The organism is Mycobacterium sp. 852014-52450_SCH5900713, assembly GCF_001667075.1.
Taxonomy (GTDB): Bacteria; Actinomycetota; Actinomycetes; order Mycobacteriales; family Mycobacteriaceae; genus Mycobacterium.
Genome location: NZ_LZIL01000066.1, coordinates 1 through 163,978 on the forward strand (window position 1 = coordinate 1; position 163,978 = coordinate 163,978).

A 163,978-nucleotide genomic window follows, 5' to 3' on the forward strand; every position below is an offset into this window, starting at 1 on the left:
CGCTGGGGGCGGGGGGGGCGCCCCAAAAACACCCCCGCCCCCCCCGGCCGTCGCCCGCCCCCCTCCCCCATCTTCCCCCCCCTTTTCTCGGGCCCCCCCCCCCCCCCCCCCCCCCCCCCCGATCCCGTTTTCCCGGCGAAGTGGCTAATACCAGTAGCGCCGGCCGGCGACTGGGCGGCCGATGGAGCCCATAATCCACAGGACGGCGCCGATGACGAGCACGACGACGCCGATTTCCCACAGCAACGGGACGCTGAATACAAACCCGAGAATAAGTAGGACTACGCCTAGGACGATCATGAGGACTCCTTTAGATGAGGGGCACTAGGACAGCAGGCATTGAACTGGGCTGCGGAACATGGCAGTCCTTGACTTTCGGGTTGACGCCCCCGTAATTCAAAGCGCCCGCGATGACGGTCAACGCGATGTTTCCCGCCGTGACACAACTGGTTGAGTCACCTTTGAAGTAATCGCGTTGCCATGCCGCAAACACCCCGATGAGCAGCCATACCAGGGCAATGGTGCCGATGATTCCGCTGCCACGCATGGTGACCTCCAATGTGCTCGAGAAAAATTTCTCGTGGACGATAGTTACCCATTCGACTTGTGTCTAAACATTGGCGACGGGTGAATTCGGCAGTGTGCCAGCGAAGCCCGGGGGACTAAGCGCGGTCGGCGAGCCACGCCGCGGCCCGCCTCTTCGACGCCCGCGAAAGCCATGCGTCCTGGATCAGCTCGGTAAGTTCCGTCCTGCCGATTTCGGGCAGCCGGGCGGCCCGCACAAGCACCGACGGATGTCCGGCAAAGTGGTCGGTGGTGAAGAACGGCGAATCGGGATCCTGGGTGAGCGCCAGCTTGTCGCTCTCCGACTCCACCCAGAACATGATCACGTCGGCATAGCGCTCGCCGGTGTCCGGATCGGTCGCGTCGGGCTGCGGCGTGCGAAAGAACACAAACGACTTACCGCCCACCTGATAGATGGCGTTGCCCTTCGGACCCTCGAGGCGCTGGACGTGCGGCATCGACGCGGCGATCTCGTGTACGTCGCTTAGCCGCGCGGGTCGATCGGCCACACCGCGAGGGTAGCGGCGCTGACGCCCTACCCGCTCCGCCGCGCGGACACGTACAGCGTGGGCGGCATCGTGTGTTCCGCGTCCTGCGCAACGTTGCGACCGTAACGAGCCATCAACTCCGAAAACGTCGCCGTGGCGACGTCCCACCCCCGGTCCCGCAGCCAGCCGTCGACGGGGGTGCGCTCTTCGGGATACCAGAGGTCGTCGTAGTCGGTGATCTCGGAGTCGACCAGCTTGGCGGCCGCGGCCCGCATGCGCTGCATGTCCTCGCGCTGGCGCCGGACGAGCTCCGGATCGGTGAAGCCCGCGCCCGGCACGTTCGAAGCCAGCCAGCTGCCGTCCGCGCTGAACGAATGGATGCGCTCGAACAACAGGTCCTGGGCCTGCGCGGGCAGGTAACGGACCAGACCCTCGGCCGACCAGGCTGCGGGCTTGGTCGCGTCAAATCCAGCCTCCTGCAAGGCTTTCGGCCAATCCTGCCGGAGATCGATCGGCACGTTCACCAGTCGTGCCTTCGGCTGGGCGCCGTGCTCGCGCAGCGTGTTGGATTTGAAGTCCAGCACCTTGGGCTGATCCAGCTCGTAGACGACCGTGCCGTCGGGCCATGGCAGGCGCCAGGTGCGCGCGTCCAACCCGGCGGCCAAAATCACCACTTGCCGGACGCCGGAGTCGGCCGCGTTTAGGAAGAACTCGTCGAAAAACGCTGTCCGCGTGGCCATGAAGTCGATCATCAGCTGGATGCGCGTGCCCACCTCGGGCTCCAGCTCCACCGCCTTGGCCAGGAGTGCGGGGTCGGCGTAGATGCTCCACATGCCTTCGCCGGCCGCGTCGACGAACACGCGCGCAAACGGGTCGCTGATGAGCGGGGCGGGGCTCTCGGTCTCGGCGGCCCGCGCCGCCGCGACACCCAGTGCGGTGGCTCCCACGCTTTGGGTGATGTCCCAGGAATCGTTGTCGGTACGCGGCATCGCCAGTCCCCTTCACGCGCGAGTCAGTTAGTTCCGCACACTATTGTTCCAGCCTCCGCCGCCCGGGGCCGCTTCCCGGCGGTGGCCTACGCTTTTTCCCAGACGGCCCACAGGGTTGCAGAGGAGCGCTGGCATGACGGAAGTGGTTGCCCCGATCGGCAAGGGCCGCACGTGGACGCCGTGAACCTGGACGCCGTCGCGGCGTGGATGTCCGAGCAGGGACTCGGCGAAGGCCCGTTAGAGGACGTCTCCCCCGTCACCGGCGGCACCCAGAACGTCATGCTGCGGTTCAGCCGGGCCGGCCGCCCTTATGTGCTGCGGCGCGGGCCGCGGCACCTGCGCCCGCGCAGCAACAGCGTCATCCTGCGGGAAACGAAAGTCCTTGCCGCCCTGGCCGATTCCGACGTACCTCGCCCGCACCTGATTGCCGTCTGCGAAGACCCCGCCGTCCTGGGTGACGCCGTTTTCTACCTGATGGATCCGATCGACGGGTTCAACGCCGGCGAGGGACTGCCGCCGCTGCATGCGGGCGATGCCGGCGTGCGGCACGGCATGGGCCTCTCGATGGCCGATGCGTTGGCCAAGCTCGGCGCCGTCGACCACGTCGCGGCGGGGCTCGCCGACTTCGGCAAGCCGGAAGGCTTCCTCGAACGCCAGGTGCCGCGCTGGCTCTCGGAGCTGGACTCGTACAGCGCCTACGACGGCTACCCGGGACCGGACATCCCGGGCATCGAGGAAGTGTCGGCCTGGCTGGAGCACCGTCGGCCCGCGACGTGGACGCCCGGCATCATGCACGGCGACTACCACGCCGCCAACGTGATGTTCTCCCGGACCGGGCCGGACGTGGTTGCCATCGTCGACTGGGAGATGTGCACGATCGGCGACCCACTGCTGGACCTGGGCTGGCTGCTGGCCACGTGGCGCCAGGCCGACGGTTCCAGCGTGTTCAGCCACGCCCTGGGCGGTCAGGACGGTCTGGCCGGCACCGACGAACTGTTGAAGCGCTATGCGGCCAACACCACCCGCGACTTGTCGCATATCACCTGGTACACGGTGCTGGCCTGCTTCAAGCTGGGCATCGTAATCGAGGGGACGCTTGCCCGCGCCTGCGCGGGCAAGGCCGAAAAGGAGGTCGGCGACCAGCTGCACGCGGCCACGGTGCAACTGTTCGAGCGCGCGCTTGGCCTCATCAAGAACGCGTCCTGATCCACTAACATCTCCCTTCGTGCCGCCTTACCCCGAGGAACCCGACTACTACTCCGATCCCACCCAGGCCGCAGGGTATGGCGGGTATTACGACGAGCCGGCGCCCCAGCCCGAGCCGCCGACTCCGTGGTACCGCCGCCCGGCGGCGCTGGTCGCGGCCGGCGCGGTAGGGGTGATCGTGCTTGCGCTCGTGGCGTACGCGGTGGTCAAGCTGGCGACCGGCTCCCCCACTCACAGCCCGGCAGCGACGACTACGACCACCGCGCCGACCACAACGGTGACCACCACCACGACCACGGAGGCGCCGCGGCACCACGGTGGGGGCGGCGGTGGCGGCGGCGTCCCGACCGAGACCGTCACCGAGACGGCCCCGCCACCGAGCTCCGACACCCCCACCACAACGGAACCGCCGAGCACCGTTACGGTCTCGCCGAGCACCGACACCAGCACCGTCACGCAAACCGTGACCGTGCCGCCCCGTCGCGGACCGTTCGGGGGCCCGTTCGGCGGACGCTAGCGACCAGGGGCCGTCATAGTTTGGCGCTCAACCCGGCGACCATGTTGATGGTGACCGCCAGGATTACCGCGCCAAAAAGGTACGACAGCAGCGCATGGCGTAAAACGGTTGCGCGCAGCCGCGAGGCGTTGATCTCCGTGTCGGAGACCTGAAAGGTCATACCGACGGTGAACGCCACATAGGCGAAGTCCAGGTAACGCGGCGGATGTGGGTCGTGGAAATCGATGCCTCCGACCTCGTCGGAGTAGTAGAGGCGTGCATAGTGCGCGGTGAAAAGCGTATGCACGGCAAACCAGGACGCCACCACGGCCAGAATGCCGACGCCCGCGGCTGCGACGGCTTCGCCGCCCGAATGTGCGCCCGCTGCTACGACGTATCCCACCCCGCCGAGGCTGCCCACGCTCGCTGAGACGATGACCACGTCGGCGAGCAACCGGGTGGCGTCTTCACGTGTCGCATGCCGGGCGGTGCGTTCTGCATCCATCGGGCCGATGATCAGCCAGCTCCACGCGACATACAGCCCCGCGGCGACAACCCAGCCGAGCAGAGCGAACCTCCAACCGACTGACCCGGCGATGACGACTGCCACCGCCGTTCCGGCCATCAAGGCAACGAAGAGCCGCACCGCGACGGTGTCGCGGAGGAAGCGCATATAGGAGGTCACAGGTCGACTTAAGCAGATGCCCCGAATGCGACCGGTCGGAAGAGGTCCCCAGCTAACACGCTGGGCCACGATTTCAACAGCGCGCCCGAAGGGATTCGAACCCCTAACCTTCTGATCCGTAGTCAGATGCTCTATCCGTTGAGCTACGGGCGCCCGTGTTCAGTTGTCTTGCGTCGTGTTCCTTGAAAAGACCCAGCGGAGGCGAGAGGATTTGAACCTCCGGTCCCCTTTGAGGGGGACAACTCATTAGCAGTGAGCCCCATTCGGCCGCTCTGGCACGCCTCCCTTGGACTGTTTGAGGGTACCCGACCCCTTTCCGGTCTCGCGGAACCGGCCATAGCGTACACATCCGCGACATAAACTGTCGAAGTGACCGCTCGCCTGCGTCCCGAACTGGCCGGATTGCCAGTCTATGTGCCCGGCAAGAACGTGCCGGGCTCGATCAAGCTGGCCAGCAACGAGACCGTGTACGGTCCGCTGCCCAGCGTGCGGGCGGCGATCGAGCGCGCCGTCGCCGTCGTGAACCGCTATCCGGACAACGCCAGCGTGGACCTCAAGGCGGCGTTGGCGATGCACCTTGGCTCCAACGTCGCACCGGAGCACATCGCGGTCGGCAGCGGTTCGGTCACCTTGTGCCAGCAGCTCGTGCAGATCACCGCATCCGCCGGCGACGAGGTGATGATGGGCTGGCGCAGCTTCGAGTGCTACCTGCCCATCGTCCAGGTTTCCGGCGCGACCGCGGTCAAAGTGCCGCTGGCCGACCACACGCACGACCTCGACGCCATGCTCGCCGCGATCACCGACCGCACCCGGCTGATCTTCGTCTGCAACCCGAACAATCCGACGTCCACGGTGGTCGATCCGGACGCCCTGGCCCGATTCATCGAGGCCGTGCCGCCGCACATCCTGATCGCCATCGACGAGGCCTACGTCGAATACATCCGCGATGGCATGCTGCCCAACAGCTTGGAGCTCGCGCTATCCCGCAGCAACGTCGTTGTGCTGCGGACCTTTTCAAAGGCGTACGGCCTGGCGGGCTTGCGCGTCGGTTATGCGATCGGCCACCCCGACCTGATCACCGCGCTGGACAAGGTGGTCATGCCGTTCGCCGTGACGAACGTCGCCCAGGCGGCCGCCATCGCGTCGCTGGAGGCATCCCACGAGCTGGCGGCCCGCACCGATGCTCTGGTGGCCGAGCGCACCCGGGTCAGCGCCGGGTTACGCGACGCCGGGTTCGCCCTGCCCCCCTCGCAGGCCAACTTCGTCTGGCTGCCGCTGGGTGCCCGTACGGCGGACTTCACCGAGCAGGCCGCCGACGCGCGGCTGATCGTGCGACCGTTCGCCGGCGAGGGCGTGCGCATCACCATCGGTGCGGTGGAGGAGAATGACGCTCTGTTGCACTTCGCCCGCGAGTGGATTTCCCGCACCGAAACGTAAGGAGTGGTCCGTTGGACTTGGCGCGCAAACTGTTCACCGAGTTCAAGGAACGCGGCGGCGACATTCCCGACAGCGAACTCGACGACTTCTGGGCCAGCCTCGAACCCGCGACGATCGAGGGGATGCTCGGCGAGTGGAAGGGCGGCGAGTTCCGCACCGGCCACAGGATGAACGGTCAGCTGGAGAAGGCGGGCTGGTTCGGCAAGACCTTCCAGTCCGCCCGCGACGTGCAGCCGCTGGTCTGCCTCGACGCCGACGGCAACAAGTTCTCGAACAAGGAGATGGGCAAGGGCGAGGCCAGCCTCTGGCTCGAAGAGTTCCGCGGGGAGGTCACCGCGACGATGGTCTACGACGGCCAGCCCGTGCACGACCATTTCAAGAAGATCGACGACGACGCCGTGATGGGCATCATGAACGGCAAGGGCGTCCGGGACAACGGCCGGTACTACTACTTCTACCTCGAACGGGTCTAGCGGCTAAGCCTTCGGGTGTGCGGCTGGCCGCACATTCGGCGACCCGTGTGCGGCTGGACGCACACTCGCGACCAGTTTGAACTCACGGCTTTGAGTGTGCGTTCACGCCGGGCGCGGCCGCCCTGGCGTCACACTCAACAAAAGGGCGAGCGTCAGCGGGCCAGGTTGCGGCCGGTGAACGCGACCAATTGCTCGAGCGCTCCGGCGTCCTCGGGCACGTCCACCGGATCGTCAAACCCGGCACCGCCCCGCAGCTCCGGCCTGATGACCTTGCGGGCCAGCCCCAACACATACTCGGACAGCGGTTCGGGCGCGTCGATCTCGTGTCCCACGGCGGCGGCGTAATCCCAAGCGTGGACCAGGAATTCGATCGACAGGACGGCGCACGCACTCTTGGCGGGCATCTCGCCCTTGCCGAACGGCACGGACCCGTCCAGGCCGTGGCGGTGCCAGGCGTCCAGCGCGGGCCGAGCGGCGGCGACCACCTGGCGTTCCACCGAATCGCTTTGGTCGCGCTCCGGGATCTCCGCGCCGACCATGCCGCCCAGAGCCGTGATCGAGTTCATCAGGTGATCGGTCAGCTGCGCGACGTCGAACTCCGCACACGGCGTCTGCTGCGACAGGTCGTCGGCCGCGATGGTGTGCAGCACCCGCTGCAATACCCCGAGCGTGTCCTCGGCGCTGTGCAGTTCGTCGGTGGGCGGTGAATGCGGTCCGGGTCGCAAGTCGGGAGCCATATTCGCCACGCTACGGTCTCGATATGGCGCAAGCATACGAATCGGTCACCGTCGAGACGAAAGACCACGTCGCCCAGGTGACGCTGATCGGGCCGGGCAAGGGCAATGCGATGGGACCGGCCTTCTGGTCGGAGATGCCGGAGCTGTTCGCGGCGCTGGACGCCGACCCCGAGGTGCGCGCGATCGTGCTGACCGGGTCGGGCAAGAACTTCAGCTATGGCCTGGACGTGCCCGCGATGGGCGGTTCGTTCACCCCGCTGCTGTCCGGTGACGCGCTGGCCGGCCCGCGCGCGGTGTTCCACCGCGAGGTCAAACGCATGCAGGGCGCCATCACCGCCGTCGCGGACTGCCGGACCCCGACCATCGCCGCGGTGCACGGCTGGTGCATCGGCGGCGGCGTCGACCTCATCTCCGCGGTCGACATCCGCTACGCCAGCGCCGACGCCAAGTTCTCGGTGCGCGAGGTCAAGCTCGCCATCGTCGCCGACGTCGGCAGCCTGGCCCGCCTGCCGTACATCCTGAACGACGGGCACCTGCGCGAACTCGCGCTGACCGGCAAGGACATCGACGCAGCCCGGGCCGAGAAGATCGGCCTGGTCAACAACGTGTACGACGACGCCGACGCCACGCTGGCCGCCGCACACGCCACCGCGGCCGAGATCGCCGCCAACCCGCCGCTGGCCGTGCACGGCATCAAGGACGTCCTCGACCAGCAGCGCATCGCCGCGGTGTCGGAGAGCCTGCGCTACGTCGCCGCCTGGAACGCCGCCTTCCTGCCCTCCAAGGACCTGACCGAGGGCATCGCGGCGACATTCGAGAAGCGCCCGCCGCGGTTCACCGGGGAGTAATCCGGCGCCACGTACCCTCGCTGAGGTGACACCAGACGGCAGAATCCGCGTCCCGGCCGACCTGGACGCCGTGACGACGATCGGCGACGAAGACCACTCGGAAATCGACAGCGCCGCCGTCGAGCGGATCTGGGGGGCGGCCCGGCACTGGTACCAGGGCGGCTTCCACCCCGCCATCCAGCTGTGCATCCGCCGGCACGGGCGCGTCGTGCTCAACCGCGCGATCGGCCACGGGTGGGGCAACGCGCCGAGCGACCCGCCCGACGCCGAGAAGATCGCCGTCACTCCGGACACGCCGTTCTGCGTCTACTCGGCGGCCAAGGGAATGGCGGCGACCGTGGTGCACATGCTCGTCGAGCGTGGCGTCTTCTCACTCGACGACCGCGTCTGCGACTACATCCCCACCTTCACCAGTCACGGCAAGCATCGGATCACCATCCGGCACGTCATGACCCACAGCGCCGGACTTCCCTTCCCGACCGGACCCAAGCCGGACGTCAAACGCGCGGACGACCACGAGTACGCGCAGCAAAAGCTGGGCGAGCTGCGCCCCCTCTACCGGCCGGGGCTGGTGCACATCTACCACGCGCTGACCTGGGGCCCACTCGTGCGCGAGATCGTTTACGCGGCCACCGGCAAGGAGATTCGCGAGATCCTCGCCACGGAGATCCTCGACCCGCTCGGCTTCCGCTGGACCAACTTCGGTGTCGCCGAGGAGGACCTGCCCTTGGTCGCGCCGAGCCACGCGACCGGCCGCCCGTTGCCGCCGGTCGTCGCGCAGATCTTCCGCAAGGCGATCGGCGGGACCGTGCACGAGATGATCCCGATCACCAACACCCCCATGTTTCTCACGACCATCATCCCGTCGTCCAACACGGTGTCGACCGCACACGAGATGTCGCGGTTCGCCGAAATCTGGCGTCGCGGTGGAAATCTCGACGGCGTGCGGGTGATGAGCCCGGAGACGATGTACGGCGCGATCAAGGAATGCCGGCGATTGCGACCGGATTTCGCGGTAGGGCTGCAACCGGCCCGGTGGGGCACCGGCTTCATTCTCGGAACGAACCGGTGGGGGCCGTTCGGGCTCAACTCGCCGCACGCGTTCGGCAATCTCGGCCTGGTCAACATCGCGATCTGGGCCGACCCGGCGCGCGGCCTGGCGGCCGGCGTAGTCAGCAGCGGCAAGCCCGGGCGCGACCCGGAAGCCAAGCGCTACACCGCCCTGATGGACACGATCACCGCCGAGATCCCCACCGGTTGAGGGCGCCCGCCGGTGGGAACACTGCCGCCATGGCTACCTACCGAGTGCTCAACCCGAAGGGCGACGTCGTCGCGACGAAGGACATCGAAAGCGCCGATAAGGCGCACGCGTGGTTCGCCGATGAGGCGGTCGAAGGCAACGAACTGGGCTGGCGCATGGAAGTCGAAGCCGACGGCGAATGGCGCTTCTTCGACGACAGCGAAGGCGATCGCAGCTACTAGCGTTTGCGGCCCGCCTCGTCGAGCACCCAAAGACATGGACTCTGAACGCTTCCGCAAGCTGCTAGAGCCCCCCGCGCCATTCGCGTCGGTCTACTTCGACTACTCGCACGACACCCACGACGCCGAAGCTCAGCTCGACCTCAAATGGCGGGCGCTGAGGGAAGACCCTGGAACGGCAGGGCGCCTCGGCGGCGGTGGCCGAGGGAATCGGCCGTGCCGTACAGCATTTGCGCCCGCCGATCGGCCGCAGTGGGCGCGGCGTGGTGGCGGGCTGAGACCTGCGGTGGCGGAGGGATTTGAACCCCCGGACGGTGTTAGCCGTCTCTCGCTTTCAAGGCGAGTGCATTAGGCCGCTCTGCCACGCCACCACGAGTAAGGGTAGCGGGGGTCGGTAGCGTGGCCACCATGCGCGCCATCGTCGCCGAATCCCCCGATCAGCTGTCCTGGCAAGACGTCCCGGACGTTTCCGCCGGGCCCGGCGAGGTGCTGATCAAGGTCACCGCGGCCGGCGTGAACCGCGCCGACCTGCTGCAGGCCGCCGGCAAATACCCACCGCCGCCGGGCGCCAGCGACATCATCGGCATGGAGGTGTCGGGCGTCGTCGCCGAAACCGGCGAGGACGTCGCGGATTGGCCGGTGGGACAACAGGTTTGCGCGCTGCTGGCCGGCGGCGGATACGCCGAGTACGTCGCCGTTCCCGCCGGTCAGGTGATGCCGATTCCCGCCCGTGTCGACCTCGTCGACGCGGCCGGGCTGCCGGAAGTCGCCTGCACGGTGTGGTCCAACCTGGTGCTGACCGCCCACCTCGGCACGGGGCAGCTACTGCTGGTGCACGGCGGCGCCAGCGGGATCGGCAGCCACGCGATCCAGGTTGCGCGGGCGCTGGGCGCCCGGGTGGCCGTCACGGCCGGGTCGGCGGAGAAGCTGGAATTCTGCCGCGAGCTGGGCGCCGAGATCACCATCAACTACCGCGACGAGGACTTCGTCGAGCGGCTCCAGCAAAGCGGCGGCGCCGACGTGATCCTGGACATCATGGGCGCCGCCTACCTGGACCGCAATGTCGACGCCCTGGCGACGGACGGGCAGCTGGTCATCATCGGCATGCAGGGCGGCATCAAGGGCGAGCTCAACATCGCCAAGCTGCTCGGCAAGCGCGCGCGGGTCATCGGCACCACGCTGCGCGCCCGACCGGTGACCGGCCCGAACAGCAAGACGGAGATCGTGCAGGCGGTGATCGGCTCCGTGTGGCCGATGATCGCCGAGGGGCGCGTCCGGCCGATCATCGGCGCCCGCATGCCCATCCAGCAGGCCGGGGAGGCACATCAACAGCTGACGGCAAGCAAGGTGACCGGGAAGATCGTGCTGACGATCTAGCGGCGACGAAAAGCCTCAGCCCAGCGACGCCAGCGCGCGGACCAACTGGTCCACCTCGGCCGTCGTCGAATAATGCGCCAACCCGATGGTGACGGCGCCGCCGATGTCGTTGACGCCCAACACGTCGAGCGCGCGGGAGTTCTCACACGTGACGGCCAGGATCCCGTTGTCGGCCAGCCGCTGCACCACCCGCTCGGCGGGCACGCCGTTCAGGGCGAAGCTGACCACGGGGATCCGCACCTCCGGGCGGCCGATCACCATGACCAACGGCAACGACCGCAACGACACCATGAGGTAATCGAAGATCCGGTTCATGTAGAGGCTGGCCGATTGCATCGACACCGACAGGCGTTCGCGGCGGCTGCCGCGTGCGGACTCGTCGAGTGCGGCCAGGTACTCGATGCTGGCGACCACACCGGCGAGCAGACCGAACTGGTGCGCGCCGATTTCCAGGCGCGCCGCGCCGGTCGCCTTGGGGTCCGTCGAGATGGAGCTGAACGAATTGAGCAGCGCCGGATCGCGGAACACCACCGCGCCGATCGGTGGGCCGCCCCACGCCAGGGCGTTCACCGCCACCACGTCGGCGTCGCTCTCCTTCACGTCGAGCAACCGGTACGGCGCCGCCGCGGAATGGTCCACCACGACCAGTCCGCCCACGTCGTGCACCAGCTTGGTCATGGCTCGCAGGTCGGTGACCGTGCCCAGCGTCCCGGACGCGGACGCGACGGCCACCAGCCTGGTCGACTTCCCGATCAGACCCTCCCACTGCCAGGTCGGCAGCTCGCCGGTCTCGATGTCGATCTCGGCCCACTTCACCTTGGCGCCGTAGCGGTGCGCCGCCCGCAGCCAGGGGGCGATGTTGGCCTCGTCGTCGAGGCGGCTGACGACCACCTCGTAGCCCAGCCCGGCGCGCGACGAGGACGCCTCGGCCAGCGCCGACAACAGGATGGCGCGGTCGGCCCCGAGCACCACGCCCGCCGGGTCGACGTTGAACAGGTCGGCCACCGCCGCCCGCGCCGCCTCCAGGATGGCGGCGCTGCGCTGCGCCGACGGGTGAGCGCCCGCCGTCGTGGCGCTAGACCTTCGGAAGGCGGTCGAAACGGTGGTCGCGACGGAATCGGGGATGAGCATCCCGGCCGGCGCGTCGAAGTGCACCCACCCGTCACCCAGCGACGGATGCAGTCCGCGCACCCGGGCGACGTCGTATGCCATGCCAGCCACCTTAGAGCTTGCGCATTTCCGCGAAACTGTGACGTAGCGGGTGCCCGAACGCTCAAGCCGTTCCAGCCGGCCGGTGGCTTCGGAGAGGCGGGACACCCGGCCAGCCATACTAGTCCAGTGGGCCTCTGGTTCGGAACGCTGATCGCATTGTTTTTGCTGATAGCGCCCGGGGCGATCATCGCGCGAATCAGTCAGCTGAGTTGGCCTGTCGCTGTCGCGGTGGGCCCGGCGCTGACCTACGGCGCGATCGCGCTGGCGATCATCCCGTTCGGTGCGGTTGGAATCCCGTGGAACGGCTGGACCGCGCTGGCGACGCTGGTCGCGGTGTGTCTGGTGATGACGGTCCTGCAGCTGCTGGTCGGCCGCTACCGCGACACCGAGGCCGAAGCCCGCGGGATCGGCCGCTGGCCGGCGGTGACGGTGGCGGCCGGGGTGCTGCTCGGGTCGCTGCTGATCATGTGGGCGGCGCACCGCGGTTTGGCCGCCCATTGGCAGACCATCCCCAGCACCTGGGACGCGGTCTGGCACGCCAACGAGGTGCGGTTCATCCTCGACACCGGGCAGGCGTCGTCGACGCACATGGGCGAGTTACGCAACGTCGAAACGCACCAGACGCTGTACTACCCGTCGGTGTTCCACGCGTGGGTGGCGGTGTTCTGCCAACTCACCGGGGCGGCGCCCACCACCGGCTACACGCTGAGCTCGGTGGCGGCGTCGGTGTGGCTGTTCCCGACCAGCGCGGCGATGCTGGCCTGGCGGCTGCTGCGCGGCAGCTGGTGTGAATGGCGCACCGCCGCCGCGGCCGCGACCACCGCCGCGCTGTCGGCGTCGTTCACCGCCCTTCCCTACGTCGAGTTCGGCGTCGCCGCGATGCCCAATCTGGCCGCCTACGGGGTCGTGGTACCGACGTTCGTGCTGATCGCCTCGACGCTGCGGCACCGCGACCGCATCCCGGTGGCGGTGCTGGCCTTCGTGGGGGTGATGTCTGTCCACCTGACCGGCGGATTCATCGTCGTGCTGTTCGTGGTGGCCTGGTGGCTGCTGGACGTGCTGTGGCGTCCGGTGCGCGGCCGGGTCGCCGATGTCGTGACGCTCGCGGGCGTGACGGCGGCCACCGGGCTGATCCTGTTGCCACAGTTCATCAGCGTGCGGCAGCAGGAAGACATCATCGCCGGGCACTCGTTCCTGACCCACCTCAGCAAGAAGCGGGGCCTGTTCGACGCCGTCTTCCAGCACTCGCGTCATCTCAACGACTTCCCGTACCAGTACGGGCTCATGTCGCTGGCGATCCTCGGCGGGATCATCTTCGCTTACAAGAGGATCTGGTGGCCGCTGGCGGTCTGGCTGCTGTTGGTGGTGGTGGACGTCGACGCGGGCACACCGCTGGGCGGCCCGCTCGGCGCGGTAGCCGGCGCGTTCGGAGAGTTCTTCTACAAGGACCCGCGTCGGATCTCGGCGGCCATCACTCTGCTGCTGCAACCGATGGCCGGCGTCGCATTGTTCGTGATCGTCGCGGGAGTGGTCGCCGGGGCCAAGCGAGTCGCCGACCGGTCCAAACCGCTACCCGCGCCGGTCTGGACCGCGGCCACGGCCGTCCTGCTGCTGGCGACGACGGTATTCACCGCCCGCCACTATTTCTATCGACACCTGGTCCTGTTCGGCGACAAGTACGACTCGGTGATGATCGACCAACGCGACCTGATGGCGATGGCCTACCTGTCCACGCTTCCGGGCGCGCACACCACCGTGATCGGCAACGCCAACACCGACGGCACCGCGTGGATGTACGCGGTCGCCGACCTGCACCCGCTGTGGACCCACTACGACTACCCCCAGCAAATGGGCCCCGGACCCAACCGATACATCTTCTGGGCCGGCGCCCGCAAGGGAGAGTCCGATCCGCGGGTGGTCGAGGCGATCAAAGCGCTCAATATCCGGTACATCTACACCAGCACACCGACGGTCCGGGGCTTCGCCGTGCCCGACGGACTAGTCTCACTGGATAAATCGAAGTCGTGGGCGCTGATCTACGACAATGGTGGAGCCCGAATCTACGAATGGCGCGGAAACGGCGCGGCGCCGCACTCTTAGTGCGCAAAAGGATGGTGATGGATTGACTACCCGCAACGACGACGATGGCATCGAGATCATCGGCGGCGGCGACCCGCGGATGACGGCGGTATCGGAGGACGACTCCGACGAGCGCTCCCTGACCGATCTGGTTGAGCAGCCCGCCAAGGTGATGCGCATCGGGACGATGATCAAGCAACTGCTCGAGGAGGTGCGCGCCGCGCCGCTCGACGAGGCCAGCCGCAACCGACTGCGCGAGATCCACGCGACGAGCATCCGCGAACTGGAAGAGGGCCTGGCGCCGGAACTCCGCGAAGAGCTCGACCGCCTCACCCTGCCGTTCAACGAGGACGCGGCGCCCTCCGACGCGGAGTTGCGCATCGCCCAGGCCCAGTTGGTCGGCTGGCTGGAAGGGCTGTTCCACGGCATCCAGACGGCCCTGTTCGCCCAGCAGATGGCGGCCCGCGCCCAGCTGGAGAACATGCGCCAGGGCGCGCTGCCCCCCGGCGTCGGCAAGCCGGGCGCGTCCGGGCACGGTCAGTACCTGTAAGCGAAGCACGTGGCGGGTCCTCACATCGAGACGCACAACGCGTGGGTGGAATTTCCCATTTTCGACGCGAAGTCGCGCTCCCTGAAGAAAGCCTTCCTGGGCAAGGCGGGCGGCACGATCGGCCGCAACAGCTCCAACGTGGTGGTCGTCGAGGCGTTGCGCGACATCACCATGTCGCTTGAGTTGGGCGATCGGGTCGGCCTGGTCGGTCACAACGGGGCCGGGAAATCCACTCTGCTGCGCCTGCTTTCGGGCATCTACGAACCCACCAGGGGCTGGGCGAAGGTCACCGGCCGGGTCGCACCGGTCTTCGATCTGGGCGTCGGCATGGACCCGGAGATCTCCGGTTACGAGAACATCATCATCCGCGGGCTGTTCCTCGGGCAGACCCGCAAGCAGATGCTGGCCAAGGTGGACGAGATCGCCGAGTTCACCGAGCTGGGTGACTACCTGTCGATGCCGCTGCGCACCTACTCCACCGGCATGCGGGTACGGCTCGCGATGGGCGTCGTCACCAGCATCGACCCGGAGATACTGCTGCTCGACGAGGGCATCGGCGCGGTGGACGCCGACTTCCTGAAGAAGGCGCAGTCGCGGCTGCAGGGCTTGGTGGAGCGGTCCGGAATCCTGGTGTTCGCCAGCCATTCCAACGAGTTCCTGGCCCGGTTGTGCAAGACCGCGATGTGGATCGACCACGGAGTCATCCGCCAGGCCGGCGACATCGAAGACGTGGTGCGCGCCTACGAGGGCGAGGACGCGGCCCGCCACGTGCGCGAAGTACTGGAGGAGACCCGGCCGCAGGGCCGTACCGACGAACCGCTGGCGCAGAGCGCATCCGGGGATGAGTGAATCCATCATCGCCGTGGTGGTCACGCACCGGCGCGCCGACGAACTCGCCAAGTCGCTGGACGCGCTCAGCGCGCAGACCCGGCCGCCAGATCAGCTGATCGTCGTCGACAACGACGGTGGCGCGGATGCCCGCATCCGCGAATTGGTTGCCGCCCAACCGATCTCGACGACCTACCTGCCCTCCCGCCGAAATCTCGGCGGTGCGGGTGGTTTCGCGCTCGGCATGCTGCACGCGCTGGCGCAGGGCGCCGACTGGGTATGGCTGGCCGACGACGACGGTCGCCCGCAAGACTCCCGGGTGCTGGCCACGCTCCTGGCCTGCGCCGAGAAGCATGGCCTGGCCGAAGTATCGCCGATGGTGTGCAACTCCGACGACCCGGAACGGCTGGCGTTCCCGTTGCGCCGTGGCCTGGTATGGCGCAGGCGCGCTGACGAATTGCGCACCGAAGCGGGACAAGACCTGTTGCCCGGGATCGCGTCGCTGTTCAACGGCGCGCTGTTCCGGGCGGCCACCCTGGATGCAGTCGGCGTCCCGGACATGCGGCTGTTCATCCGCGGCGACGAGGTGGAGTTGCACCGCAGGCTGGTTCGGTCCGGCCTGCCATTCGGCACCTGCCTGGACGCGATCTACTTGCATCCCTGCGGATCCGACGAGTTCCGCCCGATCCTGGGCGGCCGCATGCACACCCAGTACCCCGACAATCCGACGAAGCGGTTCTACACCTACCGCAACCGCGGCTACCTGCTGTCACAGCCGGGCCTGCGCAAGCTGCTGGTCCAGGAGTGGGTCCGGTTCGGCTGGTACTTCCTGATCACCCGCCGCGACCCCAAGGGGCTGGCCGAGTGGATTCGGTTGCGCCGCTTGGGGCGTCGGGAGCAGTTCGGCAAACCGGGAGGCTCCACTTGACATTCATCGACGCCGCCGCCCAGTCGCGGACCTTCACCCGCGCCCGGGGCGATCTGGTCGCGGGCTTCCGTCGGCACGAGTTGTGGCTGCACCTGGGCTGGCAGGACATCAAGCAGCGCTACCGCCGCTCGGTGCTGGGGCCGTTCTGGATCACCATCGCGACCGGCACCACCGCCGTCGCCATGGGTGGCCTGTACTCCAAGCTGTTTCACCTCGAGCTCTCCGTGCACCTGCCGTACGTCACGCTCGGGCTGATCATCTGGAACCTCATCAACGCGGCCATCCTCGAGGGTGCCGACGTCTTCGTCGCCAACGAGGGACTGATCAAGCAGCTACCGACGCCGCTGTCGGTGCACGTCTATCGGCTGGTGTGGCGGCAGATGATCTTGTTCGCGCACAACATCGTCATCTACGCCGTCATCGCGGTCATCTATCCCAAGGCGTGGTCGTGGGCGGATCTTTCGGTGATCCCGGCGCTGGGTCTGATCGTCCTCAATTGCATTTGGGTGTCACTGTGTTTCGGCATCCTGGCGACCCGCTACCGCGACATCGGCCCGCTGCTGTTCTCCGTCGTGCAGTTGCTGTTCTTCATGACGCCGATCATCTGGAACGACGACACGTTGCGGCAGCAGGGCGCGGGGCACTGGTCGAAGATCGTCGAGCTCAATCCGCTGCTGCACTACCTCGACATCGTTCGCGCGCCGCTGCTGGGCGCCCACCAGGAGCTGCGGCACTGGGCCGTGGTGGGGGTGCTGACGGTCGTCGGCTGGGTGCTGGCGGCGTTCGCGATGCGCCAGTACCGCGCCCGGGTGCCGTACTGGGTTTAGCCCTGCGACGATGCGCCGCGCACGCGGCGTGAGGAGCCGGGCAATCGATGTAGCTCACATCAGCGGGGGCAGCGGATTCAGCCAGTCCAACGAACCGTCGGTCTGCCCCTTGTATTGCGGGCAATAGGCGGACACGGAAGCGCCGACGAAGAACCCGGCTTGTCGCGCCGACAGGTTGGCCTCTTTCATCACCTTCATCGCCAGGACGCTCGATCGTTGGTTCTTGTCGAGTCCGGCGCACACGCTCCGCGCCATCGCGATCGCGGTGCCCGGGTCGTTCAGCACGATCCCGTTATCCGCAAGGGCCGCCAAGAAGGCGTCGTCGGGTGGGTCCGCCGACGCCGGGGCCGCGGAGAACAGCGCGGCAACAAACAGCAGAGCCGCCATCAGTGGCGCCCACTGCCTACGACCGACGCACATAGCTACCACGATAGGCACCGGCCACCATCGGGGACGGCTCCAAGAATTCTTTGAGGATTCCGCAAGGCGTGCCCCGGAGGCTGGGACCCATGCGCAACACCATCTTCGTCGACGGCGACCGCGTGGCCACGATGCACCGCGCCGACGCGCCACTGGGCCGCACGGCCAGGTTCCACCTGCGCAGGTTGTTCGACAACCTGCCCTGCTGCCATCGCTCATGGGCCAATCAAGGCAAACGCTTCTTCCTGCACGGCTACGAGCGGGCCTTCGACATCGAGTTCGCCTGCGCCGAAACCGAACCCGGCACCGACGCGGTGATCGGCGAGGGCACCCTCGACGAGGTCAGGACGGCACTGCGCGACCAGTTCGACCACACCACGCTGATCGCGGTCGACGACCCGCAGCGCGATCTGTTCGAGCTGCTGGCCGACCGCGGCGTCATCGATCTACGGATCATGGACGACACCGGGATGGCGGGCACGGCCGCCTGGACGTTCGAAACGGTCGAAGACATCGTCGGGCTGGCGACCGGCGGCCGGGTCTGGGTGTCCCGGATAAAGGCCCGGGAGAACCGTAACAACGTCGTCACCCTCACGGCGGGCCCCGTTTAGACGAAACACGACGCCCGCATTGCCGATGCGAGAGTATGCGTTCGTGAGCGACGCCGCGGCAATCGGCTGTGTTGGGACGTTGACCGTGGCAACCCGCGGGGACCGTGGCGCCGGCGAGGTGCTGGTCACCGTGCGGGGCGCCAAGGAGGCCTTCCTGGCGTGGTCCGACGACCCCCTGCCCAAGGGCGCCGAGGTGCTGGTGGTCGACGTCAGGGGAGCCCGGACGGTGGTCGTCGAACCCTGGCAGGGCCTCGCCTGATCCGAATTGACCGCGCGGATCGCCCGAGATACAACAGCGAAACCCGAAAAAGGAGACCCCATGCTCGGTTACAAGGTGCCCGCCCCCGACGAGGCGATGCTCGTCTCGGGCGGCCGAAGCAAGAGCAACGCCCCCTTCCGCGTCGTGACCGGCCACGGCGCGTTCATCATGCCGTTCTTCCGCAAGGCCCGCTTCCTCACGCTGGCGATGTGTGAGGCCGAGGTCTCCGAGAAATGCGTGACCCAACAGGGCATCACGCTCAATGTCCGGGCGGTGATCGCCTTCAAGGTCGGCAACGACGCCGAGAGCATCATCAGCGCCGGACAACGCTTCCTGTCCGAACAGGACCAGATGTCCGTGCTGACCGGGCGCATCTTCGCCGGTCACCTGCGCTCGATCATCGGCTCGATGACCGTCGAGCAGATCATCCGGGAACGCCAGAAACTGGCGACCGAGGTCCTCGACGGCTCCAAGGAGGAGATGGCCCGGATCGGGCTCACCGTCGACGCGCTGCAGATCCAGTCCATCGACGACGACGGGCTCGGCTACATCAACGCGATGTCGGCGCCGCACAACGCGGCCATCCAGCAGCAGGCCCAGATCGCACAGGCGCAGGCCAATCAGCTGGCCGCCGAAGCCGAGCAGGAGTCGCAGCGCAAGCAGGCGGAATTCGCCCGCGAGACCGCGATCGTCAAGGCGCAGTACAAGGCCGAGGTCGACAAGGCGCAGGCGGAGGCGGCCCAGGCGGGCCCGTTGGCCGAGGCCGAGGCCCAGCGCGAGGTGCTGCAGATGCGCACCGAGCTGGCCCAGCGCGCCGCCGAGCTGCGCCAGCAGGAGCTGGTCGCCGAGGTGGTCAAGCCCGCCGAGGCCGAGGCCGAACGCGTCCGGATCCTGGCCGTCGCCGACGCGGAGAAGATGAAGATCCAGGCGGAGGCGGCGGCGTCGCACAACCGGGTGGCGCTCGACAAGGCGCTCATCGACCAGCTGCCCGAGATCGTGGAGAAGGCGGCCCGGGGGCTCGCCAACGCCAACGTGACCGTGCTCAACGGCGCCGAAGGGCTGACCGAGGTGGCCAGCGGCCTGGTCGCGCAGGGCAGGGCGATCTTCGACGCCCTGCGCGGCACCGTCGACTACTACGACGACGAGGACGGCGCACCGCCGCTCGCCACTAACTCCGAATCCGGCTCGACCAGCCGCTGAGTGGGACCCGCCGCATACCCGATAATGGTGGCGGCCGCCTCGTCGTGGTGCGACACTGGAACGCCACTTGAGCAACTGGGCGAAAGGTCCACCGACGTGAGCAAAAAGGTCCAATCAGCAGCGGATGCGGCGCGGGCGAACCTGGCCGCCGAGCTGGAGCGGCTACGGCAGCGGCGGGACCGCCTGGAGGTCGAGGTCAGGAACGACCGCGGCATGGTGGGCGATCACGGCGACGCGGCCGAGGCGATTCAGCGCGCCGAGGAGCTGGTTGGGCTCAGCGATCGGATCAACGAGCTGGATCGGCGCATGCGGACCGGGCCGTCGCGGCCCGATGCATCGGAAACGCTGCCGGGGGGCACCGAGGTGACCCTGCGGTTCTCCGACGGTGAAGTGGTCACCATGCACGTGATCTCCATCGTCGAAGAGACGCCGGTCGGCCGGGAAGGTGAAACGTTGACGGCGCGCAGCCCGTTGGCCCAGGCCCTGGCCGGACACAAGGCGGGCGACACGGTGACCTACTCGACCCCGCAGGGCGAGGATCAGGTCGAGCTGATATCGGTCAAGCTGCCCCGTTAGCGCCTCTCCGCCGGGTCCCGGGATGCCGCGGCGTTCCCGTTAAACTCCCCCCAATGGTTGCCCCGCTGCCCGACGCCGCGCCGCCGAGCCCGCAGTTGAGTCTGACGACCCAGATGACGCGGTTCGTCGTCACCGGCGGCCTGGCGGGGATCGTGGACTTCGGCCTGTACCTGGCGCTGTACAAAGCCGTCGGCGTCCAGGTTGACCTGGCCAAGGCCAGCAGCTTCGTCGTCGGCACCATCACCGCCTATCTGATCAACCGCCGGTGGACGTTCCGGGCCGCCCCGAGCACCGCGCGGTTCGTCGCGGTCATGGTTCTGTACGGCATCACCTTCGCCGTGCAGGTCGGGCTCAACCATCTGTGCCTGGCGCTTTTGCACTACCGCGGGTGGGCGATACCCGTCGCGTTCGTGATCGCGCAGGGCACGGCGACGGTGATCAACTTCGTCGTGCAGCGGGCGGTAATCTTCCGCATTCGCTGAGCCGACGTTCGCAAGCGGTACCCTCTGTGACGATGTTGAGCACCGATGTTTTGACCACCGCCACCCGGCTGACCGGCTTTGGCCGCACCGCGCCGTCGGTGGCCGAGGTGCTTTCGACCCGGGACCCCGAGGTGGTCGCCAAGGCCGTCGCCCGGGTGGCCGAATCGGGCGGCCCCAACGGCCGCGGCGTCATCGCGCGCGGGCTGGGCCGGTCCTACGGCGACAACGCCCAAAACGGCGGCGGCCTGGTGATCGACATGACGGGCCTCAACCGGATCCACTCGATCAGCGCCGACACCCGGCTGGTCGACGTCGACGCGGGCGTCAGCCTGGACCAGCTGATGAAGGCGGCGCTCCCGTTCGGGCTGTGGGTTCCGGTGCTGCCGGGCACGCGCCAGGTCACCGTAGGCGGCGCGATCGCCTGCGACATCCACGGCAAGAACCATCACAGCGCGGGCAGCTTCGGCAACCACGTGCGCTCGATGGACCTGCTCATGGCCGACGGCAGCGTCCGCACCCTCACCCCCGACGGTGACGACGCCGAGCTGTTCTGGGTCACCGTGGGTGGCAACGGCCTGACCGGGATCGTCCTGCGCGCGACCATCGAGATGACGCCCACCGAGACGGCCTATTTCGTCGCCGACGGGGTGGCCACCAAGGACCTCGACGAAACGGTCGCCGTGCACCTCGACGGCAGCGAGGCCAACTACACCTACTCCAGTGCCTGGTTCGACCTGATCAGTCCGCCCCCCAAGCTCGGCCGCGCCGCCGTCAGCCGCGGCAGTCTGGCGAAGCTGGACCAACTGCCCAAGAAGCTTGCCAGGAATCCGCTGAAATTCGATGCGCCACAACTGTTGACGGTGCCGAACGTTTTTCCGGTCAGCGCGATGAACAAGCTGTCCTTCATGGCGATCGGCGAGGTGTACTACCGGCTGGGCGGCAACTACACCGGCAAGATCATGAACCTGTCGCAGTTCTACCACATGCTCGACCTGGTCAGTGGTTGGAACAACGCTTACGGCCCAATGGGTTTCGCGCAGCACCAGTTCCTCGTCCCGCCGGACGCGATGGACGAGTTCAAGGCCATCATCCGCTGGATCCAGACCCGCGGCCACTACTCGGCACTGAACGTGTTCAAACTGTTCGGGCCGGGCAACCGCGCACCGCTGAGTTTCCCGATGGCCGGCTGGAACGTCGCGATGGACTTCCCCAACAAGCCGGGAATCAACGAGTTCCTCAACGAACTCGACCGGCGCGTACTGGAATTCGGCGGCCGGGTGTACACGGCCAAGGATTCCCGCGCGAGCGCCGAGACCTTCCACGCCATGTACCCCCGCATCGACGAGTGGATCGCGGTGCGCCGCAAGGTGGATCCCGCCGGGGTGTTCGCCTCGGACATGGCCCGACGTTTGGAGCTGTTGTAAATGGTGCGCCAATGGTTTTAGATGCCGTGGGAAATCCGCAGACCATCCTGCTGCTCGGCGGGACCTCCGAGATCGGGCTGGCAATCTGTAAGCGCTACCTGCAGAACGCGCATGCCCGCATCGTGCTGGCCGCCATGCCCGATGACCCGGGCCGTGATGCCGCCGTCGCCCAGATGAAGGCGGCGGGTGCGCGGTCGGTGGAGCTGATCGACTTCGAAGCCACCGACGCCGACAGTCATCCGAAGACGATCGAGGCGGCCTTCGCCCACGGTGATGTCGACGTGGCGATCGTCGCCTTCGGGATCCTCGGCGACGCCGAGGAGTTGTGGCAGGACCAGCGCAAGGCCGTCTTGGCCGCCGAAATCAATTACACCGCCGCCGTTTCGGTGGGTGTACTGCTCGGCGAGAAGATGCGCGCCCAGGGCTTCGGCCAGATCATCGCGATGAGCTCGGCCGCCGGGGAGCGGGTGCGGCGATCCAACTTCGTCTACGGCTCCACCAAGGCGGGGCTGGACGGCTTCTATCTGGGGCTCGGAGAAGCGTTGCGCGAGTATGGCGTTCGCGTCCTGGTCATCCGCCCGGGTCAGGTTCGTACCCGGATGAGCGCGCACGTCAAGGAAGCGCCGCTGACCGTGGACAAGGAGTACGTCGCCAACCTCGCCGTGACCGCCGCCGCAAAAGGTAAGGAATTGGTTTGGGCGCCAGCAGCATTCCGGTACGTGATGATGGTGTTGCGACACATCCCGCGCAGCGTCTTCCGCAAGCTGCCAATCTGATCATGCGCAACGCGCTGGCCAGTCTCGGCCAGATGGCGGTCGCGGTGGCGGTGGCCGTCGTGGTCGCGGTGGTCTCGCTGGTCGCCATCGCCCGCGTGCAGTGGCCGGCCTTCCCGTCGTCCAACCAGCTGCACGCGCTGACCACCGTGGGGCAGGTCGGCTGCCTGGCCGGTCTGGTCGCCGTGGGCTGGGCATGGGGGCGCTCCGGCCGGTTCCGGTGGCTCGCGCAGCTGGGCGGGCTGGTGTTCGTGTCCGCGTTCACCGTCGTGACGCTGGGCATGCCGCTGGGCGCGACCAAGCTGTACCTGTTCGGCATCTCCGTCGACCAGCAGTTCCGCACCGAGTACCTGACCCGGCTCGCCGACAGCCCCGCCCTGCGCGACATGACCTACATCGGGCTGCCGCCGTTCTACCCACCCGGCTGGTTCTGGATCGGCGGGCGCGCCGCGGCGCTGAGCGGAGCACCGGCCTGGGAGGTCTACAAGCCGTGGGCCGTCACCTCGATCACGATCGCGGTGGCCATCGCCCTGGTGCTGTGGTGGCGGATGGTCCGCTTCGAGTACGCGCTGATCGTCACCACCGCGACGGCGGCCGCGACGCTCGCCTACGGCTCGCCCGAGCCCTACGCGGCCATGATCACAGTGCTGCTGCCGCCGGTGCTGGTGCTGACCTGGTCGGGTCTGCGCGGCGGCGAACGCAACGGCGGGTGGGCCGCCGTGGTTGGTGCGGGCCTATTCCTCGGCTGGACGGCGACCTGGTACTCGCTGCTGCTGGCCTTCAGCGCATTCACGGTGTTGCTCATGGCGCTATTGCTGGCCGGTGCGCGCTGGCGGCGCGGCGGCTTCGGGGCCGCGCTCGACCCGGTGCGCCGGCTGGCCCTCATCGCGGTCATCGCCGCGGCGATCGCGAGCACCACCTGGCTGCCGTTCCTGTTGCGGGCGCTCCGCAGCCCGGTCAGCAACTCCGGCAGCGCCTTTCACTACCTACCGGCCGACGGCGCCGTGCTGACCTTCCCCATGCTGCAGTTCTCTCTGCTGGGCGCGGTCTGCCTGCTGGGCGCCCTGTGGTTGGTGGTGCGGGCGGGTTCCTCCGTGCGGGCGGGGGCCATCGGCATCGGGGTGCTGGCGGTCTACTTGTGGTCGCTGCTTTCGATGCTGACGACGCTGGCGCGCACCACGCTGCTGTCCTTCCGGCTGCAGCCGACGTTGACCGTGTTGTTGGTGGCCGCCGGGGCCTTCGGCTTCGTCGAGGCCGTCGGGGCGCTGTCCGCGCGCGGGCGGGCCGTCCTGCCCGTCGCCGGCGCCGTCGGCCTGGCCGCCGCGATCGCATTCAGCCAGGACATTCCCGACGTGCTGCGCCCGGATCTCACCATCGCCTACACCGACACCGACGGCAACGGCCAGCGCGGTGACCGCCGGCCGCCGAGTTCGGAGAAGTTCTACCCCGACATCGACCACGCCATCACGACCGCGACCGGCAGGCCCCGCGACCAGACCGTTGTGATGACCGCCGACTACAGCTTCCTGTCCTTCTATCCCTACTGGGGATTCCAGGGGTTGACGTCGCACTACGCCAACCCGCTCGCGCAATTCGACCTGCGGGGCGCCCAGATCAACAAGTGGTCCAAGCTCAAGTCGGCCGACGACCTCATCCACGCGCTCGACACCTGTCCATGGCCACCACCCACGGTGTTTCTCATGCGCCGCGGCGCGAACGGCAACTACACGCTGCGGCTCGCTGAGGACGTGTATCCCAACCAGCCCAACGTCCGTCGCTACACCGTCGACCTGCGGGCCGCCCTCTTCGACAGCCCACAGTTCGTCGTGCACAGCGCCGGCCCGTTCGTGGTGGCCATCCGCAAGCCCCCGACAAGCCGCTCATGAGCACCGACACCTCGCCGCCCGGCGTCGAAGAACTAGCATCTACCACCGTGACCGACACGGGAGCGAACCACCGGATCACTCGGTTGGTTGCCACCGTCGCCGGGCTGCTCGGGGCCCTGCTGGCCATCGCCACCCCGCTGCTGCCGGTCAACCAGACCACCGCACAGCTCAACTGGCCCCAGAACGGCAACTTCGAGAGCGTCGACGCGCCGCTGATCGGGTACGTCGCCACCGACCTCAACATCACCGTGCCGTGCCAGGCCGCCGCCGGGCTGGCCGGCCCGGCGAACACGGCGAAGACGGTGCTGTTGTCGACGGTGCCCAAGCAGGCCCCCAAGGCCGTCGATCGCGGGCTGCTCATCCAACGCGCCAACGACTACCTGGTGGTGGTGGTGCGCAACGTCGCGGTGGTGACCGCCCCGCTGAACCAGGTGCTGAGCCCGGCCTGCCAGCGGTTGACCTTCACCGCGCACGCCGATCGCGTCACCGCCGAGTTCGTCGGGCTGACCCAGGGACCCAACGCCGAGCATCCCGGCTCGCCGCTGCGCGGGGAGAAGAGCGGCTATGACTTCCGGCCGCAAATCGTCGGCGTCTTCACCGATCTGGCGGGGCCGGCGCCGCCGGGCCTGAGCTTCTCGGCGACCGTCGACACCCGTTACAGCAGCAGCCCCACCCAACTGAAGATGGCGGCGATGATCCTCGGGGTGGTCCTGACCGCCGCCGCCCTGGTCGCGCTGCACCTGCTCGACACCGCGGACGGCAGCCGGCATCGCCGCTTCCTGCCGTCCCGCTGGTGGTCGATCGGCGGCCTGGACGCGCTGGTGATCGCCGTGCTGGTGTGGTGGCAGTTCGTCGGGGCCAACACGTCCGACGATGGCTACATCCTGACCATGGCCCGGGTTTCCGAGCACGCCGGCTACATGGCCAACTACTACCGCTGGTTCGGCACGCCGGAGGCACCCTTCGGCTGGTACTACGACCTGCTGGCGTTGTGGGCCCACGTCAGCACCGCCAGCATCTGGATGCGGTTGCCCACCCTGGCCATGGCGCTGACGTGCTGGTGGGTGATCAGCCGGGAAGTCATGCCGCGCCTGGGTCACGCCGTGAAGCTGAACCGCGGCGCGGCGTGGACGGCGGCCGGCATGTTCCTGGCCGTGTGGCTGCCGCTCAACAACGGCCTGCGGCCCGAGCCGATCATCGCGTTGGGCATCCTGCTGACCTGGTGCTCGGTGGAACGCGCGGTGGCCACCAGCCGGTTGCTGCCGGTGGCGGTCGCCTGCATCATCGGTGCGCTGACGCTGTTTTCCGGACCGACGGGCATCGCCTCGATCGGTGCGCTGCTCGTCGCGATCGGGCCGCTGCGGACCATCCTGCATCGGCGGTCCAAGCGGTTCGGCGCGCTGCCGCTGGTGGCGCCTCTGTTCGCCGCGGTCACCGTCACCGCCATCCTCATCTTCCGCGACCAGACCCTGGCGGGCGAGGTTCAGGCCAGCATGCTCAAGCGCGCCGTCGGCCCCAGCCTGAGTTGGTTCGACGAACACATCCGCTACGAGCGCTTGTTCATGGCCAGCCCCGACGGGTCGGTCGCCCGCCGCTTCGCCGTGCTGGCGCTGGTCCTGGCGCTCGGGATCACGGTCGCAATGTCGTTGCGCAAGGGCCGGATTCCGGGCACGGCCGCCGGGCCGAGCCGCCGCATCGTCGGGATCACCATCATCTCGTTCATCGCGATGATGTTCACTCCCACCAAGTGGACCCACCACTTCGGGGTGTTCGCCGGGCTGGCCGGGCCGCTGGGCGCGCTGGCCGCGATCGCCGTGACGTCCGTGGCGATGCGATCCCGGCGCAACCGCACCATGTTCGCCGCCGTCGTGCTGTTCCTGGTGGCCTTGTCGTTCGCCAGCGTCAACGGCTGGTGGTATGTGTCTAATTTCGGTGTGCCATGGTCGAATTCGTTCCCGGCGTGGCACTATGCCTTCGCCACCGCGCTGCTCGGGCTGACCGTCGTGGTGTTGCTGCTGGCGGCCTGGTTCCACTTCGTTTCGCTGAACGACGGGCCGCCCAAGACCCGGTACGGGTCACGCGTGGCCGGAATCGTCCAGTCCCCGTTGGCAATTGCGACGTGGCTGCTGGTGGTGTTCGAGGTGGCATCGCTGACCCTGGCGATGACCGACCAGTACCCCGCATGGACGGTGGGTCGCTCCAACCTCGAGGCGCTGACCGGCAAATCGTGCGGGCTGGCCGAGGACGTGCTGGTGGAACAGGACCCCAACGCCGGCACCCTGTCGCCGGTGAGCGCCACCGCGGGTGACGCCCTCGGTGCGGGCCTCTCGGAAGCCTTCACGCCCAACGGAATTCCCGCCGACGTCCGCGCCGACCCCGTGATGGAGCGTCCAGGTGACCGCAGCTTCATCAACGACGACAAGCTGGTCACCGGCGCCGAGGCCGGCACCGAGGGCGGTACCACTCCGGCGCCGGGAATCAACGGTTCGGTTGCCCAGCTGCCCTACAACCTCGATCCGTCGCGCACCCCCGTCCTGGGCAGCTGGCGGCCCGGCATCCAGGTGCCCGCCCACCTGCGATCGGGCTGGTACCGACTGCCCGATCGCGACCAGGCGCGGCCGCTGTTGGTGGTCAGCGCGGCCGGCCGCTTCGACCCCCGCGAGGTCCAGGTCCAGTGGGCCACCGATGACGAAGCGGCGCACGGGCATCCCGGTGGGTCGTTCCAGCTCGCGGATGTGGGGGCCTCACCGGCCTGGCGCAACTTGCGCTTGCCGTTGTCGGCCATCCCCAGCGGCGCCACCCAGATCCGGTTGGTCGCCGACGACGAGGACCTGGCGCCGCAGCACTGGATCGCACTCACACCGCCCCGGATTCCGCAGCTGCGCACGCTGCAGGACGTGGTTGGGTCGCGGGACCCGGTGTTTCTGGACTGGTTGGTCGGGCTGGCGTTTCCCTGCCAGCGGCCGTTCGGCCACCAGAACGGCGTCGACGAGGCGCCGAAATGGCGCATCCTGCCGGACCGTTTCGGCGCCGAGGCCAACTCGCCGGTGATGGACAACAACGGCGGCGGACCGCTGGGCGTCACCGAGCTGCTGGCAAAGGCGACCACCATGGCCACCTATCTGAAGGACGACTGGTCGCGCGACTGGGGCTCGCTGCAACGGCTGACGCCGTATTACCCCGATGCGCAGCCCGCCCGCCTGCAGCTCGGTACGGCAACGCGCAGCGGCCTGTGGAATCCCGCGCCCCTGCGCAAGACTTAGCCGTCACAACCCGGGCAGGCAGTTGATGAACGGGATGCACGGAGGCGAGGGCGGCCGCGGTGGTGGAAAACCTTCGATGATGGTCGAATTGGTCACCGGGCTGTTCTGATCGAAATACCAAGGGTGGCAGACGTTTCTGTCCCAGTTCGGCATGTTCTTGAGCTCTGGTGAGCCCGGGCACCATTGATAGGTGCAGCTGTTGGTGGGGCTCGGCCCGCGGCTTGGGTCCTGGCACACCATCGGGGCGGGCTGCGCATGGCCGGTTCCCACGACCAGGCCCGAACCGACGACGGCGAAGCCGCCCGAAAGCAATGCACCAGCGAGCATCCGCTTGGCGTTGTGACCGATGTTCATGCCGCCAGTGCAGGCGGTCGGGGCCGCTACCGATCCCAAGGTCGCGGCCGATCGCAGGGTTGGCGCCCACCATTGGTAAGTGTAAGCTTACGGTTCGTGGCGGCTTACCAAACCGACGGAGATGTCTGGGACGCCCTGGCGGACCGGACGCGGCGGGCCATCTTGGAGCGGCTTGCGCACGGGCCGGCCGCGGTCGGCGAACTGGCGCGGCATCTGCCCGTCAGCAGACCGGCCGTCTCCCAACACCTCAAGGTGCTCAAATGCGCGGGGCTGGTGCGCGACCGCGCCGCAGGCACCCGGCGCGTATATCAACTCGACCCGACGGGCCTCGAGGCATTGCGCGCCGACCTCGACCGGTTCTGGGCGCAGGCTCTGGCCGGCTACGCCCGAAAGATCGACGAGAGTAAAGGAGAAGACCTGTGACGCAACGGATCCCGAACGTTATGCACCACGTTTTGGTCAACGCCCCGATCGAGCGGGCATTCGCCGTCTTCACCGAGCAGTTCGGTGACTTCAAACCCCGGGAGCACAACCTGCTCTCGGTCCCGATCGCCGAAACGGTCTTCGAGCCCCGGGTGGGCGGGCACATCTACGACCGCGGCGTCGACGGCAGCGTTTGCCGCTGGGCGCGGATCTTGGCCTACGAGCCGCCCCGCCGCCTCGTGTTCACCTGGGATATCGGCCCCACGTGGCAACTGGAACCCGACCAGTCGAAAACCAGTGAAGTCGAGGTGCGCTTCACCGCCGAGTCCGACGACCGCACCCGGGTCGATCTCGAACATCGCCACCTGGACCGCCACGGACCCGGATGGGAATCCGTCGCCGAGGGCGTCGACGGTGACGCGGGCTGGCCGCTGTACCTGGACCGCTATGCGCGCCTGCTCGCCGGGGCCCGGCAATGACGGCCACCCTGATGAGCATGGCCCACGACGAGCGGGCCGACCTGGCGGATTTCCTGGCCACCCTGACGCCGCAGCAGTGGGACGCCCCCAGCCTGTGCTCGAAGTGGACCGTGAAAGAGGTTGTCGCGCATGTGGTCAGCTACGAAGAGCTGGGTCCGCTGGCGCTACTGAAGCGCTTCGCCAAGGGCTGGGTCGTCCGGGCCAACCAGGTGGGTGTCGACGAGTTCGCCGGCCTGAGCGCGCGACAGCTGCTCGACTTTCTGCGTGCTCATCTCCAACCACGCGGGCTGACAGCGGGTTTCGGCGGAATGATCGCGCTCGTCGACGGCACCATCCATCACCAAGACATCCGCCGCGCGCTGGGCCGGCCGCGCAGCGTGCCGGCCGATCGGCTCGAGCGGGTCCTCGGGCTGGTGCCGGGCAACCCCAGGCTCGGTGCCGGCCGCCGGATCAGGGGCCTGCGATTGCGCGCCACCGACGTCGACTGGGAACACGGCCGCGGGCCGGAAGTCACCGGCCCCGGTGAGGCGCTGCTGATGGCGATGTCCGGCCGCCCCGCGGCGCTCGCCGACCTCGCCGGCCCGGGCCTGGACACACTGGCCGCCCGGCTCCCCGGCTGAGGCCGCGCGGCCCCGCGCGGCCCCGCGTCCTCAGCGGACAAAGGAGCTTCGCTTACGATCGAGCCTCGTGCCCCACGACGATGATCAGCGTTCGCAGCGGATCCCTCGCTTGGTGGCAGTCGTCGCGGGCCTCGTGGGTCTGCTGTTGTGCGTTCTGGTTCCGTTGCTCCCGGTGAAACAGACCACCGCGACGGTGCTGTGGCCGCAGGGCACCGCGGACGGGCACGTCACCCAGATCACCGCGCCCCTGGTGTCCGGGGCGCCGCGCGCGCTGGACATCTCCATCCCGTGCGCGGCGATCGCCACCCTGCCCGCCGGCGGCGGCCTGGTGGTCTCCACCCTGCCCGCCGGCGGGATGGACGCCGGCAAGAACGGGCTGTTCGTGCGGGCGGACAAGGACCTGGTGGTCGTGGCCTTCCGCGACACCGTCGCCGCGGCCGCGCCGCGCGGGGCGGTCGCCGGCGGGGCCTGCAGCGTGCTGCACGCCTGGGCCGACGCGGGCGCGGCGGGTGCGGAGTTCGTCGGCATGCCCGGCGCCTCCGGGATACTGCCCTCGGAAAAGAAGCCCGAGGTCGGCGGCATCTTCACGGACCTGAAGGTGCCCGCCCAGCCCGGGCTGTCGGCCCGCGTCGACATCGACACCCGGTTCATCACGGCCCCAACCGCCCTCAAACAGCTCGCCATGGGCGTGGGCGCGCTGGCCGTCCTGACGGCCGTCATCGCGCTGGCCGCGCTCGACCGCCGCAGTCGGGGCGGCGGCACGCTGGTCAATTGGCAGTCCCCGATCGCCTGGCTTTCCCGGTACCGTCCCCGTGCGCGCTGGAATTCGTGGCGGCGCGTCGGCATCGCCACCTGGATCGCCGACGCCGGCGTGATCGCGACGCTGCTGGTCTGGCACGTCATCGGCGCCACCTCGTCCGATGACGGCTACAACCTGACCATCGCCCGGGTCGCCCCGAAGGGCGGCTACATCGCCGACTACTACCGCTACTTCGGCACGACGGACGCACCGTTCGACTGGTACCTGGGGGTGCTGTCCAGGCTGGCGTCGGTGAGCACCGCCGGCGTGTGGATGCGGCTGCCGGCCACGCTGGCCGGCATCGCCTGCTGGCTGGTGATCAGCCACTTGATCCTGCGCAGGCTGGGGCCCGGCAGGGGCGGCCTGGCGGCCAACCGGGTGGCCGTCTTCACCGCGGGCGCGGTGTTCCTGGCCGCCTGGCTGCCGTTCAACAACGGTCTGCGGCCCGAGCCGCTGATCGCGCTCGGGGTGCTGGTCACCTGGATCCTGGTCGAACGCGCGATCGCGCTGCAGCGCCTGGCCCCGGCCGCCGTCGCCATCTTCGTCGCAATGCTCACCGCGACGCTGGCGCCGCAGGGCCTGATCGCCGTCGCGGCGCTGCTGACCGGCTCGCGGGCCGTCGCCCAGACGATCCGGCGGCGCCGGGCGACCGACGGGCTGCTCGCTCCGCTGGCGGTGCTGGGGGCGTCGCTGTCGCTGATCACCGTCGTGGTGTTCCGCAGTCAGACGCTGGCGACCGTCGCCGAGTCGGCGCGGATCAAATACAAGGTCGGGCCGACGATCGCGTGGTACCAGGACTGGCTTCGCTACTACTTCCTGACGGTGGAGTCCAACCCCGACGGGTCGATGGCGAGGCGATTCGCGGTCCTGGTGCTATTGCTGTGCCTGTTCGGGATGCTGGTCATCCTGCTGCGCCGGGGCGGGGTGCCCGGGGTGGCCAGCGGTCCGGCCTGGCGGTTGATCGGCACCACGGCGGTCGGCCTGTTGCTGTTGACGTTCACCCCGACGAAGTGGGCGGTCCAGTTCGGCGCCTTCGCCGGACTGGCCGGGGCGCTGGGCGCGGTCACCGCGTTCGCCTTGGCGCGGATCGGACTGCACAACCGCCGCAACCTGACGCTGTACGTCACGGCCCTGCTGTTCGTGCTGGCGGTCGCGACCTCCGGCGTCAACGGCTGGTTCTACGTGGGCAACTACGGGGTGCCGTGGTACGACATCCAGCCGGTCGTCGCCAGCCACCCCGTGACGTCGATGTTCTTGACGCTGTCCATCCTCACCGGCCTGCTGGCCGCCTGGCAGCACTTCCGCATGGACTACGCCGGGCACACCGAGGTCAAGGACAGCCGGCGCAACCGGGTGCTGGCGTCGACCCCGCTGCTGGTGGTCGCGACCATCATGGTGGTCGGCGAAGTCGCCTCGTTGACCAAGGGCGCGGTGTTCCGCTACCCGCTCTACACCACCGGCAAGGCCAATCTGGCCGCCATCAGTTCGGGGCTGTCGCCCGCCAGCTGCGCGATGGCCGACGACGTGCTGACCGAGCCCGACCCCAACGCCGGCATGCTCGAGCCGGCGCCCGGGCAGACCTTCGGCCCGGACGGCCCGCTCGGCGGCGCCAATCCGGTCGGCTTCAAACCCGATGGCGTCGGCGACGACCTGAGGTCTTATCCGGTGGTCACCAAGCCGGGAGTGGTGAATTCCGACGCGTCACCGAACAAGCCGAACGCCGCGATGAGTGACTCCGCGGGGACCGCCGGCGGGAAAGGCCCCGCCGGTGTCAACGGCTCGCACGCGGCGCTGCCGTTCGGCCTCGACCCGGCCCGCACCCCGGTGATGGGCAGCTACGGCGAGAACTCGCTGGCCGCCACCGCTACCTCGGCCTGGTACCAGCTGCCGCCGCGCACCGGCGACCGTCCGATCGTCGTGGTTTCGGCGTCCGGCGCCATCTGGTCGTACAAGGAGGACGGCACCTTCACCTATGGGCAGTCGCTGAAGTTGCAGTGGGGCGTGGCCCGCCCCGACGGCAGCACCCAGCCGCTCGCGGAGGTGCAGCCGATCGACATCGGGCCCGAGCCGGCGTGGCGCAATCTGCGATTCCCGCTGACCTGGGCGCCGCCCGAGGCGAACGTGGCGCGGATCGTCGCCTACGACCCGAACCTGAGTTCGGACCAGTGGTTCGCGTTCACGCCGCCGCGGGTTCCGGTGCTGCGGACCCTGCAGCAATTGATGGGATCGCAGACGCCGGTGCTGATGGACATCGCGACCGCCGCGAACTTCCCATGCCAGCGGCCGTTCGCCGAACACCTTGGCGTTGCCGAACTTCCGCAGTACCGCATCCTGCCCGACCACAAACAAACGGCGTCGTCGTCGAACGGGTGGCAGTCCGGTGAGGCCGGCGGGCCGTTCCTGTTCCTGCAGACGATGCTGCGCACCTCGACGGTCGCGACGTATCTGCGTGGCGACTGGTATCGGGACTGGGGATCCGTGGAGCAGTACTTCCGGTTGGTGCCGGCTGATCAGGCGCCGGACGCCGTAATCGAACAGGGTGTGATGACAGTGCACGGCTGGAGCCGGCAGGGACCGATTCGGGCGCTCCCATGACCGTCACGACCGTCAAGAACGTGAGGGTGACGCGGTGGGTCGCGACGATCGCCGGGCTGATCGGCTTCATCCTGTCGGTGGCCACCCCGCTGCTGCCCGTCGTGCAGACCACCGCGACGCTGAATTGGCCGCAGAACGGCCAGTTGAACAGCGTTACCGCGCCGCTGATTTCGCTGACCCCCGTCGACGTGCACGTCACCGTGCCGTGCTCGGTGGCGCGCGACCTGCCACCGGAGGGCGGCGTCGTGCTCAGCACCGCGCCCAAGAAGGGCAAGGACGCCGCGCTCAACGCGTTGTTCGTGGTCGTCAACGGCAAGCGCGTGGACGTCACCGACCGCAACGTGGTGATCGCCAGCGCGGCGCGTGACCAGGTGGCATCCCCCCAATGTCAGCGCATCGAGATCACCTCTACGAAGGCGGGCGCCTACGCCACGTTTGTCGGACTGAACGATCCGGCGGGCAGACCGCTCGGCGGCGGTTTCCCCGATCCGAACCTGCGGCCGCAAATCGTGGGGGTGTTCACCGACCTGACCGGCCCCGCCCCGCCGGATTTGCAGCTGTCGGCCACCATCGACACCCGGTTCTCCACCACCCCAACGACTTTGAAACTTGTCGCGATGGTGCTGGCGATCGTGTCCACCATCGTCTCGCTGGTCGCGCTGTGGCGGCTCGACCAGTTGGACGGTCACCGGATGCGCCGGCTGATCCCGGCGAACTGGCGCACGTTCACCCTGGCCGACGTCACCGTGATCTCCGGATTCGTGCTGTGGCACGTGATCGGGGCGAACTCGTCGGACGACGGCTACATCCTGGGCATGGCCCGGGTCGCCGACCGCGCCGGCTACATGTCGAACTACTTCCGTTGGTTCGGTAGCCCCGAGGACCCCTTCGGCTGGTACTACAACCTGCTGGCGCTGATGACCCATGTCAGCGACGCCAGCCTGTGGATGCGGTTGCCGGACTTGATCGCAGGGATCGTGTGCTGGCTGCTGCTCTCGCGCGAGGTGCTGCCCCGGCTGGGGCCCGCGGTCGCCCGCAGCAAGGCGGCGAACTGGGCGGCGGGCATGGTCCTGTTGACCGCCTGGATGCCGTTCGACAACGGCCTGCGGCCCGAACCCATCATCGCCGTCGGATCGCTGATCACCTATGTGCTGATCGAGCGCTCGATGCGCTACAGCCGGCTGACGCCCGCGGCGCTGGCGGTCATCACCGCGGCCTTCACGCTCGGCGTCCAGCCCACCGGACTGATCGCGGTGGCCGCGCTGATCGCGGGTGGCCGTCCGATCCTGCGCATTCTGGTCCGCCGCCATCGCCTGGTCGGCACCTGGCCGCTGGTGGCACCCATGCTGGCCGCCGGAACGGTCATCCTGACCGTGGTGTTCGCCGACCAGACGCTGTCAACGGTGTTGGAAGCCACCAGGATTCGCACCGACATCGGGCCCAGCCAGGCCTGGTACACCGAGAACCTGCGCTACTACTACCTGATTCTGCCCACCGTCGACGGATCGCTTTCGCGCCGCTTCGGCTTCCTGATCACCGCGCTGTGCCTGTTCACGGCCGTGTTCATCATGTTGCGGCGCAAGCGAGTTCCCGGTGTGGCCCGTGGACCGGCGTGGCGACTGATGGGCGTCATCTTCGGCACCATGTTCTTCCTGATGTTCACGCCCACCAAGTGGGTGCACCACTTCGGGCTGTTCGCGGCGGTGGGGGCCGCGATGGCCGCGCTGACGACGGTGCTGGTGTCACATGAGGTGCTGCGCTGGTCGCGCAACCGGATGGCGTTTTTGGCGGCGGTGCTTTTCATCTTGGCGCTGTGCTTCGCCACCACCAACGGCTGGTGGTACGTCTCCAGCTATGGCGTGCCGTTTAACAGCAGCATGCCGAAAATCGGTGGAATCACGATCAGCACAATCTTTTTCGCATTATTCGCGATCGCCGCCCTGTGGGCGATGTACCTGCACTTCGCGTCCAGGAGCCGCGGCGAGGGACGGTTGGCGCGGCTGGTGACGGCGGCGCCCATCCCCGTCGCAGCGGGATTCATGGCGGTGGTGTTCATCGCGTCGATGACGGCCGGCATCGTGCGCCAGTACCCCACCTACTCCAACGCCTGGGACAACCTGCGGGAATTCAGCGGCGGTTGCGGGCTGGCCGACGACGTGCTCGTCGAGCCGGACAGCAACGCCGGCTTCATGGCGGCCCTGCCCGACAATTACGGCCCGCTGGGCCCGCTGGGGGGTGTCAACCCGACCGGGTTCACCCCCAACGGGGTACCGGATCGCACGCTCGCGGAGTCGGTCAAGGAGACGTCGGTGCCGCAGCCCGGAACCGACTACGACTGGGATGCGCCGACCAAGCTGAGCACGCCGGGTGTCAACGGGTCGACGGTGCCGCTGCCGTACGGCCTCAACCCCGATCAGGTGCCGCTGGCGGGCAGCTACACCAGCGGCGCGCAACAACAGAGCAAGCTGACCTCGGCGTGGTACCAACTGCCGAAGGCCGACGCCGGACACCCGTTGGTGGTGGTGACCGCCGCCGGCACGATCGCCGGCAACAGCATCCTGCACCACCACACCAACGGGCAGACCGTGGAATTGGAATTCGGCAAGCCCGGCCCCGGCGGCGCCGTGCTTCCGGCCGGGCGCCTGGTGCCTTATGACCTGTACGGCGAGCAACCCAAGGTATGGCGGAATCTGCGCTTCGCGCGCTCCCAGATGCCGACCGACGCCGTCGCGGTGCGGGTGGTCGCCGAGGACCTGTCCCTCACGCCGGACGACTGGATCGCCCTGACCCCGCCGCGCGTTCCGGAGCTGCGCTCGTTGCAGGAGTACGTCGGCTCGACGCAGCCGGTGCTGATGGACTGGGCGGTCGGACTGGCCTTCCCTTGCCAGCAGCCGATGCTGCACGTCAACGGCGTCACCGAGATCCCCAAGTTCCGGATCACTCCGGACTACAACGCCAAAAAGCAGGACACGGACACCTGGCAGGACGGGGTCAACGGCGGTCTGCTTGGGATCACCGATCTGCTCCTGCGCGCCCATGTGATGTCGACCTACCTGTCCCACGACTGGGGCCGCGACTGGGGATCGCTGCGCAAGTTCGACACCATCGCCGATGCGCAACCCGCGCGGCTCGACCTCGGCACCGCGACCCGCAGCGGGTGGTGGTCCCCCGGGCCGATCCGCATTAAGCCTTAGCTGCTTTATAAATGCATCGCCTTTAATTAGTCAGCCGCCAAATAGCTGCCTAAATTAACGGTCGAGTAATTGTCCGCATTGGGTTTAATTCCGCCGATTTCGGGTTAATACTCAGTCCGCTGTGATCCACTTCACACGGACCCAATAGGTGGCCCCCCATGCACGCGCTGACACGACTCGGAACATGTGCGGCGGTGATCACCGTGGTGATCACCCCGGCGGCGGCGCTCGAAAACACCAAGGCGGCCGCCGAGGGCGGCACCACGGTAGCCCTGGACAACTACTATCGGCGCTGCGATTTCAGCCGCGTCGGCGTAGCCCCCAAAGTGCCCCGGCCCGGGCTGGGCACCGGTTCGGCCCAGATCCATACCTCCGGGTCAAAAGCGGTCGCCGAGGTGCACCTGTACGACGAGCCCGAGCCGGGCACCCACTTCGACGTCGGGCTCATCCAGATGCCGCGGCCGTCGTCGAGTCCCTGCGGGCCGGGTGATCCGGGCACCGCCTTCTCCGGCATGGACATCGACCCGGCGGGCAACGGAACGGCGACCGTCCAAGACACCATTCGGCCCGGCACCACTGGCGTGTGGGTGATTATCGAGCGGTCCAACCCGAACTCGCAGAATCCGGCGGAGTTTTACACGTCCGAGTTCGTGGCACCGGTATAAGCCCCCCTCCCTGCCAGGGAGTGCCATAAGTCCCTATCTCGACGCCGCGGTCAAGTGCTCCGATAAAGGAGATCGCCGAATGACCGGCGCCGCATGAGAGGTACGGCAATGAACGTTCCACAACAGTCGCAGACGACACGCTTCTTCTCCCGCGTGCTCGGTCCCTTCCTCGTGATTGTCGATGTGACGGCGGTGGCGCGCGCGTCCGACATGCAATCGCTGCTGTCGCAGTTCGAGGCGAACTCGATGTGGACCTTCGTCACCGGCGCCTTCATCTTGTTGCTCGGCCTGACCATTGTCGCCGCTCACCAGAACTGGCGCGGCGCCGCGGCGGCCATCGTTTCCCTGCTCGGCTGGCTGATCGTGTTGCGGGGCCTGCTGCTGGTGGCCTTCCCCAAGTTCTTCGCCTCGCTGGCCAACGACATGATCGGCGCGCAAGCCTGGTGGATAGCGGCGTGCGTCGTCTTCGCCGTTGTCGGTGTGTACCTGACCTACGTCGGCTGGGCACCGGCACCGACGCGGCCGACGTCGCAGGGCGCCGCGGCCAGCCCGGATCTGCCGCGAGCCGCGTGAGCGACACCGGGTCTACGCCGAACCGGCCGACGCAGCGCGAAGGTTCGGAGGAACTCACCGGCGACATCGGCACCGCGGTGCCGCCCGAGTTCGACGCGCCGGCAACCGCCGCCGCCGCGGCGCTCGAGGACACACCGACGCTGAGCCCGGGCTCGGCGCTGCTCGTCGTCACGCGCGGGCCCAACGCCGGCGCACGGTTCACCTTGACCCAACCCGTCATGGCGGCGGGCCGGCATCCCGAAAGCGACATCTACCTCGACGACATCACCGTCAGCCGTCGGCACGCCGAAATACGTAGCGAGGGTGGCCAATTCCGCGTCGTCGACGTGGGCAGCATGAACCGCACCTATCTGAACCGGGAGCCCGTCGACTCGGCGGTGCTGGCCAACGGTGATGAAATCCAGATCGGCAGGGTACGTCTGGTTTTCCTCACGGGCGCGTAGCGTCACTCCCATGAGCGACTACGCCGTCGAGGCGGTGGACAGGCTGCCCTTCTCCACGGAGGAGAAATCGCAGCGCTACCAAACCGAAAACTACCGCGGGGCCGTCGGTCTCAACTGGTATCGCACCGATCCCACCCTGCAGTTCACCATGGCGTACTACCTGCAGCCGGATGAACTGGCGGTCCTAGAGCCGCATCTGGTGCGCATGGGCGAGCTGATGGGCGGTCCGGTCGCGCGATGGGCGGAGGAGACCGACCGCAACCCACCCCGGCTGGAGCGTTACGACCGCTGGGGACACGACGTCAGCCAGGTCGTCATGCCGGTCTCCTTCACCCAGTCCAAGCGCGCGGTCCTGGATGCCCAGCAGGCCCTGCGCGACGACGCGCGCGCCGCCAAGGTGAGCTCGGGCCTGGGCCTGTTCGCGTCCAACTATCTGCTCAACCAGGCCGATATCGGGATGGGCTGCGCGCTGGGCACCGGCGGCGGCATGGTCCAGTCGCTGGTGGCCGGGTACGCGCCGGCCGACGTGCGAGAGCACGTGCTGGCCAAGTTCGCCTCGGGCGAGTGGGCGGGCGAGACGGCGCAACTGCTGACCGAACGCACCGGCGGCTCGGACCTGGGTGCGCTCGAGACGACGGCGACCCGCGCTGGGGACGCGTGGATTCTCAACGGCTTCAAGTGGTTTGCGTCCAACTGCGGCGGCGAGGCGTTCGTTGTGATGGCCAAGCCGGAGGGCGCACCCGACTCGTCGCGGGGCATCGCCAACTTCCTGGTGCTGCGCACCCGCCGCGACGGGTCGCGCAACGGGGTGCGGGTGCGCCGTCTCAAGGACAAGCTCGGCACCCGATCGGTGGCCTCCGGCGAGGTGGAATTCGTTGACGCCGAGGCGTTTCTGCTGTCCGAGAAGGCGAGCGGCTCAGCAGGGCAAGCGGGACCGTCGGACGGCAAGGGGCTGGGCCGCATGATGGAGCTGACCAACGCCGCGCGCCTCGGCATCGCCCTGTTCGGGCTCGGCAACGCGCGCCGCGCCCTGGTCGAGTCGCTGTGTTACGCCCGGCGGCGGCAGGCGTTCGGCGGCGCGCTCATCGACAAGCCGCTGATGCGGCGCAAGCTCGCCGAGCTGGTCGTCGACGTCGAAGCCGCGCAGGCGATGGTTTTCGACGGCACCGGTGCCACCAACCATCGCCAGCCCCGCAGCATGCGGCAGCGCATCGCCGTGCCGGTCACCAAGCTCAAGGTCTGCCGGCTCGGGATCACCGCCGCGTCCGATGCGATCGAAATCCACGGCGGCAACGGCTATATCGAGACCTGGCCGGTGGCCCGGCTGCTGCGCGACGCGCAGGTGAACACCATCTGGGAGGGGCCCGACAACATCCTCTGCCTGGATGTGCGGCGCGGCATCGAGCAGACCCGCGCCCATGAGCCGTTGTTGGCGCGGCTGCGTGACGCGGTGTCGGTTTCCGATGACGACGACACCACCAGGCTGGTCGCGGGGCGCATCGAGGACTTGGATGCGGCGATTACGGCATGGTCCAAACTGGACCGCGACGTCGCCGAGGCGCGGCTGTTCCCGCTGGCCCAATTCATGGGTGACGTGTACGCCGCGGCGCTGCTCACCGAGCAGGCCGCCTGGGAGCGTGCCATCCGCGGCGGGGAGCGCAAGGCGCTGGTCGCCCGGCTCTACGCGCAGCGGTATCTCGCCGACCGCGGCGCGCTGCGCGGCATCGACGCCGACTGCGACGAGGCGTTGGAGCGGTTCGACGAACTGATCGACGGCGCGCTGACGGTCGACCCCTGACAGTGATTCGTCGGGCCTCAGTGGGGTATCAGCGGACGCGTCGGCACACCGTGGTAGCGATGCGGGTCGGGTAAGCGCCTGCGGCGCACCATGTGTAGCAGAACCAGAACCGACGCCGCCGCAGCGTAGACGCACCACAGTGATGCGAACCCCCGGGTGTAGAGGACGGCGACCACGATCAGCCCGACCAGGTTGAGCAATCCGAAAGCGACGATCGATCGATAGCCCGACATCACCGCCCCCCCGATGACAGCCACGATGTAGAGCACCGCCCACACAGCGCCGTTCTCGACGCCGGTGTGGTAACTCAACGCATGTGGAAGCCTGCGCACGCTGACCGGATTGGCCAGGACGGCGAAGGCGAGGTACGACGACACGACGACACCGAGCAACACGAACGGCGCCACTCGTAACCGGGCCCCCTTCGGTTCGAGAAGTAGCACCGCCAGCGGAACGTACGTCGGCAACAACGCGAAGGCGATCAGTACATACGCCAGAACCGCCAGATGTGCGACGCCGACGGACCGGTCACCGTCCTTGGCCGCCCATACGACAGCTTCGATGAACTGGTGCAGGGAGAAGATAGTCGGCAGCAGCGCGAACGGCAGCTCCCGCGGGTGTTTCACCTCTCGCAGTGACACCGCGGCCACGGGCAGCAACGCGGTCCCTGCCACCAGGTCAGCCGTCATCGAGAAACACACATTGCCAATGCTGCCATGGGCCTTGCGCGCGCAACTCGTGTGGAACTCAACTCGCGCTCGGTCACTGCCCACACTGCCGCCACGCCACTCGAACGGCTGCCTGCCACCTGGGACATCGCTGAGAGTTTCGCGGGCAGCGCGTGTCCGGGTACGGAGTGGGTAAGACCGGGTGCGGAGACGCAAAACGAGCACCATGTGGTCGCCGATGGCTACCCATCGGCGATCTCAGCGCCACTGCCGAACGGAGATGATCCATCTGTCTGACACCGTCTTGCATGTGCCGACGACCACGCCGGGCGTGGTAGTCGACGAGACCCGAAGGCCCGTTACGCCGACTGCGAGCACGCCTCCGCCGCGCCGGGAAGGTTGAGCAATGTCGCCTGTCACCCAAGGCCCCATGGGGCGTTTGACATCCGAGCTACGCCTGATCAGCCGCAACCCGAGCCACTTCCGAAGTGGCCGGTGGTACCTACTGGCCGATGGCTTGCTGCTGATTGCTCTGGGCACAGCCGGGTTCGTCTCCGCCGGCGTCCATCCCCACGCCCCGCCCGTCGGCGCCCCGCTGCTGGGACTCGCGTTGACACCCTGGCACAGCGCACTACTGTTCGGGTTTGGGGTGTTGGCCGTCTTCGGCGCGGTCCAGCGCCGCGCGGCGGTCGCCGTAACTGCGCTCAGCTCACTGGTTTTCGTGGCTCTGGTGATCATCGGCGCGATCTTCGCGACGCATCACACGCCTGGACCGCTCGGCTTCGAACCGCGCGACATCGTGTTGCACGGCGTGCTGGCGGTGGCGAATTTTGCTGTCCTGTACTGGCTCATCCCCGACGCGCTGGAGGGGCCGGATTGGGTCCCGCGCCGGGGCACTGAGACCGGGCAGCGCACAGAGCCGGCCACGCCGCCGGCGGGTCCGGCCGCCTAGCTGCCCCTTAGACCGGGATCAGCCCGTGCTTACGGGCCGTGCGGAACCACAACTGCTTGTCCCGCAACAGCTTCAACGACTTGCGCAGCAACAACCGGGTCTGGTGCGGGTCGATGACCGCGTCGATGAAGCCGCGTTCGGCGGCGGTCCACGGGATCGCCATGTTGAGGTTGTAGCCCTCGATGAAGTCCTTCTTGATCTGCTGCGCCTCGGGCGTCGTCGGGTCGGGGAACCGCTTCATCAGCAGCTGCGCGGCGCCCTCCGCGCCGATCACCGCGATACGCGCGGTGGGCCAGGCGAAGTTGAAGTCGGAGGTCAGCTGCCGGGATCCCATCACGGCGTAGGCGCCACCGTAGGACTTGCGCACGGTGATCGTCACCTTCGGCACGTCGGCCTCGACCACCGAGTAGAGGAACCGGCCGCCGCGCTTGATGATGCCCCTCTTCTCCTCCTCGGCGCCCGGCAGGAAGCCCGGGGTGTCCACCACGAACACCAGCGGGACGTTGAACGCGTCACAGAACCGGATGAACCGCGCGGCCTTGTCGGAGGCCTCGTTGTCGATCGACCCGGCCAGGTGCATGGGCTGGTTGGCGATGACGCCGACCGGGCGCCCGTCGACGCGGGCGTACCCGGTGATGATGGCCGGCCCGTGCTGCGCGGCGACCTCGAGGAAGTCGCCGTCGTCGAAGATGCGCAGCAGGATTTCGTGCATGTCGTAGGCCGCGTTGTCGGAGTCCGGCACGATCGTGTCGAGCTCCAGGTCGGTCGGCGTGACCTCTGGCTCCAGCCCGGGGTTGACGATCGGCGGATTGTCGAAGCAATTGGACGGCAGGAATGACAGGAAGTCACGCACGTACTGGAACGCTTCGGCCTCGGAATCCACCACCTGGTGGATGTTGCCGTAGCGGGCCTGCGCGTCGGAGCCGCCGAGCTCGTCGAGGGTGACGTCCTCGCCGGTGACCTCCCTGATGACGTCGGGACCGGTGACGAAGAAGTAACCCTGATCGCGCACCGACACGAGCAGATCGTCTTGGATCGGCGAATACACCGCTCCCCCAGCGCATTTGCCGAAGATGAGGGAGATCTGCGGGACCAGACCGGACAGCGCCTCGTGGCGACGGCCCAGCTCGGCGTACCACGCCAGCGAGGTGACCGCGTCCTGAATCCGGGCACCACCCGAGTCCTGGATGCCGATGATCGGGCACCCAACCATCGCGCACCACTCCATCAGCCGCGCGACCTTGCGGCCGAACATCTCGCCGACCGTGCCCTGGAACACCGTCTGGTCGTGGGAGAACACCCCGACCGGCCGGCCGTCGATCATGGCGTGCCCGGTGACGCAGCCGTCACCGTAGAGCGCGTTCGGGTCGTTCGGCGTTTTGGCCAGCGCCCCGACCTCGAGGAAGGTGCCCGGATCGACCAGTGCGTGGATGCGGGCGCGGGCACTGGGAATGCCCTTCTGGTCGCGCTTGGCGACCGCCTTCTCACCTCCCGGCTCCTTGGCCAATTCCAGGCGAACGTGCAGCTCGGCCAGCTTTTCAGCTGTCGTGTGAGCGCGAGAAGGCTCCGCACCGGTCACTACTTGCCCACCTCACTCGTCCGGCGGCGCCCCGCCTCGATGTTGTCCAGCGCCTCGGTCATGTGCGCCCCCACCTTCGCGATGATCGGCTCGTCGATGGCCTGGATGTGTTCCCCACCGATCGGCACGACCTCGAGGTCGGCCACGTACTCACCCCAGCCGCCGTCCGGCTGACGAACCGCATACCGCGGCTCGAACTCGATGACGTCGTCATGGTAGCGATCCGCCATGTAGAGCGTGACGTGACCGTCGTACGGCTCGATCTGGACCGTTTCCAAGGCGCGGTTGTCCAGGTATGACGTGCGCTGGTGCTCGATGATCCCGCCCGGGACCTGCACGCCGCTCTGCTGGACGATCTCCAACACGAACTTGACCTGGCCCTCGTCGTCGAGCTCCTCGAGCTGCTCGTAGGGGATCGCGGGAATCTCCACGTTGAAGGTGCGCTCGGCGAACCTCGCGTACCGGTCCCACCGCTTGCGGGTCTCCTCCCTGGTCTGCGGGATCTCCTCGCCGGCCCGGACCGTGTCGATCATGCCGACGAACGCGACGTTGGCGCCCATCCGCTTGAGCCCGATCGCGCAGGCATAGGCCAGGGCGCCACCCAGTGACCAGCCCACCAGGATGAACGGCTTGTCGCCGTTGATCTCGAGCAGTTTGGGCACGTATTGGGCGGCCCGTTCCTGCACGGTGCCCTCGACACGCTCGAACCCGTACATCGGGGTGTCCGGCGGCAACCGCTTGAGTAGTGGCTCGTAGACCACCGTCGAACCGCCGGCCGGGTGGAAGACGAAAACCGGTATCTGCGAATCGTCTTGCGGCGCCCGGATGGTGCGCACGAATCCGTCGAGCTCGCCGGCCTCGAGGTAGCTGCGCACCTTCTCGGCCAGCGCCTCGATGTTCTCCGACGTCAGCACGTCCTCGACGGTGATCGGGCCCTCGGCCCGCTCGGACAGGCGCTGCGCCATCTTCGCGGCCTGCTCGTCATCCAGCTTGGGCAGCGGGTTGAAGATGCCGCCCGGGGACTTGCCGGTGACGATCGCCCACGTCGCGAACGTGACCCGTTCGGAGGCGTCGCGCGGCGGCACGTCGGAGTTGAGAGCCTTGGTGACCGCCTCCTGGTTGAGCGCTTGTGCTGCGCCCGCGAGATTGGGCTTTGCCTGCCCGGCGCCATTTCCCTTGGGTCCCGACGGGTCCGTGGGCGGCGGGGGGAGGGGCGCGTCGGAGGCCGGCGGCGGCGCCTCTTGCGTCTGCGGCTCGGCCTGCGGATCGGGTGCCGGCGCCGTCACCGTGGCCGGCGTCGCGCCGCTCACCATTTCCGCCTGCATCCGGGCGATCTCTTCGGGTGACTGCGTCTTCTGGTACTCGTGCAGCTGCTCGACCTCGTCGCGGTGCTCCACCGCGTACTTGATCAGCTCCTCGATGTTGTAGAGGTTGGCGTCGCGGACCGCCGTCAATTGGATCGGCGGCAGGTCGAAGTCGTACTCGACGCGGTTCTTGATCCGCACCGCCATCAGCGAGTCCAGGCCGAGCTCGATCAGCGGCACCTCCCACGGCAGGTCCTCTGGTTCATAACCCATGGCCGAGCCGACGATCAGGCCCAGGCGCTCCGCGACGGTCTCGCCCGACTCCGGCGACCATTTGCCCATGCTGGCCGAGAAGTACCGGTTGGTCAGGCTGTCCGTCAGGGTTTCGGCGTCGGCCTCCTCGACGGATGTCTCCGGCGCGGCCGCCGCCCCGTTGGACGGGGCCGAGATCGCCGCTGCGGCACCGACCGCGGCCGGCAGGGCGACGCCGGCTTCCCCGGCCCGGGCCACCAGCGCGTCGTAGACCAGCGTGAAGGACTCGTCGATGCGGGCATGCACCTGCACCGACGCGCCGCCGGGGTGCCGAGTCAGCGTCGTCACCAGGCGGGCGCCCTCGCCGGGAACCGCACGCTGTTCGGCCGCCGCGAGTTGCGCGTCCGGAAGCACTTCGGCCGCAGCGGTTTTCACCAGGGCGGCGAGGTCCGTCGCGCCGCGGGGGTGGAACTCCCAGACGTGGCGGCCGTCGGGCAGCGCGACGTGGTTGCCCGGCATGAGCGCCGAGCTGCCGCCGTGCGCGAAGTGCACGTCCAGCCAGTGCTCCTTGCGCTTGAACCGGGTCGGCGGGATGTTCGCGTAGTCTGCCGGTCCGGCGGCGCGGGTGAACAGCGTCCAGATGTTGAGGTCGTGGCCGTAGACGTAGAGCTGCGCCATGGTCGAGACCATCGACTCGACCTCGTCCTGCTTGCGGGCCAGCGTCGGGATCAGCTGGGCGTCGTGCAGCCCGGCCGCGGCCGTGGTCAGTCCGACCTGCATGAGCGCGACCGGATTGGGCGCGAGCTCCAGGAAGGTTGTGTGCCCGCTGTCGACAGCGTTACGGACACCGTGGGTGAAGTAGACGCTGTGGCGCAGCCCCTTCTTCCAGTAGTCGACGTCGTGGATCGGCTCGCCGCCGGGCTTGATGTAGGTGCCCTCGTGCACGGTCGAGTAAATCCCGACGGTCGGGCTCGTCGGCTTGATGCCTTGCAGCTCCGCGGCGAGCTCCCCGAGCAGCGGGTCCATCTGCTGGGTGTGGCTGGCGCCCTTGGTCTGGAACTTTCGGGCGAACTTGCCCTCGGACTCCGCGCGGGCGATGATCGCGTCCACCTGCTCGGGCGGACCGCCGATGACGGTCTGGGTGGGGGCGGCGTAGACGCACACCTCCAGGTCCGGGAAATCGGAGAACACCGTCTTGATCTCGTCGGCGGAGTACTCCACCAACGCCATCAGCCGGATGTACTCGCCGAACAGCATCGCCTCGCCCTCACCCATCAGGTGCGAGCGGGAGCAGATGGTCCGGGTGGCATCGCGCAGCGACAAACCGCCGGCGAAGTATGCCGACGCCGCCTCACCCAGCGACTGACCGACCACCGCGGCGGGCCTGGCGCCGTGATGTTTGAGCAGCTCGCCCAGCGCGATCTGGATGGCGAAGATGGTGACCTGGGTGGTCTCGATGCCGTAATCCTGCGAGTCGTCGAGGATCAGCTCGAGCACCGAGTAACCCAGCTCGTCCTGGATCAGCGCGTCGACCTTCTCGATCCACTCGGCGAAGACCTCGTTGCGCAGGTACAGGCTCTTGCCCATCTTGCGGTGCTGCGCGCCGAACCCGGCCAGCACCCACACCGGGCCGTTCGTCACCGGCCCGTCGACGCTGAACACGCCCGGCCGCTGCTTGCCCTCGGCCACCGCACGCAGGCCCTTGATGGCCTCCTCGTGGTCGTGCGCCAGCACCACCGCCCGGGACCGGCCGTGGTTGCGCCGCGACAGCGCCCGCCCGATCGATTCCAGCGACGACGCCTGACCCTCCGGGCTTTCCATCCAGTCGGCCAGCTCGGCGGCCGCCGCCTTCTTGCGCGAGGTCAAGAAGGCCGAAACGGCCAGCGGGATCAGGGGTTTGGTCGGCTCCTCCGCCTCCTGCGCGGCGAGCTCCTCCAGCGCGATCTCTTTCAGCCGCAGCGCCTCGTCGGTGACGCCGGGCAGCTCGTAGTCTTCGTCCTCCTCGGCCGTCTCGGCGTCCGGGATGATGTTGCCGAAGTCGTCGAAGCGCAGCGCGTGACTCTCCATGGTGGGCGCATCGGCGGTTTCGGCGGCGGCGTGCGGTTCGGGCTCGGGTTCGGGTTCGCGTTCGATCACGTCGCGCGGCAGCACCTCGCGCACCACCAGGTGCGCGTTGGCACCGCCGAAGCCGAAGCTCGACACCCCGGCCAGCGCGTAGCCGCCGTACCGCGGCCAATCGGTGGGCTGGTCGATCACCTTCAGGCGCATCGCGTCGAAGTCGATGTAGGGGCTGGGCCCGGCGAAGTTGATCGACGGCGGCAGCTTGTCGTGCTGCAGGGCCAGCACCACCTTGGCCATGCTGGCCGCGCCGGCCGCCGACTCCAGGTGACCCACATTGGTTTTCACCGCACCCAGCAGAGCCGGGCGATCGGCCGGACGTCCCCGGCCGACGACGCGACCCAGGGCCTCGGCCTCGATCGGGTCGCCCAGGACGGTCCCGGTGCCGTGCGCCTCGATGTAGTCGACGGTGCGCGGGTCGATGCCGGCGTCCTTGTAGGCCCGACGCAGCACGTCGGCCTGCGCGTCCTGGTTCGGCGCGATCAGGCCGTTGGACCGGCCGTCGTGGTTGACCGCGCTGCCCGCGATCACGGCCAGAATCTGGTCGCCGTCGCGGCGGGCATCGTCGACCCGCTTGAGCACCAGCATCCCGCCACCCTCGGAGCGGGTGTAGCCGTCGGCGTCCGAGGAGAACGACTTGATCCGGCCGTCGGGGGACAAGACTTGGCCGATCTCGTCGAAACCGAGCGTCACCACGGGCGTGATCAGCGCGTTGACGCCACCGGCGACCGCGACGTCGGCCTCGCCGTTGCGCAGGCCCTGCACGGCCTGGTGGATGGCCACCAGCGAGCTCGAGCACGCGGTGTCGACGGCGACCGACGGACCGCGGAAGTCGTAGAAGTAGGAGACCCGGTTGGCGATGATCGACGTCGCGGTGCCGGTGATGGCGTAGGGGTGCGCGACGGTCGGGTCGGACACCGCCAGGAAGCTGTAGTCGTTGTTGGAGACTCCGACGTAAACGCCGACGGACTGTCCGCGCAAGCTCGACGCCGGGATGTGCGCCTGCTCGAGCGCCTCCCAGGTCAGCTCCAGCGCCATCCGCTGCTGCGGGTCGATGTTGTCGGCTTCGGTCTTGGCCACCGCGAAGAACTCGGAGTCGAAACCCTTGATGTCCGTCAGGTAGCCGCCGCGGGTGCGGGCCTTCGCCAGCCGCTCGGCCAGCCGCGGCTCCTCCAGGAACTCTTCCCAGCGCCCCACCGGCAAGTCGGTGATGGCATCGCGGCCCTCCATCAGCGCCCGCCACGTCTCGTCGGGGGTGTTCATGTCGCCGGGCAACCGGGTCGACAAGCCCACGATCGCGATGTCGACACGGTCGGCCGGGCCGTTGCGCGTCCAGTCCGAAACGTCGTCGCCCGAGGTGTCGATCTCGGGCTCGCCCTCGATGATCCGCGTGGCGAGCGACTCGATGGTCGGATGCTGGAACGCCACCGCGACCGACAGCGTGACACCGGTCATGTCCTCGATGTCGGCGGCCATCGCCACGGCGTCGCGCGACGACAGGCCCAGCTCGACCATCGGTACCGACTCGTCGATGTCGTCCGGTGACTTCCCGACGGCCCGGCCCACCCAGTTGCGCAGCCACTCGCGCAACTCGGGGACCGTCATTGTGCGCCGCTTCTCTGCATCGCTTCGTCCCCCGCAAGCGGGAGGTGCCCCCACTGCATCATCGCCGGCGCCCAAGTCGGTCTTCGTGTTGGGCAGATTCTCCTGCTGGTCTTGGGGGTCGTCTAGTTCAGCCATGGTTCCTGGGTTCAGTCGTTAGCGCCGGCGAAGGCGGTCGGGGAACCGACGCCGCTACGCAGGCTGCCGTCGAGGTAGGCGGCGCGGCACGCGCGGCGCCCGATCTTGCCGCTGGAGGTGCGCGGAATCGTTCCGGCCTGCACCAGCAGCAGGTCGCGGACGGTCACCCCGTGACGGACGGCGATGGCCGCCCGGATCTCGTCCGCGATCGGCTGGTAGTCGAGCTTGTGCGTGCCGGGGGCACGCTCGGCCACGATCACCAGCTGCTCGGAGCTGTCATCGCGGTCGTGCTTCAGGCCCGTGTGCGGGTTGTCGAACACCACCTGCGGCAGCTCGTTGGCCGGGACGGAGAACGCGGCCACATATCCGGTGCGCAGGGCCCGGCTGGCTTCCTGCGCCGAGTACTCCAGGTCCTGCGGGTAGTGGTTGCGGCCGTCGATGATGACCAGGTCCTTGATCCGGCCCGCTATGTAGAGGTGTCCGTTGTGGTAGGTGCCGTAGTCGCCGGTGCGAACCCACAGCCCATCGTCCTCGGCTCCCTCGGCGTGCGACTTGCTGATGCGCGACTTGAGGATGTTGCGGAAAGTCTCCTGGGTCTCCGCCTCCCTGCCCCAGTAGCCGAGGCCGAGGTTCTTGCCGTGCAGCCAGATCTCGCCGATCTGGTCGTCCGGCAGCTCGCTGGCCGTATCGGGGTCGACGATGACGGCCCACTCGTCGACACCGATGACGCCCGCCGAGACCTGCGCGACGGCTTTCGGCGCGTCGGGGGCCACCTCGACGAAGCGTTGCTTGTTGAGCTCGTCGCGGTCGACATGGATGACGGTGGGCGCTTCGTCCATCGGCGTGGTGGACACGAACAACGTCGCCTCGGCCAGGCCGTAGGACGGCTTGATCGCCGTCTCCCGCAGGCCGTACGGCGCGAACGCCTCGAAGAACTTGCGCATCGACGCGGGGGACACCGGCTCACTGCCGTTGAGGATCCCCTTGACGTTGCTCAGGTCCAGCGGCGGCTCGCCCTCCTTGGGCACGCCGCGCACCGCGGCGTGCTCGAACGCGAAGTTGGGGGCGACGGTGAACAGTTCGGAGCCCGGCTCGTCGTCGGGCTTGCGCGCCATCTCGCGGATCCAGCGGCCGGGGCGGCGCACGAACGCGGCCGGCGTCATGAAGGTGAAGTTGTGGCCCAGAACCGGGGACAGCAGTGCCGTGATCAGGCCCATGTCGTGGAAGAAAGGCAGCCAGGACAGGCCGCGGTCACCCTCCTTGCCTTCCAGCCCGTTGAGCACCTGCAACACGTTGGTGGGCAGGTTCAGATGGCTGATCATCACGCCGGTCGGGGTCCGGGTGGAACCGGACGTGTACTGCAGGTAGGCGATGGTGTTCTCGTCGGCCTCGGGCTCCACCCAGGTAGAGGCCACCTCGGTGGGCACCGCGTCGACGGCGATCACCCGGGGCCGTTCCTTGGCCGAACGGGCGCGGATGAACTTGCGGACGCCTTCGGCGGCCTCGGTGGTGGTCAGGATGGTCGACGGCGTGCAGTCGTCGAGCACGGCGTGCAGCCGGCCCACGTGGCCCGGCTCGCCCGGGTCGAACAGCGGCACCGCGATCCGGCCGGCGTACAGCGCGCCGAAGAAGGCGATCAGGTAGTCCAGGTTCTGCGGGCACAGGATGGCGATGCGGTCACCGGGCTGGGTGACCTGCTGCAGCCGGGCGCCCACCGCCCTGTTGCGGGCGCTGAAGTCGCGCCAGACGATGTCGCGGTACACCCCGTCGCGCTCGGTGGAATAGTCGATGAAACGGTAGGCCAGCTTGTCGCCACGAACCCTCGCCCACTTCTCAACGTGCTTGACCAGGTTGGTGTTGTCCGGGAACCTGATCTTTCCATTCACGATGAACGGGTTGTGGTAAACCATGCCGCGCTCCTGTCACACCTGTTTTAGGTCGGCGACGCCGACGTTGTTGTCCTCTGGTCGGCCACGCCGACGGTTTCCATCTCTACGCGGGCCAGCCCTCGCGAGGCGCCTCGGGCGCCAGCCTCCTGCTGATCACAGGCCGGCGTCTACCAGGACCGGGTCCGCAACAAAGTCTTATAGCTCTTAAATTCCTCTTAATGTTAAGGGGCTGCCCGCAGCACACCAAATCACAAGGTACCGCTGATCTGCACCCGCAACGGGCTCCTGGCTGCTGTGTCCCGCGGCCGGTCATCCATGTTTGGGGTGCGGCGCATTGTTGATCAGTCCTTGAACCCAATTTAAGGTCCAATCCGTCGCAGCCTGCCCGTCGGCGTTCCAGAACTGCGTCGTCGCGTACAAGGCGTGGATGGGCTGCCCGCCATTCCCCGCCAGGGTGTTGAGCGTGTTGGGCAGGTTGGCCACGCTGAACGCCTCTTGCGGCGCGGCGCAGATGAGGTCGCCAGGCGCGCAGATCTCGTTGGTCTTGTCGTTGAGCGCGCCGAAACCACCGGGCCGGGCTCCGGTCATGGTCAACCCCAGCCCGGACAGCACCGGCACCTCGTGCAGCGTGACCTCGGCGCCCTGCCCCGGCGGATTGGGCCCGATGTCGTTGCCCACCCCGGGCTGACGGCGACCGTCGGCGATCAACGTCACACCGAGCACCAGGTCGTCGTCGACGGGTCCCCGACCGTTGCCGATGTCGCTGGCGATGTCACCGGCGATCACCGCGCCCTGGGAGAAACCCGTCAGCACGTAACTGGTGAGCGGGCACTTGGCGTTCATGTCCGTCATTGCCTGGACCGTCGCGCGGGTGCCCTCGGCGCGGCTTTCGTTGTACGACATCTGCGTGTCACCGCCGAGGGGGTTATGGAACTGCGCGGTGTAGGGGGTGGTGTACTCCTGCACCCGGGACGCGGGGAACTGCTGGCTGACCGCCGTGGTCACCTTGTGCAGCAACGCGTTGGGGAATTGCATCGGGTTGATCGGATCGTCCTGCGGGGCGGACTCCCAGGTGCCGGGGATGTTGACCAGCTGGACGTCGGGGCACGACGCGTCCTGCGAAGCGGGGCGGGGCTTGTGCGGGTGGGTGGTCGTCGACGGCGAAGGCAGGACGCCGGGCGGCACCGCGCTGGGCGGTGACTCGCGGTTGCGCAGCAAGACCACCACGGCCACGATCACCAACAACACCACGACCGCCATCGCACACGCGGCGGCCCAGGCGAGGACTCGGTGGCGCTTACGCCGGGCGTTGGTAGCCATGTTCTCCTGCTAGCAGAGTGGGTGGATCGCGACGCGGTCCTCCCGACCCCTGCCGCACACCACTACACGGTACCGGCTCCCCCGACTGGATCCGCCGGGCAGCGACCCGCAGCGCCCCGCTACCGAATGGCGCCGACGATGTCGCCCGACATGGCCCCCAGTTGCCCCGACCACGAGCCCCAGCCGTTGTCGCCGCCGCCCGGGAAGTCGAAGTGACCGTTGTGCCCGCCGTTGCTGCGGTACTGCTGATAGAACTCCCGCGAGCTGCCCATCGCCGCGCCCGCCTGGCCAATCATGGCGGCGTCGTCGCCGCCCATATTCGTCGGGCTGTAGACCCAGACGCGAGTGTTGTTCTGCGCCAGCAACGACGCGTGCACGTAGGGGTCGTGCCACTTCCACCGACCGAGCTGCGGGGCGCCCCACATCCCGTTGCCGTCCACACCGCCGAATTGTTGCAGGCCGGCCAGGATCGCCCCGTTGTAGTTGGTGCTCGATGGGTACAGGAATCCGGACAGCGAACCGGCGAAGCCGAAGCGGTCGGGGTGGAAGGCGGCCAGCGCCATCGCGCCGTAGCCACCCTGCGAGGCGCCGACGGCGGCGTGGCCACCGGGCGCCAGGCCCTTGTTGGCGGACAGCCAGTTGGGCAGCTCGCTGGACAGGAAGGTGTCCCACTGCTTGCTGCCGTCCTGCTCCCAGTTGGTGTACATGCTCCACGCACCGCCGGCGGGTGCCACCACCGAGATGCCCTTACCGCCCAGCGTGTTCATCGCGTTGCCCGCGGTGACCCAATTGCTGACGTCCGGCGCCGCATTGAAGGCGTCCAGCAGATAGACCGCGTGCGGACCGCCGGCCAGGAAGGCGACCGGGATGTCGCGGCCCATCGCCGCCGACGGCACCATCAGGCTCTCGTAACCGGCCGCCCGAGCCCGGCCGGCGGGCCCGCCCGTCACCGTCACGCCGATCAAGCCGACCGCCAGCGCGGCCACCGAGATCATCCGAAGAAGCGCTGGCATACCCCGCACGACCCTCATGTCCACCCTCCATCGTCTAGTCGCTGTGGAGCACATTAGCCAGCGCCGTAGTTCCCCCGCCCGCGGGGTAGTGAAACAAATCACACACCAAAACAACCAGCGGCGGAAACCCCCAGGGGTTTCCGCCGCCAGTCGCGTCGTTCTTGGACTTAGGTGCCCTGGCCGGTCTGACCGTTCCCGGCAGGAGTCGCGGCCGTGGCCGGACCGGCGCCCGGGGTTGCACCCAGGGTCGCCTGCAGGTCAGGCTTCATCGCCTGCAGCTGCGCGCCCCAGTACGGCCAGTCGTGCGTGCCGTTGGCGTCGAAGTTCCACACCGCGTTGTTGCCGCCGGCGGCCTTGTACGCGTCCTGGAACTTCAGGTTGCTGGTACGCACGAAGCCCTCCAGGAACTTCGCGGGCAGGTTGTCGCCACCGAGGTCGGACGGCTTGCCGTTACCGCAGTACACCCAGATGCGGGTGTTGTTCGCGACCAGCTTGCTGACCTGCAGCGACGGGTCGTTGCGCGCCCACGCCGGGTCGCTCGACGGCCCCCACATGTCGTCCTTCTTGTAGCCACCGGCGTCACCCATGGCGAGGCCGATCAGCGACGGACCCATGCCCTGCGACGGGTCCAGCAGGGCCGACAGCGAGCCGGCGTAAACGAACTGGTTCGGGTGGTATGCGGCGAGGATCAGGGCCGACGAACCGGCCATCGACAGACCCACGGCGGCGTTGTTGGTCGACTTGACCTGCTTTTGCGCCGCGAGGTACGCGGGCAGCTCGCTGGTCAGGAAGGTCTCCCACTTGTAGGTGGTGCAGCCGGCCTTACCGCAGGCGGGCTTGTACCAGTCGGAGTAGAAGCTGGACTGGCCGCCGACCGGCATGACCACGGCGATGCCCGACTGGTTGTACCACTCGAACGCCGGGGTGTTGATGTCCCAGCCGTTGAAGTCATCCTGGGCGCGCATACCGTCGAGCAGGTAGAGCGCGGGCGCGTTGGCCCCACCGCTTTGGAACTGAACCTTGATATCGCGGCCCATCCCTGCGGAAGGAACCTGCAGGTACTCCACCGGCAGACCGGGGCGCGAGAACGCGCCGGCGGTCGCCGAGCCCCCCACGGCGCCAATCAGGCCCGAGAGCAGGGCCGCACCAGCGGCCGCCACCACGAGCCGGCGCGGCATACCTGCCACGGCGCCGCGAAACCTGTCGACAAGCGTCATCCTTGCTTCCTCATCCTTCTCGGCGCGCCCAGCATCCGGACGCGTCCTTGATTTGGGTCGTACTGCATGCGATCAGGCGCAGCAGTGCTCGTGTAGTCAACCACACCTGTAGCCGTCGAGTCGCATCGAGACCGCACCGCAAAGCGTCAGTCGGCGATCGTTACCCGATGTTTTCCAGGCCAAACGCCGGCGCCGTTGGCGGCGTTTTCGCATGTGCTTGGGCACTTGTGCCAGCTGGTGAAGGCCCAAATGTGAAGTTGCTGGCAATCTTTCGCGGGCGTGGATCGTGATCGTTTTGAGATTGGCCGAATTCTTCTGCGCGCGGCTTACTCGCGAGACGGCGGCGGGACCTCTTCGGGCACCGGCAGTCCGCATCTGGCGAGCTCGTAGCGCGGAACGCGGTCGATCCGGTACTTGGTGAATTCATAGGAATGCACCAGGTTGGAGAGGAATCGGTGCGGGGTCATCGGTGCGCGCACCGAACTCAGCACCGCCTTGGTCTCGGGGCATTGCAAGGCGGTTACCGCCTCCGCGACCCATTGCATGTCCAGATAACCCGGGATACCGGGATACACCTTCACCCATGGTCCGTCGGCGATCACCCAATCCGGGAAGAGGTTCTTGTCGTGGCCGATGCGGCCGTGCTTCAACCGTTCCGTGTGTTGCGCAAGCGGATTGGCCAATCCGATCTGGTCGATCACCCTGACGTCCAGCCCGACGTTCATTCCCACCATGCCGAGGTTGGTGAAAAACACTGTGTGCTGCGGCTTTTCGGGGGGCTTGCCGGGGCCAGGCTGCGCCTGCGGCACCAGGTCCCACTGGATGTAATTGCCCGACGGCAGCAGTAACGCGCCGTCGGGGGTGTTCTCGAGGGCCGTCAGGATGGCCGCCATCCGCGGATAACCCAGGTAGTCGGCGGCGGTCAGTGGATGCGCGTGCCCGGTGGCCTGCGCGTAGAAGCGCCGCTCGTCGACGATGCCGGAGTAGGTCACGTGGGTGGCGTCGTCACCCATCCCCGGCGAATTGGCCGCCCACAGTGACCAACCCGCCACACCCAGCCAGAGCGCGCCCGCCGCACCGGCCACCCAATAGCCCGTCTCCCGCGAGTAGTCCTGGCCGTCCGGTATCGCCACCGGGATCACGGCCACCGGGGCCAGCAGGCAGAACAGCGGCGCCAGCAGCACCCGCCCATGCATGAAGTCGCCGCCCTGCCGGATCCAGTAGAGCGCCTGCAGCAGGCCGCTCACCAGAACGAAGGCCACGACGGCCGGGGGGCTTTGGACCGCCCGGGCCAGCCGACCGTAGTCGGGCGAGAGCGCGGGGCGCAGGAACGACGGCCGTCGGCGGGCCGCGAGCAGCAGCACCCCCAGCGGCACGAGGAGCACCACCGGCACCCAGACCACGTAGGGCGCGTCGAAATTCGAGAGGTAGATCATGCCCTGGGACCACTTGTCGCCGGCCGCATCCTTGGCCAGGGCGGTGCCGGGCACCAGCAGGCCGTAGTAGCCCATCCGGAAGATCTCGTAGCCCACCGGCAGCAGGCCACCGGCGACCACGACCAGCACCCGGCGCCGCCAGGTCCGCGCCGCGATCAGCATCATGATCAGCGCCAGCCCGCCCATCAGCGCCAGGTCGGGCCGAACCAAGACGCTGAAACCGGCCACGAACGCCAACACCCCGATGAAGAGCCTGCGATCCGGGCGGTTGCGCACCGGCTGGGCCCAGCAGACCATCATCCACCAGAGCAGACCGAGGTAGGCCAGCGTCAGCCCGCTCTCCAGCCCCGAGGTGGCGAAGTCACGCGCGGGCGGCAGCGCGACATAGACCAACGCCCCGGCGGGCAGAATGACCGCCCTGCGGCCCCGCAGGCTGGGCGCATACAACCGGGCGGCCCCCAGCATCAGCAGCGCCACGCCCAGCACCGAGAGCGTCAGGGCCAGCGCCAGCGCCACGTATTCCATGCGCATCGGCCCGCCCACCCAGCTGCCGACGTACATCAGGTAGGTCCAGGCCGTGGAGGTGTTGGCCTCCACCCGCTCCCCCTGATTGAAGACCGGGCCGTTGCCGGCCAGCAGGTTGCGGACCGTGCGTAGCACGATCAGCCCGTCGTCGGCGATCCAGCGCCGCTGCCAGGCACCCCAGGCGAACAGGACGGCGACCACCACCACGCTGATCCACAGGCTGACCCGGACCATGGCGGTGTAGGGGAATACCGGCCAGCCCAACCGTCTGATGACCGGCCGGCCGCGCATCATGCGCGCCTTGAGGGCCTGCAATTCGGAGCTAGCCGAAGGCAACGGCGGCTCCAACTGTCGCGATCCACGTCACCGCCAGCAGCTGCAGCACCCGGTCCCGCAGCGCGATGTCCTCGGGCTCGCCCGCCAGCCCGCCGTCCACGTCCACCGCGTACCGCAGGATGGCGATGGTGAACGGGACCATGGACACCACGAACCAGCCCGCCGCGCCGTGCTCCCGGTCGAACGCCCACAGCCCGTAGCAGACCACCAGCGCCGTGGCCGACAACGTCCAGACGAACCGCAGATAGGTGCTGGTGTAGTTCTCCAGCGCCTTGCGGATCTTGGCCCCGGTGCGCTCGGCCAGTTGTAGCTCGGCGTACCGCTTGCCGGCCACCATGAACAGCGACCCGAACGCCATCACCAGCAAGAACCACTGGGTCAGACGGATGTCGGTGGCCGCACCCCCGGCGATGGCCCGCAGCAGATAGGCCGACGACACGATGCAGATGTCCATCACCGCTTGATGTTTCAGGCCATAGCAGTAGCCCAGTTGCATTGCGAGGTAGACGGCCAGCACCAGCGCCAGATTGGGTGTGATCCACCAGCCGATAACCAGTGCGGCGATTCCCAGCACCACCGCCAGGGCGTAGGCCAGCCACTCCGGCACGACGCCCGCGGCGATCGGGCGGAACCTCTTGGTGGGGTGCTCGCGGTCGGCCTCGACGTCGCGCGCGTCGTTGATCAGGTAGATCGACGACGCGGCCAGGCAGAACGCCGCGAACGCGCCCAGGGCCGGGTAGGCCTTGTCCAGCACGTCGTGCAAGTGGTAGCGGACCGGACCGCCCAATGCGGCCAGCGGCGCGGCCAGCACCAGGACGTTCTTCACCCACTGGCGCGGGCGAATCGCCTTGACCACCCCGATCACCACGTTGCCCGGGGGCCCGGTCACCACGTCCTCACTCATTCGGCCAGACCTTCCGCGCCCGGCCCTCGAGCCGGACGGTGATTCGGGCGACGATGGCTCCCAGGGCGATGCCGCACGCCACGTCGCTGGGATAGTGCACCCCCAGCAGCATCCGCGACAACGCCATCGGGGGAATCAAGACGGCGGGCAGCGGCAGACCGGTGATCCGGCCCATCAGGATGGCCGCGGCCGTCGTCGAGGTGGCATGCGCTGACGGGAAACTCAGCTGGCTGGGCGTGCCGACGTTCACCACGACGGCCGGATCGTTGGGCCGCTTACGCCGCACCACCCGCTTGACCAACACGGCGGCGGCGTGCGCGGCGAATGCGCCGGCCCCGGCCAGCAGCCACTCCACGCTCCGCTTCGGCATCAGCAGCGCACCCACCGCCGCCATGGCCAGCCAGCCGATGCTGTGCTCGCCGAAATGCGACAGACCGCGCGCGGCCGTCAGCACGCCGGGCCGGTCGGCCAAGGCCGACTGCACAGCCACCAGCGCGGCCACCTCACCCGTAGGGGGTGGCGATTCAGGCATGCTCTCGCTCGGCAGGTAGCAGCGCCGTCTCCCACTTCTGCTTGCTGGACAGCACCGGCAACGCATCCCGGTACGTCTTGCGCATCTCGTCGAACCGGCTCGCCAGCCGGCGCTGCCGCCGCAGCGAGGCGAACAGCAGCTGGAACATCTTGCGGCGGTCGCGCTGCCGGTAGACCACCCCGCACCCGTCGGCGGTCGTCACGGTGACGCCGTCGACGGTGCACAACCGGAACCAGCGCGCGTCCTGGGTGGGCACGTTGAACTCCGGGCGCCGGTGGGCTTCGGGGTCGGCCTTGGTTGCGTTGTGCGCGATGCCGCGGGCCAGCCGATAACCGATCGACAGCGGATTGACCGGCGGCTTCATCGCCCTGGTCTTGTTCGCCGGCGGGGGCAGTTCGCTCGCCGCCGGCAGCACCACCGCGTCGGGGTATTCCTTGCGCAGCCGATGCACCTCGGGCAGAGCGGATTCCAGGATCGAGAAGATGTGCTCGGGCCCGGCCAGGAAGTCGTCGATGGCCCGGTTCTGGATAGCCACCGTCGAATACTCAAGGCAGGCAAGGTGTTTCAGGGTCGCCTTCAGGTGACTGCGAACCAGCCCGGTGACATCGCCGTCCCAGTGCATCGCGGCGACCACCAGCCGGTTGCGCAAATGGAAGTAGGCCTGCCAGTCGATGGCGTCGTCCTTGTCGCTCCAGGCCATGTGCCAGATCGCCGCACCCGGCAGCGTCACCGTCGGATACCCGTGCTCCCCGGCGCGCAGGCCGTATTCGGCGTCGTCCCACTTGATGAACAGCGGCAGCGGCTGGCCCAGCTCCTCGGCGACCTGACGCGGGATCATGCACGTCCACCAGCCGTTGAAGTCGACGTCGATGCGCCGGTGCAGCAGCGCGCTCCGAGCGTTCTTGTCGTTCAACGGGAATTGGGCGAAGTCATGGTCGTACTCCGCGTGCGGTGCGGCGGTCCACATGAAGTTCGACTGGTTGACGACCTCGCCCATGATGTGCAGGTGCGACGGCTCCTGCAGGTTGAGCATCTGGCCGCCGATGAGCATCGGCGTCTTGGCGAAGCGGTGCAACGCGAGCACCCGCAGGATTGTGTCCGGCTCGATGCGGATGTCGTCGTCCATGAACAGAATCTGTTGGCAGTCGGTGTTTTTCAGCGCCTCGTACATCACCCGGCTGTAGCCGCCGGAACCACCGAGATTGGGCTGGTCGTGGATGGACAGCCGGTTGCCCAGGCCGGCGGCGGCGGCCGGGAAGTCCGGGTGATCACGCACCTTGCGCACGCCCTGGTCGGGGACGATCACCGCCCCAATCACCTCGTCCACCAACGGATCCGCGGTCAGGTCGGCCAGCGCGTTGACGCAGTCGGCGGGCCGATTGAACGTGGGGATGCCGACGGCGATGTTGGCCGCGCCCGGGGCGGGCTCGGTCGCATACCAGCCACCGCTCACCAGGTTGACCACGGTGTCGGTGGTGATGTCGAACCAGACCCAGCCGCCGTCCTCGAACGGCCTGAGCGGCACCTCGATCTCGACGATGGCCGGCTGGTCGTCGGTGCCGACGAATTGGCGGCCGTCCACGGAGATCCGCACTCCGGTGGCCTTCGTCCGGTACACGTCGACGCGGCCGGTTCCGGTCAACTCGACCCGCAGCACCACCGAGGTACAGATCGACCAGCGGCGCCAGTAGCTCGCGGGGAACGCATTGAAGTAGGTGGCGAACGACACCTCGGACTCTTTGCCGATCTCCAGCGAAGTGCGGCTGGTCGCGTGCGCGCGCCGCGCATTGGTGGTCGATTCCTCCAGGTACAGCTTGCGCACGTCCAGGGGCTCACCCGGACGCGGCAGGATGATTCTGGAAAGCAGGCTTACAGCAGTCATCAGGCGCCGCTCCTCCCCCTCGCTTCGATCTGCGTCGTCGCCGGCGCGCTTGCCCCCGCGCCTTCTTCCACCAGAGGTGCGCCGTCGCGCAGGTGCGGTGCGACGGTGTTGTCGTACATGTTCAGTGCACTGGCAATCGCCATGTGCATGTCCAGATATTGATAGGTGCCCAACCGGCCACCGAAAAGCACCTTGGCGGAGGCGGTTTCGGCCTTCGCCCGCGCTCGGTACGCGGCCAGCAGGGTGCGGTCGGCCTCGGTGTTGATCGGGTAGTAGGGCTCGTCGTCGTCTTCGGCGAATCGCGAGAACTCCCGCATGATCACCGTCTTGTCGGTGGGGTAGTCGCGCTCGGTGTGAAAGTGCCGGAACTCGTGGATGCGGGTGAACGGCACGTCGGGATCGTTGTAGTTCATCACCGGCGTTCCCTGGAAATCCCCGATCGGCAACACTTCCACCTCGAAGTCCAGTGTGCGCCAACCGAGCCGGCCCTCGGAGTAGTTGAAGTAGCGGTCCAGCGGGCCGGTGTACACGACCGGCGCGTCCGGGCTTTCCGCGCGCAGCTGGTCGCGAACCTCGAACCAGTCGGTGTCCAGCCGCACCTCGATGCGGTCGTCGGCGGCCATGTTCTGCAGCCAGGCCGTGTAGCCGTCGACCGGTAGGCCCTCGTAGGTGTCGCTGAAGTACCGGTTGTCGAAGGTGTAGCGCACCGGCAGCCGGGTGATGTTGGCGGCCGGGAGCTCCTTGGGATCGGTCTGCCACTGCTTGGCCGTGTAGCCCTTGACGAACGCCTCGTACAGCGGCCGGCCGATCAGCGAGATCGCCTTCTCCTCGAGGTTCTGCGCGTCCTCGGTTTTGATCTCGGCGGCCTGCTCGGCGATCAGCCGGCGCGCCTCGTCCGGGGTGAAGTATCTGCCGAAGAACTGCGACACCAGGCCCAGCCCCATCGGGAACTGGTAGGCCTGCCCGTTGTGCATGGCGAACACCCGGTGCCGGTAATCGGTGAAGTCGGTGAACTGCCGGACGTAGTCCCAGACCCTCTTATTAGAGGTGTGGAACAGGTGGGCGCCGTACTTGTGGACCTCGATGCCCGTCTGCGGCTCGGCCTCGGAATAGGCGTTGCCACCGATGTGCGGGCGGCGTTCCACGACGAGCACGCGCTTCCCGAGTTGGGTGGCTGCGCGCTCGGCAATGGTCAGGCCGAAGAATCCAGAGCCGACGACGAGGAGATCGAAACGAGCGGTCATCGGTTGCTTAGGGTATCCGACCGCGTGGGTCTAACCCATCTGGCGAGGCCAGGGAGTCCGCCTTCGGCCGAATGACGGTGCGGGCGGGACGCCTCAGCGGGCCGATCACAACCTGAGTCGCAATTACCTCACGATTCAATATCACCACTCTAGTCACAGCAATCTCACTCGTACCATCGACTCTGTGTGGTTCTCGCCAGCTAGGACGGCGGACCGCACCGAAACAACACAGTTCAGATGAGTTGTCCAGATTGAGGAGACTTCCGTGCCGAACCGACGCCGACGCAAGCTTTCGACAGCCATGAGCGCGGTCGCCGCCCTGGCAGTGGCGAGTCCTTGCGCATACTTCCTTGTCTACGAATCGACGGCCGGCGGCAAGCAGCCCGAGCACCACGACTTCAAGCAGGCTGCCGTAATGACCGACCTGCCCGGCGAGCTGATGGGAGCGCTGTCGCAGGGGCTGTCGCAATTCGGGATCAACCTGCCCCCCGTGCCCGCACTGAACGGGGGCACCGCCGCCAGCACTCCCGGCCTGACCAGTCCCGGCCTGGGCACTCCAGGGCTCGGTACGCCAGGGCTCACCAGTCCGGGCTTGACGAGCCCGGGACTCACCAGTCCAGGCCTGACCAGCCCCGGCTTGACGAGCCCGGGTCTGACGAGTCCAGGCCTGGCGAGCCCAGGTCTGGCGAGCCCAGGCCTGACGCCCACGACGCCGGGACTCACCGCGCCCGGCGCGCTGCCGACCACCCCGGGCGCCGGAGTGGCGACCCCGGGCGCGGGACTCAACCCGGCGCTTTCCAACCCCGGGCTGACCAGCCCGACCGCGGTCACGCCCGGACTGGGCACCCCGACAGCCGCGGGTGAAGTGCCGATCACCGCTCCGGCCAGTTTGGATCCCGGCGCTGACGGCACCTACCCGATCCTCGGCGACCCGTCGTCCTTCGGCAGCGGTTCGCCGCTCGGTGGCGGTGGCACCGGTCTGGGCGGAGGCAGCGGCAGCGGCAGCGGCAGCGGCGGCCTGGTCAACGACGTGATGCAGGCGGCCAACCAGCTGGGCGCCGGCCAGGCCATCGACCTGCTCAAGGGCCTGGTGATGCCGGCGATCACGCAGGGTATGCAGCACGGCGCCGCGGGTGCACTCCCGGGTGCCGCCGGTGCCCTGCCGGGCGCCGCGGGTGCATTGCCGGGTGCCGCCGGTGCCCTGCCGGCCGCCGCGGGCGCTCTGCCGGGTGCCGCAGGCGCTCTGCCGGGTGCCGCGGGGGCCCTGCCGGCCGCCGCGGGCGCTGCCGGTGCGTTGCCGGCGGCGGCGGCTGCCGCGCCGGTCCTGCCACCCGTGTAGACCTCAGGGGAACCCTTCAACCAGACGGCACCGCAGATTCTTCTGCGGTGCCGTCGATTTTCGTGCAGATTCGCGCCGCCCCGGTTCGTGTCATCTCATCATTAACATTAGAAACACAAGTAACATCGCCTGGTGTCTCCTAGTCGCGGGCCGACGACGTTGCTCACCGCCATCGCGGCGACCGTCGTCATCGTGTCCTGGGTGGCGGACACGACGCGCGACCGCCGCACGGCCGGCCCGCCGCCGGCCCACGGCACCCAACTGGCCGAACAACCGCTGGTCGGGCTGGGCGGCGGCGTCACGGTTCGCGAGATCGGGCAGAGCACCCCGTTTTCCCTCGTGGCGCTCACCGGCGACCTGGCCGGCACGTCGACCCGGGTCCGAGCGAAGCGTCTCGACGGTTCGTGGGGGCCCTGGTACCAGACCGAGTACGAAACCGCGGCGCCCGACGGCGCGACGCCGGCCGGGTCCCTCGAGGGACCGCGCGGAACCGACCCGGTGTTCGTCGGCACCACCACCACCGTCCAGATCGCGGTCACCCGTCCCATCGATGCGCCGGTGACCCAACCGCCGCCCGCGCCGCCCAACGAGACCGGCCTCGGCTACAAGCCTGCGTCCCGGGAACAACCGTTCGGGCAGAACATCTCAGCCGTCCTGATCTCACCGCCGCAAGCGCCGTCGGAAACGCAGTGGACGCCACCGTCGGGGGTCTTGATGCCCGGCCAAGCCCCGGCCATCATCAGCCGCGCGCAATGGGGCGCCGACGAGTCGCTGCGTTGCGGTAGTCCGCAGTACGACAACGGGATTCGCGCCGGGGTGGTGCACCACACCGCGGGCAGCAACGACTACTCCCCGCTGGAATCGGCCGGGATCGTCAAGGCCATCTACACCTATCACAGCAAGACCCTGGGCTGGTGCGACATCGCCTACAACGCCCTGGTCGACAAGTACGGCCAGGTGTTCGAGGGCAGCGCCGGGGGGCTCACCAAAGCGGTCGAGGCCTTCCACACCGGCGGCTTCAACCGCAACACCTGGGGTGTGGCGATGATCGGCAACTTCGACGACGTACCGCCGACGCCGATCCAGCTGCGCACCCTGGGCCGGCTGCTGGGCTGGCGGCTGGGCCTGGACGGCGTCGACCCCAAGGGCACCGTGGCGTTGGAGTCGGCGGGTAGCCACTACACCACCTACCCGGCCGGTTCCGTCGCGACGCTGCCCACGATCTTCACCCACCGCGACGTCGGCAACACCGACTGCCCGGGCAACGCCGCCTACGCGCTCATGGACGAAGTACGCGACATCGCTTCGCATTTCAACGATCCGCCGGAGGAATTGATCAAGGCCCTGCAGGGCGGCGCGATTTACGACCACTGGCAGGCGATGGGCGGCATGAACAGCGCGCTGGGAGCGCCGACCTCACCGGAGGACAGCGCGGAGGGTGACGCCCGGTACGTCACATTCGCCAGGGGAGCGATGTACTGGTCGCCCGAAACCGGCGCCCAGCCGATCACCGGCGCGATCTACGACGCCTGGGCCTCGCTGAGCTACGAACGCGGTCCGCTCGGCTTGCCGACGAGCGCCGAAATTCAAGAGCCGCTACGGATTACGCAGAACTTTCAGCACGGAACCCTTAACTACGATCGGCTGACCGGCAACGTCACCGAGGTCGCGGAAGGCATCACCACGCCACTGTCGACGGAGTCCCCGAGCGGTCCGACCGTCGCGCCCGAACACTTCTCGCTGCCGGCGCACCCCTCCGCCACTTAGCCGAAAAGCCCGCTCAGAGCCACCAGCGTTCCAGCACGCGCCCCACCCCGTCGTCATTGTTGCCTGCGGTGACCTCGTCGGCCGCACTCAGCACGTCGGGATGGGCGTTGCCCATCGCCACGCCATGACCGGCCCAGCGCAGCATCGGTAGGTCGTTGGGCATGTCGCCGAACGCCACCACCTCTTCGCTGGCGATCTGCAGGGGCCTGGCGATCTCGTCCACACCGGTGGCCTTGCTGGTGCCCAACGGCACGATTTCCACCAGGCCGTTGTTGGTGGAGTAGGTGATATCGCCCTCGATGCCGACATGCCTGGCCAGTGCGGCGGCCATATCGGCGCTGCGGGCGCCGCTTCGGCGGATGAGCAGCTTGATCGCCGGCGCGCTCAGCAGGTCCTCGATCGACACCTCGGTGTTGTCCGGGTTCAGCCAGGCATGTTCGTAGCCGGGCGAGCTGATGAACTGCGGGGTCGCCGTGTCGTGGGCGCGTTCACCGATTCGCTCGACGGCCAGGCCGGCCCCCGGGATGACGCGCGTCGCGAGCTCCGCCAGTTCGGCCAGCATGTCCACGGGCAGCGTGCGCGCCGACAGCACCCGGTCGGCCGCGGGGTCATAGATGACGGCACCGTTGGCGCACACCGCGATCGGCGCGAAGCCGAGCGCATCCACGACGGGACGTATCCAGCGCGGCGGCCGGCCCGTCGCCACGACGAACGTCGCGCCGGCGGCGGTGGCGGCACGCACGGCGTCGCGGGTGCGCGGAGTGATGGTTTCGTTGTCGTCGAACAGGGTGCCGTCGACGTCACAGGCGATGAGCGCCGGCAAAGTCATCTGACGGTTCCGCGTTCGCGGCTCGCCGGTCTGATCAATGCACTCCGCTCTGCTCCTGCCCCGGACGGGTCACGCCGTCGGTGCCGTATTTCTGCATTCGCGCCTGCAACTCCGACAGGCGGATCGCCCGGGAATCATCCTGGGTGGGCGCGGCGCCGCCGAGCCGCCGAGGCACCCAGAACTCGCCCTCGGGGTGCGGGTACTCCTCCTGCACCCGGTACAACAGCGCGTTCATCGCCTCGCGCAGCGCCGCGTTGAGCTGCTCGGGTGTGCCGTGCGGCGGCAACGGCCGCCCTGCCGCGACGGTGATCGGAACCTTGTTGCGCCACACCTTCTTCGGATGATCCTTGGGCCAGATCCGATGGGCACCCCAGACGATGACCGGAACGATCGGCACCTGGGCGTCCAGCGCCATCCGGGCCGCACCTCTCTTGAATTCCCGAAGCTCGAAACTGCGGCTGATCGTGGCTTCAGGGTGCATCCCGATTAGCTCGCCGTCGCGCAGGCGCCGCGTGGCCAGCTCGAGCGCGTCGTGCCCGTTAGTGCGGTCCACCGGGATCAGCCTGGCGTGGTTGATGACGTAGTTGACCGCCTTCACGTCGGCCATTTCCGCCTTGATCATGAAGTAGGCGCGCCGGCGCCGCTCACGCACGGCAAGCAGCGTCGGCAGCCAGTCCAGGTAGCTGGTGTGGTTCTGCGCCAGCAGTGCACCGCCCGACTGCGGAATGTTCTCCAGCCCGCGATAGGTGAACTTGGTTCCCTGCATCGCGACCATGGGCGGGACGACCCATTCGCACAACCGGTAAAAGCCCTCAGGCATGTGTCCTCCTTCGCCTACCGCGACGATCGTCCATCACGACCGGCGGCCCGGGCCGCGGCCTCGTCCGCCTCCATCCGAGCAGCCTCCGCCATGGTCGGTGCCCCACCGCCCAGCCGGTGCGGCGTCCAGTACGCACCCGGTTCGTGCGGATAGCGCTCCTGCACCTGGTGTAGCAGCGCGGTCATCGACTCGCGCAGGGCGGCGTCGGTCCGCGCAATGTCTTCGGCCGCCGTGACTGGCGCGCCCACCTGCACTTTAATCGGTACCTTGGTGCGGCCCAGTGTGCGCGGGTGGTCTTTGGTCCAGATCCGGTGCGCACCCCAGACGATGATCGGGACGATCGGAACGTCCGCGTCGACGGCCATGCGGGCGGCGCCCGTTTTGAACTCCTTGAGCTCGAAACTGCGGCTGATGGTGGCCTCCGGATACACCCCGACCAGCTCGCCCTCGCGCAGCCGCTGCACCGCCAGCGCGTAGGCGCCCGCGCCAGCACCGCGGTCCACCGGAATGGTCCGGGTGTGCTTGATCAGGAAGTTGACGATCTTCACCTGCTGCATCTCGGCCTTGATCATGAACCTGAGCCGGCGGCGCCGGCGATACACGGCCAGCGCGGCGGGCAGAAAGTCGACATAGCTGGTGTGGTTGATCGCGATCACGGCACCACCGGAGTCGGGAATGTTCTCCTCGCCGGCGTAGGAGATCCGGGTGTCGGTGGCCAGAACCGTCAGCCGAGCCAGGATCTCGAGCGCGCGGAAGACCGGTTCCACCATCGATCGCTACTCCGGCGCTCCCGCGGATCCGGCCCGGCGCGCCGCGCGAGCGGCCGCCTCCTCGGCGTCCATCCGGGCAGCTTCGGCCAGCGATGGGGCACTGCCGCCCAACCGGCGCGGCACCCAGAACTCACCCGCCGGGTGCGGCCCATACATTTCCTGGGCCCGCTCCAGCAGATGTTGCATCCGCGAGTGCAGCAGCCCCTTCAATTCCTCGACGCCCAGCGTCGGTTCGATCGGTTCACCGACGACGACCATGATGGGCACCTTGGGACGGAACAGCTTCTTGGGGTGCCCCTTGGTCCAGACGCGCTGCGCGCCCCAGACGATCACCGGAACGATGGGCACCCCGGCTTCGACGGCCATCCGCGCCGCACCCGACTTGAATTCCTTGATCTCGAAGCTGCGGCTGATCGTGGCTTCCGGGTAGACGCCGACCAACTCGCCGTCCTTGAGGTTCCGGACCGCTTCCTCGTAGGAGGCGGCCCCGTTCTGCCGGTTCACGGAGATGTGCCGCAGGCTGCGCATGAGCGGCCCGGTGATCTTGTGGTCGAACACCTCCTGCTTGGCCATGAAGCGCACCTTGCGGCCCAGACCTTGCTGGTAGGCGGGCAGCCCCGCGAACGTGAAATCGAGGTAGCCGGTGTGGTTGATGGCGATGACCGCTCCCCCGCTCTTGGGCAGGTTTTCGGCGCCCGTGACCGTGATCTTGAGACCCTGTATGCGCCATATCAAGCGGGCAAGTTGAATGACAGTCCCGTATACCGGTTCCACAGCTGATCAGCCTAGTGCTCCCGGCTGTGAGTCAGCCCTTGAGTCAGCCGAAGTGCCGAAAACCGAGACGCCGTCCCGCGCTAAGCTCGGAGGCTGAAAAAGCCGTTACCCGGCCGCGGGCCGCGCAGGTCCCTTGATCGGCCCCAGGAAGGTGTTTGTGCAGGTCACAAGCGTAGGTCACGCCGGATTTCTGATCGAGACGCCCGCGGGCAGCATTCTTTGCGACCCCTGGGTCAATCCCGCGTACTTCGCGTCCTGGTTTCCGTTCCCCGACAACAGCGGCCTGGACTGGGACCGGCTGGGGGACTGCGACTACCTCTACGTGTCGCACCTGCACAAAGACCACTTCGACGCCAAGAATCTTCTCGAGCACGTCAACAAAGACGCGGTGGTGCTGCTGCCCGACTTCCCGGTGCCGGACCTGCGAAACGCGTTGCAGGAGCTGGGTTTCTACCGGTTCTTCGAGACCAGCAACTCGGTCAAGCACCGGGTCAGCGGCCCCAAGGGCGACCTCGATGTGATGATCATCGCCCTGCGGGCGCCGGCCGACGGCCCGCTCGGTGACTCGGCGCTGGTGGTTTCCGACGGCGTGACGACCGCGTTCAACATGAACGACGCCCGGCCGGTCGATCTCGACATGCTGAGCTCGGCTTTCGGACACATCGACGTGCATATGCTGCAGTACTCCGGCGCGATCTGGTACCCGATGGTGTACGACATGCCGGCCCGCGCCAAGGAGTCGTTCGGTGTCCAGAAGCGGCAGCGGCAGATGGACCGCGCCCGCCAGTACATCGCCCAGGTGGGCGCGACGTGGGTCATCCCGTCGGCCGGGCCGCCGTGCTTTCTGGACCCGGATTTGCGTCATCTCAACGACGACCACGGCGATGCGGCCAACATCTTTCCGGACCAGATGGTGTTCCTCGACCAGATGCGCACCCACGGGAGCGACGGCGGCCTGCTGATGATCCCCGGCTCGACCGCGGACTTCACCGGCACCACCCTGAATGCGCTGCGCCATCCGCTGCCCGACGATCAGGTCGAGGCGATCTTCACCACCGGGAAGCGGGCCTACATCGCCGACTACGCCGAACGGATGGCGCCGGTCGTGGCCGCCGAGCGCGCGAGCTGGGCGCCCGCCACCGGGGAACCACTGCTCGAGCCGCTACGTGCGCTGTTCGAACCGATCATGTCCCAGAGCGACGAGATCTGCGACGGCATCGGCTATCCCGTCGAATTGGTGATCGGCCCGGAGACTGTCGTGCTCGACTTCCCGAAACGCGCCGTGCGCGAACGGATTCCCGATGAGAAGGTGCGCTACGGTTTCGCCATCGCGCCGGAGTTGGTCCGCACCGTACTGCGGGATCGGGAGCCGGACTGGGTGAACACCATCTTCCTGTCCACCCGATTCAGGGCGTGGCGCGTCGGCGGCTACAACGAATACCTGTACACGTTCTTCAAGTGCCTGACCGACGAACGGATCGCCTACGCCGACGGCTGGTTCGCCGAGACGCACGACGATTCGTCATCGGTCACGCTGGACGGCTGGGAAATTCAGCGCCGCTGCCCCCATCTCAAGGCCGACCTGTCGAAATTCGGTGTGGTGGAGGGCGATACGTTGACCTGCAACCTGCATGGCTGGCAGTGGCGATTGGACGACGGGCGGTGCCTGACCGCGCGGGGTCACCAACTGCGAAGTTCGCGAGCATGAACGAAAGCCCAGGCCGGTCTTACGACGACGGGTTGGTTCAGTTGGACCGCGCGGCGATCACGCTGCGCCGCTATCACTTTCCTTCCGGAACGTCGAAAGTGATTGCGCTGGAGTCGATTCGTGGATACAAGGCCGAAGGGCTGGGCCTGCTCACAAATCGGTTCCGGATCTGGGGCAGCTCGGACTTGCGTCGCTGGCTGCCGCTGGACGTGAGCCGGCCGTTCAAGTCGACCTTGGTCACGCTGGACGTGCCCGGCGTCCGGCCCAGCCCCGCCTTCACGCCGGCGCGACCGGAAGAGTTCACCGCACTCCTGGATGAGCTGCTAGGTCAGCGCGGTTAGCGTCGCGCGCGAGTGCGCAAAAGTCCGGCTGCGACTGCCGTCGGCGACCCCGGCATACGCCAGGACGACTGGGCGAGTTTGAGTCAGGGGCCGAGCTGGCTGCGGTACGGTTGCCCAGCATGTGGATCACTGTGCTGGTGCTGGCCGGCTCGGTGATCTTCGAACCGATCCGCGTCGGTCTGGTGGTCCTGCTGCTCAGCAGGCGGCGCCCGCTCATGCAAATGCTCGCGTTCTTGTGTGGTGGCTTCGCCATGGGCGTCGGCGCGGGTCTGGTGGTGCTGTTCGTCCTCCGTGCCGCGCCGGTCGTTGGCCACTTCAGCGTGGCGGACGTCCAGATCGCATCCGGGCTCGCCGCTTTGCTCGTTGCCGTCGTGTTGGCGACCAATGTTGTGCGACGCAGGGTTGTCCATGTCCGCCCCGCACCGGCGGATGCGGTAATCGGCCGCAGCGGTGACGTTGCCCTCGACGAAGGGTCGGCACCGAGCGGACGGCGGCGGCTGGCCGAAAGCGCGCGAATCTTCTTGCGCGGTGACTCCCTAGCCGTCGCAGCGGTCAGCGGGGTTGGGGCGTCGTTGCCGTCGGCGAACTACATGGGCTCGATGGCCGCCATCCTCGCCGCGCACGCCGCGCCGGCCGCGCAGGTGCAGGCGTTGGTCGCCTTCAACGTGGTGGCGTTCGCCGTGGCCGAGATCCCGCTGGTCGGATATCTGGCGTCGCCGCAGCGCACGCGCGCCGTCATGGCCGGGCTGCAGAACTGGCTGCGATCCCGCGGCCACCGCGACATCGCCCTCTTGGCGGCGGCCGGGGGCTGTTTCATGCTCGTCCTCGGGCTGATCAACCTCGCTGCGCGTTAGCGGCCCACCTACAGCTTTTCGATCGGCCTTGAGAGCCGGTGTGAACAGCCGTCCCTAGGTAGCGCGCTCGGCGAGCGCCTGCCGGGCCGCGTTGTACCCGGGGATGAACGTGATGCCGGGTCCGCCGTGGCAGCCCGCGCTGCCCAGGTACAGACCCTCGATCGGAATCGGCTGACCCCGAAATCCATTCGGGCCGGGCCGGTTCGGCCCGATCTGGTTCGGGTTGAGCAGTCCGTGGCAGTAGTCGCCGCCGGGCGCGCCGAACATCACGCCCATGTGCTTGGGCGTGAAGGTGGTGTGCCGGATGATGCTTCGTTCGAAGTTGGGCGCCAACCGGGTGATCTTGTCGATCACCCGCTGGCCCATTTCGACTTTCGCGTCGCCATAGTCGGCACCACCCTCGATCGGGAACCACAACGCGAACGCCGACGCGGCGTGTTTGCCCGCGGGTGCCAGGTCCGGGTCGTTCTGCGTGGGTATCTGCAACACCACCGTCGGGTCGGCCGGGACGATGCCGCGCCGGCAATCCTCCCACTGCTGCTGCACCTCCTCCGGCGTGCAGAACAGGCCTATCGACGCCTGCATCGCGGGATCGTTGAGCGCCTCGTAGGGTGCGGCGAATTCCGGCGCTTCCTCGAGCGCGAAGTGCATCTGCAGGTAACTGCCGCGGTGATCGGTGCGGGCATACCGCTCCCGGATGTCGCCGGGCAGCAGGGCCGGGTCGATCAGATCGTTGAGGGTGGTGTCGGGCGCGATGCCGGAGACGACGATCGGGGCCGTCAACGTCTCGCCACCCTCGGTGCGCACCCCCCTCACCCGCCCGTCCTCGACGAGGATCTCGGTCACCTTGGTCCGCAGCCGGACCTCGCCGCCCTGGCTCTCAAGCAGCTCACCCAGGTGGGAGGTGAGCGCCCCAATGCCGCCGCGCAGCTTCTTCATCTGCATGGTGTCGCCGTCGGGGACGCCCAGCCCGAACGCCAGCGCGGCCGCGCTGCCCGGCGTGGCGGGCCCGCGATAGAGGGTGTTGACGGCGAGCACGGTCATCGAGCCGCGCAGCGCGCCGTGCTTCTCGCGGTCCGGAAGGTAGCGGTCCAGCACGTCGGTGACCGAACCGAACAGCATGTCGTCGATGGCCGACCGTTCGAATTCGTTTGTCGCGCAGGCATACATCTCGTCGTAGGTCTTGGGCTCCGTTCCGGCTTCGAAGCGGCCCAGCGCCCGGGTGGGCGCCTGGCTCCAGGCCATCAGCCCCGCCATCCCGTTGACGGCGTCCGCCCCGTGCACCTCGTTGAGGTGGGTGAACAACTTGATGGGGTCGCTGTACTGGACCAGCGGATCGTCACCGACGCCGCGCACCGCAACCGACATCACGTCCAGGTCGATCGTCGGCAGGGTGTCCAGGCCGAGCTCGTCGACCACCACCTTCGAAGTGGGAAATTGCACCGAGCCCGCGATCTCGAACCGGTACCCGTCGAAAAGCTCCACGGTGGAAGCCATCCCGCCGGCGTACAGCTTGGAATCCAGACACACCGTCCGCAGTCCGGCCTTCTGCAGCAGCACCGCCGCGGCCAGACCGTTGTGCCCGGCACCGATAACTATCGCGTCATATTCAGTCATGTCCTGCCCTCCAGCAATGGAGGCTGGCACGGTCGCAAAGTTTTGTCAATTATGACGAAACTTTATCCCGCCTCGGCGACCCAGGCGTCGGCGATGCCGGCCCTCAGCGATTCCAGCGCCGCGTGGCACATCCGCGCCAGCTCGCCCAGCGACCGATCCTCGCCCAGCATCCAGAACTCCATCGCGCCGAAAACTCCTGCCGCGATGCACCGCGCGATCACCGCCGCGCGCAACCGCCCATCCAGCGTCCTGCTCGCCGCGCAGCTACGCCGGTGCAGCTGTGCCTGGATGACGCCGGCGAAGTCGGCCTCGACTTCCTGCATGTGCCGAACGATGCGGCCGGGATCAAGCTCCCCACCCCGCAACGCGGCTATTTTGGTCACGGCCTCAACGTCATACGGGAACGAGAAGATGGCCGATTGCACCGAGTCGATGATCGGCTCATCGGCGGGCCGGGCATCCAGCGCGGCACGAAACCAGTTCAGTCCGGTGTAGTCGGCAAACAACAGATCGTGCTTGGACTTGAAATGGCGATAGAAGGTCCGAAGCGAGACCCCGGCGTCCGCCGCGATCTGCTCGGCCGAGGTCTCTTCGACACCCTGGGCCAGGAATCGCACCAGGGCGGCCTGGATCAACGCCTCCCGGGTGCGCTCGCTGCGCACCGTCTGCGCCGGCCGGACCATGCAAGTACGGTACCTCAGCCATCTTTTGTCAGTATTGACAAAACTTCGACTCTGGGGTGAGACTGCGGCCATGGTCTCGCTTCTTGTGCATGCAGTTCTCGGGCTCAGTGTCATCGGCTGGATCGTCGCCTCGAACTCGAAGGTCTTCGCCCGGCCCGCCGGCGGGCCGTTGTTTTCCCCGCTCGAATGCGTGTATTACGTCGTCGGCATCGCTTCGGTCGCGCTGGGCTGGTATTTCAACGTCACCTACGTCCAGCAGTACTCGCACGGCTCCACCAATCCGCTGTGGGGCGAGCACGGGAGCTGGGCCGAATACATCAAGCTGATGTTCACCAATCCGGCCGCGGACTCCGCCAGCCAGGACTACACGATCGCGAATGTGATTCTGTTGCCGCTGTTTACGATCGTGGACGGCTACCGCCGTGGGCTCAAGCACCCGTGGCTGTACTTCGTCTCCAGCCTCTTCACCAGCTTCGCGTTCGCGTTCGCGTTCTACTTCGCCACCATGGAGCGGCAGCGCCGGCACGAGCAATCCCGCGAGACGGTCGACGCCTAGTTTCCGTCCGCCCAGCGCCGGGCCCACTGGTCGAGGGGATCGAGCGCCTCGCCCAGCGACCGGCCGACCTCGCTGAGCTCGTAAGACTGGTCGTCGCGCTGGACGACCAGGCCCGCGCCCGACAGTTCGCCGAGACGGTCATACAAGACGCTGGGAGACATCCCGTCGCAGTGCTCCCGCAACGACCTCGCCCCCAACGGACCGTCGCGAAGCTCCCACAGGATCCGCAGCGACCAGCGCCGCCCGAGGAGATCGAGGGCCGCCATGAGCGGCCGCCCGGTCGTCGACCCCCGCACGGGGCGCCCCGGTCGAGCCACCGATTGACGTTTCGGATTCCGTAACGTAGCTTTCTTGTCCATGGTTACGGAAATAGTAACGCCTCGCATCGACGCCCTCGACCCGCCGTACGACGCCGCGGTGGCGGCCCTACTGCAGAAGATGATGCCGCCGGACGTGCCGCCCATCGCCCTGTTTCGCGTCGTGGTGCGCAACATGCCGATGGCCGAGGCCATGACGCTCTGGGGCGGTTACGAGCTGAGCCGCGCGTTGTCGCTGTCCCTTCGCGACCGCGAGATCGTGATCGACCGCACCTGCGCTCGCTGCGACTGCGAGTACGAATGGGGCGTGCACGTCGCGTTTTTCGCGGACAAGGCCCGTCTGGATCGCGCGCAGGTCCACTCCCTGACCCACGGCGGAGCCGACGATCCGTGCTGGACGGCCGAGCGAGATCGCCTACTCGTCCGCGCCGTGGATTCGCTCTACGACCGTCGAGACATCGACGATGCCCTCTGGACGGCGCTGCGCGCCGAATTCGACGAAAGCCAGATCCTCGACCTCACGATGCTGTGCGGCTGGTATCACGCGATCAGTTTCACCGCGCGTTCCGCCCGGGTCCCGCTCGAGGCGGGCAGCCCTACTTTCAGGTCGGTTTGACGGCGCGCCACCGTTGCCGCCCACCTAAGGGGTGGATCTGGACATCGGCGAATCCCGCGTTGCGCAACCGCGCGCCCAGATCATCGGGCGCGATCGGGTTGTAGGTGTCGGCGATGTGCAGCAGCCGGAAGGACAGCGACGGGACACCGTCGCTGCCGGCGAACACCCCGCCCGGCCGCAGCACCCGGAACGCCTCCGCGAAGAGCCGGTCCTGCAATTCGGCGCTGGGCACGTGGTGCAGCATGGTGAAGCACACCACCGAGGTGAAGTGATCGGCGGGCAGCCCGGTGTCCGCGCCGTCGCCGTGGATGATGCGGGCCCGATCGCCGTAGCGGCGCTCAAGGCGGTCGGCCATCGCGGCGTCGACCTCGACGGCGGTGAGCGAATCGGCCCTGTCCAGCAGGGCGCGCGTCGTCGCCCCGTATCCCGGGCCGATTTCCAAAGTCCGCGAACCCAATTCGACGCCGTCCAACGCCCAGGGCAACAGCTGCCCCGCCACCGCCTTCTCCCAGGCCGCCGAGTTACACCGCCGCCGGTGCAGAAGATTCATTCCCATAACCGCGACGTTAGGCGCACCAGAGGAAGGCGCACTTCCGATATCCTGCCGACTTATGTCGGAAATCAGCCATCACGGGCCGGCGACATCATCGCTGGCGCTGCCGCCGGGGGCCCGGATCGATCGGCATCGGCATCCCTTGCACCAAGTGGTCTACCCGTCCTCAGGCGCGGTCTCGGTCACCACCCCGGCCGGCACCTGGATCACGCCGGCGAACCGGGCGATCTGGATCCCGGCGGGCTGCTGGCACGAACATAAATTCCACGGCCCCACGCAGTTTCACGGCGTCGCATTGGATCCCCGTCGCTATCGCCGCGGGCCGGCGGCCCCCGCCGTGCTGGCGGTCAACCCGTTGATGCGGGAACTCATCATCGCGTGTTCGCAGACTGATCGGACCGACAGCGACGAGCACCACCGGATGCTGGCCGTACTGCACGATCAGTTGCGGGCGACCAGTGCCGGCGAGCCGCTGTGGATTCCCACGCCCGTCGACGGCAGGCTGCGCGAAGCGTGCGCGTTGATCGCCGACAACCTGGCCGCGCCGTTAACGCTGCCGCAGATCGGCCGGCGGATCGGCGTCAGCCAACGCACCCTGACCCGACTGTTCAGCGACGAGCTGGCGATGACCTTTCCGCAATGGCGCACCCAGCTCCGCCTGCAGCGCGCCTTGGTGCTGCTCGCCGAGCGGCACGACGTCACGTCGGTGGCAGCCGAATGCGGTTGGGCCACAACAAGTGCCTTCATCGACACCTACCGGCGCGCCTTCGGTCACACCCCGGGTCGGCTGACGAAGACGCGCTAGCTAGCTGATCGGCTCGAGCAGCTCGGTGCCGACGAAAGGCACCAGCGCGTCGGGCACGCGCACGCTGCCGTCGGCCTGCTGGTGGTTCTCCAGGATCGCCACCAGCCACCGGGTGGTGCCCAGCGTGCCGTTGAGGGTGGCCGCGGTCTGCGGCTTGCCGTTGTCGTCGCGGTAGCGCGTCGCGAGCCGGCGCGCCTGGAAGGTGGTGCAGTTGGACGTCGAGGTCAGCTCGCGGTAGGTGCCCTGCGTGGGAACCCATGCCTCGCAGTCGAACTTGCGGGCGGCCGAGGACCCGAGATCCCCTGCCGCGACGTCGATCACCCGATACGGCACCCCGATCTGGGCCAGCATCTCGCGCTGCCAGCCCAGCAACCGTTCGTGCTCGGCCTCGGCTTCGGCGGGCGTGCAGTAGACGAAGCCTTCGACCTTGTCGAACTGATGCACCCGGATGATGCCCCGGGTGTCCTTGCCGTAGCTGCCGGCCTCCCGCCGGAAGCACGACGACCACCCCGCGTAGCGCAGCGGTCCGCCGGACAGGTCCAGGATCTCGTCGGCGTGGTAGCCGGCCAGCGGCACCTCGGAGGTGCCGACCAGGTAGAGGTCGTCGGCCTCGACCCGGTAGATCTCGTCGGCGTGGGAGCCCAGGAACCCGGTGCCGGCCATCACCTCGGGGCGCACGAGCACCGGCGGGATCATCGGAATGAAGCCGTTGTCGACGGCCAGCCGCAGCGCGAGCTGCAGCAGCCCGAGCTGCAACAGGGCGCCCCGTCCGGTCAGGAAGTAGAAGCGCGAGCCGGATACCTTGGCGCCGCGTTGCATGTCGATCAGCCCCAGCGACTCGCCGAGCTCGAGGTGGTCCTTCGGGTCTTGCAGCTGAGCGGGCTCGCCCACCACCTCCAGCACGCGGTATTGGTCCTCCCCACCGGCAGGCACCCCGTCGATGACGACGTTGGAGATCGTCATGTGTGCGGCGGTGAACGCCGCCTCGGCCTCGGCCTGCTCGGTCTCGGCGGCCTTCACCTGCTCGGCCAACTCCTTGGCGCGCGCCAGCTTGGCGGGACGCTCCTCGGGGGACGCGGCGCCGACGCTCTTGCTGGCCGACTTCTGTTCGGCGCGCAACGCATCGGCCGACGAGATCGCCGCCCGGCGGGCGGCATCGGCCGCCAGCAGCGTGTCGACCAAGGTGGGATCCTCGCCCCGGCTGGTCTGTGACCGGCGTACGACGTCGGGGTTTTCGCGGAGCAGCTTGAGGTCGATCACGGCCCTGAGACTACTTTCATCGGCACTGCACACTGCGCGGTGCACCCACCCCGCCAGGTCCCAGGACTCACATCCGTAACTTTTGTCACACTCCACAGCCGCTCCTGTCAGAATGGAGCCGATGTCGCCAGCGCCCGAGACGGACCTTCCGGAAGCCCCGGAGTCCGATGCCCCCTCCGCCGAGCCGGAACAGCCGCAACCCGGCTTCCGGTGGCCACGCAGTCTGCAGGCCCAGGCGACTCGGCGCGCCCTGTTGCTGACCGCGCTGGGCGGCCTGTTGATCGCCGGGCTGGTCACCGCGCTGCCGGTAAGCGGCACCGGCGCGGGGCGGCTGTCCGGTTATCTCGACGGCAACCCGGTGCCCACCACCGGCAGCAAGAGCGACGCGGCCTTCAACAAGGCCTCCAGCGGTGACTGCCTGATCTGGCCGGACGCCACCCCGGAGTCGGCGAAGATCGTCAACTGCGCCGACGACCACAAGTTCGAAGTCGCCGAATCCATTGACATGCGGACGTTCCCGGGCGCCGAGTACGGCCCCAACGCCGCTCCCCCCTCGCCCGCCCGCATTCAGCAGATCACCCAGGAGCAGTGCGAGTCCGCCGTGCGCAACTACCTGGGCCCCAAGTTCGATCCCAACAGCAAGTTCACCGTCAGCCTGCTGTGGCCCGGCGACCGGGCGTGGCGCCAGTCCGGCGAGCGCCGCATGTTGTGCGGGCTCCAGCTGCCCGGCCCCAACAACCAGCAACAAGCCTTCAAGGGCAAGGTCGCCGAGGTTGACCAGTCCAAGGTCTGGCCGGCCGGCACCTGCCTGGGCATCGACTCGACGACCAACCAGCCGGTCGATGCGCCGGTCGAGTGTGCGGCGCCGCACGCGATGGAGGTGACCGGCACGGTCAACCTGGCCGAGAAGTTCCCCGGCGCGCTGCCTGCGGAGCCCGACCAGGACGGGTACATCAAGGATCTGTGCACCAAGATGACGGACGCCTACCTGGCGCCGGTCAAGCTGCGCACCACCACCCTGACGCTGATCTATCCCACCGTGCCCTTGGCCAGCTGGACGGCCGGCAGCCGCGAAGTCGCCTGCAGCATCGGCGCGACCTTGGGCAACGGCGGCTGGGCCACCCTGGTCAACAGCGCAAAGGGCCAGCTGCTCATCAACGGTCAGCCGCCGGTGCCGCCGCCCGACATTCCCGAAGAGCGGCTCACCATGCCGCCGATACCGCTCCAGGTGCCGGCCCAGGCTCCGCAGAGCCAGGCCAGCGCGCCCCCGGAGATCCCGCCAAACAATCAGCACCTCCCGGGTCAGCAGCCGGCGGTAGCGCCCCAGGCGCCCGCCTCGGACACCCCGGCTCCCCAGGCGCCGCAGCCCCCACCCCCCCCGGCGCCGGGGCGCCGCCGCAGGCCCCGCCACCGGCGGACGGCGGGGCACCACCGCCGGCCAACCCGGCGCCCGAGGCGCCGCCCGCGCCGCCAGCCGGGGGCTAGCCGCGTGCCCGCGCGGATGGATCCCCAGCGGTTCGACGAACTGGTGTCCGACGCGCTCGACCTGATCCCGCCCCAGCTGGCGGCGGCGATGGACAACGTTGTGGTGCTGGTCGACGACCGCCACCCCGAGGACGGCGGACTGCTCGGGCTGTACGAAGGGGTCGCCCTCACCGAGCGCGACTCGGACTACGCCGGCTCGCTGCCCGACGCCATCACCATCTACCGCGAGGCGCTGCTGGACGTCTGCGATTCCGAGGACGACGTCGTCGAGGAGGTGGCGATCACGGTGATCCACGAGGTCGCCCACCACTTTGGCATCGACGACGACCGGCTGGAAGAACTGGGCTGGACCTGACGGCCTGTCAGCCGCGCCGGATTTATGGGCGCGGCATCCCGGATTTGTCCGCCACCGGTGCTATGAACGGGTTATGAGTGCTGACTGCCGCGACTGCCGGGCAGGCTTAGATCACTGTCACGGCACCATCATTCGCCATTCCCTGCGCCGCTCGGAGTGCACGGAGCCGGATTGCTTCAGCCCTGAGCTGTTGCCGCACGCCTTCGTGATCGACTGCGACGCCATCGGCTGCGAGTGCTTCGAAGCGGTCGCGCTGGCCGTTTGACCGGCCGTCAGCCCATCGGGTCGGTGCTCGAGTGCACCGCGTCCGCGACGGGACTGGCCTCGGGCTCGGGGTAGAACGGCGGCGTCAGGGTCCCCCATCGCACGCAGCTCCACCGCCCGTCGGTGATCGGGGCCAACACCACCGATTCGGCGTTGTCCAGGTGGTTGTCCAGCGCGAAGCCGGCATCCACGCCCGCCAACACGGCGGCGGCCAGTCGAATCGCCGCACCATGGCTCACGACGACGATGTCGCCCGTCCAGTCGTGGTCGTCGAGGTAGCGTAGGCGCAGGTCGGTGAGCACGGGCACGTAGCGGCCCAACACGTCGTTGCCGGTTTCTCCGCCGGGCAACGGAACGTCGAGATCACCGTGATGCCATTGCTCGTAGATCGCGTTGAATTCCGCGACCGCGTCGTCGTCGTTGCGGTTTTCCAGGCCACCGACCTGGACCTCGTGAATTCCGCTCACTTCGACGGCGGCCATCTCGAGCTCGCCGCCGATGACACCGGCCGTCTGCGACGCGCGGATCGCCACCGAGTGCGCCAGCAGCCCGGGCCGTCCCGCACCGCGCGCAAAGGCGCGGGCCTGGTCGCGGCCCAGCGGCGTCAGCTCCGCCCCCGGCGGCCGGGTGTCCAGCCTGCGTTCGACGTTGCCGTACGACTGGCCGTGTCGCAAAAGCACCAGCCGGCCGGTCACAGCTCGATTCCCCCGGCCGCCGTTTCGGGTTTTCCTTCTCGTAGCCGCGCCAGCCAGCGGGCCGCCTCGTCGGCCGGCGGCGGCAACACCCCGGCGGGCGAGCCGGTCGGCCAAGATCCCAGGTATCGCACATCGGCACAACGACGGTGCAGCGCTTTAAGTGCCTCGGCGACGGCGTCGTCGTCGATGTGGCCCACGCAGTCGGCGAAGAAGACATAGGTGCCCAGCGCGGTACGGGTCGGCCGAGATTCGATCCGCGTCAGGTCGATGCCGCGGATCCCGAATTCGGTGAGCGCGCCCAACAAGGCACCCGGTGCGTTGTCGATCCGTAAAACCACCGCCGTCCGGTCCGCCCCGGTGCGGGGCGTCGGCGGGCCCGGCAGGCCCACCAGGAGGAAGCGCGTGCGGGCGTTGGGCTCGTCGACCACCCCGTCGGCCAGCGCGGCCAGTCCCCAGCGGGTAGCGGCCAGGGGCGAGGTCACCGCGGCGTCGGCCTGTCCCTCGGCCACCTGCCGCGCCGCGTCGGCATTGGAATACGCCGGCCGGGGCTGGGCCTCGGGCAGGTTGGCGGCCACCCACCGCCGCACCTGCGCCGCCGCCACGGGGAAGGCCGCCAGGGTGCGCACGTCGGCGGCGGTGCGGCCGGGTTTGACGACGATCGTGAACGCGACATCCAGGGTTGTCTCGGCGAAGACCTGCAGGGGCGAACCGATGGCCAAGCTGTCGAGCGTGGGCGTCACCGACCCGTCGATCGAGTTCTCGATCGGGACGCAGGCGTATTCGGCGCCGCCGCCGCGCACGGCGTCCAGCGCCGCGGCGGTGCTGTCGATGGGCACTCGCCGGACCTCGTCGGGACCCTGCCCTGGGACCAGACCGGTGGCCGTGATCTGCAACAGCGCCGCTTCGGTGAACGTCCCTTCCGGGCCGAGATAAGCGATGCGGACCACGCCCCAACCCTAGCGGCGACCGCCGCCAAACCGCTCTTGCGGCGCCTCGCCATCTAAGTTAACTTAGGCTTACCTAATCTAAGGAGTTCGGTGTTACCCCTGACCTGCCCCGCCCCGACGACGGCCGAACGTATCCGCAGCGCCTGTGTCCGAGCCGGCGGCGCCCTCCTGGCACTGGAGTCCGCGCCCGCGCGCCAGGACCCCGTCGTGACGCCCGTGCATCACCTGCTGCCCGACGGGTCGTTCGCGCTGGCGATCCCCAGTGAGCGCGAAGACCGACCGGAGGGCGCCGTCGCCGGATCGCAGGCGCTCCTGGAGTTGACCGACTACGCACCCCTTCCGCTGCGGGAGCCGGTGCGCTCGCTGGTGTGGGTGCGCGGGCAGTTGCACGAATTCCACCCGGCCGAGGTCGCCGAGACGGTCGACCTGATCGCCGCCGAGTGGCCGCACCCCGCATTGCTTCAGGTCGACACCCCGCGGTGCGCGCCGTCCGACGGGCAGGAACCTCGCTACACCCTGGTCCGGCTGGAGGTCGCATCCGTCGTCGTCACCGACGCCACCGGCGCCGAGCCCGTCAGCGTGGCGGATCTCCTGGCGGCCCGGCCCGACCCGTTCTGCGAGATCGAGTCGAACCTGCTGTGGCATCTGGACACCGCACACAGCGACGTCGTTGCGCGGCTGGTGTCCCGGTTGCCCGCGCCGCTGCGCCGCGGGCAGGTGCGCCCGCTCGGATTAGATCGCTACGGCGTGCGGTTCCGCGTCGAAGGCAAGGACCGCGACCACGACGTCCGGCTGCCGTTCCACAAGCCCGTGGACGACATGACCGGGCTGAGCCAGGCCATCCGCGTGCTGATGGGGTGCCCGTTCATCAACGGCCTGCGCGCCCGCCCGTAGTCCAACCCGTCGTGTCCGGCGGCCCCGGCCGCGTACGTTAACCGGGTGAATGGCGATCGACCACCGCACCGGCCCGAACCGCGCACCGAGCCGTCACCGGTGATTCGCCGCGGGGCCCCCCGGCCGGCACCGGCCGAACAGACCACGCCGCTGCGTCGGCCAACACCGCCGCCTCCACCCCCGCCGCCTCGCACCGTCGAACCGTCGCGCCCCCGTCAACCGCCCGGACCTCCGCCGCGGCCCACCGCCGCGCGCACGCGCCGCAGCCGTGGCTGGCGCCGCTGGATACGAGCGGTCGCGTCGGCCCTGGTGATCGGCGTGCTGCTGGCCGGCATCGGCGTCGTCTGCGGCGCAGTCTGGTTCGACAGCAGGCTGCACCGCGACGAGATCCTGGCCGACTACCCGGGACGCCCCGCGCATGGCCGCGGGACGAACTGGTTGCTCGTCGGCTCGGATAGCCGCCAGGGGCTCAGCCCCGAACAGCAGGAGGACCTCGCCACCGGCGGCGACATCGGCAGCAGCCGCACCGACACCATCCTGCTGGTACACCTGCCCGAGCTGTGGTCCGGCGGCCGGGTGACGATGGTGTCGATACCGCGCGACTCCTACGTCCCGATCCGCGGCCACGGCAAGGACAAGATCAACGCCGCCTTCGCGATGGGCGGGGCACCCCTGCTGGCGCAGACGCTGGAGCAGGCCACCGGGCTGCGCCTCGACCACTACGCGGAGATCGGATTCGGCGGATTCGCCGGCCTGGTCGACGCGTTGGGCGGGGTGACGGTATGCCCGACGACGCCGCTCAGCGACCCTTTGGCCGGCATCGACCTGCCGGCCGGTTGCCAAAAACTCAACGGCCGCAACGCCCTCGGGTACGTCAGGACGCGTGACACCCCCCGGGCGGATCTGGACCGGATGGTCAATCAGCGGCAGTTCGTCGCGGCGCTGCTGCACGCCGCGGCCAGCCCCGCGGTGTGGCTCAACCCCTGGCGCTGGTACTCCGTGCCGCACGCACTCGCCGACGCCCTGACCGTCGACCGCGACGACCACGTGTGGGACCTGGCCCGCCTCGGCTGGGGGCTGCACGGCTCGCCCACCACCATGACCGTCCCGATCGGGGAGTTCACCAGCGGTGACGCCGGATCGGTGGTGGTGTGGAACCACGACGAGGCCAGCCGGCTGTTCGAGGCGCTGGCGGCGGACGCCCCGGTGCCCACCGCTCCGCCGGACTAACCGCCCGCGCGGCCGTTCTCCAGATACGCCTTCGTGCGACCCGGGTGGTGGGTGGCAAGCCAGGCCACCCCGACGTCGCGGCAGAAGTCGAGGTCTTCGTACTCGTCGACGTTCCAGCAGTACACCGCCCGGCCCTGGGCGATCGCGCGGTCCGCGAGCTGGGGATATTCCTTCAACGTCGCCAGCGACGGGCCGACGGCGGTGGCACCGACGGCCGTGGCCGCGCCGCTGGTCAGGTAGCGCGCGGTCTTGCCGAGCAGCACGGTCGGAAGCAGCGGCGCGGCTCGCCGGATGCGCCAGACCGCGGCCGCCGAGAACGACATCACCACCGCGCGAGACCGGTCGGCGGAGGCGGGCGCGGCGATGCCGAACCGCTGCAGCAGCGCGAGCAGCTTGGTCTCCACCAGCGAGCCGTACCGCACCGGGTGCTTGGTCTCGATGAAGAGCTTCACCGGCCGATGCCAGTCCAGAACGAGGGAAACCAGGGCGTCCAGCGTCAACAAACTCGTATCGCCGTGCGTGCCGTCTTCGCGCCAGCTGTCGTGCCACGCGCCGTACTCGAGCTCACGCAGCTCGGCGAGGGTCATGGTGCTGACCAGGCCGGCCCCGGTCGAGGTCCGGTCCAGCCGGCGGTCGTGTACGCACACCAGGTGGCCGTCGCGGGTCAGGCGCACGTCGCATTCCACGCCGTCGGCGCCCTCTTTGAGGGCGAGGTCGTAGGCGGCCAGCGTGTGTTCGGGTCGCGCGGCTGACGCGCCGCGGTGGGCCACCACAAAGGGGTGCCCGGCGAGCACCTCCTCGGCCCACGTCATACGCCTAATGCTGCCGCTTCCTGACCCTCGAGCTCAACCGGACGTGCTGCTGGCGCGTCCGCAACGACGACCCAGCGGTGCGCGGGGCGTTCGACCGGTTTGCGCTCGAACCCCTCGAAGACCCTGGCGGCCGCGGCGACCGTGAGCGCCGCGATCAGGTAAGCGAAAACCATCGTGATGGTGTTATTGGCGATGCCTTGGGCGTCCCTGGCGAAGCTGGTGATCATGGCGAAGACGGAGGCCAGGTAGCTGGCGACCCAGGCAATCCACCACTCGACGATCGGTCGGCGTATTCGGGTGTAGTGCTCTTCCAGGATCGCCAGCTCGATGACGTAGACCGGCGCCCACAGCAGGTTGGCCAAGGGCACTACACACCCGGCCCACAACGCCCGGGTGGACCGCGGCTCCGGCAGGCCGTGATGGGCGAACACGGCGGCGCGCCGCGCGATGAGCCAGCGGATCAGCACCGCGCCGGAGGTGAACACCGCCGCGATCGCGCTCACGCTGGCCAGGATGCCGAGCCAGTCCGCCCCGGCGGCGACCCACGAGTTCAGGAGGGTGTTCCGGTTGACGACCAGCAGGACGTAGCGCACGACATAGACCAGGGCGGCGACGCCGAGGACGAGCACGCTCACGAACAGCGTGGTGCGGATCATCGCTGCCGATGGCGCAGCGTGCGCGGGCTTTTCGAGTGCGGCCGGGGCTTGCCCGACGCGGTCGTCCAAGCCCCAGCGCGGCATCACTGCATAACGCGGGGTGGGGCCGAGGGGACGTCTTGCGTGCCGGGTGGGCGGCGCGGCGCCGGGACGCACCGCTATCCAGCGAAAGCCCGGTGGTAGCCGTGGCGGGGTGCGCTGCCAGCCCCGAGCCGCGGACGGTCGGCTCGGCGCCGCGGCGGTGGGTGCGCTCCACCCCGGACCGGGGGCCGGCGCATCCGACAGGGGCGCCATCAGTGCGCCCTGACAACGGGGACACCACGCACGTTGCCGCTCGCGCACGTTCCACCGAGTGCCGCATTGGGAGCACACCTGGATCACCGGACTAGCGTAACCGCGCGCCGATGCGCGCCGCGGGACACTCAGCGATGGCCGGAGTGGGGCCGGTCGGCTATCTACTCAGCCATTACGGCCTATCCACAGTTTCCACAGGTTTATCCACATGGCTTTAGTGGGTAAGGGAAGCGTTACTACAGCTTCACCCGTTGGCCGTGGCACCACTGTGGATAACAACGCGGTCACGGAGGCATGCCATCGACAGCCCAAAACCCCGTGTGAGCGAAATGGATTGCCTTGCTAAGCATCCGCGCGGTGGCCTGCAGGCCGCGCCGCAGGTCCGGCCTTCCCGCGGTCGCCCTCAACACGCAGCTCAGCCCATCATTTTCCAAGCCCGCCCGGAAGCGCTATGATCGCCTTCGCGCAAAATGTTTGTGACTCACCTCACTACCGCGAGGTGAGGAGCGGGTGAAAGGCGATTAATGGCCACGCATTCGTTCGGTCCGGGATCACCGGCCCCCTCGAAGTCGTACTCCGGCTCGCCCGCGTGGAATCACAGTTACAGCGTCGCCGCATTGCGCGCCGGGCTGATCGCACTGGCGCTGCTGGCGGTTCTCGCCCTCATCGTTCTGTCTTGAACCCGCGCTGAGCGGGTATCCGCCTTCGGAGCTCATAGCGGTCTTTCTTGCGGTCCGCGCAGTCATGGAGCAGGGTTGTCTACGGCTGGCCGCCGCGTGGTGGGCCCGCGAATGAGCGTAAGAAGACAACCGAAGAAAGGAACGCCGTGGCTGAATACACCCTGCCCGATCTGGACTGGGACTACGCAGCGTTGGAACCGCACATCTCGGGTCAGATCAACGAGATCCATCACAGTAAGCACCACGCCACGTACGTCAAAGGCGTGAACGACGCCGTTGCCAAACTGGAAGAGGCACGCGCCAATGACGACCACGCCGCGATCTTCCTGAACGAAAAGAACCTGGCGTTCCACCTCGGCGGCCACGTGAACCACTCGATCTGGTGGAAGAACCTGTCGCCGGACGGCGGCGACAAGCCGACCGGGGAGCTGGCCGCCGCGATCGATGACGCCTTCGGGTCGTTCGACAAATTCCGCGCCCAGTTCAGCGCGGCCGCCAATGGCCTCCAGGGTTCGGGCTGGGCAGTGCTGGGATACGACACGCTCGGCAGCAGGCTGCTCACCTTCCAGCTCTACGACCAGCAGGCCAACGTCCCCCTCGGCATCATTCCCCTGCTGCAGGTCGACATGTGGGAGCACGCCTTCTACCTGCAGTACAAGAACGTCAAGGCGGACTACGTCAAGGCATTCTGGAACGTCGTCAACTGGGCCGACGTGCAGAAGCGCTACGAAGCCGCGACGTCGAAAACCGGTGGGTTGATCTTCGGCTGAGTCCATCTCGATCGCAGGGGCGTCGCGCGGTTTGCGCGGCGCCCCTGCCGTTTGTCCGGCCGCGAACCGGGCATTCCGAAAACATGTGCGCCACTGGCCGTGTCGGGTTGCACGGCGCCGGACCGGCGGGCATGCTGAATTACTCGAGCTACCAGTGTGGTTGATCGGACGGAGGCGTCGCGCGGAGGTCGAAAATGGAGACTGGGTCTGACCGCCCGATAGGGGTTTCCCCTTTCCATGCTCGTGGTGCCCTGAAAGGGTTCGTGATCTCCGGGCGTTGGCCCGATTCGACCAAAGAGTGGGCCCAGTTGCTCATGGTCGCGGTCAGGGTCGCGTCATTACCCGGATTGCTTTCCACCACAACGGTTTTCGGGGCCCGCGAGGAGTTGCCCGAGGAACCCGAGCCGGGCACCGTCGGCCTGGTGCTCGCCGAGGGCACGGTCTTCGGTGATTCGCCGATTCAGCCAGGCTATTTCGCCGACCATCAGCCCCCCGCGCTCCTGATGTTGCACCCGCCCTCGGAGACCACCCCGTCGCTGCCGGAGTGCAGCGGGGCGGCCTCGGGATGCGTCCTGCTCCCCGGGTTGCCATACCTGGGACTCGAGCATCGGGCCGCCTGGGTGGAAGCGGAAGCCGACGGCACCATCACCTCCATGGTGAGCCGCGTCGGCGTCGACCCCATCAGTCATCCTGATACCGCAATTCTGGCGATGCTGCTTGCGGCATGAGCAATTGGCCCGGCGCTCGAATCGGAAAAGCGGGACTAGCGAACTCGATCGCGTTACTTCTCCAGCCGGCCATCGTTCGAGTACCGGCGGACAGCGCACCCCCGTCCACTCCCGGGCTCCACGCCGGCGGCTCGCCCCAACGGTGCGCGGCAGACCTGGCCGAGGACGGGTTTGCCGACGGCCAACGGACCATTTTTCGTATTTCGGATAGGTCCACGAGCGGCGTTTTCCGGCCTCGGAGCACATCCGGCAGCAAATAAGGCGTTAAGCGAACATAAATTGCTGCCCGGTTGCAGTGCGACCGCCCAGCACGTTCCCATCCTACCCCTCGCCGCTCCCGGGGAGGTCACCCCGCCACCTAGGCCCCGGAGCCGAATTCTGCGGATAACCTGTGAGTTTCGCTGATTTAGTGGACACCCCAGCGAATCAGTTAGACGCTCGTCAAGTGTGGCATCGGCACGCCCCAGCTACGCCTGGACCCCAACCGCGGGGGTTTGCACCTAGTTAGGGGAACCAACCCTCGCTACCATGATCAGCAAATACACCTAGGTAATAGTTCACTTCTACAGCCAAGTGGAGGTCATATCCAATGAGCACGACGTTCGCTGCTCGCCTGAACCGCCTGTTCGACACGGTGTATCCCCCGGGACGGGGGCCGCACACCTCCGCGGAAGTGATCGCGGCGCTCAAGGCGGAGGGCATCACGATGTCGGCTCCCTACCTGTCGCAGTTGCGTTCGGGGAACCGCACCAACCCGTCGTCGGCGACAATGGCCGCATTGGCCAACTTCTTCCGCATCAAGCCGGCCTACTTCACCGACGACGAGTACTACGAGAAGCTCGATCAGGAGTTGTCGTTCCTGGCGACCATGCGCGACGACGGCGTGCGTCGCATTGCCGTGCGCGCCTCCGAGTTGTCCCCCGAGGCCCAACACGAGGTCATGCAGCGGGTCAACGAGCTGCGCCGCGCGGAGCACCTGGACGTCTAGCGGACGCCCGGGCTGGCAACCGGTTGGCCGGGGCCGACCTGGAGGGCTTGCGCCCGCCCATTCCGATTAGGGTTGGCTCACGGATCGCGCACGCGCGAAAGCGATAGCCACGAGAAACCGGGGAGGCGGCCGGGAATGGCCCTGTTCCGCAAGCGAAAGAGTCGCGCGACGCGGCGCGCCGAAGCCCGTGCGATCAAGGCCCGCGCGAAGCTGGAGGCCAAGCTCGCCGCCCGAAACGAGACTCGCCGGTACAAGGCCGCCCACCGGGCGGAGGCCAAGGCGCTCAGGGCGCAGATCAAGGCCCAACGGGACAGCGACCGGAACGCCCTGAAGGTGGCCGAGACCCAACTCAAAGCGGCGCGCGAGGGCAAGATCTTCTCGCCGACGCGGATCCGCCGGGCACTCACGGTGTCCCGGCTGGTCGCGCCGATCCTCACTCCGGTCGTCTACCGCGCCGCCGTCTCGGCCCGCGCGCTGATCGACCAGCGCCGCGCGGACCAACTCGGGATACCGCTGGCCCAGATCGGGCAGTTCTCCGGTCACGGCGCGCAGCTGTCCGCCCGGATCGCCGGAGCTGAGAAGTCCCTGCGGACCGTGCAGGAAAAGAAGCCGAAGGACGCCGAGACCAAGCAGTTCGTGTCGGCCATCACCGAGCGGCTGACCGATCTGTCCGCGGCCGTCACCGCCGCCGAGAACATGCCGGCCGCGCGGCGCCGGGCGGCCCACGCCGCGATCTCATCGCAGCTCGACGGCATCGAGGCGGACCTGATGGCCCGGCTCGGGTTGAGCTGACCAACGAATGTGGCTGCCCGGCATCTCGACCCGCGCGCGGCGGACGGCGCGCCTCCCCATCGCCGTGGTGGCTGTTCTCGGTCTCTATCTCGGCTCGGCGGCGCAACTCCCGGCGGCCTGGGCGCACGTCCACGCCAGCAGCGACAGTGCGGTGCGCGGCGCCATGGCGATCGTCACCTTCCAGGTGCCCAACGAATCGAACACGGGCGCGGTAACCACCGGGCTGAGCGTCGCCCTGCCCAACGTGGCCTCGGCGCGCACCGAGAGCATGCCGGGCTGGACGACCAAGCTCGACCGCGACGCGGCATCGGGTGCGGTGCACTCGGTCACGTGGACGGCCGCGCCGGGCGCCGGCATCGGGGTGGACCAATTCGCCCTGTTCCGGATTTCGGTGAAGTTGCCCGACGCAGAGACCGTCAGCTTCCCGGCCACACAGACCTATTCCGACGGCACCGTCGTGAAGTGGGACCAGCCGCCGCAGCCCGGTGGCGGTGAGCCGGAATACCCGGTACCCACGCTGACACTTGCCGCGGGACCGATAGCGTCCCACGGCCATCACCCGCCTTCGATGGCACCGGCCGACCAGGCGGCCGCGCCGCCACCGCCGAGATCCGCGGACAACACCGCCCGGGTGCTGGGCGGTGCCGCCCTGGTGGTGGCCGCGCTGGGTATCTGCCTTGCGCTGATCCGCCGACGGGCATGAGGCGGTTGGCGATCGCCGCGTGCGTCGGTGCCCTGTTGGTGATCGCACCGTTGACGGCGCCGGTCGCGTCGGCGCACGCAGCCCGGGTAGCCACCGATCCGGCGGACAACGCGGTTCTCGCGACGGGTCCCGGGCGGGTGAGCGCCACCTTCAACGAACAGCTGCAGACCACGTTCGCGGCCATGACCGTCATCGGGCCCGACGGCAACGTGTGGTCCACCGGCGACCCGACGGTGCGTGGCGCGGTGGTCGGCATCGACCTTCGGCCGCTGGGACCGGCCGGCGTCTACACGGTGAACTACCGGGTCACCTCCGCGGACGGCCACGTGGTCTCCGGATCCTGGTCGTTTCGGCTGAGCGTGCCGGGCACGGGCACGCCGGGACCCCCGGCGGGTGGCGGCCCCGCCGGCGGCGATGTCCCGGTCTGGCCGTTCGTCGTGGTGGCGGCGGTGCTTGTCGCCGGGGGCGCCCTGTGGGCGGTGCGGCGCAGACCGTGACCGGCGGCCGAGGCGCCCGCGCTCGTGCTGGCATGATGGGTTCGAAGAACCCGCGTGGGCTAGATAACTACTGAAAGATTGCTCAAGGAGCGGCCGCATGGCAGACCCGCAGGATCCACCCGGCAGCGAACCCGACGGCGCGTCGACCCCGCCGCCGGAAAAGAAGCCTCCGGCCAAGGCCGCGAAGAAGGTCGCGAAAGCACCCGCCAAGAAGGCACCCGCGAAGAAGGCGCCCGCCAAAAAGGCGCCAGCGAAGAAGGCGCCGGCGAAGAAGGCTCCCGCAAAGGCCGCCGAGCCGCCGGCAAAGGCCGTCGAGCCGCCCCTAGAGGTGCGGCAACGAATCGAAACCAACGGCGACCTCGCGGCCGCCGCCAAAGACGTAGCGGCGCAAGCGAAATCCACTGTGGACGCCGCCAATGACCCGGTTTCTCCGAACGCTCCGGCGGCGGCACTGACCCAGTCCCCGCTCCCGTTGATCGTCGCCCTGGCCGTCAGCCTCCTGGCGATCCTGTTGATCCGGCAGCTGCGCCGCCGCTGACCGCCGCCGTAGCCGCTACCGTGTCAGACGTGACCGTGTCATTCCAGCCGACCGCCGACCTGGTGGACGACATCGGACCGGACGTACGCAGCTGCGACGTCCAGTTCCGCCAGTTCGGCGGCCGCGCCCAATTCGCCGGACCCATCAGCACGGTGCGCTGCTTCGAAGACAACGCGTTGCTGAAATCGGTGCTCTCGCAGCCGAGTGCGGGCGGGATACTGGTCATCGACGGCGGCGGCTCCCTGCACGCGGCCCTGGTCGGCGATGTGATCGCCGAGCTGGCCCGCTCCAACGGCTGGGCCGGGATCGTCGTCAATGGCGCGGTGCGCGACGCCGCCGCGCTGCGCGGACTCGACATCGGCATCAAGGCGCTGGGCACCAACCCCCGTAAGAGCACCAAGTCGGGCGCCGGCGAGCGCGACGTCGAGGTCACGCTGGGCGGGGTGAGGTTCGTCCCGGGCGAGATCGCCTACTGCGACGACGACGGCATCGTCGTCGTCGAGCCCTAAACCGCTACCGGCGCACGCTGTTTCGCGAAGCGCAGGCCCTCATCGGCAACCTTGCCGCGCCGGATCGTGCGCATGTCGAACAAGTAGTTCTGCTTGAGCCGCCACGGTGCGCGCGACCCTGACTTGGGCAGCATGTCCATCGCCCGCTGGAAATAGCCGGGGCTGAAGTCCATGAAAGGCAGCTCGTCGACGTCAGGGCCGGGATGCTGCGGCTCCACGAAGTCAAAACCGTTGTCGTCCATGTAGTTCAGCAACCGGCAGACGAATTCGGAGACCAGGTCGGCCTTCAGCGTCCATGACGCGTTGGTGTAGCCGAAGGTGATTGCGAAGTTCGGGACGCCGGAGAACATCAGGCCCTTGTAGGTCATCAACGACGTCAGCTCGATCGGCTGACCGTTCCGGGTGGGCCGCACCCCACCGAGCAACTGCATGTTCAAACCCGTTGCGGTGACGATGATGTCGGCTTTCAGCTCCTCACCCGAGGTGAGCCTGATTCCGGTCTTGGTGAACCGGTCGATGGTGTCGGTGACGACGTCCGCCTTGCCGTGCCGGATGGTCCGGAAGAAATCGCCGTCGGGCGCCAGGCACAGCCGCTGGTCCCATACGTTGTACCGGGGCCCGAAGTGCTTCTCGACGTCGTAGCCCTGCGGCAGGCGGCGCTTGGCCATCGTCATCAACGTCTTGCGCATGTAGGCCGGACGCTTCCGGGACAGCTGGTACTGGAAGGTGCTGAACGCGATGGCTTTCCAACGATTGGCGATGTGCGCCAAGCGGTCCGGTAACCACTGGTTGAACCGCACGGCGAAGGGGTCGACCCCGGGCAGCGAGCCGATATAAGTGGGCGAGCGCTGCAGCATCGTGACGTGGCCGGAGCCCGAGTTCACCAGGGCCGGGATCAGCGTGATCGCGGTGGCGCCCGACCCGATCACGACGATCTTCTTGCCCGTGTATTCGAGGTCCTCCGGCCAGTGCTGCGGATGGACGATCCGGCCCTCGAAGTCGTCGGCGCCGGGGAAGGTGGGCGAGTATCCCTCGTCGTAGTTGTAGTAGCCCGTGCAGGCGAAGAGGAAGGAGCAGGTGAGCTCTCGCTTCTGGCCGTCGGACTCGACGGTCAGGGTCCAGCGGTTGTCGGCGTCCGACCAATCGGCGGCGAGGACGCGCTGACGGTAACGGATGTGCCGGTCGATCTTGTTCTCGACCGCCGCCTCCTTGATGTAGGCCTTGATGTCGGGGCCGTCTGCGATCGATTTCGCCGACCGCCACGGCTTGAACCGGAAGCCCAGGGTGAACATGTCCGAGTCCGACCGGATGCCCGGGTACTTGAACAGGTCCCAGGTGCCGCCCAGGTCCTCACGGCGTTCGAGGATCGCGTAGCTCTTGGTCGGGCAGCGCTCCTGCAGGTGCCACGCCGCGCTGATGCCCGAGATGCCGGCGCCCACGATGATCACGTCAAGGTGCTCAGTCATGGGGCCACATTATCAACGGCCTGTCGACGCAGTCAACAGAGTGTTGAAACTTTCGACACGGTGTAAAGTAACGGTCGTGACTAGCGTCGGCCAGACCCGTGCCCTGCGTGGCCGCCGCGCCATGCGTCCCTCGGGTGACGACCGTGAGCAGGCGATCCTCGCGACCGCCGAGCGGCTGCTCGAACAGCGCTCGTTCGCCGACATCTCGGTCGACGACCTGGCCAAGGGCGCAGGATTGTCGCGCCCGACGTTTTACTTCTATTTCAAGTCGAAGGACGCGGTGCTGCTGTCGCTGCTGGAGCCGGTGATCGCGCGCGCCGACTCCGAGTTCGACGGCGCGGTGCAGCGGCTGCCCGCGGATCCCCGCCGGGTCTGGCGAAACGGCATCAAGGCTTTCTTCACCGCGTTCAGCACCCACCGCCGGCTGGCGCGCGCCGCCACCGAAGCGCTGGCGACCAGCTCCGAACTGCGCGTCGTGTGGTTGGGCTTCATGCAGAAGTGGATCGACCAGACGGCCGCGATAATCACCGCCGAACGCACCCGCGGGGCCGCGCCGGAGACGATCCCGGCGGTTGACCTGGCGACCTCGCTGAACCAGATGAATGAGCGGACGATGATGGCCGCCCTGTCCGCGGAGACGCCGGCGGTGGATGAGGACCGGGTCGTCGACACCCTTACCCATATCTGGGTCACCAGCATCTACGGCGAATCCGGCTAGTGGCGATCGCAAGCGCGGCGTAGCCGGGCGAAGCGGGTCGCCACCACCGGCTAAGTGGCGATCGCAAGCGCGGCGTAGCCGGGCGAAGCGGGTCGCCACCACCGGCTAAGTGGCGATCGCAAGCGCGGCGTAGCCGGGCGAAGCGGGTCGCCACCATCGGTTGTCGTCACCGGCGCGTGCGAACATATGTTCGTGCGGTGCGATGCGTCCATCCTGCACGCGGACCTGGATTCGTTCTACGCGTCCGTCGAACAGCGCGACGACCCGACGTTGCGCGGCCGCCCGGTGATCGTCGGCGGCGGGGTCGTGCTCGCGGCCAGCTACGAGGCCAAGGCCTACGGCGTGCGGACCGCGATGGGCGGGGCGCAAGCGCGCCGGCTGTGCCCGCACGCGGTGGTGGTGCCGCCCCGGATGAGCGCCTACAGCCGCGCCAGTGACGCCGTGTTCGAAGTGTTTCGCGACTGCACGCCGATCGTGGAGCCGCTCTCGGTGGACGAGGCGTTTTTGGATGTCGGCGGGCTGCGCCGGGTTTCCGGGACGCCGGTTCAGATCGCCGGCCGGCTGCGGGCCGACGTGCGCGACCGGGTTGGTCTGCCCATCACCGTGGGCATCGCGCGCACGAAGTTTCTCGCCAAGGTCGCCAGCCAGGAGGCCAAACCGGACGGGCTTCTGCTGGTACAGCCCGACCAGGAGCTGACCTTCCTCCACCCGCTGCCGGTGCGGCGGCTGTGGGGCGTGGGCGCCAAGACGGCCGACAAACTCCACGCCCACGGACTCCTGACCGTCGCCGACGTCGCCGAGCTGAGCGAGTCGACGCTGGCGTCGCTGCTGGGCGGCGCCATGGGCCGCCAGCTGTTCGCGCTGTCCCACAGCGTCGACCGCCGCCGGGTGACCACCGGTGTGCGTCGTCGGTCGGTGGGCGCGCAACGGGCGCTGGGCCGCGCCGGCAACACCATGTCGGCCGCCGAGATCGATGCGGTGGTGGTCAACCTGATCGATCGGATTACCGGCCGGATGCGCGCCGCCGGACGCACCGGGCGCACGGTGGTTCTCCGCCTGCGGTTCGACGACTTCGGGCGGGCGACGCGGTCGCGGACGCTGCCCTGGGCGACGTCGTCGACGCAGCCGATCCTGGGCGCGGCGCGGCAGCTGGTTGCGTCGGCCGCACCCCTGATCTCGCAGCGCGGGCTGACGCTGGTTGGTTTCGCGGTGTCGGGGATCGACCGCAGCGGCGCCCAGCAATTGGTGTTGCCGCTTGACGGGGAATCGCTTGCGGTGGACGCCGCGGTCGACCAGGTTCGTCAGCGCTTCGGCAGATCCGCCCTCACGCGCGGGGTGTTGGTCGGCCGTGAACTGGGTATCGAGATGCCGCACCTTCCCGACTGACCGATTCGCCGGTGTCGGCTAATTCTTCTCTGCCCCAGACGTTTTCGCGGAGACGGTGCAGGCCTGAGGCGTCTCAGTTCGAGCCCGTCCACTCCAGCAGCTTGTCGGCCGGCCAGGTGTTGACGATCCGGTCGGCGGGCACACCCACGTCCACGGCGCGCTGCGCGCCATAGCCGAGGAAGTCCAGCTGGCCTGGCGCGTGTGCATCGGTGTCGATGCTGAAGACGCAGCCGATCTCGAGCGCCAGCTGGAGCAGCCGGGTCGGCGGGTCGCGGCGTTCGGGTCGCGAGTTGATCTCCACCGCGGTGCCATGCTCGCGGCAGGCGGCGAAAACCGCTTCGGCGTCGAACTTGGATTGGGGTCGGATGCCCCGATTGCCCGATACCAGCCGGCCGGTGCAATGGCCCAGCACGTCGGTGTGCGGATTGGAGACGGCGCGCACCATGCGCCGCGTCATCGCCGCGGCATCCATCGACAGCTTCGAATGCACGCTGGCCACCACGACATCGAGCCGCTCGAGCAGCTCGGGCTCCTGGTCGAGGCTGCCGTCCTCGAGGATGTCGACCTCGATGCCGGTGAGAATGCGCATCGGCGCGAACTGCTCACGCAGCTTGTCGATGACGCCGAGCTGTGCGCGCAACCGCTCCGGCGACAGCCCGTTGGCGATCGTCAGCCGCGGCGAGTGGTCGGTCAGCGCGCAGTACTCATGCCCGAGCGCGGACGCGGTCGCCATCATCTCGTCGATCGGCGCCGACCCGTCCGACCAGTTCGAATGCAGGTGCAAGTCCCCGCGCAACGCCGCACGGATGTCGCCCCCACCGAGATCCTCGGCGGCGGAACGCAATTCGACGAGTAGGTCGGGTTCGCGACCGGACCAGGCCTGGTCGATGACCTTCGCGGTCTTGGGCCCGATCCCGGGCAGTGACTGCCAGCTGTTGGCCTGGCCGTGCCGCTCCCGCGCCGCGTCGTCGAGACCCTCGATGATGTCGGCGGCGTTGCGGTACGCCATCACGCGCCTGGGGTCCTGACGGCTCCGGTCCTTGTAGTAGGCGATCTGCCGCAAGGCTGTTACCGGGTCCATGACTCCAGTGTGCCTGGCTGCCTTACCAGAACTGCCCGGCGACGAAACCGGCGAGCAGCACGCTGAAGCCCCCGATCTCGCCGGCGATCAGCGAGGCCATGAAGAGTCCCGTTCCGGGCGCGGGATCCTCGAATTGGTTGACGGTGTCGCGTCGCACCCCGTGGGCGATGTAGCTGAGGATGGCGCCGATGAAAAAGAAGACGACCACGCCGGCCGCGGCCAGGTTGACCCATGTCGGCCAGGCGCTGAGCTCGACGAAGACGGCCAGCAGCAGCGTCGCGAAAGAGTAGAGCAACGCGGCCCGGTGCGCGATGTCGACGTAGGGATGGGCGCGATGGTCGGCGGCGGCCATGATCTGCCGGTACTTCCACACCCCGAGCGCCAGGGCGAGCAGGAAGATCAGCCCGGCCGCCAGCAGGGTGGCCTTGGTGTCGAGTCCGAGGGAGTAGCTCATCGCGCGGTTGAGTTTAGTTGCCCTTCATAAAGGTCGGCTAACGTCGATTTCATGCGATTCGCCTTCAAGACCTCCCCCCAAAACACCACCTGGGCAGCCATGCTGGCCGTCTGGCAGGCCGCCGACGATATCGACGTCTTCGATTCCGGGTGGACCTTCGACCACTTCTACCCGATCTTCTCCGACGCCGGCGGGCCCTGCCTCGAGGGTTGGACGACGCTGACCGCGCTGGCGCAGGCGACCAAGCGGCTGCGGCTGGGCACCCTGGTCACCGGGATCCATTACCGCCACCCCGCCGTGCTGGCCAACATGGCCGCGGCGCTCGACATCATCTCGAATGGACGACTCGAGTTGGGGATCGGCGCCGGCTGGAACGAGGAGGAGTCGGGCGCCTACGGCATCGAGCTGGGCAGCATCCGGGAACGCTTCGATCGGTTCGAGGAGGCGTGTGAGGTGCTGACCAGCCTGCTCAGCCAGGAGACCACCGACTTCGACGGGAAGTACTACCAGCTCAAGGGCGCCCGCAACGAACCCAAGGGCGTGCAGCGTCCCCATCCCCCGATCTGCATCGGTGGCAGCGGGGAGAAACGAACGCTGCCGATCACCGCGCGCTACGCGCAGCACTGGAATTTCGTGGGCGGTCCGCCCGAGCTGTTCGCCCGCAAGCGCGACGTGCTTGCCGCGGAGTGCGAGAAGATCGGGCGCGGCCCGAAGGAGATCACGCTGTCCGCCCATCTGCGGTTGGACGAGGAGCGCAACTACCAGAAGGTCGTCGAAGAGGCCGCCGGGCTTCAGGCCGAAGGACTCGACCTGGGCATCGTGTACATCAACCCGCCGCACGACCCCGCCGTCTTGGAACCGCTCGCCGAGTCCATCCGCGATTCGGGGCTGCTCGGTTGATGCGGCCGGGTTAACCTCTTTGTCGCGACGAGCAAACCCCTCCGCGGCGCGCGAAGGGGTTCGGTCGGGCGGTTATGCCCCGAAGATCAGCAAATCGTCGGCGGTTACCAGGCGCTCGTGCTTAGCGGGGAACTCGCGGCTCTTGACCGGGTGACGAAACCAGGACCAGGCGATTCGCCCCATCCGTGATCGAGGTACGGGATTGATGTGCACAGTGATCACTCCTGCGATCGTTCCGTTCAGCCGGGGCCCCGATCCGATGCCCGTGTGACCGAGCCCACAACAGGCAATTAGACACCACCGCCTGGCAAACGGGGGGCGACTCGCCGACAGTTGGTGCTTCTGTTTCTGGTGTGGCTTCTGTGACTACTGGAGTGGGACCGCGGTCGGCTTGACCGGCGCTGGCAGCGCGGTCGCACCCATCAGGTACCGATCGACGGCCGCGGCAGCGGCCCTGCCTTCAGCAATCGCCCAGACGATCAGCGACTGGCCGCGACCCATGTCCCCGGCGACGAACACACCGGGGACCGACGTGTCGAAGTCGGCACCGCGCGCGACGTTGCCGCGGTCGGTGAGCTTGACTTCGAGATCGGTGAGCAGGCCCTCCTTTTCCGGGCCGACGAATCCCATGGCCAGCAGCACCAAGTCGACCTCGAGCTCGAAGTCGGAGCCGTCCACCTTGACGAACTTGCCGTCCTGCATGGTGACCTCGTGCGCTTTGAGCGCCGTCACCCGGCCGTCTGCGCCGATGAACTTTTCGGTGTTCACCGAGAACACCCGCTCGCCGCCCTCTTCGTGCGCCGACGACACCCGGTACATCAGCGGGTAGGTCGGCCACGGGGTCGATTCGGCGCGCGTGTCCGGTGGGCGCGGCATGATCTCGAACTGGTGCACGACGGTCGCGCCCTGCCGGTGCGCGGTACCCAGGCAGTCCGCCCCAGTGTCACCGCCGCCGATGATGACCACCTTCTTGCCTTTGGCGGTGATCGGAGGTTCCCCGTCGGCCCCTAGGACGTCGTCGCCCTCCTGCACGCGGTTCCCCCACGGCAGGTACTCCATCGCCTGGTGGATCCCGTCCAGGTCCCGACCGGGAACGGGCAGGTCTCGCCCGGCGGTGGCGCCGCCGGCCAGGACCACCGCGTCGAAGTCGGCGCGCAGCTGTTCGGCGGTGATGTCGACTCCGACGTTGACACCGGCGCGGAATTCGGTTCCCTCGGCCCGCATTTGGTCCAGGCGCCGGTCGAGGACACGCTTCTCCATCTTGAATTCCGGAATGCCGTAGCGCAGCAGCCCGCCGATCCGATCCGCCCGCTCGAAAACGGTGACCGTGTGGCCGGCGCGGGTCAGTTGCTGAGCCGCGGCCAAACCTGCCGGACCCGAACCCACCACGGCGACCTTTTTCCCGGTCAGCTTGTCCGGGGGCAGCGGCACCACGAAGCCTTCCTCGAAGGCGTGGTCGATGATCTCCAGCTCGATCTGCTTGATGGTCACCGGATCCTGGTTGATGCCAAGCACACACGCCGGTTCGCACGGGGCCGGACACAGCCGCCCGGTGAAGTCCGGGAAGTTGTTGGTGGCATGCAGCCGCTCGATCGCGTCGCGCCAGCTGCCCCTGCGCACCAGGTCGTTCCATTCCGGGATCAGGTTGCCCAACGGACACCCGTTGTGACAGAACGGGATACCGCAATCCATGCAACGGGTCGCCTGCTCACGCAGCGTGCCTTCGTCGAAGTCCTCGTAGACCTCGTGCCAGTCCTTCAACCGCAGCGGGACAGGCCGGCGCTTCGGCAGTTCCCGGTGCGTGTACTTCAAGAAGCCGCTCGGGTCAGCCATGTGCGGCCGCCATGATCGCCTTGTCCACGTCGACTCCGTCGCGCTCTGCTTCGGCGATCGCTTGCAGCACCTTCTTGTAGTCGCGCGGCATCACCTTGACGAAATGGCGTTGTTGACCGCGCCAGTCCGCCAGGACGCGCTGGCCGACCGCGGAATCGGTGGCGTCCACGTGGGCCTGGATGATGCCGTGCAGGAAGTCGACATCGTCTTCGTCCAGGGTCTCCACATCGACCATCTCGATGTTGAGATTGTCCGGAAGTTCCTCGTCCGGGTCGTACACGTAAGCCACACCGCCTGACATTCCCGCCGCGAAGTTGCGGCCGGTCCGGCCGAGAATCACAACCCGACCACCCGTCATGTATTCGCATCCATGGTCACCGACGCCCTCGACGACGGCGTGGGCCCCGGAGTTGCGGACCGCGAACCGCTCGCCGACCACCCCGCGTAGGAAGGCTTCCCCGCTGGTCGCGCCGAACAGGATCACGTTGCCGCCGATGATGTTGTCCTCGGCCACGTAGTCCTGCGGGGTGTTGTCCGACGGACGCACCACAATCCGGCCACCGGACAGCCCCTTGCCGACGTAGTCGTTGGCGTCGCCGTAGACCCGCAACGTTATTCCCTTGGGCACGAAGGCGCCGAAGCTGTTACCCGCGGATCCGTCGAAGGTGATGTCGATGGTTCCATCCGGAAGCCCTTGGCCGCCATAGGCTTTCGTCACCTCGTGGCCGAGCATAGTGCCCACCGTGCGGTTGACGTTGCTGATGGTGGTGGAAAAGCGCACCGGCTTGCCGGAATCGAGCGCCTCCCGGCTCATCACGATCAGCTGCTGATCGAGCGCCTTGTCCAGGCCGTGGTCCTGCCGGGAACTGCAGTACAGGTCCTGGTTCATGAACGCCGACTCGGGCTCGTGCAGCACCGGCGCGAGATCCAGCTTGTGCGCCTTCCAGTGCGCGCGGGCCAGCGTGGTGTCCAGCGCCCCCACCTGGCCGACGGCCTCGTTGAGGGTGCGGAAACCCAACTGCGCCATGTACTCGCGGACCTCTTCGGCGATGAACATGAAGAAGTTCTCGACGAACTCGGGCTTACCGGTGAACCGCTCGCGCAGCACCGGGTTCTGGGTGGCCACGCCGACCGGGCAGGTGTCCAGGTGACACACCCGCATCATGATGCAGCCGGCCACCACCAGCGGCGCGGTGGCGAAGCCGAATTCCTCGGCGCCGAGCAGCGCGGCGATCATCACGTCGCGGCCCGTCTTGAGCTGACCGTCCACCTGGACCACGATCCGGTCACGCAACCCGTTGAGCAGCAGGGTCTGTTGTGTCTCGGCCAGGCCCAACTCCCAGGGCGCGCCCGCGTGTTTCATCGACGTCAGCGGGGTGGCGCCGGTGCCGCCGTCGTGGCCGGAGATCAACACCACGTCGGCGTGCGCCTTGGAGACGCCGGCGGCGACCGTCCCAACCCCGTTCTCGGAGACGAGCTTGACGTGCACCCGTGCGGACGGGTTGGCGTTCTTCAGGTCGTGGATCAGCTGTGCGAGATCCTCGATGGAGTAGATGTCGTGGTGCGGCGGTGGGGAGATCAGGCCGACGCCGGGTGTGGAATGCCGGACCTCGGCGACCCACGGATACACCTTGTGTCCCGGGAGCTGGCCGCCCTCGCCGGGTTTCGCGCCCTGCGCCATCTTGATCTGAATGTCGGTGCAGTTCGTCAGGTAGTGCGACGTGACGCCGAAACGCGCGGAAGCGACCTGTTTGATGGCGCTGCGGCGCCAATCCCCATTGGGGTCGCGGTCGAAGCGCTTGACGTCCTCGCCGCCTTCCCCACTATTGGAGCGCCCGCCGAGACGGTTCATCGCGATGGCGAGCGTCTCGTGCGCCTCGGCCGAGATCGAGCCGTAGCTCATCGCCCCGGTGGAGAAGCGCTTGACGATCTCGCTGGCGGGTTCGACCTCTTCCAGCGGGACCGGGGGACGCACACCGCCGCGGAACTTGAGTAGGCCGCGCAGTGAGGCCATCCGCTCGCTCTGGTCGTCGATCAGGCGGGTGTAGTCCTTGAAAATCTTGTACTGGCCGGTGCGAGTCGAGTGCTGCAGCTTGAACACGGTCTCCGGGTTGAACAGGTGATACTCACCTTCCCGGCGCCACTGGTACTCGCCGCCGACTTCGAGTTCGCGGTGCGCGCGCTCGTCGCGGCGATCCAAATAGGCCAGCCGGTGCCGAGTTGCGACGTCGGCGGCGATGTCCTCCAGGGTGATGCCACCGATCGGGCAGCTCAGCCCGGTGAAGTACTCGTCGAGCACATCCTCGGAGATGCCGACCGCCTGGAACAGCTGCGCGCCGGTGTAGGAGGCCAGCGTCGAAATGCCCATCTTGGACATCACTTTCAGCACGCCCTTGCCGGCGGCCTTGACGTAGTTGTTCAGCGCCTTCTCGCGGTCCTGCCGGTCCGAGAAGCCGTCGATCGCGCCGCGGTCGAGCATGTCCTCGATCGACTCGAACGCCAGGTAAGGGTTGATCGCCGCCGCCCCGCACCCGATCAGCATCGCCATGTGGTGCACCTCGCGGGCGTCACCGGTCTCGACGACCAGACCCACATGGGTGCGCGTCCGGTCGCGCACCAGGTGGTGGTGGACTCCGGAAACGGCGAGCAACGACGGGATCGGCGCCATCTGCTCGTCGGACTCGCGGTCCGAGAGAATGATGACCCGCGCGCCGTCCTCGATCGCGGCCGATGCCCGCGCGCGCACCTCATCGAGCGCCGCCGCCAACCCGGCGCCACCCTCGGCGACCGGGTACAGGCAACGAATCACCTTGGACCGCATGCCATGCGGGCGCCCGTTGACCTCGTCCTCGGGATTGAGGTTGACCAACTTGGCCAGCTCGTGGTTGCGCAGAATCGGCTGCTGCAACGCGATCTGGTGACAGGAGTGTTCGGTCGGCGTGAGCAGGTCGCGCTCGCCGCCGGTGGTGCCCTGCAGGCTGGTCACCACCTCTTCGCGGATGGCGTCCAGCGGCGGGTTGGTCACCTGCGCGAACAGCTGCTGGAAGTAGTCGTAGAGCATCCGGGGCCGCTGCGAGAGCACCGCGACCGGGGTGTCGGTGCCCATCGAGCCAATCGGCTCGGCGCCCGTGCGCACCATGGGCGACACCAAGAGGTTGAGCTCTTCATAGGTGTAGCCGAATGTCAACTGCCGCTTGACGAGTCGTTCATGCGGCATCCGCACGTAGTCGCCCTGTGGCAGCTTGTCGAGCGGGACCAGGTTCCGGTCCAGCCATTCCTGGTACGGGTGCTCGGCGGCGAGTTCGGCCTTGATCTCCTCGTCGGCGACGATTCGCCCTTGGGTGGTGTCCACCAGGAACATCCGGCCGGGCTGCAGGCGCATCCGGCGAACCACCTTCGCCGGGTCCAGGTCCAGGACCCCGGCCTCGGAAGCCATCACCACCAAGCCGTCCTCGGTGACCCAGATCCGGGAGGGGCGCAAGCCGTTTCGGTCCAGCACGGCGCCCACGATGGTGCCGTCGGTGAACGTGATCGACGCCGGGCCGTCCCAGGGTTCCATCAACGAGGCGTGGAACTCGTAGAACGCCCGCCGCGCCGGGTCCATCGACTCGTTGCGTTCCCACGCCTCGGGAATCATCATCAGCACCGCGTGGGCCAGGCTGCGGCCACCCAGGTGCAGCAGTTCGAGCGCCTCGTCGAACCGCGCGGTGTCCGAGGCGCCCGGGGTACAGATCGGGAACAGCTTCTCGACGTCGGCTTCCGTGCCGAAGACCTCGGTCTTGATCAACGCCTCGCGGGCACGCATCCAGTTCTCGTTGCCGGTGACGGTGTTGATCTCGCCGTTGTGGGCCACCCGACGGAACGGATGGGCCAGCGGCCACGAGGGAAAGGTGTTGGTGGAGAACCGCGAATGCACGATGCCCAGCGCGCTGGTCATCCGATCGTCTTGGAGGTCAAGGTAAAACGCCTTGAGCTGCGGTGTGGTCAGCATGCCCTTGTAGACCATCGTCTGGCCGGAAAGGCTTGGGAAATAGACGGTTTCGCGACCGGGTCCGTCCTGCCCGGGCCCCTTGGTGCCGAGTTCGTGCTCGGCGCGCTTGCGCACCAGATAGCAGCGGCGCTCCAGCGTCATGTCCGATGCGCCGGCCATGAACACCTGCCGGAACGTGGGCATCGCGTCGCGGGACAGCGCGCCGAGTGACGAGTCGTCGATGGGCACGTTCCGCCAGCCCAGCACCGTCAGGCCCTCGGCTTCGGCGATCTTCTCCACCGCGTCGCAAGCGGCCGCGGCGTCCTTGGACGACTGCGGGAGGAAGGCGATACCGGTGGCATAACTGCCAGCTGGGGGCAGCTCGAAATCCACGACCTCGCGCAGGAAGGCATCCGGGACCTGGATCAGGATGCCGGCACCGTCACCGCTGCGCGGCTCGGCGCCCTGAGCACCGCGGTGTTCGAGGTTGAGCAGCGCGGTGATGGCCTTATCGACAATGTCGCGGCTACGACGGCCGTGCATATCGACGACCATGGCTACCCCGCACGAGTCGTGCTCGAACGCGGGGTTGTATAACCCGACGCGCTTGGGCGTCATATGCACCTGACCCTTCGCCTGAACGTTGAGCTGTCCGTTAACAGCTGCTCCGATGGAGTCGCACCCGGAGGTTGCGGGCTTAAGACCCCTCGGTCTTGTCTCGATAGGCTGTCCCCCAGGTGGAGATGATCCTGTTAGGGATGCGTCCGTGCAGCGCTGAACGGTGGCCTGGAAACCGGTCTCGACAAGTCGTAAAACGATATGACAATACCCGCCTGACATGCCAACTTCGTCAAGTCTAACCGCCAGCTGGCAGCACCGTAAATTTCGCGGCGGCCGTAGTGCGACAACCCGGCGGACGTGCTGTTTCGGCGTTGCAGCCTTCGTCACAGCAGCGCCGTCCGGTGCGCCGAATCTGCTGCCGGTAGATGTTTGCTGACGCCGCACTGGCGCGTGCCGACCGCCCCCGCATCGGCTCGCATGGTCGTGCTCAGCGGGCGGCCAAAGCCACCGCGGGCAGGCCAAAGCGAGCGCTGCTAAGTTTGCACGGTAGCGATGGGCGGCACGGCGGAGATACTGGACGGGTACTGGTCCGCATCCGGCGCCGGCGGTGAGCCGTGGCGCTTATCACTAGCCCAGGACGCACCCCACCAGCGCCGACCGATCGCCCGGCACCCGAGGAGCCCATGAACGAGCGCGACGAATTCCTGCGGGACCGTCTGCAGCCGCCGCCCGGTACGGCGGCGGCGCGCCCGCCCGGCCCCCCGCCCGGGAGTGTGCCGCCTGCGCCGCAGCCTCCTGTCGGCCAGCGCCTCACACCGCGGCCACCGTCGGGGACCCCGGTGCGCCCGCCGGCGTCTCCGCAGCGTCCGCCCGCTCCGTCCCAACAGCCCGCCGTCGCCGCGCCCGCTTTCCCGCGGCCGCCCGCGAGGCCGGCTCCACAGGAGGCCCCCGCACCCGCCGCTGCGGTACCGCCGATCACCGCAACGCCGGCGCGGTCCACCAGCCCCGTCGGCGCAACACCCGACCGCGGTTGGCGACGCATCCTCCGGCTCATCACTTTTGGTCTGGTCAAGCTGGGTCCGTCATCCGCGCAACAGCAGGACGCCCAATTCGAGGCGGCGATCCGGGCCCGCCTGCTCGGCAACTACAAGGTGGGCATCCTGGGCAAGGGTGGCGTCGGAAAAACGTCGGTGGCCGCCAGTGTGGGCTCGCTGTTCGCCGAACTCCGAAGGCAGGACCACGTCGTGGCGATCGACGCCGACACCGCCTTCGGCCGACTCAGCAGCCGGATCGACCCGCGGTCGTCCGGATCGTTCTGGGAACTCACCGCCGACAAGAACCTGGAGTCTTTCAGCGATGTGGTCGCCCGGGTGGGGCGCAACTCCGCCGGCCTGCACGTGCTCGGTGGTGAACCGGCGGCCGGGCCGCGCCGGGTGCTCGACCCCGCGATCTACCGGGAGGCCGCGTTACGCCTCGACCGTCATTTCGCGATCTCGGTCATCGACTGCGGTTCCACGATGGACGCGCCGGTCACCCAGGAGGTGCTGCGCGATTTGGACGCGCTGATCGTGGTTTCCTCGCCGTGGGCGGACGGGGCGAATGCCGCCGCCAGGACCATGGAGTGGCTGGCAGATCAGGGCTTCGACACACTGCTGCGGAACAGCGTCGTCGTGCTCAACGATTCAGATGGCCACGCCGACAAGCGCACCCGGGCGTTGCTGGCCCGCGAGTTCATCGATCACGGCCGGCCGGTGATCGAAGTGCCCTTCGACCCCCACCTGCGGCCGGGCGGTGTCATCGATGTGAGCCGCGAAATGGCGTCGGCGACGCGGCGGAAATTCCTCGAGGTCACGGCGACGATCGCGGGCTATTTCGTGGCCCGTCACGACGACCAGCCGGGCTAGCCTCGTTCGGCCGGATTTCCCATCCGCGCGGCCGGGTCCGCGATCGCCTCGATCTTGGCCACGCGGGACCCGCGGATCGTCAGGACAATGACGGCGAACAGCCGGCGATCGGTGAATGCCAACAGCACCGGTTGCCCGACGGGGCCGCTGACCAACGTCACGTCCGGCCACAGGTAGCGCAGCAGGTTGGTGGCCACCGCGTCCGGCCCGTGGTTGATCTGCTGCGGCGGGGGCGGGTCGGCGAGGATCGTGCCCACGCCCCACACCGTCGGGTCCAGCACGGCGGCCAACGCCGCAACGTCGCCGTTGGCGCATGCGGTGATGAACTTCTCGGTGACCAGCTGGTGCTCGGCCGTCCCCACCTCGTTGATTTTGGGTTGCGCGGCAACGAATTTCGCCCGCGCTCTCCGCGCCAGTTGACGGCAGGTGCCCACCGGGCGGCCCACGGTTTCGGAGATCGATTCGAACGGGACGCCGAACACGTCGTGCAGCACGAAGGCGACCCGTTCCCCGGGACTGAGCCTGCGCAGCACTTCGAGCAACGCGGCGCGGATCTCGTCGTCGAGGGTGACCCGGTCGGCAGGGTCGGAGCGGTGCGGCGCCGGCCGCTCCTGGACCTCGCCCGGTCGTTCGTAGCGGGCGCGTGCCGAGCGGACCTGGTCGAGGCAGAGCCGGCTCGCCACCACCGTCAGCCAACCTCGGACGTCATCGATCTCGCCGACGTCGGCCCGCGAGAGCCGCAAAAATGCCTCCTGCGCAACGTCTTCGGCGTCACCGACGTCGCCGAGCATTTGGTAGGCGAGGTTGACAAGATACGGTCGGTGACGACGCCAGGCCTCGGCGACCTGGTCGCCCGCTGGCTGCGACTGGTTCATGACTCTTCGACGATCCGCTGCGACAAAAAGTTACAGGTTTTCCACGTGTAACTTTCCCACCTTTCGCCCCGTCCTTGGAACACCGCAGAAAATTCCGAGAAAGGGGCCTTCCCATGACCATTGTGATAACCGGAGCGACCGGCAACGTCGGACGCCCTCTCGTCGCCGCCCTTGCCGCCGCGGGGGCGCCGGTGCGCGCGGTGACCCGTGCGCCGGAGACGGCCGGGTTTCCGTCCGGCGTCGAACCGGTCGGGTCGGCGACCGCGGCGCTGCCCGGCGCGTCGGCGGTGTTCCTCAATTCCCGGGCGCTGGGTGAGGACCTGCAGCGGGTGGTAACCGAGTGCGTGCGCGCCGGGGTGAGGAAGCTGGTTGCGCTCTCGGCGATCAACGCCGACGACGACTTCTCCCGGCAGCCGTCCCGCTTCCGCGGGGACCGCAACAAGGAGGTCGAACAGCTCGCCGTCGACTCCGGCCTGGCCTGGGTGAGCCTGCGGCCGACGGTATTCGCGACGAACTTCGCCGGCATGTGGTCACCGCAGATCCGCGCGGGCGACGTGGTTTTTGGGCCGTACGCCGCGGCTTCGACGGCACCCATCGTCGAGACCGACATTGCGGAGGTGGCAGCGCGGGCGTTGCTCACCGATGAGCTTGTCGGGCAGCGGATCCCGCTGACCGGTCCGCAGGCTTTCACCAACTCGAAGCTGGTCGAGGCCATCGGCGCCGTGTTGGATCGGCCGCTGCAGTACCGCGAAATCCCGAATACCGCGGTGCGCCAACGATTCCTCGCGTTGGGCTTCACCGCCGACTTCGCGGATGCCTACATCGCCATGCTGGCCGCGACACTCGATGCACCCGCGCTGGTCACCCACGACGTGGAGAAGATCCTCGGCCGGCCGGCGCTCCCCTTCGGCCAGTGGGTCGCCGGGCATCGCGACGTTTTCGCCCGTGCGAGTTAGCAAAGGAGCCGCACATGTCCGAACCGCGTCCGCCGCGCTACCTCAAGCCGATGAACAGGGTGATGATGGCGGTCCAACGCCTCGGGATCCCCACCGGTCCCGCGATGGTGCTGACGGTCCCCGGCCGCAAGTCGGGCCGGCCTCGCAGCACCCCGATGACACCATTCAAGTTTCGGGGTGACCTCTATGTCGTGGCGGGTTATCCCGGCGCCGACTGGGCGGCCAACGCCCGGGCGGCGGGCACCGGCACGCTCAGCCGGGGACGGCGGTCACGGCAGGTCCGGATCGTCGAACTCTCCGCCCGAGAAGCGCGGCCGGTGCTGCGGGCGTTCCCCGCCCAGGTGCCCGTCGGTGTGGCGTTCGCGAAACGGTCGGGGATGGTGCGCGATGGGACGGCCGACGAATTCGAAGCGCTGGCGGGGCGACTCGCCGTCTTCCGCTTCGAACCGACGTAAGGGCAATCGCGGATCCCTGGCCGAGGCCTACCAGACGATGGCCGCCATGTCGCGGTTGTCCGAGCACACGCTGCGCACCGCGGCCTCGATGTCGGGCGCGGTGATGATCTGCAGATCCTCGACCGTCACCGTTTGGCCCGCACGCTTTTGCGCGACCACGCGAGTATCCCGAAACCCCTCGGCACGTTCGATGACGTTGCGGGCGAACCGGCCGTTCTGCATGGCATCGATGCCGTGCCGCCCGCCCGGCGTGGTGTAGTTGCGGATGGTCGTGGCCGCATCCAGGAATGCCTCCCGCGCGGCGTCGTCGAGCTTGCTGGCGCGCGGCGCCGCGTAGCGGTGTCCGATCTCGACGATCTCGGCCGGCGAATACGATTCGAACCGCAGCTTGCGGTTGAAGCGGCCGGCCAACCCCGGGTTCACGGTGAGGAACTCGTCCACCTGATCCTCGTAACCGGCGCCGATGAAACAGAAGTCGAAGCGGTGGGTTTCCAGCGCCACCAGGAGCTGATTGACGGCCTCCATGCCGATCATGTCGGGTGTGCCGTCCTGGTGCCGCTCGACCAAGGTATAGAACTCGTCCATGAAAATGATTTGGCCAAGCGACTTTTCGATCAACGCGTTGGTCTTGGGTCCCGACTCCCCGATGTAGTGGCCGCAGAAGTCCGACCGACGGACCTCCCGGATTTCGGGGTTGCGCACGATGCCCATGCCGGCGTAGATCTTGCCGAGCGCTTCGGCGGTGGTCGTCTTCCCGGTGCCGGGCGGGCCAACCAGCAGCATGTGGTTGGTCTGTCCCTCCACCGGCAGGCCATGCTCGAGGCGCATCATCCGCACTTCGAGCTGATCTTCGAGCGCCGACACGGCCTGCTTGACCGCGGCCAGTCCGACCTGCTTGGCCAGCAGTGCCCGGCCCTCGGCGAGCAACTCGGCGCGCCGCTCCGAGGTGGCGTCGTCGTCCAGCTCGTCACGGCTCTTGGCCGTCGACACGTCCCACCGATCGGTGCGGCTGGCGATCGTTTCCTCGTCGGTCACGACCAGGTGCAGGTTCGGGTCGGCCAACGCGGCCTTCGCGGCCTCGGTCAGGACGCCGTTGATGGTGGCCTTCGACAGCCAGACCTGGGCCTTGTCCTCCTCACGCAGTTGGCGGTGCACCATCCCGCGCACATACGCCAAATCGGCGACCAGCAGCGGGATATCGGCCGGCCCGATCGATGCGGTCAACACGTCGGCGTCGAAGCGGCCCGACGCGTTGGTCTGCCCGATCACGTCCACGCGGTCGAGCCAGTCAAGCGCGACCCGGCCCTGCCCCAGGTGCGCCGCGGCGTGAGCCGCCAGCGCGCAAATCGACGCCGTCACGGCCGACATGATGATCGCCTGCGGGGGAAGTTCGTCGGCGGCGGCCAACAATACGTCCGGCCAGCGCTGCGTCGTGTACATCAAGAACGCCCGGGCCAGCTGGTGCCACTGATAGTTGGCCCACGAATCGAGCAGGTCGCGATTGGACAGCAGCCTGTCGGCCTCGGCGTATTCGCCGGCGATGGTCAGCGCAGACGACAACGCCAACCCCACTTGCGATGCGTCGGTCACCGTGATTCCGATGTAGGGCCCCAGCTGGATCTCCGCGGCGAGCCTCTGCCCGATGCGGGTCGTTTCACGGTGCAGCCATTCGCTGGTGGCGTAGAGCCTCTTCAGCGAGGCGAGATCGTTGTCGCCACAGGCGATGCGGCCCAGCCACGCGTCGGCCATCGACGAATCGGCGTCGGTGGCCGCGACGAACTCCGGCAGCGCCGCCGCCCGGCCCTGCCTGCTCATGACCGCCATGGCCCGGTCGAAATGCCTACGGGCAGTTTGCAAATCACCCATCGCGTGTGCCTTAGAATCCTCGATGTTCTACATGACCGACATGGTGACCGGGTCGAGACTCACGTAGCGGTTCTCGGCGCGGAACATGTCCATCTCGACCAGCCAATCCTTCCCCGCCGCGCTGACCCGCACCGTCGCTGGGCCAACCTGCTCGATGATCACCTCGAAGTTGTGCCGGTGTCCCTCGGGCAGCCTCGTGCCGGACGGGGCGATGGTGATCACGGTCGCGGGGCGCGGGGTGGGTGAGATCGGCGCGGCGTGCTCCACGACGCTGACGGTGGTGCGCGGCGCGGGCCGCGCCGTGCTGACGACGCCGATCTCCGGCATCCGCACGCTGGCCCAGCGTGTCATGTCGCGGGTATGCACGCACACCCGCTCGCCCGTGCCGGCGGTGCGGATCACGATCCGCTTGGCGACCGGATCGTCGGCGGCAACGAAAACCCTTGACAGCTCGCCGGCATCGGTGACGGGGATCAGCAGGCGGTCTCCGTTGCTCAGTTTTCCGACCAGCACGCCCGAAGGGCCGATCTCGGTGAGCAGTTGCTCGGGCAGCGGGCTGGGCCGCAGTGCCCGCAGGTAGGGCCGCGGGCCGCACATGTTGGCCGCGGCGGCCGCGGCCTGTTCCCCGTTGAGCCGGCGCAAGATCACACTCGGCGGGGTGGGGGCCGGCGTCGGCGTGCGGACGGTGATCGTCGCGGTGCAGGTCGCATCGGGATACACGGTCACGTTCTGGATGACCTCGTCGGCGCGCAGTGTCCACGCCTGCGACAGCACGCGCGAGTCGATCGCGTCGGCCGGATACGCGTAGGTCGTCATCCAGCCCGCCTCACCGCGGATGGCCTTCCACCTCTGCGTCTCCCCCTCGACGGCGTCGCACCCCAGCCGCCGATCGAGCTCGGCCAGATCGGTGGCGGTGGCCACCTTCGCCCGCAGCCCCTGGCAACGCAGCAGGCCCGCGATGCGCTGCGCCGCCGAAATGGCCGCGGCGCCAACGGTGGTGCGCCAGCGGAGCGCTTGGGTGTTGTCGATGATGGACAGCCGCATGATCAACCAGGTTTCCCGGCGGCCCGCATACGGCGGGGTCCCGATCTCCGAGTCATACACCCGCGGGTAGTCCCCGATATTGCCGTGCCGGGACCCGAGTGAGACGACGCTGATCGAGTCGAGCTGTAGGCCCAGCGCCTGGTGCATCATCGGCACCAGTTCGACGACATCGATGACGTTGTCGGTATCGACGGTCACCGAACCCGTCACCAGGGTCGCTTGGTGCGCCCGGCCGAGCAGCTGCACCGCCACCACCGCGACATCGTCTTGCACGCGGACCCCACCGCCGGATCGGTTGTTGGCCACCGTGATCGGGGCGTTCCAGCGGATCGGGCGCCGGCCCCGCCGCCACAGCACCAGCCATGACCACGCCGGCTGACCCCACCAGCGGACGAACACCGCCGCGACCCCGACCGCCACGGCGATCGCCGCACCGATGTAGCCGCCCACCGCCCAACTCGCCGCCGCGAGTAAGAACACCACCCACACCCCGAGGACCCGCCGATTGCTACCCCGGCTGAACCCGGTCAGGGTGGAGCTCACCGCGCCCTCCTCAGCCGCGCCGCGATCGCGGCCACGAGCACACCGGCGGCCACCGCACCGATGAACCCGATGGCGATGTTGCGCGCCCGATGGTCCGCCGGTGGGGGCGGCGGTGCCGGCCTGATGATGCGGCTCTGCGCGCCCGGCGGCATCCGGTCACCCGGCGGGATGTTGAACGTCAGTGCCGCAACGGGATCGACCAACCCGTACCCGACCTTGTTGTCCACTCCCGCAGGCGGATTGTGCGCCGACTGCACGATCCTGTTGATCACCTGATGGGCGCTCAGGTCGGGGAACTTCGCCCGGACCAGCGCCGCGACGCCGCTGACGTAGGCGGCCGAGAAGCTGGTGCCCCAGAACGGCATGTTCTTCTCGCCGGGCCTCGACGGCGGGTACGCGTTCACCGGCCCACCACCCTGGGGCGAGAGACCCATGATGTGGGTGCCCGGCGCGGCCACACTCACCCATGGGCCCGACATGCTCTTGTCGAGCGCGGCGCCGGTGGCATCGACCGCACCGACCGACAGGACGTAGTCGGAAAACCACGACGGCGACGAGACAACCTTGACCTGATGCCAGTCACGCGGATCCGACGGTTCCAGCGGGTCGTACATCGGGTTGTTGTTGCAGCCGGCTTCTCCGTCGTTTCCGGCCGCGGCCACCACCACCGCGTCCTTGACGGTGGCGGCGTACCACAGCGCGGCGCCCAACGCCCGCTGGTCGGCGGGGGCCGCCGCCGGCAGGCAGGCGGTGACGGAAATGTTGATGATTTTCGCGCCCATGTTGGCCGCGTGCACCACCGCGCGCGCCACCGTGTTGAGCGTGCCGGCTTTGACCTTCTCGTCGGAGTTGGGGTCCCCCGGCCCGGGGTTGACCGGCTCAAAAGCCCTGGAGGACTGGCGAATTGAGATGATGGTCGCGTGCGGGGCCACGCCCACCACCCCGTCGGGCGCTCCCGGCGGGGGCGGGGGCACCGCGGGTTCGTCCTCGGTCTGCGGATCCGCCGGGCCGTTGGAGCTGGCGGTGGCGCGACCGGTGGCGGGACCTCGACCGGCGGCGGTGGGGCGCCGTTGGCCGGTGGGGGTCCGGCCGGCGGAGGGAACGCCGGTGTCGACGGCATGGGCCGCGGCATGGGCAGAGTCCCTTGCGGCGCAGCGGCGATGATCGAGCCCACGATGGTGCCGTGCGCGTCGCAATCCGACAGGCCGTCCTCACCCATGATGTAGTCACCACCGGGCACGGCCGGCAGCCGCGGGTTGGGCGAAATGCCGGTGTCGATGACCGCCACCGGTACACCGTTGCCGGTGCTGTATTGCCAGGCCTTGCTGATGTTGAGCAGGTTGAAGCCCGGTGCCAGCTGCCCCACATCGGGATTGCGCACAGTGATGGGCGTCGAGCAGCTGTTGGCGCGCCGCATCGGTTGGTCTGGCTTGGGCGGTCCGTCCGGGGGCACCAGTCCGGGATCCACCTGTGGGGGCGTAATAGCCTGCGCGGCGGGAACATTCGCGGATAGCGCGACGAGGGCCACGGCGGCAGTCACCGCCGCGACCCTCTTTAGTGGCGAATCCACGTGAACAGCCCTCCCAGGGCCGCCGCCGCGGGCAGCAGGACGATGAACGCCAACACTTCCACCCATTCCACGGTCAACCGGATGAAGGGCCTGAACCGCACCGTCGGCACAAGAAGCGCCGCGGCCAGACCGCACGCCGCGAAGGCGGCGATGGCCACTGCGGGCCAAAGCAGGCCGCTCACAACGTCTTTCGGTTCGTAAATGGCGTATTTGACCACTCCGGCGCATACCGCGGCCGCGGCCCCGCAGGCGAGCGCGACGGCCTGGTACTTGGCAGCGAATCCGCGGCCCTGGGTGATGAAGATGCCTACCACCAGTCCCGCGACCACCAGCGCCAACCACGCCCAGGGACGCCCCGGCGTCAGCACCCCCCATACGGCGGCGGGCAGGACGATCGACACCCCGACACACACACCGACCTGCACCGCGTTGACCAGCCGCGCCGAGGCGGCGATCGCTGCGCCGCGCGCGGTGATGTCGGTCAATTCGTTGTCCTCGTCCTCGGATTCGTCCTCGCTGACCGGGGAGACCGTGTCGACGGGCATGCCCTCGCGGCGCGCGAACAGGTCGCGTCCGGTGATCGATCCGAAGTGAGGCGGCCGCACCCGAGCCACCCACAGCGCAATCAGGGGGGTCATCCTGACCAAGATCAGCAATCCGACCAGCACGCAGACGGCCAGTACCTGCGCCGAGGCCGGCCGGAACATCCGGACGACGGCGACGGCGGCGAGGATTCCGCTCACCGTCACCACCGCGGTGACGGCCGCGGTCTGCCACCGCTTGCGTGTCATCACGCCGATGGCGATGGCACCCAGGATCACGATCACGAGGCCGATCACCCCGTGCGCCGCCCCCAGCGTGCCCGGGGGCGCGCATGCGCCCGCGACGGCCAGCAACACCACGGCCAGCCAACCGAATCCGCTGAACAGGTCGCGCCGCTCCCGCCAGCCCCACCAGACGACGGCGGCCCCGACCACCAGCAAGGCCCCGACGGCGCCGGACACCGCGGCCGGGACGGGGTTGTCGGTGAATGTGCGGGCCCGCAACGTCAGCGCCACCACCACCCCGGCCGCCATCGCGATGATCGCGACCGCGGTGTGCGCGGCCGTCAGCGGCGTCACCGGGGCGAACATCCGGTCGCCGCCGTCGCGGCCCAGCCACTTGCCCATGGCCGCCAAGCCGGTCGACAACGACTCGTACTGCGGTTCAAAGGATTCGCCGGCCACTCGGGGCACCAGCACCAGGGTGTCCCCGTCCTGCACGCCCAGCTCGTCCAGGCTCTTGTTGATGTCCAGCCGGACACCGTTGATCTTGTGCAGTTCGTAGCTGCCCGCCGGCAGCGTAATGCCGTCGAAACCCTTGCGCTTCAGGTCCGCGTCGAAGAGCTCGACCATTCCCTCGAAGAATCCCTCCACCGGAATTCCGGCCGGGAACACTTGGGAGCAGAGATGCTTCTCGTAGGAAATATTGACCGCACAGCGCGCCGGGAAAGCGACCTTATGCGCTGATGTCACGGCGCCGTCCGCTCCGCATCCGGAATGTATTTGTCGGCCAGGCCGGCGGTGATTTCAAAAAGCCGCAACCGCGTCTTTTTCTTTAATTCATGAACCGTGTCGATGAGCCCGCCTTTGGCCAGGTGCGGATCGAACGGCATCTCTTCGACGGTCGCGCCGACCTTGCTGAAGCGCTCGGTCAAGTACGCCAGCGCATCCTTGTCGGCGATCTGATCGGTGTGGTTGATGATCACGGTGCTGCGCGAGACCAGCTCGTGGTAGCCCTGCGAGCGCAGATAGTCCACGGCCCGCAGCACCGGCCGGGACCGGTCCGCGGTTATCCCGGAGACGAACACGAGCGTGTCGGTGTTCTCCAAAACCGGCTTCATCACCTCGTGTTCCAGATCAGGCGAGGTGTCGACGATCATCACCGTGTGGGTTCGCCGCAGCCGCGACAAGACCCCCGAGAACATCGCCGGCACCAGCGGCCGGGGCTGGTCCGACGTGCGATTTCCGGCCAGCACGTCGAGTCCGATCGGGTTCTGCCCCAAGTGTTCACGGATGTCCGCGTAGCCCTGGACGTCGGTGTCGTTGATGATGGCGGTGTAGTCGCCGGGCGGCGACTCATCGATGCGGTCGGCCAGCGTGCCGAAGCCCGGGACCGCGTCAATCGCAATCACGTTCTGCGGGCGGCATTCTCGGAACACCCCACCGATGCAGGCGACCATCGTCGAAACGCCGACCCCGCCCTTACCGGACACCACCGTGATGACGTACTGGCGCCGGATGTGGCGCCGGATGCGGTTCTGCAAGTCCCGGTAGTGCCGCTCACTGGGCGATTCACCCGGGTTTATTTTCTTAAAAGAGATGACGTAGACGAATTTCCGCCAACCCGAGCCCGGAGGAATCTTTCGAGGCGCGGCCAGATCGGTAATGCGCATGGTGTCCGACACCGAATCCGGGAAGTTGCGGCCCCCTGACGGATCCCCCCGTCTGAGCGCCCCTTCGTCCGACATATTCGGGTCATTCCAAGGGCTTGTCACGTCGCGATGCTAACACGCTCGGCGATACCGCGTTTACCGATCAAGAAACCCTTCAAGAGCGTAAGGGGTTGCTATTCCACGGCATTGGTTAACTGACTTATCTTGCGTCAGTTGAGAAATCGTCCTCCTCCTCAGACCACCCGCCGATACGAGTACCACTCGTCGCCGGCGGGCAAGCGGCGGATGAGCCGCTGCACGGCGCCACTGATGTCGCTGCGCGAACCGGGCGAGACGATCTGGTAGCGCCGCTGCCCCGAGATGACGCACTCGATGCAGACGCGGCCCGACGGGGTGTCGACGATGGACACCGACGAATCGCCGACCGCCACGCGCGCCAATTCGTCCGGCCCGACACCGGCCTGCAGCGCGACGATGGACGCACGCGCCGAGCGCGCCGGGTCGGCGGCCGCGAGCACGAGCTGCAATTGATCGGCGTCGAGGCGCTGGGCGAGCAGAAAGGTCCGCAGACTGGCCGAATCGCGCACCGACGAGAGCAATTGTTCGGTGTCCAGGGTGACCGGCCGCAACGGCGCCGCCTCCGCCACACCGCACAACCGCTCTACCTGCCCGACCACGAGCTCGCTGGCCCCACCCTCGTCGCTGGCGGTACCGGCCGGGTACATGCGGATCAGCTCGCCGTGGCGTTCCAGCACCACCCACCAGCTGGCAAAGCGGCAGATAGACACCCGCGTCGGTTCGCGTCCGGGCACGTCGATGTTGACCATCAACGCCAAGTCCCGCCGCAACAGCACGGTGAGCCATTCGCGGATCATCGGGTCGACATTGTCGGCCTCGTCAAGGGCGCCGGCAGTCCTCAACTCGGCCGCGATCGGGTGGCTCAGCGCCCGCTCGGGGGTGTCGAGCCTCGGCAGCAACGGCCGCAACCCCAGTTCGGGGCAGGTCTGCTCCACCCCGGCCACCGCCTGCAACACCCACAGGCCATCGAGCGTCGTAGTCAGCATGTCACTTCGCTTTCCAAGCAGCGCCCATCAACCGGCGGCCCAGACACCGAAGGGGGGCACATGCGTCGCTCACGCATCTGCCCCGCCTTCAATCGTGGCGGTGAACCGATCTCAGCCGAACAAGTTGCCGATGTTCTGGTCGGTGGCGAGCGCGTTGTCCAGCACGTGCGAGGTCGTCGTCCCGTGCTGGCTCACGGTGTCGATCAACCCCTGCAGCCCGGACAGCATCTGCGCTTGCGCCTCGAAGAATTGCTTCGCACCATGACCGGCGAAGAATTCTGTCAGCTGGTTGGTCCGGTTCGAGGTGTCGTCATAGATTCCCTGCAGCTGGCCGGCGCGGGAGCCGATGTCGGAGGCGAAATCGGCTACGGCGCCCGGGTTATAAGTGATCGGGTTGGACATTTGCGAGCTTCCTTTCAAAAGACCATTTAGTGAAATTAAGAGTGAGTGGGCCGGTTAGGAGCCGTGGCCGCCGAATAGCGCGCTGAAGGCGTGCGTGGAATCCGCCTCGTGGTGTTCCATCAAGGCCGCCGCCTGCTTGAGACCCTCGGCCAGGCGGGTTCCGCCGGACAGGACCTTGTTCAGGTCGTTCTGAATTTCGATGGCCGTCGCGTGTGACGCGGTGACCGCTTCACCGGACCAGGTCGACGGGTTCATCACGTTTTCGTGATTCGCGATGTAGCCCTGAGCGATTGCGATCGCGTGCTCCATGTTCGCCTGAATATGGTTGGAAGCGTCGCGTAGCACCTGCGACGATACTTGGATTGTTGAACTGTCCACTTGCGGTTTCTCCTAACTACTGCTGCCCTCCCCCGGGGAATTACCTGGGGCATGAAACGAAGTGTATGAGGGCTATTTGGAACTGTCGATTCACCCTTGGCCGGGCCGGCTTCACACTCTGGTGTCGACAACCCGCACCGTCGCGGGCTGTTCGGATTTGTCTCGGGATCCGCGCTCTCCTCCCGCCCCATGCCCCACCGGCATGCCGCCCATCGGTGTGCCGCCGCCGACCGTGGTGGTCTGCGGACGGATGGCCTCGGCCCCCAACGCCCCGCTCGGCCGCAGCCCCACCGGCCGGCCACTGCTGACGGGCTCGAACGCGCTGACGGGACGGGTGAAGCTGGTCGCGGGCATGCCCCCACTGCCCAGGGATGCGGCCCCGCCGCCGCCCGATGCGCCGACGGCCGACACCTCGGTCGCCGAGACCGCCGAAACTCCGGGTGTCGCCCCGGCCATGGCGCCGGGATTGGCGAACATGCCCATCATCGATTGCAGCGGCGACATCATCTGCATCGGCGCCTGCATCATCTGCATGGGAGCCTGCATCGCCTGCGGGACCGCGCCCATCATCGATTGCACCGGCTCCATGAAGGAGCCTGCCTGGCTCATGAAGTCCTGTCCGCCCGACGCCGCCTGGCCGGCCCCCTGTGTGCCCGTCTGCGCGCCCTGAAATGCGGAGCGCATGCCGTCGCCGGCCGCGACCTGGGCGGCGGACTGACCCACCGCCCAAGCCGCCTCCGCCGGCGCCGCCGGCGATGCGCCCATGGTTGCCAGCGGCGGCGGAATGGCGAGGCTTTGGGTCAACGCGGTGAGGATCGTTCCGTAGCTGGCGCCGACGGCGGAGTTGTTCGGCCACATCGATCCGAAGTATTCGAGCTCCAGCGACGTGATGCGGGGCGTCAAGGCCCCGAGGACGAGGGGGTTGATGCCGTAGTCGGTGGCGCATTCGGTGCGGTTCTCGATGCATTCGGGCGCTGGGCGCATCGAGCCGTACGCCATCTGATACGCCGAGACCGCGGTGGAAACCACCGCCGGCTTGACGTCCACCCACCCGGCAAGCCCGTGCAACGACGCGTTCAGCGCGGTGGCATTGGCTGCGGAGGCCAGGGAGCCGGTACCGACCCAGCTCGCCGACGTGGCCACGGTGTTGATCGTCGAGGCGATGCTCGAGCCGTGGTGGGTGGCCGCGAGTGCGGTCCAAGCGGCCTGGTTGGCCAGATGGGTGATGACGCCGGCGCCCGCCTTGAGCAACACATCGTTGTCCTCAGGCGTACGCGCGGCCCACCCCGGATCGGCCATGCGTACTTCCCCCTTTGTGCGTCGCTGGTCTCAGGCGCCGATGGCCAACGCCAAACTACGCATGAGCTCGGTGACGACGTACGTTCCCGACGCAAGGCTCTGCGCACCGGAGAACAGGCCGCGCTGGGCGGCGTGTTCGGAAACCACTCCCAGGTAGCTTCCGCCGCACGCGTTCAGCGCCGCCGCGAACATCGCCGAGTCGGGGTCTGCGCCCATCGGCAGCACTCCCAAAAGCACCGGCGCAGCAGCCGAAGCCGCCGCCTGAGTTTCCGCGCTGATGGCCGCCTCCGCGGATGACGACGCCAGCACTGCCTCCGATTGCACCTGCAGCACCATGATTTCCCTCCGATTGCTCAGCGTCTAAAAGACGGGCTTGGCGCATCAGTCTAGTGCGGTTCGACCGTTCGTGTATTCACTTGCTTTCCCGCCGGCCGTCGGCCGGAAATTTCGCGTTTGTCCTGACCGGCGGTATTCCCCTTATAAGTCATCCGTCAAACAACCTCGTATGCCACTGCAGACACAGTGGTCACGAAGTCAACGCCCAAAGCTTCAGCGCGAGTGGGTCATGCGAATGCGTGGCAGTAAAGGCACCCGCCTAAAAGGCGGCCCAAGAAGAGAGCACCGCGGTGGATATTGTTGCCGGCTTAACGGAAAATCGGCCAAATGTTCCCGTCTGATTTCCCGGGTCAGAAAGGGCGCCGCAAGCTATGCGGGACCGCGCCCGTCGCCGGCCAGGTTCAGCAGCAGCCGGGTCCCCCCGAGCGGGCTGGTCTGCAACGCCGCCGTGCCCCCGTGCAGTTCGGCCTGCTGGGCGACCAGCGCCAGACCCAGACCGGATCCCGAACGCGACGCCGTCGAGCCGCGGGCGAAACGCTCGAACACCGTGGCCCGCTCCGATTCCGGCACGCCGGTGCCGTCGTCGTCGATCGCTATCTCCACGCCCTCGCTGGAGCTGCTCACGGTGAGCTGGATCTTGCCGGCGTTGCCGTGCTTGACGGCGTTCGCGATGGCGTTGTCGATCACCAGCCGCAGCCCCGTGGGCAACCCCACCATCAGTACGGTCGGCGAGGGCACCAGCGACACCTCCACCTCGGGGTAGATGCGCAGCGCGTCGTGCGCGGCCCGGTCCAAAAGTTCGGTGATGTCGAACGGGACGAAATCGTCGACGGTGGTGAGCTCGCCCTGCGCGAGCCGTTCCAGCGCCGTCAGGGTGCCCTCGATGCGGCTCTGGGTCCGGATGACGTCGCCGATGACCTCCTGACGCTGCTCACGCGGCAGGTCCAGGGTGGACAGCACCTCCAGGTTAGTGCGCATGGCCGTCAACGGGGTGCGCAACTCATGCGAGGCGACCGCCGCGAAGTCACGGGCCGACTCGAGCGCGGCCTTGGTGCGTTGTTGCTCCTTGCCGATGCGCGCGAGCATCCCCTCGACGGCTTCGGCGATCTCCACGGCCTCACGCACCCCGCGCACCTGGACCTCGTCCGGGCTGGACTGGGCGTTGATGGCGCGGGCCTGCTGGGCCAGCAGCAGGAACGGATTCACCATGATCAACGAGATCACCCAGCCGACGACCACCGTGCCGCCGATGACGCTGGCGCAGATCAACAGCACTCGCAGGTGCAGCTCGTTGATCCGGTGCTGGGCTTCGGCCAACGGTGCGGCCAGCGCGATCGAGGCGGGCCCCGCGGAGAAGGTGCGGACGCGGTATTGCACCCCGTCGATCGTCGTGTTCGCGTATCCGTTTGGCAGCTTGGGCAGCACGATATTGCTGGGCGCCGATACGGTCTCGTCTCCGATGCGCGCGGTGCGCACCAGGTTTCCGTCCGGCATGGGCTGATCGGGGCTGGCGTGCTGCACGTTGTTGAGCAGCGAGTTGATGTCGCCCAGGCTGCTGACCGAGTCGAGCCGACGGTCGAGCTGGCTGTACTGATCGTTGGTGACACCGACCCACACCCAGGTGCCCAGCAGCACCACAAGGGTGATCACCGACAGTGCCGCGACGACGACGATGGTGCGCAGCGACAACACCCGCATCGGCAGATCTACGTGCGGTAACACGCGAATGTCAGCTCCTCAATGCAGCTCGCGGCGCGGGCCGGGCGGCGGTATCGACCACCTGACCACAACCTTCACACCGATATCGATTCGCCGCGCTCAGGCCTCGTGGCGTTTCGCAGAGAATCTAACGCCAATCATCGAGCCGGTTCCCGCGCCTGCGACTGGCGCCATTTTGCCTGGGCGGTAGTGAGTGAGTACTCTCTCACCATGCTCGCCTCCGGACGCGATCGGCTGCTGGCCGCGGCGCTGAAGCTCTTCGCCGACAAGGGCTACGCGGCGACGTCGGTGGCCGACATCCAGCGGGCATCGGGGCTGGCGCCGGGGTCGGGCGCGCTGTACAAGCACTTCGGCTCCAAGCGGGAGTTGCTCGAGGCCGCCGTCGCGCACCGGATCGACAGCATCGTGGCGGCGCGGGAGCAGTACGACGCCGGGCAGCCCGGCGGCGTCGAGCAGGCGGTGCGCACAGCGGGCCAGCTGATCTGGAGCAACCTCAAAGAAAGCGAGGACCTGCTCAAGGTCATGCTGCGCGAACCAGACGAGCTCGGCGATCTCGACGAGAAGACCTGGCAGGTCATCACCGACAACGCCTATCAACGCTTCGCCGACGAACTGGCCGCGTCGAACCGGTCCGGCCGCACCCGGATCCCCGATCCGCAGGCGGCCGCCGCCGTCGCCATCGGGTCGTTGTCCTACGCCGCAACGCTGCAGGCGCTGACCGGCCGCCTGCCGGGCAACATCGACGAGGAGCGCTACTTCGAGGCGTGGGTCAGCCAGACCGTCAGCGTCCTCGCCCAATACGGAAACCGTTGAGAACAAAGACAATCCAGGAGTGAAGCCGTGACTTTCTCATTGCAACTGACCGACGACGTGATCGAGGTGCGCGACTGGGTGCACAAGTTCGCCGCCGACGTCATCCGTCCCGCCGCCTCGGAATGGGACGAACGGGAGGAAACCCCGTGGCCGGTGATCCAGGAGGCCGCGAAGGTGGGCCTGTACTCCCCCGACTTCTTCGCGCAGCAGGCGGCCGAGCCGACCGGCCTGGGCATGCTCACCGCGTTCGAGGAGATGTTCTGGGGCGACGCCGGCATCGCGCTGTCCATCATGGGCACCGGCCTGGCCGCGGCGGCCTTGGCGGGCAACGGAACTCCCGAACAGCTGGGCCGCTGGCTGCCCGAGATGTTCGGTACGGCCGACGAGCCGAAGCTGGGCGCGTTCTGTTCGTCCGAGCCCGACGCGGGTTCCGACGTCGGCGCCATCCGCACCCGGGCCCGCTACGACGAGGCCAGCGGGGAGTGGGTCCTCAACGGCACCAAGACGTGGGCGACCAACGGCGGCATCGCCAACGTGCACATCGTGGTGGCATCGGTCTACCCCGAGTTCGGCACCCGCGGCCAGGCCACCTTCGTCGTCCCCGCGGGCATCAACGGGCTGGCGCAGGGCCAGAAGTTCAAAAAGCACGGGATTCGGGCGTCCCACACCGCCGAGGTGGTGCTGGACAACGTGCGACTTCCCGAAGACCACATCCTCGGTGGGCGGGAGAAGTTCGAGGCGCGGATCGCGCGCGTCAAGTCGGGCACCTCTGCTCGGAGCCAGGCGGCGATGAAGACCTTCGAGCGCACCCGGCCCACGGTCGGCGCGATGGCGGTCGGCGTTGCCCGGGCCGCCTACGAGTACGCCCTCGACTATGCCTGCCAGCGTGAACAATTCGGCCGCAAGATCGGCGAATTCCAGGCCGTGGCGTTCAAGCTGGCCGACATGAAGAGCCGCATCGACGCCGCCCGGCTGCTGGTGTGGCGGGCCGGGTGGATGGCGCGCAACAACCAATCCTTCGACGCGGCGGAGGGGTCGATGGCCAAACTCGTGGCGAGCGAGACGGCCGTCTACGTCACCGACGAGGCGATCCAAATCCTGGGCGGCAACGGCTACACGCGTGACTATCCCGTGGAGCGGATGCACCGCGACGCCAAGATCTTCACCATCTTCGAGGGCACCAGCGAGATCCAGCGTCTGGTGATCTCGCGGGCGTTGACCGGCTTGCAGATTCGTTAGCGCCGCAGCCCGCGGTCCACGCCGCGGCGCGCACGCGACATGATGGCCGGATGACCACCGAGATCCGGGTCCTCGACAGCGAGGACGAGCTCCTGGCGGCCGCCAACGTCTTTCGCGTCGCCATGATCGGCTTCCCGCCGCTGCCAGACCTGCCGCCCGGCCGCATCGCCGCGTTGCTCGAACCCGGCCGCACCGTCGGCGCGTTCGCCGGCGGTCACCTGGTCGGCACCGCGGACGCGGTGACGAGCCGGATGACGCTGCCCGGCGGTGCGCTGGTCGGGCACGCCGCCGTCACGCATATCGGGGTGCTGCCGTCGTTCACCCGGCAGGGCATCGCCACGGAGCTGATCCGTCATCAGTTGCGGGACATCGCGGCCCGCGGTGAAGTGGTCGCGTCGCTGCGGGCCTCGGAGGCGACGATCTACGGCCGGTACGGATACGGCGTCGCCAGTTCGTCGCAGACCGTCGAGGTGCACACCGCCCGGGCGGCGCTGCGGCGCGACGTCGGGCCCGGCGGTCCTGTGCGGTTGATCGACGCCACGCAAGCATGGGAGCTGTTGCCCCGCATCTATGCCGAGCATCGCCCGTCACGTCCGGGCACCATCGACCGCCCGGACGTGTGGTGGCAGAGCCTGCGGCTGCGCACCGAGTCGTCGCCGCAGCCTTCGTACGTCGCGGTGCACGGTGCTCCTGGAGCCGAATCGGGGTTCGCCCGCTACCGTCCCGTCGACACCGAGCGGTGGTTCGTCAGCGACCAGCGCACCATCGCCGTGGAGGACTTCTTCGCGCCCACTGCCGAGGCCTACCTCGGACTGCTGCGATTCCTGCTCGGCCTGGATCTCATTGACCGCGTGGTGTTTTGGATGCTGCCCCTCGACGACCCGCTGCCCTGGCTGCTGGCCGATCGGCGGGCGGCGCGGGTCACCGCGGTGCACGACGAGACGTGGCTGCGGGTCATCGACGTGCCGCGGGCGCTGGCGGCACGCCACTACAGCGGCGACGGTGCCGTCACCATCGCGGTGAAAGACGCTATGGTGCCGGACAATTCGCGTCGCTTCACCGTCACCGGCGGCGGTGCCGAACCGACCGATCGGCGGGCACAACTGGCGGTCGACGTCGAGGGGCTGGCCGGTGCCCTGCTCGGCGGCACGACCTGGCGCGACCTCGCGATCGCCGGGTTGGTCCGGGCCGACGACCCGTCGGCAATTGCGGTGGCGGATCGGTTGTTCGCGGTGCCGGACGCGCCCCACGCCGGGTTCTTTTTCTAACCGCGTGGGTATGCCGGTCGCGTGATCATCATCGTCGGCGCGGGGGTGTGCGGGCTGGCCGCCGCCTACGAGCTGGCGCGGCACGGTGAGCCCGCGATCGTGCTGGAGCGCGGCCAGCCGTTCGGCGAGCAGTCCACGGGACCGGGCCGCATCTTCCGGATCGCGCACCGGCGCCCGGCGCTGTGCCGCCTCGCCTTGCGGGCTCGCACCGGTTGGCAGCGCTGGGAAGCCGAACTCGGCGTGGGCCGGCTGCTGGGCTCGGAGGGGTTCATCGCCGCCGGCGCCTGCGACGAAACCGCCGCGGCGATGACGGCGGCGGGCGCGGAGTTTCGCTGGGTGGACGCTGCGGAAATCGCCACGCGGATCCCGTTCGCGTCACCTCCGTGGGAGGGCGGTGTGCTCGATCCGCTCGGCGGCAGCCTGCGCGCCGGCAGCGCACTGTCCGCGTTGGCGCGGCGCGTCGAGATCCGGCGTGGTGACGTCGCGTCCGTCGCCGACGACGGTGAGACGACACTCGCGGACGGGACGGTGCTGCGGGGCGCGCGCGTGCTGATCTGTGCCGGGGTGCGGACGCCGGAACTCTTCGGCCCGCTCGGCGTCCAGTTCGCCCCGCACACTCGGTTCTCCTACGAGGGCGCCGACGCGACCGGCGCGGCGTGCCTGTCGGCGCCCGAGGGTTACGGGTTGCCGCTCGGCACGACGGGCCGGTGGGCGTTCGGGCAGGAGGTGCCGGACCCTGTGACGGTACGCGCGCTGTTCCCGTCGCTTTCGCCGGTGAGCCGCGTGGACTGCGTGACGGTCCGCGCGCCGTGGCTCGACTCGGGCGGTGACGGCTGGATTGTGGCGCGCCGCGGCCGCGTCACCGCGTTCGTCGGCAGCAACCCGATGAAGTTCGGTCCGCTGCTGGGTGAACTGCTCGCGCAGGCTGTCCTGGAGGACGAGCTGCCCAATTCGCTTCAGACAGTGTCGGATTGATGTCTACCACTCACGGGTCAGCGGCCAACGCCACCTTGTCGCCAGCGTTGGGAAAACTTCCGTCGGCAAATCTAGTTGCGCTGCAGCATCATTCGCTTTTACATCGCTCTCGGCACGGCGCGCGTTCCGAAGCTGCGACTGAACCCGTCGCAGTGACGGTCAGCCGTGGGGCGCCTCGGAAATCTTGGTGTCCGGCTTGCCCAACGTCTGGCAATAGGTCAGAGCCGACAGTCGGGTGGCCGAGATCTCAGCATTGGCGGGGTCCGTGCCGTTTTTGTCCTTCAGCATCTTGCTGACCTCGTCGTTCTGCTTCTTCTCGTCCTGCGAGGTGAAGTCCTTGCACTTGGTGTCGCCGCCGGTGTTGATGACCTGTGAGGCCGAACACGCGCTGGACAGCAGCACGGCGGCGATCGCGAACGTGGCAGCCGCGATTTGCTTCATCATTTGCCTTCCTGGAGCCGAGTAGTGGTATCAGTACACCAAATCGACCGATTTGAAACCCCGCCGTGCGATTGCCCCGATGACCCAGCCGTTTGCGCCGCGTGCATCTCGCCGGCGAATGGGAATAACTGCCACGTCCAAGTCGTCGTTTAGGGTTCGTCGGTTCCCGCCGCGCCGAGACCAGAGGGGAGGAACGCCCGGTGCCCGCGTCCAAAGGGTCAACTCCAACGTCGACTTTGGCCGCGCTGGACAAGGGTGACAGCCCGGATGCGGCCCGCGGCGCGTTCGCCGGCGTCCTGGTGTTGTTGCTGTCCATCGGCTGGGTGGCCAACCACTTCGTCGCGTTGATGCCCTTGCTCAGCGTTCGGCAGCACCTCAGCTCGGCCACGCTCGATGCGATCTTCGGGATCTATGCGCTGGGATTGCTGCCCGGTCTGCTCGCCGGCGGGCGCGCCTCGGATGCGTTCGGCCGTCGGTCGGTGGCACTGGCGGGGTCGGCGACCGCTGTGGCAGGAACCGTGGCCATGTTGTGTTCGCAGCAGTACGACGTTCTGCTGCTAGGACGCCTGGTCGTCGGGCTCGGGGTCGGGCTGGCCATGAGTTCCTGCACCGCGTGGGCCTCGGACCTGAGAGGTCCCGCCGGTGCGGCCGCCGCAGGCGCGGTCTTGATGGCGGGCTTCGCGATCGGCCCATTCGCGGGAGCGTTGATCGCGCGCGCGGGTCCAGTCGGCATCCGGCTGTCGTTCGGGATCGCGGCCGCCATCGGACTGGCCGCGATGGCCGTCGCGGTCGTTGTGGCGGGGCGCGCGGGGGCCACGGGGCCGGAGACCACACAGGTTTGGGAGCCGTCGAGCACCGCCGGGCAGGGTGCGGCGCGGGCGATGAGTTGGGCGATGCCGCTGGCGCCGTGGGTGTTCGCCTCGGCGACACTCGGATTCATCACCATCCCCGGCCGCGTGCACACCGGGCTCGCGGCTCCGATGGCTGCCGGCATCGCCACGCTGCTGGTCAACGGGGTCAGCGGGCTCATCCAAGTGCTCGCCCGCGCGCGCCGGTGGGGGCCGCAGGCCGGCACCGCCGGCGCGGTGCTCGCCGCGCTCGGCTACGCGGTCACCGCGCTCGCCCCGCCGGCCATGTCGCCGGCGTTGGGTCTGCCGCTGTTCCTGGTGCTGGGCAGCGCGTCCGGTCTGTGTCTGCGCGAGGGCTTGATCGACCTGGAGGCGGCGGCGCCGAAACGCTTGCGCGGTGCGCTCGTTGGCGCGTTCTACGTGGTGACGTACATCGGTTTCGGCCTGCCGCTGATCTTGACGACGGTCGAGCCGGCGGTTTCGACGGCCATCCTCGCCGTGATGGCGGTGCTGGCGTTGCTGACGGCCGTGAGTCGCGCGGTTCGACTCCGCCGAGACGCCCACCGCCAGGGCTGACCGCCGCTGATCACAGGAGTTCGCGCAGAGTCTCGATCAGCTTGATCCGCTCGGCGGGTGTGGACGCGATGGGCGAGACGTTGAGGGTGGTAACCCCTGCCTGCCGGAACGCGGCCAGGCGATCCTTGACGAATTCGCGGCTACCAATGAGGTTCACGTCTCGCACGAGTTCGTCGGGCACGACCTTCGCGGCGCCGTCCTTGTCACCGGCGAGGTAGAGCTCTTGAATCCGATCGGCCTGCGGGCCGTAGCCGTACTTGGTGGCCAGGGCGTGGTAGAAGTTCTTGCCCTTGGCGCCCATTCCGCCGATGTACAGGGCCAGGTGGGGTTTGACGAATTCCCTTAGTGGTTCCACGTTTTCGCCGATGGCCAGCACCGGTCCGGCGTAGATGTCGAGCTCACCCAGATTGGGGTCGCGCTTGGCCCGGCCGGCGGCCAGCGCGTCTCCCCACACCTCGTGCGCCTTCTCGGGCAGGTAGAAGATCGGCTGCCAACCCTCGGCGACCTCGGCCGCCAGCTCGACGTTCTTGGGCCCCAGCGCCGCCACCAGTATCGGAATGCGTTCCCGAACAGGCTGATTGATGAGCTTGAGCGGCTTGCCGAGGCCGGTGCCCTGCCCGGCGGGCAGTGGAATCGTGTAGTACTTGCCCTGGTGTTTGAGCGTCTCGCGTCGCCACACCTGGCGGCAGATGTCGATCACTTCGCGGGTGCGTGCGATCGGCGCGTCGTACGGGACACCGTGGAAGCCCTCGATGACCTGCGGGCCGGAAGCGCCCAGGCCGAGGGTGAACCGACCGTCGGAGACGTAGTCGAGACCGGCGGCGGTCATCGCGGTCAGCGTGGGCGTTCGGGTGTAGAGCTGCAGGATCCCCGAGGCCAGTCCGACCGTGTCGGTACTGGCGGCCAGGTACCCCAGCGCGCTCACCGCGTCGAACGAATATGCCTCGGGGACAAAGACAATGTCGAGTCCGGCCCGTTCCAGGTCGGCCACTTCGGCGGCCACGTCCTTGAAACCGCCCGCGTAGTTGATGCCCAATCCGACTCGCATGATCGTTTGCTCCTAGGCGGTGGCGAACTCGTCGGCCAGCTCGAGCGCTTCTTGCTGGATTCGGTCGAACTGGGCGCCCATGGCCTCCGACAGCGCCTTTGCGCCCGATAGCGGTCGGACCATCACCACGAAGTCGTCGATGAGACCGTCGTCGTTGAAGTGCAGGAAGTCGCAACCGGTGATCCTCACCCCCGGCGCTCCGGCGATTCCGGTCTCGAACACGAGCGCGTGGTCGCGACCGCTGCCGTCGTGGATCTCGCGGACGTAGTGAAAGTCCTCGAAGATGCGCATGACACCGCGCAGGATCGCCGCGGTGATCGGCTTGCCGACGTAGGGCTTGAACGCCACCGGGCTGATGAACACCACGTCGTCGGCCAGCAGGGCCTGGATGCCCTTCTCGTCACGTTCTTCGACCGCCTTGCGGAACGGATGCATCCGACACCTCACCTAGTGAATTCGTTTCAGGAGTGCCGTTGACGCTATGCCGCCGGCCCCGCCGTGTCCATAGTGCGATTAATCACTTTGTTGATTACTCACCCCGTTGTAGCCTGGGTCGATGTCGCTACGGGATGCGGTATTGGCGGCCCTCCTCGAGGGGGAGTCATCCGGGTACGACCTGGCCAAGGAATTCGACGCCTCGGTCGCGAACTTCTGGATGGCCACGCCGCAGCAGCTGTACCGCGAACTCGACCGGCTCGCCGAGCAGGGTCTCATCGCGGCGCGGGTGGTGCACCAAGAGCGGCGGCCGAACAAGCGCCTGTTCTCGCTGACCGATGCCGGCCGCGAGGCGATCCAGGAGTTCACCGCGCGGCCGCCCAAGCCGTCGGTGGTCCGCGACGAACTGCTGGTCAAGCTCCAGGCCGCAGACGCCGGCGACACGCGCGCGGTGCGTGAGTCCATCGTCGAACGGCTGCAATGGGCCACGGCCAAACTGCAACGATACGAACGGTTGCGTGCGCGCGTGCTCGACGGACGCGACGAGGAGGACTTCCTGGCCCACGCCCCGCGAATCGGCCCGTACCTGACGCTGCTCCGCGGAATCGCGTTCGAGGAGGAGAACGTTCGGTGGGCCGAGCGCGCGCTGGCCGCCCTTGATCGCCGCCTGGCCGCGCCGGCCAGGAAGACCCGTGCACGTCGTCGGTGATCGGCAGCCTCGGCCGGGGTTGGTGTCAACGCGGGGCGGTCCAGCGCTCCCTACCTCCAGGCGAAGACCGGTTGCTCCAGCTCGCCGACTGGGTCGTGACAGCCTTCCAGACACCACCACCGCAGCTGCAGGAGCACGGCGCCGGTCGGTGCATGAATGAGGTCGTTCCCCAGTGGGATCTGCACGACCGGGCGGGGACTCTCCGGGATGGTGATGAACCGCGGCGAATCGGCGCGTTGCAGTTGGTGCAGCCCCACCCGGTACACCGCCACCACCTCGTCGGGCGCCGGCCGGGGGTCGAGCCGGCCGCCACCCCAGATCACCACCGGGGTGATGACGTACCCGGAGCGGGTCGGGTAGTCGTCCAGGAGTCCCAGCACGGTCGAGGGGGGCAGGGTGATGCCGACTTCCTCGTGCAGTTCCCGCAGTGCCGCGTCGGCGGCGGTCTCACCCGGGTCGAGCCGCCCACCGGGCAGTGCCCACTGCGCAGCATGTGAGGTGAGACGGGATGCCCTGCGGCACAACAGGAATGCCGCGCCCCCGGACACGTCGACCATCCGGCCGTCGAGGCCGGCCTCCGGCAGCGGGCGGTCACCGTTCCACTCGTCGACCGGCGCCGGGTCGACCCGGTCCTCGCCGAGGGTCGAGTCCACCAGCACCACGGCAACCGCCGCGTGCCGCTTCGTCGGGTCGGTCACCTCGCGACGGTCATGCCCCGCCAGATGCCCCCGAATCCGCTCACACAGCGCATCGTCATACGGGATGGTCACGGGTTCGAGACTATGCGGGGGCCGCCCGCGGTCGACGATCCACCGCCGCAATGACAATCCTGGTACCCGATGAACGCCCAGCGCGCCGGCCTCGTAGGTGTCCATGAACGGGAGGAGACGGATGAAGGTCATCGGTATCGAGGAGCACTACAGGTTTGCGGCCATAGCCGAAGAACACCAGGGCCTGGATTCGGCGACCGAACTGCTGACGCACGCGGGCTACGGCTCCCCCGGAGCGGATGGGGAGTGGCCGCCGGGCATCAACGACCTCGGCGAGGGCCGGATCGCCGCGATGGACGCCGCGGGCATCGACGTGCAGATCCTCTCGCACGCCGTCCCGGGCCCCGAGACGCTGGAACCCGCGGTGGCGGTCGAGCTGGCGCGGCGGGCCAACGACGAGGTGGCGGCGGCGATTGGCCGCTACCCGGATCGGTTCCGCGGCTTCGCCACCCTGCCCATGCGCGACCCGGCGGCGGCCGCCGGCGAGCTCGAGCGCACCGTCCACGACCACGGCTTCGTGGGCGCCCTGATCAACGGCCATGTCAACGGCCGCTACCTCGACGACACCTTCTTCTGGCCGGTTTTCGAATCCGCCGAAACGCTCGGCGTGCCAGTCTTTTTGCACCCCACCGTGCCGCCGCAGGCGGTCATCGACGCCTACTACGCCGGCTTCGATCGCAAGATAACGGCACGGTTGGCGGCCGCCGGGGTCGGCTGGCATATCGACACCGGGGTGCACTGCCTGCGGCTGATCCTCAGTGGGGTGTTCGACCGCTTTCCGCAGCTGCAGATCATCGTGGGCCACCACTTCGAGGCGCTGAGCTGGATGGGATGGCGGACCGATTACTCATTTCCGATAGCCGAGACGGGCCTCAAGCGCACGGTGAAGGAGTACCTGCGGGAGAACTTCTACGGCGGCATCCTCGCCGGTGACTTTTTCAGCCAGCAGCCCGGCGCGATGGATCCCAGTTGGAGCCTGTCGTTCAACGCCTACCTGGCGATGGTCAACGTCATCGGGATCGACCGCGTCGTCTTCACCGCCGACTATCCCTACGGAAACATCAAGGCGTGCCGGGAGTTTCTCGATCGGATGCCGATCAGCCAAGCCGACCGCGAGAAGATCGCCCACCGCAATGCCGAGCGCCTGCTGAGGCTTTGAGCACCGGCAACCCTCGGGGTGGTTAACTACGACCATGCAACGAGAACCGGTGCTGGCGCGACGTTTCTTCGACCGGTTCGAGCCGGTGCACGCGGTGACGTATTTCGCGCCGGAGGCGCGGGCCGCGTTGGACGGGCTGGGCTACCGCGGTTTCTGGATGGGTTACTTCGCCGCCCGGTCGGCACCGCTGGGGATAGTCCCCCGCGAGGTCATCACCGCGATCTTCTACAACTTCGCGCCCGAGCGGGTCGCCAAGGCCCTGCCCGCGGCATGGCAGATCGCGGGGCCCGACGCGGCGTCGCGCGCCCGGCAGGAGTCCGCGGTCGCCGCACTACGCCGCTACGGACTCGACTCGAACGAAAATGTCCGCACCGCAGCGGAATTGGCGGGCAAGGCGGCGCGGCGCGCACCGCTCGACGCGCGGCCGCTGTTCGCCGCGAACCTGGCACTGCCGTGGCCGGACGATCCGCTCGCCGCGCTGTGGCACGCGACCACGTTGCTGCGTGAGCACCGTGGCGACGGGCACGTCGCCGTGCTGGCGGCCGCCGGCATCTCGGGCCGCGACTCCAATGTCTTACACGCCGCGGCGGGTGGGGTTCCTCGCGAATACATCGCCCGCACCCGCGATTACGACGAAGCCGCGTGGCGGCACCACGAGCGGCGCCTGGCCGAGCGCGGGCTGCTCGACGACGACGGGGCGCTGACGGCGGCCGGCCGGGAACTCAAGGATCACATCGAGCGGTCCACCGACACGCTCGCCCTGTCGGCGCTCGATGCGCTCAGCGACGACGAGGTGGAGACGCTGTTTCGGGCTCTCACACCCCTCACCCGCGCCGTGGTCGCCGGAGGGGACGTCCCAGACCTCACGCCAATGGGCCTGCGCCGCGACGAATTGTACGACAACAGCGCACATTTGAGCGTGACCGACGGGTTAGCCTAAACCTTATGAGCAGCCAGCGAATCCCCGGCGGGGTGGTGCACAAGCTTCCGGCGGACCTGCGCGAGTCGTTGATCGGCAACACCGCGGCCCTCGCCGCGTGGAAAGACATCACGCCCCTGGCCCGCAACGAGTTCATCTGCTGGGTCGAGGACGCCAAGCAGAAAACCACGCGGCAGCGCCGCATTCGCCGGACGCAGGAGGAGCTGGAAGAAGGCAAGCGCCGGCCATGCTGCTGGCCGGGGTGCAAGCACCGCGAGCGCACCGGCAAGTAGCTGTCAGCGGGCGAGCGGTTTGTAGAAGACCAGGCCGTTGCCCTTGTTGTCGTAGACCACCGCGCGGCGTTCGTGTGCGTCGTCGTACGGGGCCTTGACGATGCCGCCGCCGCTGGCCTCCACCGCCTTCGCCGCGGCGTCGACGTCGGCGGTCTTGATGCCGACAACGACGTGACCCGGGATCGGATGGTCCACGGGGGTCGCCAGTGCGAGAGTGACCGACCCGCCGTCGAGGGCTGCGAAGTGCGCCCCGTCGCGGAATTTCAGCGGCATGCCCAGCGTCTCGCCGTAGAACCGGATCGACTCGTCGAGGTCGTCGGTCGACAGGATGATCATTTTCACTTCGTGCTCGCTCACGGTGCCTCCTCTGGCTGGATGGCATAGAGACTAGGCCGGGAGGGCTGCTCGGGGAAGGCGCCGAGCGGCAGATTCATTGCGCAGGGCGAGATTCAGGTGCGGCCGGCCGGAACAATCTGCCCGTCAAGGTAATCCATCGGCGGCCCGTCCCCGCGTCCGGCGTCGCGGTCGGCCACCGCGGTGGCCAGGACAGCGCCGTCCTGAATGGTTCCGACGATCTCGACCCGGTCGTTGACCGTGAAATGCGTAGCGGCCGCAGCGGATTGGCCACCGTGACCAATAAGCGTCGTGTTGGGGGTGACAAGGTAGGTCTGGGTGTAGCCGTTGGCGCTGCGCGCGGTGACCGAGCCCGCCGACACCGCAATCACCGTGCCCACTTGCCGCACCGGCTGCGCAGCCGCCGGCGGCTCCTGGCTCGCCTCGATCGTTCGCTTTTCGCTGTGCGGGACGTTGAGCACCAGCGCCGCACACGCCGCCGCACACAGCATCGCAGCCGAAGCGACTTCACATACCGTTGCGACACCCGACCGGCGCAGCGCACCCGCCCGCGGTCTTTGCTCCGGGGTCACGCTCATCCGATGCCTGGCACCCACGATCAGTCCTTCCCTGCGGTTTTGCGCCGACGAAGGTCGGCGCGTACCGAATCAGGTTGTTGCTCGTGGATTTACCCCGGGCGGGGTGCCGATAAACCGGCCCGGCGGACCACTTGTGGGCCGGCCGGATCAGTGCCGGGGTGGTCAGCCCTTGGTCAGGGTGAACTGCGCGACGTCGGTGTAGCCCTCGCGGAACAGGTCGGCGCAACCGGTGAGGTACTTCATGTACCGGTCGTACACCTCTTGGGACTGAATCGCGATGGCCTCGTCGCGGCGCGACTCGAGCGCGGCCGACCAGGTGTCGAGGGTGCGCGCGTAGTGCAGGCGCAGCGGCTGGACGAGCTTGACGCCGAAGCCGGCGCGCTCGGCGTGCTCCACCACGGTCTTCGCGGCGGGCAGGTCACCGCCCGGGAAGATCTCGTCCATGATGAATTTCATGAACCGCAGCTTCGTCATGGTGATGGGCAGCCCGCGCTCGGCGAACTCTTCCTGGCTGGGCTGGATGATGGTGTGCAGCATCATCACGCCGTCGGCGGGCAGCGCCTCGTAGGCCATCTTGAAAAAGTCGGGGTAGCGGTCGCGCCCGAAATGCTCGAAGGCGCCGATGGAGACGATGCGGTCCACCTTTTCGTCGAACTGCTCCCAGCCCTGCAGCAGCACGCGCTTGCTGCGCGGGCTGGGATGCTGGTCCAGCCGCTGCTGCACATGCGCCTGCTGGTTGCGGCTCAGGGTCAGGCCGACGACGTTGACGTCGTACCGCTCGAGCGCCCGGACGATGGTGGTGCCCCAGCCGCAGCCGATGTCGAGCAGCGTCTGGCCCGCTTGCAGCCCGAGCTTGCCGAGCGACAGGTCGACCTTCGCGAGCTGCGCCTCTTCCAGGGTCATGTCGTCGCGCTCGAAGTACGCGCAGCTGTAGGTGCGCGTCGGGTCCAGGAACAACGCGAAGAACTCATCGGACAGGTCATAGTGGGCCTGAACGTCGTCGAAATGCGGCTCTAGGCTCACGGGCTCGCTGCGGTTCTCAGGCACAAACAACCTCTGACTGTGGTGGATTTTTGCGGCGCGCGATCGAGGGCGATCAACACGCTGGTGCCCTAGTGTATCCGGACGGTGTATGCACCCCTTCTGGAGTGTTCCCGGTCGGTTGACTGGCCCGCCGCTATGGGACACCATGGCCGCGAACCGCTGCGGTGAGGGAGGTGGGGCGGCGCGATGGCTGACATCACCATGTTGATCCTCGCCGACCACGAGTGGTTCCGCGAACAGTTCGCCCAGCTGGACTACCTGCAGGCGCAGGATCCGACCGACGAAACCGCCCTGACGCGGGTGTGGCGTCCTCTTGCCGACAAGCTCGACGTGCACGCCTATATTGAAGAGAAGATCTTCTACCCGCAATTGCTGAAGCGGGGCACCGACGACGCCGAGGGCGAGACGCTCGACGCCATCGGGGATCACAACGACATTCGCGACGGGGTGCGCGACGCCAACGCAGCCCGGGTCGGCAGCGAGCAGTGGTGGGCGGCGGTCGGCCGCACCCGGGAGGCCAACGACGAGCACATGGGCGAAGAGGAGCGGGAAGGGTTGTCCGACTTCCGTCGCGCCGCCCCCATCGGCCTTCGCGAAGCGCTCGGGCGGCAATACAGCGACTTCATGGCCGAGCACCCCACCACCGAGGGGTTGCCGATCGTCGACCGCGACCCTGAGCGCTACGTCGAGGATATCGAGGCCACCACGCAGTCGAAGCCGCAGGAGCAGTCAACCCCCCAGGATTTCTCGCTTCGCATCGGCAGCCTGAAAGGTCAGTGAGTTCCCGCCGACCTTGCCGCGGCCGCTACGATCGGCCACCGGTCGATGGACACTATAGAGCCGGTTGGGAGTGCGATTTTGTTCGGCCCGCGAGACTTCTGGGTACGCAATTCGTCGATGAATGCACGGGGCCGCCGGAGGAAATGGGCACGCAAAGACATCAGGGTCGCCGACCCGGCCATGCGCCAAACCATCATGGGGACCGCGATCGGCAACTTCATGGAGTGGTACGACTTCGGCGTCTACGGCTACATCGCCACCACCATCGCCCAGGTTTTCTACCCGGGTAAGAGCGTCAGCGGTGTCCACCTCATCGCCACGTTCGGCACGCTGGCCGCGGCGTTCGTGGTGCGCCCGCTGGGCGGGTTCATCTTCGGCCCGCTCGGCGACCGCATCGGACGACACCGGGTCCTTGTCGTCACCATCCTGATGATGACGGTGAGCACCACCGTGACCGGTTTGTTGCCCGGCTACAGCACCATCGGCATCTGGGCGCCGATCCTGCTCGTCATCGCCCGCATATTCCAGGGCTTGTCGACCGGCGGTGAGTATGTCGGCGCGATGACCTATCTGGTCGAGCAGGCCCCCGACCATAAACGCGGCATGATGGTCGGGTTTCTGCCGATGGGCAACCTGGTCGGCTTCGTGCTTGCCGGGATGATGGTGACCGGGCTGCAGACCTGGCTCCCCGACGACGCCATGCTGGCTTACGGCTGGCGGATCCCCCTGCTGCTGGGCGCGCCCTTCGGCCTGTTCGCGCTGTTCCTGCGGCTACGGCTCAAGGAGTCATCCGCCTACCAGAACGCGACGGAGGGCGCGCCGCACTCGGGCGGGCGTAAACAACAATTTCGGCGCACCGTCGTGGATCAGTGGCGGGGGCTGCTGATCTGCGCGGCTCTGGTGCTGACCTCTCAGGTCGCCGACTTCATGCTGACCGGCTACCTGCCGACGTACCTCAAGCTGTTCGTGCGCGTCGGCCACACCGCCGGGCTGGTGATGATCGTGGTGACGCTGGCGATCCTGATGGTCACCGTGGTGCTCGTCGCCGCGTTGTCCGACCGCATCGGCGTCAAACCCATCATGTGGACGGGCTGCGCACTGCTGGTCGTGGGTTCCATTCCGGCGTTCCTGCTCATCCGCTTCGGCGCCATCTACCCGGTGATCTTCCTCGGGGTGCTGCTGATCGGGCTGATGGAGCTGTGCTTCGACAGCACAGCTCCCGCGATGCTGCCGGCCCTGTTCCCCACCAACGTGCGCTACGGATCGCTGGCCATCTCGTACAACATCTCGATATCGGCGGTCGGCGGCACCACGCCGCTGATCGCCCAGGCGCTGGTGTCGGGCACCGGCAACGTCATGGCACCCGCCTACATGTTGATCTTCGGTGGACTGGTGGGCGCCGTCACGCTGCTGTTCACGCCCGAGGTCGCCAGGAAGCCGCTGCCCGGCTCCGGGCCCGCGGTGGAAAGCGAGCGGGAGGCGCGCGAGCTGGCCGACGACGTCAGGTGATCTAAAGGCATTGGGAAAGAAGCGCTTTCAACGGGCGCGCACCACGACGTTTATTTCGCGCATTCCGGCCTACTCCTAATGCATGAGAACCGCTTTTCACCATCGGTTGGGGACGCTCACCGAACAACTCGGGGCGATGTGCGCGATGGCCGGAGAGGCGATCGGACAGGCCACGGTTGCGCTGCTGAAGGCCGACCTGGCCCTGGCGGAACGGGTCATCGCGGGCCAGGAGGACGTCGTCGCCGTCAACGCTCGCGTCGAGGAGACCGCGTTCACTCTGCTGGCATTGCAGGCCCCGGTGGCCACCGATTTGCGGGCGGTGGTCAGTGGCATTCGGATCGCCGCGGATGCCCAGCGGATGGGGGCGCTGGCGGTCCACGTGGCCGAGATCGCCCGCATGCGCCATCCCCGCAATGCCGTACCCGAAGACGTGCGCCGACAGGTCGCCGAGATGGGTGAGGTGGCCGAGCTGTTGGCCGGTGTCGCCCGAGAAGTGTTGCTGGACCGGGATCCTCGCCGAGCGGCACAGATTCGCCGCGACGACGACGCGATGGACGAACTGCATCGCCAATTGCTGGCGGCGCTGGTGGATCCCGGATGGCCGTATGGTGTCGCCGCCGCGGTGGACGTCACCCTGTTGGGGCGCTTCTACGAGAGGTTCGCCGACCACGCCGTTCAGATTGCTCGGCGGGTCATCTTCCAAGCCACCGGGCATTAGGCCGAAACCGGCTGCCACCAAACGGGTTTCGGCGGCCTGTGTGAGAAGCCCCGGCTTGGGTATATAAGCGATGTGCTTCCTCGTCATCGTCGTCCCATCGCCCCCGCCGGCTCCCCACCCGGGCCGGCGCGCTGATGGCGAATCCCAAGCCGGTTCCCGACGACCTGCGTCGGTTGGCCGCGGCACACGGGGTGGCCACCTCCTACCGCAACGAGCGGCGCGAGCCCGTCGAGGTCGACGCCGACGTCGTGATCCGCGTGCTCGGCCTGCTCGACGTCGACGCCGCCAGCGAAGCCGACCGTCGCCGCGAGTTGGCCAAGCTGGCCGAGCGCGACCGCGCCGGCGCCCTGCCCCCCACCGTTTCCGTCCGCCTGGATGGGCGGCCCCGGCCGCTGCCCGGCGCGGCCGTCCTGGTGAGCGAGGACGGCGACCGCACCGAGGTGCGCGACGAGCTGCCCGACGACCTGACCCCCGGCTGGTATCGGCTGCAGCTGCGCGACGGGCGGGAGGCCACCCTGGTCGCCGCGCCACCCCAGGTGCCCGCGGCCCCCGCCACCTGGGGCTGGATGCTGCAGCTCTACGCCCTCCGATCGGCCCGCTCCTGGGGCATCGGCGACCTGGGCGACCTGCGGGAGTTTATGAACTGGACCGTCGCCGAGCACGGTGCCGGCGCGGTGCTGCTCAACCCGCTCAGCGCGCCCGGGCCGACCCATCCGGTGCAGCCGTCGCCCTACACCCCCTCCAGCCGACGGTTCGCCAACCCGCTGGCGCTGCGCGTCGAGGACCTCGACGCGTACCGCCGGGCCGACCCGGACACCCGCGCCGAGGTGGATGCGCTGCGGGTCTCGGCAACGACCGAACGCATCGACCACGACCTCGTGTGGGCGGCCAAGCGGTCGGCGCTGGAGCTGCTCTGGCGCGCCGAGGGCCGGCCCAGTCCGCTGGACGGATCGGCCGCCGGCACGGGCCTGCGCGACTGGGCCACGTATTGCGCACTGGCCGAGCGGCACGGCGGCCGGTGGAGCCGCTGGCCCGAGCCCCTGCGTGACGTCGCCGGGCCGGCCGTCGCGGCGGCGCGGCGAGAGTTGGCGCCCCGGGTGGCGTTCCACGCCTGGGTGCAGCAGCGCTGCGCCGAGCAGCTGGTCGCCGTGCGCGACACCGCCCGAAGCGCGGGGATGGCCCTGGGGGTGTTGCACGACCTCCCCGTCGGGGTCGACGCCGAGGGCGCGGACGCGTGGGCGCTGGCCGACGTGCTCGCCACCGGGGTCAGTGTCGGGGCGCCACCGGACAACTTCACTCCCCGCGGACAGGACTGGGGGTTGCCGCCGTGGCGGCCGGACCGCCTCGCCGCCACCGGCTACGCCGCCCTGCGCGACATGCTGCGCGCCGTCGTGACCTACGCCGACGGCCTGCGGATCGACCATGTCGCCGGCCTGTGGCGGTTGTGGTGGATTCCCCCGGGCGACGGTCCGGATCGGGGCACCTACGTGCACTATGACGCCGACGTGATGCTCGCCGTCCTCGCCCTGGAGGCACACCGGGCCGGAGCCACCGTGGTCGGCGAGGACCTGGGCACCGTCGAACCGGAGGTGACTGAGGCGCTGGCCGGCAACGGGATGCTCGGGTGCGCGGTGTCCTGGTTCACCCGCGACGAGTCCGCCCCCGGGGAGCCGCTGCTGACGCCGCCACAATGGCCGTCGCGGGCGGCCGCCAGCCTGTCCACCCACGACCTGCCCACCGCCGCGGGCTTCCTGCGCGCCGAGCACGTGCGGGCCCGCGCCGATCTCGGGCTGCTCGACGACGTGGCGGGCGAGCAGTCGGTGGCCGACAAGGAGCGGGCCGAATGGTTGGAGCTGCTGCGGTCCGAGGGCCTGCTTGACGGCCCGGATCCGGATGAGGCGGCGATCATCACCGCGATGCACCGGTTGCTGGCGGCGACACCGAGCCGCCTGAAGTTGATTTCGCCTTACGACGTGTTGGCCGAACCCCGGCAGCCCAATCTGCCGGGCACGATCGACGAGTACCCGAACTGGCGGCTCCCGCTCGCGCAGACACTGGAGGAGCTACGTGCCGACCCCAGGGTCGCCGAGATCACCGCCGCCTTCCGCGAGTCGCCGTAACCGAGTCTCACGCGTGCCGCAGCACCAGCAGCTCGCTGGTCAGTGTCCCCTCGTCGAGCAGCCGCCCGATCTGTGCGCTTTGGCGTTCGGCCAGTTGCCAGGCCTCCGTGTGCCCGTGCCGGTCGCTCAGGGCGTCCGTCACGGCGTCGACGCGCTCGTTCCACGCGTCGGAGATCGGCGGAAGGTCCGCGGTGCCGAGCCGCTGCTCGACGTGCAGCGACGCGCGCCGAACCAGGTCGAGTAGCCCGCCGGGCGTCGGGAAATGGTTGCCGTCCAACGTCTCGTTCGCTTTGTCGCCGTGGGCGAGAAAGACGAGCAGGCCGATCCGGCCGCCCGGCCGGACGACACGGCGCAGCTCCTCGAGGACCGTGAGGTGATCCGGTGTCGTGCTCAACACGCCAAGTGCCCACGCGGCGTCGAAGCTCGAGTCCGCCACCGGTAGGGCCGACCCCAGCGCGCACGCCACCGGGAAGCCGAACAACTTCTTCGCCGCGCGGCACGCACCTGTCTCCGGCTCGATGAGCACCGGCCGCACCGAGCGCTCTCGCGCCGCGTAGGCCGCGGGGCCCCCGACGCCCGCCCCGGAGTCCAGCAACGTGGAACCGGGCGCCAGGCCCATCTCCGCTATCAACCAATCGAGGGCGGCCGGACTGCCACTGCCCCGGCACCCGGCGGGCACGTAATAATCCGGCCCGAGGTCGGCGGCCACCTGCGCGGTCCACTCGGCGACGGTGTCGAACTCTGCCTCCATCGCTTCCGTCATCGACGCCCCTCCACTCGTATTCGGCGACCGACCTCCGCCTTGATTTCCGCACCGATGCGCCCGCCCGCCGCGGACGCCAAACCGGACACGTTGACTCCCTCGACGCCTTCGATCGAGAGCAGCGCGCGCGCCGCGGCCACCGCTGCCTCGATCCCGGCGGACACCGGATCCGGCGCGCCCAAAACCTGTTCCGTCACGGCCCGATCGAGTTCCAGGCCGGGCAAGCCTTGCAGCACCGCCGCGGACACGGCGTCGGTGAACACCGCCACCGCCGCGATCACCGGGATCGCCAGACCCGCCGCCCGGGCCGCCCTCACGAAGTCGGCCACCATCTCGGGACGGGGCACGTGGTTGAGGACGGCCAGGCTCGCTCCGGCCCGTTGCTTCTGGACCAACCGGGCGGGCCGGTCTGCTACGGGCGGGGCGGTGGGCGTTTCGGGCGCCGCGGCGACCATTCCCGTCGAAGCGGCCAGCGAAACCAGGCGCGGCCCGTCGAGGTCGAAGGTCTGCGTGACGTCCGGACGCACGTCGTAGCCGCGCCCGTCGCCCGTCACGCACAACACCGTCTCCACGTTGATGCTGCGCAACCCCCGCAGCTCCTGCTCGAGCACCACGCGGTTGCGGTCGCGGCACGACAACGTGATCCAGGGCGTCACGCCGGCGTCGAGGAGCAGTGACCCCATGAGCGTCGGCGGAAAATCGGGCTTGTTCTGGTGCTCCCCGACCAGGACGGCGTCGCACCCCGGCGCCAGCACGGCCGCGGTCGCCGCGACGTCCTGGCGATCGAACGGGGTGCAACTGAAATCGGTGAGCACCAGTGGCGCGCGAGCGGGACGCGCCGCGTGCTGACGGCCAGACCACGCCACCACGCCGTCGAACGCGCACGCGCCCGGGCGCATCTCGCATTGGCCGTCGGGCCGCACCCCGCCGCACGGTCCGAACTCCATTCGTTTCGGACACTCCAAACCCGCCGACATCTCACTCCCCGTGCGCCAGTGTTCGCATCGATGTACCCCAACGACCGCGCCCGCAAGCCCTCGGGCCGGGACCGGATTCGGAGTGCTGTTTCGGGATTAGCAAACGTTCCCGGCGGCTACTAGGAGATGGGCGTGTACCGCGCGGACGGTGCAGCGAAACGAACGGGGTTGACCATGGAACCGATATCGCCGACTGATGCGCTGTTCCTCATCGGCGAGTCCCGCGAGCACCCGATGCACGTGGGATCGCTTCAGCTCTTCGAGCCGCCCGAGGACGCCGGGCCCCATTTCGTCCGCGAGGCCTATCAGGCCATGCTCGAGTGCACGGATGTGCAACCGCTGTTCCGCAAGCACCCGGCCTTCTTCGGTGGTCTGACCAACCTCGCGTGGTCGTTCGACAACGACGTCGAGCTCGACTACCACCTGCGCCGCTCGGCCCTCCCGGAGCCCGGGCGGGTCCGCGATCTGCTGGAGCTGGCGTCCCGGCTGCACGGCAGCCTGCTCGACCGCCACCGCCCGATGTGGGAAGCCCACCTCGTCGAGGGCCTCCAGGACGGTCGGTACGCCGTGTACACGAAGTACCACCACTCCCTCATGGACGGCGTGTCCGCGATGCGGCTGGTGCAGCGCGCGTTCACCCCCGACCCGGACGACGACGAGGTGCGCGTCCCGTGGACCCTGGGGCCGCGCAAACGCAGCAAGGAACACAAAAGTCAGTCACTGCTCGAGCGCGCCGGCCGCACCGCGGGGTCGGCGCTCGCCCTGGCGCCATCCACCCTCAAACTGGCCCGGGCGGCGCTGCTCGAACAGCAACTCACACTCCCGTTCCGCGCGCCGCGCAGCATGTTCAACGTCCGGATCGGCGGTGCCCGGCGAGTGGCCGCACAGTCGTGGTCGCTGGACCGGATCAAGGCGATCAAGTCGGCGGCCGGAGTGACGGTCAACGACGTCGTGCTCGCCATGTGCTCCGGGGCCCTGCGGGCCTACCTCTTGGAGCAAGATGCCCTGCCCGACGCCCCACTGACCGCGATGGTGCCGGTCAATCTGCGCAAGACCGACGACGACCGCGGCGGCAACCTGGTCGGAACGTTCCTGTGCAACCTGGCGACCGACCTCGACGACGCGGGGCGGCGCCTCGAGATCGTCAGCACGTCGATCCGCGACACCAAAGACGTGTTCCAGCAACTGCCACCGGTGCAGCAACTGGCACTGTCGGCGTTCAACATCGGCGGCCTGTTCTTCGGGCTGATCCCCGGGTACCTGTCGGCGGCCTCACCGCCCTTCAACATCGTCATCTCCAACGTCTCCACCGGTCCCTCCGAGCCGCTGTATTGGCGGGGCGCCCGGTTGGACGGCAACTATCCGCTGTCCATCCCACTCGACGGGCAGGCGGTCAACATCACGGTCACCAACAACGCCGACAACCTCGACTTCGGTCTGGTGGGCTGCCGCCGCAGCATCCCGCACCTGCAGCGGCTGCTGGGCCACCTGGAGACCTCGTTGAAAGACCTCGAGCGCGCCACCGGCGTGTGAGCGGGTGACGGCTAGGGCCTGGTGGTGTAGTCCAGGCACACCGTCGTGCCGTTGGGCCGCGCGTTGATGGTGCAGTGGTCGGCGAGCGCGTGCATCAGCAGGAGGCCGCGGGATCGCCGGGGATCGTTGAGCCGCTGCGGCGCGGGGGGGTGCCAGGATCCACGATCGCTGACGCACACGCTGATCGATTGGGCGGCGGGATCGTAGCTGGCCTGCAGTTTCATGGTGCCGACCGTGGTCTGGGCGCGGTACGCGTGCTCGACGCAGTTGGCCAGCGCCTCATTGACGCCCAGAATGATGTCGTCGCGCACTTCAGCCGGGGCCTCCGTCACTTCCTGGAGCCACCGGCGCAGGGCGCGGCGCAGTTCCGCCGCTGTGACGGCGTCGGCGGCACCAGCGCAGGTCAATCGCGCGGGCGTGACGACCCTGGGTGGAAGTAGTGAGGTCATGCTAAGGACATACCCCGGTGCGGGTGGGGTGCTAAACCCCTTCGCGTCTCGCTTTGGCAACGGGCGGGTACACGTTCGGAATCGGGTTGCCGTACAACGACATACAGAGGGATCCTATGGAATTCCGTGCCTTCATCGAACCGCAACAGGGCGCCCGTTATGCCGATCAGGTCGCCGTCGCCCAAACCGCTGAGCAGCTGGGCTTTGCAGCGTTTTTCCGGTCCGACCACTACCTGGCGATGAGCGGCGACGGCCTACCGGGTCCCACCGACTCGTGGGTGACCCTGGGCGCAATCGCGCGGGAGACGTCGAGCATCCGGCTCGGCACCCTGGTGACCTCCGCAACGTTTCGCCATCCGGGTCCGCTGGCCATCGCGGTGGCGCAAGTGGACGACATGAGCGCGGGGCGTGTCGAACTCGGACTGGGCAGCGGCTGGTTCGAGAAGGAGCATCAGGCGTACGGGATTCCCTTTCCTCCGCTGCGGGAGAGGTTCGACCGGCTCAGCGAACAGCTCGCCATCGTCACAGCGCTGTGGACGACGCCGCCCGGTGAGACCTTCGACTACGCCGGCAAGTACTACACCATCACCGGCTCGCCGGCGCTGCCCAAACCGACGCAGACCCCGCATCCGCCTATCGTCATCGGCGGTCTCGGCGCCAAACGCACTCCGCAGCTGGCGGCGAAGTACGCGGCCGAGTTCAACATTCCCTTCGCGCCGATCGACGTGGCCGAGAAGCAATTTCAGCGGGTGGCGGACGCGGTCACCGAGGCGGGCAGGCCGGCCGACTCGATGGTCTACTCGAGCGCATTCGTGCTCTGCGCCGGGCGCCGCGACCGCGAGGTGGCCCGCCGCGCCGACGCGATCGGCCGCAACCTCGACGAGTTGCGCTCGAACAGCCCGCTGGTCGGCACTCCCGCGCAGATCGTCGACAACTTGGGCGGGTGGAAACACCTCGGCGTGCAGCGCGTCTACACCCAGCTGCTGGACCTAACCGATCTCGGGCACCTGGAACTACTGGCGAGTGAGGTTATGCCGCAACTGCTTTGAGGCTCACACGGACTCGGCCTCGGCGCGTTCCTCCTCGAGCCGATCCTTGCTCCTCAGCAGCCGCAGCAACGTCACGAAGAGCAGCCCGCCGATCATGTTGCCCACCACGGTGTAGCCGAACCAGCCCAGCCATGTCAGATAACCGAACGGCGCCTTCCCGGTAACCAGCGCGCCGAAGATCAGCAACGAATCCAGAATCGAATGGAACAACCGCAGCCCGGCGAGCAGGAACGCTGCGGCGACGGCGGCCGCGATCTTGGCCGGCACGGAATCGGTGCCGTGTTGCATCCGGGTCATCAGCGTGATGACCATGCCGCCGAGGATCGCCAAAACCATGCTCTGCGCCGACACCGGCGCGGTGGCGAAATGGGTGCCGGACTCGATCGTCTGGGCGTGCAGCTCTGGGAAGCCCGTCATGATCAACCACATGATCACCCAGCCGCCGACGAGGTTGGCGAACATGGTGCCGCCCCATAGTTTGGCCAGCTGGCGGAGGCTGGCGCGTTTGGCGGCCACGGTCACGACGGGAATGATGAAGCCCTCGGTGAACAGCTCGCTGCGGCCCAGCAGCAGGGCCAGGAAACCGATCGAGAAAGCCAATCCGGCCAACAGCGGCCGGTGGGTGGCGTCCAACACCGACAGGTAGGCGAGCACCCCGATTCCCACCTCGGTCCCGCCGAAAAAGCCGGTGACCAACACGCCGCGCCAGGTGCGGTGCAGACGCTGGGTGCCCTCGCTCAGCATCCTGCTGAACGCGTCCTCGAGCTCGTCCTCGATGGGACTGTTGGTGTCTCCGAGCTCGCGTTGGGTCGTGTCACTCATGGTGGATGGCCTAGTACCCGTTAATCGGGGCTGGACCATCCGGTGTGAGGCATCTGACAGGGGCGGCCCCGCTGTCACTTGCGCGGTCGCAGCACCGGTGTCACCAGCGCACCGGTGTCGAGGTAACTCTCCAGGTTGCGGATCGCCAGCAGCGCCATCGCCCTGCGAGTCCGGGCGGTGGCGCTGCCGATGTGCGGGAACAGCACCACGTTGTCCATGTCCAGCAGCTCGGCCGGCACGTGCGGTTCGTCGACGAAGACGTCCAGACCCGCACCGGCCAGGGCGCCGCCGGCCAGCAATTCCACCAGCGCGCCCTGGTCGACGACGCTGCCACGCGCGATGTTGATGAGGTAGCCCTCGGGGCCCAACGCCTCGAGGACGCGCCGGTCGACCAGCTGGTGCGTCTTGGAGTCGCCGGTGGTGGCCACGACGAGGACGTCGACCGATTCGGCCAGTTCCACCGGCGAGTCGGCGTAACGGTACGGCGATCCGTCGATGCGACGACGGTTGTGATACGCGACGGCACAGTCGAATCCGACCAGCCTGGTCGCTATAGCCGAACCGATGCGGCCCAGCCCCAAGATTCCGACCTGCAGGCCGCTGACGTCGCGGGCGTAGGGGAATGGCCCGTCGCGCACCCACCCGCCCGCCCGCACGTAGCGGTCGGCGGCTCCGAAACGGCGCAGGGTCATCAGGATCAGGCCGAGGGCAGTGTCGGCCACGGTGTCCGAAAGCACGTCGGGCGTGTTGCTGACGCCGATGCCGCGACGCCGCGCCGCCGACAGATCGATCAGGTCAACCCCGGCGCCGTTGTTGACGATCACCTCCAGATGCGGCAGCGCCGCCATCGTGCCGGCGTCGACGCCTGGCGACCCCGACGTGAGCACCACACGAATGTCGGCCCCATGCTCGGCCAGGAAATCGGCCCGTTCGGGGCCCTCGGGAAGCTTCGAAATGTCGTAGCGCGCGGTCAGCTCCGCCTCGAACGCCGGCTCGAAGTCACCGACCCGCAGCGCGTTCCTGATCTTTTTTGTTGTCACCCGTCCATCATCGAGCGTCGACGAAATATTCGGGCGGTGGCCTTCGTTGTTGCCCTCGACGGTGTCGGACATTCCCCCGGGTACCACCTCAAAACCGTCGCTTCGAGCGACCACTTGCCGAGAGGCGCGAAGACGGCACCGTCCCAAATTGATTCAGTGCACGGGAAGCAATCCGCCTGCGGCTCGGTTGCACCGCCAATGCGCATTGGAGTTGTGTTCCCGCAAATCGAGCTCGGTGGAGACCCCGCGGTCGTGCGTGCGTACGGCGAGGGCGTCGAGGGACTCGGATTCACCCACATCCTCGCCTACGACCACGTGGTGGGCGCCGACCCGAACGTGCACCGCGGCTGGGATGGCCCCTACGACATCGATTCGACATTCCATGAGCCGTTCGTCATGTTCGGCTACCTCGCCGCCATCACCTCCCTGGAACTCGTCACCGGGGTCATCATCCTGCCGCAGCGACAGACGGCGCTGGTCGCCAAGCAGGCCGCCGAAGTCGATCTGCTCACCGGCGGCCGATTCCGGCTTGGCGTCGGATTGGGCTGGAACGCGGTCGAATACGAGGCGCTGGGCGAGAAGTTCACCAATCGCGGCAAGCGCTCCGAGGAGCAGCTCGAACTGATGCGCCGGCTGTGGACCGAACGATCGGTCACCTTCAACGGGGAGTATCACACCGTGACCGCGGCGGGGCTGGCCCCATTGCCCACCCAACGCCCGATCCCCGTGTGGATCGGCGCGGCGTCCGACCGCGGGCTGGAACGCGCGGGGCGTCTCGCGGACGGCTGGTTCCCGATGACGGCTCCCGGCCCCGGCCTCGACCACGCGCGGGAACAGGTGCGGCGCGCCGCCGCGGCCGCCGGCCGCGACGCGGAAAGCCTCGGAATGGAAGGCCGGGTCAGCTGGGCCGGCGACCGCGCAAAGACCGCGGCCGACATCGCGGCCTGGCGGGCCGCGGGCGCCACCCACGTGTCGGTCAACACGATGAACGCCGGCCTCGCGACGGTCGATGATCACCTCGCCGTGCTCAAGCGGATCGCCGGCGACCTGTCGTAGCGGAGCGACACGCTACCGACAACGTCGCTGGCACAAGCTCGTTCGCCGGCACATGTTTCCCCACGGCACTCCCTACGCGTCCTGAGCGTAAGGACGTGGGCTAGCCGGCGTCCGCTTCGACCAAGGTGAGATGGACCGCGTGACGGTTGGCCTTCGACGACTTGCCCACGCGTCCATAGGGTTCCATCGGTCCGTTATGGACTTTGACCGCTCCCCCGGTAGCGCAGTGCCGGCGCTGCCAGTCGCTGATCGCCTGATGGGCAGCGTGATCGAGGTAGTTGGCCACCAGGTGGATGGTGACCGTGGTGCGCTCGGGGATCGTTGCGAGCACACCCGTCAGCCGGGGCAGGGCCAGGAAGGTGCACGCCCCTTCGATGAACACATGCCATTCGTCGCCCACGGGCTTCGCCTCCACCCTGGCCCGAACCACCCGCCACCCGGTCACGATGACCGCGACGGCCAGCCCGATCATGACGCCATGCAACAGGTTCAGGAAGACGACGCCGACAATCGTCACCAGATAGACGATGAGGTCGCCGTTGCGCGAGGCGGTCTCGATGTGTGCGGGCTTCAGCAGCTCGATCCCGATGACGATGAGTAAGCCGGCGAGCGCCGCGCTGGGGATCTGTTCGACCAATCCCGCGAAGGGGACGGCGAACAACAGAATCCAGACCCCGTGCATGATCGTCGAGGCGCGGGTCTTCGCACCCGCGTTGACATTAGCCGCGCTGCGCACGATCACACCGGCGATGGGAAGCCCACCGATTGCGCCGGACACCATGTTCGCCGCGCCCTGCCCGATCAACTCCCGGTTGAAGTCGGTGCGCGGGCCGGTGTGCATGCGGTCGATCGAGACCGCCGTCAGCAGGCTTTGGACGCTGGTGATCAGCGTGACCGTGATCACCGCGACCACGACGGCGCCCCAGTTCCCGTCCGGAAGCTGCGGCAGTTGCAGCGCCTCCAGCACCGAGCCCTCCAACCTGATGCGGGATACGTTGAACGGCAACACGACCGAGATAGCCGTAACGACGACGATGGCGACCAGTGGGCCAGGGACCTTGGCCAACCGGGCCGGTGCCCAGCGCCAGGCAATCAGAATGGCGATGACGAGTAGGCCCAGCACGAGGCCCGGTCGGTGCGCGCCGACGATCTGTGCGGGGAGCCCGATGACATTTGTCCAGGCCGAGCTCTGCGATTCACCCCCGAGCAATACGTGCACCTGTTGCAGGGCGATGGTGATTCCGATCCCGGCCAGCATGGCGTGCACGACAACCGGTGAGATCGCCAAGGCGGCGCGCGCAATCCGGCTGATCCCCAGCATGACTTGCAGTGCTCCCGCGACGACGGTGATCAAACAGGTTACCGCCCAGCCGAACTGGGAAACCAGGTCGGCGACAACGACCGTGAGCCCGGCGGCCGGACCGCTGACCTGCAACGGCGATCCGCCGACACACCCGGCGACGATCCCGCCGACGATCGCCGCTATCAAGCCGGACAGCACTGGAGCGTCCGAGGCGATCGCGATCCCGAGTGACAACGGAAGCGCCACCAGGAAAACCACTAACGAGGCCGGCAAGTCGTATTGCATGGCCGCGCGCCACCGGTCAACTGAATTCGGTTGACCCTGCTGGAAGTCTTGGTGACCTTGCCGCCCGGCGTGTTGCATCGGCCCTCCCTGGAAATGTGCATGAGGAAGCGCGCCGGATATCAGCCCGTGATGCGCCCGGATAGTGCGATGTGAAGCCCTGTGGCACTGGCGATTTCCAATCGCCGGAGAACGTCGTTGTTCTGCTAAGCGCGCCTGGCCTATGCATATCGAAGGTATGGTGCAGCCAAGCGGGTCGCAACCTGACGGGCCGCGCGCATATCGAATGCAAATCTTTTGCTGCCGGTCGCTGTCGAGTGGCCGACGGCGCTATTCACCGAAATAGGTTGACGCGCGGTGCATTACTCCAGCACGAAGACCGGTATCTGCCTAGTTGTCTTGGTCTGGTATTCGGCATAGGGCGGATAAGCTTCGATGGCTAGCTGCCACCATTGCTCTCGCTCCGACCCGTCGAGTTCGCGTGCCCTCAGCGCGACGACCCTCTCGCCATCCTGCAGCGTGACCTCGGGATTGGCTTTCAGATTGAAATACCACGACGGATGCGCGGGGGCGCCGCCTTTCGACGCGACCATGGCGTAACGCCCGTTGCTTTCGACGCGCATCATCGGCACGTAACGCTTCTTGCCGGACTTCGCCCCGGTGACCGTCACCAGAACGACGGGCCGATCGAGAATCTCGACACCGTCGGTCGTGCCCTGTTTCAGGATTTGCTCGGTCTGCTCGCGTACCCAGTCCCTCGGGCTCAGTTCGATGTCGTCAGGCATACCTGATCTCAACACGTCGTCGCGCCGTCGTCATCCCCGTGCGCATCGCCGAACGGCCCGTCCGGGCGTGCAAGCGTAGAGTGGGGCCTCAACGCTTAAGTGAGCTAACTAATAGCGGAGAGGAGCCGGGTAGTGGCCCGCACCGAGAACGACACGTGGGATCTGGCCTCCAGCGTCGGAGCGACCGCGACGGCGGTCGCCGCGCAACGGGCGATCGCCTCCCAAGGGCCGGACCCCTTGCTGAACGACCCCTTCGCGGATCCGCTCGTTCGCGCCGTGGGCAGCGACGTCTTCGTCAAGCTCATCGATCACGAGGTCGACCGATCCGACGATCCCCTGCTGAATCGCCAGGCCGTGAACGAGCAGATTACGGTGCGCACCCGCTACTTCGACGACTTCTTCACGCAGGCAACCGAATCCGGTATTCGTCAGGCGGTGATCCTGGCGTCCGGGCTGGACACCCGGGCCTACCGGCTGGCCTGGCCGGCCGGCACGGTGGTCTACGAGATCGACCAACCCGAGGTCATCGAGTTCAAGACGCGAGTACTGGCCGAGCTGGGCGCCGAACCTACCGCCGAGCGCCGCACGGTGGCGATCGACCTGCGCGAGGACTGGCCGGCCGCGCTGGTCGAGGCCGGGTTCGAGGCGAACGCACCGACGGCCTGGAGGGCCGAAGGCCTGCTCGTCTACCTTCCGCCCGAGGCGCAGGACCGCTTGTTCGACCACATCGTCGGCTTGTCGGCGGCGGGCAGCCGGATCGCCACCGAACACATGGATCTGCGCAACATCCCGCCGGACTGGGCGAAGAAGCTGACCGAACGGTCGCAGCGTCTCGGTTCCAAGATCAACCTGGCCGAACTTTTCTACACCGGCGACCGCAACACCGCAGCCGAATACCTGGCCGGGCATGGCTGGCAAGTCGACATCCGGACGACCGACCGGGCCTTTGCCGCCCACGGCTTCGAAGTACCGAATGACGAGCTCGCTTCGTTCGGCGAAGACTCCGGTTACCTGACGGCGACCCTGGGGTAAGTGCGACTTCCCATGCATCAGCCCCGTTGACATATATCAGCCTGGTTGATATACATGTGGCATGTCTCAGCCGACTCAAGATATGTTCGAATCCGCCTACCGGGGCGAAGCCCCCGAGATGGGTGAAGGCAATCGGCCGCCATGGAGCATCGGCGAGCCGCAACCGGAGATTGCGGCCCTCATCGAGGCCGGGAAGTTCCATGGCGACGTGCTCGATGCGGGTTGCGGGGAGGCGGCGGTGTCGTTGTTCCTCGCCGAGCGCGGCTTCACGACGGTGGGCCTGGACCAGTCGCCCACCGCCATCAAACTGGCGCGCGAGAAGGCCGCCAGGCGGGGTCTGGCCAATGCCACGTTCGACGTCGCCGACATCAGTGCGTTCGGCGGTTACGACGGCCGCTTCGGCACGATCGTCGACAGCACCCTTTTTCACTCAATGCCCGTCGAGTTGCGCGAGGGCTATCAGCAGTCCATCGTGCGTGCCGCGGCGCCGGGTGCCTCCTACTTCGTGCTGGTCTTCGACCGCGCGGGCATGCCGGCCGACGGCCCGGTCAACGCGGTCACCGAGGACGAGCTTCGGGACGTGGTCTCCAAGTACTGGGTGGTCGACGACATCCGGCCGGCGCGGATTCACGCCAACGTGCCCGACAGCTTCCTGCAAGGTTTCGACGCCTTCGCCGGCGCAAACATCCGCGACGAGGGCAACGGCCGCAAGTCGATGGGGGCCTGGCTGCTGTCCGCGCATCTCGGTTAGCCGACGCGGACGGCCGGGCAGGTTTCGAGCCGTGGGATTCGGGAGATCCTGACTGGAGCAGCGCAGACGGTCAGAGGAGATCCCACGTGGACCAGCAAGTCAATTTCGACCCGCCACCCGCCCCCGAGGACGCTCGGCAGGCGACCGAGGAACAGCGCAAGTTGCAGGAGCAATTGGAGCACCCGAACGACGACCCGGACGCACCGGGATTACACCAGTCCCGACGCGACCTTCCCGACGAGAGCACGCGCTAAGTGGGTTGCTAGCGGACGGGGTGTCGCGCCGGCGCGATCATCGTCATCTGTTCTCCGGAGAAGGTTCGCGGATTACGCAGGCGGTCAGGCATTTTGATGATGACTCCCGACTCCGGTGTGCCGTCGGTCGCGAGCGAGCGCCATCGCGGCCAGCCATGTCAACGTGAGGCCGCCGAGGGCTGCCGTGGGGATTGCCCACGCGCGCCGGATCATCAGCGCGTCATCACATCGTGCGACGTAATTAGTGCCCGGGGCACCGGTTGATGAGGCCACATGATCTGGCCCGTTGACGGCACCCGAAGCTTGGGTCAAGTCAGTGGTGAATCCGCTGCCGCACTTCACTTGCCAGCCGTACTGGTCGTACGCGTCGATGAAGACCGGGAAGCGCAGCGCGAAAAGTCCGGCGGTCAGGGCCACTACGGCCACCGAGAAGATCAGGTGCGCGCGTGTGGTCATGTCGGCCCCTACGTCATGCAGACGTTGGCAAACAGCAGCACGGGCCAGGACACGATCGAGCCGAGAAAGGACACCACTAAATCGAGTCCGTGCATATCACGTAGATGGCTCGTATGGGTGGACGACCAGATCACCCCGACGATCAGATACGGCGTGCCCAGCAGGACGGCCAGGCCCAGGAGCTCAGCGATCGTCAACTGGTAGTCCAGTAGTTGGCGGAGCCTGTGGAGCATCGGCGTGCCTTTCGCGCGGGGACCTCTCCCGGGCGCGTCGGCGCAAGAGCACGGTCGGAGACCCCGTGGCGCCCGGTACGGATGGCGACTATGTTAATCGCGATTCGAGATATCGGGTAGCGCCCGTTGCCATGAAGCCATTCATTCGGCCGAGTGGTTTTCCTGAGCAGCACGGCGTTAGGGATCGCCGCACGTGTCGTCGCGCTCGAGTGACGCCAGGACAAGTGCAGCACCATTCCGACCTGAAGCCGGCTTGCGTCCTCCCTCAGCCGCGTTGCGTCCCGCCCCTCCCCGCCTTGCGGGGAGCCGTGTCCGATTTGCCGAGCAAGGTGATTTCCATCAGTCGGCGCACCGTCATGCGTGCGGGCTGGCTCGTGCCGGGCATGACGAGCTGACCGATGTCGACGGCGAGTGCGAGCGCAGCGTGTACGGCGTATCGAGCGCGGCCGAGGGTTAGTTCGGGTCGCGCCGCTACGGCCAGCCGCGCCCAGGATTCGACGGTGGAGCGATTGATGTTGTAGAGGAGTACCGCGTCCGTATCGGGCAGATTGTTGCGCTCCGTGTAGTAAACGCGGGCCAGTTCGGGGTTGGCGAACGAACGCGTGACGAAGGCGTCGATTAGCTGCGCGAGCGAGTGCTCCGGATCACCGCCGGCGGCCAAAATAGTGGACAGGTCACCGGAGACTTGGTCGGCGCCGCGCCGGTATGCGACTGCCAGTATCGCGGCCTTACTCGGAAAGTACTGATAGATGCTCGCCACCGGTATGCCGACAGCCGTGGCGATGTCCTCCATACCGGTTTCGCGGAACCCCCGCTCGTTGAACAACCGGATCGATTCATGCAACAGCAATTCGTAGCTGCCCACCGCGCTCGTAATCGCGGCTGCCCGTCGGGATTCCGACTCGCTCGCCGGCGGCACCGGCACGTCGGCCCTCAACACGGCGGCCGCGATGTCGGCCAACGTCGCCCGGACCTCTCCGTCGCCCAGCCGGGAACGGTGGTCGGTGATGCTGCCGATGACACTCAACGCCGCCACCGAGAGCACCCAACGCTGCCGTGATTGCAGTTTGGGCCGGAGTCTGATCAACGGCCGCTGCAGACGCCGGTTGACCAGCTTGACCTGCTCGGACAGGACTCTCTGGTCTTCGCCCTGCAGATAGCGGCCTTCCCACCGGTAAAGTCCCCCCGTTGTGCGGTTGACAATCGCGGTATCGATCAGCGAACCGATCAGTGCACGTAGCGTCTCCTCGGGATCGGCATCATCGGGCAGGTGATCGGCAAACTCCGTGGCGTCCACCAGCCGCTGCCCGAGTGCCAGGACCGCGGAGCGGAACAGGTCATATTTGCCGTGCGAATGCCGGTACAGCGCCGCCGCCGAGACCCCGACCCGCGCCGCAATGTTTTCCATGCTGACCGCGTGGTAGCCGAGCTCGCTGAATGCATCCGAAGCCGCCCGGGCGATCTGTGCCTTGCGATCTTTGGGGCGCCGCTTTACCGGCTTTGCGGAGGAACGGCTGGCCGGCGTCATAGAGATCACGGTAGCCGCAGTATGCGGGGCCGGGCGGACGCGTGGCTGACCAATTCGCGGACACGACCGCCACATCGCCGAGAATCCGGCTCGCCGCCGTCCTCCGGTCGGCCGAATGGCTTGGCATCGTGGCAAATCCGAAGCCCGATTGCTACCTTTGCGTCGTCGACGGCGACCCGCACGACGCATGAATCCGCTGGCCAACCGGGGACACCTCCCGCGTCCCGATGGATTCCACACTCTCCTTCGTGCGATGCGGCTTCGATGCCCTGCTGTTGAGCCAGCAGGCGAAGCCGCCCAGGACCAGGCCGACCGCGACACCGGCGTCCGGGCGCTGGCCGAGCATGAGCCACGACAGCACCCCGGCGACCGCGGGAATGACGGCGAACAGCATTGCCACCGCTGCCGCGCCGTGAGTATTGATGGCGCGGACGTAGAGGCTCACCGCCAGCGTCGCGTTCAACAACACCATGCCGGCGACCGCGAACACGGCCTGCCGGCCGTCGTGCACGGTGAAGGGCGTGAGCATTGCGAGCCCCGCGGCGGGAATCAGCCCGACCGCGTTCTGCAGTGCGCTCATCGTGCGAAAGTCGACACCGGCACAGAACCGTTGCTGGTAGACGCCGCCAGCCGAAAGCCCAAGCAACCCAACCCCAAGCAGCACGATGACCGGGTCGACCCCGTGGGTGGCCGCCAGCCTTCGCGCGCACGCGGCCAACACCGCGACGACACCGAAGCCGAGCGCGGCGATCCGGTGCGGACCCAGCGGCTCGCGCAGGAACACGGCGGCCAGGATCGCCGTGGCGACGGGGTTCATCGCGATCACCACCGCACACAGCACGGCCGGCGACCCGAGCTGGACGGCCTCGTAGAGGCAGCAGAACTGCACAGCTTGAATGAGCAGGCCGACCACCGCGACGTGGCCGAGCTGCGCTCCTCGCGGCCAGGGCGCCTTGGCCAGTACGGCCCATACCGCCAGAATCGTTGCGGCCAAACCGAATCGCAGCACCAACGCGGGCATGGGCGCCATGGCGGTCACGGCCAGCACGCCGATGGGATAGCCGAGCGCGTAGAAGAACGTTACCGCCGACGCGGTGGTCAGCGGCATCCGTGGCAGGTCCATGCGACCCATGCTGGCCCAGGCCGACCCCCGCGGTCCAACGATTATTGCTGATCGCGATTGATCACGTTGTCTTATCGGTGTGCGAGTTCTGTTATCGAAATACGTATGAGGGCCGTATCAATTGATCGAGATTGCTAATCGGACTATGGTGCGCCTATGGCCCAGGTGCTTGACATCGCGCCGCTGCGGAGCCTCGTCGCGGTCGCCGACTGCGGCGGGTTTCACCGCGCCGCCGCGGCGCTGCATCTGAGCCAGTCCGCGGTCAGCCAGCACCTCCGCAGAGTCGAGACCGTCGTCGGCCAGCCGCTGATCCAGCGCTCCGGCCGTGGCATCGTCTTCACCGAGACGGGCCTGAGGGCGCTGCGGCATGCCCGCGCGATATTGGCCGCGCACGACACAGCGCTCGACGACCTGGGCGCCACCGAACCAAAGCTCCTGACGATCGGGGCCACCGAGCACGGCGCGGACGTGATGCTGTCCGGACTGACCGGCGCGCTGCGCGATCGACTCCCCGACCGGCGGGTGCGCTTCCGGCTGGACCGCAACGTGTCCCTGGCCGACTCGATCGAACGCGGACTGGTCGACTTGGCGATCATGCTCGACGGGGCGGGCTTGGACCGCGCCAATGCCTCTGGACTGGTTCGGCTGCAATGGATTTCGGCGCGAACGTTGGCCGTTCCCGCACGAGAACCGCTGCCACTGGTGATCTTCTCCGAGCCGTGCACCTTGCGTGAGCCGGCCTTCGCCATCCTCGAAAGCCACGGTATTGCCTATGAAATCGCCGCCGAGTGCGGCGATCTTTCCGGGTTGTACGCGGCGGTGCGGTCGGGGCTCGGGGTGGCGCTGCTGCCGATGATCGGCAAGCTGCCCGACGGCCTGTGCCCGGCCGAGGGACTGCCGCCGGCCAATAACGCATCGGTTCTGGTTCGCGGCCGAGCAGGCATCGACCCGGACCTGCTGAGCACGGTCGACGGTGCAGTGCGTGACGTGCTGGCCGCCACGGACTAACCGCAGCTTTGCTGCGCCGCCTCCCAATACCGTATTTCCTTCTCTGTCAGGTGATTCGAGGTGCGGCATGGCGATGCAGGTAATCGAGGACGCCGCGGTTCGGTTGGTAGACGATGTCGCTGTCGTCATCGAGGTGGCTGAAGGCCGTCAAAATGCGACTGCTGTTGGTGTACCTGCCCGGGCATCCGGTGCACTCGTTCGACGGCGCCGACTGCCCGCCCAGCGTCGGACCCTGCTCGAAGGCCGTGGGCTCGAAACCTTGCGACAACCGCCGGCAGGCAGCCACCAGTCCGCCTGGTGGCGGTTCACAACGCGGCGGTAAGCCTCCATAACGCTGCGCGGTCCACAGACGCTGAGCGGTCGATCGGGCTGATCACCACGTCGGTGGCGCCCGCATCGCGATAACGGCGCAGCTGGCGCACGACACGTTCCTCGGGTCCGATGGCGGCGAGCTCGGTGACGCTGGCGAGTCCTTCCCTGGCGATTACGTTGCGATACGACGGGATGCTCTCGTAAAGGCTCAGCTGTTGCGCGGCGATGGCCCGGCCTCCCTCGACATCTTCGGACAACAGCACCGGAACGGCGGCGATGATGCGCGGCGCGGGACGACCCGCATCGGCCGCCGCCCTGGTGATCTCCGGCACGATGAATTCGCCGATCGTGCGGGGCCCGGCCAGATAGGGCAGTGTTCCGTCGGCAAGTTCGCCGGTGACCCGCAACGCCTTTGGGCCCATCGCGGCCACATACACCGGGATCGGCGTTCCACCGGCGACCTGCACCGGCCAGGTCGGACCTGCGCTGAGTTCGCTGCCGTGAAAGTCGACGCCGGCGGTGTTGAACACCGACCCGAGGATCGTCAGATGCTCCCGTAATCGGGTGATGGTGTTCGACCAGTCCATGCCGAATGCCTGGCGTTCGATCTGGCGGGCACCCAACCCAAGCCCGAGGCTGAAGTTGCCGTGCGCGGCGGCTTGTGCCGTCTGCGCCAACGAGGCGACGATCAGGGGGTGGCGCGGGTTGATCGGCACCACCGACGTGCCCACCCCCAGTCCGGGGACCGCAGCCCCGACGAGCGCCGCTAGCGTGATCGCGTCGTAGTTCTGCTGCTGAGGCAACCACACCTGGGTGACGCCGTGCCCGTAGGCTTCTCGGGCCTGGTCGATCACGTCGTCAACCAGGTTGGCAGCATCCGGGCGGGCCATGAGGATGATTCCGGTGGGCATACCGACAACCAACCGAGCCACCCGGCCGGTCATTCCGATCGCATCGCCGGGATCGAAAACTTGCACACGTGACGTCATACGCCCGACGAAGCGTTGACCGGTTTGAACACATATCGCTAATCTGCGCAAATGCCGGTGGAGGCTCTCCGGGACGACAAGCCGGTTCCGGCGGCCAGTCTGAGCCAGCGCCGCACGTTAAGGAGTTGTCGGCATGATTGATCCCTTCGCCCCGCTCGCCGGCAAAGTCGCCTACGTGACCGGGGCCGCCCGCGGCCAGGGCCGATCCCACTGCGTCCGACTGGCCCGGGCCGGCGCCGACATCGTCGCGATCGACGCGTGCGCGCCGGTCGCCGAACACAACGGCTATCCCCCCGCGCTCCCCGAGGACCTGGCCGAGACCGTCAGCCTGGTGGAGGGCGAGGGCCGCAAGATGCTCGTCGCCGAGGTGGACGTCCGCGACCTGGCCGGCCAGCAGCGGGTCGTGGCGAATGCGATCGAACAGTTCGGCCGACTCGACATCGTCGTCGCCAACGCCGGCGTGCTGAATTGGGGCCGGGTATGGGAGATTTCGCCCCAACAATGGCAGGAAACCATCGACACCAACCTCACCGGGCTGTGGAACACCATGAAATCCGTAGTGCCGCCGATGATCGCGGCTGGTAACGGCGGATCGATCATCAACATCAGTTCCGCGGCGGGGATCAAAGCCGTCCCGGGCTGCGGACATTACTGCGCAAGCAAATTCGGCGTCGTCGGGCTCACCAATTCGCTGGCCGTCGAGCTCGGCGAGTTCGGTATCCGCGTCAACTCGGTGCACCCGTACGGCACTGACACCCCGATGGGTAACGACCTGTCGATGTACCAGGTCTTCCAGGACCATCCGCAGTACATCCACAGCTTCTCGCCGGGCGCGCTGCCGACGGACTCACTGGCGGCGCCCGACCTGATCTCCGACATCGTGGTCTGGCTGGCCAGCGACGCGTCGTCCTTGGTCACCGCCGCCCAAATCCCAGCCGACAAGGGGTATTTGAAGATCTGACGTCCCGGCAGGCGGCTACTGCCCGCCTTTGCGGGCCAGATCGACGGCGTACTGACTCACGAAGGTGCCCGCGGCCGGGTCACCTTTGCCGCACGAGCCGTCGGATTCACCGGGACGTTTGATCCACAGGTAGGCGTCGGCGTGGGCGCCCGCGGTGGCCGCGGTGGGCGGCGTGCCCAGCGCCCGGCCGCTGGGGTTGCACCAGTTGAGCTCGGAGTCCGGCGCTGGGCCGGCGCCGTTGCGCGACGTGTCGATCACGTAGTGCGATCCATTTGTGAGCCCGGAAATCGCTTCCCCGTAGCCGATTTCGTCCTCGGTGGTGAAGAAGTTCGCGGTGTTGACGCTAAAACCGCGCGCGTGATCCACGCCCGCTTGCTTCAGCCTGCCTGCCATGTCCTCGGCGCTGTGCCAGCGCAGGTGACCGGCATCGACGTAGACGGCCGCGTTCGGATCCCGAGTCAGCGTGTCAACGGCGTAGCGGACCAGGTCGTAGCGCTCCTGGCGCTGATCGGCCGACAGGCAATCGGCCATCGCGAGTGCGTCGGGCTCGACGACAATCGCCACCCGCGAGGCACCCACACCGGATGCAATGCCGTCGATCCAGCCTCGGTAGTCGGCGCCCGAGCCCATTCCGCCCGCAGCGAAGCTGCCGCAGTCACGGTGTGGGATTCCATAGATCGCCAGGACGGGGATGGCGCCGGCAGCGTTCGCATCGCCAACGTACTTTCCGACCGTGCCAGCCGATGGGCCCGGAACGATCCAGTACGCCTGCGGTGTGTTGGCGATGGCGGTCAACTCGGGGCTCGGCGGGTCGGCGCTCTGGGCGGCGCGCATGGCTGCCGAATTGGGATTGACGTAGAACGGCGCTCCGGCCAACGGGTCGCCGTCACTGGCCAAGCGCACCGCCGGGGCGGAGCCGACATGCAGCGGGCCCAGCCAGGCGACGGCCGCAACGGTCAGGACGGGAGCAACACACCGCGCGAGGGCACTGGCAGCTGACGAGATCACGGTAGGAAAAGTAGTGCTTCGACGCGTTGATCGCGAATCGATGTCCATCGCGCGACGTTGTCGAGGTGCGCCGAAAAAATGGCAGCGGACCCCGACCCCTTTGACCCGGCGACCGAAGCGCTCGCGGCCTTCGGCAAGCAAGTCACCGCGGGTGGGCGGCATAAAATGGGTAACCTCGCATCGAGATGAAGCGTGACGAGCCGATGAGTCGGGTGGGGCTGCCGGCGGTTGTCCGGTCGCTGGTCTTCATATTGGCCGCGGTCCTGTTCCTCTTCGGCCTTACGGGTGGGATGTCCGTGGCGACCGGTGCTGCCGCGCCGGGGCCTCCGCAGGGTTGTGAGTCGCAGCAGGGGGCGCTCGATTCGGTCAATGCCGAGATCGCCCGCCACAACGCCCAGCCCCATGACTTCGTCGTGCCTAGGGAGCAGGCAGCCGCCGACGCTTACGATGCCGAAGCCGCCCAACTGAATGCTCGCGGCAGTCAGGCGCAAGCGAACCTCAACAATTGCGCCGCAGCCATAGCCAAATTGGCCGACCACGGAACGCTGCCCAGACCCTCCCAGGACAGGATCGACAAGATCAACGCCGCGAAGGCTGGCCTGCCGCCGGGTTATGCGCCGCCTGCGCCGCCGCCCAGGAATTCGCTCGGCGGGGTAGCGGTTGCTCCCCCGATGCAGCCAGTCTTCAAGCAGCTGCGTCAAAAGGGGCCTTGGCCCGATGATCTGATACTGCAGGGGCAGGCCAAACCGGGCGTCGGCACTCCCGACCCGGCGCGCAACGGCGCGCCGATACCGGGCATGGCGAGCGATCCCTCGCGGCCTGCGGTTGTCGTGGACCATATTGTTCCGATCGCTCAGCTGATGTACGTGCCCGGCTTCCTCAACCTGCCCGCCGAATACATGTACGTGGTGGCCAACTCACCACGAAATTTGCAGTGGCTGTCGGCCTATGCCAATGGCATGAAGAATTCGGACAGCATCGCCAGGATCGGTGACGCCGACCCCAAGTGGGTCCAGGAGCAGATACAACTGGAGAATGACACCCGCGCGACGTTGCAAGACCTGATCAACCAGTTGCTCACGACACTCCCGCCCAGCCGATGACAGTGGAAATTGCGGAAATCGAAACCATTCTCGGAAGTGTCGCGCACGCCGAGCCGGTCATCCTCGCCGAAATCGGACGCACCGCGGATGTGCCCGAACGCTGGCGGCCCATCGCGCAATCCGATGCGGCGGAAGCCCGGTGTGCGGCCGCAATGTCGCTGTGGAACAGCGACTTCCTGGAACTGGTGCCCACCTTCGCCCACGCATTCAAGACCGAACTCGCTGACGTCCGACTCGGCCACGTCATGGGGGAAGCGGTCCTGGTCTACGCCGTCGAGCATTACGATGCCGGCCGGCGGCACGTCGTCTGTTGGATCGGCTGGGACCCAGCGCTGTGCAAGACCACCGAATTGCGGTTCGCCGAAGCGATCCCCGATGCCGTGCGCCGCTTCTACCGCGAGGCGCACGCCGGCTTCGTCGGTCCCGACTGGATGTCCAACGGCCCCATTCAACCTCGGCACCTGCAGACCTACGCCGAATACCTGGGGTGCCCAGATGGACTACCGGAATCCAACTGGCCGCGAGACGCGGTAGACCCCACGCGCCTGCTGCTCCTGGCCACCACCGCGGACTCACACGTGTGCCTCTCACCTGACCTTCCCCCGGGGCAGGCCGTCACCGTCTACGGCGGGGTGCCCGAGGATCCAGAGGATTTCGGCACACTGCTTGATGAGACGATGACCGCCCAATTCGATGAAATCGCCTGAGCCCCAATATGACAACGCCCTATCACGGTAACCCGCACGGCGGAGCACCCTGGCCGCCGCAGCCGCCCTATGGGCCGCCACCCCTACCGCAACCGGTATATGGGGCGCCCCCACCGCTCCCCGGGCCGTGGGCCCCGCCCGCGGGCGGCTGGTGGGGGCCACCCCAGCCTGGGCCGCCGCGTCGGCGTAGAAAAGGCTGGTTGTATGCCGCGCTGGCGGTCATCGTGATCGCCGTCGGCGGCGGCATTGCGACCATCGCGGCGTACCACCACTACCACAACAGCGACCCCACCAAGATCAAGGCGTTGATCAACGCTTTCTCCGAATCGGTCAGCAAGGGTAATCCGCAAGAAATCGCCGGCCTCATGTGCCGCGAGGAAGCCGAGCCGTATCTGGATTCCGCAGCAGACCCGGGAGGCGAGGTGGCCAACGCGGCCAAACCAAAATTCAAGATCGGGGCTGTCGTGGTGCGCGGCAACGCGGCGTCTGCAAACCTCATGTTCCAGGACAACGAATCGCAGACGATGTACTTCCGCAAAGAAGAAGGCCGGTGGACTGTCTGTGCACCCGCGAAGGATCAGCTGTAGTGCCGACCCCTCGATGCGTTCCCGGCTTCGGCTGATAAGCCGCGAATCACCGGTTCAGGATCGGCCTGAGGTCGTCGAGGCGGTCGAATAGGTGCCAAATGTATCCCGATGATCCGTTCTCGCGATGCGGATGCAGATCGGCGATTTCCGGGTCGTTGCAATAGCTGTCGAACGCCTCTCGCGATTCCCATTCCACAAGTATCAGCACTTGCCGAGGCTCGATGTCGCCGACAACCGCATGCTGGAAGCTCCCGAGCGCGACGACGCGACCGCCGTGCTTCGCCACCTCGGCGGGTGACCGGCGTGAGTATGCGCGGTACTCGTCGGCGTCGGCGATATCGAAAAGGTTCAGGGCATAAACGGTCATGGTCGCAGACGTTACGGGGCCGGATAACGCGCCGGCAGGTGGCCGGTGCTCCACAGCGGCGTTACCGGCTGGATGTCGGCGCGTTAGGGTGCCTTGGTCGGCCGCCGCTAACCGGTCGATAGAAAAGTTGAGCAATTCATGACCGCAGCAGCAGAGAAGGCAACGCTCGAATCGCGCGTCGGCCACTACTACCGAGTCGACGACAGCTACCGGGTCGCCGCTGAGAAGGTGCGCGAGTATGCCCGCGCGGTGCAGGACTATCACCCCGCGCACTGGGATGCCGCGGCCGCCGCGAAGCTCGGATATTCGGGCCTGGTTGCGCCGCTGACGTTCACGTCGATCCCCGGCATGGTCGCCAACCGGCACCTGTTCGAATCGGTGGTCGTCGGTTACGACATGTACCTGCAGACCGAAGAAGTCTTCGAGCAGCATCGGCCGATCGTGGCCGGCGATGAACTGCACACTGACGTTGAGCTGTCATCGGTGCGCAGAATCGCGGGCAGGGATTTGATCACCGTGACCAACACCTTCACGGACTCGGCCGGCGAACGGGTGCACACCATGCACACCACCGTCGTCGGTGTCACCGCGGACGATGTCGATCCAGCGATGCTGAGTGCCGCGGAGAACGTCGTGATGCACGACGTGAATCTCGCCGGAATCGATACCTCCGAAGCCGCATACCGCAAAACGGAACGTCCCGAGGCCGACGTGCGGATAGCCCAAGGTGGCACGCAACGCGTCCCGGGCACGCTCTCCTTCGATGACCTGAAGGTCGGCGATGAGCTGCCGGTGCACCACGCCCGACTGTCGCGCGGCGACCTGGTGAACTATGCCGGCGTGGCCGGCGACGCCAACCCGCTGCACTGGGACGAGAACGTCGCCAAACTGGCGGGGCAGCCCGACGTGATCGCCCACGGCATGCTCACCATGGGTTTGGGTGCCGCGTTTGCCTCCGCATGGTCGGGCGACCCCGGTGCGGTTACCCGCTATGCAGTGCGCTTGTCGCAGCCCGCAATCGTGTCGGCCGCGGGCGGTGCAGACATCGAGTACAGCGGCCGGATTAAGTCGTTGGACCCGGCGGCCCGCGCCGGTGTGATCATCGTCGGCGCTAAATCAGGTGGCCGGAAGATCTTCGGTTTGGCGACGTTGAACATCCGCTTCCGCTGAATGGCCGCCCCGCGGCGCGGGGGGCAGCGACGAAGGCCACCACGTTGGGGTCCGGCGCGGTGCACGGGTGGCTTTAGCCGTGAGCGTGTACCGGGATAACGAGATTTGCTCTCCCGCAGTCGTTTCGACGAGATGGTGTACTCGAGTGACTGCGCGTCACCGCGCCATGTTGGAGAACCGCGACAAGTGCAGCTGGTGCGCGACCGTGACGGTCTTGGTCGGGCCGTTACGGTGTTTGGCGAGAATGAAATCCGCCTCTCCTCCGCGCGGATCGTCGCGCTCGAACGCGTCCGGGCGGTTCAACAGGATAACCATGTCGGCGTCCTGCTCCAGCGATCCCGACTCACGAAGGTCGGACAGCATCGGCTTCTTGTCGGTGCGCTGCTCGGGGCCGCGGTTGAGCTGGCTGATCGCGACAACGGGGACCTCGAGCTCCTTGGCCAACAGTTTGAGTTGGCGCGAGAATTCCGAGACTTCCAGCTGCCGCGACTCAACCTTCTTTCCCGACGACATCAGCTGCAGATAATCGACCACGACCAGACGCAAGTCGGCCTTCTGCTTCAGCCGGCGCGCCTTCGCCCGGATCTCCATCATCGTCAGGTTCGGCGAGTCATCGATATACAGTGGCGCCTCGCTGATCTCGCTCATCCGCCGTGCCAGCCGCGTCCAGTCGTCGTCGCTCATGCGCCCGGAACGCATATCGGAGAGTTTGATTTTCGCTTCCGCCGACAACAGCCGCATGACGATCTCGGACTTGCTCATCTCCAGCGAGAAAATAACGCTGGCCAACCGGTGCTTGATCGAGCAGGACCGCAAAAAATCCAGTCCAAGCGTGCTTTTGCCCACCCCGGGACGAGCCGCGACGATGATCATCTGCCCGGCATGCAGACCGTTGGTCACCTCGTCGAGTTCGGTGAATCCGGTCGGCACCCCACGCGCCACGCCGCCGTTGGAAGCGATGGCGTCGATCTCGTCCATCGTCGGCTGCAGCAGATCCTCCAGCGGGACGAAATCCTCCGTCGTGCGCCGATCGGCAACCTCGTAGATCTCCGCCTGCGCGCGATCGACGACCTCGGCCACGTCGGCGCCCTCGGCCCCGGCGTAGCCGTACTGCACGACGCGCGTGCCGGCCTCCACCAGCCGGCGCAGGAGCGCCTTCTCGGCCACGATGGTCGCGTAGTAGCCCGCGTTGGCGGCCGTGGGCACGGTCGAGATCAGGGTGTGCAGGTATGGCGCCCCGCCGATGCGGCGCAGCATCCCCCGGCGGTCCAGTTCGGCGGCTACCGTCACCGCGTCGGCCGGCTCGCCGCGGCCGTATAGGTCCAAGATGGCGTCGTAGACGTTCTGATGCGCGGGGCGATAGAAGTCGCCGGGCCGCAACCGTTCCAGCACATCGGCGATGGCGTCCTTGCTCAGCAGCATGCCGCCCAGCACCGCCTGCTCCGCCGCGAGATCCTGCGGTGGCTGACGGCCGAAGTCCTCACTGGGCGCCGACGAATCCATGCCCGACGCCAAGTCATCGACGACCGCCATGGATCCCTCCTCCCCTCCCACGCATCCGAACGTACATTCGAAAACCGCTCTCGTCAGCGTAAGTCAAGGAGCCGACACTTTCGCCCCACAGCACTCGCACGCCTCGCGCCGGGACGACGTTAGACGTTGCTAGCTAGTAGGTAAAAGGGCCGCTGTTCATGAACCTGTGCATCGTGTGTGCATATCCTTCGACACCTGTGTTGAGTGGGGTGTGGAGAACCTGTGTATGAACTCAAGGGGCTCTGACATCGGTGCTGTTAAGGGCCATGTAACGCGATGAAAATCGTGTGGACAAGAATCTCTACGGCGTGTCGTCGCAGGTTACTGCGCCGGGCGTGTTGGCTTTCGGCCATATTTTCGCAGCGTTACGGCAGGGTAAATAGGGTCCGCCGAACACCCCGTGGCGATAGTTCGCTAGGACGCGCGTCCGCGACCATCCGCCCTGACGCCAGGCGGCGTGACCGCAGCACAACTGAGCCCGGGGGGGGGCGCCGCAACGCCCCCCCCCGCGCCGGGCGAACTGGGGGGGGGGTGTAGGCGGGGGGGCCCAGAGCGCCCGGGCGGACGGGGACGGCGGCGGAGCGGGACGC

The 163,978-nt window shown here is 67.8% G+C and carries 155 protein-coding genes, 3 tRNA genes and 5 pseudogenes; 86 read left to right on the forward strand and 77 right to left on the reverse strand.

Translation table 11 applies throughout. The annotated features are described in order from the left end of the window. Nucleotides 1-144: 144 nt before the first annotated feature. The 4 genes from A5773_RS26345 to A5773_RS19855 form a co-directional block, all read right to left on the reverse strand. The gene (locus A5773_RS26345; protein WP_090419013.1) at nt 145-300 is read right to left on the reverse strand and encodes a DUF6131 family protein; all 156 of its coding nucleotides are present in this window, start codon (nt 298-300) and stop codon (nt 145-147) included. 10 nt (nt 301-310) lie between these two features. Next, a complete protein-coding gene (locus tag A5773_RS19845) occupies nt 311-559 on the reverse strand; it encodes a hypothetical protein (protein ID WP_067792263.1) in 249 nt (82 codons plus the stop codon). A gap of 103 nt (nt 560-662) precedes the next feature. Beyond that, entirely contained in the window at nt 663-1,073 is a 411-nt protein-coding gene (locus A5773_RS19850) for an MmcQ/YjbR family DNA-binding protein (RefSeq protein ID WP_066953372.1), read from the reverse strand. Nucleotides 1,074-1,099: 26 nt separating this feature from the next. Further along, nucleotides 1,100-2,041, reverse strand: coding sequence for a class I SAM-dependent methyltransferase (locus A5773_RS19855; protein ID WP_066953374.1), 942 nt, complete (start codon nt 2,039-2,041; stop codon nt 1,100-1,102). 207 nt (nt 2,042-2,248) lie between these two features. Here A5773_RS19855 and A5773_RS19860 point away from each other — a divergent pair, with 207 nt between their 5' ends. Continuing rightward, on the forward strand, nt 2,249-3,247 hold the full coding sequence (locus tag A5773_RS19860; protein ID WP_231989182.1) for a phosphotransferase family protein: 999 nt from the start codon (nt 2,249-2,251) through the stop codon (nt 3,245-3,247). A 19-nt stretch (nt 3,248-3,266) separates the two neighbouring features. Further along, complete coding sequence (locus A5773_RS19865; protein ID WP_066953377.1) at nt 3,267-3,764, forward strand: hypothetical protein; 498 nt, start codon at nt 3,267-3,269, stop codon at nt 3,762-3,764. Between the two features lie 13 nt (nt 3,765-3,777). On the opposite strand, the gene A5773_RS19870 is transcribed toward A5773_RS19865, so the two are convergent. The 3 genes from A5773_RS19870 to A5773_RS19880 all read right to left on the reverse strand — a co-directional run bounded on the left by A5773_RS19870 (nt 3,778) and on the right by A5773_RS19880 (nt 4,713). Then, nucleotides 3,778-4,428 carry a DUF1345 domain-containing protein gene (locus A5773_RS19870; RefSeq protein WP_156664322.1) on the reverse strand — a complete coding sequence of 217 codons (651 nt, stop codon included), beginning with the start codon at nt 4,426-4,428 and terminating at the stop codon, nt 3,778-3,780. An 80-nt stretch (nt 4,429-4,508) separates the two neighbouring features. Beyond that, a tRNA-Arg gene (locus A5773_RS19875) sits at nt 4,509-4,581 on the reverse strand. Nucleotides 4,582-4,624: 43 nt separating this feature from the next. Next, nucleotides 4,625-4,713 (reverse strand) — tRNA-Ser (locus A5773_RS19880). Nucleotides 4,714-4,797: 84 nt separating this feature from the next. Between A5773_RS19880 and hisC the strand changes: the two genes are divergently transcribed. Continuing rightward, nucleotides 4,798-5,865: a histidinol-phosphate transaminase gene (gene hisC / locus A5773_RS19885; RefSeq protein WP_066953379.1), complete on the forward strand. Its 1,068-nt coding sequence runs from the start codon at nt 4,798-4,800 to the stop codon at nt 5,863-5,865. An 11-nt stretch (nt 5,866-5,876) separates the two neighbouring features. Further along, nucleotides 5,877-6,338, forward strand: coding sequence for a DUF4334 domain-containing protein (locus tag A5773_RS19890; RefSeq protein WP_066953381.1), 462 nt, complete (start codon nt 5,877-5,879; stop codon nt 6,336-6,338). A gap of 152 nt (nt 6,339-6,490) precedes the next feature. Here A5773_RS19890 and A5773_RS19895 read toward each other — a convergent pair whose 3' ends face one another. Continuing rightward, nucleotides 6,491-7,075, reverse strand: coding sequence for a TIGR03086 family metal-binding protein (locus A5773_RS19895; protein WP_197505418.1), 585 nt, complete (start codon nt 7,073-7,075; stop codon nt 6,491-6,493). Nucleotides 7,076-7,098: 23 nt separating this feature from the next. On the opposite strand from A5773_RS19895, the gene A5773_RS19900 reads away from it, so the two are divergent. The 4 genes and pseudogenes from A5773_RS19900 to A5773_RS26785 form a co-directional block, all read left to right on the forward strand. Continuing rightward, the gene (locus tag A5773_RS19900) at nt 7,099-7,923 is read left to right on the forward strand and encodes a crotonase/enoyl-CoA hydratase family protein (RefSeq protein ID WP_066953386.1); all 825 of its coding nucleotides are present in this window, start codon (nt 7,099-7,101) and stop codon (nt 7,921-7,923) included. A 25-nt stretch (nt 7,924-7,948) separates the two neighbouring features. Next, a complete protein-coding gene (gene lipE, locus A5773_RS19905) occupies nt 7,949-9,184 on the forward strand; it encodes a lipase LipE (protein ID WP_066953388.1) in 1,236 nt (411 codons plus the stop codon). A 29-nt stretch (nt 9,185-9,213) separates the two neighbouring features. Further along, nucleotides 9,214-9,405, forward strand: coding sequence for a hypothetical protein (locus tag A5773_RS19910; RefSeq protein WP_055405523.1), 192 nt, complete (start codon nt 9,214-9,216; stop codon nt 9,403-9,405). A 34-nt stretch (nt 9,406-9,439) separates the two neighbouring features. After that, nucleotides 9,440-9,674: pseudogene (locus A5773_RS26785) on the forward strand (hypothetical protein); the annotation flags it as partial. A 12-nt stretch (nt 9,675-9,686) separates the two neighbouring features. On the opposite strand, the gene A5773_RS19915 reads toward A5773_RS26785, so the two are convergent. Then, nucleotides 9,687-9,773, reverse strand: a tRNA-Ser gene (locus A5773_RS19915). Between the two features lie 37 nt (nt 9,774-9,810). On the opposite strand from A5773_RS19915, the gene A5773_RS19920 reads away from it, so the two are divergent. After that, nucleotides 9,811-10,779, forward strand: a complete 969-nt coding sequence (locus A5773_RS19920; protein ID WP_066953602.1) for an NAD(P)H-quinone oxidoreductase — start codon at nt 9,811-9,813, stop codon at nt 10,777-10,779. 15 nt (nt 10,780-10,794) lie between these two features. On the opposite strand, the gene A5773_RS19925 is transcribed toward A5773_RS19920, so the two are convergent. Continuing rightward, entirely contained in the window at nt 10,795-11,991 is a 1,197-nt protein-coding gene (locus A5773_RS19925; RefSeq protein WP_066953392.1) for a cysteine desulfurase-like protein, read from the reverse strand. Nucleotides 11,992-12,117: 126 nt separating this feature from the next. Between A5773_RS19925 and A5773_RS19930 the strand changes: the two genes are divergently transcribed. From A5773_RS19930 to A5773_RS19950, 5 genes and pseudogenes are all read left to right on the forward strand, one after another. Continuing rightward, nucleotides 12,118-14,091, forward strand: a complete 1,974-nt coding sequence (locus A5773_RS19930) for a DUF6541 family protein (protein WP_066953394.1) — start codon at nt 12,118-12,120, stop codon at nt 14,089-14,091. Next, nucleotides 14,091-14,620: pseudogene (locus A5773_RS19935) on the forward strand (bacterial proteasome activator family protein). The gene A5773_RS19930 and the pseudogene A5773_RS19935 overlap by 1 nt, the downstream one beginning before the upstream one ends. A gap of 9 nt (nt 14,621-14,629) precedes the next feature. Beyond that, nucleotides 14,630-15,469 carry an ABC transporter ATP-binding protein gene (locus A5773_RS19940; RefSeq protein ID WP_066953397.1) on the forward strand — a complete coding sequence of 280 codons (840 nt, stop codon included), beginning with the start codon at nt 14,630-14,632 and terminating at the stop codon, nt 15,467-15,469. Further along, on the forward strand, nt 15,462-16,376 hold the full coding sequence (locus tag A5773_RS19945) for a glycosyltransferase (protein WP_066953399.1): 915 nt from the start codon (nt 15,462-15,464) through the stop codon (nt 16,374-16,376). The genes A5773_RS19940 and A5773_RS19945 overlap by 8 nt, the downstream gene beginning before the upstream one ends. Further along, the gene (locus A5773_RS19950) at nt 16,373-17,203 is read left to right on the forward strand and encodes an ABC transporter permease (RefSeq protein ID WP_066953401.1); all 831 of its coding nucleotides are present in this window, start codon (nt 16,373-16,375) and stop codon (nt 17,201-17,203) included. The genes A5773_RS19945 and A5773_RS19950 overlap by 4 nt, the downstream gene beginning before the upstream one ends. A gap of 54 nt (nt 17,204-17,257) precedes the next feature. Here the strand turns inward: A5773_RS19950 and A5773_RS19955 are convergent, their stop codons facing one another. Then, a complete protein-coding gene (locus A5773_RS19955) occupies nt 17,258-17,590 on the reverse strand; it encodes a DUF732 domain-containing protein (protein WP_231989180.1) in 333 nt (110 codons plus the stop codon). 122 nt (nt 17,591-17,712) lie between these two features. Between A5773_RS19955 and A5773_RS19960 the strand changes: the two genes are divergently transcribed. The 9 genes from A5773_RS19960 to A5773_RS20000 all read left to right on the forward strand — a co-directional run bounded on the left by A5773_RS19960 (nt 17,713) and on the right by A5773_RS20000 (nt 28,097). After that, on the forward strand, nt 17,713-18,234 hold the full coding sequence (locus A5773_RS19960; RefSeq protein WP_066953405.1) for a 6-carboxytetrahydropterin synthase: 522 nt from the start codon (nt 17,713-17,715) through the stop codon (nt 18,232-18,234). Nucleotides 18,235-18,277: 43 nt separating this feature from the next. After that, nucleotides 18,278-18,493, forward strand: coding sequence for a hypothetical protein (locus A5773_RS19965; protein WP_082948317.1), 216 nt, complete (start codon nt 18,278-18,280; stop codon nt 18,491-18,493). A 60-nt stretch (nt 18,494-18,553) separates the two neighbouring features. Continuing rightward, nucleotides 18,554-19,693, forward strand: a complete 1,140-nt coding sequence (locus A5773_RS19970; protein WP_066953409.1) for a flotillin family protein — start codon at nt 18,554-18,556, stop codon at nt 19,691-19,693. A gap of 96 nt (nt 19,694-19,789) precedes the next feature. Then, nucleotides 19,790-20,269 carry a GreA/GreB family elongation factor gene (locus A5773_RS19975; protein ID WP_066953603.1) on the forward strand — a complete coding sequence of 160 codons (480 nt, stop codon included), beginning with the start codon at nt 19,790-19,792 and terminating at the stop codon, nt 20,267-20,269. Nucleotides 20,270-20,382: 113 nt separating this feature from the next. Next, nucleotides 20,383-20,751 carry a GtrA family protein gene (locus A5773_RS19980; RefSeq protein ID WP_156659544.1) on the forward strand — a complete coding sequence of 123 codons (369 nt, stop codon included), beginning with the start codon at nt 20,383-20,385 and terminating at the stop codon, nt 20,749-20,751. 32 nt (nt 20,752-20,783) lie between these two features. Further along, on the forward strand, nt 20,784-22,175 hold the full coding sequence (locus A5773_RS19985; protein ID WP_067263129.1) for an FAD-binding oxidoreductase: 1,392 nt from the start codon (nt 20,784-20,786) through the stop codon (nt 22,173-22,175). A gap of 11 nt (nt 22,176-22,186) precedes the next feature. Beyond that, nucleotides 22,187-22,951, forward strand: a complete 765-nt coding sequence (locus A5773_RS19990; protein WP_066953413.1) for a decaprenylphospho-beta-D-erythro-pentofuranosid-2-ulose 2-reductase — start codon at nt 22,187-22,189, stop codon at nt 22,949-22,951. A 2-nt stretch (nt 22,952-22,953) separates the two neighbouring features. Next, a complete protein-coding gene (locus A5773_RS19995; RefSeq protein ID WP_066953415.1) occupies nt 22,954-24,834 on the forward strand; it encodes a galactan 5-O-arabinofuranosyltransferase in 1,881 nt (626 codons plus the stop codon). Continuing rightward, nucleotides 24,831-28,097 (forward strand): arabinosyltransferase domain-containing protein, encoded by a 3,267-nt coding sequence (locus A5773_RS20000; RefSeq protein WP_067263089.1) that lies wholly within the window; start codon nt 24,831-24,833, stop codon nt 28,095-28,097. Before A5773_RS19995 ends, A5773_RS20000 begins: the two co-directional genes overlap by 4 nt. A gap of 3 nt (nt 28,098-28,100) precedes the next feature. On the opposite strand, the gene A5773_RS20005 is transcribed toward A5773_RS20000, so the two are convergent. Beyond that, a complete protein-coding gene (locus A5773_RS20005; protein ID WP_067263086.1) occupies nt 28,101-28,451 on the reverse strand; it encodes a hypothetical protein in 351 nt (116 codons plus the stop codon). Between the two features lie 96 nt (nt 28,452-28,547). Here A5773_RS20005 and A5773_RS20010 point away from each other — a divergent pair, with 96 nt between their 5' ends. The 9 genes from A5773_RS20010 (at nt 28,548) to A5773_RS20050 (ending at nt 40,040) form a co-directional block, all read left to right on the forward strand. Next, nucleotides 28,548-28,874: a helix-turn-helix transcriptional regulator gene (locus A5773_RS20010; RefSeq protein WP_066953419.1), complete on the forward strand. Its 327-nt coding sequence runs from the start codon at nt 28,548-28,550 to the stop codon at nt 28,872-28,874. A 20-nt stretch (nt 28,875-28,894) separates the two neighbouring features. Then, a complete protein-coding gene (locus A5773_RS20015) occupies nt 28,895-29,353 on the forward strand; it encodes an SRPBCC family protein (protein ID WP_066953607.1) in 459 nt (152 codons plus the stop codon). After that, complete coding sequence (locus A5773_RS20020) at nt 29,350-29,973, forward strand: maleylpyruvate isomerase family mycothiol-dependent enzyme (RefSeq protein WP_067263083.1); 624 nt, start codon at nt 29,350-29,352, stop codon at nt 29,971-29,973. The genes A5773_RS20015 and A5773_RS20020 overlap by 4 nt, the downstream gene beginning before the upstream one ends. A 67-nt stretch (nt 29,974-30,040) precedes the next feature. Next, complete coding sequence (locus A5773_RS20025; RefSeq protein ID WP_067792266.1) at nt 30,041-33,367, forward strand: arabinosyltransferase domain-containing protein; 3,327 nt, start codon at nt 30,041-30,043, stop codon at nt 33,365-33,367. Then, nucleotides 33,364-36,561 (forward strand): arabinosyltransferase domain-containing protein, encoded by a 3,198-nt coding sequence (locus tag A5773_RS20030; RefSeq protein ID WP_067792269.1) that lies wholly within the window; start codon nt 33,364-33,366, stop codon nt 36,559-36,561. The genes A5773_RS20025 and A5773_RS20030 overlap by 4 nt, the downstream gene beginning before the upstream one ends. 158 nt (nt 36,562-36,719) lie before the next feature. Continuing rightward, on the forward strand, nt 36,720-37,226 hold the full coding sequence (locus tag A5773_RS20035; RefSeq protein WP_066953429.1) for a hypothetical protein: 507 nt from the start codon (nt 36,720-36,722) through the stop codon (nt 37,224-37,226). Between the two features lie 108 nt (nt 37,227-37,334). After that, nucleotides 37,335-37,799 (forward strand): hypothetical protein, encoded by a 465-nt coding sequence (locus A5773_RS20040; RefSeq protein ID WP_066953431.1) that lies wholly within the window; start codon nt 37,335-37,337, stop codon nt 37,797-37,799. Next, the gene (locus tag A5773_RS20045) at nt 37,796-38,242 is read left to right on the forward strand and encodes an FHA domain-containing protein (RefSeq protein WP_066953433.1); all 447 of its coding nucleotides are present in this window, start codon (nt 37,796-37,798) and stop codon (nt 38,240-38,242) included. The genes A5773_RS20040 and A5773_RS20045 overlap by 4 nt, the downstream gene beginning before the upstream one ends. Before the next feature lie 10 nt (nt 38,243-38,252). After that, entirely contained in the window at nt 38,253-40,040 is a 1,788-nt protein-coding gene (locus A5773_RS20050) for an acyl-CoA dehydrogenase family protein (protein WP_067792272.1), read from the forward strand. 17 nt (nt 40,041-40,057) lie between these two features. Here A5773_RS20050 and A5773_RS20055 read toward each other — a convergent pair whose 3' ends face one another. Then, complete coding sequence (locus A5773_RS20055; protein WP_082948311.1) at nt 40,058-40,729, reverse strand: DUF6629 family protein; 672 nt, start codon at nt 40,727-40,729, stop codon at nt 40,058-40,060. Between the two features lie 385 nt (nt 40,730-41,114). Between A5773_RS20055 and A5773_RS20060 the strand changes: the two genes are divergently transcribed. Further along, a complete protein-coding gene (locus A5773_RS20060) occupies nt 41,115-41,660 on the forward strand; it encodes a DUF4383 domain-containing protein (protein ID WP_066953439.1) in 546 nt (181 codons plus the stop codon). 7 nt (nt 41,661-41,667) lie between these two features. Here the strand turns inward: A5773_RS20060 and A5773_RS20065 are convergent, their stop codons facing one another. The 11 genes from A5773_RS20065 to glf form a co-directional block, all read right to left on the reverse strand. Continuing rightward, nucleotides 41,668-43,239: an acyl-CoA carboxylase subunit beta gene (locus A5773_RS20065; protein WP_067263070.1), complete on the reverse strand. Its 1,572-nt coding sequence runs from the start codon at nt 43,237-43,239 to the stop codon at nt 41,668-41,670. Next, the gene (gene pks13, locus A5773_RS20070) at nt 43,239-48,518 is read right to left on the reverse strand and encodes a polyketide synthase Pks13 (protein WP_067792275.1); all 5,280 of its coding nucleotides are present in this window, start codon (nt 48,516-48,518) and stop codon (nt 43,239-43,241) included. Before pks13 ends, A5773_RS20065 begins: the two co-directional genes overlap by 1 nt. 146 nt (nt 48,519-48,664) lie before the next feature. Continuing rightward, the gene (fadD32, locus tag A5773_RS20075) at nt 48,665-50,563 is read right to left on the reverse strand and encodes a long-chain-fatty-acid--AMP ligase FadD32 (protein ID WP_067792278.1); all 1,899 of its coding nucleotides are present in this window, start codon (nt 50,561-50,563) and stop codon (nt 48,665-48,667) included. Nucleotides 50,564-50,851: 288 nt separating this feature from the next. Next, on the reverse strand, nt 50,852-51,862 hold the full coding sequence (locus A5773_RS20080; protein ID WP_066953447.1) for a cutinase family protein: 1,011 nt from the start codon (nt 51,860-51,862) through the stop codon (nt 50,852-50,854). Between the two features lie 119 nt (nt 51,863-51,981). Next, the gene (locus tag A5773_RS20085) at nt 51,982-52,884 is read right to left on the reverse strand and encodes an esterase family protein (protein ID WP_066953609.1); all 903 of its coding nucleotides are present in this window, start codon (nt 52,882-52,884) and stop codon (nt 51,982-51,984) included. A 158-nt stretch (nt 52,885-53,042) separates the two neighbouring features. After that, on the reverse strand, nt 53,043-54,092 hold the full coding sequence (locus A5773_RS20090; RefSeq protein ID WP_066953449.1) for an esterase family protein: 1,050 nt from the start codon (nt 54,090-54,092) through the stop codon (nt 53,043-53,045). Nucleotides 54,093-54,418: 326 nt separating this feature from the next. Continuing rightward, a complete protein-coding gene (gene aftB / locus A5773_RS20095) occupies nt 54,419-56,389 on the reverse strand; it encodes a terminal beta-(1->2)-arabinofuranosyltransferase (protein ID WP_304441417.1) in 1,971 nt (656 codons plus the stop codon). Further along, complete coding sequence (locus A5773_RS20100; protein ID WP_066953453.1) at nt 56,376-57,293, reverse strand: decaprenyl-phosphate phosphoribosyltransferase; 918 nt, start codon at nt 57,291-57,293, stop codon at nt 56,376-56,378. The genes aftB and A5773_RS20100 overlap by 14 nt, the downstream gene beginning before the upstream one ends. Beyond that, nucleotides 57,286-57,825: a phosphatase PAP2 family protein gene (locus A5773_RS20105; RefSeq protein WP_067792283.1), complete on the reverse strand. Its 540-nt coding sequence runs from the start codon at nt 57,823-57,825 to the stop codon at nt 57,286-57,288. The genes A5773_RS20100 and A5773_RS20105 overlap by 8 nt, the downstream gene beginning before the upstream one ends. After that, nucleotides 57,818-59,707: a glycosyltransferase gene (locus tag A5773_RS20110; protein WP_066953457.1), complete on the reverse strand. Its 1,890-nt coding sequence runs from the start codon at nt 59,705-59,707 to the stop codon at nt 57,818-57,820. Before A5773_RS20110 ends, A5773_RS20105 begins: the two co-directional genes overlap by 8 nt. Continuing rightward, nucleotides 59,707-60,951, reverse strand: a complete 1,245-nt coding sequence (gene glf, locus A5773_RS20115) for a UDP-galactopyranose mutase (RefSeq protein ID WP_067263058.1) — start codon at nt 60,949-60,951, stop codon at nt 59,707-59,709. The genes A5773_RS20110 and glf overlap by 1 nt, the downstream gene beginning before the upstream one ends. Before the next feature lie 265 nt (nt 60,952-61,216). Here glf and A5773_RS20120 point away from each other — a divergent pair, with 265 nt between their 5' ends. Beyond that, on the forward strand, nt 61,217-62,290 hold the full coding sequence (locus A5773_RS20120) for a PirG (RefSeq protein WP_197507897.1): 1,074 nt from the start codon (nt 61,217-61,219) through the stop codon (nt 62,288-62,290). Between the two features lie 132 nt (nt 62,291-62,422). Further along, nucleotides 62,423-64,057 (forward strand): LGFP repeat-containing protein, encoded by a 1,635-nt coding sequence (locus A5773_RS20125; RefSeq protein ID WP_197505416.1) that lies wholly within the window; start codon nt 62,423-62,425, stop codon nt 64,055-64,057. 13 nt (nt 64,058-64,070) lie between these two features. On the opposite strand, the gene A5773_RS20130 is transcribed toward A5773_RS20125, so the two are convergent. From A5773_RS20130 to A5773_RS20145, 4 genes are read right to left on the reverse strand one after another with little or no spacing between them, the layout of a single operon-like run. Continuing rightward, nucleotides 64,071-64,886 (reverse strand): Cof-type HAD-IIB family hydrolase, encoded by an 816-nt coding sequence (locus tag A5773_RS20130; RefSeq protein ID WP_066953466.1) that lies wholly within the window; start codon nt 64,884-64,886, stop codon nt 64,071-64,073. Between the two features lie 34 nt (nt 64,887-64,920). Beyond that, complete coding sequence (locus A5773_RS20135; protein ID WP_067263050.1) at nt 64,921-65,706, reverse strand: 1-acyl-sn-glycerol-3-phosphate acyltransferase; 786 nt, start codon at nt 65,704-65,706, stop codon at nt 64,921-64,923. Between the two features lie 14 nt (nt 65,707-65,720). Continuing rightward, a complete protein-coding gene (locus tag A5773_RS20140; protein ID WP_067263047.1) occupies nt 65,721-66,476 on the reverse strand; it encodes a 1-acyl-sn-glycerol-3-phosphate acyltransferase in 756 nt (251 codons plus the stop codon). 6 nt (nt 66,477-66,482) lie between these two features. Then, nucleotides 66,483-67,250: a 1-acyl-sn-glycerol-3-phosphate acyltransferase gene (locus A5773_RS20145; RefSeq protein ID WP_066953472.1), complete on the reverse strand. Its 768-nt coding sequence runs from the start codon at nt 67,248-67,250 to the stop codon at nt 66,483-66,485. A 157-nt stretch (nt 67,251-67,407) separates the two neighbouring features. On the opposite strand from A5773_RS20145, the gene A5773_RS20150 reads away from it, so the two are divergent. From A5773_RS20150 to A5773_RS20160, 3 genes are all read left to right on the forward strand, one after another. Beyond that, nucleotides 67,408-68,958, forward strand: a complete 1,551-nt coding sequence (locus A5773_RS20150; RefSeq protein WP_067792352.1) for an MBL fold metallo-hydrolase — start codon at nt 67,408-67,410, stop codon at nt 68,956-68,958. Continuing rightward, complete coding sequence (locus A5773_RS20155) at nt 68,955-69,299, forward strand: hypothetical protein (RefSeq protein WP_066953474.1); 345 nt, start codon at nt 68,955-68,957, stop codon at nt 69,297-69,299. Before A5773_RS20150 ends, A5773_RS20155 begins: the two co-directional genes overlap by 4 nt. A 119-nt stretch (nt 69,300-69,418) precedes the next feature. Continuing rightward, the gene (locus A5773_RS20160) at nt 69,419-70,153 is read left to right on the forward strand and encodes a GAP family protein (protein ID WP_067792289.1); all 735 of its coding nucleotides are present in this window, start codon (nt 69,419-69,421) and stop codon (nt 70,151-70,153) included. 54 nt (nt 70,154-70,207) lie between these two features. On the opposite strand, the gene A5773_RS20165 is transcribed toward A5773_RS20160, so the two are convergent. Then, nucleotides 70,208-71,770, reverse strand: a complete 1,563-nt coding sequence (locus A5773_RS20165; protein ID WP_067792292.1) for an NAD(P)/FAD-dependent oxidoreductase — start codon at nt 71,768-71,770, stop codon at nt 70,208-70,210. 62 nt (nt 71,771-71,832) lie between these two features. Then, on the reverse strand, nt 71,833-72,453 hold the full coding sequence (locus tag A5773_RS20170; RefSeq protein WP_067792295.1) for a TetR/AcrR family transcriptional regulator: 621 nt from the start codon (nt 72,451-72,453) through the stop codon (nt 71,833-71,835). A gap of 70 nt (nt 72,454-72,523) precedes the next feature. On the opposite strand from A5773_RS20170, the gene A5773_RS20175 reads away from it, so the two are divergent. Beyond that, nucleotides 72,524-73,009, forward strand: a complete 486-nt coding sequence (locus A5773_RS20175) for a DUF2834 domain-containing protein (protein WP_066953482.1) — start codon at nt 72,524-72,526, stop codon at nt 73,007-73,009. Here the strand turns inward: A5773_RS20175 and A5773_RS20180 are convergent. Beyond that, nucleotides 73,006-73,326: a helix-turn-helix domain-containing protein gene (locus A5773_RS20180; protein ID WP_232001911.1), complete on the reverse strand. Its 321-nt coding sequence runs from the start codon at nt 73,324-73,326 to the stop codon at nt 73,006-73,008. The two genes, A5773_RS20175 and A5773_RS20180, sit on opposite strands and share 4 nt — an antisense overlap. A 40-nt stretch (nt 73,327-73,366) precedes the next feature. On the opposite strand from A5773_RS20180, the gene A5773_RS20185 reads away from it, so the two are divergent. Next, entirely contained in the window at nt 73,367-73,942 is a 576-nt protein-coding gene (locus tag A5773_RS20185) for a carboxymuconolactone decarboxylase family protein (protein WP_066953486.1), read from the forward strand. On the opposite strand, the gene A5773_RS20190 is transcribed toward A5773_RS20185, so the two are convergent. Further along, the gene (locus A5773_RS20190; RefSeq protein ID WP_066953488.1) at nt 73,929-74,498 is read right to left on the reverse strand and encodes a class I SAM-dependent methyltransferase; all 570 of its coding nucleotides are present in this window, start codon (nt 74,496-74,498) and stop codon (nt 73,929-73,931) included. The genes A5773_RS20185 and A5773_RS20190 overlap by 14 nt on opposite strands. Nucleotides 74,499-74,553: 55 nt before the next feature. Here A5773_RS20190 and A5773_RS20195 point away from each other — a divergent pair, with 55 nt between their 5' ends. After that, entirely contained in the window at nt 74,554-75,300 is a 747-nt protein-coding gene (locus tag A5773_RS20195; RefSeq protein WP_067792300.1) for a helix-turn-helix domain-containing protein, read from the forward strand. Here the strand turns inward: A5773_RS20195 and serS are convergent, their stop codons facing one another. Beyond that, nucleotides 75,301-76,560, reverse strand: a complete 1,260-nt coding sequence (gene serS, locus A5773_RS20200) for a serine--tRNA ligase (protein ID WP_067792303.1) — start codon at nt 76,558-76,560, stop codon at nt 75,301-75,303. Nucleotides 76,561-76,672: 112 nt separating this feature from the next. On the opposite strand from serS, the pseudogene A5773_RS20205 reads away from it, so the two are divergent. The 3 genes and pseudogenes from A5773_RS20205 (at nt 76,673) to A5773_RS20215 (ending at nt 78,665) form a co-directional block, all read left to right on the forward strand. Next, nucleotides 76,673-78,045, forward strand: a pseudogene (locus A5773_RS20205) (septum formation family protein). Nucleotides 78,046-78,049: 4 nt separating this feature from the next. Beyond that, nucleotides 78,050-78,477: pseudogene (locus A5773_RS20210) on the forward strand (metallopeptidase family protein). Then, entirely contained in the window at nt 78,474-78,665 is a 192-nt protein-coding gene (locus tag A5773_RS20215; RefSeq protein WP_067263026.1) for a hypothetical protein, read from the forward strand. The pseudogene A5773_RS20210 and the gene A5773_RS20215 overlap by 4 nt, the downstream one beginning before the upstream one ends. A gap of 7 nt (nt 78,666-78,672) precedes the next feature. On the opposite strand, the gene A5773_RS20220 is transcribed toward A5773_RS20215, so the two are convergent. Together A5773_RS20220 and pheA are read right to left on the reverse strand one after the other, a co-directional pair. Next, complete coding sequence (locus A5773_RS20220) at nt 78,673-79,359, reverse strand: histidine phosphatase family protein (protein ID WP_066953501.1); 687 nt, start codon at nt 79,357-79,359, stop codon at nt 78,673-78,675. Further along, nucleotides 79,356-80,306: a prephenate dehydratase gene (gene pheA / locus A5773_RS20225; protein ID WP_067792306.1), complete on the reverse strand. Its 951-nt coding sequence runs from the start codon at nt 80,304-80,306 to the stop codon at nt 79,356-79,358. Before pheA ends, A5773_RS20220 begins: the two co-directional genes overlap by 4 nt. Nucleotides 80,307-80,396: 90 nt before the next feature. On the opposite strand from pheA, the gene A5773_RS20230 reads away from it, so the two are divergent. Together A5773_RS20230 and A5773_RS20235 are read left to right on the forward strand one after the other, a co-directional pair. Further along, the gene (locus tag A5773_RS20230) at nt 80,397-81,200 is read left to right on the forward strand and encodes a DUF2470 domain-containing protein (RefSeq protein ID WP_066953505.1); all 804 of its coding nucleotides are present in this window, start codon (nt 80,397-80,399) and stop codon (nt 81,198-81,200) included. 45 nt (nt 81,201-81,245) lie between these two features. Continuing rightward, nucleotides 81,246-82,430 (forward strand): LCP family protein, encoded by a 1,185-nt coding sequence (locus tag A5773_RS20235; protein WP_067263019.1) that lies wholly within the window; start codon nt 81,246-81,248, stop codon nt 82,428-82,430. Here A5773_RS20235 and A5773_RS20240 read toward each other — a convergent pair. Both A5773_RS20240 and A5773_RS20245 read right to left on the reverse strand, forming a co-directional pair. Next, nucleotides 82,427-83,242, reverse strand: coding sequence for a glycerophosphodiester phosphodiesterase (locus A5773_RS20240; RefSeq protein WP_066953509.1), 816 nt, complete (start codon nt 83,240-83,242; stop codon nt 82,427-82,429). The genes A5773_RS20235 and A5773_RS20240 overlap by 4 nt on opposite strands. Then, nucleotides 83,239-84,279 (reverse strand): DUF4328 domain-containing protein, encoded by a 1,041-nt coding sequence (locus tag A5773_RS20245; RefSeq protein ID WP_082948313.1) that lies wholly within the window; start codon nt 84,277-84,279, stop codon nt 83,239-83,241. The genes A5773_RS20240 and A5773_RS20245 overlap by 4 nt, the downstream gene beginning before the upstream one ends. Before the next feature lie 437 nt (nt 84,280-84,716). Between A5773_RS20245 and A5773_RS26350 the strand changes: the two genes are divergently transcribed. The 9 genes from A5773_RS26350 (at nt 84,717) to rraA (ending at nt 90,397) form a co-directional block, all read left to right on the forward strand. Continuing rightward, nucleotides 84,717-84,872: a hypothetical protein gene (locus A5773_RS26350; RefSeq protein ID WP_167385587.1), complete on the forward strand. Its 156-nt coding sequence runs from the start codon at nt 84,717-84,719 to the stop codon at nt 84,870-84,872. Between the two features lie 146 nt (nt 84,873-85,018). Then, entirely contained in the window at nt 85,019-85,642 is a 624-nt protein-coding gene (locus A5773_RS20250) for a superoxide dismutase (RefSeq protein WP_066953511.1), read from the forward strand. Nucleotides 85,643-85,836: 194 nt separating this feature from the next. Continuing rightward, nucleotides 85,837-86,370 (forward strand): peptidase, encoded by a 534-nt coding sequence (locus A5773_RS20255; RefSeq protein ID WP_066953512.1) that lies wholly within the window; start codon nt 85,837-85,839, stop codon nt 86,368-86,370. Between the two features lie 589 nt (nt 86,371-86,959). Further along, complete coding sequence (locus tag A5773_RS20260; RefSeq protein ID WP_066953513.1) at nt 86,960-87,358, forward strand: helix-turn-helix transcriptional regulator; 399 nt, start codon at nt 86,960-86,962, stop codon at nt 87,356-87,358. 135 nt (nt 87,359-87,493) lie between these two features. Continuing rightward, nucleotides 87,494-88,150: a DUF6474 family protein gene (locus A5773_RS20265; RefSeq protein WP_066953514.1), complete on the forward strand. Its 657-nt coding sequence runs from the start codon at nt 87,494-87,496 to the stop codon at nt 88,148-88,150. Nucleotides 88,151-88,157: 7 nt separating this feature from the next. Further along, entirely contained in the window at nt 88,158-88,853 is a 696-nt protein-coding gene (locus A5773_RS20270) for a YcnI family protein (protein WP_066953515.1), read from the forward strand. Then, a complete protein-coding gene (locus tag A5773_RS20275) occupies nt 88,850-89,350 on the forward strand; it encodes a copper resistance CopC family protein (RefSeq protein WP_067263016.1) in 501 nt (166 codons plus the stop codon). Before A5773_RS20270 ends, A5773_RS20275 begins: the two co-directional genes overlap by 4 nt. A gap of 97 nt (nt 89,351-89,447) precedes the next feature. After that, nucleotides 89,448-89,888, forward strand: coding sequence for a nucleoid-structuring protein H-NS (locus A5773_RS20280; protein ID WP_067792309.1), 441 nt, complete (start codon nt 89,448-89,450; stop codon nt 89,886-89,888). Between the two features lie 29 nt (nt 89,889-89,917). After that, nucleotides 89,918-90,397 (forward strand): ribonuclease E activity regulator RraA, encoded by a 480-nt coding sequence (gene rraA, locus A5773_RS20285; protein WP_067263009.1) that lies wholly within the window; start codon nt 89,918-89,920, stop codon nt 90,395-90,397. On the opposite strand, the gene A5773_RS20290 is transcribed toward rraA, so the two are convergent. Further along, on the reverse strand, nt 90,394-91,863 hold the full coding sequence (locus tag A5773_RS20290) for an NAD(P)/FAD-dependent oxidoreductase (protein ID WP_067792312.1): 1,470 nt from the start codon (nt 91,861-91,863) through the stop codon (nt 90,394-90,396). The two genes, rraA and A5773_RS20290, sit on opposite strands and share 4 nt — an antisense overlap. Nucleotides 91,864-91,939: 76 nt before the next feature. On the opposite strand from A5773_RS20290, the gene A5773_RS20295 reads away from it, so the two are divergent. Next, the gene (locus tag A5773_RS20295) at nt 91,940-92,581 is read left to right on the forward strand and encodes a TetR/AcrR family transcriptional regulator (RefSeq protein ID WP_066953522.1); all 642 of its coding nucleotides are present in this window, start codon (nt 91,940-91,942) and stop codon (nt 92,579-92,581) included. A gap of 186 nt (nt 92,582-92,767) precedes the next feature. Beyond that, nucleotides 92,768-93,967: a DNA polymerase IV gene (gene dinB / locus A5773_RS20300; RefSeq protein WP_066953524.1), complete on the forward strand. Its 1,200-nt coding sequence runs from the start codon at nt 92,768-92,770 to the stop codon at nt 93,965-93,967. A gap of 73 nt (nt 93,968-94,040) precedes the next feature. Here the strand turns inward: dinB and A5773_RS20305 are convergent, their stop codons facing one another. Further along, entirely contained in the window at nt 94,041-95,048 is a 1,008-nt protein-coding gene (locus tag A5773_RS20305; RefSeq protein ID WP_066953526.1) for a PHP domain-containing protein, read from the reverse strand. 22 nt (nt 95,049-95,070) lie between these two features. Further along, nucleotides 95,071-95,502, reverse strand: a complete 432-nt coding sequence (locus A5773_RS20310; RefSeq protein WP_067792315.1) for a hypothetical protein — start codon at nt 95,500-95,502, stop codon at nt 95,071-95,073. Nucleotides 95,503-95,553: 51 nt separating this feature from the next. Between A5773_RS20310 and A5773_RS20315 the strand changes: the two genes are divergently transcribed. Further along, nucleotides 95,554-96,402, forward strand: a complete 849-nt coding sequence (locus A5773_RS20315; RefSeq protein ID WP_067792318.1) for an LLM class F420-dependent oxidoreductase — start codon at nt 95,554-95,556, stop codon at nt 96,400-96,402. Nucleotides 96,403-96,768: 366 nt separating this feature from the next. On the opposite strand, the gene A5773_RS20320 is transcribed toward A5773_RS20315, so the two are convergent. Then, nucleotides 96,769-98,235 carry a glutamate synthase subunit beta gene (locus A5773_RS20320; protein WP_066953532.1) on the reverse strand — a complete coding sequence of 489 codons (1,467 nt, stop codon included), beginning with the start codon at nt 98,233-98,235 and terminating at the stop codon, nt 96,769-96,771. After that, on the reverse strand, nt 98,228-102,823 hold the full coding sequence (gltB, locus tag A5773_RS20325; RefSeq protein WP_067792321.1) for a glutamate synthase large subunit: 4,596 nt from the start codon (nt 102,821-102,823) through the stop codon (nt 98,228-98,230). Before gltB ends, A5773_RS20320 begins: the two co-directional genes overlap by 8 nt. A 626-nt stretch (nt 102,824-103,449) precedes the next feature. Between gltB and A5773_RS20330 the strand changes: the two genes are divergently transcribed. Next, entirely contained in the window at nt 103,450-104,670 is a 1,221-nt protein-coding gene (locus A5773_RS20330; RefSeq protein WP_197507898.1) for a MinD/ParA family protein, read from the forward strand. On the opposite strand, the gene sigI is transcribed toward A5773_RS20330, so the two are convergent. After that, on the reverse strand, nt 104,667-105,545 hold the full coding sequence (gene sigI, locus A5773_RS20335; RefSeq protein ID WP_066953536.1) for an RNA polymerase sigma factor SigI: 879 nt from the start codon (nt 105,543-105,545) through the stop codon (nt 104,667-104,669). The two genes, A5773_RS20330 and sigI, sit on opposite strands and share 4 nt — an antisense overlap. A gap of 113 nt (nt 105,546-105,658) precedes the next feature. On the opposite strand from sigI, the gene A5773_RS20340 reads away from it, so the two are divergent. After that, a complete protein-coding gene (locus tag A5773_RS20340) occupies nt 105,659-106,501 on the forward strand; it encodes an NAD(P)H-binding protein (protein WP_067792323.1) in 843 nt (280 codons plus the stop codon). Between the two features lie 14 nt (nt 106,502-106,515). Beyond that, nucleotides 106,516-106,956: a nitroreductase family deazaflavin-dependent oxidoreductase gene (locus A5773_RS20345; protein WP_066953541.1), complete on the forward strand. Its 441-nt coding sequence runs from the start codon at nt 106,516-106,518 to the stop codon at nt 106,954-106,956. A gap of 27 nt (nt 106,957-106,983) precedes the next feature. Here A5773_RS20345 and eccA read toward each other — a convergent pair whose 3' ends face one another. From eccA to A5773_RS20400, 11 genes and pseudogenes are all read right to left on the reverse strand, one after another. Next, nucleotides 106,984-108,822 (reverse strand): type VII secretion AAA-ATPase EccA, encoded by a 1,839-nt coding sequence (gene eccA / locus A5773_RS20350; RefSeq protein WP_066953546.1) that lies wholly within the window; start codon nt 108,820-108,822, stop codon nt 106,984-106,986. Between the two features lie 27 nt (nt 108,823-108,849). Continuing rightward, nucleotides 108,850-110,409 (reverse strand): type VII secretion protein EccE, encoded by a 1,560-nt coding sequence (gene eccE / locus A5773_RS20355; RefSeq protein WP_067792326.1) that lies wholly within the window; start codon nt 110,407-110,409, stop codon nt 108,850-108,852. Then, a pseudogene (gene mycP / locus A5773_RS20360) lies at nt 110,406-111,979 on the reverse strand (type VII secretion-associated serine protease mycosin). The gene eccE and the pseudogene mycP overlap by 4 nt, the downstream one beginning before the upstream one ends. After that, nucleotides 111,964-113,493, reverse strand: coding sequence for a type VII secretion integral membrane protein EccD (gene eccD / locus A5773_RS20365; RefSeq protein WP_082948314.1), 1,530 nt, complete (start codon nt 113,491-113,493; stop codon nt 111,964-111,966). The pseudogene mycP and the gene eccD overlap by 16 nt, the downstream one beginning before the upstream one ends. Next, on the reverse strand, nt 113,490-114,515 hold the full coding sequence (locus tag A5773_RS20370; protein WP_156659540.1) for a MinD/ParA family protein: 1,026 nt from the start codon (nt 114,513-114,515) through the stop codon (nt 113,490-113,492). Before A5773_RS20370 ends, eccD begins: the two co-directional genes overlap by 4 nt. A gap of 131 nt (nt 114,516-114,646) precedes the next feature. After that, the gene (locus tag A5773_RS20375; protein ID WP_066953552.1) at nt 114,647-115,477 is read right to left on the reverse strand and encodes an ESX secretion-associated protein EspG; all 831 of its coding nucleotides are present in this window, start codon (nt 115,475-115,477) and stop codon (nt 114,647-114,649) included. A 111-nt stretch (nt 115,478-115,588) separates the two neighbouring features. Next, nucleotides 115,589-115,879, reverse strand: a complete 291-nt coding sequence (locus A5773_RS20380; protein WP_066953553.1) for a WXG100 family type VII secretion target — start codon at nt 115,877-115,879, stop codon at nt 115,589-115,591. Between the two features lie 54 nt (nt 115,880-115,933). Beyond that, the gene (locus tag A5773_RS20385; protein ID WP_066953556.1) at nt 115,934-116,257 is read right to left on the reverse strand and encodes a WXG100 family type VII secretion target; all 324 of its coding nucleotides are present in this window, start codon (nt 116,255-116,257) and stop codon (nt 115,934-115,936) included. Between the two features lie 111 nt (nt 116,258-116,368). Next, entirely contained in the window at nt 116,369-117,556 is a 1,188-nt protein-coding gene (locus tag A5773_RS20390; RefSeq protein WP_067792329.1) for a PPE family protein, read from the reverse strand. Between the two features lie 30 nt (nt 117,557-117,586). After that, nucleotides 117,587-117,892 (reverse strand): PE domain-containing protein, encoded by a 306-nt coding sequence (locus A5773_RS20395; protein WP_066953560.1) that lies wholly within the window; start codon nt 117,890-117,892, stop codon nt 117,587-117,589. A gap of 369 nt (nt 117,893-118,261) precedes the next feature. Next, nucleotides 118,262-119,590: a sensor histidine kinase KdpD gene (locus A5773_RS20400; RefSeq protein ID WP_067262983.1), complete on the reverse strand. Its 1,329-nt coding sequence runs from the start codon at nt 119,588-119,590 to the stop codon at nt 118,262-118,264. Nucleotides 119,591-119,821: 231 nt separating this feature from the next. Here A5773_RS20400 and A5773_RS20405 point away from each other — a divergent pair, with 231 nt between their 5' ends. Genes A5773_RS20405 through A5773_RS20420 form a run of 4 tightly spaced genes read left to right on the forward strand, consistent with a single transcriptional unit; the run spans nt 119,822 to nt 123,906 of the window. Beyond that, nucleotides 119,822-120,424 carry a TetR/AcrR family transcriptional regulator gene (locus A5773_RS20405; protein ID WP_066953564.1) on the forward strand — a complete coding sequence of 201 codons (603 nt, stop codon included), beginning with the start codon at nt 119,822-119,824 and terminating at the stop codon, nt 120,422-120,424. A gap of 27 nt (nt 120,425-120,451) precedes the next feature. Beyond that, entirely contained in the window at nt 120,452-121,663 is a 1,212-nt protein-coding gene (locus A5773_RS20410) for an acyl-CoA dehydrogenase family protein (protein WP_067792332.1), read from the forward strand. Nucleotides 121,664-121,713: 50 nt separating this feature from the next. After that, on the forward strand, nt 121,714-122,931 hold the full coding sequence (locus A5773_RS20415) for a GNAT family N-acetyltransferase (protein ID WP_067262971.1): 1,218 nt from the start codon (nt 121,714-121,716) through the stop codon (nt 122,929-122,931). A 21-nt stretch (nt 122,932-122,952) separates the two neighbouring features. Further along, entirely contained in the window at nt 122,953-123,906 is a 954-nt protein-coding gene (locus A5773_RS20420; RefSeq protein ID WP_067792335.1) for an FAD-binding oxidoreductase, read from the forward strand. A gap of 159 nt (nt 123,907-124,065) precedes the next feature. Here the strand turns inward: A5773_RS20420 and A5773_RS20425 are convergent, their stop codons facing one another. Next, entirely contained in the window at nt 124,066-124,350 is a 285-nt protein-coding gene (locus tag A5773_RS20425; RefSeq protein ID WP_066953571.1) for a hypothetical protein, read from the reverse strand. A gap of 197 nt (nt 124,351-124,547) precedes the next feature. On the opposite strand from A5773_RS20425, the gene A5773_RS20430 reads away from it, so the two are divergent. Further along, nucleotides 124,548-125,771 carry an MFS transporter gene (locus A5773_RS20430; protein ID WP_232001913.1) on the forward strand — a complete coding sequence of 408 codons (1,224 nt, stop codon included), beginning with the start codon at nt 124,548-124,550 and terminating at the stop codon, nt 125,769-125,771. Nucleotides 125,772-125,781: 10 nt separating this feature from the next. Here the strand turns inward: A5773_RS20430 and A5773_RS20435 are convergent, their stop codons facing one another. Next, complete coding sequence (locus A5773_RS20435; RefSeq protein WP_067792338.1) at nt 125,782-126,819, reverse strand: LLM class F420-dependent oxidoreductase; 1,038 nt, start codon at nt 126,817-126,819, stop codon at nt 125,782-125,784. 12 nt (nt 126,820-126,831) lie between these two features. Beyond that, entirely contained in the window at nt 126,832-127,254 is a 423-nt protein-coding gene (locus A5773_RS20440) for a nuclear transport factor 2 family protein (protein WP_066953574.1), read from the reverse strand. Between the two features lie 121 nt (nt 127,255-127,375). Here A5773_RS20440 and A5773_RS20445 point away from each other — a divergent pair, with 121 nt between their 5' ends. Then, nucleotides 127,376-127,963, forward strand: coding sequence for a PadR family transcriptional regulator (locus A5773_RS20445; RefSeq protein ID WP_066953575.1), 588 nt, complete (start codon nt 127,376-127,378; stop codon nt 127,961-127,963). 50 nt (nt 127,964-128,013) lie between these two features. Here the strand turns inward: A5773_RS20445 and A5773_RS20450 are convergent, their stop codons facing one another. Further along, nucleotides 128,014-128,733 (reverse strand): CoA pyrophosphatase, encoded by a 720-nt coding sequence (locus A5773_RS20450; protein ID WP_066953619.1) that lies wholly within the window; start codon nt 128,731-128,733, stop codon nt 128,014-128,016. 121 nt (nt 128,734-128,854) lie between these two features. On the opposite strand from A5773_RS20450, the gene A5773_RS20455 reads away from it, so the two are divergent. From A5773_RS20455 to A5773_RS20465, 3 genes are read left to right on the forward strand one after another with little or no spacing between them, the layout of a single operon-like run. Beyond that, a complete protein-coding gene (locus A5773_RS20455; RefSeq protein ID WP_066953576.1) occupies nt 128,855-129,892 on the forward strand; it encodes an amidohydrolase family protein in 1,038 nt (345 codons plus the stop codon). 34 nt (nt 129,893-129,926) lie between these two features. Further along, entirely contained in the window at nt 129,927-130,832 is a 906-nt protein-coding gene (locus A5773_RS20460; protein ID WP_066953577.1) for a hypothetical protein, read from the forward strand. A 5-nt stretch (nt 130,833-130,837) separates the two neighbouring features. Further along, nucleotides 130,838-131,104, forward strand: coding sequence for a YdeI/OmpD-associated family protein (locus A5773_RS20465; protein WP_066953578.1), 267 nt, complete (start codon nt 130,838-130,840; stop codon nt 131,102-131,104). A 3-nt stretch (nt 131,105-131,107) separates the two neighbouring features. On the opposite strand, the gene A5773_RS20470 is transcribed toward A5773_RS20465, so the two are convergent. From A5773_RS20470 to A5773_RS20480, 3 genes are all read right to left on the reverse strand, one after another. Next, a complete protein-coding gene (locus A5773_RS20470; protein ID WP_066953579.1) occupies nt 131,108-131,461 on the reverse strand; it encodes a VOC family protein in 354 nt (117 codons plus the stop codon). 92 nt (nt 131,462-131,553) lie between these two features. Next, complete coding sequence (locus A5773_RS20475) at nt 131,554-132,036, reverse strand: DUF5666 domain-containing protein (protein WP_231989176.1); 483 nt, start codon at nt 132,034-132,036, stop codon at nt 131,554-131,556. A 162-nt stretch (nt 132,037-132,198) separates the two neighbouring features. Further along, entirely contained in the window at nt 132,199-133,083 is an 885-nt protein-coding gene (locus A5773_RS20480) for a cyclopropane mycolic acid synthase family methyltransferase (RefSeq protein ID WP_066953582.1), read from the reverse strand. 183 nt (nt 133,084-133,266) lie between these two features. Between A5773_RS20480 and A5773_RS20485 the strand changes: the two genes are divergently transcribed. The 4 genes from A5773_RS20485 (at nt 133,267) to malQ (ending at nt 138,207) form a co-directional block, all read left to right on the forward strand. Then, nucleotides 133,267-133,860, forward strand: coding sequence for a hemerythrin domain-containing protein (locus A5773_RS20485; protein ID WP_066953586.1), 594 nt, complete (start codon nt 133,267-133,269; stop codon nt 133,858-133,860). A gap of 180 nt (nt 133,861-134,040) precedes the next feature. Continuing rightward, a complete protein-coding gene (locus A5773_RS20490; protein WP_066953588.1) occupies nt 134,041-135,369 on the forward strand; it encodes an MFS transporter in 1,329 nt (442 codons plus the stop codon). 82 nt (nt 135,370-135,451) lie between these two features. After that, nucleotides 135,452-136,087: a phosphate signaling complex protein PhoU gene (phoU, locus tag A5773_RS20495; RefSeq protein ID WP_066953589.1), complete on the forward strand. Its 636-nt coding sequence runs from the start codon at nt 135,452-135,454 to the stop codon at nt 136,085-136,087. Nucleotides 136,088-136,221: 134 nt separating this feature from the next. After that, complete coding sequence (gene malQ, locus A5773_RS20500) at nt 136,222-138,207, forward strand: 4-alpha-glucanotransferase (protein ID WP_066953591.1); 1,986 nt, start codon at nt 136,222-136,224, stop codon at nt 138,205-138,207. A 7-nt stretch (nt 138,208-138,214) separates the two neighbouring features. Here malQ and A5773_RS20505 read toward each other — a convergent pair whose 3' ends face one another. Both A5773_RS20505 and A5773_RS20510 read right to left on the reverse strand, forming a co-directional pair. After that, nucleotides 138,215-138,970: a class I SAM-dependent methyltransferase gene (locus tag A5773_RS20505; protein ID WP_066953593.1), complete on the reverse strand. Its 756-nt coding sequence runs from the start codon at nt 138,968-138,970 to the stop codon at nt 138,215-138,217. Then, the gene (locus A5773_RS20510) at nt 138,967-139,947 is read right to left on the reverse strand and encodes a methylenetetrahydrofolate reductase C-terminal domain-containing protein (protein WP_066953595.1); all 981 of its coding nucleotides are present in this window, start codon (nt 139,945-139,947) and stop codon (nt 138,967-138,969) included. The genes A5773_RS20505 and A5773_RS20510 overlap by 4 nt, the downstream gene beginning before the upstream one ends. 174 nt (nt 139,948-140,121) lie before the next feature. Here A5773_RS20510 and A5773_RS20515 point away from each other — a divergent pair, with 174 nt between their 5' ends. Further along, nucleotides 140,122-141,480, forward strand: coding sequence for a wax ester/triacylglycerol synthase family O-acyltransferase (locus A5773_RS20515; protein WP_066953596.1), 1,359 nt, complete (start codon nt 140,122-140,124; stop codon nt 141,478-141,480). An 11-nt stretch (nt 141,481-141,491) separates the two neighbouring features. Here the strand turns inward: A5773_RS20515 and A5773_RS20520 are convergent, their stop codons facing one another. Beyond that, nucleotides 141,492-141,929: an ATP-binding protein gene (locus A5773_RS20520; RefSeq protein WP_066953597.1), complete on the reverse strand. Its 438-nt coding sequence runs from the start codon at nt 141,927-141,929 to the stop codon at nt 141,492-141,494. A gap of 116 nt (nt 141,930-142,045) precedes the next feature. Between A5773_RS20520 and A5773_RS20525 the strand changes: the two genes are divergently transcribed. Further along, complete coding sequence (locus tag A5773_RS20525) at nt 142,046-142,978, forward strand: LLM class F420-dependent oxidoreductase (RefSeq protein WP_066953598.1); 933 nt, start codon at nt 142,046-142,048, stop codon at nt 142,976-142,978. A 3-nt stretch (nt 142,979-142,981) separates the two neighbouring features. Here A5773_RS20525 and A5773_RS20530 read toward each other — a convergent pair whose 3' ends face one another. Beyond that, nucleotides 142,982-143,800, reverse strand: a complete 819-nt coding sequence (locus A5773_RS20530; protein WP_066953599.1) for a formate/nitrite transporter family protein — start codon at nt 143,798-143,800, stop codon at nt 142,982-142,984. A gap of 74 nt (nt 143,801-143,874) precedes the next feature. Continuing rightward, nucleotides 143,875-144,912 (reverse strand): 2-hydroxyacid dehydrogenase, encoded by a 1,038-nt coding sequence (locus tag A5773_RS20535; protein ID WP_197507899.1) that lies wholly within the window; start codon nt 144,910-144,912, stop codon nt 143,875-143,877. A 126-nt stretch (nt 144,913-145,038) separates the two neighbouring features. On the opposite strand from A5773_RS20535, the gene A5773_RS20540 reads away from it, so the two are divergent. Further along, nucleotides 145,039-145,896 (forward strand): LLM class F420-dependent oxidoreductase, encoded by an 858-nt coding sequence (locus A5773_RS20540; RefSeq protein WP_066954778.1) that lies wholly within the window; start codon nt 145,039-145,041, stop codon nt 145,894-145,896. Between the two features lie 100 nt (nt 145,897-145,996). Here the strand turns inward: A5773_RS20540 and A5773_RS20545 are convergent, their stop codons facing one another. Together A5773_RS20545 and A5773_RS20550 are read right to left on the reverse strand one after the other, a co-directional pair. Beyond that, complete coding sequence (locus tag A5773_RS20545; protein ID WP_066954781.1) at nt 145,997-147,484, reverse strand: SulP family inorganic anion transporter; 1,488 nt, start codon at nt 147,482-147,484, stop codon at nt 145,997-145,999. Nucleotides 147,485-147,843: 359 nt separating this feature from the next. Continuing rightward, complete coding sequence (locus A5773_RS20550) at nt 147,844-148,266, reverse strand: nitroreductase family deazaflavin-dependent oxidoreductase (protein ID WP_066954784.1); 423 nt, start codon at nt 148,264-148,266, stop codon at nt 147,844-147,846. Nucleotides 148,267-148,398: 132 nt separating this feature from the next. On the opposite strand from A5773_RS20550, the gene A5773_RS20555 reads away from it, so the two are divergent. The 3 genes from A5773_RS20555 (at nt 148,399) to A5773_RS26355 (ending at nt 150,303) form a co-directional block, all read left to right on the forward strand. Then, nucleotides 148,399-149,298, forward strand: a complete 900-nt coding sequence (locus A5773_RS20555) for a class I SAM-dependent methyltransferase (protein WP_067792341.1) — start codon at nt 148,399-148,401, stop codon at nt 149,296-149,298. A gap of 61 nt (nt 149,299-149,359) precedes the next feature. Beyond that, the gene (locus tag A5773_RS20560) at nt 149,360-150,049 is read left to right on the forward strand and encodes a class I SAM-dependent methyltransferase (protein ID WP_066954790.1); all 690 of its coding nucleotides are present in this window, start codon (nt 149,360-149,362) and stop codon (nt 150,047-150,049) included. Nucleotides 150,050-150,135: 86 nt separating this feature from the next. After that, nucleotides 150,136-150,303: a hypothetical protein gene (locus A5773_RS26355; RefSeq protein WP_197505791.1), complete on the forward strand. Its 168-nt coding sequence runs from the start codon at nt 150,136-150,138 to the stop codon at nt 150,301-150,303. Between the two features lie 84 nt (nt 150,304-150,387). Here the strand turns inward: A5773_RS26355 and A5773_RS20565 are convergent, their stop codons facing one another. The 4 genes from A5773_RS20565 to A5773_RS20580 form a co-directional block, all read right to left on the reverse strand. Next, entirely contained in the window at nt 150,388-150,759 is a 372-nt protein-coding gene (locus A5773_RS20565) for a hypothetical protein (RefSeq protein WP_066954792.1), read from the reverse strand. An 8-nt stretch (nt 150,760-150,767) separates the two neighbouring features. Then, on the reverse strand, nt 150,768-150,992 hold the full coding sequence (locus tag A5773_RS20570; RefSeq protein ID WP_066954795.1) for a hypothetical protein: 225 nt from the start codon (nt 150,990-150,992) through the stop codon (nt 150,768-150,770). 265 nt (nt 150,993-151,257) lie between these two features. Beyond that, the gene (locus tag A5773_RS20575) at nt 151,258-152,520 is read right to left on the reverse strand and encodes a TetR/AcrR family transcriptional regulator (RefSeq protein WP_067792344.1); all 1,263 of its coding nucleotides are present in this window, start codon (nt 152,518-152,520) and stop codon (nt 151,258-151,260) included. 151 nt (nt 152,521-152,671) lie between these two features. Continuing rightward, complete coding sequence (locus tag A5773_RS20580; protein WP_082948322.1) at nt 152,672-153,628, reverse strand: DMT family transporter; 957 nt, start codon at nt 153,626-153,628, stop codon at nt 152,672-152,674. Between the two features lie 171 nt (nt 153,629-153,799). Between A5773_RS20580 and A5773_RS20585 the strand changes: the two genes are divergently transcribed. Further along, complete coding sequence (locus tag A5773_RS20585) at nt 153,800-154,651, forward strand: LysR family transcriptional regulator (RefSeq protein ID WP_066954801.1); 852 nt, start codon at nt 153,800-153,802, stop codon at nt 154,649-154,651. A gap of 46 nt (nt 154,652-154,697) precedes the next feature. On the opposite strand, the gene A5773_RS20590 is transcribed toward A5773_RS20585, so the two are convergent. Both A5773_RS20590 and A5773_RS20595 read right to left on the reverse strand, forming a co-directional pair. Then, entirely contained in the window at nt 154,698-154,937 is a 240-nt protein-coding gene (locus A5773_RS20590; RefSeq protein ID WP_156659601.1) for a hypothetical protein, read from the reverse strand. A gap of 19 nt (nt 154,938-154,956) precedes the next feature. Next, nucleotides 154,957-155,874 (reverse strand): LLM class F420-dependent oxidoreductase, encoded by a 918-nt coding sequence (locus A5773_RS20595; protein WP_066954813.1) that lies wholly within the window; start codon nt 155,872-155,874, stop codon nt 154,957-154,959. 211 nt (nt 155,875-156,085) lie between these two features. Here A5773_RS20595 and A5773_RS20600 point away from each other — a divergent pair, with 211 nt between their 5' ends. Further along, nucleotides 156,086-156,913, forward strand: a complete 828-nt coding sequence (locus A5773_RS20600) for a mycofactocin-coupled SDR family oxidoreductase (protein WP_067792347.1) — start codon at nt 156,086-156,088, stop codon at nt 156,911-156,913. A gap of 15 nt (nt 156,914-156,928) precedes the next feature. On the opposite strand, the gene A5773_RS20605 is transcribed toward A5773_RS20600, so the two are convergent. After that, complete coding sequence (locus A5773_RS20605) at nt 156,929-157,921, reverse strand: glycoside hydrolase family 6 protein (RefSeq protein ID WP_156659603.1); 993 nt, start codon at nt 157,919-157,921, stop codon at nt 156,929-156,931. A 185-nt stretch (nt 157,922-158,106) separates the two neighbouring features. On the opposite strand from A5773_RS20605, the gene A5773_RS20610 reads away from it, so the two are divergent. The 3 genes from A5773_RS20610 (at nt 158,107) to A5773_RS20620 (ending at nt 160,318) form a co-directional block, all read left to right on the forward strand. Beyond that, nucleotides 158,107-159,024: a hypothetical protein gene (locus tag A5773_RS20610; protein ID WP_067792350.1), complete on the forward strand. Its 918-nt coding sequence runs from the start codon at nt 158,107-158,109 to the stop codon at nt 159,022-159,024. Next, nucleotides 159,021-159,731: a hypothetical protein gene (locus A5773_RS20615; RefSeq protein ID WP_156659593.1), complete on the forward strand. Its 711-nt coding sequence runs from the start codon at nt 159,021-159,023 to the stop codon at nt 159,729-159,731. Before A5773_RS20610 ends, A5773_RS20615 begins: the two co-directional genes overlap by 4 nt. 200 nt (nt 159,732-159,931) lie before the next feature. Further along, on the forward strand, nt 159,932-160,318 hold the full coding sequence (locus A5773_RS20620) for a hypothetical protein (RefSeq protein ID WP_066954742.1): 387 nt from the start codon (nt 159,932-159,934) through the stop codon (nt 160,316-160,318). A 46-nt stretch (nt 160,319-160,364) separates the two neighbouring features. On the opposite strand, the gene A5773_RS20625 is transcribed toward A5773_RS20620, so the two are convergent. After that, the gene (locus A5773_RS20625; protein ID WP_066954738.1) at nt 160,365-160,685 is read right to left on the reverse strand and encodes a DUF1330 domain-containing protein; all 321 of its coding nucleotides are present in this window, start codon (nt 160,683-160,685) and stop codon (nt 160,365-160,367) included. A gap of 138 nt (nt 160,686-160,823) precedes the next feature. Between A5773_RS20625 and A5773_RS20630 the strand changes: the two genes are divergently transcribed. Beyond that, nucleotides 160,824-161,855, forward strand: a complete 1,032-nt coding sequence (locus tag A5773_RS20630; RefSeq protein WP_067266487.1) for a fused (3R)-hydroxyacyl-ACP dehydratase subunits HadA/HadB — start codon at nt 160,824-160,826, stop codon at nt 161,853-161,855. A gap of 156 nt (nt 161,856-162,011) precedes the next feature. On the opposite strand, the gene dnaB is transcribed toward A5773_RS20630, so the two are convergent. After that, entirely contained in the window at nt 162,012-163,388 is a 1,377-nt protein-coding gene (gene dnaB, locus A5773_RS20635; protein WP_066950837.1) for a replicative DNA helicase, read from the reverse strand. Between the last annotated feature and the right edge of the window lie 590 nt (nt 163,389-163,978).

What these genes read in the sequence shown, in the direction of transcription:
- A5773_RS20340 (WP_067792323.1), top strand. Translation starts at nt 105,659, where the DNA reads ATGACCATTGTGATAACCGGAGCGACCGGCAACGTCGGACGCCCTCTC.
- A5773_RS20175 (WP_066953482.1), top strand. Translation starts at nt 72,524, where the DNA reads ATGGTCTCGCTTCTTGTGCATGCAGTTCTCGGGCTCAGTGTCATCGGC.
- A5773_RS20290 (WP_067792312.1), bottom strand. Translation starts at nt 91,863, where the DNA reads ATGACTGAGCACCTTGACGTGATCATCGTGGGCGCCGGCATCTCGGGC.
- A5773_RS26350 (WP_167385587.1), top strand. Translation starts at nt 84,717, where the DNA reads ATGGCCACGCATTCGTTCGGTCCGGGATCACCGGCCCCCTCGAAGTCG.
- A5773_RS20020 (WP_067263083.1), top strand. Translation starts at nt 29,350, where the DNA reads ATGACGGCCACCCTGATGAGCATGGCCCACGACGAGCGGGCCGACCTG.
- A5773_RS20575 (WP_067792344.1), bottom strand. Translation starts at nt 152,520, where the DNA reads ATGACGCCGGCCAGCCGTTCCTCCGCAAAGCCGGTAAAGCGGCGCCCC.
- gltB (WP_067792321.1), bottom strand. Translation starts at nt 102,823, where the DNA reads ATGACGCCCAAGCGCGTCGGGTTATACAACCCCGCGTTCGAGCACGAC.
- A5773_RS20530 (WP_066953599.1), bottom strand. Translation starts at nt 143,800, where the DNA reads ATGAGTGACACGACCCAACGCGAGCTCGGAGACACCAACAGTCCCATC.
- A5773_RS20190 (WP_066953488.1), bottom strand. Translation starts at nt 74,498, where the DNA reads ATGGGAATGAATCTTCTGCACCGGCGGCGGTGTAACTCGGCGGCCTGG.
- dnaB (WP_066950837.1), bottom strand. Translation starts at nt 163,388, where the DNA reads ATGGCGGTCGTCGATGACTTGGCGTCGGGCATGGATTCGTCGGCGCCC.
- eccA (WP_066953546.1), bottom strand. Translation starts at nt 108,822, where the DNA reads ATGGGTGATTTGCAAACTGCCCGTAGGCATTTCGACCGGGCCATGGCG.
- A5773_RS19980 (WP_156659544.1), top strand. Translation starts at nt 20,383, where the DNA reads ATGACGCGGTTCGTCGTCACCGGCGGCCTGGCGGGGATCGTGGACTTC.
- A5773_RS20280 (WP_067792309.1), top strand. Translation starts at nt 89,448, where the DNA reads ATGGCAGACCCGCAGGATCCACCCGGCAGCGAACCCGACGGCGCGTCG.
- A5773_RS20475 (WP_231989176.1), bottom strand. Translation starts at nt 132,036, where the DNA reads ATGAGCGTGACCCCGGAGCAAAGACCGCGGGCGGGTGCGCTGCGCCGG.
- A5773_RS19855 (WP_066953374.1), bottom strand. Translation starts at nt 2,041, where the DNA reads ATGCCGCGTACCGACAACGATTCCTGGGACATCACCCAAAGCGTGGGA.
- A5773_RS20415 (WP_067262971.1), top strand. Translation starts at nt 121,714, where the DNA reads ATGACCACCGAGATCCGGGTCCTCGACAGCGAGGACGAGCTCCTGGCG.
- A5773_RS20625 (WP_066954738.1), bottom strand. Translation starts at nt 160,685, where the DNA reads ATGACCGTTTATGCCCTGAACCTTTTCGATATCGCCGACGCCGACGAG.
- A5773_RS20580 (WP_082948322.1), bottom strand. Translation starts at nt 153,628, where the DNA reads ATGCCGCTGACCACCGCGTCGGCGGTAACGTTCTTCTACGCGCTCGGC.
- A5773_RS20465 (WP_066953578.1), top strand. Translation starts at nt 130,838, where the DNA reads ATGAGCAGCCAGCGAATCCCCGGCGGGGTGGTGCACAAGCTTCCGGCG.
- A5773_RS20545 (WP_066954781.1), bottom strand. Translation starts at nt 147,484, where the DNA reads ATGCAATACGACTTGCCGGCCTCGTTAGTGGTTTTCCTGGTGGCGCTT.
- A5773_RS20595 (WP_066954813.1), bottom strand. Translation starts at nt 155,874, where the DNA reads ATGCCCACCGGAATCATCCTCATGGCCCGCCCGGATGCTGCCAACCTG.
- A5773_RS20255 (WP_066953512.1), top strand. Translation starts at nt 85,837, where the DNA reads ATGGAGACTGGGTCTGACCGCCCGATAGGGGTTTCCCCTTTCCATGCT.
- A5773_RS20435 (WP_067792338.1), bottom strand. Translation starts at nt 126,819, where the DNA reads ATGCGAGTCGGATTGGGCATCAACTACGCGGGCGGTTTCAAGGACGTG.
- pks13 (WP_067792275.1), bottom strand. Translation starts at nt 48,518, where the DNA reads ATGACGGTCCCCGAGTTGCGCGAGTGGCTGCGCAACTGGGTGGGCCGG.
- A5773_RS20485 (WP_066953586.1), top strand. Translation starts at nt 133,267, where the DNA reads ATGGCTGACATCACCATGTTGATCCTCGCCGACCACGAGTGGTTCCGC.
- A5773_RS19945 (WP_066953399.1), top strand. Translation starts at nt 15,462, where the DNA reads ATGAGTGAATCCATCATCGCCGTGGTGGTCACGCACCGGCGCGCCGAC.
- A5773_RS20060 (WP_066953439.1), top strand. Translation starts at nt 41,115, where the DNA reads ATGTCGCCTGTCACCCAAGGCCCCATGGGGCGTTTGACATCCGAGCTA.
- A5773_RS20525 (WP_066953598.1), top strand. Translation starts at nt 142,046, where the DNA reads ATGGAATTCCGTGCCTTCATCGAACCGCAACAGGGCGCCCGTTATGCC.
- A5773_RS20185 (WP_066953486.1), top strand. Translation starts at nt 73,367, where the DNA reads ATGGTTACGGAAATAGTAACGCCTCGCATCGACGCCCTCGACCCGCCG.
- A5773_RS20400 (WP_067262983.1), bottom strand. Translation starts at nt 119,590, where the DNA reads ATGCGGGTGTTGTCGCTGCGCACCATCGTCGTCGTCGCGGCACTGTCG.
- A5773_RS20320 (WP_066953532.1), bottom strand. Translation starts at nt 98,235, where the DNA reads ATGGCTGACCCGAGCGGCTTCTTGAAGTACACGCACCGGGAACTGCCG.
- A5773_RS20040 (WP_066953431.1), top strand. Translation starts at nt 37,335, where the DNA reads ATGAACGTTCCACAACAGTCGCAGACGACACGCTTCTTCTCCCGCGTG.
- A5773_RS20560 (WP_066954790.1), top strand. Translation starts at nt 149,360, where the DNA reads ATGTCTCAGCCGACTCAAGATATGTTCGAATCCGCCTACCGGGGCGAA.
- A5773_RS20460 (WP_066953577.1), top strand. Translation starts at nt 129,927, where the DNA reads ATGCAACGAGAACCGGTGCTGGCGCGACGTTTCTTCGACCGGTTCGAG.
- A5773_RS19860 (WP_231989182.1), top strand. Translation starts at nt 2,249, where the DNA reads ATGTCCGAGCAGGGACTCGGCGAAGGCCCGTTAGAGGACGTCTCCCCC.
- A5773_RS20515 (WP_066953596.1), top strand. Translation starts at nt 140,122, where the DNA reads ATGGAACCGATATCGCCGACTGATGCGCTGTTCCTCATCGGCGAGTCC.
- malQ (WP_066953591.1), top strand. Translation starts at nt 136,222, where the DNA reads ATGGCGAATCCCAAGCCGGTTCCCGACGACCTGCGTCGGTTGGCCGCG.
- A5773_RS20490 (WP_066953588.1), top strand. Translation starts at nt 134,041, where the DNA reads ATGCGCCAAACCATCATGGGGACCGCGATCGGCAACTTCATGGAGTGG.
- phoU (WP_066953589.1), top strand. Translation starts at nt 135,452, where the DNA reads ATGAGAACCGCTTTTCACCATCGGTTGGGGACGCTCACCGAACAACTC.
- A5773_RS20305 (WP_066953526.1), bottom strand. Translation starts at nt 95,048, where the DNA reads ATGGACCCGGTAACAGCCTTGCGGCAGATCGCCTACTACAAGGACCGG.
- A5773_RS26345 (WP_090419013.1), bottom strand. Translation starts at nt 300, where the DNA reads ATGATCGTCCTAGGCGTAGTCCTACTTATTCTCGGGTTTGTATTCAGC.
- A5773_RS20265 (WP_066953514.1), top strand. Translation starts at nt 87,494, where the DNA reads ATGGCCCTGTTCCGCAAGCGAAAGAGTCGCGCGACGCGGCGCGCCGAA.
- A5773_RS20275 (WP_067263016.1), top strand. Translation starts at nt 88,850, where the DNA reads ATGAGGCGGTTGGCGATCGCCGCGTGCGTCGGTGCCCTGTTGGTGATC.
- A5773_RS20520 (WP_066953597.1), bottom strand. Translation starts at nt 141,929, where the DNA reads ATGACCTCACTACTTCCACCCAGGGTCGTCACGCCCGCGCGATTGACC.
- A5773_RS19995 (WP_066953415.1), top strand. Translation starts at nt 22,954, where the DNA reads ATGCGCAACGCGCTGGCCAGTCTCGGCCAGATGGCGGTCGCGGTGGCG.
- A5773_RS20135 (WP_067263050.1), bottom strand. Translation starts at nt 65,706, where the DNA reads ATGCCTGAGGGCTTTTACCGGTTGTGCGAATGGGTCGTCCCGCCCATG.
- A5773_RS19990 (WP_066953413.1), top strand. Translation starts at nt 22,187, where the DNA reads ATGGTTTTAGATGCCGTGGGAAATCCGCAGACCATCCTGCTGCTCGGC.
- A5773_RS20380 (WP_066953553.1), bottom strand. Translation starts at nt 115,879, where the DNA reads ATGTCCAACCCGATCACTTATAACCCGGGCGCCGTAGCCGATTTCGCC.
- A5773_RS20375 (WP_066953552.1), bottom strand. Translation starts at nt 115,477, where the DNA reads ATGCTGACTACGACGCTCGATGGCCTGTGGGTGTTGCAGGCGGTGGCC.
- A5773_RS20000 (WP_067263089.1), top strand. Translation starts at nt 24,831, where the DNA reads ATGAGCACCGACACCTCGCCGCCCGGCGTCGAAGAACTAGCATCTACC.
- A5773_RS20550 (WP_066954784.1), bottom strand. Translation starts at nt 148,266, where the DNA reads ATGCCTGACGACATCGAACTGAGCCCGAGGGACTGGGTACGCGAGCAG.
- A5773_RS20585 (WP_066954801.1), top strand. Translation starts at nt 153,800, where the DNA reads ATGGCCCAGGTGCTTGACATCGCGCCGCTGCGGAGCCTCGTCGCGGTC.
- A5773_RS20110 (WP_066953457.1), bottom strand. Translation starts at nt 59,707, where the DNA reads ATGACTGCTGTAAGCCTGCTTTCCAGAATCATCCTGCCGCGTCCGGGT.
- A5773_RS20215 (WP_067263026.1), top strand. Translation starts at nt 78,474, where the DNA reads ATGAGTGCTGACTGCCGCGACTGCCGGGCAGGCTTAGATCACTGTCAC.
- A5773_RS20035 (WP_066953429.1), top strand. Translation starts at nt 36,720, where the DNA reads ATGCACGCGCTGACACGACTCGGAACATGTGCGGCGGTGATCACCGTG.
- A5773_RS19985 (WP_067263129.1), top strand. Translation starts at nt 20,784, where the DNA reads ATGTTGAGCACCGATGTTTTGACCACCGCCACCCGGCTGACCGGCTTT.
- A5773_RS19925 (WP_066953392.1), bottom strand. Translation starts at nt 11,991, where the DNA reads ATGGCATACGACGTCGCCCGGGTGCGCGGACTGCATCCGTCGCTGGGT.
- A5773_RS20540 (WP_066954778.1), top strand. Translation starts at nt 145,039, where the DNA reads ATGCGCATTGGAGTTGTGTTCCCGCAAATCGAGCTCGGTGGAGACCCC.
- A5773_RS20050 (WP_067792272.1), top strand. Translation starts at nt 38,253, where the DNA reads ATGAGCGACTACGCCGTCGAGGCGGTGGACAGGCTGCCCTTCTCCACG.
- A5773_RS20240 (WP_066953509.1), bottom strand. Translation starts at nt 83,242, where the DNA reads ATGACGTGGGCCGAGGAGGTGCTCGCCGGGCACCCCTTTGTGGTGGCC.
- A5773_RS20030 (WP_067792269.1), top strand. Translation starts at nt 33,364, where the DNA reads ATGACCGTCACGACCGTCAAGAACGTGAGGGTGACGCGGTGGGTCGCG.
- A5773_RS20395 (WP_066953560.1), bottom strand. Translation starts at nt 117,892, where the DNA reads ATGGTGCTGCAGGTGCAATCGGAGGCAGTGCTGGCGTCGTCATCCGCG.
- A5773_RS19910 (WP_055405523.1), top strand. Translation starts at nt 9,214, where the DNA reads ATGGCTACCTACCGAGTGCTCAACCCGAAGGGCGACGTCGTCGCGACG.
- A5773_RS20155 (WP_066953474.1), top strand. Translation starts at nt 68,955, where the DNA reads ATGAACGAAAGCCCAGGCCGGTCTTACGACGACGGGTTGGTTCAGTTG.
- A5773_RS20090 (WP_066953449.1), bottom strand. Translation starts at nt 54,092, where the DNA reads ATGACGCTTGTCGACAGGTTTCGCGGCGCCGTGGCAGGTATGCCGCGC.
- A5773_RS20570 (WP_066954795.1), bottom strand. Translation starts at nt 150,992, where the DNA reads ATGCTCCACAGGCTCCGCCAACTACTGGACTACCAGTTGACGATCGCT.
- A5773_RS19955 (WP_231989180.1), bottom strand. Translation starts at nt 17,590, where the DNA reads ATGGCGGCTCTGCTGTTTGTTGCCGCGCTGTTCTCCGCGGCCCCGGCG.
- A5773_RS20440 (WP_066953574.1), bottom strand. Translation starts at nt 127,254, where the DNA reads ATGCATCCGTTCCGCAAGGCGGTCGAAGAACGTGACGAGAAGGGCATC.
- glf (WP_067263058.1), bottom strand. Translation starts at nt 60,951, where the DNA reads ATGACCGCTCGTTTCGATCTCCTCGTCGTCGGCTCTGGATTCTTCGGC.
- A5773_RS20445 (WP_066953575.1), top strand. Translation starts at nt 127,376, where the DNA reads ATGTCGCTACGGGATGCGGTATTGGCGGCCCTCCTCGAGGGGGAGTCA.
- A5773_RS19900 (WP_066953386.1), top strand. Translation starts at nt 7,099, where the DNA reads ATGGCGCAAGCATACGAATCGGTCACCGTCGAGACGAAAGACCACGTC.
- A5773_RS20015 (WP_066953607.1), top strand. Translation starts at nt 28,895, where the DNA reads ATGCACCACGTTTTGGTCAACGCCCCGATCGAGCGGGCATTCGCCGTC.
- A5773_RS20195 (WP_067792300.1), top strand. Translation starts at nt 74,554, where the DNA reads ATGTCGGAAATCAGCCATCACGGGCCGGCGACATCATCGCTGGCGCTG.
- sigI (WP_066953536.1), bottom strand. Translation starts at nt 105,545, where the DNA reads ATGAACCAGTCGCAGCCAGCGGGCGACCAGGTCGCCGAGGCCTGGCGT.
- A5773_RS19970 (WP_066953409.1), top strand. Translation starts at nt 18,554, where the DNA reads ATGCTCGGTTACAAGGTGCCCGCCCCCGACGAGGCGATGCTCGTCTCG.
- A5773_RS20130 (WP_066953466.1), bottom strand. Translation starts at nt 64,886, where the DNA reads ATGACTTTGCCGGCGCTCATCGCCTGTGACGTCGACGGCACCCTGTTC.
- A5773_RS20455 (WP_066953576.1), top strand. Translation starts at nt 128,855, where the DNA reads ATGAAGGTCATCGGTATCGAGGAGCACTACAGGTTTGCGGCCATAGCC.
- A5773_RS20535 (WP_197507899.1), bottom strand. Translation starts at nt 144,912, where the DNA reads ATGTCCGACACCGTCGAGGGCAACAACGAAGGCCACCGCCCGAATATT.
- dinB (WP_066953524.1), top strand. Translation starts at nt 92,768, where the DNA reads ATGTTCGTGCGGTGCGATGCGTCCATCCTGCACGCGGACCTGGATTCG.
- A5773_RS20425 (WP_066953571.1), bottom strand. Translation starts at nt 124,350, where the DNA reads ATGATGAAGCAAATCGCGGCTGCCACGTTCGCGATCGCCGCCGTGCTG.
- A5773_RS20165 (WP_067792292.1), bottom strand. Translation starts at nt 71,770, where the DNA reads ATGACTGAATATGACGCGATAGTTATCGGTGCCGGGCACAACGGTCTG.
- A5773_RS20600 (WP_067792347.1), top strand. Translation starts at nt 156,086, where the DNA reads ATGATTGATCCCTTCGCCCCGCTCGCCGGCAAAGTCGCCTACGTGACC.
- A5773_RS20140 (WP_067263047.1), bottom strand. Translation starts at nt 66,476, where the DNA reads ATGGTGGAACCGGTCTTCCGCGCGCTCGAGATCCTGGCTCGGCTGACG.
- A5773_RS20080 (WP_066953447.1), bottom strand. Translation starts at nt 51,862, where the DNA reads ATGGCTACCAACGCCCGGCGTAAGCGCCACCGAGTCCTCGCCTGGGCC.
- A5773_RS20510 (WP_066953595.1), bottom strand. Translation starts at nt 139,947, where the DNA reads ATGTCGGCGGGTTTGGAGTGTCCGAAACGAATGGAGTTCGGACCGTGC.
- A5773_RS20505 (WP_066953593.1), bottom strand. Translation starts at nt 138,970, where the DNA reads ATGACGGAAGCGATGGAGGCAGAGTTCGACACCGTCGCCGAGTGGACC.
- A5773_RS20170 (WP_067792295.1), bottom strand. Translation starts at nt 72,453, where the DNA reads ATGGTCCGGCCGGCGCAGACGGTGCGCAGCGAGCGCACCCGGGAGGCG.
- A5773_RS20345 (WP_066953541.1), top strand. Translation starts at nt 106,516, where the DNA reads ATGTCCGAACCGCGTCCGCCGCGCTACCTCAAGCCGATGAACAGGGTG.
- fadD32 (WP_067792278.1), bottom strand. Translation starts at nt 50,563, where the DNA reads ATGGTTTACCACAACCCGTTCATCGTGAATGGAAAGATCAGGTTCCCG.
- A5773_RS20565 (WP_066954792.1), bottom strand. Translation starts at nt 150,759, where the DNA reads ATGACCACACGCGCGCACCTGATCTTCTCGGTGGCCGTAGTGGCCCTG.
- A5773_RS20310 (WP_067792315.1), bottom strand. Translation starts at nt 95,502, where the DNA reads ATGAGCTACTCCCTCGGACTCGACACCAAGGCCACCCTGCTGGCGGCC.
- A5773_RS20615 (WP_156659593.1), top strand. Translation starts at nt 159,021, where the DNA reads ATGACAGTGGAAATTGCGGAAATCGAAACCATTCTCGGAAGTGTCGCG.
- A5773_RS19895 (WP_197505418.1), bottom strand. Translation starts at nt 7,075, where the DNA reads ATGGCTCCCGACTTGCGACCCGGACCGCATTCACCGCCCACCGACGAA.
- A5773_RS20105 (WP_067792283.1), bottom strand. Translation starts at nt 57,825, where the DNA reads ATGCCTGAATCGCCACCCCCTACGGGTGAGGTGGCCGCGCTGGTGGCT.
- A5773_RS20160 (WP_067792289.1), top strand. Translation starts at nt 69,419, where the DNA reads ATGTGGATCACTGTGCTGGTGCTGGCCGGCTCGGTGATCTTCGAACCG.
- A5773_RS19920 (WP_066953602.1), top strand. Translation starts at nt 9,811, where the DNA reads ATGCGCGCCATCGTCGCCGAATCCCCCGATCAGCTGTCCTGGCAAGAC.
- A5773_RS20390 (WP_067792329.1), bottom strand. Translation starts at nt 117,556, where the DNA reads ATGGCCGATCCGGGGTGGGCCGCGCGTACGCCTGAGGACAACGATGTG.
- A5773_RS20315 (WP_067792318.1), top strand. Translation starts at nt 95,554, where the DNA reads ATGCGATTCGCCTTCAAGACCTCCCCCCAAAACACCACCTGGGCAGCC.
- A5773_RS20610 (WP_067792350.1), top strand. Translation starts at nt 158,107, where the DNA reads ATGAAGCGTGACGAGCCGATGAGTCGGGTGGGGCTGCCGGCGGTTGTC.
- A5773_RS19960 (WP_066953405.1), top strand. Translation starts at nt 17,713, where the DNA reads ATGCGCAACACCATCTTCGTCGACGGCGACCGCGTGGCCACGATGCAC.
- A5773_RS20405 (WP_066953564.1), top strand. Translation starts at nt 119,822, where the DNA reads ATGCTCGCCTCCGGACGCGATCGGCTGCTGGCCGCGGCGCTGAAGCTC.
- A5773_RS20630 (WP_067266487.1), top strand. Translation starts at nt 160,824, where the DNA reads ATGACCGCAGCAGCAGAGAAGGCAACGCTCGAATCGCGCGTCGGCCAC.
- A5773_RS20005 (WP_067263086.1), bottom strand. Translation starts at nt 28,451, where the DNA reads ATGAACATCGGTCACAACGCCAAGCGGATGCTCGCTGGTGCATTGCTT.
- A5773_RS20330 (WP_197507898.1), top strand. Translation starts at nt 103,450, where the DNA reads ATGAACGAGCGCGACGAATTCCTGCGGGACCGTCTGCAGCCGCCGCCC.
- A5773_RS20260 (WP_066953513.1), top strand. Translation starts at nt 86,960, where the DNA reads ATGAGCACGACGTTCGCTGCTCGCCTGAACCGCCTGTTCGACACGGTG.
- A5773_RS20055 (WP_082948311.1), bottom strand. Translation starts at nt 40,729, where the DNA reads ATGACGGCTGACCTGGTGGCAGGGACCGCGTTGCTGCCCGTGGCCGCG.
- A5773_RS20270 (WP_066953515.1), top strand. Translation starts at nt 88,158, where the DNA reads ATGTGGCTGCCCGGCATCTCGACCCGCGCGCGGCGGACGGCGCGCCTC.
- A5773_RS20100 (WP_066953453.1), bottom strand. Translation starts at nt 57,293, where the DNA reads ATGAGTGAGGACGTGGTGACCGGGCCCCCGGGCAACGTGGTGATCGGG.